The following is a 226,367-nucleotide window of genomic DNA, read 5'->3' on the forward strand; positions in this document are numbered from 1 at the left end:
CGAACAGAGCCGTTAAGCCCCGGTGCGCCTATGGTACTGCCTTCACCGGTGGGAGAGTCGGTCGCCGCCAACCTTTTTTCAGTAATGCCCCTGCCGCTTTTACCAGCAGCAGGGGCATTTTGCTTTATCAACCATGCTGACTTTTAGAATAACAAACTTCATTTGAGTTGTTATATTTATAACATGCACTAGGTTATTTATTTATTAAATTAGCGGGTGCTGATTTGTCAGTATAGTAATTTTTTCCTAAGCAAATGCAATTGTTATATCCTTGGTTTTTGCTAGGCATGCTTGCCGTTGCAATTCCTATTGTAATACATCTGTTGCAATTGCGGCGGCCGCAAAGGGTTGTATTTACTAATACAGCAGTTATTAGGCAGGTTGAACTTGTAGCTACACGGCACCGAAAGGTGCAGCAATTATTATTGCTACTAGCCCGAGTGGCGACAGTAGGGGCTTTGGTGCTTGTTTTTTGTCAGCCATTTATTCCGGCTAAAGAGACTAGGGCTGCTGCTGGAGTTGATGTACTAGTAGATAATTCTTTTAGTATGCAGGTTGCTGATGGGAATTATGGTTCATTAATGGGCAGCGCTGTAGGCGAAGCCCAAAAATTAAGTGGAGAAGCTGGGAATCAGTTGAGACTGTTAAATGCGGGCTCTAGCTCATTGTCTGGCGCTGTTTACAGTGATAAATTGGATAAACTCCGGCCAACTGCTAAGTCCGTTCCTATTGATAAATACATAACTGGTGATGGATATGCGAGAGGTAATTCTTTATATGTGTTTTCCGACTTTCAGAAAAATGAATTCTCGGCTGATGCACTGAAAAAGCTGACAACGGGTAGAGAAATAGTGTTGGTGCCTTTGAAGGCACAACCCGTAGGGAATATTTATGTAGACAGTATATGGGTTGATGATGCTTTTTTGCGGGTGCGCACTAATGTGGGATTGCATGTGCGGCTGCGGAATGGTGGAAGTGTTGCGGTGACTGATTGCCCCGTGAAAGTGTTTTTAGAGAAACGGCAAGTAGCTGCCTTTCGGGTGACGGTGGAGCCGGGACAGGCGGTAGCGTCGGTTGTGCAGGTGCAACTTGAGGATGAGCGACTGGCTTTGGGGCGCGTGGTGACCGAGGATGCGCCGGTGACATTCGATAATACTTTCTATTTTACGCTACAGCCGGCGGCGGCTATACGTGTGCTAGAAATTGGGGCGGAGCCGGTAGCACGACAGGTTTATGCCAACGAGCCGCTGTTTACTTATGCCTTTTCGAAGGTGCAGAATATTGATTATGCGGCAATGCGGCAGGCAAATGTGGTATTGCTGAATGAAGTGAATGTGCTGGATGCTGGTTTGAGGGATGGATTGCGGGCCACGGTGAAGCGTGGTGGTAGCGTGGTCGTGATTCCGACGGCGGCCCCAGCAGCCCGGGCCTCTTATCAGCAGTTGTTTCGAGAGCTAGGATTGGGAGCGGTACAATGGGAGGAGATTGCGGGAACGCCGGAACTGCGCGAAGTTGCCATGCCCAGTGCGCGGGAGCCGTTTTTTCGGGATGTATTTGGGGCACAATCGCGGGCGGTGACGATGCCGCGGGTGGCACCGGTGTTGCGTTGGTCGCGAACGGGAACGGATATTTTGCGGCTGAAGGACGGGGAGAGTTATTTGGCAAGTTTTGCGAGCGGGGCGGGGCAGGTGTATGTGTTTTCGGCACCTTTTGCGAAGGAGTATTCGGATTTTACGGCGCAGGCGCTGTTTGTTCCGGTGATGTACCGGATGGCTATGCTGAGCTATAAGAATGAACAATTGCCGGCCTATAAGTTGACACAGGAGGCGGTGAATTTGCAATTGCCGGTAGGGGCTGGCGGTGTGGATGGGCCAGCAGACGCGGCGAATTTGAAATTGGTGAAGGATAGCCTGACCCTGATTCCGGGGCAGCGGGTGGTGGGACAGGAAATGCGGTTGGAATTGCCGCAAGGCATGGATGCGGCGGGGTTTTACCAGGTGCAAAGACAAGGCAAGGTGCTGACTACGCTGGCGTTTAACCAGGATAAGCGCGAATCGGAGTTAGCAGCGTATTCGGCGGATGAATTGCGGCAATTGGTGGGTCCGAACCGCCCCAACGTGCGTGTGGTTGAGGCTGGAGATGCGGGCGCGGGCTTGGCGAAATTTCGAGATGAGCAGACAGGGACGCCGCTGTGGCGGTACTTTCTGGCACTGGCGCTGCTAGCGCTGCTAGTTGAGGCTTTGCTGGTGCGATTTGGCAAACGAAGAACAGGCGCAAAGCAGGTAGCAGTTTCGGCTTGATGAGTTGTGAAACCCACGCAATGGGGCTGCGGGCCGTATCTTGCCACTTTAATTTGCTGCGCGATTTATGGCTGATGCTTCTAAAAACCCAAATATGACCGAGCCCGGCGAGGCAGCGGGCCTAGTGCTCCGGCTAGCAGTGCGGTTTGGCGTGGGGGTAGGCCTGGCCTGTGCTTTGTGGATGGTGGGCTTACAGATGACGGGGAGCAATGGTTTCGGACCGAAGCAACTGTTGGCGCAATTGCTGGTCCCGTTGGCGGCCGTGGCGAGTGAATGGGTGCTGCGGCGACAACTACAGCCGCACCGGCCCGGACTGGGCCGTTCGCTGGGCGTGGGTACGCTCACGGTATTAATTGCGGCGCTTATTTCGGCGAGTAGTCTGGTTGGGCTGGCACACGCGGCCGGTGAGCCGGCGCTGGCCCGGCACCGGGCTGAGGTGCTGGAAATAGTGCGCGCTCAGCAGCGCGAAAATCCTAAAGCGCAGTTGAGCGCACAGGCACAGGAACAGCAGGTGCGCAACGTGGCCAACCTGAATGTAGGCGATATGGTCATGAGTAATTTTACGCAGGTGCTTTTGTTGGGCCTCGTGCTGGCAATACCAGCTGGGATTTTTCTGCGGGAATAATTATTCCGGTTACCTTTCGGTTCACTTTACCTCAAATTCCAATGGAAACAAATGCTACTCCGGTTACGACCACATCGGTCGCTTTACGCTACGGCCTGCTGACGGGACTGTTAAGCGTCATTTTTTCATTTATCCTCTTCGTTACCCATGCCGACCAGTCGCCGGCACGGTGGCTGGGGCTGGTTATTCTGATTGGCGCCATGGTGATGGCGCACAAGACGTATAAACAGGGCAATGGCGGTTTCATGAATTACTCGGAGGGGCTCGGAATCGGCGCATTTATGAGCGGCGTTTCGGGTGTTATTTCGACGGCATTCAGTGTCGTGTACATGAAATTTATTGACCCGGAATACATGAGCCGGATGGCCGACACGGCCCGCGCCAACATGGAAGCCAAGGGCGGCATGACCGATGAGCAGATTGACCAGGGCGTTGCAATGATGCAAAAATTCAGCACAACGGGCTGGATGGTGCTTTTTGGCGTGGTGGGCTCGGTGCTGGGCGGACTGCTGATTGCGCTCATCGTATCGGCATTTACGAAACATTCCAAGCCTGAATTTGAATAAGTCGAATGCATCTTTTCCGGTGGAAATTTCCATCGTGATTCCGCTGCTGAACGAAGCAGAATCGTTGCCGGAGCTCACGCGCTGGATTGCGCGGGTGCTGGTGGCACGCGGGCTGACCTACGAGGTAATCCTGATTGATGACGGCTCGACGGATGATTCCTGGGCCGTGATTGAGGCGCTGGCGGCGGATGATGCCACGTTGCGGGGCATTCGCTTCAACCGCAACTATGGCAAATCGGCGGCGCTGAATGTGGGCTTTGAGGCCACGCGTGGCCGGGTGGTGTGCACTATGGATGCCGACTTGCAGGACTCGCCGGAGGAATTGCCGGAGCTGTACCGCATGATTACGGAGGACAAATTCGACCTGGTGAGCGGCTGGAAACAGAAGCGGTTTGACCCGTTGTCGAAAACGATTCCGACCAAGCTATTTAATGGCGCGACGCGGGCCATGTCGGGCATTCAGCTGCACGACTTTAACTGCGGGCTGAAATCGTACGACTCGCGGGTGGTGAAGAGCATTGAGGTGTACGGTGAGATGCACCGCTATATCCCGGTAATTGCGAAATGGAACGGGTTTCGCAAGATTGGGGAGAAGGTAGTGCAGCACCAGGAACGCAAATACGGCGTGACCAAATTTGGGCTGGAGCGCTTCATTTTTGGGTTTCTAGACTTGCTGAGTATCACATTCGTGGGGCGATTCCGGCGGGCTCCGATGCACTTTTTCGGGACCTTGGGCACGTTGTCTTTCTTGCTCGGCTTGCTAATTACGCTGTGGCTGACGGGCGAGAAAGTATGGCTTTCGCTACATAATCTGAAGGCGCGACAAGTGACGGAGCAACCGTTGTTTTTTCTGGCTTTGACGGCGGTAATTGTGGGTGTGCTGCTGTTTGTGGCTGGATTCTTGGGCGAAATGATTCAGCTGAACGGGCCGAAACGTGACGATTATTTGGTTCGGGAAAGGTTGAATTAATTAATATAAATCAGGTCATCCTGAATATAGTGAAGGGCCTTATTACATCGGAATAAATATTTCTAACGTGATAAGGTCCTTCGCTCTATTCAGGATGACGCACTGCTTATGAAAGTTGTAATTATTGGGCCGGCGTACCCATTGCGCGGTGGGCTGGCGACGTATAACGAGCGGCTGGCACGGGCATTTAAAGAAGCCGGGGATGAGGTGCGGATTGTGACATTTTCGTTGCAATACCCGGATTTTTTGTTTCCGGGGCAAACGCAGTTTAGCACTGAGGCGGGGCCGGCGGATTTGGCTATTGAGGTAAGTTTGAACTCGGTTAATCCGCTGTCGTGGTGGCGGGTGGGGCGAAAATTGCGGGCGGAGCGGCCGGATTTGGTGATTTTCCGATTCTGGCTGCCGTTTATGGGGCCTGCGCTGGGCACGGTGGCGCGGCTGGTGCGCGGCAATGGGCACACCCGCGTGGTGGCCATTACCGATAACGTGATTCCGCACGAAAAGCGGCCGGGCGATGGGCCGCTGACGCGCTATTTTCTGAGTGCTTGCGATGGGTTTGTGACCATGAGCCGCAGCGTGCTTAAGGATTTGCAGGCCCTGGGTTTTGGGCAGAAACCGGCGCTGTACCGGCCGCACCCGCTGTACGATAATTTCGGCCCGCTGAAATCGAAAACCGCTGCTTTGGCGGCGCTGGAGCTGCCGGCTACGACGGGATATTTGTTGTTTTTTGGGTTTATTCGGGCTTATAAAGGGCTGGATATTATGCTGGAAGCTATGGCTGATAAACGGCTGGCAGCATTACCGATTAAATTAATTATTGCGGGTGAATATTATGAGGATGCCGCGCCGTATGAGGAATTAATTCGGCGATATGAATTAGAAGACCGGATTATTCGGGCGACGGATTTTATTCCAAATGAAAAAGTAGTGGACTATTTCTGCGCCGCTGATTTAATTGTGCAGCCTTATAAAAATGCCACGCAAAGTGGGGTGTCGCAAATAGCGTATCACTTCGAGCGGCCTATGCTGGTGACCGATGTGGGCGGGCTGGCTGAGCTGATTCCCGATGGCGTGGTGGGCTACGTGGTGCCGCCCACGCCCGCCGCCATTGCCGATGCGGTGGTGGATTTTTATGCCGAGAAGCGGGAAGATGCTTTTGCCGCCGGTGTGCGGGAGGAGAAAAAGCAGTTTTCGTGGCCGGTGATGGTGGCGGCGCTGAAAGAAGTGGCGCAGGTGAAGCCACGGTAGTCTTACGGACGAGTAATTTGCGGCCCAACTTCATTGACCCTCACGAATGAGCACGACAACCGAAATGGCCTTCGATGATTTTATTGCCGCATTGCCCGCCGAGCGGCAGCTGTTGGCGCGGCAGACGTGGCAACTGGTACGCCAGGCCGTGCCGGCGGGCTACACCGAGCACATTGGCCCGAAATACCTGGAGTTTCGGGCGGGGAAGGATATGTATGTTGGGCTGGCCAATCAGAAAAGCTACCTGAGCCTGCATCTGGTGCCGATGTACCTGATGCCCGAACTGCAGGAGCAGCTGGCGGCAGCCGCGCCCAAGCTGAAGATGGGCAAAGGCTGCGTGAATTTTAGCAAGATGGAAGAATTGCCGCTGGGCGCGCTGACGGAGCTAATTGCCGCCACGTCCCCGGCCGATTATGCTGCCAGGCTGCAGGCCGTTCGGACGGCATCACGCAAGAAAGGCTAGGCTATCGGCTGTGCGAGCGGCACGCTTTCGCGCACGGCCTGGAGGACTTTCGCGGCCGGCAAATCCTCCATGCAACTTGTGCCCAGCTGGCAGCTTCCCCGGTAGAAGCACACGCAGTCCTTGTTGGGCTGCACGATTTGACCGCGGCCGTAGAGGTCGAATTCGTGGGGGTTGAAGATGTTGTTCATCAGGATAGTGGGCTTGCGCAGGGCGATGCTGATGTGCATGCCCATGGTGACCTGCGTCACGATGCCGTCCATCTGGTTCATCAGGTTGATGAACTGCGGGAGGGGGAAGGTGCCGAGGTAGGCCGCGCCGGTGGCGGCGTGCAGCTCTCGGTTGCGGGCGTCTTCGGCTTCGCCACCGAGCAGCACCGGGGTGTAGCCGGTGGCTTGCAGGCCCGTTATCAGCTCAATCCACTTGGCGGTGCTCCAGAGGCGGGTGGTCCAGCGGTCGCCGCAGCCGGTGTTGAGGCCGATGCGGGGGCGGGTGGTGGGCAGGGCGCTCCAGTCGTAGCCTTTGTCGTCGTGGGTGTCGAAGACGTATTCTTCGCCCCGGAAATCGAAGCCGCAGAGCTCGAAGATTTCCTGCACGTAGGGCTTGGTGTTGGCCTGGCTGACCTGGTCGAACACGCCGGTGAGGTATTTGTGCTCGGCCAGCTGGTTCACGGGCCAGGGCACGCCGTCGTAGGGGCGCAGGGCGTAGCCGTACTTCTCTTTGGCGGTGATGTTGTTGAGCAGGGCGCAGGCTTCCTTTTCCTTGTCGAGGTTGATGACGACATCGAACTCGCGGGCCTGGAGCTGGAGGGCGCTGGCGTAGTCCAGCTTTAGGATTTCCTCAATCTCACTCTGGGGCAGGATGGCGGGCGTGAGCGTGAGCCAAGTGATGTAGCAGCCCGGCCGCTCCTGGCGCAGCCGCCGCAGCAGCGGCGTGGTCCGAATGACGTCGCCGATGGCCCCGAGCTTGATAATCAGAATCCGGCTGGTGACGGGCGCGTACACGGGGCAGCCCGCGCAGACGTAGCCGTGGGTTTTGTTGGGGCGGCAGGGGAGGTCGCCGCGGAAGTGGCGGCAATCGGCATGAACAACGGTATCGGAGAGCTGGGGCACGGGGCGGAGAGCAGGCAAATGAGGCCGTAAAAGTAACAGGTGACGTTGGCCGCTGGCCACAAAAAAACTGCCGCCACCCAATGGGTAGCGGCAGCTTGGCTAGGCGAAAATAAATTTGCGCTAGTATTTCACGTTGAACGTGCCGTTGGTAACCGTTTTGCTGGCACCGGCGGAGTTCTTGCCCGTGAAGGTGAACGTGCCGGCGATGTTGGAAGCGCCAGCAGTAGCAGAAGCCGTGTAAGTGCTTACTACAATGCTACCCGAAGTGGACTCGTAGAAGTCGCTGGTGTTGCCGCTGGCCAAGTAGGTGGCATCTTCGTTGGAAGTAGCCGACAGGGTATAGGTGCCCGTGGCCTTGGGCAATGTCAGCAGAACGCCCTTGTTGGCCGTGCCGGTGCCGCTGACACCCGAAACGATAACCTGAGTACCGACCACGGTGGCCCCCGACGTCGTGGCCGTTACGGCCGCGCCATCAACGGTGTAGGTTACGCCGGTGGTAGCAGCGGGAGCGGGGGCGGGGGTATCATCACTTTTCTTCGAGCAAGAGGCCAGGGTAGCCAGGGCCATTACGGTAGTGGCTGCGCGAAGGGAACGGAAAGAAAACATCATAAAAAGGAAGGGAAAAAAAGAAAAAATTGGCCGGCACTCACCGGGCCATACTCAACAAATATAGGGTGCAAAACTTCCAACTGCGCAAGGTGTTAGGTGCTGGGCCTGCTAAGGGGCGATATCCATGCAAGTGGGCGTAGGCCCGGGTGTGGGGGATTTTGACAAAATATTTTTTGAGGTGAATTTTGTCAAAGCCCGCTCGCCGGTTGTGACCGGGGGCAATGCCCCTAATACTACCGCTATCTATGCCCCGTACTTTTTCTCACCAAACCGGCCCGAGGGCCTACCAGTCGGCAGGCCAGCAGTTGCGGGCTCATTATGGCCTCACGCAGCAGTGGCTGGCGCACTACCTGGAGGTGCCCCGCTCAACCGTGGCCATGGAGGAGGTGGGCCGGGCCAGCCTGCCGATGGCCAGTACCCTACGCCTGGTGCCCCTGCTGCTGGGCGTGCCCGCGCCCGACGGCCCCGCCCCCGAACCAGCGGCCAGGCCCACGGCGGCGGGGCAAGCTGCTACGCTGGCACTAATGGCCGTGCGCCAGCGTGAGGTGTCGCACCAACTGTTGCGGCTGGGCCGGCAGCAGGAGCAGTTGCAGGTGCGCCTGCGCCTGCAAACCCTGCCGGCCCTGCTGGCCTCGCTGGCCCCCGAGCCGGCCGATGAGCCGCAGCGCCGCGTGCTGGGCTACTGGGCGGCCGATGCGCCGGCTCAACTGCGCGACGACGAAGCCGCCCTGGCCGTGCTGGACCTGCGCCAGCGCGTGCTGGCCTTCGAGCTGGCGGAGCTACAGACGCTGCTCAGTGGGCCGGCAGAGCCGCCGGCCCACTGAGCCAAATGCTTATTCGACCACGAGCCGGCCCAAGGCCGTGCCGCAGCGCACCCCGTAGAGGCCGGGGGCAATGCCGGTGAGGTCGAGGGTGGCGGTGAGAGCGTGAGTTGGGAGAGCGTAGGTGCGGGCGGGGCGGCCTAGGGCATCAACTAAAGTAGCCGTGGCGGCTTCGGCAGTGGCGGGCAGGCGCAGGGTGGCAGCGGTGTGCGCCGGATTGGGGTAGCAGGCCAGCGGGGTGGCGGCCGTAGCGGCGCGGCTGGCCAAGGCCGTGGCATTGGTTAAGCGGAGCAGCACGGCATCGTAGCCCCGGGGAGCAGCACTGCCGTTGGTGGTGCCTTGCAGGGTGCCGGAGCCCACGGGCAGGCTGCCGCGCAGGGCACCGCTCAGGTAGAGGTTGCCGCTGCCATCCAAGGCCAGGTCCGTGGGCTGTAGCTGTCCGGCTGAGGTAAGTCCGGGCACCTCGGCGAGGTATTGCCACTGCCCCGTACCCGTGAGGCGCGCCGCGAAGAAGAGAATTCCATCCCTCGGCCCGAATAGCGTGTGGCTACCCAATGGGGCCTGCACCGTCGCGCCGAGGCCCCGCAGGCCCCCCAGCACAAGGGCGTTGCCCGCCGCATCGGCTTTCAGGTTGGTGAATACGGAGTAGGCGCTGCCGGAAGCCGCCAGCTGCTGCACCGTGCCCCATTGCCCGGTGGCCGAGAGCTGGCCCACAAATCCGCTTTGGCAGTCGGTAGCGGCGGGGGTACCGGTGCTGAGCGTGGCGGGCCCCACCACGGTGCCGTCCATGCCGCTGCCGCTCACCCAGAGTGCCCCGGTGGGCGTGTAGGCGGCGGCGTAAAGGCTGTTCAGCTGGCTGCCGCTGCCCCCGGCCGCCCACTGCCATACGTTGGCGGGGCTCAGTTGGGCCACGAAGAACGAGAAGCCGTTGGGCGTAGTCGTGGTGAGCGTGGTGGAGCCAAAGGTGAGGCTGCCGGCCCGGTGGCTACCCGCCAGGGCCACTTGCCCGGCCGGCCCCACGGCCATCGTGAAGTAGCTGGTGATGATGTTGGGCGTGCCTGCCGTGGCGGTTGCGCCCGTCCACTGCCCGGTGGGGCTTAGCCGGGCCACAAACAGGGCCCCCGCCCCCGTGGGCAGCGTGACGGTGCCAAAGCTGGGACTGTTCTGGTAGGTGCCGGCCAGCACCACGCCCCCGGTACTGGGGTCGAAGGCGAGCAGGGGGTCGGTGTCGGCGCTTTCCACCGGTCGCAGCCATTGGCACACGCCGGCGCTGCTGAACCGGGCCACGAATACGGCCCGGCCGGAGCTACCCAGGGGCTCGTTCACGGGGCCTGCTTGCAGCGTGGCCGCATTGGCATAGCCGGCTGCATACACGTCGCCGGCGGGCGCTACCGCCACGGCCGTGACTTTGGCAAACTGTACGCCGAAGCCATCGGTGCCCAGGGGCTTCACGGCCGTAAACCAAGCCCAGCTGCCGGCTGCGGTAGCCTGCGCCACAAACCCGCCCTGGCCCGGCCCGAAAGTGCCGGCATTCCCAAAGCTGCGGCTGACATTGACAACCGGCACACTCTGGAAGCTCAGGGTGCCGCCCACGTACGCCCGCCCGCTCGCATCGGTGGCCACGGCATTGGCCACGGTTTCGGTACCATCGAGGGGGGTGGGGTTGGTGGTTTGCAGGCCCCACTGCCAGGTGGGCGTTTGGGCGGCGGCGGGCAGTATCAGCAGGGCGGTGAGGGCCGATAGCAGCCGGCAGGTAAGCGTGCGGAAAGAAGTGGGGGGCATGGGAAAGGATTAAGTTGAGGAACAAGCCAGAGAGCCCCGGCAGGTAGGCTGGGGTTGCACGCGCCCGGCGGTGCGGCTACTGGGCAGGTTTGGCTATAGGCTACTCCACCACCAGCCGGCCCGAGGCCGTGCCGCAACGCACCACGTAGAGGCCGGGGGCAAGGCCGGCGAGGTCGAGGGTGGCGGTGGTGGCGTGGGCGGGTAGAATATAGGCGCGCACGGGGCGGCCCAGATTATCCAGGAGTATGGCTTTGGTTGAGGCAGCGCTTTCAGGCAGGAATAAATGCACCTGAGCACGGGCAGGGTTAGGGGCCAGCGTGAGGGCATGGAATCTGGACGAACGGGTAGTGGCGCTTGCAGTGTTCGTGCCCCAACGCGCAACAAAACCAGCAAGACCGGTAGTGCTAACTGCCGGTAAAGCCGGCATCGACCCGAATGCGGGTGCTGAGCCGGCGTACTGCCCTGCTACGATGGCACCGCCATTGCGGTCGAGTGCTACTGCATTAGGGAAGTCGGAATACGGGCTTGGCGCGCCCGCTACTTGCGTCCAACCAATGCCGGGCGTAAGGCGAGCGATGAATAAGTCGGCAGGCGAAGCGACAATCGTGGTATTGCCAACAAGGGGCGGGTTGGTGCCGAAAACCGCATTGGCACCAATAAAGAAGCCGACAGCTACTGCAGTACCATCGGTATCCAGCGCGACGCCGGTGACGCGCTTCGAAGCAGGGCCAGCCACAGCAGCGGCCTGGGTCCAGGCATTGGCTTGGCTCAACCGCAGCACAAAACCATTGGAAAAGCCGCTGCTGCTGTTGGTGAGGGATTGGGTTCCCACGCTCATTGCCGTGCTGTAGTAGTACCCTCCCACTGCTACATCGCCCACGTCGTTGGTGGCCAGCGACAGCACGTAGTCGTCGTTGGTTCCGCCTATTTGCGCGGCGTAGGTCCACTGGCCGGCCCGATTCAGCCGCGCTACAAAACCGTCGTTGCTGCCCGCGTTGATGATAGGCGGCAGCGACCCAAAAGCCACCGCTGGACCGGTGAAAAACCCGCCTATCGTGGCCGTGCCCGTGGCATCAAGCGTCATGGCCCGCGCGCGGGTAGTACCCGTGCTGCTGCCCGCTTTCACCGCCTGGGTCCACTGACCGTTGGAATTTACCCGGGCCACAAAAACCTGAAATGGAAAATCAAAGTCGCCCACTGGGGCCCGGAAATTGGAGAGCGTGAACGGGCCAAAGGCCAGCGTAGCACCGTAAAACTCGCCGGCTACCACGGCATCGCCGTTGGCATCCAAAGCCACTGCCACTGCATAATCGCCATGTACCCCAACAGCCTGAACGGCCATCACCCACTGGCCCGCTGGGCTTAGCCGGGCCACGAAAAGGTCGCGCAGCAGCAAGCTGCTGCTGGCGGCCATGCTGCTATTGGTGAGGATGGTGGTGCCAAAGGCAACCGTCGGGCTGGTGAAAGTGCCGGTAACGGTCACACTGCCGTCGGGGCCGAGCGCAATGCCGGTGGCATCGTCGAACGTAAGGCCGCCCGCGCGCGCTGCCTGCGTCCATTGGCCAGCAGCGTTTAATCGGCCCACAAAGAGGTCGTACGAGCCGGCGCTCGTCAGCGTGAAGTTGCCTAAAACCAACTGCCCCTCGAAAGTGCCAGCCACAACAACTCCCCCCGTCGCGTCGACGGCCGTAGCCGCAATCGTAGCATTTCCGAAACCAGGGACGGCACCGCTAGCCCATTGCCAAGACTGGGCCTGACCAGTGGCAACTAGGCCACATAGCAGCAAAAACACGCATAAAGTTCGCAGCATAAGCCTCGGGAATGAGAAGAATGAAAAATGCTTTTTAGCCTATCGCCCCACGTAGCTATGCGGCGTGATGCCGCGCAGCTCCGCCTTCACGTCCTCACTCACGTCCAGCCCATCGATAAACGCGCCGATGCTGGCGGCCGAAATGGCCTCGCCGGTGCGGGTGAGGGCTTTGAGGGCGTTGTAGGGGTCGGGGTAGGCTTCTCTTCTTAATATGGTCTGGATGCCTTCGGCCACCACGGCCCAGTTGGCTTCCAGGTCGCGGTGCAACGCCGATTCATCCAGCGCCAGCTTGCCCAGGCCGCGCTGCAAGGCCCCCAGCGCGATGAGGATGTGGCCGAGCGGCACGCCCAGGTTGCGCAGCACCGTGGAGTCGGTGAGGTCGCGCTGGAGGCGGGAGATGGGCAGCTTGGCGGCGAAGTGCTCCAGCAGGGCATTGGCCACGCCGAAGTTGCCCTCGGCGTTCTCGAAGTCGATGGGGTTCACCTTGTGCGGCATGGCCGAGGAGCCCACCTCGCCCGCCTTAATAGTTTGCTTGAAGTAGCCGAGCGAGATGTATTGCCACACGTCGCGGGCCAGGTCGAGCAGGATGGTGTTGAGGCGCTTGAGTGCATCGCAATGCGCGGCCAAGTGGTCGTAGTGCTCTATCTGGGTGGTGGGGAAGGAGCGGTGCAGTCCCAGCCGGTCGTTCACGAAGGTGGCGGCGAAGGCGTGCCAGTCGGTGCCGGGGTAGGCCACGTAGTGGGCATTGAAGTTGCCGGTAGCGCCGCCAAACTTCGCCCCAAACGGCACCTGGGCCAGCAGCGCCACCTGGGCATCGAGCCGGGCCACAAACACCTCAATCTCCTTGCCCAGCCGCGTGGGCGAGGCTGGCTGCCCATGGGTGCGGGCCAGCATGGGCACGGCGTGCCATTCCTGGGCGCGGGCCGCCAGAGCGTTGCGTACCTGCGCGTAGGCCGGCAGCAGCACGCCCATCAGCGCATCACGCAAGCTGAGCGGGATGGCCGTGTTGTTAATATCCTGCGAGGTGAGGCCGAAGTGGATGAACTCAATGAAATCGCCCAGACCGAGCTTCGTGAACTCTTCGCGCAGCCAGTATTCCACGGCTTTCACGTCGTGGTTCGTCACCGCTTCGTGGGCTTTGATGGCCTCGGCGTTGGCTTCGGTGAAGTTTTCGTAGAGGCCGCGCAACGGTGCGAAAGCTTCCATCGAAACACCCGCGAGCTGGGGCAACGGCAGTTCGGCCAGGGCAATGAAATATTCGACTTCGACCAGCACGCGGTAGCGTATCAGGGCCATTTCGGAGAAGCGCGAGGCCAGGGGGGCGGTGGCACGGGCGTAGCGCCCATCGAGGGGCGAGAGGGCGAGGAGGGGGCTGGGCATAGGGCAAAAGTACGGGCCGAATGAGCGGGATAGCACGAAAAAAACTCCCCTCCTTACCAAGGAGGGGACGCGGCCGCGAAGCGGCAGCTGGGGTGGTTGTAGCGTTGAACGGTGGCCGTCCAACAAGCATTTAGCCTTCCGGCCCTTCGTTCAACGCCCCCCAATGTTAGCCCCAACGCCCACAACCACCCCCGTTTTCGCTGGCGCGAAAACATCCCCTCCTTGGTAAGGAGGGGAGTTGTGACCGTTCCCCGGTCGGCTTGCGTATTCCGCCTACTTTCGTTGTTCTTACCTTTGGCACTGGCCAGGCCAACCACCTCATTGATTTCCGTGCGCATTTCCCCCTCCACCAAACGTCTTCTTATTGGCATTGCCAGCAGCTTAGCGGCGGTGCTGCTGCTGGCTTTTGCCGTGTTTCAGTGGAAGCGCCAGCAGCTGCTGGACTATGCTTTGAAAGAAGTGAAGGCCAAAATTGAGCGCAAGTACCCGGTGATTCTCACGCTGGGGCCGGCCAAGTTCGCGGGCTTCAAAACCGTTGAAATCCAAGGCATGAGCCTGGTGCCCAGCGCCGCGCCGACGGATACGCTGCTCACGGCCAAGCGCCTGCAGGCCAGTCTGAGCGTGCGCTCCTTGTTTGCCGGCCGGCCGGTATTCAGTGGGCTCGAAATCATGACGGCCCGCCTCACGGCCCGCAAAACGGCTACTTCTGACAATTTCGGCTTCCTGGCCAAAAAGCAGAAGGCCAGTACCGTGCCCCAGGACACCACCAAGGGCACCAACTACGGCCTGCTACTAAACCGCGCCCTCGAAACCGCCTTCGACAACGTGCCCGGCGAGGCCAATTTCACGAATTTCTACGTGAGCTACGCCGGCCCGCGCCACACGGCGCTGCTGACGCTGCCGCAGCTCAAGATTCAGGACGGCGACATCTCGGGCCGTCTCACGGCCACCATTGATTCGGTGTCGAACGAGCTGGGCATCAGCGGCCATATCGAGCCCAGCGACTACGCCCTCACGGCGCGGGTGTTTGGGGTGGGTGGCTCGGTGCAGCTGCCCTACGTGCCCCGTCGTTTCGGTGCGCTGGTGAGTTTTGACACCGTGCTGGTGCGGCTCGATAGCAAGGATTTTGACAATGATGACACCGGCGGCCGCCTCACGGTGCGCGGCTCGCTGGCGGCGCGGGGCTTCAGCCTCTACCATCCCAAGCTGGCCTCAAATGAGATTGAGGTGAAGCGCGGCTCGCTCGATTTTGTGGCCACGCTGGGCCGCGGCACCGTGGCGCTGGAAAAAGGCAGCCAGATTACGGTGAACAAACTGGTACTCTACCCCGAAATCAGCGTGCGGATGAAGCCCAGCCGCGCCGTGAGCATCCGCGTGAAATCGGCCGAAACCCAGGCCAACGACTTCTTCTCTTCGCTGCCCACCGGCATCTTCGACGAGGTGCGCGGCACCACCGGCACCGGCACGCTCACCTACCACCTCAACGCCAGCCTCGACATGGCTCGTGTGGATAGCCTTAAGTTTGATTCGGGCCTGCGGGGCAAAAATTTCCACATCACGGGTTTTGGCGAAGAGGACCTCAACAAGCTGAATACGGCATTTCAGTACACTGCCTACAACGACAAAGGCGACTCACTGCGCACCTTCGCCGTGGGCCCGCCCAACCCGGATTTTGTGCCCTATAACAACGTATCGCCCTACCTCATCCACGCCATCACTACGGCCGAGGACCCGCGCTTTTTCTCGCACCACGGCTTCATGGAGCAGGCGTTTGTGAAGTCGGCCATCCAGAACATCAAGGAGCGACGCTTTGCCCGGGGCGGCAGCACCATTTCGATGCAGCTGGTGAAAAACGTGTTTTTGAGCCGCCAGAAAACCGTGGGCCGCAAGGCCGAGGAAGCCCTCATTGTATGGCTGCTCGAAAATACTCACCTCGCCAGCAAGCAGCGGATGTTCGAGGTGTACCTCAACATCATCGAGTGGGGCCCCAGCAAGTACCGCTGGCCCAGCGGCAAGCGCGGTGTGTACGGCGTGAAGGACGCCGCCCTGTTCTACTACGGCAAGCGCCCCGACGAGCTCAACCTGCCCGAGAGCCTGTACCTGGCCAGCATCATCCCCAAGCCCAAGTACGCCCGCTATTCCTTCGATGCCTACGGCGACCTGCGCCGCAGTACCCGCTACTTCTTCCGCCTCATTGCCGACATCATGGCCACGCGCGGCCTCATCACCAGCAACGACCGCGAAAACCTGCCCTACTCGCTGCACCTCGGCGGCCCGGCCCGCCAATACATGGCCTTCGCCGCTCGCCCTGACACCACCCGCGCCACCGTGCAGGCCGATTCGAGCCAGTTTGAGCCCCTCAACCTGATTGACCTGCTGAACACCGGTGCCGCCCCCGACGCCGGCGTTAACACCAACGTGCCCGATACCGAACCGGCCAAAGCACCGAAGTAAGCGAAGTTTATCCTCCAAAAAAAAAGGGTTGGCCTGCATGGGTCAGCCCTTTTTTTTATGGGAGCCTATCGACCTTATGTGCTTTTCTTGGGCCACAGCAACGAAGCCACCACACTCAGCACCAGCAGCGTGCCCACCACGCCCAGCGCTACCGGCATGGGAATGGGCACCATGTTTTCCAGCAAAATCTTGGCCCCGATGAACACCAGAATCAGCGACAGGCCATAATGCAGATGATGAAACAGGCGCATCATGCTGGCCAGGGCAAAATACATGGCCCGCAGCCCCAACAAGGCAAATACATTGGAGGTGAATACGATAAACGTGTCGCGCGTGATGGCCAGAATGGCCGGGATGGAGTCGACTGCAAAAACCACGTCGGTGGTTTCCACCATCACCAGCACCACGAAAAGGGGCGTGGCGAAATGCACCCCGTCTTTTCGGACAAAGAATTTGCCTTCCTCCAGCTGCCGGGTAATGGGCAGGTGGCGGCTCAGGAAGCGCACCACCGGGTTGTTTTCGGGGTCGATTTCGGGGTCGGCGTTGCTCAGGCCCATCCGAATGCCCGTGTACACGAGGAACACGCCGAGCGGGTAAATCAGGAAGTGGAACCGGGCCAGCAACGCCCCGCCCACCAGAATGAAAATGGCCCGCAGCAGCAACGCCCCCAGCACGCCCCAAAACAAAATACGGTGCTGGTACTGCGCTGGCACCTTGAAATAGTTGAAAATGAGCAGGAAAACGAAGAGGTTGTCAACGCTCAATGCCTTCTCGACCAGGTAGCCCGTGAGCCATTGCACGCCCGCGTGGTGGCCCATGGTGCGGTATACCAGCCCATTGAAGCACAGCGACAGGCCCACCCAGAACGCACTCCAGCCCAGGGCTTCGCGCAGGCGTATCTCGTGCGCCTGCCGGTTGAAAACCAGCAGGTCGAGCAGCAGCAGGCCCACCACGAAAACCGTGAAAGCCAACCAGAAGAAGGGAGTATTTGCCATGCGTATGGTAAGATACGCCGGGGCGGGTGGCTGGTTGGCGCAAGGGTGCGCAGGCAGGTAAATAGCTTGCCCTTAGCGGTTACCCACCGGCTTGAGCGGGCGCAGCCAGCTGCTGGCCTTCATTTGCAACACGCCAAAAAAGGCCTCCTGCACAATGCCTTTCGACATTTTGGAGGTGCCTCGGGTGCGGTCGGTGAAAATGATGGGCACTTCCTTGATGCGGAAGCCCAGCTGGTAGGCCAGCCACTTCATCTCAATCTGAAACGCATAGCCCACGAAGTGGATGTTGGCCAAATCGATAGCCCGCAGCACCCGTGCGGTGTAGCACTTGAAGCCCGCCGTGGCGTCGCTGATGGGCATGCCCGTTATCAGGCGCACGTACCAGGAGGCGAAATACGACATCAGCACCCGCGACATGGGCCAGTTCACCACGTTCACACCCTGAATGTAGCGCGAGCCGATGGCCATATCGTAGCCCTCCAGCGCGCAGGCATCGTGCAGGCGCAGCAGGTCCTCGGGGTTGTGCGAAAAGTCGGCGTCCATCTCAAACACGTACTCGTAGCCGTGCGCCAGCGCCCACCGGAAGCCGTGCAGGTAAGCCGTGCCCAGGCCCTGTTTGCCGCTGCGCTCTTCCAGGAAGAGACGGCCCGGAAACACGGTTTGCAGGTCGCGCACGATGGCCGCCGTGCCATCGGGCGAGTTGTCGTCGATAATCAGCACGTCAAACTCCCGGGCCAACGACATCACCTTGCGGATAATCAGCTCCGCATTTTCGCGCTCGTTGTAGGTAGGAATCAGGACGAGGCCTTCGCTCATGGAATACAAATTGACCCCAAAGATAGGGTTTGGGGGCGCGAAGCTGCACGGCCGAAATATCCGGCCGCTACTATTTAACCTGCCGCCGCTGGCAAACTGCCAGGCTAACCAGGAGCAGCCAAGGTAAAAAGAGCTATTTCTCAGCTGCTAAGAGGCCCGCCCGCATCCGCGCCTGGCGAATGCAATCGGGTACGCTCACGCCCACGCGCCAGTTGGCCACGGCCACAATATGCTCGGCTTCGAGGGCGTCGGCGGCGCGGTGGGCCTCCACAATGCGCGCATCAAACTGCGGAATGCTGCGCGGCCACGCGTAGCGCCCCTGCCAGCGCGGCGCGCCTGTGATGCCGTAAAACTTGCTCAGTTCAGCGTGCACGGCCGCTTTTTGTGCCTCTTCGGGTTGGCGGGCGGCATCCTCGTATTGCGTTCCACCCACAAACGTAGTGAAGAGCACCTGCCCGGCCGGTACCCGGTTGGGGTAGATGCTGCTGGTCCAGACGGAGCCGGCCGCGTAGGTCCCCTCCACCTTGGGGTGCAGCGCCCCGAAACCGTTGAGCGAGTGCACCACGGCGGTCCGGTCGTAGGCCGAGAACACGGCCGCCATCGGCGGATAATTCACGACCGCCAGCGCGGCAGCCGCTTGCGGAAACAACGGTTCCAGTAGCGGCGCGGCGGCGTAGGCGGGCAGCGCCAGCGCTAGATGCGTGTAGCCGGGCGCGGCCTCCAGGCCCTGCGGCCCCTTCAGCTCCAGCTGATACGTGCCATCGGTGGCGCGGGAAATGGCCGTGACGGTAGTAGCGGGCTGGTAGTTGGAGAGTTTGGCCGCCAGCGTATCAGTTATGGTTTGAACGCCTTTTTTGAGGTTGATAATGCGGCGACGGCCTGCACCCTTGCCGCTTTTCATCAGCCCGCGCAGCACCGAGCCGTATTGCTGTTCCAGCGCCGGCAGCTGCTTGAAGGTTTTGTTGATGAGCAGCTTTTCGGGGTCGCCGGCGTAGATGCCGGCCATGAAGGGATTGACGGCGTAATCCACGATTTCGGGGCCGAAGCGTCGGCGGAAAAAGTGGGCTACGGTTTCCTGCGGGTCGATGGGGGCGACAGGCTGGCGGAATTCTTTCAGCAGCTGCCACTTGGCTTTTAGGCTGAAAAAGCCGTTGGTGAGCAAGGCAGGGGGCGAGCCGGGCATAATCTGGTAGCGGCCGTCGCGCAGCACGTAGCGGTGCTGGCTCACGGCGGCGGCTTCCTGAATCTGGTCGGTGAGGCCGAGGTCGGCCAACAGCTCTTCCAGCTCGGCGCTTAGTTGCAGCGAGTTGGGGCCGGTTTCGAGCAGGTAGCCTTCGGGCGTGGCCCAGCTGCGCAGGTTGCCGCCGGGCCGGGCATCGGCCTCGAACAGGTCGTAGGCCACGCCGTTTTTTTGCAGGTACCAGGCTAGGGTGAGGCCGCTGATGCCGCCGCCGATGATGGCAATTTTCATGGTGTCGTTGCGCAAAGGGAAGTGGCAAAGGTACCGTCGGTATCCTGCGGGGCACCCGTAGCTTTGTCACAATGACAACAAAAAACAAAGCCGTTTTTCTCGACCGCGACGGCGTGCTAAACGAAGAAATTGGTCACTACGTGTGGCAGCTGGAGGAATTCAGCATCTGCCCCGGCGTGCCCGAAAGCCTGGCCCGCCTCAAAGCCGCCGGCTACCTGCTCATCGTCGTCACCAACCAGGCCGGCATCGCCAAAAAACTCTACACTGCTGCCGAAGTCCACGCCTGCCACGCCAAGCTGCAAGCCGCCTGCGATAACGTGATTGACGCCCTCTATTTCAGCGATGCTCACCCGAGCGTGAGTGACTCTATCATGCGCAAGCCCGGCTCCGCCATGCTGGAAAAAGCCGTGGCCCGCTTCAACCTCGACGTGACGCAGTGCTGGATAGTGGGCGACCGACTCCGCGACATGGAGGCCGGGGCCAACATCGGCGTGCGCGGTATCTTGGTGGGGCACGAAGAAGCTGTTGATTTCTCGCCCCACGTTGCCGACTTGCGGGCAGCCACGACTGTTATCTTAGGGCAATGACAGTCACCGAGACAAAGCCAGGTTGGCTAGCCAAAAACCGCAACATGCTGTTTTTGCTGGCCTGTGTCATCCTGGGGCAGGTGGTTTTTTACTTCACTACTACGACTAATAGCAAGCGCGAAATCGAACGCTACAAAGCCCTGCAATTAGCCAGCCGCGTAGAGAAAGTCTTGTCCTATTCCCACGGAATTCAAAAGGTGAAGCTGGCCACTGGCGAAACCCAGGCCCTGGCCCTGACCGCCGCCGGGCAGCAATATATTCAGGTGGGGGATTCGGTGGTGAAGGCGGCGGGCAGTGACAGCATCACTACATACCGCCGGTTTCCGACCTACACGGAGGTGTCGGTTTTCGGGCCCAACTCAACTGATAAGATGGGCTTCATCAGGCGTTACCAAATCAAGAAGCCATAAAAAAAGGCCGGCCTCCCACGTGGGAAGCCGGCCTTTTTTACATCGAAAATCGAAAGCGCTACTGGCGGGCCGCCGGGGTAGCCGCACTGGCCGTGATGGGCGAGGAAACGCGGTTGGCTTCCTTAGTGCTGCTGTAGGCGGGGCACTTCTGGCGATTGCAGGCGCCCAGGGAGAGGGCCGCGAAGCCGGCGGCGAGCAGAACGTACTTTTTCATAATTATATAAAAACGGGTGAGGGGTTGCGGGGTTGGGCTTCAAAGATAAGCAGGCAGCCTAATATTTCGCTACAACTCCTTAACGCCGAAATTGAATTATTCGTATCCGAGAATCCGCATCATGCTGCCGGCTTCCTGCTGGGGCGCGAAAACGGTATCGGTGAGGGTGCCGTCCTCGGCGCGGTCGAGGATGATGTGCTGGGGGGCGGGGATGAGGCAGTGCTTGATGCCGCCGTAGCCGCTGAGGCTCTCCTGATACGCGCCAGTGTGGAAGAAGCCGACGTAGAGCGGCTGGGCATCGGCCGGTTTGCGCTCGGGCAGGAAGGTCTGGTAGATGTGCTTCTCGGAGTTGTAGTAGTCCTGCGAATCGCAGGTGAGGCCGCCGAGCTGGATTTTCTTGTATTGCTTTTCCCAGCCGTTGAGGGCCAGCATGATGAAGCGCTGGTTGAGGGCCCAGGTGTCGGGCAGATTGGTGATGAACGAGCCGTCAATCATGTACCAGAGCTCCTTGTCGTTCTGCAGCTTTTCGTCGAGGATGCTGTAGATGGTGGCCCCGCTTTCGCCCACGGTGAAGATGCCGAACTCGGTGAAAATGTGGGGCTCGGGCACGCCTTCCTGGGCGCAGATGCGCTGGATGGTGCGCAGGATTTCGGCCACCATGTAGGGGTAGTCGTAGTCGGGCTGGATGCTGGTTTGGATGGGCAGGCCGCCGCCGATATCAATGGTGGTGAGGGTGGGGCACACCTTGCGCAGCTCGCAATACTTGTGCACGAAGCGGCTCAGCTCGGACCAATAATAGGACGTGTCCTTGATGCCCGTGCTGATGAAGTAGTGCAGCATGGTGAGCGTGAAGCGCGGGTCGTCCTTGATGCGCTGCTCGTAGATGGGCACGGCATCGGCGTAGCGCACGCCCAGGCGCGAGGTGTAGAACTGGAAGCGCGGCTCCTCATCCGAAGCCAGGCGCATGCCGATGTTCACGTTTTCGCGCACGTGGTCGTGGTAGTATTCGATTTCGTTGGGCGAATCGATGATGGGCATGCAGTTCACGAACCCGTCGTTAATCAGGTCGGCGATTTCCTTTTTGTAGGCTTCGGGCTTGAAGCCGTTGCAGATGATGTGCTTCTGCTTATCGACCTTGCCCTGGGCGTGCAGGTTGCGGATGATGCTGATGTCGAACCACGACGAGGTTTCGAGGTGGATGTCGTTTTTCAGGGCCTCTTCGAGCACGAAGCGAAAGTGCGACGACTTGGTGCAGTAGGCGTAGGAATAGGAGCCGGTGTAACCGGTGCTGGCGATGCCGTCGGCAAACCATTTCTTGGCCCGCTGAATCTGGGAGCTGATTTTGGGTAGGTAGGTGAGGCGCAGCGGGGTGCCGTATTTCTCGACGAGGCCCATGAGGTCGATGCCGTGGAATTGCAGCTCGTGGTCCTGCACGGTGAAATCGGCGGTGGGGAAATCGAAGGTTTGGGAGATGAGGTCGTGGTACGTATCCATTCGGGATTTTTGAATGCAGCGGGAAATATCCGACCTTTACGGCGGGCGGGACAAAAGTACCGCCGGGGTTAGGATATTGGCCGGGAACCGTTGGTTGTTCTTGCAGTATCCCGCCCCGCATCGTGACGATGGATGATTAGCGACTTGGCTACGGCAGATTCTTCTGCCGCAAGGCAGCGCTCGAAGACCGCCGCAAGGCTGTTTTGGAACGATGCCGCCAACCTGCTTACCCCAATTCCCACCCTCCGATGAAACGCATCAAATTACTGGAAGTCCGCTCCGAGCTCGGGGCGGGAACCCGCGGGGCCGGCATGGGCATCGACGCCCTGCGCGTGGCCTGCCTCAACAAAGGCTCCGACTATTTCCGCCGGTTCAACTCCGTGGTCGTGCCCGATTTGAACCACGTGCTGTTCGACAAAACGCCGTTTCCGTTCGCCAAGCACATCGACGCCATTTATACCGTGCAGAAGGGCATTGCCGCCACCGTGGAGCAGACGCTGCGCTTCGGCGAGTTCCCGCTGGTACTGGCCGGCGACCACAGCAGCGCCAATGCCACCATTGCCGGCATCAAGTCCGCGTACCCCACCAAAACGCTGGGCGTGATTTGGATTGATGCCCACGCCGACATCCACTCGCCCTACACCACGCCCAGCGGCAACGTGCACGGCATGCCCCTGGCCGCCGCGCTGGGCGTGGACAACCTGGCCCACCAGCGCAACATGCCCGACGCGGAAACGGAGTTCTTCTGGCGCCGCCTGCAAAACCTGGGCGAGCCCGGCCCCAAGCTCACGCCCGAGCACCTGGTGTACGTGGTGGTGCGCGACACCGAGGAGGAGGAAGATGCCCTCATCGCCGAGCTGGGCATCAAGTGGATAAAACTACCCGAAATCAAGGCCAAAGGCTCGCGCCAACTCACCCGCGAGATTTACGAGCACCTGCGCTTCTGCGACCTGGTTTACATTTCCTTCGATGTCGACAGCCTCGATTCGAGCTTCAGCATCGGCACGGGCACGCCCGTGGAGGATGGCCTCTACCTCTCCGAAGCCGAAAACCTCTGCCAGGACCTGCTGGAAAACGACCGGGTGGTGTGCTTCGAAATGGTCGAAATCAACCCCACGCTGGACAATGGGAACACAATGGCGAAGAATGCCTTCAATATCCTGGAGAAGGCGACAGATGCGATTGAGCGCCGACTGCGGCTGGAGGAAGTGGTGAGCCGGTAGTAGCTGGTGGCTCTTATAATTGCGGTTCTTAATATTCATTGAAACGGCTTAAAACGTCTGTCATCCTGAGCGCAGCGAAGGACCTTATCACGTCTGAACAAGTTGTTTAAACGTGATAAGGTCCTTCGCTGTGCTCAGGATGACAGACATTCTAAACCCCCTCACCCCACCGTCCTTTCCCAAAATGAGCAAACCAATCAACAATTCCGTCTTCTACGTCGAGTTCCCGGCCACCGACTTAGCCGCGACAAAACGATTCTACGCCCAGGCTTTCGGGTGGTCATTCGAGGATTATGGGCCCGATTACGTGGCCTTTGAGGACGGGCAACTATCGGGTGGTTTTTATCGCGCCGAAAGCGTGCCGCCCAGCAGCCCACTAGTAGTGCTCTGGGCCGATGCGCTGGAGGAGTCTCAAGCCGCAGTGGAAGCGGCCGGGGGCATCATCAGCAAGCCAATATTTTCCTTCCCGGGTGGCCGTCGGTTCCATTTCACCGACCCGAATGGCAATGAGTTGAGCGTTTGCGGCGAGGCATAGGACGGGCCAATAGTAGTTGTTGCCAGTGCCGTAGAAAGGGACCCGAATTATTTGTAAACATCCTGTACCTTTGCATCGTACCCTATAAAAAATAAGGGGCCGAGCACATGGCCCAGCCCCTTACCCAAACTACCGGAGCAGCTGCGTGAGCAGGAACAGGCCAATGGCCTTCCCTACACCGCTTGCCACTCCCATCAAAACAGCCTTACTGACTGCCTGAAGTAGTTTTAACACACGCTTATTTCTCATGTGGAGAAAAGAAGTTAGGTGCTGAATCCACCTGCTTCTTTGAAACCCCGGTTGTGTCCAGCAGCCGGGGTTTCGTCTTTTTAGGGACTAGCCGAGGTGAGGTGGAATAACCGTGCGATGCGGCGAAGATAGAAGCCCCCACCTGCTGGCCCGCAACGCCAACCTCATCAAGGAAATCCGCGTGCAGCTCAAGCCCTACCAAAGCTCGCCTACCAAGCACGCCGTCTGGGAGCGGTTCCAGGGCTACACCAAGCTCATTATCCTCGGCGGGGGCGGGCCGAAAGGCGACACCGAAACCAAGCCGTAAGCCCCCACTGCTGAAGAAACAACAAGCCCCGCCAGTAGCTGGCGGGGCTTTTTTAGATACATTTCTAATCTTTTTTAGTCTTATGGTACTAACACTTAATATAACCCTACTTTTATCTCTTAACTCTAAACCTTTCTTCAAATGGCCATCCCTAAAAATCTCGTTAATCTGGATGCAATGCTTTCTAGAGCCGATTTTGCTCAAAATCAAGAGAATGAAAACTCATATGAAACTATAACAGGCATATCTATCAGAGACCTGTCTAGAGATGGAATGACGGGCAAAATACTGAGAAAGCCGGATTTTCAGCGCGAAACAAGCCATTGGACGCCCGAGCAAGTTGTATCACTTTTAGAATGCTTTCTAAACGGTGATTTAATCCCTTCGGTTATTCTATGGAAAGCACCAATATTTTTATTTGTTATCGACGGAGGACACAGATTAAGTGTCTTAAAAGCCTGGACTGAGGATGATTATGGTGATGGCCCTTTGTCTGTAAAGTATTTCGGAGATGCAATGTCTGAAAATCAACTTAAAGCTGCTGCAAAGACGAGGAAGTTGGTAGCGGAATCAATAGGAACATATCAGCATTTCAAAAATCGTATTGATAATTCGGACTTTAATGCTCAAACACAATCAATAATAACTCGGACTTTGCAATTGCAGTGGGTTAGTGGAGATGCTGGCAAAGCGGAATCTTCATTCTTCAAGATAAATAGCCAAGGGACGGCGCTTGATGACATGGAAGAAATGTTATTAAGGTATCGCCATCGACCAATTGCTATTGCTGCTCGTGCAATTATTCGCGCTGGTAAAGGCAATAAGTACTGGTCTGCTTTTCCTGCTGACAAAGCTGCGCAAATTGAGGAGCTAGCTAGAGTGTTGCATAGAACACTTTTTGACCCCGAAGTTCCATCTGTTATAAAAACCTTGGAATTGCCATTAGGTGGAGCAAAAGGAATTAGGTCTGCTCTACAATTAATGATTGACTATCTAGGTATAGCAGCAATGAAGCAGGTCGGACGAAGCATTGTAATTGCTTCTATTGAGTCAGGTGAAAATGATGAATCGGGAGATTCAACTATCGAAGTGCTGAAAAAGGCACGTAAACTCAGTGACAGATTTACAGGAAATGAGCATGGAAGCTTGGGATTACACCCTGCAATCTATTTTTATGGACCGAGCGGAGTTCATTCTGCACCACTGTTTTTAGGAACTGCAAAATTTCTTAATCTAAAAATTCTTAATAATGACAATAACTTTTTCAAACAATTCACTTCCGTTAGGGAGCAAATTGAGAAGTGTTTAGTTCAGAATAAAGAACTCATTTCAACTATACTGCAAAAGGTTAGCTCCAGAAGAAGAACTAATACATATGCACTAATAATAAGTAATATTTTTATAAATATAAAATCTGGTAAAATAGTGTCAGAGGAAGATTTAGTGGATTGGGCAGGCCTCCTTGGTAAGATTGTCATAGGTGGAGATAAAACTACATCTACCACTTTTAGCGAAACTACCAAGAGTAAGATTTTTATTAATATGGCGCTTGGTTCGGCTCAAAAATGTTCGATTTGTGGAGGGTACCTGGACCAAACAAAGTCAGCTTCTTATGACCATATAATACCCAGAAGGGAGGGTGGACTAGGAAGTGTTTCTAATGGTCAAATCGTTCATCCTTATTGTAATCAAGGATATAAAAGTTAGCTATTGAAGTTGCGTTAAAAAAAGCGCGCATTAGTTATTGCCAGCAACAGAAAGCCCCGCCAGACACTGACGGGGCTTTCTGTTGCTTCAAGTTTCGGGGGGTATTCGGCCGGCGGGGGCGGGAGGCCGGGGAAGCGTCCTATGCCCATCCCTCAGGCCTCTACTCCTGCCGGCCCCGCCATAGCGCCCACAACCCCAGCGCCGGCCCCACGGCCAGCGGCAGCAGCAGCAGGTGCGGCGGCAGGAGCGGTACCAGCCGGCTGGTGAGCTGCACGCTGACAATGGTGAGGGCAAAGCCCAGGCAGTTGACGATGGTCAGGGCGGCCCCGCGCGTATCGGCGGGGGCGTGCCGGGCCACCAGGGTCGAAAACATCGGCGAATCGGCCACCACCACCAGCCCCCAGAAACCCAAAAAAGCCCCCAGCATCGCCCCCGAGCCCGTGCCCAGCACCAGGCCCGAGGCCAGGCAGCAGCCGCCCGACAGCGCCAATGCCCCGGTCGCGACCCGCGCCGGCCCCAGCCGCCGGGCCAGTAGCCCCGCGCCCACGCAGGCCAGGCTGCCCCCGCCAATTATGCCGAACGAAAGCAGCGGCACCGGCAGCCCCGCCCCCGCGTGCCGGGCATTGAAGGCCGCCAGCACCACCGGCACGAAGGCCCAGAACGTGTAGAGCTCCCACATGTGCCCGAAGTAGCCAAACGCCGCCGCCCGGAATGCCGGCTGCCGGAACCCCGCCAGAAATGCCGTGAGTGCCGGGCGCGCGCCGGCCCGGCGGTAGGGGCCATCGGGCACCAGCAGCAGCAGGGCTGCGCCGCCTAGCAGCGCCAGGCCAGAGGTAGCCCAGGCCACCGCCTGCCAAGGCAACTGGCCGCCCATGCTCTTGAGCAAGTGCGGAAACGCGGTGCCCAGCACCAGCGCCCCTACCAGCCAGCCCAGCGAGCGGCCCAGCCCGGCCTCATAGTAGTCGGCCGCTATTTTCATGCCCACTGGGTAGATGCCGGCCAGGAAAAACCCCGTGAGCACCCGGCAGGCCAGCAGCCCCGCCACCGGCAGCCCCGGCAGCACCAGCCCCAGGTTGCAGAGCGCCGCCAGCGCCGCGCTCAGCGCGAATACCCGCGACGGCGAAAAGCGGTCGGCCACGGCCAGCAGGGCAAAGGCCAGGGTGCCGGCAATGAAGCCCAGCTGCACGGCACTGGTGAGCGCGGCCACAAAATCGGGCCCCTGGTGCAGGCGCGCCGCCATATCGGGCGCTACGGCATTGCCGGCAAACCACAGCGAGGTGCAGCAGAACTGCGCCCCCACGATGGTGGGAAGGATACGGGACATGAACGGGAGCGGGTGGGAGAGAGAGCTGGCAAAATACCGCCATTTCGCCGAACGCCCCTGTCAGCCCTTTCCGTTGGCCATGGGTCAGGGCGCAGCGCTGGAATACCCTGCCGCTGGCAGCCGGCGAAAACCGAAGCCGGTGCTCCCGCTTTTTGGAAAGGGGGCAGGGGTACGCTTACCGCCAGCCCGTACCTTTGCCCCGTGCAACAGTTAGAATCCTCCCTCAAAACCGCCCTGCAAACCGCCGCTCAGGCAGTTTTTGGCGTTGAAATCCCCACCGCCAGCCTCACGCTCCAGCCCACGCGCAAGGAGTTTGCCGGCAGCTTCACCCTCGTCACGTTCCCGCTCACCAAGGCCTTTGGCAAGGGGCCGGAGCAAATCGGCCAGGCCCTGGGCGAGTGGCTGAAAGCCCACGAGCCCCGCGTGAGCGGCTACAACGTGGTGAAAGGCTTCCTGAACCTCGAAATTGCCGATGCCGAGTGGCTGGCCGTGTTTGAGCAGCTGCGCGCCCAGCCTGCCACCGCGTCCGTGGCCACCGAAGGCCCGCAAAAGGTGGTGGTCGAATACTCCTCGCCCAACACCAACAAGCCCCTGCACCTGGGCCACCTGCGCAATAATTTCCTGGGCTACTCGGTGGCCGAGATTCTGAAAGCCACCGGCGCCACCGTCACCAAAGCCAACCTGGTGAACGACCGCGGCATCCACATCTGCAAGTCGATGATTGCCTACCAGCACTTCGGCCAGGGCGAAACCCCCGCGAGTTCCGGCCTGAAGGGCGACCACCTCGCCGGCAAGTACTACGTGCTGTTTGAGAAGCACTACCGCGAAGAAATCAAGCAGCTCGAAGCCGAAGGCGTGACCACTGACATCGCCAAGAAAAGCGCCCCGCTCATGACTGAGGCCCAGCAGATGCTGCAAGCCTGGGAAGCCGGCGATGCCGAAGTGAAAGCCCTCTGGAGCCTAATGAACGGCTGGGTGTACGAAGGATTCGACGAGACTTATAAGAATATTGGTGTCGATTTCGACCAGTATTACTACGAGTCCGAAACCTACCTGCTGGGCAAGGAGCGGGTAGAAGAAGGCCTCGAAAAAGGCGTGTTCTTCAAGAAGGAAAACGGCTCGGTTTGGGTCGATTTGCAGGCCGAGGGCCTCGACGAAAAGCTCCTGCTCCGCGCCGACGGCACCAGCGTCTACATCACCCAGGACCTGGGTACGGCCGAACTCAAGTACCAGGATTTCGGCTACGACAGCAGCATCTACGTCATCGCCGACGAGCAGAACTACCATATGCAGGTGCTGCAAGCCACGCTCAAAAAGCTGGGCAAGCCCTACGCCGACGCCATCCACCACCTCAGCTACGGCATGGTCGATTTGCCCTCCGGCAAAATGAAATCGCGCGAAGGCACCGTAGTCGATGCCGACGAGCTGGTGCGCGACGTAATCGCCGCCGCCAAAGCCGCCACCCTCGAAAAGGGCAAAACCGAAGGCCTCAGCGATGCTGAGCTGGAAGAGCTTTACCACATGCTGGGCCTAGGCGCGCTGAAATATTACCTGCTGAAAGTGGACCCCAAGAAGCGCATGCTCTTCAATCCCGAAGAGTCCGTGAGCCTCGAAGGCCACACCGGCCCGTTCATTCAGTATTCGCACGCTCGCATCGCCGCCATCCGCCGCAAAGCCGCCGAGCTGGGCATTGACGAAACTGCCGATTGGAGCAGCATCACCAGCCTCGAAGGCACTGAGCGCGAGCTAGTGCAGGAGCTGGCCCGCTACGATTCCGTGGTGGCCGAAGCGGCCCGCAACCTTTCGCCCGCCGTCATCGCGCAGTATGCTTATGACTTGGCGAAGGCTTACAATCGGTTTTATGCCGAAGTGTCAATTTTCCAGGAAACCGACGTGGCCAAGCGTAGCCTGCGGGTGGCGCTATCAGCTCGGGTAGGGGAGCAGATTAAGCAGTCGCTCAAGCTACTGGGGATGCAGGTGCCCGAGCGCATGTAGCGTGGACTCTGCGAGTCCGCGCATCGCCCGAACATAACCATCCAAGCGCGGACTCGCAGAGTCCACGCTACAGTTCATCATATGAAAAGCATTGCCGTTTACTGCGGTTCCAGCGCCGGAACCAACCCGAACTACATCACCCAGGCGCAGTCTCTGGCCGCCGCTATGGTGGCCCAGGGCCTCACGCTGGTGTACGGCGGTGGCCGCGTGGGCCTCATGGGCACCATCGCCGATGCGGTACTCGCCCTCGGCGGCCAGGTTATCGGCGTGATTCCTGATTTTCTGGATGCTAAGGAGTTGGCCCACAAAGGCTGCACCGAGTTGCACGTCGTGAAATCCATGCACGAGCGCAAGCTCATGATGGCCGACCGCGCCGATGGCTTCATTGCCATGCCCGGCGGCTACGGCACCCTCGAAGAGCTGTTCGAAGTGTTGACCTGGGGCCAGCTCGGCCTGCACCAGAAGCCCGTGGCCCTGCTGAACGTGGACGGCTACTACGACCTGCTCCTCCAGTCCCTCGACCGCATGCGCGACGACCAGCTGTTGCGCGCCGAAAACCGCGCCCAGCTCCTGCAATCGGCCGACCCGCAGGAGTTGTTGAAGCAAATGGCCGCATATAAGCCAGTGCAGCTGGAGAAGTGGCTCACGCCGCCGACTACCTGAGTGTAGCGCGGACTTTGTAGTCCGCGAATTCAACGTTCCGACTCGCGGACTAAAAGTCCGCGCTACAATCCAGAGTCCGAAACCCTATTGACCTTCGTATGGTTACGCACGCAACTGCGCAAACTCTTACCTTCAACTCATGAAAAATTCCCTTCTTCTCACGCTGGCCACTGCCGCCACGGCCGTGGTTTTCATCGCTGCTAAACCCGCCCCCCCCACCGCCATGACTGCACCCGCTGAAACCACCGCCGCTCCCGCTTCCGTGTATGATTTCACTGTGAAATCCATCGACGGCAAGGAAGTGAAACTGAGCAAGTACAAAGGCAAAAAGCTGCTGATTGTGAACACCGCCTCGAAATGCGGTTTCACTCCGCAGTATAAGGAGTTGGAGGAACTGTCGAAAAAGTACGGCAATAAGGTGGTTGTCCTTGGCTTCCCTTCGAACAGCTTCAACCAGGAGTTGGCCTCGAACGCTGAAGTAGCCTCATTTTGTGAGAAAAACTACGGCGTGACCTTCCCACTATTCGAAACCGTAGCCGTGAAAGGTGATGACGCTACGCCGCTCTACAAATACCTGTCGGACAAGACCAAAAACGGTGCGGTATCTGACGCGCCGAACTGGAATTTCTGCAAATACCTGGTTGATGAAAAGGGCCACGTTGTGAAATTCTACAACTCGAAAGTGACGCCCCTGAGCCCCGAGCTGGTGGCCGATATCACGAAATAGTTTTCTGTCGTCTCTGATTTATCAGAACGTCATGCTCATCTGGCGTCCGCAAAGCCGAAGCATCTCTACCGCGCAACTAATTTCGTCGTTGCAACGAAGCGGTAGAGATGCTTCGGCTTCGCAGACGCCAGATGAGCATGACGTTCTTTTTTGCCGTCTGATTTCCCTTTGCCATGTCTCCTTGGATATCTGCATTCCGCCCCCGCACGCTGCCACTAGCCCTCGCCAGCATCCTCACCGGGGCATTTCTGGCCGCCGCCGTTGGCCAGTTCAATGGCCTGGTAGTGGGCCTGGCGGCCCTCACTACCATCCTGCTCCAAGTCCTCAGCAACCTCGCCAACGACTACGGCGACTCCCAAAACGGCGCCGATAGCGTGCACCGCGAAGGCCCGCAGCGCGCCGTGCAAAGCGGGGCCATCACCCCAGCCCAGATGAAGCGCGGCATGTGGATTTGCGGCTTGCTGGCGTTGGGCAGCGGCCTCGCGCTGCTGTGGGTGGCGCTGGGTGCGGCGGGGCTGGGGCTGTTTCTGGCGTTTCTGGCGCTGGGGCTGGCCGCCATCTGGGCGGCGGTGAACTACACGGCGGGCTCCAACCCGTATGGCTACGCAGGGTTTGGCGATATTTCAGTGTTCCTGTTTTTTGGCATTGTGGGCGTGTGCGGCACGTATTTCCTGCAAACCCGGACGCTGCCGCTGCAAGTGCTGCTGCCGGCCGCCGCGCTGGGCTGCTTCGCCACGGCGGTGCTGAATGTGAACAATATCCGCGATATCAAGTCGGATGTACTGGCCGGCAAAATCACCATTCCGGTGCGGCTGGGGCCGATATATGCGCGGCGCTACCATTGGCTGCTGCTGGTGCTGGGCGTGGGTTGTGCCACGGTGTTTGTGGCGCTCACATATCATTCGCCCTGGCAGTGGCTGTTTGCGCTGGCCGTGCCGCTGTTCGCTTTCAACGCCATTCAGGTATGGCAACGCCAGGAATCGATGCAGCTCGACCCGCTGCTGAAGCAAATGGCCCTGAGCACGCTGGTGTTCACGGTGCTGTTTGGGGTGGGGCAGGTGCTGGGGTAGTAGTTTAGCGGGCGTAGCAGGTTTTCTGCTGGTTTTGCCTGCACTCTACCCAACGCATACCATGCAACGCGCCTATTATCATGCTCCCATAGCGGATTTTCTGACGCATGACGAAAACCGGATAATTGGCGAACTGGCGCTGGCCCATACCCACGCCCTCGAAGAGCTTCAGAAAGGAGCTTGGCAGCAGCAAATTCAGGTTCTGAAACGCGAACTGGCCGATTTTCCCGATGGCCACGTGTTGTTTGAAGTGTCCATTCCACGCATGGGGAAGCGGGCCGATGTGGTGGTGCTGCTGGCAGATGCGGTGTTCGTGCTCGAATTTAAAGTAGGAAGCACAAGCTATGACCACGCCGCTCAGGACCAAGTGCTGGACTATGCGCTCGACCTGAAAAACTTCCACGCGGGCAGCCACCACGTCCGCATTTTGCCGGTGGTGGTAGCAACCCAAGCCACCGCGCTGTCGCTAGTGTTTCAATCGTATAGCGACGGTTTGTACCAACCCCTGTTGGCCAATGCATTCCAGATTGCCGACTGCCTACGTTCCGGGACTGCCGTTGTTACGGGGACGCTGTTGAGTGCTGAAGCGTGGCTGGCCGCTGGTTATCAGCCCACGCCCACCATCATCGAAGCTGCCCAGGCGCTCTACAAAGGCCATCAAGTAGCCGATATCACCCGCTCCGATGCCGGCGCCGCCAACCTATCAGTAACAGGCGCTTGCATTGCCGAAATCATCGACCAAGCCAAGGCACAGAACCACAAAACCATTTGCTTCGTGACCGGCGTGCCGGGCGCGGGCAAAACCCTGGCCGGCCTCAATATCACCAACGAGCGCACCCACGCCGACGAGCAGGAACATGCCGTATTTCTTTCCGGTAATGGCCCACTGGTGGACGTATTGCGCGAAGCCCTGGCCCGCGATAAGGTGAAGGATGCCCGGCAGCGTGGCAATCGCCTCGATAAGAAACAGGCCATCTCGGAGGTGCGTTCTTTCATCCAGAACATTCACCATTTCCGGGATGAAGCCCTGCGCCACCCTGGTCCACCCATCGAAAAGGTCACGGTTTTTGATGAAGCCCAGCGGGCGTGGTCGGCTCAGCAGGCCAGCAAATTCATGCAGCAAAAGCGCGGGCAGGCCGACTTTAATATGTCAGAACCCGAGTTTCTGGTGGAGGTGATGGACCGGCACCCCGACTGGTGCACGGTAGTGTGCCTGATTGGTGGCGGTCAGGAAATCAATACCGGCGAAGCGGGGCTTGAAGAATGGCTGCGAGCTTTCGAGTCGCGCTTTACGGAGTGGAAAATCTATTACTCCGACCGAATTCGCGCCGACCGCAATTACCTGAAAGACGGGGCTGCTGTGGCACGCCTGGATGACTTGCAGGCCGAACCATTGGCCGCGTTGCATCTGGCGGTATCGGTCCGCTCTTTCCGGGCCGAACAGTTGGCTGCCTTCGTGCAAACGGTGCTTGATGCGGATTTATTGGCGGCGCGGCAGCTCTACGCAACGCATCTGGAGGCCGTTTATCCCATTCGCATCACGCGCCGGCTGGAAGTGGCAAAAACCTGGCTCCGGCAGCAGGCCCGCGGCACTGAACGATGCGGCTTGGTGGCTTCGTCGGGCGCGCACCGGCTCAAACCATTGGGGTTAAATATCAAGGATAAAATTGATGCGCCGGTCTGGTTTCTCAATGGCCGGGACGATGTTCGTTCGTCCTATTACCTGGAGGATGTGGCCACCGAATTTGATATCCAAGGCCTCGAACTCGACTGGGTAGGCGTAGCCTGGGATGCTGATTTCTGGTTGCAACACGGCTACTGGCAGTATCGCAAGTTCAAGGGCACGCGGTGGCAACAGTGCAACACTGCCGACAGTCGCCGCTACCTGCTAAATGCTTACCGCGTATTACTCACGCGGGCTCGCCAGGGCATGATACTTTTCATCCCCGAAGGCAGTACTGCTGATGCAACTCGTCTGCCCGAATTCTACGACGAAACATATGCGTTTTTCCGCGCAATAGGAATTCCTGAACTTGAGGAAGTACCCGCGTGAATAACGGATTCCAACCTGTTGAAAAGCATTCGTATAAGCAGTAAAAACCAGTCGTAAAAATAAAAGGCAGCCTGTTGAGGCTGCCTTTTATCATAGATGCTCAAGGCAACTTTATTCGGCGGCGGGAGTGGCCGGTGCAGCACCCGAATCTGGAGCCGCCGAGCCCTCTGGCCGAGGACCGCGCTTGCGGTTGCGACCTCCGCGGCTGCGGCTGCGCTCACCCTCTGCGCGAGGCTCGCGCGTTTCGCCTTCAGGCCGCGGCTCGCGTGGCGGGCGGGCTTCACCCTCCGGGCGGGGAGCGCGGGGTTCACGCGGCTGACGAGCTTCACCTTCCGGGCGCGAGGTGCGCTCGGGGCGGGGGCCACGGTCGCGGCGCTCTTCGCCTTCGGGGCGGGGCGGGCGCTGGTAGGGCACGCTGGGGGCGTGGCCGGCATCGAGGGCGGCCAGGGCATTTTTGGCGGCGGCGAGGCGCTCCAAGTGCTTGGGGTCTTTGGGGTCGGGGGCATCGCGGCGGGGCTTGCCGCCGTCACGTCCGCCATCGCGGCCCCCGCCACCGCCTTCGCGGCGCGGGCCACGGTCAGCGCCTTCGGGGCGGGGGCCACGGTCACGGCCGCCACCTCCGCCGCTGCCTCCGTGGCCGCCACGGGCCGGGCGGCCACCAATTTTACCACCCAGGCCGGCGAAGCGCTTGGGGTCAAACTCCGGGGCGGGGCCCAGGCCCAGCTCCTCGGTGATGGCGCGCTTTTCGAGGTCGCGCTCGATGAGCTTTTCAATCTTTAGCACCCGGTCCTGGTCCTGGTCCGAGATGAAGGTGATGGCCGTGCCTTTGGTGGCGGCGCGAGCGGTGCGGCCGATGCGGTGAACGTAGTCTTCAGCGGCACGTGGAATGTCGTAGTTCACGACGTGGCTCAGCGAGTCGATGTCGATGCCGCGGCTGAGCACGTCGGTAGCTACCAGAATGGGGAACTGCTTGTTTTTGAAAGCGCGCATGATTTCCTCGCGCTCTTCCTGAGTGCGGTCGGAGCTGATGCCGCGGGCCTCGATGCCGAGCTTGTTCACCGCCTTCACAATGCCGCCCACGGCCGCTTTCTGGCTGGTGAAGAGCACCATGCTCTGCACGTCCTGGGTTTTGATGATGTGTTCGAGGACGTAGATTTTCTGGCGGTCGTAGGCCATGTAGAGCTGCTGGTCGATGCCGGCGGCGGGCTTGGAAACGGCCAGGCGGATTTCCTCGGGGTTGTGCAGAATCTGCTGCGAGAAGTCGCGGATTTTGCTGGGCATGGTGGCCGAAAACAGCAGCGTCTGACGCTCCTTGGGTAGCTGGCGCACGATGTTGAAGATGTCATCGCTGAAGCCCATGTCCATCATCTTGTCGGCTTCGTCGAGTACTAAGTACTTGATTTGGTCGAACTTCACGTAGCCCATTTGCAAATGCGCAATGAGGCGGCCGGGCGTGGCGATGATGATATCAGCGCCGCTGGTGAGGGCGCGTTTCTGCTGCTCCCAGTTCTCCGATTTACCGCCGCCGTAGATGGCTATCGAGCTGGCTTCCACGTAGTAGCCGAAGCCCATCACCTGCTCATCAATCTGGGTGGCCAGCTCGCGGGTGGGCACCAGAATGAGGGTGGTGGTGTGGCCGTGCTTGGCATGCGAAATCTTGTCGAGCAGCGGCAGCAGGTAGGCGGCGGTTTTGCCGGTGCCGGTCTGGGCGCAGGCAATCAGGTCTTTACCGTCGAGGATTTTGGGGATGGCCTGCTCCTGAATGGGGGTAGCCTGCTGGTAATTCATGGCGTCGATGCCAGAAAGCAGGTCGTCGTGGAGGTTGAATTCGTGAAACGTCAAGGTTCAGCTAAGTAAAAGTTATTGAAGGGCTGACCTTGATGCCTGGGCCAGCAAACCGCTTGATTTGGGGTAAAGATACGGCAGGCGGCGGGTGTTCTGCGGTGGTGGATTGGTGGGTTGGGTAACGTCATGCAGCGCGAAGCGAAGCATCTTTACCGCAGTAGTAAATCAATCAATAGGATTAGTGGTGGCGGGCAAGATGCTTCGCTGCGCGCTGTATGACGTTCTTTTGTTGCAGCCAACCCACCAACCCGCTTCCCTCATGCCCACCCTCGACCGTTTCTCCACCCAGGCCGCCGACTACGCCCGCTACCGCATTGCCTACCCCGCCGAGCTCTACGACTGGCTGCTGCCCCAGGTGCCGGGCCACGAGCGGGCCTGGGACTGCGCCACCGGCAACGGCCAGGTAGCGGCGGTGCTGGCCGATTCATTCGTGCGAGTTGATGCCACTGACCTCAGCGAAAACCAGTTAGCGCAGGCTCCGCCGCGCCCCAACATCCACTACCAGCGGGCCACGGCCGAGCACACGCCCTTCCCCGACCAGCGCTTCGACCTCATCACCGTGGCCCAGGCCGTGCATTGGTTCGATAGCGAAGCCTATCACCGGGAAGTGCGCCGCGTGGCCCGGCCCGGCGCGGTGCTGGCCGAGTGGGGCTACCAGCTCTGCCGCCTCGAAACACCCGAGCTTAACCAGGTGCTCGATGAATTCCACGACGTTACCTCCGGCCCGTACTGGGATGCCAACCGCCGCCACATCGAAAACGAGTACGCCAACTTGCCCTTCCCGTTTGCCGATGTGCAGCAAGCTCGCTTCGCCGTGATAAAGCATTGGACGGTAGATGATATGCTGAATTACCTGCGCACCTGGTCGGCCACGGCCAACTACGCCCGGCAGCACAACGGGGCCGATATGGTAGCCTTGGTGGCCGATGAGCTGACGCGGCTGTGGGGGCCGCAGGCGCGCCCCGCTACGTTCCCGGTATTTGCGCGGGCCGGGCGGGTAGAATAATTGGCCGGTTGCCGCGTTGACCTGCTGAACCAAGCGTTTTCGATGACCATTTTGGCTACCCAATTGCGGGCCGTGGCCCTGTTTTACCGCAGCGTGGCCCCGTTCATGCTGGGCATTTCGGGGCTGATATTGCTGGCGGTGCTGCTGCCGGCCATCCACGAAGGCTGGAGCGGCGGCCTGCTGCCGGGGCTGCTGCTCAGCAAACTGGCTACCACGCCGGTGGTGTGGTTCCTGTCGGAGCAGCTGCGGCCGGAACAGTATTGGTTTTATTTCAACCTGAATATTTCGCGCCGCCGATTATGGGCTGGGGTAGTGGCACTTGATGGCGGGCTGTTTCTGGGCAGCGCTTTGCTCATGCGGGCCGTGCTGTCATGAGCCGGAATTCAGATAAGCCGGCCGGCCCGCAGGTGCTGGAGGCGGATGGTATTCGCATCGTGTTCGGCGAGCGGCAGGTGCTGGGCAGCATTTACCTGCGGGTGCAAACCGGCCAGATTGTGGGCCTGCTGGGCCGCAACGGCAGCGGGAAGTCGGTATTACTCCAAACCATTTTCGGAGCCCGGGCCGTGGCCGATGCCTCGGTGCGCGTGAATGGCCGGCATGTGGTACCCGCCTTCCGCCACCCGGGCCTGCTGAATTATCTGCCGCAGGAGCCGCTGTTACCGCCTTCGCTGTCATTGGTACAGGCCGCTGATATGCTGGGGGTCGACCTCACAAGAGCCACCGCTCGCTTCCCGGAGCTGCGCTCGCAGTTTGGCCGGCGGCTGAGCGAATTGTCGGGCGGGTCGGCGCGGCTGGTGCAGGCGTTGCTGTTGCTACACGCCGACACCGCTTTTTCGCTCTTCGATGAGCCATTTTCGGGCGTGATGCCGGTGCACGTCGAAGCCCTGGCCGAGGAAATGCAGCGCCTCAAATCGCATAAAGGCCTACTTATTACCGACCATCGCTACGCCGAGGTGCTGCCCATCTGCGACGTGGTGTACCTGCTGCACCAAGGCCGGCTGCTGAAACTGGACGGCGACGTGCGCGAACAGCTGCGCGACTATGGATATTTGGCAAGTTGAGCCAATTTGTAGCCCGGCGTGTAGCTTGCCGGCTTTCCAAGCAGTCTGCTATGTCGTTGCCACTTCCCTTCGCCCATCTCCGCGTTCTCGAACTTGCTTCGGTGCTGGCCGGTCCGCAGGTAGGCCAGTTTTTTGCCGAAATGGGGGCCGAAGTGCTCAAAATCGAAAGCCCTACCGGCGACGTTACGCGCACCTGGAAAACCAGTGCCGAAACAACAGCCTCACCAGCCACTGGAGATGTTTCTGTTTCGGCTTATTTCGCGGCTTCCAATTGGGGTAAAAGCTCCCTGGTATTAGACCTGACCAACGCCGCCGGCCAAACCGCACTGTGCCGCCTGGCCGCGCAAGCCGACATCATCCTCGCCAGCTATAAGCCCGGCGACGCCGAAAAGCTGCGGGCTGACTACGCCACGCTGTCCGCCGAAAACCCGCGCCTACTCTACGGCCATCTCACCGGCTACGGCCCCGAAAATGCCCGCGCCGGCTACGATGCCGTGCTGCAAGCCGAAGCCGGCTTCATGTACCTCAACGCCGCCGGCGCCGGCCAGCCGCCCCAAAAAATGCCCGTGGCGATGGTCGACCTGCTGGCCGCGCACCAGTTGAAGGAAGGCCTGCTCACAGCCTTGTTTCAACGCGAAAAAACCGGGCGCGGGGCGCTGGTGCAAGTCAGCCTGCTCGACAGCGCCCTTTCGGCCCTGGCCAACCAGGCGGCCACTTACCTCGTCACGGGCCATGACCCGCAGCCGCTCGGCTCGGGCCACCCCAGCATCGTGCCCTACGGTACCGTGTACCGCGCCGCCGATGGCCGGGCGATGGTGCTGGCCGTGGGCTCCGATGGCCAGTTCCGGCAGCTCTGCGCCGCGCTGGGCCACCCGGAGTGGGCCACAGATGCCCGCTTCGCTACCAACCCGGCCCGCGTGGCGCACCGCCCCGAGCTGGAAGCCCTGCTAACCGAAACCATTGCCGTTGTGAGTGGCGACGAGCTGCTGACTGCGCTGGAACGCCGCGCCGTGCCGGCCGGGGCTGTGCGCACGGTAGGAGAGGCCCTGCGCCATCCCTCGGCCCGGCCCATGCTGCTGCCCAGCCACGCTGCCGGACCGCAGGGACTGCGCACGGTGGCTTTCCGTAGCCCGCAATGGGCCGTGGCGGGCCAAATGAGCGCGCCGCCAGCCTTGGGCTCGGCCACAATTGCCACCTTCACACCGGATTCATCAGCGCCGGATGAAACTACGGCCCCGCTTACTTGCGTACCACCTGCAACCTGAATGGCCCGTGCCGGCCGCGCGTCGTGCCTTAAAAAGACAATTTCCCGCCCGTGCCGCGCTCATTCGCGGCTTATTCCCCCTTCCGCATGGCTAAATCATCCCCCAAAAAAAGCGCCGCCCCCGAGCTGTTAATTAACCCCGAGCCAACGGCAACGCCGGAACCCGCGCCCGTACCAGCCCGCCGCAAAGCCGCAAAAGCTGCCAAACCCAGCACCGCGGCATCCGCAAAGCCTGCCGCCAAACCCAGCGCCCCACGGCCAGCAGCCCCCGAAACCGGCCACACCGGGGCCACTGCCACCAACAACCAGCCCACGGCCGCAGCCGGCTCGCCCACCGAGGCTCCGGCCGACCGCCTCAACCAGATTTTCGAGGGTCTCAAGCAAAAATCTACCGCCAAGCAGGCCATCTACCGCAACACCCAGGCCGCGTTCGACTGCCTGCGCCTGGTATCGCAGGAGCTGGTGCTGGAGCTCAGCCGCAAGCTCACCCCCTTCGATTCGAGCGTGGTGATTGAGTACCGCTCCATTAACGACATGGAGTTTCACATCCGGTTTTCGGGCGATTTGCTGGTGTTCGTGATGCACTCCAACATCGTCACCTTCCCCGACGACTACGGCCCCATGCCTAGCAAATACGTCGAAGCCGATTTCCGCCGCCGCTTCTTCGGCCACATCATGGCCTATAACTTCATGGCCGACAGCATCAAGTACCAGCGCCTGAACGACCCCGGCTACCTCGTGGGCCGCCTGCTCGTCAACATCAACAACCACTACTTCCTCGAAGGCGTGCAGCAGCTCGAACTGCCCGATAACGACATGAGCGACAATCCAGTAACGCCAGATTCCATGCGCCTCTTCGTGGAAAGCGCCATGATTGCCGCCGTCAACAACGACCTCATCGCCCCACCGCTGCCCGAAATCCAGAAAATTTCTGTGAAGCAAAAGCTGGAAAACCAGCAGGTGAGCCGCGGCAGCAAAGTTGGTTTCAGCTTCTCAGCCGAGCAGGCGTTTTAGGCCGGCTCTGTCATTGCGAGTGGAGCGGAGCGGAACGCGGCAATCCGTCCTCTCATGAGCGACCAACCCTGAGATGTGGCATACTTATTTTAAAATACAGAAAGCCCCGACACTGCGAAGTGCCGGGGCTTTCTGGTAAAAGAAAGTGTCTGGTATTGATAGGACGGATTGCCGCGTTCCGCTGCGCTCCACTCGCAATGACAGATGAGTCCTACCGTCCGTAGCCCACCTTCTGGCGCACTTTCGCCAGCACGCCCGCGCCGTATTCCTGTGCCCGCTTCGCTCCAATGGCCAGCGCCGCATCTAGCTCCGGCAGGTTGTTCATGTAAAAATCAAACCGCTCGCGCTCCACGGCAAATCGCCGCAGAATCACCTCGTACAGCTCCTTTTTGGCGTGGCCGTAGCCGTAGCCGCCAGCCAGATAGTTGGCGCGCATCGTCTCAATTTCGGCCGGCGTGGCCAGCAGCGAATAGAGTTTGAACGTCACGTCCGTATCCGGATTCTTGGGCGCTTCCAGCGGCGTGCTATCCGAAATAATGGTTTTGACGGCCTTCAGCAGGTCTTTTTCGGGCGCGAAAATATCGATGATGTTGCCGTAGCTCTTGCTCATCTTCGCGCCATCGGTGCCGGGAATGGTCATCAGCTGCTCATCGGCGCGGGCCTGGGGCAGCACCAGCGTCTCGCCGTAGCGGTTGTTGAAGGCGCTGGCAATGTCGCGGGCAATTTCGAGGTGCTGAATCTGGTCTTTGCCCACGGGCACGATTTCGGCGTCGTAGAGCAGGATATCAGCCGCCATCAGCACTGGGTAGGTGAAGAGGCCGGCATTTACATCCGAAAGCTTGTCACTCTTATCCTTGAAGCTGTGCGCGTTGGCCAGCATGGGGTAGGGCGTGAAGCAGCTCAGGTACCAGGTCAGCTCGGTCACCTGCGGCACGTCGGACTGCCGGTAAAACAGGTTTTTTTCGGTGTCGAAGCCGCAGGCCAGCCACGCGGCGGCCACGGCGTAGGTGTTGGCGCGCAGCACTTTAGGGTCGCGCACGGTGGTGAGCGAGTGCAAGTCGGCGATGAAATACAGCGAGTCGTTGGCCGGGTTTTTCGACAGCTCGATGGCGGGCAAAATGGCCCCAAGCAGGTTGCCGAGGTGCGGGCGGCCGGTGCTCTGGATGCCGGTAAGAATACGGGACATATTGGTAATTAACGGGTTAAGCGCACGCCCTGGTTATAAGCGTGTACGGCGGCAGCGAGTTGGGCCCGGCTAACGCCATTGATAGCAAATTGCCGCTGGAGCACCGGGTCGGCCGGAAACAGGGCCGCCACGAAGCCGCCGGGGGCCAGTTTCTGGTCGAACCCCGGCGTGTGGCCAGGACTGTACGCAAAGAACGTACTCGTGCCGGCTTTGCGCAGCACCGGCAGCTTTACGTGGGCCTTAAAATTGGTGCCCATCTCCACCTGATAGTAGTAATAAAACAGCTCCACCGGGCCGGCTTCGAGAATTTCGAGCAGCGCGGGTTCCTTGAAATCGGCATCGGTACCGCTGAGAAAACGGAAATCATTCGCCCGCACAAAGCGGTGTTCTGCAACGGTGAAAGCCGTGACTTCGGCGGCGCGGAACTTGCGCTCCTTGCCGTTTTTCACGCCCACCATCATCGTGGGGCTGCCGTTTTCGGCCAAGGCCAGCTTCAGCGACGCCTCGCCCTTGGAGCCGTTGGCCAGCTGGTAGGTGCCGGGGGCAAAATTGAATTGGGCGCGGGCCACGGTGGGTGGCAAAAAGGCCCCGGCCGCCAGCAGGAAATAAGGTAGTCGCATAGCGATGAAAGGCGGACGAGCGAAGAAAAGTTACACGCTCACGTTTTCCACGGCTTCTTCCTGCAACTCGGCGGTTTCTTCCTGCCCCAGGTACTTGTCAATCAGGAAGTGCGCCAGGTACAGCACCGGCGTGAGCAGAATGGCCGCCGCAAACTTGTACCAGTAGTTGGTGTTCGCCACGCTGATAACCTGGTCGAAACTCCAGTTGCCGAACACGTAAAAGGCCACATACAGCACCACAAACGAGTCGACCAGCTGCGAAATCAGGGTCGAGCCCGTGGCACGTAGCCAGATGTAGCGCCCGCCCGTTGCCTGGCGCAGGGCCGTAAAAATGGTGGCATCAAGTACCTGCCCTACGGCAAACGCAACAATTGAACCCGTGATAATGCCTAGCCCCTGCCGGAAAATGCTCTGGTAGGCAAAGTCGATGTTGAAAGGGCGGCCGAGGTTATCGGTCTTGTTCACATCGAGCCAGAAATCGGCCGGCGGCAGCTTGGTGGTGAGGTAGATAACCCCGAACGCAAACAGAATAAGCACTACCGTCAGGTAGCTGATGCGCAACACGCCGGCCTTGCCAAAATACTCGTTGATGATGTCCGTAGTCACGAAAACCACGGGCCAGATGAGCACGCCTGCCGTGAGGTTGCCGGGCAGCCCCATCAGCTTATCGGCCGAGAAAATCTTGACGCCGATGATTTCGGCCAGCAGCGCATTCACCAGAAAAATCCCGCTGAGGACGAGGTAGAGCTGCTGCTTTTTATGGGCGAAGTTGTTCATAAGAAATGCGAACTACAGGCTCACGACCAATCCCTCGGTGGCCAGCTCGGCGGTGGGGTATAGGGCCTGGGCCTCGTGCAGCAGCGGCTCCAGCGCCTTGTAGCGGCTGGAGAAGTGGCCCAGCAACAGGCGTTTCACGCCGGCGTCGTGGGCAATAGAAGCGGCCTGGCGGGCGGTGCTGTGGTGGGTTTGGGCGGCACGCTCCCGGAGGTCTTCCAAGAAAGTGGCCTCGTGGTAAAGCAAATCGACGCCCTGGATGAGCGGCACCAGCGCGGGCGTGTAGAGCGTGTCGGAGAAGAAGGCGTAGCGGCGTGGCGTGGGGGCGGGGCCCGATACATCGGCGTGGCGCAGGCCGGGCTGCTGGTCATCGGGCGGCAGGTCTTCGCCTTGGGCCAGGCGGGCCAGCTGAGCAGGGGTGAGGCCAGCGGGTAGTTTTTCCTTCAATAGGTTGGCCCGGCGTGGCCTTTCCGAGAACAGGAAGCCGGCGCACGGCACGCGGTGGCGCATGGGTAGCGTGGCCACGGTCAGGTTTTCATCTTCGTACACCACCGCGTGGGCTTCGGTGTTCACAACCGTGAAATCCATGGCAAACCCCAACTGCATGTTGGACACGCGGGCCTGTGTCACCAGTACTTCATCGAGGCCGGGCGGGCCGATGATGGCCAGCGGCTGGGTGCGGCCCTGCAAGTGCATTGTGCCCAGCAACCCAAACAGCCCGAAATAGTGGTCGCCGTGCAGGTGCGAGATGAAGATGGCCCGGACGTGGTGCGGCCGCACGCGGTACTCCAGCATCTGCCACTGGGTGCCTTCGCCACAGTCAATCAGGTAGTTGGATGCGCCGACGGTGAGCACCTGGGCCGTGGGGTGGCGCCCGGCCGTCGGCGTGGCCGAAGCCGAACCCAGAATCTTCAGCTCAAAAGTCATGCGTTGGGAAAAGGCTACAAGCCATAAGCTGCAAGCCGCAAGCTATTGTCCTGGCTAAAAGCAGAACAGCAGCTTGCGGCTTGCAGCTTATAGCGTGCGGCTAAAAAATTACTCTTTGTCGGTCAGGTCGCGCTCGATGGCGTGTAGAAACACGCGGTCGATGCCTTCTTCTACCGTGGGCAGAATGTGCAGTACCGATTCGAGCTTGCTGATGGTGATGAGTTTCAGCACGTGGTCTTGCAGGCCGGTGAGGACCAGCAGGCCGCCCGTGGAGTTGCACAAGCGGTTGGCAATGAGAATGGAGCTGAGGCCCGACGAATCCGTGTATTTTACGTTCGTGAGGTCCAGAATCAGGTTATTGATGCCTTCAGCGTTCAGCTTCACGAACTCCGACTTGAGGTCGGGCGCGACGGTGGTGTCGAGCTTCTTCTCCTCAATCGTGATGATGGTGTAGCTATCTTTTTTATCAATCGTGTACTTCATACAACGTAAGCGAGGGAGGGTAAGAGAACGGCGAAGGTAAAGAAAAAACCTAAAATTTTGAGTGAAGTTTGGCTAATGTTTAGCGGGAATTCGCAAAACGGCAGCCGGACCGGCGAAAGTTAGCGATGCCCAGGTAGATTGCCAATCGGCGCGGGTGCGCAGTTTGGCGGGGGCGGCGCTCATATCCACGGCCGCCAGCAGGTAGGGGCCAGGTCCGGATAAACGTAACAGGATTCGGCCGTTTTGGTTGGCGCGGGTGGTGTAATGGGTGGTGGGCAGGCCGCCGGACTGGCGCTGCCACACCTGCACGGCCGCCCCAAACGCCGGCCGGCCGGCCCGCAGCACGCGCACGGTCAGGGCCTTGTCGGCGGCCAGGCGATAGGGGTTCTGCTCGGGTACCAATTCTAACGGCAGGCCATAGACGTGGCGGCAGGCGCTGTCAGTGACTGCTGAGGTGGCAGCGGCTTCGCCCACCTGAATCAGGGTTTTGGCGCAACGGCGGTAGGTTTCGCGGCCGGGCTTGGCCATTTCCTCATTTTCCTGGCGCAGCTTTAGGGCGTAGTCGAGGCCTTCTTCGCGCAGGTAGGCGGTGAACTGGTCGGCGGGCAGTTCAATGAAGGAATTGGTGGAGCGCAGCAGCACGACGTGGGTGCCGGGCTGGGCGAAGGTGAAGCCGGTGCGGAAAGTGTCGGTTTCGGTGGCGTTTGTAGGCGTGAGGTCGGTGGAGTCGGTTCTGGTGGGGCCGAAGCGCACGAGGCGCTGGATTTTGACGGCTTTGGTGGTCCAGGGCTCGCCCTTGAAATCAGCCCCGATGAAGGTGTGCACGTTCACCGTTTCGCCCGGCTGGAGGTGGAAGCGCGGGGCTTCGAGCCAGAACTCGTGGGCGAGGGCGGCGGTGGTTAGGGTGAGAAACGGAAGCAGCTTGAGCAGTTTTGTCATTGCGAGTGGAGCGCAGCGGAACGCGGCAATCCGTCCTCTTCAAGCGACCAGCCTGATGAATTCAGGAGGCTTTTTGCAAAAGGGAAAGGTCTGTTGGTGTAATAAAAAGCTCTCTGGGGTAAGGACGTTTGTCGCATTCAGAGGACGGATTGCCGCGTTCCGCCGCGCTCCACTCGCAATGACAGGCGACTACTGCCGTTCCAGCGCTAGGGCGTAGGCCCGGTCGTAGTGCACACGCAGGTTTTTCCAGTCGAACAGCTCCGCCGAGCTTTCCACGGCGTTGCGCTGCATGATGCGGTCGCGGCGGTTGAGCTGCACGAATTGCCAGAGCATATCGCACAATTCCTCGGCTGATTCGTCGAAGGATTTTTCCTGGCGGTGGACCACGAAAATGCCTTTGCCTTCGGGGTCAGGCACGTTTTGCAAGGCGTAGTCGCCGAAGCCGGAAAGGTCGGAGGTGATGGCGGGCACGCCGCGGGCCACACATTCGAGCGGGGTGTAGCCCCAGGGCTCGTAGTAGCTCGGGAACACGCCCATGTGGCAGCCCCGCACGAATTGGCCGTATTCCATGCCCAGCAGGGGCGAGGCGGGCGACACAAAATCGGGGTGGTACACCATCTTCACCCGGTCGTGGCGGTGGTTGAGCAGGTTGGACCGGCGCAGGTAGTTCAGGATTTCATCGTCGCCATCATTCACCAGGTTGTGGGTGATGACGGGGGGCAGGGCATTGGTTTTCCAGCTCTGGAGCTGGCGGCGGTAGCGCAGCTTCCAGTAGTCGTCCACCATCGCGCCGAGCTCGGGCAGTTTGTGGTCCTGGCTGGCGGCGGCGGCGTAGAAGAGGCGCTCGCCCACCTGGCGCTCGATGGCCTTGCAGGTTTCGTGCACCTCATCGAGCATGGCGCGGCGCTCCAGCACCTGCGGGTTGATGCTGGTGAAGGGCCGCTTGGTGATGAAAAACATCACCACCTGGGTTTCGAGGCCGCTTTGCTGGAGGCGGTAGTTGAGGCGGGCCAGGGCTTCGAGGGTCAGGTCGAAGCCTTTGTTGTGATACTCGTAGCGGCCCGAGGTGAAGAAATACAGCGTCTTATCCAGGTCGAAAGCATACGACTGGAAGAAGTGGGCCATCACGAATTCGTGGATTTTGGCCTTGTACTGCTGGTGCAGGTTCTGGAACTCGTGCAGGGCCACGAAGCGCTCGATGTTGAGGCCGTTGGGCAGCACCGCGTCGGGGATTCTATCCAGCAAATAAATGCACTCGCGCACCGTCAGCTCGCTCACGGTAGTGAAAACGTGGCTGCCGTGGGCGGCGGCGCGCTCCATGCGCACGGCGGGCTCGATGTTGAATTTTTTGGCCTCGGCTTCCCAGTTCACCCACATGAGGTGGTCGTAGAAGGCGGGGTCATTCATGGCCAGGTAGCGGCCCAGCAGCGTGGCGTGGGTGGTGAAGAGCAGGTGCGCGGGTACTTGCAGGCGGCGCAGCTCGGGGATGGCCACGCCGGTCATCCACTCGTGGAAATGACCCAGCAGGCGCTGCTCGGCCAGTTTCTGGGCGGCCAGGTGCTGGAAGAAAACGGTGGTGAGGTGCCCGAAGGCGATGACCTGATGTAGCAGGTCGTCGTTGTCGGGGGCGGGGATGCCGTGGCGGCCCCAGAGGTCGGTTTTGAGCTGGCCGAGCCGGTCGTAGGCCTGAAACGGGTTGATGAGCACCACGCGGGGCCGGCCCGTGATGAGCCAGGTGCCAATCTGCACGTCGTAGCCCTGGGTGCGCATGGTGCGCACGGCGGCCATGAACGGGTCGGCGCCGGTGTGCACCGTCAGCTCGTCGTAGGGCTCAAACTCGCCCTGGGCCATGTTGGGGAAGTAAGGGCCCAGCAGGCAATACCGGTCGTCCCAGACGGGCATGGTGGCCGGCACCTTGCTGCGAATGACGGTGTAGATGCCGCCCACCTGGTTGCAAACTTCCCAGGCTACTTCTACGAGCAGCGAATTGGGAAACAGGGCGTCGGGAGCGTCGGGGGCGTGGGGGATGGGCTGTGTAGGCATGAGGAAGGCCGGGGCGGGAAAAAGAACGTGGCGAAAGGTAAGCCGATTGGGGCTTAGTTGGCATGGTAAGCCATGTTTTTTCAAATGCGCTGGAAAAACAGGACTGGATAGGGGCAAAAATTCGAGCTGGTGTGGCGGTTATCCGGCCTCACCCTCATTCATATCCCCATTCTGATGGCCGCCCGAGGCGTTTGAGAAAATCCTGGGCGGCCTGCTGGAATTCAACCAGGCTTGGACCAAAAAAGCCCCCGTGCTGGCCATGGGCGTAGCTAAACTCCAGTTTTCGCACGATAATAACCCCAACGGCTGGGCGAAATACGATGTGGGCTGGGCTACCCCGACCCGGCTTCTGTCCTGCACGAACACGTCCGAGAGCGCGAGAAAGCACCCCGCACCCGCAAGCCCTTGGCCGAGTTCCTGTTTGAGGGCGCGTGGCCCACGCTGGCCGGCGAGCGATACGACCAAGCTCCTGTGTGATACAATTACATGATATAATGTAGAAATTATATCATGTAATTGCTACATTGGTTGCTTCAAACCAACCCCTAGTAACCCATGAAAAATATTGGCATTTTGGGCTCCGGCACGGTAGCAACTACCCTGGCCGATGTGTTTATCAAAAAGGGGTACCCGGTGATGCTGGGCACCAGCCACCCCGATAAGCTGGCCGAATGGCTGGCCAAGGCCGGCCCTGCCGGCCAAGTGGGCAGCTTTGACGAGGCGGCCGCTTTTGGCCAGCTGCTGGTGCTGGCCGTGAAAGGCCACGTAGCCGCCCACTTGCTGCGCACGCTGAATGCCAGCGCCCTGGCCGGAAAAACGGTGCTTGATACGACCAACCCCATTGATGAAAAGCCACCGCAAAACGGCGTGTTGCGCTTTTTTACCAACTTCGATGAGTCGCTGATGGAAGAATGCCAGCAGGCGGTGCCCGGTGCCCACTTCGTGAAAGCCTTCAACAGCGTGGGGGCGGGCGTGATGGCGGACCCGGACTATGGCGGCACGACGCCCAGTATGTTCATCTGTGGCAACGACGAGGGTGCCAAAGTCGAAGCCGCCGAGGTCATTCGCGCCTTCGGCTTCGAGCCCGAGGACATGGGCGGAGCCGAAGCCGCCCGCGCCATCGAGCCGCTGTGCATGCTCTGGTGCATTCCGGGCTTCCGGTCCAATCAGTGGACCCATGCGTTTAAGCTCCTGAAAAAGAGCTGAGGCGGTGCTTAATTAGCAAGATGGAAACGGGCGTTGCACACTCTAGTGTAGCGCCCGTTTTTTTATGATGCCGCCCTGCGCGTCATCGATGCGGTACTGCACGATGAAGGCGTTTGGGTCGACTTCCTGCACGGCGGTGCGCAGGGCGGGTAGCTCCAAGCGGGTAACTACGGTGAACACGATGTCGCGCTCCAGGCCCAGCTCGCCGCGCTTGCCGTAGCCTGATTTGCCCTGGTACATCGTCACGCCCCGGCCCAGCTTTTCGGTGATGACTTTGCGGACGTCGTCGCTGTACTCCGACACGATGGTGACGCCGGTGTACTGCTCGATGCCGTTGAGCACGAATTCCAGCACGCGGGCGGCGGCGAAGTAGGTGAGCATGGAGTACAGGGCCGGCTCGGTGCCCAGCACCAGCACGGCCACGCCGAAGATGATGACGTTGAGAATCAGAATTAAGTCACTGACTTTGAGCAGCACCAGGTAGCGGCTCACGAGCAGGGCGGCGATTTCGGTGCCATCTAGCACGGCCCCGCCGCGCATGGCCAGCCCGATGCCCGCCCCAATGAACACACCGCCGAATACGGCCGTCAGGAGCAAGTCGTGGGTCACGTCGGGGAAGGGCACGAAGGCCAGCATCAGCGCTAGCCCGCCAATGCCCAGGGCACTGCGCAGGGCAAACCGGCGGCCCAGCTGGTTATACCCGAGGGCAATAAACGGCAGATTGATAACGAGAATGAACACCGAAAGCGGCAGCCGGAAACCCGTGGCCAGTAGCATCGAAACGCCCGTGACGCCGCCATCAATGAAGTGGCTGGACAGCAGAAACGACTTCAGGCCAAACGCTGCGGAAATGACGCCCGCGATGATGAAGGCTGCGTTGGTCAGCTCGGAGTTGGGGCGGTTGATGGTTTTGGCGGAGGTAGGGATGTCCATGCGGGTGTGTTAGGTGAATCAATAATAACAAAGAACGTCATGCTTCAACTGCGCGGACGCTGGTTGAGCATGACGTTCTGCTATACGGGCAACAAGGCGGGCGTTACCCTTCCTGCGACAAAATCAGCACGGCGTAGGGCGCAATGGCAATGCTGCCGTGCCACCCGAAACCGTCGTATTCGCCTTCCTCGGCATCAATGCCGAAGCTTTCCATGTCGCCAAAATCGCCGTCGTAGCCCTGCCAGTCGCTGTTGAAGCGCGCCTGCCAGTGGCCGGGGCCGGGCAGGCCGATGGTGTAAGCCTCGTGCGCCTGGTTGGCAAAGTTGGCGAGCACCACGGTGGTATCGCCGGGGCCGCCTTCGCCGGCCTGGCGTGCAAAGGCTACCAGCTTGTCGTCGTTATTGACGTGGAAAACCTTGGTGTGTTGGCCGCCCAGGCCGCGCGTGGCACCGTGCAGGTTGCGGCGCAGACCAATGAGGTCGCGGTAGAGGTGCACCAGGCCGTTGCGCTCTTCCACACGCTCCCAGCGAATGGGTTCGGTGTCGACAAACGAGCCATCGGCCAGCATTTCCTGGCCCTGGAACAGCATGGGGATGCCGGGGGCTGTCATCACCAGGGCCGCGCCCAGGGTGGTGCGCTTTTTGGCAAACCAATGGTCGGCCGCGCCGGGCATGATTTCCTCGGCCACGCGGCTTTTGCCGTTGGCCACTTCGTCGTGGCTTTCGGTGTAGATGACGCGGCGGAAGGCGTTGTCGTTGTAGAGCTGGGTCAGGGCCTGGGCCACGGCGTTCATGTCGCGGTCAGCATCGTTCGGGGCCGTGAGGGCATCGCGGATGGGGTACACGAACGAGCCGTCCCACTGCGAATCGAAGCCCTGGCCGCCGTTGGCGGTGGTTTCGGTGATGGCGGGGTTGCCGCGCAGGTCCTCGGCGATGGTGATTTTCCAAGGCATCGTCTGGTCGATTTCCTCGTTAATCCAGCGCATCAGGCTCCAGCCGTCGGGCAGGTCTTCGGCGGGGTTTTCCTCGCCGTTCACGTTGCGGATGAAGGAAATGGCATCGGCGCGGAGGCCGTCGCAGCGGTACTCGTTCAGCCACATCAGGGCGTTGTCGCGGATGTACTGGCGCACCTCGGGGCGGCCGTAGTCGGGGCGGTTTTCGCCCCAGGGCGTTTTGGCGCGCCAGTCATTGTAGAAGTAGATGCCGCCGCCGTCGTTCTCGCTCCAGCCATCAAACTGCCAGAGGTCGAGGTCGCCGGGGCCGAAGTGGTTGTACACCACGTCCAGCACCACCGCGATGCCGTGCTGGTGGGCCTGCTTCACCATTTCCTTGAAGGCCACCGGCCCGCCGTAGTCGCTTTCGAGTGCAAACGGGTTGGCGGGGTTGTAGCCCCACGAGCGGCTGCCCGGAAACTCCGTAGCCGGCAGCAGCTCGATGCAGTTAATGCCCAAATCGCGCAGGTAGGGCAGCTTTTCGGCCACGCTCATAAAGGTGCCCACGTTCTCGGCATCGGGCGCGTTGAAGGTGCCCACGTGCAGCTCGTAAATCACCAGCTCGTTCCAGGCGGGCATCTGGAAATGGTCGTCGCCCCAATCGAAATTCGGGTCATGCACCACCGACGAGCCGGCCGAATTCGTCACCTGGCGGGCGTAGGGGTCGTTGCGGTCGAAGGTTTGGTCGCCGTTGGTGAGGTGGAATTTGTATTCATCACCCACCTTGGCCCCGGCCACATCGGTGGCCCAATAGCCGTTTTCTTCGGCTTGGAGCGGGTTTTTGTCGGCCTTCCAATCATTAAAAGTGCCGATGACGGACACCGAATTGGCGTGGGGCGCCCACACCCGAAAGGTGGTGCCGGCCGCGTGGGGCACGGCACCCATGCCAGGTTGCAGCGTGGGGCTGGGCGCGGGTTTCGGCGCTTTGGCCGAAGTTGATTCAGAAGGGGCTTTCGGGGCAGTTTTAGCGCGGGAAGCGGGTTTGGGGGCGGAAGCGTTAGACATCGAAAAAAAGACTGTCTACCGCCCGGGCAGCCGAAAATGCGGCGGGTACGGGGCGGCAGGTACCCGAAGCATACGAAACTGTCGCGCTTTTGGCCATCCGGGTGCCGCATCTGCTGGCCTTCAGCTAAATTAAACCTTCGCGATATTCCAGCCGGATTACAACCAGAAAAATATTTTGCCGACTTTTCGGGCATGGACACCGCCGCACCCGCCGCCGCCGAGGGCCGCACCACCCTCTACCATCGCCGCCACGCCGGGCAGCAGCGCGCCAAAACGCTGAGCCACCTGGGGCCGGCCCTGGTGCTGCTCTTCGCCGTGCTGCCCGTGCTAGCGGGTGAGGAAGCCTTCACGCCCCTGGTGGTGCTGGAGTTTGCTGTAGGCGCGGCCTACCTCATCCTGATGGTGCGCGAGCTGCTGCATCTGCGCCACAACCCCTTCCACCAGGAGCGGGTGGCGTGGCTGGAGCTGGCCGCCGCCGGCATTCTGGCCCTCGAAAGCTACCACATCTGGCATCGCCACCACGCCGCCGACCTGGCCCGGGGTGTGCACAAAACGCACTACCTGCCCTGGGTGTACGCCGCTCTGGCCGTGGCCTACGTGGTGATGGCCTTCCGCACGCGGCAGATGGCCGGCCGCCGCTTCCTGCACCTGCACCCCGACGGCTTTGCCGCCCGCACCACCCGCCTGGGCCGCGCCCACGAGCTGCGCTGGGCCGACCTGGCCGCCGCCGAGCCCGCCGGCCCCGCCGACGTGCTGCTGCACCGCCACGACGGCCAGACCCACCGCATCTCCTTCGCCGACGTGCACGACGGCCCCGCGCACCGCGACCGCCTGCTGGCCCACTACCAAGAGGCCACCAAGTAGCGCGAACTTTTAGTTCGCGTCCCCGCGCCGGTCCAACGATTAATGTTCGGGGACGCGAACTAAAAGTTCGCGCTACATCGCGCTACACGCCATCCAATGGAAGCTTTTTGCCCGTCCGCGTTGTTAGTTTGTTTTCCGATTCTGAATTCCGCTGCTTGAAAACCCGTCCCAAACCCGTCATTTTTGGCCTCTACGGCTGGTCGTCTGAGTACGGCTTCCGCTACATTCACCCCGCCAACCGCCGCGCCTTCGAGTTGCTGGAGCCCGTGGGCAAGCTCTTCGAAAAGATTGCCGAAGACGACGAAGGCGAGTGGATTACCATTCGCTACGACGAGCAGCAGTTCCTCGTGCGCCCCGAGCTGTTCAAGGAAATCTATCACAAACCGAAATTCAGCTTCGGCGATTCGGTGGAGGAAACCACGCCCCAGCCCGGCCAATACCGCCACTTCGGCCTCATCTCCGACGTGTTCTGGGACGAAGCCACCGACACCGCTACCTATCAGATTGTGGAGCGCAAGCGCAAGCTGCCGAAGGTTTTTCAGGCCAGCGAACTGCGGGCCGATTAGAGCAGCCTGACCTACAGGAACGGCAAAGCCCCAGCGGGGTCGTACCCGGAGGGCGACATTCGTTAGACGAGTGTTGCCCTCCGGGTACGCCCCCGCTGGGGCTTTCTACAAAAATGTTGATGTAGTGGTAGCTGTTCCGGCAGCACTGAACCGGGCCGCTACACCCATTCCCCGGCTCCGCAAACCAGGTTTTTGCTGGCAAGTATAAATAAATTCATGTCGAGTATAAATAAATCTATACCAAGTATAAATAAATTCATGGTGAGTAGGATATAATCCGGAGGAAGGGGCAATTAATGTTCCCATATTAGGATTTATTATGCTACGGGTAGGATTAAATTCATGTCAAGACTCGATTAATTGCCTTCGAGCATCAATTAACCCCTTCCTATACACCCACCGCAATACCCACCACCACCGCCACGGCCCCCAGCGCAAACAGCGCCGCCCACAGCGGCGCGGCAAACCGAATCCACTGCTCAAACCGCACGCCCGTGGCCGCCAGCATGGCCATCAGCGTGCCGTTGGTGGGCGTGATGAGCTCGCACAGCCCCGCCCCGTACTGAAACGCCAGCACTGTCACCTGCCGCGAGAGGCCCAGGATATCGGACAGCGGCACCAGCAGCGGCATGGTGAGCGTGGCCTGCCCGCTGCCGCTCGGCACCGGCACATGCAGCAGGGTTTGCACGCCCATCATGCCCAGCGCGGCCAGCGCCACGGGCAAATGCCCCAGCGGCGCGGCCAGGCCGTGCACGATGGTATCGACGATGTGCCCTTGCTCCAGCACCACGAAAATGGCGCGGGCAAACCCAATCAACAGGGCCGAAAAGGCAATGTCCCGGAAGCCCGCGATGAAGCCCTCGGCCGTGCCCGTGAGGCCGCGCCCGCCCACCAGCCCGGCCACCACGCCCAACCCCAGGAACAGGGCCGACATCTGCTCGAATTCCCAGTGCAGCTGCACCACGCCGTAGGCAAACACCGCGAACGCACCCAGCATGAGCAGCAGCACCAGCCCCGGGCGGCCACTTTCGGCCACCGGGCCAGCGGCCACCTCATTAGCATCGAGGCTTAAATCCGGAGCCAGGCGGTGGCGCACGGCGTGGCGAGTAGTGGCCCACAGCCACAGCCCCACCGCCACCAGCAAAAAGCCCATCCGAAACGCCCCGCCTGAGAGCAGCGGCAGCTGCGCCAGTTTCTGGGCAATGCCCACCTGAAACGGATTTATCGGGCTAAAAGACGCGCCCACGAAGGCCGCCCCCACGCTGGCCGCCACCGCCGTGAGGGTAGGGTAGCCCAGCCGCCGCATGAGCACCAGCAGCACCGGCACCAGCGGAATTATCTCCTCGCCCATGTTTTCCAGCGCGCCCATGGTCGCGAAGAGCGTGCCCACCAGCGGAATCACGAGCACCTCGCGGCCGTGGGCGCGGCGCAGCAGCCAGTCGACCCCAAAGCGCAGCGCCCCGGTCTGGTCCACCACCGTGAAGGCCCCGCCGGCCAGGAAAATCAGGAACACGACGGCGGCGGCATCGGCTAGGCCCTTGGGCACGTCCACCAGCACGTCGAGCGGGCTCACGGGAGTGGCGGGCACGGCGTGGTAGGAGCCGGCCACCACCACCTGCCGCCCGGTCACGGCATCGAGGTGGCGCGTGAATTCGCCGGCCGGCAGCACGTAGCTCAGCGCCGCCGCCAGGATGATAAAACCAACAATGAGCACCAGCGGGTGCGGAAAACGAAAACGATTCATGGTGCGAACTTAGGGCGGCCGCGCACGAACTTTGCAAAAGCGCCGTTTCGCTTCCCATGACCATCACCGCCTTCAAAGCCCTGCACCAGCGCCGCCAGACCGAGCACCTCGCCCGGCACGGCACCCGCCTGGCCGAGCGTCAGGAAGACAGTTTTGACCTGACGCTCTACGCCGTGGAAGGCTTTTATGCCGAAACCTGGCGCAGCCGGGGCGAAGAGCACATCCTCTTCATCCACGTTTTCCAGAAGCCTGCCGGCCTGGGCGAGTACCTGGCCCGCGTGCAACTGCCCGCCAACCTCTAAAGTCCTTGCGCCGCCCCGGCACTACCGCCGCAGGGCAAAAAAGCAGCTGAATGCGCCAACTATTACTGTTTCTGTTGCTGCTGGTGGGGCTGGGTAGCCCGGTTTTCGCCCAGAAAAAAACTGCCGTCCCGCGCACACCGCTGGATTTTGGCTTTGGGCATTTGGTGGTGATGTTTGGCAAGGACAGCGTGGATTTGCTCATTCAGTCGCCGCCGGGGCGCGAGGCGGCCCCGCTGCCGGTGCTGCTGTGGGCGCAGGGCTCGCTGCCCAAGCCGCTCATTTTGTACGACCAGCATGGGGCCTACGGCGTGTTTCCGTTCCTGAATAAGAAGGCGTTTCCCAACTGCCACCTCGTCATCATCGGCAAGCCCGGCGTGCCGATGGTGATGAATGTGGAGGGCCGGAACCCCAATCAGCTGTTTAGCACGGCCACGCCGACGGCCTATTATTGCCAGCGCAACTACCTTGACTACTACGTGCGGCGCGACGAGGCCATCATCCGCTACCTCAAAAAGCAGCCCTGGGTGGATGCGAAGAATGTGGTGGCCGGTGGCCACTCGGAAGGCAGCGCCGTGGTGGCGCAGCTGGCGGCCATGCCGGGCCTGCTGCGCCGGGCCGTGTACCTGAGCGGCAGCCCCCTGGGCCGCGAGCTCACCAAAATAGCCCGCGACCCCACCGACGCCGACAGCGCCGCCGTGGAGGCCGAGTTTGCCCGCTGGCAGCACGCCGTGGACCACCCCACCCAGAATGACTGCGGCCCGGGCGACAGCGACCAGAACATGTTTGCACACGGGCAGTCGGAGCTGCCGGCGCTGCTCGGGGCCACGGTGCCCATCTTCGTGGGTTACGGTACCCGCGATGCCGACGCGGCGGCCAATGACTACCTGCGCCTCGAAGCCATCCGGCAGCACAAAACCACTCTCACCTTCCGGCCCTACGTGGGCCGCGAGCACAACTTCTTCGGCTTCAAAAACGGCCAGGTGAACTACGATGACTATTACTGGGAGAAAGTCGGCGCGGAATTTCTGCGCTGGGCCGGGCTGCAATAGCCTTGGCGCTACTCCGTTAGCCGGTCCACGTCGGTGAGCTGGCCTTTGTTGTGCATGATTTGCAGGTCGAGCACGGTGAGCGACTCGGTCGTTTTGGTGTATTTCTCGGGCGAGTTGAGTTCGCTGAGCGGCGACCGGTCGTCAATTTCGTACTCGTTGGCCGCCACCTCCACTGTGTTGCCTTTGGCGCTCAGTACCTTCAGTAGCGAGTATTTGGTGCTGTCGCCCATCGAGCGAATGGTGTAGATATCGCCGGCGTGCGGGGCCGCCAGGTAGGCCACCCGGTCGCGCTCGTGGTAGCGGCCGGCAATGAACGCGCCCACCAGGGCCAGCACCAATACCCCCAGGCCGGCCCAGTTCCAGAGCGGAAAGCTGGTGCTTTGCTTGATGGCGCGCACGCCGGGTTGCAGCTGGGCGGGCATTGTTTTTTCTTCCCAGGCCTTCTGGCAATGCTCGCACTGAGCCACCGCCGATTTGCTGAACGGGAAGAACGGAATCCAGTAAACGTGGGCGTAGCGGCCATACACGCTGGCTTTCATTGCATCTGGGGTGGCGCAGGCCGGGCAGTTGGTGCCGATGGGCAGGGGAGCGGTGCGCAGGTGCGTGCTTTTGAAGCCGTAGAAAATCATGCGGAGTAAACGGTTGGGGCGATAAGGCCGGGGAAAGGTGAAGCCGCAAAATAAGGCAATGATTTCCAAAGCAAAATGCGCGACTATTACTGAATTTTCGAGGTCATAATACGCTGGTGATTGTAGTAGCGGCGCTACCTTGCCGGGCATGAAACGTCTGCTTCCGCTCGCTTTTGCCCTGCTCAAGTTCGTCTCCGGCTACTTCCTCATCAGCCCGCAGTACGACCTGCAACGCGACGAATACCTGTACCTCAACCAGGGCCAGCACCTGGCTTGGGGCTACCTCGAAGTGCCCCCGCTGATGGCCGCGCAGGGCTGGGTGAGCATGGCCTTGGGCGGCGGCTTTTTCTGGGTGAAATTCTGGCCGTTTCTGTGGGGCGCGGCCACGCTCTACCTCGTGATGCGGCTGGCGCAGCGGCTGGGCGGCGGCTGGTTTGCCACGGCGCTGGCGGGCACCTGCTACCTGGGCACGGCCTTCGCGCGGCTCAACCTGCTGTTTCAGCCCAATTCGTTTGAGGTATCCGGCTTCGTGCTGGCTCTTTATGGGCTGGCGGCCTACCAGCAAACCCAGCGGCCGCGCTGGCTATACTTGCTGGGCCTGGCCCTCGGGTTGGGCCTGCTGAACAAATACACCACGCTGTTTTTCATTGCCGCGCTGGGCGGGGCGCTGCTGCTCACGCCTTGGCGGCGCCTGCTGGGGCAGCGGCACTTTTGGGGCGCGGCGGGGCTGGCGCTGCTGCTGTGGCTGCCCAACCTGGCCTGGCAAATCCGGCACGGCATCCCGTTTCGGCACCACATGCAGCTGCTGCACGACAGCCAGCTGGTCCACGTCGAGGCCGCCGAATTCTGGAAAATGCAGCTGCTGATGTGCATTGGGGCGGTGTGGGTGTGGGTACCAGGCCTGCTGGCGCTGCTGCTCAGCCGCGCCCTGCGGCCCTACCGGGCGGTGGGGCTGGTGGTGGTTTTGGGCATCGGCTTGCAGGCGCTGCTGCACGGCAAGGACTATTACACGCTGGGCTACTACCCGGTGCTGTTCAGTTTCGGGGCGTGGTGGTGGGAGATGCGGTTCCGGCAGTTTGGGGGGCTGCACCAGCCGGGGGCCGGGCGCTGGCGGCCGGTGGCGCTGCTGGCGCTGGTGAGCCTGCCGCTGCTGCTGCTGTTGCCCATCCTGCCGTTCATTTATCCGTTGCGGTCGCCGGCGGCTATGGCGGCGCTACGGCCCCGCTTCGCCGCCCTGGGCCTCTACCGCTGGGAAGATGGCCAGAACCACGCCCTGCCCCAGGACTACGCCGACATGCGCGGCTGGCGCGAAATGGCCGACAAAACCTGGGCCGCCTACCAAAGCCTGCCAGATTCGGTGCGCGCCCACACCCTCATCAAGTGCGATAACTACGGAGAAGCTAGCGCCCTCAACTACTACTGCGCCCGCCGGGCCATGCCGCTGGCGCATAGCTTCAATGGCAGCTTTCTGTACTGGTACCCGGAGCGGGCGGACTGGCAGGCCATCATCATGGTGGACGATGAGCCCGACGCGGAGTTGATATCTCATTTTGCCTCCTGCCGTGTGGTCGGCCAAGTGCAGGACCCCTATGCCCGGGAAAAAGGAACGGCTATCAGTGTTGGAATAAAGCCGGATAGCGCAATCATCAGCCGAGCTAACAGAGAGCACCGCGCCGCCCTGGCCGAATGGGAAAACCTCGCTCCACGCCCCCGTTAGCTTCGCAAATAGCGCGGCCCGGCCCAAGGCTTAAGTAAGGGGGGGATTGATTCTGATATAAATAAAAATATAGTATGCTTTTTGGGAATAAATACTGAGGTATTGGATGGGGATGCGTATTTACCCGTATGTATTTTTACCGCTGAGCCAGTGCTGCGCCGCGGGCTTGCATTCCTTCCAATTTCCCTTGAGCTATGGCTGTATATCAACTAATCTACCGCAGCGTTGCTATCCGCTTGCTTAGCGACGAGGAATTGGCGCGGCTGGTTGAACAATCCCGTATCCACAATTACAGCCAGGGCATTACCGGTGTGTTGTTTTATGCCGAGGGACGGTTTTTGCAGGTGCTGGAAGGAGAGATGGAGCCGGTAAAAGTCCTGTACGAGTGTATCTGGCAGGATTCGCGGCACACCGAGGTGGTCAAGCTATTCAGCGGACCCGTGGCGCAGCGCCTGTTTGCCGGCTGGAGCTTGGGCTTTGGCCAGGTAGCCCCCCCGGCCCTGGCCCGTCTCGATGCCTACCTCGACCCCGAGCATCAGGCCGCGCTGCTGCCCAGCGCCTACAACATCGAGGCGTTCATTGCCGATACCATCCAGGAATTCGTGCGCGACGAGTTTACGGTAACCGGCCGGCAGCCCCAGCGGTAGCGGCCCCGGCTACGCCCCGAACGGAAATTCGGCCAGGCTTTCCCACGGGCCGTTGCGGTAGGCCCACAGGTGCAGGCCGGTGCCCACGGCTTCAAAGGGGGCAAAATCAGCCTGTAAATCGGCCAGGAGGGCGCGGGCTGCGGCGGGGTCCACCTTGTTTTGGATGGTGACGTGGGGCTGGAGCTTCTGCTGGTCTTGGGGCGTGAGGTGGGGGGCGAAGGCGGCTTGCAGGCGGCGGTGCAGGGCGCGCAGGTCGTCGTTTTCGAGGGTGAAGGCCACGCCCCGGCCCAGCGAGCGCAGGCCCGCGACCGGCAGGGGAAGGGGGCGCTGGTTGGCCGCGATGGTCTGGAGCTGCGCCTGCACGGCGGCCAGCTCCGCGCCGGGGAGGTGATGAAACAGCGTGAGGTGGGCCGCGAGGTAGTTGATGGCCGGCGGGAAGTGCCGGCGGCGCAGCTCATTGAAATAAGCTTGCGCGGCAGCATCAAGGGCGAGGGTGAGAATGAGCGGAGCGGGGACGAAATCGGGCATTGAACAAGGCAGAAGTAACGCAAGCACCTACGCAAAGCTGCCCGCCGGGGCCGTAATTTGCCGCCCCACCCACCCGCATTCCCCATGCCGCACCCCGCTCCCTACACCCTCCTCATTCAGCACGCCGCGCAGGTGCTCACGCTGGCCGGCGGCCCGACCGACCGGCCCCTGGCCGGCCCCGACCTGAGCGCCTGGACGATAATCGAGCGCGGCTACGTGGCCTGCATCGACGATAAAATCGTGGCCGTGGGCCCGATGGATGAGTTGGACCTTTCGCACATCGGCCCCCACACCCGCCTCGTGGATGCCACCGGCTGCGTGGTGATGCCCGGCTTGGTGGAGTGCCACACGCACCTGGTGTTCGGTGGCAACCGCGCCCACGAGTTCGAGCGCAAGCTGCGCGGCGAAAGCTACCTCGATATTCTGGCCAGCGGCGGGGGCATTCTGAGCACCGTGCGGGCCACCCGCGCCGCGTCGGAGGCCGAATTATTGGCCAATGCCCTGCACCATCTCGACGGTTTTCGGCGCTACGGCGTGACCACCGTGGAGGCCAAAAGCGGCTACGGCCTCGACCGCGATACCGAGCTGCGGCTGGTGCGGGTGGCCCGGGAGGCGGGCCGGCAGCAGCCGGTGCGGGTGGTGCCCACCTTTCTGGGGGCGCACGTGGTGCCGCCCGAGTTTAAGGAAGCCGGCCCGCGGGCCTACGTCGATTTCATTCTGCGCGAAGTGCTGTCGGACCTGAAAGGGGAGGCGGCGTTCGTGGATATTTTCTGCGAGCAGGGCGCGTTTCCGCTCGATGTTTCGCGGTATTACCTGGAGCAGGCCCACCACATGGGCTTCGGCCTGAAAATCCACGCCGAGCAGCTGCACGACCTCGGCGGCTGCGAGATGGCCGCCGCGCTGGGCGCGGTGAGCGTCGACCATTGCGACTACCTCACGCCGGCCGCCGCCGGCCGTATCGCGCAGCAAACCCAGGGGCAAACCGTGGCCGTGCTGCTGCCGCTGGTGCCGCTGTTTTTAAGACAAGAGAAGTACGCGCCCGGCCGCGAGTTCATCGAAAAAGGCCTGCCCGTGGCCCTGAGCACCGATTTCAACCCCGGCTCGTGCCCCAGCAAAAACCTCTGGCTGGCCTTGTCGGTGGCCTGCCTCAAGATGGGTTTCACCCCCAAAGAAGCCGTGGCCGCCGCTACCCTCAACGCCGCCTGGGCCATCAGGCAGCAGCACGACTGCGGCAGCCTGGCCCCCGGCAAGCGCGCCGACGTGCTGGTACTGAACGTGGGCAGCGTGGCCGAAATCCCCTACTGGCTGGGCGAAAACCCGGTGCGCGAGGTGATAATCGGCGGGCAATAATGCCGGCGGGGGTAGTTGAAGGTTTGGCGACCCTCGCCCAACATTGAGCGACCCTCCCCTAACGTTGGGCGAGGGTCGCCAAACGTTAGGGGAGGGTCGCTCAACGTTAGGGGAGGGTCGCCAAACGTTAGGGGAGGGTCGCTCAACGTTGGGGGAGGGTTGCCAAACGTTAGGGGAGGGTCGCCTAACGTTGGGCGACCCTCCCCTAACGTTTGGCGTCCCCTATAGCAGGCGGATGCGCCGCACGACTTCGGCGGCGCTGAGGGCTTCGAGGGTGGGAGCCATTGCTTGGCCCAGCCGCCAGGTGTAGCGCTGAGTGCCAAAATAGAATTGGCCATCCCGAATCTGTACCACGATGGCCTGCACGTCGGTGCCGTCCGGGAAATGGTTTTGCCAGAGGGTGGGGTCGGCAGTGGCAAAGGTGCGGCACAGGCTGGTGTAGCCGGCGGGGCGGAGGTACACCCTGGTTTCGGAAGCCCCGGCGGGTACGCGCACCTGGCCCCAGGTCCAGGCCGCGTTGCTGGCAGGGCGCCAGTATTGGTCGAAATTTATCCAGCTGATGGAGTCCAGGGGCAGCACGGCTGTATAGAGGCCACTGGTGGCTGGCAGCGGAAGCCAGGAGGACTGGCCCTGGCCCTGTCCTTGGTTCTGAAGGCGGCCGGGCTGCCATCCCGACGCCGAATCGGCCACGACGGGCACGGCTCCATTGGCCGCAAAGGGGAGTTTCCACAACAGCATCCGGGTTGTGTCGAGGCCGCTGGTGGGGACGGGGGTGGCCAGGGTGGGCTGGATGGCGGCCGCGCCCACCGCCCGTTTCCATTGCAGGCGCGTGCTGCCCAGCCAGGCCTGCACGTTAAACTCGCCCGCCGACACCAGCAGGCCGGTATTCTGGAACGCCACGTTGGTGTGCAGCCCGGCCAGCACCATGTCGCCCACCGAGTGCAGCTCCCGCACCCGCAGCGTGGCGCTGCCAGCCGCCACGCTGCCATCGGGCAGCACGAAGGCATTGGCCGGAAAGGAAACGGTGGCCCCGCCCGCCGTGCGCAGGCTCTGGGCCTGGCCCAGGGCGAAGGTGAAGGTTTGAACGGCGGGCGCGGCGGCCCGCAAATCGGCGAAGGTGGCCGGTGTCGCCACCGGGTCACATATTACCACGTCGTCTTTGCGGCAAGCGGCCAGCAGGGCTACGCCCAGGCATACCCATGCGAAATGTTTCATAAAAAGCAGGAAGGAAAAAATGAGTGAAAAATCCCCGTCGGGCGCGGAGCTTCCGGCCGCTGGCCAGCCAGCCGGAAGCTCCTTGCCGAGGTATTAGGGCAAGTTGAAAGCCACCCCCAGCAGTGCCGCGCCCCCGAATAAGTGGCGCTGGTAGTAAGCCGAAGCGGCCGGGGCGAGGGACGTGAGCAGGTAGGTGGCGGTGGGCTGGGCCAGCAGCTCCCAGCGCCCTCCGGCCAGGCGGTAGCGGGCTTCGGCCCCCAGGCTGGCCCCCACGCTCAGGCGGCGGTAGGGGTTGTTGGCGAAGCTCCAGGTTTGGCTTTGGCAGGCGCAGGGGCTGCCCTCGGTGCTGCTGCCGCCCACGTACACGGCGGCTTCGGCCCCGGCCAGCAGGCCCACGCGCCAGCGCCCCGAAAGCGTCCAGCCGTAGCCCACCCGCACCGGCACCGTCACAAACCGGTAGGTATCGCGCCGGTGAATGCCGGTGGAATCGGCGAAATTTGGGCGGTTGGCGACTACGCTGGTCGGGGTGGTGTGCACCTGTTGCAGGGCCAGGGCGCTGGCGTATTCGGCGTAGCCCAGGCCCGCGCTCAGGCTCCAGCGGCTGCCGAGGGTGCGCCGCACGGTGATTTGCGCCGCGCTGCCCAGGGCGGGCCGTTCCAGCGTGGCCACCGGAGTAGAGGTATTGGTGGTGAGGTAAGGCGGAGAGGGCGAGGTGCCCGCGCCTGCGCCCGCCGCCATGTTTAGCGCCCGGTAGGTGAGGGCCGGGCCGGCCACTACCTGCACCGCCCAGTGCGACGCGAAGGGCAGCGGCAACGGGCTGGGCGCAATGGTCACCGGCTGCGGCGCAGGCAGCCCCGGCCCCGCGCCGAGCTGCACGGCTACCAACCGGGTGGGTAGCAAGGCCGGGGCTGCGCGTTGGTTGAGGCGGCTTTCTATAGCTGGGGCAATGCTGGCAGCGGCCGTTGTTGGGGCCGATTGAAAGGTTGGCTGGTCCACAATTGGGGGCGAGGAAGCTAATGGCAGCGGCCGGCTGCCGATAGGCTTTGCAGCTGCTGCCATTGCTGCCACGGGCGGGCGGCGGTGCCGGGCCAGGCGCTTTTTCGTGCCGGCCAGCGCTTGCGATAACTGGGTAGATGTCCGGGTGATTGCGGCCGTTGAAGCATTGCGACCCGGCCGCGCCGCGCCGGACCGGACCACTGCTGGATTGGCGGCTTCGGGCAAATGACTGATGGGGGTATTCGCGATGGAAATAGCCTGCTTGCCCCGTCCCTGCACTTGCCCGCGAGCGGTCCGGGTCGACGAGTTATTCCAACGGGCCCTATTTGAGGCCAGTTCTTTAGCCGCAAGCCCAGCTCCGCTCCCAGCCGGCCGGCCGGTGATGCTCCCGGAATCCGCCTGAGATACTGAAGCAGCAACTGCCTTTGTCGAACCCAAAACCGTCACGCCAGCCGGAGCCGATGGAGCTGCCGACGCTGATGCTGTTGTCGCCGTAGAGCCATTTGTCGCAATCGAGCCAGCTGAAGCAGCCGGCCCGGCAGCCGCATCAGCAGCTACTCGTGGCGCGGCAGCCGAAGAAGTTTGGGGGGCCGCCGACTGGCTCAGGGTCCCTGTTGACAGGTTTGAGCGGCTGGCTGGGGTGGCGCTCTGCGGGCTGGCGGCGTTAGTACGGGAGGCGTCGGCTGATGAATTATGGGAAGCCTTCTGGCTGGTTCTCGAAGCAACAGTAGTCGACCGTTTTGCTCCCCACCAGTGCCAGCCCGCGCCCACGGCCGCCATCGTCAGCGTTATCAAAAGCAACCACGCTACCGGAGCCCTGCGCCGCCGCTTGCGCAACTGCGGCGCGGCCACCGGCGGCGGCAGCTGCGCCCGAATGCCCGCCCACAGCGCGGCCGGCGGCTCCTGGCCGTAGTCGGCCAGGCGGTCGCGCAGGGCATCGTACAAGTCGTCGGGGTTGCGGTCGGTCATGGCAATTGGGGGTGATGGTGGGCCGCCAGGCGGGTTTCGAGCAGCCGGCGGGCCCGCGCCAGCTGCGATTTGGAAGTGCCTTCGGCGATGCCCAGCAGCGCGCCGATTTCCTGGTGCGAATAGCCCTCCACGGCGTAGAGGTTGAGCACCGTGCGGTAGCCGGGCGGCAGGGTAGCCAGCAGGGCCAGCAGGTCGGCCGTGGCCAGGTGGTCCAGGGCCGAGGGCTCGGCGGTGGGCAGGTCGCCGGCCAGCTCGTCGAGGACCTCGCCGGCCAGGCCGGGGTGGCGCAGGCGGTGCTGCTCCAGGGCGTGCAGCGAGGTGGTGACGGCAATGCGCCGCGCCCAGGCCTCAAATGGCCCCTGCCCCCGAAACTGGTCGAGGCGGGTGAAGATTTTAACGAAGGTGTTTTGCAGGGCGTCTTCGGCTTCGGCCCGGTTGGGGCAGTAGCGCAGGCACACGCCCATCAGGGCGTAGGAAAGTTTCTGATATAGCTGGTACTGCGCTGCCGATTCGCCCCGCCGGCACGCAGCCAGCAGCGCCTCATCAACCAGGGTAACGGTGAGCGGCATGCAGTGGAAAAGTAGGAGTGAAGGCAAGCGGTACCGGCCCGCCTTATACCCCCCTGACCGGCCAGCGCCGGCCCGGGTTGCGTAGCCTCAAAAATATTTTAAAATAAGCCGTCCGGCACCAAAAAACAGCCCAACAATTTGCCAACGCTCCAAGCGCCGTATTCTTGCCAAAAGAATTCCGCGCCCATCCACCCAACCCGCCCGAACCCGCCATGCGCTACTTCCACGTCGACGCCTTCGCCCAAACGCCCTTCGCCGGCAACCCCGCCGGCGTGTGCCCCCTCGAAGCCCCGCTGCATGCCGCCCTCATGCAGCAAATCGCGGCCGAAAACCACCTGGCCGAAACTGCCTTCTTCGTGCCCCGCCCCGGCACCCCGGCCGAGTTCGATATCCGCTGGTTCACGCCGGCCGTCGAAATCGACCTGTGCGGCCACGCCACGCTGGCCTCGGCCCACGTCCTGTTCACGCACCTCGGCTTCGATGGCCCGCAGGTCACCTTCCACAGCCAGAGCGGCCCGCTGCGCGTGACCCGCGAAGCCGACGGCCGCCTCACCCTCGATTTTCCCTCGCGCCCGCCGCAGGAATTGCCCGTCCATCCCACGGGCCTCACCGATGCGCTCGGGGCCACACCGCTACGGGTGCTGGCCGCCCGCGACCTGCTGGCCGTCTTCAACTCCGAAGCCGAAGTGCGCGCCCTTACCCCCAACTTCGCCCGCATCGCGGCCCTGGAGTACGTGGGCGTCATCGCCACCGCGCCCGGCTCCAATGGCGTTGATTTCGTGTCGCGGTTTTTCGCGCCCCGCGTGGGCATCAACGAAGACCCCGTCACCGGCTCGGCCCACAGCATCCTCATTCCCTTCTGGGCCGAAAAGCTGGGCAAAACCGAGCTGCGCGCCCGTCAGATTTCCCCTCGCGGCGGCGACCTCTGGTGCCGCCTGCGCGGGGAGAGAGTGGATATCAGCGGCTACGCCGTGACGTATGCGGCGGGGGAGTTGCTGGTGGGGGCTGATGGATTAACTCCTAAACAGAAATAATATGCAGCTATCTAGTGTGCTACAAAGATTATTGAAGCTTGCAAAAAATCTGATTAGCGGTAATCCTGATTTGAGTGGGAAAGCTAATGACTACATGAATCCACTGCCTGAGTTAGTGAAAGGCCTTGAATTATTAAAGCCGTTTCTCACAAAGCAAGGTTTTAAATTTGATAACTATGAAAACGATAAAGGGTCAGGTGGGCAATTTACAATAGCGACTTTCACCAATGGCAACAAAAAATTTGTCATTGGCTATAGATTCTCTATTGGTTATGTAATTTATCAATACTGTGATTATACAGTTAATCATAGTTACTATCTGGACGGACTTGGCTATGCTGAGCAAAAACAATTTCCAGGCTTCCAATCAGAAGATAAGCTGCGGCCTTTTCGCTACATATTACATGACTTCGATTTTTTGATTAATGACTTTTTTGCTGGCGACTGCTCTGAATTAAAAATCATTGCTAAACAGCAAAAAGAGTCAATAGAAGAATGTAATCGCAATGCACAGGAAGAATATAAATACCATCACGATAAACTGAATATTTACAAAGCAAGGCAGGAATTCAAGGATAAGAATTACAAAACCAGCCTTACTATCTATAATGAGATTGAGTATCCGGAAATTCTATCTGACTTTGATAGGAAGGCCATTTCCTATTGCAAAAACCACTTATAAGTTGGGTAACTGCTCAAAGCTATAAATTTGAAAAAAGCACTGTCGCCTACGATTTCGCCGGCGCTTTTTTCTTGCCCGTGCTGGCTCCCAGCCGCTCGGGGTTATCGGCCAGGAACTTGCCCCAGCTTTTGCCGCCGCTCACGGTGATGTTGTTGCCCTTCTGGTAGTGGTGGCACAGGGCCACGGCCAGGGCATCGGTGGCATCCAGAAAGGTGCTGGCTTCGGCGATGGGCGGCAGCGTGAGGGTCTGGCGCAGCATGTGGGCCACCTGCTCCTTGGTGGAATTGCCGGAGCCCGTGACGGACTGCTTCACCTTGGTGGGCGCGTACTCCACGTATGGAATCTGGCGGCTGAGGGCGGCCGCAATGGCCACGCCCTGCGCCCGGCCCAGCTTGAGCATGCTCTGCACGTTGACGCCGAAAAACGGAGCTTCGATGGCCAGCTCGTCGGGCAGGTACTCGTCGATGAGCTCCAGCATGCGGTCGAAAATCCGCTTTAGCTTTACGGCGTGATTCGAGCCCAGGGCCTTCATATTGATAACGTCGTAGCACAGCACGTCCACGCGCTGGCCGCGCACCTCAATCAGGGCGTAGCCCATAATCTGGGTGCCGGGGTCGACGCCCATAATGATTTTGGGCAGCAAATCCGGGGCGGGAGCGGGGCGGGGGCGAAGGGGGGCAGGCATCTTACACAAAGTTACGACCCCGGGCAGGGCGAAGCGCCCGCACCGGCCGTTTCTTCGGCAGCCGCTGCTTCTACTCCACGCCCAGGCCGGGGCAATGGCCCTGACGAGCCCGAAAACCGCCGTGCCCGGCAGTGGAAACGCATTGTGTTCTGGGGCAAAATCGGCGTCACGCTGCTCACGCTGGGGCTGCTGTATAATTCCATTTTCGCCGCGCCCGATACGGCGGCGGCCTGGCGGCACCTGCTCAGCACCACGCTCAGCGGGGCAGGGCGCGCGCCGGTGCTGCTGGCCCTGGCCCTGGTGCCCGCCAACTGGGGCCTGGAGGCCTGGAAGTGGTACCGCCTGGCCCGGCACCTGGAGCCCGTCACGTTCGGGCGTAGCTTCCGGGCGGTGCTGGTGGGTCTCACGCTGGGCTTCGCCACCCCCAACCGCGTGGGCGACTACGCCGGCCGCATCATCGAGCTCAAAAGCCGTCGCGTGAGTGCGCTGGGGGCGGTTTTTCTGGGGCGCTACTGCCAGCTGGTGGCCACGGTGCTGGCGGGCGTGGCGGGGCTGCTCTACTTCCTGCTGAAATTTTACCTGAATGGCTACCCGGCGGCCGGGCTGGGCGTGGCGGCCTCGGCGCTGCTGCTGAGCGGGCTGGTGCTGGTGCCGCTGTACCGCTCGCGGCTGCTGCTGGCGGCGCTGGGCGTGTGGCGGCCGTTGCGGCGGTTTCGGCCGGCGCTGGCCATTATGCCCACGTATCCGGCCACGGCGCTGCACGCGGTGCTGGCCATTTCGGGGCTGCGCTACGCGGTGTTTTGCGCGCAGTTTATGCTGCTGCTGGCGGCGTATGGCGTGGGCGGGCCGCTGGGGCCGGGGCTGGCCGCTGTGGCGGGCACGTTCTTTTTGAAGTCGCTGGTGCCCTCGCTCAACGCCCTGGCCGATGTGGGCGTGCGGGAGCTGTCAGCCACGCATTTGTTTGGGCTGCTGGGGCAGCCGGCGCTACCGGTGCTCTCGGCCAGTCTGAGCTTGTGGGTCATCAATATTGCCCTGCCCAGCGCGGCCGGCCTGCTGCTGGTGCCCGGCCTGCGGGTGCTGCGCGAGAAGCGCGCCGGGAAATGATGACAGTGGTTGGAATAGGGCTGCTGGTGCTGCCGGCGCTGTACGCGGCGCTGATGGGGTGGCTGCGCGGCGGGTGGGGCGCTTCGCTTAAAGAAGAATCAGGAATGAGGAATGAGGAATCGGCACTATCCGCGAATTCTTCATTCCTCATTCCTGATTATTCATTAAGCGAAGCGCCGACTTTCTCCGTCCTCATCGCCGCCCGCAACGAAGCCTCAACCCTTCCCCAACTCCTGCGCGACCTCGCCGCCCAAACCCTGCCCACCGCCCGCTTCGAAGTCCTCATCGCCGACGACCATTCCACCGACTCCACCGCCGCGCTGGTAACTGCCGCCGCCCGAGAAACCGGTTTCGCCCTGCGCCTCATCGAGCTGCCCGCCGCCGAAACTGGCAAAAAAGCCGCCCTGCTCACGGCCCTGCCCGCCGCCCGCGCCCCCTGGCTGGTGTGCACCGATGCCGACTGCCGCCTCGGCCCCGGGTGGCTGGCGGCCTACGCGGCTCTGCTGCACCAACAGCCGCAGGCCAATTTCATCAGCGGCCCGGTGCTGCTTACGGGGCCGGATTCGCTTTTCATGACCCTCATGGGGCTGGAATTCGCCGGACTGGTGGGCGTGGGCGCGGCCTGCCTGGCCCGCCAGCAGCCCACCATGTGCAACGGGGCCAACCTAGCCTACCGCCGCGCCACCTTCGAGGCCGTGGGCGGCTTTGCGGATAACGCCCACCTCGCCAGCGGCGACGACGAGTTTCTGCTCCACAAAATCCACGCGGCTTTTCCCGGCACGGCGCATTTCCTGACCAATGCCGCCGCCATAGCCCGCACGGCCGCGCCCGATTCGTTGCGGGCGCTGCTGCGGCAGCGGGTACGCTGGGCCAGCAAGTGGCGGCACTACCAAAGCGCAGCTTCGCGCAACCTGGCCCTGCTGGTGCTGGGAGCCAATGTGGCCCTGGCCGCCGGGGCCGTAGCCCTACTGAAGTGGCCCGGCCTCTGGCCCTGGGTGCTGGCGGCGTGGCTGCTCAAGCTGGGCGGCGATGCGTGGCTGCTGAGCCCGGTGCTGCGGTTTTTCGGGCGGCGCAAGTGGCTGTGGGGGCTGCTGCCGCTGCAGCTGCTGTACGCGCCGTATGCGCTGGCGGTGGGAGCGGCCGGCTGGCGCGGTGGCTACGAGTGGAAGGGGCGGGCCGTGCGGTAGGCTAGGGCATTATTGGGCCTGAAAATCAACGCCAAAAAATACTCTCTCGCGGGCTTGGAAGGTAAATTTGCCGCACATATATTCCACCTAAGCCCAACGTGTTATGCGCTTCAATTCGGTTGGTTTCGCCCTTTCAGTCGGCATGCTGTTGATAGTCGTGCTCATTGGTTTCACCTTGTTGAGCGCCGCCGGGCTGGTGGGCTTTGCAGCCGATGAAGTTAAAGTTGCTCAATGTGGAGTGGGAGGTCCATCTGATGATGTAAACCCACGCGAACTGACTGCAGAAAAGACAATGACATCAGCCGGCTCAGAGTCGGCCGAAGTAGCTGCCGGCCATACACTTTTTAACAATAATTGCGCCCAGTGCCACGCGGTGGGCGAGCAGGTAGTGGGGCCGGCTTTGGGCGGCCTGACCAAGCGCCGGCCCATTAGCTGGATTTTGCCATGGGTAAAGAATTCGAGTAAAGTAGTAGCTAGCGGCGACGAGTACGCGATTACCCTGTTCAATAAGTACAACAAGCAGCAAATGCCCTCCTTTGCCCTCTCTGACAAAGAAATTACATCGATTGTGGTTTATATCACCTCGACAGAAGGCCAGTATTTGCAAGTAGTGGTTAATTAAAAGCAATGCCCGAACCGGGCTTACATTTGCCCAAATCCCAGCCCGCCGCTTCTCCCCGTGACTGACCCCGAATTCGACCTGCTCGACGAACTGTACTTCGTCACCCCGTTCCGCACGCTGCTCCAGAAAACCGGCCTGCCCGCCGCCGAACTCGAAGACCAGCTCCGCACCTTGCTGGAGCAGGGCCTCATCCGCAGCTACTGGCCCGACCCCGACACCGAGTTGGCCTACGAAACCACGTCCTTCGGGGCCATTGCCCGCGACGCGTCCTACCTGGCCTCGAAGGAAGGCCTGCTGCAACACAACACCCGCTAACGGTGGCGATGACGGCAGTATCGGCAGCGCCCCCCACCACTGCGGCCGCCGCCCGGCCGCCCGGCTACTACGTGCGCCAGCGCCTGTGGCAAAACCGCCCAGCCGTGGCCGGGCTGGCCTTTATTGCCCTGTGCACGCTGGTGGCGCTGCTGGGCTACTGGGTGCTGCCCGACAACTCGCCCAACGCCAACCACGGCTTCGTCCAGATTCAGAAGGAGCGGCCCGGCCTGCGCGTGCTGCTGCTGCGCCAGCCCTTGCCCGACTCGGCCCGCACTGGCCTGGCCCCGGCCAATATCCTCAGCACCTGGCTGCGCGGCCGCGAGCCCGAAGTGCAGGAAACGCCCATCGGCGGCTACCAGTTTTCCGGCGATTCCATCATCCTGAAACCCCTGGGCCAGCACTCCGCCGAGGCTGGTCGGCGTCGCCGCCTAGCGCTGGCTACCGTGGTGGGCCACGCCGGCCCGGCGGCCGACTTGCAGCGTGAAGTAAAAGCCAGCCACCTCATCACCCGCACCTATGCGCTGGGCACCGACAAAGCCGGGCGCGACGAGCTGAGCCGGCTGCTGCTGGGTACGCGCATCTCGCTGGGCATTGGCTTGGTGGCGGTGCTGATTTCGGTGGTGCTGGGCATGGCCGTGGGCGCGGTGGCCGGCTACTTTGGCGGCTGGGTCGATTCCGTTTTGCTGGGTGTGATGACTGTGGTGTGGAGCATTCCCGGCATCATGCTGGTTATTGCTATTTCGCTGGCGCTGGACAGTAAGGGCGTGTGGGTCAGCTTTGTGGCGGTGGGCCTGACCATGTGGGTAGACGTGGCCCGCGTGGTGCGCGGCCAGATGCTCAGCCTGCGTTCGGCCACCTTTGTGGAGGCCGGCCGGGTGCTGGGGCTGCCTACGTCGCGCCTTATTGCACGGCACCTGCTACCCAATATGCGCGGGCCACTCATCGTGTTGGCCACCAGTAATTTTGCCTCCGCTATCTTGCTTGAAGCCGGCCTGAGTTTCCTGGGTTTGGGCGTGCAGCCACCGGCCCCCAGCTGGGGCCTGATGGTGAAGGAAGGCTACGATTTGCTCGGTACTGAGGCTGGCCTGTGGCTCACGCTGCTGCCCGGCACGGCCATTTCGCTGCTCGTGCTCAGCTTCAACCTGCTTGGCAACGGCCTGCGCGATGCCTACGACCCCAAAACGCCCGTAGCAGTGTAAGTTTGTGGTCCCGCGCCCGCATTTCCGGCGTATTGCTTACCTTGCTGCATGCCTGCTGTCGCTCCCAATTCTCCCACCGAACCACTGGCAAATTCTGCCGCCGAGCTCGCCGCGCGCGATGAGCAGCTTAAGCAACTCCGACGCCAGCTGCAACTCAAACAGTTCGAGCTGGATACGGTGCTGGGCGTGGCCCACGACATGACCGCCCGCGACCACTCCGTGGATGAGTTGTATCACATGTTGCGGCTCACCCTCCAGGGCCAGCGCAACGTGGTGCAGCTGGTGCTGTTTGCCCGCGAAGACCACCATTTTCGTGCCCGCCTCGCGCTGGGCACCGACCTGGCCACAACTGAAAAACTTACGCTTTCGGCCGCGTTGCTCGAGGGGGAAGTGAAGGAGCCACAAGCCGTGGAAGACCTGCTGCTCGGGCCGGCCTGGGACAAATACGAGTTAGTGCTGCCCATTCTGCGGCAGCGCCAGGTGGTTGCCTATGTCTTCGTAGGCGGCGTGCGCTCCGATTTCGACCGCCAGCAGCTCATTCCCTTCCTCACCTCGCTGGCCAACACGCTGATGGGGGCCGTGGAAAACCGCCGCCTCCAGGCCCAGCGCGTGGCCGATGCCGCCGTGCGCAAGGAAATCGAAATTGCCCAGGAAGTGCAGGCCATGCTTTTCCCGCGCAAGCTGCCCAACGATGCCGACCTGGCCATCGAGCGCAGCTACGTGCCGCACACCGAAATCGGGGGCGATTATTACGACGTGGTCGACATCGACGCTGACCGGCTGCTGCTGTGCGTGGCCGACGTGAGCGGCAAGGGCGTACCGGCCTCGCTGCTCATGTCGAACTTCCAGGCGGGGCTGCGCACGCTGCTGCGCCAGGGCGTGCCGCTGGCCACCATCGTGCCCGAGCTCAACCACTTGCTGTTCCGCAACTCGGGCGGCGAGAAGTTTATCACCGCCTTTCTGGGCATCTACGACCGCCGCACCCGCCGCCTGCAATACGTGAACGCCGGCCACAACGACCCGCTGCTGCTGGCCGACAACGGCACCGTGACCACGCTGAAAGACGGCACCGTGATGCTCGGCATTATGGAAGAATTGCCGCTGCTGCGAGTGGGCGAAATCGCAATACCGCACCAGTCGCTGCTGCTGCTCTACACCGACGGCCTCACCGAAGTATTCGACGCCGACAACAACGAATTCGGCGAAGAAGGCGTGCTGGCCGTGCTGCACCGCAGCCGCTACCTGCCGCTACCCAAGCTGCACCAGGAACTGCTGCGCAGCATCAATGCCTTCAGCGCCCACAACGCGCAGTTCGCCGATGATGTGACGATTCTCAGTTGCCGATTTAAGTAAGCTCCGCCTGTCATTGCGAGTGGAGCGCAGCGGAACGCGGCAATCCGTCCTGTCAAAATTAGAAACTGCCTTTTACCAGAAAGCCCCATCTCTGTACTAGAGTTGGGGCTTTCTGGTAAAAGAGCTGTGTCACATCTTAGGGTTGGTCGCTGAGAACAGGACGGATTGCCGCGTTGCGCTCCGCTTCACTCGCAATGACAGCCGGCGCTTCTGCACCCGCCTCCAGCCACGACTGCGCCCGCACCAGTAGCGCCAAGCAGATAAAGAATACCGGCCCAATTTTGTCCACTTCCACCAGCTCATTCAGCGTGAGATGGAAGATGATGACCACCAGCGACATTGTAGCGGCCAGCACCACGCGGCGCACTTCGGGCTGCGAACGGGAGCGGTGGTAGAGGTTTTCGGCGAATAATAACGACGTGGCTATCAGCGTGACGAAAAGCAGGAAGCCCGGTATTCCCTGCTCGGCCAGCTGAAGCAGGAAGTAGTTGTGAGTCGTGGATTTCTCGGGGTTGTCGCTCACGTAGGTGCGGAAGCTCTTCACCGTGTAGCGCTTGTATTCGGGATAGAAAGTGGCCGCGCCGCTGCCGGTGATGGGCTTGTCGCCAATCATGCGGGCGGCGGCCACCCAGCGGTACACCCGCTCCATGCCCGACACGTCTTGTAGCTTGTAGGTGGCTTCGAGGTGCTTCTCGAAGTTCTGACCGTTGAACACCGTGCGCTCGTAGTTGGGCGCAAATTCCATGTACCGGTCGCCGGTCACCACGTAGGCCACGCTCAGCGTCACGCCCACGGCCACGGCCAGCAGCACCACCCGCGTGAGGCGCAGGCGCATTGCCAGGTAAAACAGTCCCGCGATGGGCAGCGACAGGATGGAAGCCCGCGTGTAGGACGTGAGCAGGCCAAACAGCACAATGCCCAGCCCCACGCGCCACGCCAGCCGCGCGCCGCCCCGGCTGGTGGCCTGACTAGCAAACCAGGCAAACGGCACCAGCAGCGCCAGCATGGCCGCATAAATCACGTGGTTGCGAAAAAACGGGTGCAGCGCCCAGTTGATTTCGGCAAAGCTGAAACCCTTGGTGGCGTGGCGGCTGGCCACGTACAGCACGCTCAGGGCGGCCCCGGCCACGTACACGGCCGCAAAGCGCCAGGTGTCATTCGGCCGCCGCACAATCAGCAGCGTGCCCAGCAGGAAAGGCACGATGTACCACACCTTGGCCAGCAAATACTTGAAGGACTTGAGCGCAGCAACCGAAAACAACAGGTCGACGGCCGTCCACAGCAGCATCAGGGCCAGGATTACCAGCAGCGGGTTCAGTAGCTCGCGGCGCGGGATGTGGCCCACGCCCAGCATCAGGGCCCCCAGCACGCACGCCGTGAGTACCAGCATCAGCGGCTCGGAGGGCACGTCCATGCTCAAGCCGCCAAACAGGCCAATTTCCTGCGAAAAAGGCAGCACGAAGAACAACAGGTAGTAGAGCCAGCGCCATTCGACCAGGGCCACCAGCACGCCGATAGCCAGCAGCGCCGGTAGGAACAAAGCCGGCAGCTGGGCCAGCGCCGCCGCCGCGCCACCGGCCAGCAACAGCCCCACAAACCCCATAAAGAGGAGCTGGGGCGTATCAAAAGACCGCCAGAGCTGGCCCAGCCGCTCGTTCACGGGCGGGTTCACGCCGGGCGCACGGCCCCGGGCCGGTTGTAGCGGTACAGCTCCAGCAGCGCGATGAACACAATCGAAAGCGCGAAGGTGAGCAGCATGGAACCCAGCACGATGAGCGAGCGCACGGGTTTGAATTTCTTGGTGGCCGGGTAAGCCTTCTGCACCAGGTACACGCTCGAAAGCCGACCCTTGATGCTGAGCTCCGCCGTTTCATAAGCCGAACGGGCGGCAATGAGGCGGCTCTGCAGGTCGGCCACGCGGGTCGTGAACATGGCCAGCGAGTCGGTGCCTGCCACGTAGCTTTCCAGGTTGATGAGGTTGCCGCCGTCGGCGCGGGTCAGGCCGCGCAGGCTGCGCTTGAGGCCGGCCACGTCGCCGCCGCTGGCTTCGGCCTTGCGCAGGGCGGCCTCGGTCTCAATGAGTTGCTTCACCATGTAGCGGCCCTGCATTTCAAGCCCGAAGATGCCGTAGCGGTGGCGGGCCCCCACCAGCTCGCGGCGGCTGCGCTCGTAGCTGGTGCTCAGATAATCGTAGCGCTGACGGTAGAGATTGAGCACCTGACGGCGGTTTTCCAGCGTCAGCTGCTGGTTCACCGAGTCGATGACCTGCACCAAGGTATTGGCGATGCGGGCGGCCAGGTTTTTATCCTTGTCGATGAAGGTGAGTTCGATGGCGTCGCGTTCGTTGTGCACGATGTCGAGGTTGCTGGTGAATTCGCTCAGCACGGCGTTATCGGCCACATCATCGCCGGGCGTGCCGGCCTTGTAATGTTCGTGTAGCTTGAATTTCTTGATGACCAGCTCGGCCACCGGCTGCGACTCGCCGATGGTGATGGCGCGGTCCAAATCTTCGGCCCGGCCGCTGAGTTCCAGCTTGCCGCCGTCCACCAGTCGGTCAGGGTCAGTGGTTTGCGGGTTGGTGGGGATGAAGATGGCGGTGGAACGGTACATGTTGGGCAGCAAAAGCGCTACCACGATGCTCACAACGGCCGCCAGCGCCACGGCACCAGCTACGAAATATTTCCAGCGGTTGATAATGGGACCCAGGCCCACCAGCGAGAAAGAAGGTGCAGACATACAGAAAGGAAAACCGCAGGCTCCGCCTGCAAAAATTAGTTAGGCAGGGAGCGGGAAAGCGGCCGGCAAAGATAACCGGAAAATAGCCCTTCACACCTAATAGCACGCCGGCAGTACGGCTGCCCCCATGCGGTGCGTAGCTTTGCGGGCTAAGCGCCTCGCCCCGGGGCGCATTTTCCGAATCTAGCGCTCCCCTCAGCATCAAACGGTTTTTCGGCAATATCAGCTTCGTCGTCCTGCTCAACCTGCTGGTGAAACCCGGCTGGCTGGTGGTCGAAAACCTGGTGCAGGACCGGCTTGGGCACGCTACGTTTGGCCTCATCACGGCGCTATCGGCCCTCACGCTGGTGGTGGCCGCCCTCTCCGATTTGGGCCTGACTCCCTACGCGGTACAGCGCGTGGCGGCCGAGCCTGGTTTCATGGCCGAAACCTTTCCTACGCTGCTGCCTCTGCGCGGCGCGCTCAACTTCGTGGCCCTGGCCGCCATGCTACTGGTGGGCTGGGGGCTGGGCTACCGTGGCCCCGAGCTGGGGCTGCTGGCAGCCGTGGGTGCGGCGCTGCTGTTGGCCCAATACGGGCAGTTTTTGCGCGGCACCCTCCAGGCCCACCAAAAATTCAACACCGACGCCGTGCTCTCGGTGGTCGAAAAATTCCTGCTACTCGGGGCCGTGCTGGTGCTCATTCCGGTGGGCCTCACGCTGCCGCGCTACGTGGGTGCCCGGCTGGGAGCGGCCGCCTTCACCACGATAATCCTTTACGGACTGATGACGCGGTTTTTCGGCCGCGTGAAGTACCGCTGGAAAGGCCCCGTGGCCCGCACTGCCCTGCGCGCCAGCATGCCCTTCGCCTTCATGACGCTGCTCTACGGCGTGAATGAGCGCATCGACATGGTGATGCTCGAGCGTCTGGCTTCGCCCACCGAGGCGGGCTATTACGCCGGCGCTTACCGCTGCGTCGATGCCGTGATGATGTACGCCTGGACGGTGCTGCCGCTGTTTTTTGCCAAGTTCGCCAGCGTGCCGAAAGATGCTGGCGCGCAGCGCGAGCTGCTGCGTTTCGGGCAGCGCATCGTCACGCTGCCGCTGCTGTTTGTGGTGGCCTTCATCTTTTTTCGGGGCGAAGTCGTGTTCTGGCAGTTCAAGCACAGTAGCCCGGCCGAAGTGGCCCGCATGACGCTCTGCCTGAAGATTTTATTCGTCAACGTGCTGGTGCACGGCTTCTTCGCCATCTACAGCACCCTCCTCACCAGCACCACCCACGAGCGCGCCGTGAGCTGGCTGGTGGCCCTCAGCATCGCTTTGAATATTGGTCTGAACCTGGTTTTCCTACCCAAATTCGGGGCCGTTGCAGCTTCCGTCGATACCCTGGTTTGTGCGGCGGCCGTGTCCGTAGGCTACCTGGTGCTGGTGGCGCGGCGTACCAGCGTGGGCGTGCCCGGCCGCCTGCTGGCCCGGCTGTTGCTGTGTTTCGGGCTGCTGTGCGGGGCGTGGGCCGGCCTGCAATACGGTATGTATTTGAAATGGTGGCTGGAAGCGGGCATCATGGCCGTGGTGTTTGGGCTGATTGTGCTGGGCACCGGCCTGGTGCGCCAAAGCGAAATCAAGCAGCTTATTCCCGGTAAGAAAGCATGACCTCTGCGCCTCTGCACATCGCCGTAAACACCCGTTTCCTGCTGCCCGGCGACCACCTCGAAGGCATCGGCCGTTTCACTTATGAAACGTTGGTGCGCCTTGTGGCGCAGCACCCGGAGGTCACGTTTCATTTTCTGTTCGACCGCGCCTACGATGCCCGGTACCTGTTCGGGTCCAACGTGGTGCCGCACGTATTGCGGCCGCCAGCGCGGCACCCGCTCCTGTTTGTGGCGTGGTTTGAGGGCGCGGTGGCGGCGTGGCTGGCCCGGCACCGGCCGGCCGCCTTTCTCAGTCCCGACGGCTTCACGACGCTGAACACGCGCGTGCCCCGCGTCACGGTCATCCACGACCTGGCTTTTGAGCATTTCCCGCTCGATGTGGGCCTGCTGCAGCGCAAGTATTATCACTTTTTCTCGCCTCGTTTCGTCCGTGCCTCGGCGCAGCTGGTAGCAGTGTCGGAAGCCACGAAGGCCGACATCGTGCAGACTTACGGCACCGCGCCCGAAAAAATCAGCGTGGCCTACAACGCACCCGCCGATTTATTCCAGCCCCAATCGGAGCAAAGCCAGCGGGAAATTCGCCGGAAATTCAGCCATGGCCAGCCGTATTTTCTGTTCGTCGGGGCTTTGCAGCCGCGCAAAAACCTGGGCAACCTGCTCCGCGCCTTCGACCAGTTCAAGGCCACTAGCGGCGCGGCCGCAGCCGATGCGCAGCTGCTCATCGTGGGCCGCAAGGCCTGGAAAGCCGGCCCCATCCTCGCCGCCTATCAGCAGATGCGCCACCAAAATGCCGTGCATTTCACCGGCCGCGTGGCCGATGCCGAGCTGGCCGGCCTCTACGCGGCGGCTCGGGCTACGGTGTACGTGCCTTATTTCGAGGGGTTTGGAATTCCCATTGTGGAGGCGCAGGCCAGCGGCTGCCCGGTACTCACATCAGGCGTCAGCTCGATGCCGGAGGTGGCGGGGGAGGGCGGCGCGTTGCTGGTCGACCCGCGTGACGTGGCCGATATTGCCGCCGGCCTGACCCGTTTGTGGACTGATGCCGGGCTGCGCCAGCAGCTGGTGGACCGGGGGCATGAGAACCTGAGTCGGTTTTCGTGGGCGCAAAGTGCCGAAGTGCTATGGCAGGCGATAGAAAAGGCCATCAGTAAACGGTAATATGAAGCGGTAGAACGTGCCGCGTGAAGCGCCGTCCGGCCGTACTTTTGCACCTAGTTATGGCCCGTTTGCACCCCTACAATTTCGTTCACGTTCTGCTGCCACAATTGGCGTGGCGTCGTCCCTCATCGGTGCGCCGCGAACTCAGCGACCCCTATCTGGCCAAGGAATTGCTGCATTATGTGTGGGACAAAGCGGCCGAGCACGTAGCTCCCGTCGACCGCGTGTCGCCCAAGGGCCTGCGCCTGAGTTGGCACGAAGTGGCCGGCCGCGTCACGGCCCTGTTCCATTTGCCCGCGCCCCAAGCCACCATGGAGGCCCATTTTTCGGCCCTTGTGTACGAAGAGGATGACGAGCCCGCCGAAACCGAAGCCGAGGAAACGCGCCCCCGCTACTTCACCCTCGAAGCTACGCTGGGCCTGAGCGGCCCCGCCGGCACGCCCACCGTGGTAGGCGAGTGGGCCGGCGATGTGCACCGCCACCTAGTCCGCGGCCCCGCCGGCGGCCGCCCCAACACCGCCGACGCTTTTCTGGAGGCGCTGGCCACCGTGCTCGGCCCGCTGCCCGATACCAGCGTGCCCTTCATGCGCATCGTCCGTTCCTGATGGCCGGCATGTCTGCCTGGCTCGAAGCGGCCGTGCTCACGCGCCCGCCCCGGCTGCTGCACGCCCTGCTGCCCGGCTGCGAGTGGACCGGCCTGGCCGCCACGCCCACTGGCGCGCCGGTAGTCTACCTCACGTTCGACGACGGCCCCATTCCCGAAGAAACGCCCTGGGTGCTGGAACAACTGGCTTTATTCAACGCCAAAGCCACCTTCTTCTGCGTGGGCGAAAACCTAGTGCGTTACCCCGAAATTGCCCGTGCTGCGCTGACCGCCGGGCACCGCCTCGGCAACCATACCCACCACCACCGCAGCGCTTGGGCCACCGCCCGGCCCGATTATCTGGCCGATGTAGCTGCCTGCCAGGTTGAAATCGATAAATTGCTGAATGAAGCCGGGCAAGCGGCCGTACCGCTTTTTCGCCCGCCGTATGGCCGGCTTACCTGGCCGCTGCTGCCCGCGTTGGGGCGTGATTTTCGCGTCATTATGTGGTCGGTGCTCACGCGGGACTATGACCTTGGCCTGAGTCCCGAAATCTGCCTGCGGTTTGCGCTGGAGGCTATTCGGGCCGGCGATGTGGTGGTGTTTCACGACAGCCGCAAGGCTAGCGCCCGGCTGCGCTATGTGCTGCCGCGCGTGCTGGCCCATCTGGCCGCACAGGGCTTTCAGTTTGCTACGCTGTGAGCGGGCTACTGCATCTTTTGTTGATTTACCTAGGGCTGTGGCTGCTGGGCATGGCGTTCACGGCATGGCGTTTCGCCAGCCGGCGCGGGGCCAAGGCACCTGAAAACCTGCCCGCGCCGCTACCCCGCGTGAGCATCCTCATTGCCGCCCGCGACGAAGAAGCGGCCCTGCCGCGCTGCCTGGCCAGCCTGCGGGCGCTGGATTATCCGGCTGAATTGCTCGAAATCCTCGTCGGCGACGATGGTAGCACCGACCGCACTGCCGCCGTGGCCGCCGCCGCCATGCAGGGCTTCGCGGGTCAGTTTCGGATTATCACCATCACCGAAAACCGGGGCCAGGCGCGGGGCAAGGCCAATGTGCTGGCTCATCTGGCCCGGCTGGCCACCACCGATTTCTTCTTCATCACGGATGCTGACATCAGCCTGCCCAAAACCTGGGTAGCCGGCCTGCTGGTCCACGCCGCGCCGGCCGTGGGCACGGTCACGGGCATCACGGCCGTGCGCGGGCCGCGCTTATTCGACCAATTGCAGGGCATCGACTGGCTGCTCTCGCTGAGCATGGTGCAGGTGGTGAGCGACCTGGGCCGCCCCGTCACGGCCATGGGCAACAACATGCTCGTGACCCGCGCCGCCTACGAGGCCACGGGCGGCTACGAAGCGCTGCCCTTCTCCGTGACCGAGGATTTTGCCCTGTTTCAGGCCGTGCTGGCGGCGGGTTTCGGCTTCCGGCAGGTTTTTCAGGCCGATATCCGGGCGGACTCGCTGCCCATGCCCACCTGGGCGGCGCTGCTGCGACAGCGCAAGCGCTGGCTGCGCGGGGTGGCTGGGCTACCGCTACGCCTGCGGCTGGAGCTGCTGTTTTTTAGCGGCTTCTGGCCGGCGCTGGCGGGCGTGACGGTTGTGGCGGGCCCGGCTGCAGCGCTCAGTATTTGGGGTGCTAAAATTTTCGTGCAGGGTGCGCTGGCAGCGGCGGCGCATCGCCGGGCCGGGTTGCGGCTGCGTTGGTGGCTGCTGCCATTGTTCGAGTTTTATACGCTGGGCCTGACCGGGGCCATTATGGTATTTCAGCTGAGTGGCGGTAAGGTGGTGTGGAAGGGGAGGAGCTACGAGTAGTTGACCAGACGTTTCATATCCCGCAGTGTGCGCAGTGAAAAAGGGCAGTGTTTCGCAGTGTTATTCGTTGAACGACACTGCGAAACACTGCCCTTTTTCACTGCGCACACTGCGGGGAACTTTTCGTGCCAGAATCCTGGCTACTTCGCTTTCTCAACCACCACCAGCGCAATATTTACCAAATCGGTGGGCTGATTGGGCCGCATTTCTGGTGCGGGGTTGATAGCTACTTTATTCGGGTCGAACTCGCCCTGCTGGGCCAGAATACGTTGCGTTTCCATCAGCTTGGCCCGACTGAAATCTTCGCCTGAGCGCAACGGAACCAGCTTGAGCAGGGCGGCTGTGGAGGTTTTGGTATTGCCCGTGATGGTGATGCGACCAATCTGTGCTCTCCGGCCTTCGGAGATGTTGAAGGCCAGGTCGGTAGTGCCGTTGGGCTGGCGGGTGGCTTTGGGCTCAACTGAGAAGAACAGGTAGCCGTGGTCCATGTAGCGCGAGGTGATATCGCCACCCTTAGGGTCGAAGCTCAGGCGGCGGGCTACGGTGGCAGAGTCGTAGGCATCGCCGGATTTCAGGCCCAGCGCCTGGTTTAGTTCAGCCGCCGATAGGTACGTATTGCCCTGCCAGCTGATGCGGCCAATGCGGCCCGCTGCTGCCAAAGGCGCGGTTTCGGAATCAACCGAAGCCTCGGCCGGAGCTGCTGCTTCCGGTGCCGGCGAGCCGACGCAGGCCGTGGCCGCCCAGGTGAAGGCAAAAACGGGCACGATGAACAGAAAACGAAGTTTTTTCATGGGAGAGGAAGTTGGTTGGGTGAGCATATGGATTCGCAGGAAAATTTGTTTGTGGGAGAAAGCGTGGACCAGGGCAAAAGGCAGCTGCTGCGCCGCCAGCTTTATCAGCAGTTCGCCATAGGGCGTGGCGCTGGCCTGAGTGCGGGCCACGGCCGCGTCGGCCAGGTATTCGTGCACCACTTTCAGCTGCCGGCCGAGGTACGGCACCGCGCCGTTGAACCAGAAAACCACGCCCAGCGCCTCCACCAGCAATAAATCAAGCGTGTGGCGCTGCCGGACGTGTACTTCCTCGTGCAGCAACAGCTGCTCCCGCTCGGCCGGGCTCAACGTCTCGTGTAGCGGCGACAAAAACACGTGCCGCCCGAAGGAAAACGCCGGCATACTGGCCTCCGGCAAATGCACGATGGAGAAAGCGCCCAAATCGGTTTGTGGATTTTGCTGCGCCAGTCGCCGCAGTGCCCGCACGTTGCGCACGGCCCGCACCAGCTTGTAAAGCGCCCCCAATGCGTAGATAATCACCGCCCCCATGAGCAGCAGCGCCAGCCAATCCGGCCCGCTGGCCGTGGGATTTGCCTGCGCGTGGGCCAGCGGCGCATTCAGCTGCCAGTTGAGGCGGAGGGGCAGCCGGGCCACGGACGGCGCGGCAGCCGGGTTGGTCAGCCAGGTTGCCAGGCCCGGAAAGGCCAGCAGCGGAATAACCACGCTCGTGGCCAGTGCGCCCAGCAGGTAGGCCCGGTTCCAGACAAAGTAGGTGAGGCCGGCCAGCAGCAGGCGGTAGGCCAGGGCGAATACTGCCAGGCAAAAGCTGGCTTCGGCCAGGTAGAGCAGGAGGCTAGTGAGCATCGCCGTCGGGTTTAGGGCCGTTTTCGGAGTCGTGGAGCAGGTCGAGCAGTTGCTGCTTTTCGCGCTGGCTCAGGGTTTCCTCCACCATGAAGGACACCAGCGCCGTGGGCGAATCATCGAAATACTGCGCCAGCATTCGCTTCAGGCTGGAGGCCCGGTATTCCATCTTGCTGATGAGCGGGAAGTACTCATACGTCTTGCCATAGGCCTTAAAACCCACGTAGCCCTTGCGCTCCAGAATTCGCACCACCGATGAAATGGTGTTGTAAGGCGGCTTCGGGTCGTCGGGCAAATGGTCGATAACGTCCTTGATGAAAGCCTTTTTCAGCTTCCACAGCGCCTGCATGATGCGCTCTTCGGTTTTGGTCAATTCTTCCATATCTCAAATGTATAACGGATAAATCAGTTTCAAAACTTATTATTCAGTTTTGAAACTGATTTATCCGTTGATATTCGTTTTTGGGTTCATTAACCGCTTTTTGCCTGGCAAAATTGTTGTCGACCCGTGCCCGCGCCCGACCTTTGCCCCACTATGCACATCACCGATTCGCACGCCCACCTCTACTCCGAACAGTTCCGGCCCGACCGCCTTGAGGCCTTGCGCCGCGCCCAGGAAGCCGGCGTGCGCACCATCGTCATGCCCAACGTCGACCACAGCACCATCGACGCCATGCTGGAGCTGGAGGCCGAGGCCCCGGAAACCTGCTTCGCCATGATGGGCCTGCACCCGTGCTCCGTGACGCGCAATTTTGAGCAGCAGCTGTATGAGGTGGAAACCTGGCTGGGCCGCCGCCCCTTCGCCGCTGTGGGCGAGGCCGGGCTTGATTTGCATTGGGATAAAACCCTGCTGGCCGAGCAGCAGCAGGCCCTGAAAATTCAGCTCGACTTAGCCAAAAAGCACGGCCTGCCCATCGTGCTGCACACCCGCGAGGCCTTTGCCGAAACCGTGGCGCTGGTGGAAGCCGCGCAGGATGGCACGCTGCGCGGCGTGTTTCACTGCTTCTCCGGCACACCCGAGGAGGCGGAGCAGGTTATCAAACTGGGCTTTAAGCTGGGCATCGGCGGCGTGGCCACCTTCAAGAATGGCGGGGCCGATAAGGTGCTGCCCGGTATTGGGCTGGAGCATCTGCTGCTCGAAACTGACTGCCCGTACCTCGCGCCCGTGCCGCACCGGGGCAAGCGCAACGAGCCGGCCTACCTGCCGCTGGTGCTGCGCCGCGTGGCCTCGTTGCTGGGCCTGCCCGAGGCGGAAGTGGCCGAAGCCACCACGCGCAACGCGGCGGCGCTGTTCAATTTGTGATAACCAGGTTTTTAGAGATTAAAAACGTCTGTCATCCTGAGCAAAGCGAAGGACCTTTTCACGTTCGCATCAGTTCGATTACTGCAAACTGTTCAGCCGTGATAAGGTCCTTCGCTTTGCTCAGGATGACAGCCGTTCTGAATTTTTGACCCGCAATTACGCGGCGCGTTCCAGGCTGGTGAGCAGGGTTTCAATCTGGTCGGAGTAGGCGTTGACCTGGTCGAGGCCGGCGCGGGCTTCTTCGAGGTGGCCGCGCTGGTAGCGGGTGGCCAGGTCCTGGCCGGTGCTGAGCATGCGCTGCAGCACGTGCTCCAGCTCGCGCACGGCGGGCTGGCCGGCGGCCTGGGGCTTGAGCACGGTTTGAATCCACTGGCCCAGTGGGTTTTCGGTGAGGGAAAACAGGGCCGGCTCGGCTTCGCGCACGCCGTAGAGCACCGAGCGCAGCCGCGACTTAAACAGCACCTGCTTCACGCGGGCTTGCTGAAAGTCGAAAGAAGAGAGTGGCATGCTGGGGCTGAAAAAAAGTCGAGCAGAAATGACCGCAAAGATACGCCGGTTTTAGCCGGCCGTGGCATTGCCGAGGGCATCGGCGGCCGCGTCGCGCACTTGCTCCAGGGCTTTGCGGGCCACTACCAGGGCGGTTACTTCGAAGGCGAAGACCATGATGCCGGCTGGCTGGCCGTTTTCGCGGAACTGCTGGTAGATGAAGTTGAAATACGTGTCCTTGAGCACGCCGCTGGCATCGCGCTCCAACTGTATCAGGAGTTCATTGCCATTGAAAGTTTCGCCGGTCTGGTACACCTTATCGAGAATGTCAATAATGCCCTGGTCTTTAACTTCGGGCAATACCTCGGCCACGGTGCGGCCCACCAGCTGGCGGTGCGGGAAGAGCTGCTGGTAGGCCGGGTTCACGAACTCGTAGCGGTGCTCGGCCCCGCGCAGGATGCAAATCATGGCCGGGGCCTGCGTAAACAGGCTCTCGTAGGTTTCGCGCTGGTTTTCGGCCTTCTGGTACATCTGGTAGGCCTGCTCGGAGAGGCTGCCCTGCTGCTCGTTGGCGGTGAGGAGCTCCTGCACCATCTGGCGCTGCTCGTGGATGTCGGTGGCGCCGCCCACCCACATGGTGATGCGGCCGTCGGCGCCGCGGCGGGGCACGGCGCGCACCAGAATCCAGCGGTACTGGCCGTCGTGGCGGCGCAGGCGGTATTCCACCTGATAGGGCTCGCCGGTTTTCACGGATTTCTGCCAGGCGGCGAGCACGCGGGCGCGGTCTTCTTCGTGCAGGCTTTCGGCCCATTGCAGGCCGGTTTGCTCGGCCAGGGGCTTGCCGGTGAAGCTGAGCCAGCGGGAATTAAAGTAGTCGCGGTGGCCGGCGGCATCGGCGGTCCAGATGAGGACGGGCAGGTTTTCGAGGATGAAGCGGGTGCGGTCCTGGGCTTCGTCGAGGTCGCGCTGCACCTGGGCGGCGCGCAGGGCGGCGCGGTGGGCCTCGGTCACGTTCTGGGTGCGCTGCAGGATGTATTCGAGCTCGCCCTGCTCGTTGAGGATGGGGTAGTGGGTGGCCTGCCAGTACATCTCCTCGAAGCCGCCGCCCTGCTCGGCGGGCAGGGCCAGGTCGTAGCGAATGAGGGGCATGGTGTGCGGCGCGTGGTGCTGGCGCACGTGCTCGTGCGATTGGAAAATGACATCGCCCTCGTTCTGGTCCACCGACGGGAAGGCTTCAAACATGCTTTTGCCCACCACCTCGGCCCGGGGTTTCAGGGATGCTTCCACGTGGCCGTCGGTATTGTCAACGATGGTGGCATCGGGCGTCATCAGCAGCAGGTTTTCGGGCAGGGAACGAAACAGGCGCTGATAATCGGGGGTGGCAACGAAAGCAGTCATTTTGTCAAACGGGGAAACAAACGCAATACAAATACAAGCAGAAAGGGCAGGCGGCCCGGTATTGGAGCCTTAAAAGTACAGCCGGCTTCGCATTGCGCAAGGCCGGCCGGTAGGCGGGTTTTAGGCCACGGCCAGGCCGCGTTCCAGCGAAAGGAGCAGGGTTTCGATGCGGTCGGCGAAGGTGTTGATTTGGTCGAGGCCGGTGCGGGCTTCCTCGATGTGGCCGCGCTGGTAGCGGGTGGCCAGGTCCTGGCCGGTGCGCAGCATCTGCTGCACGGTGCGGTCGAGCTCGCGCACCTCGGGGTGGGTGCCGTGCTGGGGCTGGAGCACCGTTTGGAGCCACTGGCCCAGCGGGTTTTCCTGGGGTGAAAAGAGGCTGGCTTCGGCCTCTCGCACGCCGTAGAGCACGGAGCGCAGCCGCGACTTAAAGAGTACCTGCTTCACGCGGGCCTGCTGAAAGTCGAACGAAGTAAGAGGCATATAGGAGGGTGTAGAAAGAATAGAAGGGTAGCCAAAAGGCCGGGAGATGGCGACTGAGGAGCCGCAAACCGCGCCAATGGTTGCGGGCGGCCTACCACAAATCAGGCCAAGGGGGCGTCGGGGCTGGCGTCGCGGAGCTTTTCCAGCACCTGGCGGGCGCGCACGAGGTCGGAAACCTCGTAGGCAAAGACCATGATGCCGGCGGGCTGGCCGTTCTCGCGGAACTGCTGGTAGGTGAAGTTGAAGTAGTCGGTGCGCAGCTCGCCGCTGGGGTCGCGCACGAGTTGCAGAGGCAGCTCGTGGGCTTCGAAGGTTTCGCCGGTCTGGTACACCTTATCCAGCAGCTCAATAATGCCCTGGTCTTTGACTTCGGGCAGGGCTTCGGCCACGGGCAAGCCCACCAGCTGCCGGTGCGGGAATACCTGCTGGTAGCGCGGGTTCACGAACTCGTAGCGGTGTTCGGGCCCGCGCAGAATGCAGATGAGGGCCGGGGCCTGGGCAAACAGGTTTTCGTAGGTTTCGCGCTGGCTTTCGGCCTTTTGGTATTGCTGGTAGGCCTGCTCGGAGAGGGCGGCCTGCTGCTCGTTGGCGTGCAGCAGCTCCTGCACCATCTGGCGCTGCTCGTGGATGTCGCTGGCCGCGCCCACCCACATGATAATCTGGCCGGCCGCATCGCGGCGGGGCGACACCCGCAACAGTAGCCAGCGGTACTGGCCATCGTGGCGGCGCAGGCGGTACTCGTGTTGAAACAGCTGGCCGCCACGCAGGGCCTCCTGCCATGCTTGCACCAGCCCGGCGCGGTCGCCGGGGTAGGTGATGTCGTCCCATACCGATTCTAAGAGCAGCTGCTCGTGGGTTTTGCCCGTAAACTCCAGCCAGCGCGGGTTGAAGTAATCGGGGGTGCCGTCGGGGTGGTTGGTCCACACCATCACGGGCAGGCTTTCGAGGATGAACTCGGTGCGCTGCTGCGACTCGTCGAGGGCCTTTTGGGCTTCGGCGGCGGCCAGGCTGGCGCGGTGGGCTTCGGTTACGTCCTGCGGCATTTGCAGGATGTATTGCAGCTGGCCCTGGGCGTCGAGAATGGGGTAATGGGTGATTTGCCAGTATCGCTCCTCGGTGCCGCCGCCCATTTCGGCGGGGCGCTCCAGGTCGTAGCGCAGCAGGGGCATGGTATCGGGGCGCAGGGTGCGGCGCACCTGCTCGTGCGAGGCGTGGAGGTCGCGCTGGCTTTCGGGGGCCGAGGGGTAGGCGTCGAAGATATTGCGGCCCACGGCCTGCGCCCGGGGCAGCAGCGACACGGCTACGTGCTGGTCGGAATTATCGAGCACGGTGCCATCGGGGGCCAGCAGCAGGTAGGAGCCAGGAAGGGCGTGAAACAGGGCCTGGTAATCAATGGGCAAGGAAGTATCAGCCATGAAGCGGGTTAAACTGGATGGTGCCGCAAACTTCGGCGGGCAAGAATGATGATGCCGTGAAGGTAAATAGGGCCGCTTTAAGCCGTGGGCCCGAGGCAAAAGCAACCCGGTCGGCTGGTTGGTTGGGGCTGGGCATGGAGCTGCTGCCGAAAGTACGCGCTGCGGTCCGTTACGGTTGGAATTATCCAATTCCCGAGGCTGAATGGTCAGGAATTCTCGCTCAACTCATCGTCCGGCTCGACGGTTCATCCGGGCCATTCGACGGTTCGGCAACGGGAAGTTGAACGCCGGGGCAGCCCACGGGCACCTTTGAGCCATCAAAACGCCCGCTGCCATGAAAACCTCACTACTCCCGCTGCTCCTGTTGCTGAGCGCCACCCCCGCCGCCCTCGCCCAAACCACGCCGGCCCAAAAATCACTCAGTCACTCCGCCGCTCAGTCGCTCCACGGCGTGGTGCGCGATGCCGCTGGCCAGCCCCTGCCGGGCGTGAACGTGTTCCTGAAAACCACCTTCGACGGAGCCAGCACCGACTCGCTGGGCCGCTTCGATTTCCGCACCGACCGCGCCGCCGGCCCGGCCGTGCTGGTGGTGAGCTTCATCGGCTACGTGCCGCAGGAGCTGCTGGTGAACCTCGGCGAAGGACCCATCAGCCTGCCCAATATTAAGCTGAAGCTCAACCCCGCCGCCCTCGGCGACGTGGTGGTGACGGCCGGAGCCTTCGAGGCCAGCGATACCAAGCGCGGCACCCTGCTCAAGCCCCTCGACATCGTAACCACGGCCGGTGCGCTCGGCGACGTGGCCGGGGCGCTCAACGCCCTGCCCGGCACCACGCGGGTGGGGGAGGACGGCAAGCTGTTCGTGCGCGGCGGGGCGGCGTCGGAAACCAAGTACTACATCGACGGCCTGCCCGTGCAGACGCCCTACGCCGGCGCGGTGCCGAATGTGGCTTCGCGAGGCCGGTTTTCGCCCTTTCTGTTCAAAGGACTGGTGTTTAGCACAGGCGGCTACTCGGCTGAGTACGGGCAGGCGCTGAGCGCCGTGGTGGTGCAGAATTCGACGGACTTGGCTCCTGAAACGCAGTCCAGCGTGTCGCTGATGTCGGTGGGTGGCAGCCTCGGGCGCACCCGGCGCTGGGAGCGCACCTCCGTGGCCGTGAGCGCCGACTACACCAACCTCGCCCCGTACTACAACCTCGTGCCCCAGAATCTGGGCTGGGACAAGGCTCCGTTGGCCCTGGGCGGCTCCCTCAAAGTAGCCCATAAAGTAGGTGAGGCCGGGATGCTGAAAATCTACGGCACCTATAGCCGCCAGCGCCTGGCCCTGCGCCAGCCCGACCCCAGCCCCGCCTACGCCGCCGACGGCCACCCCGTGACGCTAGCCAACGACAACGCCTACCTCAACGCCACCTACCGCGCCCCGCTGCGGCGCGGCTGGAGCCTGAACACCGGCCTGGCCCTGACCGTGGACGACAACCTCATCCGCCCCGACGTGCAGTTGGTGCGCGACCTCGACCAATCGGCCGTGGCCCGGTTGGTGCTCACCAACGACTCGGCCAGCACCTGGTTCAACCTCAAAATGGGCCTCGAAGGCTACGCCCAGCGCTACCGCCAGCAGTACCAGCCATCGGCCGAAGCCAATACGCTGGCCCTGGCCGTGGACGAGCAGCGCGGCGCGGGCTTCGCGGAAAGCGAAATGGTGCTGAGCCACCGCCTGGCCGTCCGGGTGGGGGCGCGGGCCGAGTATTCGGCCCTGCTGCGCCAGTTCAACGCCGCGCCGCGCCTGGGAATGGCCTACAAAACCGGCGAGCACAGCCAGCTCTCGGCCGCCTGGGGCTACTTCTACCAAACGCCTACCACCGACTTGCTGCGCGTGAGCCACGCCCTCAACTTCGAGCGGGCCGAGCACTACAGCCTGCTCTTTGAGCGCACTGTGCAGGACCGCACCCTGCGCGCTGAGCTCTACCAGAAAAACTACCGTCAGCTGGTCACCTACGACCGCACGAACATCTTCAACCCCGCCGGCTACCAGAACGCCGGCAGCGGCTACGCCCGGGGTCTCGACGTGCTGTTCCGGGACCGTACCACCTTCAAGATGGCCGATTACTGGGTTAGCTACGGCTTTCTCGATACCCGCCGCCAGTACCGGGCCGACCCCGTGGCCGCCATTCCCACCTTTGCCGCCCGGCACAACCTGAGCGTGGTGGGCAAGTACTACGTGGCCAAAATGCACACCCAATTCGGCTTCACCTACAGCTACGGCAGCAGCCGCCGCTACTTCGACCCCAACCAAGCCGGCTACAACCAGGCCACCCTGCCCGCCTACCAGGACCTGAGCCTGAACGTGAGCTACCTCACCCACTGGTTCAAGCAGTTCACCATCGTCTACGTATCGGCCAGCAACGTGCTCAACCGCCAGAACATCTACGGCTACACCTTCGCCGGTACGCCCGATGCCGGCGGGCAGTTCCGCAGCGCGGCCGTGCTGCCGCCCGCGCCGAGGATGCTGTTTGTGGGCGCGTTCATTTCGATAAATAAGACGAAAGTGGATTTGAATGCGCGGCCGGACTGACCTTTTCACGTAAAGAATAAACGGGCAGTGAGCAGAATTCTTTACACGATTTGTAAAGAATTCTGCTCACTGCCCGTTTATTCTTTACATCCCTGCCGGTTTCTTTTCAGCCCTAGTCGCGCCGTCCAACTCGGCCCTGCCGCTACCTTCGCCGCATGCTCCCCCTTTTCGCCCCCGCCCCGGCCGCTCTGCCCGCGCCGCTTGCTACCTACCACCCCGCCCAAGCCTTGTCCGACTGGCTCGCCCGCGTGGAAAAGCTGCGTCAGTGGCAGCAGCGCATTGCCTCCGGCTACGTCACCAGCCAGAAGGAAGAAGCCTTGCAGGCCGAGTTCCTCACCCTCGTATTTGGGGAGGCGCTGGGCTATGAGCACCAGCGGCCCGACTACCGCCAGCTGCTGCTCGAAAAGAAAACCAACGTGGACGGCACCAAGCCCGACGGTGCCCTCGGCGACTTCGCGGCCGATGGCAAGGGGGCCCTCGGCGGGCCGGTGCGGGCGGTGGTGGAGCTAAAATCGGCCAAGCAGAACCTCGACGCCAAGCAGAAGCTGGGCCCCAAAGGCCGCGCCGAAAGCCCCGTGGAGCAAGCCTTCAGCTACCCCTCCAAGATGGGGCCGAGCTGCCGCTGGGTTATCGTGAGCAACTTCGTGGAGCTGCGCGTGTATGCTGCCAACGACCAGACCCGCGCCGAAGTCTTCGATTTCCGCACCCTGCCCGACCAACCGGCCGCCCTCGTGCGCTTCTTTGCCCTGCTGGGCAGCGGGCAGCTGCTGCCCGCCCCGGCCCAGCCCGATGCCCCCCTCGACCAGGCCCTGCGCCAGCGCCAGGAGCAGGAGGCCCGCATCAGCAAAGATTTTTACCGTGACTACCGCAACGCCCGCCGCGATTTGCTCGACCACCTTATCGAGCAAAACCCTGCTGTGCCACCGTTGGAGCTTCTTCAGCACACTCAGAAACTGCTCGACCGAGTGATTTTCGTCTGCTTTTGCGAAGACAGACACATTATGCCTGAAAAAACGCTCAAAACGTTGCTTCTGGTAGTGAAGGCTAATGTTTTCGACAGAGCGGATGATAGCATCTACCGAAGTGTACGCGGACTGTTTAGAAGTATTGACAAAGGGAATGAGGCCGCCAAGATTAACCGTTTCAATGGGGGCCTCTTCGCGGAGGATATAGCGCTTGATAACCTCTTAATTAAAGATGTCGCATTAGAGCCAATTGTAGAACTAGGAGGATACAATTTTGCCTCTGACCTTAATGTGAACATCCTCGGCCACATCTTCGAGCAAAGCCTCGCCGACCTCGAAGCCGAGCGCGCCCGCCTGCTGGGCGAGGCCGCGCCCAGCGCCAAGCAGGGCAAACGCAAGCAGGACGGCATTTTCTACACCCCCGACTACATCACCCGCTACATCGTGCAGCAGGCCGTGGGCGGCTGGCTGCGCGAGCGCCGCCAGGAGGCCGGCCTCGATGCCCTGCCCGACCTGACGGATACCGACCGCGCCACCATCGGCGTAAACCAGCAAACCAAGCGCCTGCTCGCGCCCAGCGCCCGCGTGCAAAAGCACCTGGCGGCCTGGGAAGCCTACGGCCAGCGCCTGCGCGCCATTCGGGTGCTCGACCCCGCCTGCGGCTCGGGGGCGTTTCTCAACGAGGCTTTCGGCTACCTGCTGCGCGAGGGGCAGGTGGTGAACGATGCCCTGGCCGAGCTGCGCGCCGGCCAGCGCGAGCTGTTCGACCTCGACCGCCACATCCTCCAGCACAACCTCTACGGCGTCGACCTCAACCCCGAATCCGTCCAGATTACCCGCCTCAGTCTCTGGCTCCAGACCGCCAACCCCGGCCGGCCCCTCACCTCCCTCGACCACAGTATCCGCACCGGCAACTCCCTCATCGCCGACCCCGCCGTGGCCGGTGACCGCGCCTTCGACTGGCAAGCCGCCTTCCCCGAAGCCTTCGCCGACGGCGGCTTTGACGTGGTGGTGGGGAACCCGCCGTATGGAGCGAGTATTAAAAAGGTGGAGCAGAAATACTTTCTCAATAACTATAATTCGCCGGCATACAAACTTGACTCTTATGCCATCTTTATTGAAAAGGGCATAAGTCTACTAGTAAAAGACGGATTCTTAGGCTTCATTGTCCCCTATACATGGCTTTCAATACAACAGCATAAAAAGCTGCGTGAACTTGTACTTGAGCAGAATCTAATAGAAATTGTTGACCTACCTAAGAAAGTGTTTAGCGACGCTGATTTAGATACTATCATCTGTATCATAAGAAACAATGCTAAAACGAATTCCATAGTCGTAACTGGGATGCACGAGCAAGAATTTGGTTATTTAGCCCAGTTAGAAATTTCTGATATTAGAAAGCACCCTGATTTAATTATCAATCTTAACAGCACTAGTATTGATGCAAGTCTAGTATCCAAATTGAAAGAGAATTCTGTGCTTGTTCGCTCCACTTATGAGGTTTCGCAAGGGTACATTCCTTATCGCAGGAGCGACTTAATAAAAGTTTATGGGGACGAGGGTAACAGGATTGTTGACGACAGGCTGTGGCATTCAGATAGTAAGCTCTCAGAGGAGTATATGCAAGAAATTCAAGGCAAGGATTTAAGTAGATATTCGAATCGGGAAAGCAATCAGTTTATTAAGTACGGGAAGCATGTAGCTGGATATGTTAATCCCAAGTTTTTTACCCAGCCTAGGCTTCTAGTTATGGAAGTTACCCGTGGCGATAGATATAAAATAACCGCAACTTATGTAGATAAGTCATTTGCTAATACTCCTTCTATTATCAATATAATTAGCAGGGATGGGTCAACTGATTTGCTTATGTTTCTATTAAGCATTATTAATTCCAGTGTTATCAGCTGGTATCATACTAAGGTTCATCCCAAAGCAAACGCTGCAACATCTATCCCTAAAATTCTTGTCGGAGACATTAAAAATCTTCCCATTCCCAACATCACCCCCGCCGAGCAACAGCCCTTCATCGCCCTCGCCGAGGAGCTACTGGCCGGGCACCGCACACTGCACGCCGCCGATTCCGACTTTGCCGCCCTGCTCCGCGCCGAACTGGGCCTGAGCGCCCCGCTCAGTGGCAAGCTGGCCCTCACGCAGGAGTGGAAGCCCTGGAGCACGGCCCTCGAAAAAAGCATCGGCCGCGCCCTCAGCCTGAAAGAGAAAGGGGAGTGGCTGAAGCACCACGTGGCGCACCAGCAGGCGCAGGCCTCCGCCCGCCAGCACCTGGCCCAGCGCGATAAGGAGCTGGATGCGCTGGTGTACCAGCTCTACCAGCTCACCCCGGCCGAAATCGTGCTGGTGGAGGGCGGCGAAGTGGCTGCGCCAAGCCAGAAGTAGCCCATGATGACTGCTCAGCAGCGGAGCCAGTTAGCCGAATATCTCCAGCACTACTGCCCGCAGGGCTGGCGGGCCGTGCAGGAAGGACGCCGGGCCACCGCTCTGCCTCGCCTCACCACTATCGACAAGGCCGCCATTTACCATTACAGCGACGATGGCTACGAGGCCTTGAACCGGACGCTACACGCCAGCAGAGGTGATAATAGCACCCTATTTGGGCAGGGCTTGGCGGCAGCACTCGCCAAGCTGCCCGCCTACGTGGGCTTGGCTTTCTGCGGGGTGCAGTTGCGCCCTAGCCAGCTTATGTTTTACCGCGCCAGTTTCGATGCTGGATTTCCCGTCAGATGGCCGGCTTTTCTCTCGGCCAGCCAAAAAGCTACCATTGCCCATCAATATCTGCACAGCCCTCAGAAGAACTGTTTGTTCGTCATTCAGTCCCGTACCGGCCGGCTTATTGAGGAGGTCTCGAAGTACGGCGTCGACAGCCAAAATGAGTATGAGGTATTGTTTGCTCCCCGAACGCGGTTTGAGGTGCTGGAAGTGGCCGCTGAAACTGGCTTCACGCGCATCGTGTTGGATGAGTTGTAACTGTTTTGCGTAACTTACTACTATGAAACCCGAAGCGTTTTTACCGTCAAGCTCCCCTGGACCAAGCCCGGCTTCGGCCGTGCCAGCTACTCCGGCCGATGGGGGAGGTGTGGCTGGTACCCGCCACCCGGCCATGAAAGCCCTTAGCCCGGCTGAGTACTACAAGTGGGCAGGTGATTATTTGCGCAATAACCGGAATGCGCCACGAGCATACCGGTTAGAGCTTATCAACTGGCGGCACCAGTATCAACTCCAGCAGGAGGCCGCCGAACTGAAAGCCAATCCCGCCGCCGCCGCTGACCTGCGCCTCATTGCGGAGCGGCTGGCCCGCAAGGCCCAGTCCGGTTTCTCCGGTCCACCCGACACCTCTCCTCCGAGCAGTTCCCGGTAATCTTTCCTGCCTGTACATAGCCCCGGCCGTTTCGACAGCCGGGGCTTTTTATTGCCGGCCGGATTGAAGCTCATGCCGCGTCGTGCGCTCTTGTAAAGAATTAGTGCAGGTGGCCAATAATTGTTTACGTAGCTTGTAAACAATTATCGCCACCATACTGAAATTCTTTACACGCCCTTTCATGGCCCGTCCCGTCACGTATTCTGATTCCTACCTGGCCCGGGTGTGCCGCTACTACGGCCTGACCCGCCAGCAGCTGGCGGCCCTGCTGGGCGTCACGCCCGGCCTGGTGAGCCAGCTGGAAAGCGGCACCCGCGCCCTCACCCGCGAAGTAAGCGGGCGGCTGGCCCCCTTCCTGGCCCCCCTCGAAGCCGAAGAAACGGCTGTGCCGCCCGAAGCTGCCGAAGCCCCACCGCCTCCCAGCCCCTTCGATACTAGGCCGCTGGAGCGCCGCCGCGCCGCCTGCCTGCACGAGGCCCACAACCTGCGCTGGCAGCTGCGCGCCCTGCCCGAGCAGGCTGCCGTAGCCGCCCGCTGGGCCGCGGCCCTGCCCGCGCTGCTGGCCGCCCTGCCGCCGCCCCCGCCTCCCGCCGATGAGGCCCCCGCCACCGCCGTGGCCGTGCGCCTGCGCTACGTGCACGCCTGGCTGGCCACCGTGCCGTTGGCCCTGCCGCCCGATGTGCTGGCCGGGTGGCACCTGCGGCACCAGCGCGCCCTGGCGCTAGAGGCCGAGGCGGCGGCCTTGGGGGCGCTACTTGGGTAGGGGCGGGGAGGAGAGCAAGGAAAAGAACGTCATGCTGAGCGCAGCCGAAGCATCTCTACCGCAGTAGTAAATGAATTACTTGCGCGGTAGAGATGCTTCGGCTGCGCTCAGCATGACGTTCTGTTTTCTGTCGAATAATTGCTGCTGTTGCTCCGGCCCAAATCGGGAAAAAGCACGGCTTTTGTCCTTTGTTGGGAATGACTTGGAGGGACTTACGCGGCCGGCTACATTTGGGCTCAATCCTTTTATTCCCACTCCAAACCCCAAAAAAATCATATGGCAGCCGATGTAAATTTGCTCACTACCAAAGCCGACTGTGACCAGGCCCTGACCAGCCTTACCAAAGAAAAAGGCACCTACGCCCACCGCGACTACAACCAGACCTACGCCGACACGCAGGCCACCGACCGGGCCACCACCGTGGCCGCCCAACTGGCCAAAGCCACCGACGACGTAGCCCACTACACCACGGAAGCCGCCCGCACCGGCCTCACCGAGGGCGAGAAGCGCGCCGCCCAGCGGGCCCTCATCGCGGCCACTGCCCGCAAGGCCAACCTGGAGCTAAGCAACAGCGCCGTGAGCGGCCCCACCGCCTACCTCGCCGACGTAGACGCCGACCAGATAGACGCCCAGATTGCCACCCTCGACGCATCCATCAAAGCCGTGGAAGACCGCAAGGCCGCGCTGCCCAGCTAAGCCCTGCACCAGCCCAAACGCAAAAAGCGGCCGCCCCAGCAGGAGCGGCCGCTTTTTTTGAGGCCCGAAGCGAATGCTACCGCCCAAACCGGTAGCGCAGGCCCAGGGCCTGGCTGGTGGTGAGGGTATTGGTGAGGCCCGAGCCGTAGCGGTTGGTATCGTTCAGGGCCTTGTTCACCATGAAGTCGTAGGTGAGCTCGAAGTGGCGGCTCAGGCGGTAGCGGGCCCCCACGCCGCCGGTGAGCAGCCAGGTGTTTTGCGAAACGTGGTAGTCATAGTTGGTCGTCGTGAGCGGACCTTGGGCATTATCGGTGCGCGAACCCTGGTAGTAGGCCGTGCCGCGCTCGAAGGTTGCGCCGCCCAGGGCATCGAACTGCAGTCGGTGGGCCGGGTTGGCGGTGATGGTGTAGCGGGCCAGCGCCGAAACGGACGTTTGCTGCTGCTTTTTGCTGCCGGCCATGCTGTTGTAGGACGCTGGCTGGCCGGGCGTGGTATTCAGCAGAAACTGGTCGTAGCGGTAGTTGGCCGCGCTGTAGGCCACGCCCAGCTGCACCGCCAGCCGCGGGCTAAGCTGGTAGCCGGCCGTGAGCTGCACCGGCAGCCGGAAATTGTAGTCGTAGGAGCCTTCCGAGGCGTGGCCCAGCGACTGATAAAAGCTGCTGTAAGCACCCAGCCCGATGTAATAGCGGGGCGGCAGGGGCGTGGTCGTACCCGGCAGGGTCGTACCCGGTAGGGCAGGGGTTTCGGTGCTGGTTTGGGCGAGGGCGGGCAGGGCAGTGCTTAGCAAAAGGCCACCCAGGGCAAGGGAAAGGAAACGCATGGATTTGGTTGGGATAAAAAGGGATGGAATGGAATAAGAAAATGAGTTGGCGCACCGAAGCATTGCCCGGCAGTGGCAAGGAAAGTTGGGGGCAGGCTACCGCCCAAACCGGTAGCGCAGGCCCAGGGCACTGCTTCTGGTGAGGCCTTGGAACTGGCCGGTAGGGCTGTCGTTGGTCAGGGCTTTATTCAGGGTGAAGTCGTAGGTCAGCTCAAAATGCCGGCCCAGGCGGTAGCGCGTCCCGATGCCCGCCGTGAGCAATAGGGTGTTGCGGGAGGTGCGGTAGCCGTACGGGCTTACCACGAGCGCCCCGCCGAGGCTGTCGGCCCGGGTGCCGCGCTCGTAGCCGCTGCCGTGCTCCAGCGTGAAGCCGCCCAGCGCATCAAACTGCACGCGGTGGGCCGGGTTGCGGGTGAGGGTATAGCGCGCCAGCACCGATACCGAGGCATTGCGCAGGGTGCTGGTGGCATTGTAGTCGAAGTACGTGCCTCTGGTGGGATTGGCGGGGTCGTAGTAGCGCCCCACGCTGGCGAAGTGGGCCGTGCTGCCGCTGTAGGCCACGCCCAGCTGCACCGCCAGGCGCGGGCGCAGCTGGTAGCCGGCCGTGAGCTGCACCGGCACCCGCACGGGGCTATTGAAGGCCAGCGACTGGCCGCCCAGCAGCTGGTAGTAGCTGCTGTAGGCCCCCAGCCCGATGTAGAAGCGCGGGGCCGCCGGCGTTTCGGTCGCGGTTTGGGCGAGGGTGGGAAGGGCGGAGGCAAGGAGCAGGCCACCGAGCGCGAAAGGGAGGAAACGCATGCGTAAGGGATTGGAAAGTGGGTTGGAATACTGCTAAGAGTGCATTGCCTGCCCCGGCGTTGCATGGCCGGCGCACGAGCCGGTAAAAAAAGCGCGACCCGCTGGTCCGGCCCCGCCGACGCTTCATCCGCTTCATCCGACGCTTCGGGCACAAGCATTTCCGGCCGGCCCGGCCCGCCGCCACCTTTGAATCATCAACCGCGGCAAACCATTCTTCACCATCACTCCAACTCCCCGTTCCATGAAAACCCTCGTCCTCACCCTTGCTTTCGCCGCCGTTTCGCTGGCCGCCGCTGCCCAGGCGCAACCCGCCGCTGCCGTAGCGCCCGCCACTGCTGCCGCCGCGCCCACCGATGCCTACACCACCCTGATGGCCGCCACCATCACCGAGCTGATGAGCACCGGCGACCCGGCCGTGCTCAAGGCCGTGGCGGCTAAATTTGAGCGCGCCGCCACCGTGGCCCCCAAAGACTGGCTGCCCCGCTACTACCAGGCCTATGCGCTGGTGATTAACGTGTTTCAAAGCAAGGAAGACGGCGATACCAAAGACAAAACCCTCGACCAGGCCGAAGCCGCCCTCGGCCAGGCCCGCCAGCTGCACGGCGACGAATCAGAGCTGCTCACCCTGCAAGCCTATGCCTACCAGGCCCGCCTGGGCATCTCGCCCATGATGCGCTCAATGAAGTATTCGGAAATGGTGGGCGAGGCCGTGGCCAAAGCCCAGGCTCTGAACCCCGCCAACCCGCGCCCCTACCTGGTGGAAGCCAATAACGTGAATTTCACGCCCAAGATGTTCGGTGGCGGCCCCGAGGCGGCCAAGCCGCTCTACGAGCAGGCCCAGGCCAAATTTGCGGCCTTCGCGCCCGCCGGCCCCTTGGTGCCCAACTGGGGCCAGCGCCAGCTGCAAGGCCGGATGAAGCAGTACGAAACGCCCGCCACGGCGGCGAAGTAGGAGGGGCGTAGGAGGTAGGGGCGGGGCTCGCCCCCGCCCGTCGTTGAATGGAATCGGTGAATGGTGCGGACGACGGGCGGGGGCGAGCCCCGCCCCTACGTTGTTCAACTGGCTCCAATTATACCCCCAGCCCCTTACTTTGATGCAAACTCAACTGCCCTCTGCCGTGGCCCTGCCCCATTCCGCTTCCTGCGCTCCTGCTGCTGATTCCAACGCCCCGGCAGCCCAGCCCTGGGTCACCACCACCGAGCCCTCGCAGCTGCGGTCCATCTGGGAGCGGCGCTGGTGGATACTGCTGGGCACGGCCGGCTTCGCGTTTTCCAATGAACACCAGCCCTGGCTGCACCCCGTCAACTACGGCATCAGCTTCGCGATTTCGCTGCTGTATTTCGTGGGGCTGTGGCTGGCCAACGGCTACACCTCCGACTGGCTGAACCACGGCCTGGGCTGGACCGAGCGGCCCGTGCGCCGGCTGCTGCTCACGGTGGGCGCGTCGCTGCTGGCCTCGCTGTTCGTGATTCTGCTGATTGGCGAGGGCATTACTGTGCTGCTGTGGCACCAGTCGCCGCTGGCCATCTTCCAGCGCAACGTGGCCGGCCAGATGGTGGCCCCGCTGGTGATGACGGTGATTGTGTCGCTGTTCATGCACTCGCGCTCCTTCCTATTGGGCTGGCGTGAGGCCACGGTGCGCGTTGAGCGCCTCGAAAAGGAAACCGCCGTGGCCCGCCTGGATTCTCTGCGCCGGCAGGTGGACCCGCACTTCCTGTTCAATTCGCTGAACGCGCTGACCAGCCTGGTGGAAGAAAACGACCCCGCCCGGGCCGTGCGCTTCATCCGGCAGCTCTCGCAGGTGTACCGCTACGTACTCGACAGCGAAAGCCAGGAACTGGTGCCGCTGGCCGATGAAATTGCCTTCGCCGAAAGCTATTTGTACCTCCAGAAAACCCGCCTCGGCGACGCCCTGGCGGTGGAAATGGACCTGCCACCCGCTGCCGTGGCCCCGTACTACGTGCCGCCCCTGGCCCTGCAACTATTGCTCGAAAACGTGCTCAAGCACAACGCCGCCTACCAGGCCGACCCGTTGCGCCTGCGCGTGACCCTGGACCCCGTCGCCCACACCCTGACGGTGCGCAACACCCGCCGCCCACGCCGGCTGGCCCCGGGCGAGTCGTCGGGCCGGGGCCTGGCCAACCTGGCCGCCCGCTACGCTTTTCTCACCGATAAGCCTGTGGTGAGCGGCGAGGAGAATGGCGAGTTTGTGGTGACGCTGCCGTTGCTGGTAATTTGAATTATGAATTAAAAATTATGAATTATGAATGCGGCGAAATCGCATCCTAGTTTTGCGAGGGCATATTTGAGCTAATTCATAACTCATAATTTATAATTCATAATTCAAAAAAATGCCCCTCCGTGCCCTCATCGTCGAAGACGAACCCCTGGCTGCCCGCCGCCTGACCGATATGCTGGCCCGCCAGCCCGAGCCGCTCGAAATCCTCGGCACGGTCGAATCGGTGGCCCAGGCGGTGAGCCTGTTGCGGGAAGTGTCGCCTGATGTGCTGTTTCTCGACATCAACCTGGCCGATGGGCTGAGCTTCGAGATTTTTGAGCAGGTGGCGGTGCGCTGCCCGGTCATCTTCACCACCGCCTACGACCAGTATGCGCTGCAAGCCTTCAAGGTGAACAGCGTGGATTATCTGCTCAAGCCCATCGATGCCGATGAGCTGGCCGCCGCCCTCGCCAAGCTGCGCCAGCGCCTGCCCGCCGCGCCCGCGCCGGCCTTCGACCCCGCGCTGCTGGCCCAGCTCATGCAGCAAATGCAACAGACCGCCCCGCCCGCCACCAGCTACAAAACCCAGTTTGTGGTGCGCGTGGGCGAGCACCTGAAAGTGGTGCCGCTCGACCAGATTGCCTACTTCTTCAGCCTCGAAAAAGCCACCTTCCTGCAAACCACCGAAGGCCGCAAATTCGTGGTCGACTACACGATGGACCAGCTCGAAACGCTGCTCGACCCGCGCCGCTTCTTCCGCCTCAACCGCGCCTACCTGGCCCAGCAGTCGGCCATTCACGACATCATTTCCTACACCAACTCCCGCCTGCAAACCGTGCTCAAACCCACCGCGCCCGATGCCCAGGTGCTGGTGAGTAGGGAAAAGGTGAACGTGTTCAAGAGCTGGCTGGACAGGTAGGTTTCGCCTGTCATTGCGAGCGCAGCGAAGCAATCCGTCCTGTACAATGTGATAGGCCTTGAGATGTGAAAAGCCCCGGTACTGTACAGTATCGGGACTTTCTGGTAGAAGAAAAGAGCTGGGTTTGAGAGGACGGATTACTTCGCTGCGCTCGCAATGACAGACGAAACCTACCCTTCCAGCCAGGCTTTCAGGGCGGGGGCTTTCTCGCGGCTCACCAAGATTTCCTCGGTCGGGGCGGGGTGTAATTCGACCAAAAGCTTGCCGCCGAAATGCGGGTGCAGGCGGCGCACGGCCAGCAATTGGGCAATAATCTGGCGGTTGAGGCGGAAGAACCGGGCGGGGTCGAGCAGGCCTTCGAGCTGCTCCAAGGTGTAGTCGAGCACGAAGCGGCGGCCGTCGGTGGCCACCAGCGTCACGGTTTCGTTGCGGCTCAGAAACCAGGCCGCGTCGGCCACCGGCAGAGGCAGCAGCTGCTCGCCCTGCCGCACCAGAAACCGCGTTTTGTAGGGCCGTAGGGCATCGAGCATTCGCTCGATGGAGTTAAGCGTTAGGAGTGAAGAATTAAGCATTGGTGAATCTGAGTCAACTCTTAACTCTTCACTCCTAACTCTTAACTCAGACCATTGCCGCCGCTTGGCCAGGGCGGCTTGCAGCTCGGCCAGCTTCACGGGTTTCAGCAAATATGCCACGCTGTGGGCCTGGAATGCGCGGATGGCGTACGCATCAAAGGCGGTGGTGAAGATGACCGGGCTGGGCACCACGGCCTGCTCCCAGATTTCGAGGCTCAGGCCATCGGCCAGCTGAATGTCGCTCAAGATGAGGTCGGGGGCGGGGTGGACGGCCAGCCAGGCCAGGGCCCCGGCCACGGTGTCGAGCACGGCCAGCACCTGCGCGTCGGGGGCGGCTTGCAGCAGCAGGCGCTGCAGGCGCTCGGCGGCGGGGTACTCGTCTTCGAGGAGGAGAACGGTCATGGGTGCGAATTAGCGCTGGGCCAGCAGCAGCGGCAGCTTTACTACAAATTTGCCATCGGTGGCACTGGTTTCCACGGTTTGCGCCGCGCCCAGCAGCGCGTAGCGGCGGCGCACGTTGGTCAGGCCGGTGCCCGTGCCGGGCGCGAAACCGGCCGTGCGAGGCCGCAGGGTATTTTCGACCACCAGGGCATCCGGCGCATCGGCGGTCACGGCTAGGCGAAGGTGCAGCGGGTGCTCGCGGGAGGCCACGTTGTGCTTCAGCGCATTCTCCACCAGTAGCTGCACGCTGAGCGGGGCCACGTGCCGGGCCAGCGCGGCGGGCACAATGCTGATTTCGACCCGCAGATTATCCCGAAAGCGGGCTTTGTGCAGCGCCAGATAGGTTTCGATGAAGGCCAGCTCCTCGGCCAGGGGCACGGTGGCGCGGCCCTGGGCCAGCAGCACGTAGCGATAAACGTCGGCCAGCTGCTCCACAAAGTCCTGGGCCGGGGCGTTGCCGGGCTCGATGAGGGCCGAGAGCGTGTTGAGGTTATTGAACAGAAAATGCGGGTCGAGCTGGCTTTGCAGGGCTTCGAGCTGGGCCTGGTTCTGGGCGCGGCCCAGCTCCTCGGCGCGGCTCAGGCTGGTTTTCCACTGCTCAAAGAAATACATGGTTTCGTAGAGCGTGAGCACGGCCACGGTGGGCACCAGGCTGAACCGGACCTGCACCAGCAACGCCGGGAGCGTGAAGGGGAAGTCGGCGGGTAGCAGCGCGCGCAGCGGCAGCGCCAGCAGCACTGAAGTGGCGGCCGTCACCAACACCGCCAAGCCGGCCAGCAGCCAGAGGCGGCGCGGCGTCTGCTCGGGGCGGGGGAAGCGGGCCAGCAGCGCCCGCCACAGCTGCCGGTTGGCCAGCCAGTAGCCCGTGGTGAAATACAGCGAAATCACCCAATGCGTCAGCACCAGCGGCCAGCGCCCATCCGCCCCGATGGGCAGGCCGACGACGGCGATAACGAAGCTCAGCAGCGGAATGCCTCCCAGCAGAAACCGACGGTCATTGAGGGCAGTCATGGGGCGGCGGGCTTGATGAGCAGTCAAAAGTAGTGCGCCGCCTACTGCCCGGCCCAGAGCGGCCGGCCCGCCATGGCCAGCGCAAACAGCCCGGCCACCGCGCCGGCATACAGCGCCGCCCCGGCCCATGTGAGGCCCGTGGCCTGTTGCGGAGCCCAGCGGCTCAGGGCCCAGCCCAGCAGGGGCAGGGCTTGCAGGGCGTGCATGCCCAGGAAGTGCGCAATGCGCAGGTCGCCGGCGCGGGTGCTCCAGCCCAGGCCGGGCAGGCCGGGGCCGCCGTCGGGCGCGCCCACGGTGTGCTGCTGGTTATGAATCATGAAGCCGCCCAGCACGCTGCCCACCACAAACACCATCAGTCCCAGGCGCACGCCCCACACGTAGCCGTCCGGCCCGAATGGCTGGTAGCGCCAGGCTAGGTACAGGGCCCACACCGTCATCAGGGTATTAACCAGAATAAACAAGCCCATTAGCCCGAACAGGATGCCATTGAGCGCCGAGGACGTGTTGTAGTGCGAGGTGGTGCCGCGCGCCGCCTGCGTGAAAATCACGGCCTGCTCCACGGCCATGCTCACGGCCACGCCCCAGCTCAGCAGCTGCACGCTGCGCTGGGCGGCGGCCGGTAAGTCGGCCAGCAGCCAGCCCAGCGTCCAGGCAAAGGCGGCGATGGAGAGGGCGAATTTCAGCGGCTTCAGCCACACCAGCGCCCCGGTCACATGGCGCTGGTCGAAGGGCAGCAGCGCCAGGGCCAGCACGGCCAGCGCCACGTTCAGCCAGCCGGTGTAGGAGAGCACGGGGTTCACGCGGTGCAGCAGGCGCAGGGCCTCGCCCACGGTGCCGGCAGCCGGCGCAAGGGCGCTGAGCGGCGAAAAGTCAGCGGATGAAAGCAGGGTGGTGGTTTTCATGGGCGTAGAGGTTTTAAGGAATCTAATGCGTCTGTCATCCTGAGTGCAGCGAAGGACCTTCTCCCCGCTGAACGGTTTGCAGTAATCCAGCTGTTGCGGGCGTGATAAGGTCCTTCGCGCTGCTCAGGATGACAGACGCGCGGTACTAAATGGCAACTCCAGCCGGCTCCGGATACCGGCTGCGCACCCCGAAATACAGCAGCAGCCCCACCGGCCCGAACATAAACGTGAGCCCCAGGCAGGGCACCAGCAGCCCGTGCGGCACGCCGCGCCGCTGGGCATCGCGCAGCTCCCAGGCCCCGGTCCACATATCGAAGCAGAGGTAATGCACCCAGCCGGCCAGCAGCGCCCACCGGTCGCGGAACAGCGCCGCAACCTCATCGAGCGAGCCAAAACCGCCCTCGCCGCCGTGCGGCCCCAGGTAGTGCGTGGCAATGAGCACGGCGTAGGTGGCGGCCAGCAGCAGCGGCAGCGCCCCGCTCAGCACCACGGCGCGGGTGCCGCGCCAGCGCGGAGCCAGCACCAGCAAGGCCCAGCCCAGCAGGGCCACGGGGTTGGCGAGAGAAAACAGGGAATCGGGGGTGAGCATGGGAGCCGGGCGAAGAAGTTGGTCAAAACTAAGGTCCAACCCTAGGCCCGCGCCAGCCGTTTCGGGGCGAAGCGGCCAAACAACCGGGCGAAGTGGCGGTTGTGGCCGGGTGAAATCCCCGACCTTTGCCGCTGGTCGGTTCTTTGGGTTTGATATGCGTTGGTTGTTACTTCTTGTGTGGTTGAGTGTGGGCCTGCTGCCGGTGGGCGCGTGGGCGCAGGCCGTGGGGCCGGCCCGGCCCGACTCGGTGGTACGCCGGCCCAACATCGTGCGCCTGCCGCACAACCGCTTCGTGGTGCAGTACGACTCGCGCTACTCCATCCTCAACCACCACCTCACCACCATCAACGGCCTCAAGCTGGGCATCGAATTCAAAAGCCGCTTCCGCACCGGCGCGGCCATCTACTTCCTGAGCACCGGCGTGCCCTCGCGCCAGGCCAAGCCCGAAAATGCTGCCGAAGACGCCGACGCCGAAATCCGCTTCCGCTACCTGGCCGCCTACGCCGGCTACGTGCTGCTCGAAAACCGCCGCTGGGAGCTCAGCGCCAACATGCAGCTGGGCCTGGGCTCAGCCTACGTGCTCTACAAAACCGACGACAACGTTTCCGATAAAACCCCGCGCGAGTTCATGGGCATCGTGGAGCCCACGCTGGCTGCTCAGTACCGCGTGTTTCGCTGGGGTGGCGCGGGCACGGGCCTGGGCTGGCGGCAGCCGGTGTTCGTGCCCGGGGCCATCCAGAAAGAGCTGAACGGCCCGGTATTTTACCTGCGCGCCAACCTGTTTCTGGGCGAGCTATTCAAGGTGATGAAGGACAAGGAGCCGCTCTTCACCCAAACCAACATGCGCTAGGCGAGTCGTTGTCATTCCGACGCAGGAGGAATCGGAGGGAAGTTTCCTGGCTGATTTTACCCAGATTCCTCCTGCGTCGGAATGACAAAATTTACTTGCCCGTGCTATACGCGAAGCCCACCGAGAGCGTGCCATTCGCCCGGCTGCGCGCCTGCACCACCACGCTTTCGTAGGAAAACGAGTAGGCCAGATTCAGCGCCAGGTGCTGGTAGAGTTTGAAGGCCAGCACGGTGGCACTGTTCAGGCGGTAGTCGCCGCCCGGGTCGCGCAGGCTGGGCTGATAAAAGAACAGCTCCGACGCACTGAATACGCCCCAGTTCAGGCGCAGCTTGAGGCGGGTGGAATTGCGCACCACGTGCCGCGAAAAATCGGGCTCGGCGTTGTAGTCGGTGCGCTCGTTGAGCAGGAAGGTGCTCAGCGCCACCTCGCTGTTGGTGCTGTCGGTGTAGAGCTGGTAGCCCACGCCGCCGCCCGCCACCACGCGCCGCGTGATGGCGCGCAGGTTGCTGCTTTCGAACTCACCCAGCGCGTAAAATTTCCACTTCCGAATGCGATAGTCCGGCGTGCTGAGCAGCAGCAACTCCCGCTCCCGTAGCGCCCCATCCTGCCGGCCGTAGCTGTAGCTAAAAGCCGCCGGAAACTGCCAGTGCCCCGTGGTGAAGCCGCCCGTATGGCTGGTGCTGAAATACACCCGCTCCACCGTGCCCGTAGTGTAAAGTCCGGTGAGGGCCGCCGTGTAGCGCACGCCCGTTCCGTCCACATTATAGGTCTCGAACTCCGCCGAAGGCAGCCCGGCTGGCGGCGGCGTAAGGCTGCCCGCGCCGTTCACCACCGCCGAATCGGGCGCGGCCGTGCCGGTCGAGTCCGGCTCCTGAGCCCGCGCGGCCAGGCTGGCCAGTAGTCCAATTAGCAGGCTGAGTAAAAAGCAGAATTTCATGCGTTACAGCGTGCGCAACGTGGCCGCTCGGTTGAGCTTGCCCGTGGCCGTCATCTGGAATTCGGGCAGGTAGGTGAATTGCCGGGGCTGCTCATAGCGTCCTAGGCGGGCCGCCAGCAGGGTTTTGAGGTCATTTTCCTGCGTTTCCGTCAGCGGTTTTCCTTCAATAAAGGCCGTCACCACCTGGCCCAGCCGCTCATCGGGCTGCCCCGCCACAAAGCAGCGGCGCGACTGCCCGATTTCGGCCAAAGCCACATCCAGCACCAGTTCCACTTTTTCGGCCGGCACCTTCACGCCGCCCGAGTTTATCACAAAATCAGCCCGGCCCAGCCACTCAAACGTGTGCGCGTCGGCGCTCAATTGCACCACGTCGTTGGTGACGATGAGCTGGTCATCGGTCACGTCGCCGCGCAGCGTGAGGCAGCCGCGCTCATCCTGTCCCGCCGCAATGCCCGGCAGCACCCGGAACGTAGGCCCGGCCTGCGGGCCATTAAGCCGCCGCAAGGCCACGTGCGAGCAGGTTTCGGTCATGCCATACGTCAGCCACGCGGCGGCTTTCAGCGGCTGGAGTTCCTGCGTAAGCGCCGCATCGGCCGGCGCGCCACCTATCAGAAACGACTTCATTTTATCGAGCCGCGCAGCATGGCCAGCCGCCAGCACGGCTTTCAATTGCAAGGGCACGAAGGCCGAAAAATCAAATTTCGCATCCCCGGCCACGTAGGCAAACGGGTCGGCATGCGGCTCCACGATGGTGAGGTGCATGTTCCGTTCCAGTCCGCGCACCAGCATCATCATCCCGCCGATGTACTCGCAGTTGAGGCAAACCAAGGCGCGGTCGCCCGGCCCAAGGTCGAAGAAATCGGCCGTGCGGCGGGCCGAGGCTTCCAGCTGCCGCCGCCGCAGCACGATGGGCGACGGCGGCCCCGTGCTGCCCGAAGTGGTGAGGGTAAATTCCTGCGTCCCGTTCAGCCACTGCCGTACAAAGTCCAGCACCTTAGCCTCGTAGCCGTTCACGGGCGCATCAAGCTGAGCGGGATATTCACGGATGGCGGCGTAAGCGTATTCGCGGCCGTTGAGCAGGAGGGAAGTGGGCAGGTTGGCAGTCATGGCGCGAAAGTACGCCCGCCCGCCGGGTTGACTTTCCAGCGAAAATTCCGTATTATTACTGTATACTACTTCCTCAGCGCCATGCAATCCCACCCGCAACCCGCCGCTGCTGTGGCTCCCGTCGTCGGCAGCCCGCCCACCAAAATCCGCCGCTTCGAGCTGTCCGAAGTCAAGGCCCGCGCCAAAGCCATTAAAAAGGCCCGCAAACAGGAAGACCGGCGGTTCTTTTTCAGCTGGTGCGCCTGCCTGCACGCGATTGGGTTTAGCTATTAGCCCCGCCTATTGAGTGAGCTGCGCCGGGCGCTAGGGCTGCGCTTCCAGTCGTTTTATCATCGCCTTCATCTCGCCGATTTCGCGCTTTTGGGCAGTAATAATGCCATCGGCGAGCTTCCGTACTTCGGGGTCTTTAATGGTGGCCCGCTCGCTGGTGAGAATGGCAATGGAGTGGTGCGGAATCATGGCCTTCATCCAGGTAGTATCGTCCACGAAGGTTTGGGCACGCACCATCACCAGCGCGCCCACAAATAGTGTGAGGCTGGCCCCCATGATGATGCCGTTGGTAGTTTTGTTGGGGTACATCATGGGCATCATCAGCAGCATCACCACGGCCATGGCCGTCACCATCAGCACGGTCATGTAGAAGCGGGTGAGGCTGAAATAAACGTGGTCGAGCTCATATGTGTTGAGGTACATTACCACATACATCACCACAAACGACACAGCCAGCGTGAGCAGAAATTTGGGGTAGTGGCCGCCCTGCATCGGGGCATTGGGCATGGCCTGATTCGGCGAATCTGAATTCATAAATAGGGGGCGTTTATTCGAAAAAATCCGGGCTGCCAGCGTGGCCGCCTACTCCGAATAAACGCAAGCCCAAACGCGAGGTTGAGGCCCGAAGCAAGAATGCCCCGCGCCTCCGGAAGTGGAAGCGCGGGGCATTATCAAAATTCAAGGCTTAGAATCCTGCTACAAAAGCCGGATGCTAAGCCGCCAGCCTTACGGAAATTTTGGGAATTTCGAGAAGTCCGGCTGGCGCTTCTCCATGTAGGCGTTGCGGCCTTCCTTGGCCTCGTCGCTCAGGTAATAGAGCAGCGTAGCGTTGCCGGCCAACTCCTGAATGCCGGCCTGCCCATCCAGTTCGGCGTTGAAGCTCGACTTAAGCATCCGCAGCGAGAGCGGGCTTTTCTGGAGAATCTTGTGGCACCAGGCCACGGTAGTTTCTTCCAGCTTATCGAGCGGTACTACTTTGTTCACCAGGCCCATATCGAGAGCTTCCTGGGCGTCGTACTGGTCGCAGAGAAACCAGATTTCGCGGGCCTTCTTCTGGCCCACCACGCGGGCGAGGTAGGACGCGCCAAAGCCGCCATCGAACGAACCCACATTCGGGCCGGTCTGGCCGAAACGGGCGTTGTCGGCCGCAATGCTCAAATCACAAACGACGTGCAGCACGTGGCCGCCGCCGATGGCCCAGCCTGCCACCATGGCAATAACCGGCTTGGGGATGGAGCGAATGATTTTCTGCAGTTCCAGCACGTTGAGGCGGGGCACGGTGTCCTCGCCCACGTAGCCGCCGTGGCCGCGCACGCTCTGGTCGCCGCCCGAGCAGAAGGCCCGGCCGCCCTCACCGGTGAGGATGATAACGCCGATATCGGTGCGGTCCTGGCAGATGCGCATGGCCTCAATCATCTCCTGCACCGTGAGCGGCGTGAAGGCGTTGTGCACCTGCGGCCGGTTGATGCTGATTTTGGCGATGCCGCCAAACTGCGTGAAGAGAATTTCTTTGAACTCCTTAATCGGGGTCCAGACAATGGGTTCGGTCATAGGGAAGATGGGAAAAAGAACGTTAGGCGAATGCGGCTTTCACCGCACTACGGTATTCCTCAAAAAACGCCGCGTTGGTCTTCGAGTCCGTGAAGACTTCCAGAATGGCCGCGCCGGTTTCGGCTGCAAAGAAAACCGGTAGCGCGGCTTCAAGTTCTGCAAATGACGAAACCGGGAAGTAGCGCAGGTTAAAATCCTTGGCCGTGTTCTCGGCCGTGAGCAGTTGGCGCGTCTCAAAAAACTCGTCCAGTTCCGGCTGCTGGCGCGGCCCGTCAATGATGCGGAAGATGCCGCCACCGTGGTTGTTGAACAGCACCACCCGCAGGTTGGACAGCGGGTAATTGTGCCAGAAGGCGTTACGGTCATAGAAAAACGCCACGTCGCCAGTCATCAAAACCACCGGCCGCTCCGGCTGGGCCAGCGCCGCGCCCACGGCGGTGCTGGTGCAACCGTCGATGCCGCTGGTGCCGCGGTTGGCGAAAACTTCAATTTGCCGGCCTTGCGGGGCACCGAGAATATTGGCGTAGCGCACGGCCATGCTGTTGGCTAAGTGCAGCGCGGTAGTTTCTGGAATCGCGGCTATGGACTGCCGGAAGGCTGAAAACTCATTGAATGCAGGTGCTTCAGTTGCAAAAAAATGCGACAGAAAATTAGCCGCAGCGTCATCGACCTCCTGCCAGAGGGCAGTTTCGATGGGCTGGTTCTTGGCCGCTCCTTCCGATAGTTGCTGAAAGAAAACTGCTGGCGACACCCGCACCACCCGCGTGAGTGAGCGGAAAGTATCGGCCGCTTCGCCAGCATCTTGTATGTGCCAGTGCTGCGCCGGGGCTGCATCGCGCAAAAACAGTTTCAGGCTTTTCGAAATCAGCGACTGACCGAAGGTGATAAGTAAATCCGGTTTCAGCGCCGCCTTGTGGTCCTTGCTCAGGCCCGCCAGAAAAATATCCTGCCGCTGCACGTCTGCAACTTCGCCCACATTGGCAATGATATCGCCTACCACCGGCACCTGTCGTGCCGTCACAAATTCGTAAAGTGCCGAGAGTAACCCGGGGTTACCGGGCTGCTGACCGGTTACCACCACTACGTGGCCCGCCTCCCGCAGCAACTGGCGCAACTCCAGAATTTCAGCCGGCGAAAGCGTCGCGTTGGAAGCGTGCTCCCGGATAATTTTCACATCCTTATCATACCCAATTTCCTCGCCGGGCTTCGGATAAAACGGCTCCCGCAACGGCACGTTCACCTGCACCGGCCCGGCGGGCGCGGCTTGGGCCAGATTGATGGCCTCGTTCACGATGCGCGCCGAATGCCACTTGGCATCAGCGTGCGAAGTATCAACCGGAAACTCAAACTCGCCCTTGGCGTGCGCACCGTACAAATTGCGCTGCCGGATGGTCTGCCCATCGAGCTGGTCAATCCATTCCGGCGGGCGGTCGGCGGTGAAAATCACCAGCGGAATGTGCTGAAAAAAGGCCTCCGCCACGGCAGGAGCATAGTTGAGCCCTGCGGTTCCTGACGTGCACACCAGCGCCACTGCCCTACGTTGCGCCTGCGCAATGCCCAGGCCAATGAAGGCAGCGGCCCGCTCATCGGGCACCACGCGCACGTTCAAATCGGGGTGGCGCGCAAACGCCAGCGTAAGTGGGGCCGAGCGCGAGCCCGGCGACAAAACGACATCGGTAATGCCGTGTTGGGCGCAGATTTCGGCGATGTTATAAACAGCTTGCATCATTCTTAATCAATCAAATATCACTGAAGCGCCGCGCCCACGGTTTGCAATTTCATTTCGGTTTCCTGCCACTCGCGGGCCGGGTCTGAGTCGACGGTGAGGCCGGTACCGGCATAGAGAATGGCTTCGGTGGGGCGCAGTTGGAGGCAGCGCAGATTCACAAACAAGCGGGCGATGCCGGGCGCAGCCACGTTCACCGGCCCAAGGAAGCCGCTATAGTAGGCACGGTCGTAGCCCTCGTGGCGGCGCAGGAAATCGAGCGCTGCCGTTTTAGGCATGCCGCCCACGGCGGAGGTGGGGTGCAGCAACCGCAGCATATCGGTGCCCAGTGAGGCGGCGTTGGGCACGTTTTGCAGGTCCACTTCAAAGTCGGTACGCAGGTGCAGCAGCTGCCCGGCGGCCACGGTGCGCGGGCCGGTTTCGTGGTATTCACGCAGGCGCAGCTGCTTGAAACAGCTCACGATATAGCGGGCCACCAGCGCCTGCTCTTCAATCTCCTTCTGTCGCCAGATGGCATCCTGCGGGCGCGTGTCCGGCAGCAGCGGCTGCGTGCCGGCCAGCGCCATGGTATGAAAATGCCCGTCGGCCGTAACCTCGGCCAGCACCTCGGGCGAGGCTCCCAGCCAAGTGCCCAGGCCTGGCACACTCACCAGCGACACAAAGGCGCGCGGGTATTTTTCACTCAGTTCCGCGAATGCTGCCAGCGGGTCGAACCCCGGCGGCAGTGGGCGGCGGGCGGCACGGGAACTCACCACCTTCACCACTTCTTTGGCCTCGATGGCGGCCACGCCGCGCCGCACCAGGGCGGTGTATTCGGCCTCGGTGGCGGCGGGCGGGGCGGGCTGGATGCCATAGTGCCAGGCCAACTCGGGCGGCGTGGGCAGGCCCAGCCATGCGGTGAGGCCCGGCACCAGCTCGCGGGCGGCCGGGGCCACGGTCACGGCTTCGGGCTCGGCCAGGTCGTAGCCCACGTCGGCGGGTAAGAATAATGCCGGATTGTGGTCCGAATCGCGGAACGGGAAGAATGCGAAACCGGCCGGGGCCTGGGCATCCAGCGCGGGCGGCAGGCCAGTGAAGGCGGCTTCGAGGGAGCGGGCTACCAGCAGGCGCGGGTGCGCGGCCGCAGGCTCACGCCAGAGGGCCAGCGGACGGTTGGTGCGCAGCGCGCCGGCCACAAGGTGGCGAAGCCGGGTTGGGGCATCCATGCCCGCCGCCACCGCCGGCCAGGGTAGGTATCGAAGTTGACCAGCCTGCATTTAAACCGCCTTCGGGTTAGCCGCCGGCAAATCAATCACCGCCATGGTAATGCGGCTAATGCAGACCAGTACTCCGGTTTCTTCGTGCGAAATACGGATTTCCCACACCTGCGTGCTGCGGCCGATGTGTACCGGCGTGGCGCGGCCCAGCACCCAGCCATCGCGCACGCCTTTGAGGTGGTTGGCGTTGATTTCGAGGCCCACGCAGGCCTGCTTGGTGCGGTCCACGCGCATGGCGGCCGCTATGCTGCCCAGGGTTTCGGCAAACGCCACTGATGCCCCGCCGTGCAACAGGCCCATAGGCTGGTGGGTGCGGCCATCCACGGGCATCCGCCCTTCGATGTAATCATCAGTCACGGCGGTGATTTCCATGCCGAGGGCATCGGCCAGGGTGGGGCGGGAGGCCGTCCAGCGCTTTACTTCTTCCAGATTCATGCAGTGGTGATAAACGGTTAGCGGTTAGGGGTGAATGGGATGGTTTTACTCAAGTGTATCCTTCGTAAATAACTAATCATTCATCGCTAACCGTTAACCACTAAAAGTCAAACTCCGTACTTTGATTAATTGTTGACCGATTATAACGCAAAACTACCGCGAAAGTGAGGCCCCGGACCATCTTCCTTCTGCGCCACGGCCAGACCGATTTCAACGTGCGCGGCATCGTGCAGGGCAGCGGCGTGGATTCCAGCCTGAACGATACCGGCCGCCGCCAGGCGGCCCAGTTCTTCGCGGCCTACGGTCACGTGCCCTTCGATAAAGTATATACCTCAGCCCTGCGCCGCACCCAGGAGTCGGTGCAACAGTTCCTCGACCTTGGTCTGCCCCACGAAGCCCACGCTGGCCTCAACGAAATAAGCTGGGGCGTGCGCGAGGGCACCCGCATCACCATGGAAGAGGATGCCGAATACCGCCAAGTGCTGGCCGGCTGGGTAGCCGGCGACACCCACGCCCGCCTCACGGGCGGCGAAAGCCCAGAGGAAGTGGCCGCCCGCCAGCGCCCGTTCATCGAGCTGCTAAAGGCGCGGGAGGACGAAGAAACTGTCCTCGTCTGCATGCACGGCCGGGCCATGCGCGTCATGCTCTGTCAGCTGCTCAACTACCCGCTCAGCTGCATGGAAGGCTTCGAACACAGCAATTTATGCCTGTACAAGCTGGAGTACACCGGCTCGGTGTTCACTATTAAGAATTTCCTGGACGTGACGCACTTGCAGGCAGTAGGCTGATTTGGCTGCATATGCATAGACTGTCATGCAGAGCGTGGCGAAGCACCTTTACCGCAATAAGTAATTCTATTACAATAGGTTATTTGTGCTGTAAAGATGCTTCGCTACGCTCTGCATGACGTTCTTTATTCGTTCGATGAGCAAGTCCTTACATTCTCCCTATAATAACATTGCCCCCGCCAACTTTTCCGGCTAATTTTGGCTTTCTCAACTCTAGCGCTTCTATATCCGATGGCCGAAATCATAAAAATGCCCAAAATGAGCGACACGATGACCGAAGGGACCATCGCGGCTTGGCTCAAAAAAGTGGGTGATAAAGTTAAATCCGGGGACATCCTGGCCGAAGTCGAAACCGACAAAGCCACCATGGAGCTCGAAAACTACGAAGACGGCACTCTGCTCTACATCGGGCCGAAAGAGAAGGATTCTGTGCCGGTTGATGGCATTCTTGCCATTGTGGGCAAGGAAGGCGAAGACATTTCGGGCCTGCTGAACGGCCAGAGCGGCGGTGCCGCTCCGGCGGTTGCCCCCGCCCCGGCTCCCGCCGCCGAAGCTCCCAAAGCACCTGAAGCTGCTCCGGCTGCTGCGCCCGCTCCGGCTCCCGCGCCAGTTGCTGCTGCCCCCGCTGCTCCGGCCGCACCCGCCAATGGCAAGAAGGCCACGGTGGTTCGCATGCCCAAAATGAGCGACACGATGACCGAAGGCACCATTGCCGCCTGGTTGAAAAACGTGGGCGACAAAGTGAAATCGGGTGATGTGCTGGCCGAAGTCGAAACCGACAAAGCCACCATGGAGCTCGAAAACTACGAAGACGGCACCCTGCTCTACACCGGCCCCAAAGCCGGCGAAGCCGTTGCGGTTGATGGTATTCTGGCCATCATCGGTGAAGAAGGTGCTGACATTCAGGCGCTGCTCGGCGGTGGCTCGGCTCCGGCCGCTGCTCCCGCTGCCGCCCCGGCAGCTCCCGCCGCAGAAGCTGCTCCGGCCGCTGCTGCACCGGCTCAACCTGCCGCTGCTCCCGCCAACAACGGCCGCATCTTGGCCTCGCCGCTGGCCAAGAGCATTGCCAAGGAAAAAGGCATCAACCTCTCGCAGGTAGTAGGTAGCGGCGACAACGGCCGCATCGTGCAGCGCGACGTGGAGAATTTCCAGCCCTCCGGTGCTGCTGCCGCTCCCGCGCCGCAAGCTGCTCCGGCTGCTGCGCCCGCCCCGGCCGCCGCGCCACAGGCAGCTGCTCCGGCTCCCGCTGCCAGCGCTCCGGCCTCGACCGATACCTACACCGATACGCCCGTGTCGCAGATGCGCAAGGTGATTGCCAAGCGCCTCTCCGAGAGCCTGTTCACGGCCCCGCATTTCTATCTCACGATGGAAATCAACATGGACAAGGCCATGGAAGCCCGCGTGAAGCTCAACGAGCTGTCGCCGGTGAAACTGAGCTTCAATGACCTGGTGCTGAAGTCGGCGGCCATTGCCCTGCGCTCGCATCCGGCCGTGAATTCCTCGTGGCTCGGCGACCGCATCCGTCAGAACAAGGTCATCAACATCGGCGTGGCCGTGGCCGTGGACGAAGGCCTGCTGGTGCCGGTTATCCGCAACGCTGACCAGAAAGGCTTGGCTACCATCGCCAACGAGGTGAAAGAGTTGGCCGGCAAAGCCAAATCCAAGAAGCTGCAGCCCGCCGAGTGGGAGGGCAGCACCTTCACCATCTCGAACCTGGGCATGTTCGGCATCGATGAGTTCACCGCCATCATCAACCCGCCAGATGCCTGCATCCTGGCCGTGGGCGGCATCAAGCAAACCGCCATCGTGAAAGATGGCGCGCTCGCCATCGGCAACATCATGAAAGTGACGCTGAGCTGCGACCACCGCGTGGTGGACGGCGCTACCGGCGCGGCCTTCCTGCAAACGCTGAAAAGCCTGCTGGAAGACCCCATGCGTTTGATGATTTGATTGCCATTATAACGGCTTCGTAACGCATTATAAAAAAACCAGCCTGACCAGCTGGTTTTTTTATGCCAGTTGGAGTTAGCTTGCAAAAATTAAAATACATTGATGTAACGATTTAGCTTAACCATTTCACCAGCTTGCCCTATGAGAAACAGTCTACTAGTAACATCTATTTGCTTGGTGAGTGGCGTGGCCTGGGGCCAGAGCACTACCCTCACCGGCCAGGTGCAGGATGCGGCGGGGCAACCCGTAATCGGGGCCACGGTGGTGGAGAAGGGCACCAACAATGGCACATCTACCGGGCCGGATGGCCGGTTTTCGTTGCGTGCCCGCACAGCGCAGCCCCGCCTCGTCATTAGCTCGCTGGGCTACAGCACGCAGGAAGTAGGCACCGAAGGCGGGGCCGTGACCGTGAAGCTGGCCGAAAGCAGCACCAGCCTCGATGCGGTGCAGGTGGTGGGCTCGCGCAGCCAGAACCGCTCGGTGACTGATTCGCCTTCGCCGGTCGACATCATTGATGTGCGGGAGGTGACGGCCAAAACCGGGCAGCTCGACGTGAACCAGCTGCTGCAATTCGTGGCACCCTCATTCAACTCGAACCGCCAGACCGGGGCCGATGGAGCCGACCATGTGGACCCCGCCTCGCTGCGCGGCCTGGGCCCCGACCAAACCCTGGTGCTCGTGAACGGCAAGCGCTGGCATCAGTCGGCCCTCGTGAACCTGTTTGGCAGCCGGGGCCGGGGCAATACCGGTACCGATTTGAATACGATTCCGGCCGCCAGCATCGAGCGGATTGAGATTCTGCGCGACGGGGCCTCGGCCCAGTACGGCTCCGATGCCATTGCGGGCGTCATCAACATCGTGCTCAAAACCAGTGTGAATGAGCTGACGGCCAACGTGAACTACGGCGCTTACGATGCCAAGTACCGCTTCGACGACAAGAAATTCGACGGCGGCAACTTCAACGCCAACCTCAACTACGGGGTGGGCGTGGGCAAGGGCGGCTTCGTGAATGCGACCGTCGATTTCAACCAGCGCCAGCACACCCAGCGCGCCAACGTGCCCGCCCCGGACGGCATCCAGCGCCGCGAATACGGCGACCCCAAGGCCAGTAATGCTTCGGCCTACCTCAATAGCAAGCTGCCCATCAACGAGAATATTTACGCCTATGTGTTTGGCGGTGTGAACATTCGGAAGGGCGATGCCTACGCTTACACGCGCTTCCCGACCGTGACGGACGACAACGGGAACCCGATTCCCAACCCGCGCAGCAACCCCACGCTCTACCCCAACGGCTTCGACCCCATCATTACCAGCGACCTCACCGACGCGCACGGCGCGGTGGGCGTGCGCGGCACTTTTGGCGGGTTCGATGTAGACTTGAGCAACGGTTTCGGCTCGAACCGCTTCCACTACGGCGTGGATAACACGCTGAACGCCACGCTGGGCGCGGCCTCGCCCACGTCGTTCGACGCGGGCGGGTTTCAGCTGCAGCAAAACGTGGTGAACCTCAACCTGAGCCGCAACTACAAAACCGTGCTCCAGGGCCTGAACGTGGCCATCGGCAGCGAGTACCGCCGCGAGTGGTACCAGATTTTTGCCGGCGAGGAAGGCTCGTACCGCAAGTATCCCGGCCCATTGAGCGACCGGGCGGCCGGCTCACAGGGTTTCCCGGGTTTCCAACCGCGTAATGAGGTGAAGGCCAGCCGCGACAACATCGGGGTGTATGCCGATGCCGAGCTGGACGTGACCAAAGCCTTTTTGCTGGCGGGCGCGGTGCGTTTTGAGAACTACTCGGACTTCGGCAGCAGCGTGACCGGCAAGCTGGCCACCCGCCTGAAGCTGAGCGAAACATTCTCGCTGCGCGGGACCGTGAGCACCGGTTTCCGGGCCCCGTCGCTGGCCCAAATTAACTTCAATACCGTGTTTACCAACGTGGTGGGCGGGAAGCCGGTCGATATTCTGCTGGACCGCAATAACGGGCCGGTATCTAAAGCACTGGGCATTCCGGCGCTCACGCAGGAGCGGTCGCAGTCGGCCAGCGTGGGTTTCACGGGCCGCGCCGGCTCGGTGCTTAGCTTCACCGTCGATGGCTACTACATCCACATCAAGGACCGGATTGTGCTCACCGGCACGTTTGCCGACGATGACCCCGAAATCGGGACCATTTTGCAGGGGCTGAACGTGGGCCAGGCCCAGTTTTTCGCCAATGCGGTTTCGACCGATACCTGGGGACTCGATGCCGTGCTTGCTAATACCCTGGGGGTGGGAGCGGGCCGCCTCACCACCACGCTGGCCGCCAACCTCAACCGCCTGCTCATTGTGGGCAAGGCCAAGACCACGCCGCTGCTCACGGGCAAGGAAGAAATCTTCTTTGGCGAGCGGGAGCGGGCCTTTGTGAAAGCCTCCGCGCCGCCCTACAAGGTCAACCTGACGTTCGATTACAGCCTCGGCCGTTTTGGGGCGCTGGTGCGGCTGGTGCAGTTCGGCCACGTCTTGCTCTATGATTACAACGGCGACCCCAACAAGTACCGCGACCGCCTGACCACCGACGTGGCCCTGTCATATGCCCTCACCAACCAGCTGCGCCTGTCGGTGGGCTCGTCCAACATCTTCAACGTGTACCCCAGCTTCTTCAATCCCCAGGCCACCGAAAACGGCGGGGCCTGGGACGCCGTGCAAATGGGCAGCAACGGCCGGTTTTATTTCGCCAAGCTGCAGTTTCGGGTGAGCAAGCAGTAGGGACCCGGTAGGAAATAAGTGAAAAGTAACGTCATGCTGAACGCAGTCGAAGCATTTCTACCGCAGCAGTAATCCAACCGAAAGGATTTACTTGCGCGGTAGAGATGCTTCGACTTGGCTCCGCATGACGTTCTTTTTGTTTCAGCGGTGCGGCTGGGAATAGCCGTTGTATTTTTGCGGCCTTATGCAAGCAAAAATCCGCTCTACTACCGTCCTCGGCATTCGCCACAACGGCGAAATCGCCGTGGGGGCCGACGGCCAGGCCACCATGGACAAGCACGTAGCCAAAAACAACGTGCGTAAAATCCGCAAGCTCCAGGATGGCAAAGTTGTGACCGGTTTCGCCGGCTCCACGGCCGATGCCTTCATGCTGCTCGACCGTTTCGATGAGAAGCTGACCAGCTACGGCGGCAACCTCAAGCGCGCCGCCATTGAACTGGCCAAGGACTGGCGCAAAGACCAGTACCTGCGCAAGCTGGAAGCCATGATGGTGGTGGCCGATAAAGACGAGTTGCTAATCCTTAGCGGCACCGGCGACGTATTGGAGCCCGACTCCGACGTGGCCGCCATTGGCTCCGGCGCGATGTATGCGCAGGCTGCCGCGCTGGCCCTCAAGAAGCACGCGCCGCATTTAACGGCCCGCCAGATGGTGGAAGAAGGCCTGCACATCGCAGCCGATATCTGCATTTACACCAATCATAACTTGATGATTGAGTCGCCTTCGTAGCGCCTGTCATCGTTTGTAAAAGAACGGTCATGCTGAGCGCAGCCGAAGCATCTCTACCGCTTCGTTGCAACTACTTTGATAGTTACACGGTAGAGATGCTTCGGCTACGCTCAGCATGACCGTTCGAATAGCACAGCAATAAACATTCCCCCAACCCAATGCAAATCACCAACTTCCTCAAGCATCATTATCGCCACTTCAACGCTGCTGCGCTTATCGACGCGGCCGATGGCTACAACAAGCACCTCGCCGAGGGCGGCAAAATGATGATTACCCTGGCCGGGGCCATGAGCACCGCCGAAATGGGCATCCAGCTGGCCGAGCTGATTCGGCAGGACAAGGTGCAGATTATCAGCTGCACCGGCGCTAACCTGGAGGAGGATATCTTCAACCTGGTGGCTCACGATTTCTACGAGCGCGTGCCCAACTACCGCGACCTCACGCCCGCCGATGAGCAGGCCCTGCTGGAGCGCCACATGAACCGCGTGACCGATACCTGCATCCCCGAGGAAGAGGCCATGCGCCGCCTGGAGCACGTGGTATTGAAGTTCTGGGAGAAGGCCGACAGCGAAGGCAAAGCCTATTTCCCCCACGAGTTTTTCTACCAGATTCTGCTGAGCGGCGAGCTGGAGCAGTACTACCAGATTGACCCCAAAGACTCCTGGATGCTGGCGGCGGCCGAGAAAAACCTACCCATCATCTGCCCCGGTTGGGAAGATTCTACGCTCGGCAACATCTTCGCCGGCCACGTGATTTCGGGCGATATCAAGAACGTGCACACCATGCGCACGGGCATTCAGTACATGATTTACCTGGCCGAGTGGTACACCGCGCAGGCTACGGAAGAGAGCAAAGTGGGCTTCTTCCAGATTGGCGGCGGCATTGCCGGCGACTTCCCCATCTGCGTGGTGCCCATGCTGCACCAGGATTTGGGCCGCACCAGCGTGCCGCTGTGGGGCTATTTCTGCCAGATTTCGGACTCCACCACCAGCTACGGTAGCTATTCGGGCGCGGTGCCGAACGAGAAAATTACCTGGGGCAAGCTGGGCGAGAAAACGCCGAAGTTCATCATCGAAAGCGACGCTACCATCGTGGCTCCGCTGATTTTTGCCATCGTGCTGGGGCAATAATCGTTGCCTTGAATTGAAGCAAAAAAGCCCGCCGCTGAATTCAGCGGCGGGCTTTTTATTGTGTCCTGACCAACGCTATTTCTTCGTCACGCGCACGTCGACGCGGCGGTTTTGGGCGCGGCCTTCGGGGGTGTCGTTGCTGGCGATGGGGTGGGCGTCGCCGTAGCCTTCGGCGGTGATGCGGGCCCCGTCGATGCCATTGCTGACGACGGCTTGCCGCGCAATTTTGGCGCGGTCGTCGCTGAGGGCCATATTCATAACAGCTTTTCCTTTGTTATCGGTGTAGCCGCCGAATTTCAGGGTGGCCGTCGGGAAGGCTTTGAGGATGGCGGCCACGTTCTTCAGCTGGGCCTGCGACTCGGCGGTGAGGGTCGACTTGCCGGTGTTGAAGTACACGCGGTCGAGGCTCATCCAACCCTGGGTTTTGTCGGCGCTCACGGTCTGGGTTTTGTCGTTGAGGAAGTTGAACAGCCGCGACTCGAACGAGTTGCTGCCCACGTTCAGCACCGTGCCGTCGGGCAGCTTCACTTCGGTGTTGGCCCCGGTATCGTAGATGTAATTGCCGCTGGCGGCATCGTAGCGGCCGGTTGGGGCGGCAGCGGGGGCGGGAGCCGGCGGGACGGTCGTTATCGTGGTATCCGTGATGGTGGTGGTAGTGGCGGTGGGCTCGGTGGTTTCCGGGGTTTTGTTGCAGCTGCGCATGAAGTAGAACAATCCAGCCAGCACGGCCAGGGCGAGCAGCAGCAGCGGTAACCGACTGGGCGAGGTGGCGCGCGGTTCCACGTTGCGGAAGGCGGTGCGGCCGGCCTCGCCGGTGCGGTTGGCCGCCGCCGAAACCGTGTTGCCGATGCCGGCCGCCGCCCCGCCCAGGCCCAGGCCGGAAAGCATGGTGCCCAGGCCGCCCGGCAGGCCACTCAGCGCCCCCATGATGCTGCTGCGCTGGCTGCTGAGGTAGCTGCCGAAGCCGTTGGCATCCAGCTTATTTTCGGCGGCGTGCTTGCCCAGCAGGCCCAGCGCCACGGGCACGGCCATGCCCAGCAGGCTGCCGGTGGTGGACTCGCGCACGCCGGCTTGCTGGCTCACGCCTTCCACGGCCGCCGTGTAGTGCGTACCGAGCACGGAGCGCAGCAGCTCGGCCCCTTTGTTCAGCAGGCCGCCATCGGTGGCCGGCGCGGTGGTGTGCACGTTGCTGGTGCCGCCCAGCAGGCTGCCCAGGTTATTCAGAATGCCGTTGGTGTGCGCCTGACTGGCCAGGCCAAACAGCTCGGCGGTGCCACCGGGCTGCTGCGAGCGCGCAAAAAGCCCCCCCAACGCCAGCGGCACAATGCTGCGCAGGGCCGTGCCAATGCTGTTTTCGCTCTCCCCCAATGCCGTACTCGCCTGGCGTACGGTAGCGCCCCCGAAGTAATTCTGAACTAGTTCAAGCAGGTTCTGGCTCATGTCGATGGGTTGAAAAGTGAAAAGATGGGTCTGGGGGCGGTTGTGCTTTCCCCGCTTTCTTGAATTAAATATAGTTGTTTTTGTATAAATATAGGCAATGTGCTATGTTGGCATTTGATGGCTGCCGGGAAAATCGGTATTCGTCTATGAAGACTTGGCTACGCGAGCACCAAAAAGCAAAAGAGCCTGCCGCTGATGAAGCGACAGGCTCTTTTGTTACTGTGAATTTTATTTCCTTTCTAGTTCTGCAATTCTTTTCAGAACAGCAGTTCTATTCTTCGATGACAGCATCCATTTAGGAAGTCTGCTTTGTAAACTGGCGTTGTTCCACCCGTGTACTGTTTGGGTCCTTTCCCGCAGTTTTGCTTCTACATATTGCTTCAGCCAATTAAGGTGGTTCATGTTGTAGGCATAAAGTGTTTCATCCTTGCACGGAACCTGATACCACAGAGGGTAGCGAAAAAAGCAATCTACAGGCGGACCAAACAGAATCCCGTCATACTGTTCATAATTAAAATGAGCAGTTACAAAGGCATTAGGGTTGCCATCCCAGATTTTATAAAATGAGCAATTGGGGCATGAAAATTTAGCTTCCCAAACTTCCTTATAATGTGTCTTGACTACCCCTTTCGAGCCACATTTAGGGCACACAACTAGGATTTCATCCATGAAGTCACCTAAAGAACGATACTCGAAATACATAGTCAGAATTTAGGATGGTGAATTCAGCTGTGAAAAAGCTACGCCAGCTCCAATTCCCGCGTCTTCACCATGCCCACGGCCTCAAACGCCTGGCTCAAATCCAGCATCAAGTCCTGCGGGTCTTCGACGCCGATGCTCAGGCGAATCATTTGGGCAGTGATGCCCATTTCGGCCTGCTCGGGCACCGAGATATCGGAGTGGGTCATGGTGGCGGGGTGCTCGGCGAGGCTTTCGGTGCCGCCGAGGCTCACGGCCAGTTTGATTAGGCGCAGGGCATTCAGGAAGCGGAAGGCTTCGGGCTCGCCGCCTTTGATGTCGAAGGAAATCATGGAGCCGGGCGAGAGGCAGTGGCGGCGGTAGATATCCTGCTGAACGGGGTTGTGCTCCAGGTGCGTGAGGTAGTAGGTGTTCGCCACCAGCGGGTGGGCGCGGAGCCAGTCGGCGATGATTTGGGCGGAGTGGGCGGCGCGCTCCATGCGCAGCTTGAGGGTTTCGAGGGAGCGCATGAGCATCCAGCCGGTGTTGGGGTCGCACATGGTGCCCATGAAGGTGCGCATGGCTTTTATCTCCTTCATGAGGGGCTTGCTGGCCAGGGCCGCGCCCGCGATGAGGTCGGAATGCCCGCCCAGGAACTTGGTGGCGGAGTAGAGCACCACATCGGCTCCGTGCTTGAGGGGGTGCTGGAAAACGGGCCCGAGGAAGGTATTATCGACCACGAGGCGCACGGGCTTGTCGGCCGTGGAATACTTGCGGGCCAGGGCCCCGCAGGCTTCCAGGTCGATGAGGTGGTTGGTGGGGTTGGCGGGGGTTTCCACGAAAATCATGGCCAGGCTGCCGGGCGCAAGGGCGGCGGCCAGGGCTTCCATTTCGGCCGGCGTGGCGTGGGGGCGGAAGCCCACGGCCGTGATGCCGAACTTGCGCAGCACGTTTTTCAGGAAGAAATCGGAGCCGCCATATACCGGCTCGGAGTGCAGCACCACGTCGCCGGGCTGGAGCAGGGCCAGCAGCGTGGTGCTGATGGCGGCCATGCCGCTGGCGAAGCTGGCGGCGTCCTCGGCCCCGTCCCAAAGGCAAAGGCGGTGCTCCAGAATCTCCAGGCTGGGGTTGTTGAGGCGGGAGTAGATGAGGCCCATTTCCTCGTCGGGGCCTTGCTGGCGCAGGCCGTAGGCCAGCTCGAAGAAGGCCTTGCCCTCCTCGGCGCTGTTGAAGACGAAGGTGGAGGTTTGGAAAATGGGCGGCTTGATGGCGCCCTCGCTCCAGGCGGGGGTGTAGCCGTAGCTCATCATGAGGCTTTCGGGGCGCAGCTTTTGGCCGCCGATGCGGGCTTGGTCGTGCAGGGTGGGCATGAAGTGGGGGTTGGGTGGGAGTGAGGAAATAAAGTGGGGCGAAGGTAGGATTTTGTTTTGAGGAAGGGCACAAAAAAGCCCCGCCGCTGGGGAGCGGCGGGGCGTAGGATGTATTGATGGTGCGGGCCTGCGGCCCGTGCCCACTAGTAGCGGGCCTCCGGCCCGCGACGTGAGGACGACACCGTGGTGAATCGTTTAACGATTGCAGGCCAGAGGCCTGCTACTAGTCGGCACGCGCCGCAGGCCCGCGCCATCCGACGCTACTATTCGCGCTATTTTTTCAGCGCCGTCGGCGTGAAAATCTTCGGGTCATACAGCGCCTTCACGTCGTCGGGGGTGTCGATGTGCAGCGTGATTTGGTCGAGCAAATTCAGCTTGAGCTGGCGGGCGGCGGCTTTGCGCAGCTTTTTTTCCTCCTTGCTGTCGCCCTGCACTTCGCCTTTGCTCTCGCCCTGGGTGCCGCGGGCAACGGCGTAGTTTTTCTTGAATTTGAAGGCGCGGTCGGCCAGCTCGGCCCCGAGGTCATCCTTATAGGTGGCGGTGAGGGTAGCCACGCGGTCGAGCAGGGTAGGCAGGTCTTTGAGCGTGACGCTGCTGTACTCCGAGCGACCGTGGGGCAGGAATTCGGCCAGGGCCTGGGGGTTGGATTTCTGGCGGCCGAAGACGTATTGCACGTCCACGAGCAGCTCTGTTTTGGCAAACTCCTTGAAGTCGGCCCGCAGCTTTTCCACGGCGTCGGTATTACCGCCGCGCGTGCCCACGGTCACGTCCTGGTCGCCCAAGAGGGCGGCGTAGGCATCGTAGTGGGGTTTGAGGGCGGCAATCATGGCCGTGTAGCGGCCGTCTTGGTTCTGGCCGGGCCATCCGGGTGAGGGTGCCGTCCATGAGGTCGCGGAAGTCCTCGCGGGCCAGGTTTTTGGTAGCGAACGGGTTTTTGAGAAAAGGAAGGAACATGAGCAGGAATTGGATAAATGGTTGACCGGCAAGGTAGGGAAATAAGCCGGTCGGCCAATTATTCTGTTTAAAATCCTGCTTCCAAACGTTTGGAAGTTGAGTTTTGGGGCCAATGTTCCTTCCAAACGTTTGGGATGGAGGAATTGGGGCCAATGTTCCTTCCAAACGTTTGGGATGGAGGAATTGGAGCCAAATGTCCTTTCCAAACGTTTGGAAGTCGGGTTTTGAGGCAAAATGTGCCTTTCAAATGTTTGGGAGGGAGGAATTGGGGCTAATTGTGCCTTGCCAAACGTTTGGAAAGGGATAAATTCATAATTCAACCGCCATAAGTTTATTGCCTATAGGAGCATCGGATTCGTTGAACTGACACCAAACAGGGCATTGATTCGGGGTTGGACAGCCCAGATGCCAATTGGGAAAAACCAGATTATAAAAATCTCGCCGAGGTAATCCGCGAATACTACCGGACGTTGCAACTCGGTCGCTTTTAAAGATTTCGCGTTAAAATAAATGCAGTAAAAAATGCCGGCCATCGACAACAGGTGGAGCGGAATGATAACTGCGAGGGCCGATGCCGTCAGCCCATTCGTAGCCCCAAGCGGTGCGCCGAACATGTCTGCAATGATTAATGTAATGTAGGCAGAGGGGATGAACAAGGCTATTTTAAAGCGGGTTATGTTCATCGACACGGTAGGGGGAAGCTTTTGTTGTAAGCCAGTTGCTAACGCATAAAGCCAACTGAAGAAAACGCCTACAAATAATAAAAGCATCGCTGCGAATACCCGAAAGGAGAAATAGTCGCCCGATGCATGTGTACTAATCGTAACAAAGTCAGCAGTAAGAACAGGAATGAATAATAGCGTGAAAAGCTGCCAGTGTTTAATCTTTAATAAAAATTTCATTATTGAATGTGTGGTCAGAATAAGAATTCAGATGCTACCTCAGTCTCACGAATAGCCGCATAGCAAGTTTTTCAAAGATATGCCCCCTATCCCCAAAAAAATCCTGGCCCGCCAGCACGAAATCACCGCCGATTTCCGGCGCGAAGTCGACCAGCACATCGCTGACATCGTGGCCGGCCGGGCCACCGAAATGTGGGAAGTGCGCGACCTGGCCGCCCGGCTCTGCATCCACCCCACGCACCTGAGCAATACCCTCAAGCTCACCACCGGGCATTCGCCGTGCTTCTATTTCGAGGCCCGCATCATGGACGCGGCGCGCGCGCTGCTGCTCGACCCGCACCACCCCGTAGCCGCCGTGGCCGCCACCCTCACCTTCGACCCCTCCAATTTCACCAAGTTTTTCAAGCGCTTCCAGGGCTGCACCCCCAAGCAGTACCGCGAGCAGGCCTGGGCCGCCCAACGCGCCGAAATTGCGGAAGCTGTCACCATTTAAACGGAACTACTCACCATAAATCCGGGGGCCAGGGGCCGGACCTTTGCCTCATCATTCACCCCAACGAAATTGATTCGATGAGCACCTCCAAAATCGCCCTCGTCACCGGCGGCAGCCGTGGCTTGGGCAAAAACATGGCCCTGAGTCTCGCCAAAAAAGGCATCAGCGTCATCCTCACCTACCACAGCCAGCAGGCTGAAGCCGCCAGTGTAGTGGCCGAAATCCAGGCCCTGGGCCAGCAGGCCATGGCTTTGCAGCTCGATGCGTCCAATGTGGCCGGCTTCGATGCCTTCTTCGCCCAGGTCAAAACCGCGCTGCACGACACCTTCCAGGCCGAGCAGTTCGACTTCCTGATAAACAACGCCGGCACCGGCCTGCACGCCAGCTTCGCCGACACCACCGAGGCGCAGTTCGACGCCGTGATGAACATCCACCTCAAAGGCCCCTACTTCCTCACCCAAAAGGCCCTGCCACTGCTGGCCGACGGCGGGCGCATCATCAACATTTCCTCGGGGCTGGCCCGGTTTGCGCTGCCCGGCTCGTCGGCCTACGCCGCCATGAAAGGGGCCATCGAAGTCCTGACCCGCTACCAGGCCAAGGAGCTGGGCGCGCGCGGCATCGCGGCCAATGTAGTAGCCCCCGGTGCCATCGAAACCGATTTTGGCGGCGGCGTGGTGCGCGACAATGCCCAACTCAACGCCTTCGTGGCCTCCCAAACGGCCCTCGGCCGCACCGGCCAGCCGGAGGATATCGGCGGCGTGGTGGCCTTCCTCTGCACCGAAGAAGGCCGCTGGCTGAACGCCCAGCGGCTGGAGGCGTCGGGCGGGATGTTCGTGTAGGGGGCGAACCGGAACTGACTGAACGTCATGCAGAGCGCAGCGAAGCATCTTTACTGCTCAAGTAATCAGATTTACTACTGCGGTAAAGATGCTTCGCTGCGCTCTGCATGACGTTCAGTTAATCGTACAGCCACAAAAAAAGCCTTCCCGCTACGCAGCGGGAAGGCTTTTGACTTTCTGAATGACTTAAACCAGGCTATTTGCCGCCCGCCCGCCGCGTCCGGTACGAATCGACCTGCTGGCGCAGCACGGCCAATAAGGAGCCGTAGCGCTGGCGGGCTTCCTGGGTGCTTTCCAGTCGTTGGAGTCGGGAGTTAATCAACTCCGAGAAGTCTTCGACGGAATAAGGACGTTTCGGCGCGGAGGACACGAGCGGAACAACAAAAGGGTTTGGGCAATATAGCAGAGGCGCTACGTCATATACGTAGCGCCTCAAACATAAGACTTAAAACCGAAACAGCGGCCGGGCCGGGTTCCAGATGCCCCACGGAATCATGAGCAAAACCAGTACCAAGGCCACGCCGAAATAGAGCAGGGCCTTGCGGTGCTTTTGGGTGCTATCGCTGGTTTTCTTGACGGCGATGCGGCCCACCTGCGCCACCACGGCGGCCAGAATCATCACCACCGCGTGCTCCATGCCGAAGAAGCGAATGATGGGGTCCTTCATGGCCCCGGCCTGTTTCATGGCGTGCAGGCCCACGGCGCTAAGGTCGAAATACAGGCCCAGGCCGATGATAACCTGCAACCACATGAAGCCCGAAAAGGCGGCGCTCATGCCGTTGTCGGCGCTCAGGAAGGGGCGGCGGCCGGTGTAGCCCACGTAGGCGCGGTACACGGCAATGAGGCCGAAGATGAGCACGAACCAGCGGGACCAGGAGTGCAGAACGAGAAGGGTTTGGTACATAAAAAGGGGAAGAGGTGAGCAGAGAAAATCAGTTGCAAAAGTGGCCTAAGCAGGAGTCAGAGCCAACTTTTTCTTGTCGCGGTGCACCACGAACATAACCACGAACAGCGACACATACGGCAGCGCACACCCAATGCCAAACCACCGCCAGAACGAGCGGCCGTGGCTGTACGCCATAAACGCCGTCATAATCGGCATGAAAAACAATGGCGTCAGAATAACAATAAGGGCCTCAATCATCGAAAAAATAGCGCTAAACAGTGCCGTAAAGGTAGGGCTGCCAGCCGTGCGGTCAACCCGGGCGCGGGCAGCGGTGCGGCTAGAGCTGCGTTGGCCACTGGTGTGGCGGCCGCTGTTGCCGGGCGGCTTTTTCCTCCCGCCACTTATCACGCATGGCCATGAACAGCGCGATAAATACCGACACAAACGGCAGCAGCAGCCCCAAACCAAACCACCGCCAGAACGAGCGGCCGTAGTTATAAGCAATGTAGCCGGTGATGGGCGCGAAGACGAGCAGCGAAACCCCGAAAATGAGCAGCAGGCGAAGAAAGAACACGGAAATTGAGGGATGGAATGGAAATAATTATGCTATTGGAACGTCATGCTGAGCGAAGTCGAAGCATCTCGCGTGTGGTAGTAACTCAATCGTTGGCTACGTCGACCTTCGATTGAAAAGGGGTTAGTGATGGCACGCGAGATGCTTCGACTTCGCTCAGCATGACCGTGCTTTTTTCGTTCTAGTTGAGTAGTTCTACCGCACCTTGCCGCGCTTCACCAAGTAGGCATACAGCACTTTCTCGAACGGTTCGCGCACGTCCACAGGCACGAAATCGATGCGCAACTGGCCGCAGCGTTGGGCCAGCTCCTGCTCGTAGGCCGTCATGGCGGCCTGGTATTGCTCCTTCACCTGCGAGGGCTGGAGCTTGATTTCCAGGCCGGTTTCCACGTCTTCAAAGATGTAGGGCCGCTCGGCGAAGTCAAAATTGGCCTCCGTGGCGCGGTCGAGGACGTGGAACAGCAGCACTTCGTGGTGCTGGTGCTTGAGGTGCTGGAGGGCGGCCAGGGCGGCTTCCTGCTCCTCGGCCCCGCGCCCCAGCATATCGCTGAACAGGATGACGAGCGAGCGTTTCGGAATCTGCTGCGCGATGGCGTGGATGGTGCCGGCCACGTCGGTGCCCCGAACGGTTTTGGGCGCGGGTGGGCGCTCCAGTAATTTTTGTAGGGCCAGCAGCAGCGTGTGCCGGTGGGTGCTGGTGGAGCGCACCGGCGTTTGCAGCTCAATGGTATCGGCGAAGGTGACGAGGCCCACGGCATCGCGCTGGCGGGTGAGCAGCGTGGTGAGCGCAGCGGCGGCCAGAATGCTGAATTTCAGCTTGTCGAACCCCGGCGCGGGGTAGTACATGCTGGGGCTTACATCGAGCAGAATGTGGGCGCGCAGGTTGGTTTCCTCCTCGTAGCGCTTCACGAACAGCTTATCGGTGCGGGCAAAAACCTTCCAGTCGATGTGCCGCGTGCTCTCGCCGGGATTATACAGGCGGTGCTCCGAAAACTCGACCGAAAAGCCGTGGTAGGGCGACTGGTGCAGGCCGGTGATGAACCCATCCACCAGCTGGCGGGCCAGAAACTCAAGGTTCTCAAAGGAGCGGATGGCGGCGAGGTCGAGGGGCATGCAAGGGGCGGGAGAGGAGCTTTGGGGCAAAGGTTTGGGGCAGTTGAGAGCATAAAGAACGTCATGCAGAGCGCAGCGAAGCATCTTGCCCGCCACCAGCAATCCAATCGAATGAGTTACTTACTGCGGGCAAGATGCTTCGCTGCGCTCTGCATGACGTGCTGCTTGGTCGTTCCTGCCTTCAACATCAACGCTACCCCCGCCGTTTATCTTTACCGCAACTTTCGTAAGTTAGTCCTTTCAACCAACCGACCAATTCTATTTCCCACTCATACCCCACCCAATTCCAGTGGACGACCGTCACGACCAGGAAGAAATTTATTCCCAACGCATTAAAGCCGGCAAGCGCACGTACTTCTTCGACGTGAAAGCCACCCGCGGCCAGGATTACTACCTGACCATCACCGAGAGTAAGCGCCGCCAGAACGGCGACGACTCCGTCTCGTACGAAAAGCACAAAATCTTCCTCTACAAGGAAGATTTCCTCAAGTTCGTGGATGCCCTGCAGGATGCCGTGGACTACGTGCGCGAGGAGCTGCTGAGCCCCGAGGAAGTGGCCGAGCTCGACCGCCCCCGCGACTACGACGACCGCGACCAGCCCCGCCGCGAGGTGGAGCGCCCCGCCTTCGACCCCAACCGCAGCGACGACAGCTTCTAGGGCAGCGGCAAGCCACAAGCGGCAGCAAACAGCTAGGACTTGTGGCTTACCGCCGGCATGTTTTTCAACGGCGCGACTGGACTTTGGTCTGGTCGCGCCGTTTTGCGTGGCGACAGGCCGTACCTTTGCGGCCGAATTGCCCGCAATTCAACACTTAACATTCAACACTCAACCCTACTTAAATGGGCCTCCGCTGCGGTATCGTCGGCTTGCCGAACGTCGGTAAATCCACCCTTTTCAACGCGCTTTCGAACGCCAAGGCCGAATCGGCCAACTACCCGTTCTGCACCATCGAGCCCAACGTGGGCGTCATCACCGTGCCCGATGAGCGCCTCCAGATTCTGGAAGCCCTCGTGAACCCCAAGCGCGTGCTGCCCACCATTATCGAGTTTGTCGACATCGCCGGCCTCGTGAAAGGTGCCAGCAAGGGCGAAGGCCTGGGCAATAAATTCCTGGCCAACATCCGCGAGGTGGACGCCATCATCCACGTGGTGCGCTGCTTCGACGACCCCAATATCGTGCACGTAGCCGGCGGGGTTGACCCGGTTTTCGACAAAGACGTTATCGACACCGAACTGCAAATCAAAGATTTGGAGAGCATCGATAAGAAGCTGTTGAAATCGGAGCGCAGCGCCAAGGCCGGCGATGCCGTGGCCAAGAAGGAAGTGGTGTCGCTACAGAAATTCAAAGCTGCCCTTGAAGGCGGGGCCAATGCCCGTGCCGTTGATGCTTCGGCCGACGACCTCGAAGCCGTGGCCGATTTGCAGCTGCTCACCATCAAGCCCGTGATTTACGTGGCCAACGTGGACGAGGCCAGCATTGCCAGCAACGGCAACAACCACGTAACCGCCCTGCGCGAGCACGTGAAAGCCGAAGGAGCTCAGGTGGTGCTGGTGTCAGCCGCTATCGAAGCCCAGATTGCAGACATGGAAGACCCCGAGGAAAAAGAAATGTTCCTGGGCGAATACGGCCTCACCGAGTCGGGCCTGAACAAGCTAATCCGCGCCAGCTACGAGCTGCTGAACCTGATTACCTACTTCACCGCCGGCGTGCAGGAAGTACGCGCCTGGACCATCCATCGCGGCGACAAAGCCCCGGCTGCGGCCGGTGTTATTCACTCCGATTTCGAGAAAGGCTTCATCCGCGCCGAGGTTATCAAGCTGCCGGATTATCAGGAATACAAGACCGAAGTAAAAATCAAGGAAGCTGGCAAAATGGCCGTGGAAGGCAAGGAATACGTGGTACAGGATGGCGACATCATGCACTTCCGGTTTAATGTTTAACTGATATCCCCTTTATTTAGGGCTTTAATCACCCCAACCGATTTCGGTTGGGGTTATTTTTTTTCGAAAATGGCAAAAATTACTATAAACAGGAATGTTGCTGGCTTGAGGTATCCTACTCTTGCAAGCATAAAAGGGCGGTCGAGTACAATCCGAGCCGAATTTATTAAATCGGTTATCCCCGAAATAATACCCAATCCAATGGAGATTGAAGAAGCATTAGCAGTGCTTCAGCAAAATAAGGGAAGTTTATGTTGTTCTTATTGTGGAGACACTCCCACTGAATGGGACCACTTCTTTTCGGCTGTTTCTAATAAAATGGCCACAGGCTATATTACGGAAGTATACAACTTGGTTCCCGCCTGTGGAAAGTGTAACCAATCAAAAGGAGCAGCTTATTGGAAAAACTGGATTCGCGGCAAAGCAACACTCTCGCCCACATCTAGATTGAGTAATGGTAAATTAAACATTACAAAAGAGCAGCTTGAAGTCAAAATTGGCATTCTCAAAGACTTCGAAGAATGGGGTAAAGCCAGAATTACTAAACTTAATTTTGATAGTGTTTCTGGGCATGAATTTGCCGAATACTTTAAATCTTGTGAGGATTTAATTGACAAGCTCGCCGCCTATGAAGAAACGGCAATCGCGCTGAAAATTAAAGTAGAAGGAACATTACAAAAACGGACTTAAGGAAAAGGCCAACTCATAATTATGAGTTGGCCTTTTCCTTAAGTCCGTTTTTGTAATTCTAGCGACCTACCACCTTATAAAGCATGCCCTTGGGCAACTTATCGGTAGTTTTCATGCCATTCACGATGGCCAGCTCCTCGTAGCGCTTCGACGGAACCCCGGCGGCAGCCAGGGCCGAAGCCAGCGTTTGATTGCCGGTGGCGGTGCGGATGTGAATGTGCTCGGGCTGGCGGTTCAGCTTGTTGGCATCGGTGAGGCGGGCGTAGCCTTGGGCGGCCTGCTGAAACTGCGGCGCGTAGGTGCTGAACGAAGCCGGGGCGGCCAGGCCCACGAAGGCGTAGATGCTTTTGCCGTCCTGAATGAGCTGGGCCAGCACGTGGGCGGGCGTGCTGCTTTGGTCGCTGGCCTGCTGGTCGCCTTCAAACACGAGGGCCGGGAAGCCGTTGATGGTGGTTTTGCTGGCATTGGCCGAGGCCAAGCCGATGGATTTGGCGAGGCTCTGGCCGGCTTCATCCAGCGAGCTGCCGCTGGCTCCGAGGAAAACTAAGAGGGCTTTGCCATTGGGCTCGGCCATCTGGAATTTGTCGGGGGCGTTCTGCGATTTCCAGCCCGAGGGGATGGGGAAGCGGAATTTCAGGTCGGGGTGGTAGAACACGCCGCTTTCCACGAAGCCCTGGCGCGGGTCTTCGCCGAAGGTCAGGCCCTCGATGGAGCGTAGGTAGGCGTCGCGGTTCACGGCCAGGGTGCGGTTGCCCACGCTTTGCTTGGCCTGGGCGGCCAGCTGCTTCACGCGGGTGTAGCGGTCGGCCGAGTTGGGGTGGGTGCTCAGGAAGGTGGGAATGCTGCTGCCGCTCTGGGCCTCGGTGCGCTCCAGGGTCTGGAAGAAATCGGCCATGTGGCTGGCATCGTAGCCGATTTTGGTGGAGTATTTCACGCCCAGGCCGTCGGCCTCGTTCTCGTCGTCGCGGCCGTATTTCAGCATGCCCAGGCCTACCACCTGCTGCGCCACGCCGCCCACCGACTGCATCACGCGCGGGGCCAGCACCGAGCCCAGTATCATGCCGATGCCGGCGATGGTGCTGCGCGTCTGCTGCTTCTTGCCGTGCTGGGCGGTGATGTGGCCGAGCTCGTGCCCGAGCACGCCGGAAAACTGGGCCTCGTCATTGAAATACGCCATGATACCGCGCGTGAAGTACACGTGGCCGTCGGGCGTGGCGAAGGCGTTGATAATAGGCGAGTCGACGATGGTGAAGCCGTAGTCGCCGGGACGGTCGGAGATGGCCGTCATGGCCTTGCCCCGCGCCGAGATGAGGCTTTGCAGCTTGGCATTATCATAGAGGCCAAACTGGGCGATAACGGCCGGGTCGGGCTTGGCACCTTGCAGCGGGCGGGCAGCGGGAATGGTTCTGACGGGGGAAGTCGCCGGGCGGCGGGCCGCCCAATCAGTCATGCTGGAAGAGCTGGCCAGCGGCATCAGCAGCGCAAGTAGCGCGCCGGTGCGCAGGGAGGGAAGAAGCGAAAGATTCATGGGAATAAATAAAGCGGAATTACCGGTGAAGGTCAGCGAATGGGCTTGCAACGTCGGCAGGGCAAATGCGGTTACGCCGCGCTACGGTTAGGCCTGATACTGACGGCGGCTGGCCTTGCGTTGGAGCCGTCCGGGGCAAGCCCCGCTAGGGTTATGCCATTTTCCTGCCAGTTTGCGGCCAAACCAGTCACATTCACCCAAAACACACGCAATGCTCAAGAACATTGCGCCTGCTTTTGCCCGCTTGTTTTCAATTTTTTCGATGACCATCTCCCGTTTGTGGCCCGTGTGGCTGCCCGCAGCTTTTTTATTTCTGGCGTGCAGCCGCCAGCCCACGGCCAGCAGCGCCAGCCGGTTTGTGCCCGCGCCGCCGGTGGTGGATGGGCTGGCCACGGAGTGGACCGACTCGCTGCACTACGACCCCACCAGCAAGCTGCAATATCAGGTGCTGAATGACGGCCGCGCGGTGTATCTGCGCATCAAAGCCGCCGACCCTACTACCCAGGCTAAAATCGTGCGGCTGGGCCTCACGGTCTGGCTCGATACCACGGGGCGCAACCAGCACCAGTTCGGGGTGCATTTCCCGCTGGGCCAGATGGGCGGACGCGGCCCGGCTGAAGGCCGCGACCAGCAACCCGATAATGGGGCCGATGCCTCCACCGACCGCCAGATGGCCCGGCGCGAGCGCATGACTCGCATGATTGCCAACATGCGCGAGATGGAGCTGATTAATTACAAAGGCAGCAAGGAGCCCACCCTCACCGACAACCAGTCGCAGCTCGGCGTGAAGGCCGCCTTGGCCGTGGATGCGCAGGAAGACCTGATTTACGAGCTGGCCGTGCCGCTACGCTTGCTCTACCACAAGCTGCCCGCATTGGCTACCGGCCAAAAAGCCGTAGTAGGCGTCACGCTGGCCGGCGGCAAGCTCACCATGCCCGGCCAGGGTGGCGGGGGCGGAGGTATGCAGGGCGGCATGGGTGGCGGCATGCGCGGCGGCGGTGGAATGCGCGGTGGTGGCGGCTATGGCGGGGGCGGCATGCGTGGTGGCGGCGGCTACGGTGGCGGGGCACAAATGACCCCGCTGACGCTGAAAACCAGCGTGCAGCTCAGCGCGAAGTAGCCGAAGCCGGGCACGCCTGGGCTACTGCCGGCTGTTCATATCCACGGCTTTGTAGCCGATGAGCAGGTCGGCGCGGGTGCCGGGCGGGCGGTAGTACACCAGCAGGTCATACTGGTTTTCGGTTTCGTAGTGCGTGCCTTCGAAGTAGGCTTCGTTTGGGGCCTTGCCGGTAGCGCCGGCCACGGCAAAATCGTAGTTGTAGTAGCCTTGCTTGAGCAGGGCGTGGCCGGTGTAGAGCTGCTGCGCCTCGTCGTATTTCAGCTTGAACTCGTCCTTCAACTGCCAGTCGGTGAGCGCGCCGAACACGTAGACCGGGCCGGGCGCGGGCTGCGGGGCCTTTAGTTGGAACTGAACGTCGGCGTAGTCGGCATTGGTGGCGCCGCTGCCGTATTCGCGGCTCTCGAACACGCGCTGGCCGTTGGAATCCACGTATTGGTTGTAGGCCGTCTGACTGCGCGATACTTCGGGCTGGAGCTGCACCGTGGTCACGGGCGTGGCACGCGGGTCCACATGCAGCACGCCAATACCCACCGACTGGATGGAGCGGGTATCGAAATACCGGTACTCGCTGAGGCCGGGGAAGGCGTTTTCGAAGTTGAAATACTGGTACTCGAGCCGGCGCTCGGCATCGCGCACGAAGGTGGGGTGTAGGTTGTACTTAGCGTTGTCCCAGCGGAAGTTCTGGCGCAGCACCACCTTCACCTCCACGGCGGGGTTCACCAAATCTACGGTGCCGTAGCCCACGCTGAAATCGAGCTGCTGCATGGTGAACCGCTCCTGCCCGCCAATGACGATGCCCGGGGCCAGGCCCACATTCACCTGGTTCTCATACACCAGCAGCCGGCGCGATACCACCGGCACGCCGCCCTGGCTCTGCACCACCAGCAGGTAGTTGCCGCTCAGTTTCACCTGCGGAGCCCGCAGCCGGTAGTGATAATACGGCACCTTAGTGCCCGTGCCCACCCGGTAATCGGTGATGAGAAACTCGTTGATTTCGCTCAGAAACTGCATGTCCGTCAGCACCGAGGGCTGCCAGTCGGCATCACAATGGATGAGCTTGGCGGTGTAGCGCTGGCTTTGCTCGCCCAGCACGTCGAACTCCAATAGGATGCTCGGGCTCTGGCCCAGCGGCACCACCGGCGGCTGAAATACCTCGTTGGGCTGGCCGGTGTTCACGTAGCATTGCACGCTGCGCACATCGGGCGCGTAGGTGTAGTCCTGGTAGCGCAGGGTGCGGTCGGCGTAGTATTCGGGGGGCTTCTGGGTGCCGGGGGCGGTGCTGGTGATGGGGGTGCCCAGTGGCACGCAGGCGGTGGCGAGGAGGAGGGAAGCGAGGGGAAGGATGCGCATGGGCCGAAAGGTACGGCTCAGCTGATTTGCTCCGCAAGGCTCTGCGCCATTCACGGCGGCAGAGGACTATGAGTGAGCTTATGACCCTGATGGCCCGACGCAGAATCTGTTCGACCAACCATTATCTCGACCGGTAAACCTGATTTGGGCAACTTTTGTAACGGCTTCGCTGCTTTATTTTACATTGCCAACGAAGCGGCCGCAATGCCTGGAGCAGCTCAGTCGGTCGTTCTGACGAGCTGCTTTATCGTTCTTCCATCCAAAAAAATAACTACCAAAATGAGGGTGCACACGCAAGAAACCCAAGCCAGCTTAACGCCAACGACTGCGCTTCAGATTTTAAGAGAAGGCAATAGCCGATTCGTCAATAACCTCAAGGCCAACCGCGACTTGCTGGAGCAGGCCGGATACACGGCCGATGGGCAATTTCCGTTTGCCGTTATCTTAAGCTGCATCGATAGCCGGACTTCGGCCGAACTGATTTTTGACCAGGGACTGGGAGATATTTTCAGCGTGCGAATAGCCGGAAACATCATCAACGAAGATATTTTGGGCAGCATGGAGTTCGCCTGCAAGGTGGCTGGCTCAAAAATAATTGTGGTGCTGGGCCACACGAAATGCGGCGCGGTAAAAGGTGCCTGCGACCACGTGGAAATGGGCAACCTAACGGCCTTGCTCAATAAAATTCAGCCGGCAGTATTTGATGAGAAAACCGAGTTGGAAAACAGAACATCCAACAATGCAGCTTTTGTAGAAAAAGTAGCTTTGATAAACGTGAAAAGAACAGTGCGGGGAATTATGGAGCGCAGCCCGATACTAAAAGAAATGATTGAGAAGGGAGAGGTCGGAATCGTTGGCGGTATGCACGACATTGCCACGGGCCGAGTGGCCTTCCTGCAGGACGAAGCAGGGACGCAACCCGATATTCACATCAGCCAGAGTTTGCCTGGTTAAAGCAATTGCCTGAAATAAAAAAGCCTCTCCGAAGCATGGTGCTTCAGGAGAGGCTTTTCGTTTAATTGCCCCTTAAAATTATACTTCCGCCAGCATTTCCCAACGGTCATTCAATTGCGCCAATTCCTTTTTCACCTGCTCAAATTTCATCGTCGCATCTTTCAATTGCGATGAATTCTCGTAAATTTTCGGGTCGGCGAGCTGCTTTTCGTAGCCGGCCAATTCTTTTTCCAGCGTGTCGATTTTAGCTTCTACTTCGGCCAGTTCTTTCAGCGCTTTTTTCTGGTCGGGCGAGGAAGTTTTGGCCGGGGAGGCGTCGGCTTTTTTCTCTTCCTTAGGCTGGGGCTTGGGGGCTGAGGGGCTGGGCAGGCCGGCTTTCTTGGCGGCCTTTTCGCGGTCCTCCATCCAGGTTTCGTACTCGTTGTAGGTGCCGGGGTATTCCTTCAGTTGGAAATCCTCGATGTACCAGATTTTGGTGGCCACGTTTTCCACGAAGAAACGGTCGTGGCTAATCACGATGAACGTGCCCTGGTACTGCTCCAGCGCCTGAATCAGGATGTTTACCGACACCATGTCCAGGTGGTTGGTCGGTTCGTCAAGCAGCAGGAAGTTGGCTTCCGAAATCAAGGTTTTGGCCAGGGCCACGCGGCTTTTCTCGCCCCCGCTTAGCACCTTGATTTTCTTGAAAACTTCCTCGCCCGTGAACAGGAACGAGCCCAGCACCGAGCGCAATTCCATGTCGTTGCGCTTAGAGCCGGCCTCGCTCATCTCCTGCAAAATCTCGTTTTCCAGCGTCAGCGACTCCAACTGGTGCTGGGCGTAGAACGACATAATTACGTTGTGGCCCAGCTGGTGCTTGCCGTTGGTGGGGGCTTCGGTGCCGGCCACGAGGCGCATGAGGGTCGATTTGCCCTTGCCGTTGGCCCCGATTAGCGCAATCTTGTCGCCCCGCTCGATGTGCACGTTCGTGTCGCGGAAAATCAGCTTCTGGTCGTACTTCTTGGTCACGTGCTCCATGCGGAGGATGTGGCGGCCGGGCTCCACCTTGAAGGTAAACTTCATGTTAATTTTGGCCGCATCTTGGGCCACGTCGTCGATGCGCTCCAGCTTGTCCAGCGCTTTCACACGGCTTTGGGCCTGCTTGGCCTTGCTGGCCTTGGCCTTGAAGCGCTCAATGAACCGCTCGGCCTGTCGAATCTGGGCCTGCTGATTCTCAAAAGCGCCTTTCTGGATAAGGTTGCGCTCTACTTTCTCTTCGAGGTAGTAGCTGTAGTTGCCGGCGTAGGGTACCAGCTTGCCGCCGATAACCTCCACCGTGGTATTGGTAGTCCGGTCGAGGAAAGCCCGGTCGTGACTCACGATGATAACCGCGCCTTCGTAGTCGGCCAGGTAGTTCTCAATCCACTTGATGGAGGGCAAGTCCAGGTGGTTGGTAGGTTCGTCAAGCAGCAGGAGGGAGGGCTGCTGAAGCAGGATTTTGGCCAGCATCACGCGCATGCGCCAGCCGCCCGAGAAGCTTTTCAGCGGCTTGGTCAGCTCTTCGGTTGTGAAGCCCAGGCCTTCGAGGATTTCCTCGGCGCGGGCCTGCATGGTGTAGCCGCCCAGCGCTTCAAACCGCTCCTGCATGGTGGCCAGCTTGTCAATCAAATCATCCGAATAATCGGTTTCGAACAACACCAGAATGTCGTCGATTTTCTTCTGCAATTCCAGCGCTTCCTCGAAGGCCTGCATGGCTACGTGCAGGATGCTCTCGTGCGTGTCGTAGCTCAGCAAATCCTGGTTGAGGAAGCCCAGGCTCACTTCCTTGCTCATCGAAATCGAGCCGCCGTCGGCCTTGTACTCGCCCACCAGCAGGCGCAACAGAGTCGATTTGCCGGTGCCGTTTAGGCCAATGAGGCCGATTTTATCCTTGGGCTTGATGTGCAGGCTGGCGTTGTCGTACAGCGCACGGGAACCGAAGTGGAAGTCGAGGTCGGAGATTGAAATCATGGGGTCGCGGGGTATTCAAGCGCAAAGGTACGGCCGATGGATGGCCTGCCGGCTAAAAAACCGTGCTGCCGGATGATGTAACCGTCGCAGGGGGGCGGAAAGTGCGATACCCATAGTGGTTTCGGGGTCATTGGATGTAGGGACGGGGGCAGGCCCTACTGGGTACGACCCCGTACCTACATCCCTACTTCGGCAGCGGGGCCTGGTCTTGGGCTTCGCTCAACTTCTGGGCGATTTTCTGGGGCACGCCCGCGTTATTGAACAACCCGCTAATCACGCCCTGCCGCCAGAGCGCGAACACCGAAAAGCGCGGCTCGCGGGTGCTTTTCATTTCGCCGGTCACTAGCTCGCCGCGCTTGCGCGGGTTCTGGTCGCGAATCACGATGACGTTGACGGCTTTCGAAATGACGCGCTTGATGAGGGTTTTCTTGACTTCCTCGTGCTTGTAGCCCAGCAGCTCCATCTGTAAGCCGGTGTATTCGGCCCACATGGTACCGGTGGAACCCTGGCGGTCCACCCGCATATCGAAGCGAATGCGCTGAGCCTGGCCGCTCTTGAATTCGACCAGCTTGGTGGGCACGGTCATGGAATTGAGCATGTTAAACGGGCCGGGTCCGAACGTGCCCCAGATGCGGTGGCGGCCCTTGGGGTCGAGCAAATAAATAGATACCTGCGCATCAAGCCGGCACTGGTTCTGGAGGTAGGTGGTGGCCTTGCCGGTGAGGGGCGTGGCGGCGGTTTGGTGCCGGCGGTCGTTGCTCAGATTGAGGAACGTGCCGTTGAAGCGGGTGATGCGCATGGTGCCAGTGAGGGGCGTGAGCGGGCTGCGATAGGTGGTATATAGGTTGCCGTTCACGAGGTCGAGGCGGGGCACGTCGACGATTACCTTGAGGTTGAGCATTTCCTCGGGAGAAATCTTGGACTTGTTCGGGTTGATGGGGCCGCGGCCATCGGAGGCGATGGTGGCGACGGGGCTTTGCACGGTGGCCCGCTTCATCCGAAAGTCGCCGTGGTTCACCAGCCCCACGAAATCGAGCCCGGCCAGCGCCAGCCGCTTCACCTTGATGGTGACGGCCGGGGCCTGGTAGCCCTTGTGCAGGTTCATGCCGATGGGAGAGAACCGGGGGCGCAGCAGCATATCGCTGAAATCCAACTGATGGGCGTCGGTGTCAAGGTGTACGTGCTGGCTGCTGGCCCGGTAAAAGGGCGGGTCGAAAGGCGCGGAGAGCCGGCCGGTGTTCAGCAGCCAGGCGCGGGCATAGGCAATGCGGCGCGGGTCAACATTAGCCGCCGAGTCGATGCGGATAGACTTACCCGTTGCGTTCAGGTCGCGCACGTGGGGCGCGTGCTTCCAGCGGCCAAAGTGCACGTTGGCGTGGTTCACGCGCACCACGGCCAGCTCGGAGCGGTGCAACTGCTTCGAGAGCAGCTTCCAGAAAGGCGGGGGCGGCTGCACGGGCGGCGTGAAGCGCAGGTTAGGCCGGTCCAGCACCAGGCTTTGGGCCTTGAAGTGTTTTTGTTGCAGCGCCTTGGCATCGAGCCCGGCCAGGGCCAGGCTGGGCAGCGTGAGGTCGACACGCACACCGCCGGGCTTGCCCTGCCCGGCCGCGGGCGGCCGAATCCGTACCGAACGCAGCGCGAATGTGCCTTTCGAGGTTGATAGATGCAGACTGCCCAGCGCCAGCGCATGCGCCGCCACGGTGGTTTGGCTGCGGCCCAGGGCCACTTCCCAGGCTTTGGCGAAGAAAATGCGCTGGGCATTGGGCGCATTCAGCGAATCGAAGTGAATGGCCGTGCCCGCCACTGCCAGGTCGTGAATGAGGGGGTTGGCCGCCGCGCCCTGCACCCGCACGTAGCCGCCCCGCACTGCCAAATGCGCCAAATCCAAGCTTTTGAGATAATCCGTGACCGATTTTGAATTCCCCGCCGAACCCGTAGTTGGCAAATTGGCCGTGAGCTGCGGCTGCTGAATCAGTAGCGAATCGGCCTGAAAGCGGTGCTGACGCTGCAAGGCCGCCGCCCGCAGTCCCGTGAGGCGCAGGCGCGGCAGCGTCAAATCGAGATGGGTTTGCCCGGCGCTCGCATTGCCCAGCGGTTGCACGCGTCCGGAATCAAGTTGAATTAGCTGGTCGGCGGTTGAAATAGTCAGCCCGGCTATGGCCAACTGGTGGCCAGCGGCCAACCCCTGTGCGTGTTGCAGCCGCAAATTCCAGCCACTGGCGTAGCCCAGGCGCTGCGAATCGGTCGCGCCGGCCGGGCTGATGAGCAGGTTTTGGGCGCTCAAATCGGCTCGGCGGAACTGGGCCGTGGGCTGGGTTTGCGCACCGCCGGGCTGGTAGCTGGCTTGAGTGTGTTGCAGGACGAAGTAGCCAATGTCCAAGCCTTTGAGCTTGAGAGGTAACTGTTCGTGTAGTGGTTTGCCAGCGTTTTTGGTGGGCTTTTGGGCTAAGGCCAGCACCTCAATCCGGGCCGAATCCAGCACCACGCTATCGATAGGTACCACACCCTTGCGCAGCAGAGCCAGCAGGCCGATGCCGGTAATATCAAGCTGGGCCACATCGAGCCGGATGCGGGGTAGCGTGTCGGCCACGGTGGGGGCGGGGCGCAGGCGCAGGCCGCTGAGCCGGATGGCGCGCTGCCACAGGCTGGTGTGCAGCGCGCCCACTTGCAGGCGGTACTGGCCGTGGGTTTGGGTGGTCACCTGTTGTTCCAGCTTGCGGCGCAGCCACGGGTCGAGCATGCGCTGAGCTATCAGGGTAAGCACTAGTAGAAGCACCGCCACGCCCAGCAGCCACCACAGCCAGCGACGGGGCCGGGGCGAAGGAACCTCCGGCGCACGGGGAGCGGCGGGCGGCGGGAGGGCGGCAGGTACTACTATTTCGGACACGGTATGGGGCGGAAAGTTGGTAACGCAAACGGCCCCGGTCAGGGTTGTGCTTTAGCGTGCTAAGTCGATGAAAAGGCGCAGTTTCCCGACCAGCGGGCTGGTTAAAAATGCCGGTCGGGTTGCCGTAGCTTCGGCCGGATTCACTACTTTTAGCCCATGCCTACCCCCTCCGCCGCCGACGCCCCGGGCGCGGCCCTGCTGGCGTCCTTCCGCCAGACGTTTCACCAGTATAAAACCCTGGCCGACCGTGCCCTGGCCCAGCTCAATAATGCCGAGTGGCTCAATCAACCCGCGCCGGGCAGCAACAGCGCCGCCGTCATCGTGCAGCACATGGCGGGCAACCTGCGCTCGCGCTTCACCGATTTCCTGACCACCGACGGCGAAAAGCCCACCCGCCAGCGCGACCAGGAATTCGAGGAGCCTCGCGACGCGGCCGGCATCCCGGCGCTGCGGCAGGAGTGGGAGGCCGCGTGGCAAGTCCTGTTCGATTTATTAGAGACGTTGCAACCCGCCGATTTGCTGCGCACCGTCACCATTCGGGGCGAGGCGCACACGGTGCTGGAGGCCGTGCAGCGCCAGGTGGCCCACTACGCCTACCATGTGGGGCAGGTGGTGCAGCTGGCCAAAATCATTCGGGGCGATGATTTTCAGTCGCTAAGCATCCCGCGCGGCCAGAGCCAGCAGTTCAATCAAGCCATGCAGGACCGCAAATAAGCCCGCCCGTGTATCTACTTGGCCGTACTCCCGTAAGCAGCATACCGATGACTCAGCCCGATTTTCTGGCCGGCTGCCCCGCCGAAAACCTTGATTGGCCCCCGCCCCATATGCTTGCCATCACCACCCTGCTCACGGCACCGCACGCCGCGCTCATCAACCGCATCATCAAGAAGCTGGAGAAAAAATTCGGCCTCGACGACGTGCAGGCCACCCCCGACCCGCACCTCACCTACCAGCTGGCCGGCGTGCACAAGCTCTCGGCCTTGAAGGAGGTGCTGGCCGACGTGGCCGCCACCACCGAGCCCTTTTCGGCCTTCACCACCGGCCTGGGCGTGTTTCCGGGCGAGCGGCCGGTCATCTACATCCCCGTGCTGCGCTCCGATGCCCTCAATGCCCTGCACCACCGCATCATCGAGGCCACCGCGCCGCTGTGCCTGCGCACCGACAAGTTCAGCGGCCCCGATTGCTGGCTGCCGCACATCTCCCTGGCCCTGCACGACACCACCGCCGACCTGCTCGGTCCGGTCCTGAGCTTCCTCAATGAAGAAACCTACAACCTGAAAATCGAGATAAACAACATCGCCATCCTGCGTCAGCAGGGCGAATTATTCCTGCAGGAAGAAACCTTCCAGCTGGGCGTCGAGCAAGCGGTGGTAAAGGAGCGGTAGGTTAATGAAGGATAATTAAGAACGGTCATGCCGAGCGCAGCGAAGCATCTTTACCGCCCAACGCAATCCAATTGATGGGATTCGTGGTGGCGGGCAAGATGCTTCGCTGCGCTCGGCATGACCGTTCTTTTTAATTATCGAATTTCCTTACGCCGTGGGCGGAATCTGGGTGCCGTTGTCGAGGCTCTGCCACAGGTATTTGCAGGCCAGGGAGCGGTAGGGCCGCCAAGGCTCGGCAATGAGAATCATGCGTTTTTGCAGGGCGCGGCCGGTTTCTTCCAGGCCGTAGTGCTTGCGCATGGCGTTCTGCACGCCCAGGTCGCCTTCGGCAAACACGTCGGGCTGGTCGAGGGCGAACATCTGGAGCATCTGGGCGGTCCAGCGGCCCACGCCTTTGATGGCGGTGAGGTGCTGGGTGAAGGCTTCTTCCGAGAGGCTGGTAAGGTGCTCGTAGTCGAGCAGGCCGCGTTCGTTGTACTCGGCAATGGCTTTGAGGTAGCCGGCTTTCTGGCGCGAGAGGCCGGCGGCTCGCAGCTCGTCCTCGCTCAGGGCCAGCACTTCGCGCGGCTCCGGGTAGCCCTCGGGCGGAAACAATGACTGAAAGCGCTTCCAGATTGCGGCGGCCGCTTTGGTCGAAATCTGCTGGCCCACGATGGCGCGCAGCAGGGCCAAGTACAGGTCTTCGTGGGGGCGCGGGGGAATGTCGCGGCCATTGGCGATGACCGTGCCCAGAATCGGGTCGGCGGCCGAAAGGTGTTCGATGGCGGCTTGGTTGAGCATTTAGCGGGGCGAAATATGGGTGAAGCGGGCCTTGTCCAACAAATCGTCGGGATTAACGGGCAGCGTAATAATGTCGAGCACGTCGCCGACGGGGGAGAGGCGCAGGCCCGTGAGGTTGCGCCCGAACACCGCGCCCGTGTCGATGTACATGGTGTGGGAATCGGGGTCGTGAATGGGTTCACCGTCCTCCATGGGGGTATGGCCCACCACTTGCAGCTGCGGAAGCCGCTGCAGCGGCCCGCGCCGCCACAGAATGCCGTCGGAGCTGTCGCGGTCCATGGCCACGGCCAGCGGAATGTCGGCCAGGCCGGCGTGGCTCACCAGCACGTGGTCGTTTTGCCACAGCAGGGGTCGTTGTTCCAGCCAGGGCAGGTGCTGGGCCAGCAGCTTGGGCTGCAGTTTATATTGCTCGGTGGTGCTGCGGCCGCCCCAGTTCAGCCAGCCTGGGTAGGGGCCCTGGGGGCTGAAATGGTGCAGCAGCGCGTCCTCGTGGTTGCCCATCAGGAAGGTGGTAGACTCGGGGTACTGCTCGTTCAGCTGGCGGGCCAGCTCCACGGTTTCGGGAATGCAGGCTCCCCGGTCCACCAAATCGCCGACCTGAATGAGGTGGTCGGTGGCAGGGTCCCAGCGTTTCAGCATCTTGCTGAAGGTGTGAAAGCAGCCGTGTACATCGCCGATGATGAATAGATTCATGGCCTTGAAAACAGTGAAAAGGGAGTGGAAAGGTCCTTCTAAATGCGTTTTAAGCGTGTTTTTCTACCTCATCGGTCTTCGGCTGCGCCACGCCCAGCCAGCGCACCAGCGGCCCGATGGTCAGGCCCTGGCCGATAATCGAAAACACCACCACCACGTAGGTGATGCCCACCAGCAGCTCGCGCGGCATGGTGGCGGGCAGGCTCAGGGCCAGCGCTACCGAGAGGCCTCCACGCAATCCCCCCCAAGTCAGCACGGTCAGGCTGTGGTCGGAAGCCCGGAACGTGGACCGGATGCGCAGTAGCCCCAGCGGCAGGGCCACCGCCGCCAGCCGTGCCACCAGCACCACCACTATGGCTGCCACCCCTGCCAGCACCGTGCGCCCGGGAATGTGCAGCACCAGCACTTCCAGCCCCATCAGCACAAACAGCAGCGCGTTCAGTACCTCATCAATCAGCTCCCAGAACTTGTCCACGTAGTCCTGCGACGCATCCGAAAGCATTCCCCCACTGCGGCTGAAATGGCCCACCAGCAGCCCGGCCATCACCATCGCCAGCGGCCCCGAAGTGTGCAGATACGTGGCCAGGGCCGTGCCGCCCGCCACCAGCGCCAGCGTGATGAGCACTTCCACCTGGTAGTTGTCGATTGTGCGCAGCAGCCAGCCCGTGCCCAGCCCCAGGGCCGTGCCCAGGGCCAGCCCGCCCACCGTTTCGCGCAGGAAAATGCCGAGGGCGTGGGGCAGTGTCACGTCGCCCGGCCCCAGCAGGGCCACTTCCAGCGTCACCACAAACAGCACCACGCCCACCCCGTCGTTGAACAGCGACTCGCCCACAATCTTCGTTTCCAATGATTTCGGGATGTTGGCTTTGGTCAGGATGCTGAGCACCGCCACGGGGTCAGTCGGCGAAATCAGCGCCCCAAACAGCAGGCAATAAATAAACGGCGTGGGCAGCCCAAACCACGGCAGCAGCAGGTACATGGCCCCGGCCACCAGGCCCGTGCTCAGCGGCGTGCCCACCAGCGCCAGCACGCTTACCGGCCAGCGCAGCCGCCCCAGCCGCCGGGTATCGACGTGAATAGCGCCCGCAAACAGCAGAAACCCCAGCATCACCTGCATCACGATGGTGCTGAAATCGAGCCGGTTCACCAGCTTCGCAAACTCCAGCACAGGCTTCACCTCAAACTGCGCCAGCCCCACCAGCCCCAGCGACGCCACCAGCCCCAGCACCATCAGCCCGATGGCAGTGGGCATTTTGAGAAAACGCAGATTGACGTAGGCAAAAGCTGCGGCGATGACGAGCAGAAGCGCAAGGGCGGTGTAGAGGTCCAAGGTAGTTGGGGAGGAATGAGAAAAATGCCGTCATGCTGAACGCAGCCGAAGCAACTCTACCGCAGCAGTAATTCAATACCGAATGCAACGAAGCAGTAGAGATGCTTCGGCTGCGCTCAGCATGACGGTATACGGGTGACGGTATCTGTCTTACGATATTCCCGCCAGCGCCGCCTCAATGCGCGCCACCATCGCATCGTCCACATCCAGATGCGTCACGAACCGAATCCACTGCGGCCCGAAGCTGCTGGCCCGAATGCCCTGCGCCTCCAGCGCAGCCAGGAATTCGGCGGCAGGCTGGGTGTCGTGCAGGCGGAAAATGACGAGGTTGGTTTCCGGGTTCAGCACCTCGGCCACGTAGGGCTGCAGGCGCAGGGTCGCGGCCAGCTGGGCGGCGCGGCGGTGGTCGTCGGCCAAGCGGTCAACGTGGTTTTCGAGCGCAAAAAGGCCGGCGGCGGCCAGGTAGCCGGCCTGCCGCCACCCGCCGCCCATCACCTTGCGGATGCGCTTGCACTTCTTAATAAAATCGGCCGAGCCCAGCAGCACCGAGCCTACCGGTGCGCCAAGTCCTTTGCTCAAACACACCGAAATCGAGTCGAACAACTGCCCATAATCCTCGCTGCGCTGCCCGGTGGCCACCAGCGCATTGAAAATGCGCGCCCCGTCCAAGTGCCGCGCCAAGCCATGCTTTTTCGCCACTTCGCTGATGGCGTTCAAATCCTCCAAAGCATAGCAGCTGCCGCCGCCCCGGTTGTGCGTGTTCTCCAAGCACACAAGGCGCGTGGTGGGGTAGTGCACGTTTTCAGGCCGGATGGCAGCCTCCACCTGCGCGGCCGTGAGGCGACCCCGCTCACCGGCCAGCAGCGCCACCGACGCGCCCGAGTGGAAGGCAATGCCGCCCACTTCCCACAAATAAACGTGGGCCGTCTGCTCGCAAATCACCTCGCTCAGCGGCTCGGTGTGCGCTTTTATGGCAATCTGGTTGGTCATCGTGCCTGAGGGGCAAAACAGGCCGGCCTCCAAGCCGAAACGGGCAGCGGCGGCTTCTTCGAGCCGGCGCACGGTGGGGTCTTCCTCATACACGTCGTCGCCCACGGGCGCGGCCCACATGGCGGCCAGCATGGCGGGGGTGGGGCGGGTCACGGTATCGGAGCGCAAATCGACCAGGGGAAGTGCAGGGTTTTCAGTTGGCATAACTTGAGATATAAGGAAGGAGCCGGAGGAAAATGATGTGGCAAAAGCCGCCCGGCAAGCTCCAGCGCCGCAAACCAGCGCTACGAAGCCCCTAGGCCGGGCCAGAGGGCCGGGGCAAAAGTAGCGCCCGAAACCCAGCGGCCGGCCCCCGTCCGAATATGCAGTAATTCAGCAAAATGCCTTCTGGGCTTGCACTTTCAAAATGAAAGCCCTACTTTTGCCCTCCGTTTCGTAAGCCCTAGACTCTAATCATTCCGGCACCATGACCGTTACCCGCCTCAAGCGCAAGCACCGCAAGAACATTGCCCGCGCCAACAACAAGCAGCACATCATCAAGGAGTTGCTCCGCACGCCCGTCCTGAAAAACGTGGACCTGGAAGAGCTGAAGTCGCGCTTCACCACCGACGCTGCCGCCGCTCCCGCTGCCAAAGCCCCCGCCAAGAAGGCCGCTAAAACCGCTGAAGTGGCTGACAACGCCGCCGCTTTCGACGCAGCTGATGCCGTGACCAAGCCGGTGAACGCCGATGGTCAGGAAGGTGAGCACCCCAAGCCTGAAATTGCTCTGTAAGTAATTTTCTGTTTGTCATTGTGCTAGGCCGAAGCAATTCGGCCGGTTTTGCTGGCAAGCCCAAAAATTCGACAAGCCCCGTTTCCTGTTTTGCAGGTCGCGGGGCTTGTTGGTTTTCTCATGGGCGGCGCGGGTATCGTCTGTCATTGCGAGTGGAGCGCAGCGGAACGCGGCAGTCCGTCCTCTCACGAGCGACTAACCCCGAGATGTGATAAAGCCATTTTTGAAACGAAAAGCCCCAATTCTACGCAGTGTCGGGGCTTTCTGGTAAAAGAAAGTGTCTGGTTTTTACAGGACGGATTGCCGCGTTCCGCTGCGCTCCACTCGCAATGACAAACGGGCCACTAGCCCGCGCGCTTACCCAGTTCCACGGCCTGCAAATCCACCACTTTGCCGGCCTCAATACCAAAGCGCAACAGCGTGCGAACCTGGTGAAAGCCATGCCGCCCGGCCGCGCCGGGGTTCAGGTGCAGCAGGTGGCGGCGCGGGTCGGGCATTACCCGCAAAATGTGCGAGTGCCCGGTGATGAACAGCCCCGGCCGCACTTGGTCGAGCAGGGGCCGTGCTGGCGGCGCGTAGTGCCCCGGGTAGCCGCCAATGTGGGTAATTAAGACCCGCAGTCCCTCAATTTCAAAGTCTTGAACCAGGGGTTGGGTGCGGCGCACGTCCGTGCCGTCGATATTGCCGTACACGCCCCGAAAGCGCGGCACTAAGGCCTGCAATTCGTCCACCACACGGGCATCGCCGAAATCGCCGGCGTGCCATATTTCGTCGCAATCGCGCAAATGATGCGCAATTCGCTCGTCGAAGTAGCCGTGGGTGTCGGAAAGCAGGCCAATACGTGTCATGCCGCAAAGATGGGGGCGGCCGGCAAATCAGCCCATTCCCGTATCTTGCAGCCGCTGCCACCGACCAGCCTCTTAATTTTTTTTCCTGACGTCGGCGGCCTGCTTTTGCCCGACGTCTTCCCTCAATTCGCTTCTTCCGATGAACATTTTCATCAACGACATTCCGCTGGTTATCAAGAAACTCAGCGAAAAAGTGTACAAGCACAAGTTTGACCTCATTCTCAGCCCCGACGATGATTTTACGTCGAAGGACTTGGTGGGCGACGTGCTGGTGCGCGACGCGGGCCCGCTGTTCATCGACCGTCTGCTGCGCCTGATGGAGGTGAAGAAGCTGAAAAAGCTGAAATCGCTGACCATGCTGGTCAAAAAGAAAAAATTCATCACCCTGCATTTCAAAGACCAGTTCAAAATCGCCAAAGCCGGCGGCGGACTTGTGGTGAAAGGCGACCAGGTGCTCATGATTTATCGTCTCGGCAAGTGGGACCTGCCCAAGGGCAAGCTCAAGAGCGACGAGGACCAGGCTGCGGGCGCCCTGCGCGAAGTGGAGGAGGAAACAAACATCAAGCTGGAGCTCGGCGAGGAATTGCCCAGCACTTGGCACAGCTACGCCTACAAAGGCAATAAAATGCTGAAAAAAACCAGCTGGTACCTCATGAAGTGCCTCGATGACAGCCTGATGAAGCCCCAGACCGAGGAGTATATCGAGGAAGTGCGCTGGATGTCGCCGCAGGAGGCGCTGGCCAAGTTGGAAGATTCCTACGCCTCCATTGCGCTGGTGGTGCGCCACTACCTGAGCGAAATGGCCGGCAAACCCAAGGCCACCAAAGAACCGGCGAGCGGGAAATAACCGTACATTGCCGGGTGATGCAACGGTTTCAGCTACTTATACTTGGTGTGCTTCTGGTTGGGGTGGGGGCCTGTTCGGGTGCCCACGAGCCCAACCATGACCGCGCCGCGCCCTCAGCAGCCGCGCCGGCCCTGAAACTGCCGCAGCTGAACGTGTCGGCCCTGCTGCCCCTGTCCATCGATGCGATAAGCCAGCAACTGGGGCCGCGCCTGCCGGTGCCGGATTCCTTCGTGGACCCCACGCGGGTGCCCTCCATCCATTCCGACGAGCGACCGGATTCGACTGTGCTATTCCAAAGCCGCGGCCTGACGATGGTGGTGGCCTACGATGCCCGCACGCGCCGGGTGAATGAGCTGCTGCTGATGGGCAGCAACGAAAACGAGCTGATGACCCGAAGCGGCCTGCAACTCAATTCGCCGGATTATTTGGTGCTGCCGTTCTTTCAGCGCCAGCGCCCCACGCAGCTCATGGGTTTGCGGGTGCTGGCACTGGCACTCAGCCAGTAGCCACCCCGCTATTGCGCCAGAGGCGGCAGCGCATAAGGCAGAAACGCATCGACATTGCCCCCAAAACGATGGATGTCGCGGATAATGGTGCTGCTGATGGCCCCGAGGGTGGGAGAGGTGAGTAGAAACACTGTTTCCAGACCGGTATTTATATGCTGATTGCCGTAGGCAATGGGCTTTTCGTATTCAAAATCAGGACTGTTACGTAGGCCGCGCAACAGGAAGCCGGCGCCTTTTTCGCGGGCAAATTCCGCCGTGAGACCTTTAAAAGTTTGCACCGAAACTCGGGGCTCATCCTCAAATAACCCGGCAATCAGGCCTTGCATCTGCTCCACGGGCAGGTAGCGCTGCTTGCTGCTGTTGGTGCCGATGGCAATGATGACGTGGTCGAACAGTGCCAGCCCGCGCTGCACAATGTCGAGATGGCCATTGGTGAACGGGTCGAAGGAACCGGGGAAAAGGGCGGTGCGGGGCATGGCGCTATCAGGCAAAATGCAGGCTGAACAGGTCGAAATAGCGGTATTCAAACACGTCGTTGAGCCGGTAGCTATACTGTACGTTGCCGGGCCGGGTGCCGAAATGCACGTTACGCACATACGTGCGCAGCAGGCTGAACACAGCCGAATCAGGCGTGAGTTCGCCCCACACGGTCACATCGTCCTGGTCGGGGTCGAGGGCCAGCTCCTGCATCACGAGGATGGTGTAGTACACCACGTCTTCGGCGGTGGTGCAGGGGAATACGTTGCAGTATTCGAGGTGCTGGCCCAGCACTACGAGCGTCAGCTCCTGCGGGCCGGGGTTTAGGTATAGCCGGCGCGGAGATGCCGCGCCGCGCTGATGCACTAAGCCTGCAAGTAGCGCGCTGGTGTGGTGCAGCAGGCGGCCGGTGGCCCCGTACGTGGCCGTCAGCCATTCGGCCAGGGTAGCATCGGCGGCAAATACGTTCACCAGCTCCAGACCGGGGTGGGTGGTGTGGCGCACCACTTCGGTAGGGGTGGGGGTGTGGTGCAGGCGCAGGGTCGCGGCCTCGTCGCCGGCCCGGAAGAGCGGGGCTGGCAGCAGCGTGAAAGCCCGGCCCGTGACGGCCAGCCGCACCGCGTTCCAGCCCCGCAGGCCCAGGAAATCATGTTGAGTGGCCAGAGCTGGCACGCCGCCGAGGGGCAGCTGGTAATCTTCGAGCACTACGAATTTGCGCCGTTCCACGTCGGCTACGGCCACCTGCAGGCGGGCCGGGCTGGCCAGCAGGTACAAGTTGTAGGCCCCCAGATTGGCGGGGTCAAAGGTCTCATCGCGCAGGCGCAACAGGGGCGGCAACGCCGACGGCGACACGGAAGAAGCTGAAGAAGTAGGAGCAGGCACGAATCGAAGCTAAGCAGGCCAATGGCCGGGGCTAAAGATAAGGCCGCACTTGGAGAAGCCGCGAAAACCGGCAAGAGCCGGACCCGCTGATTACCGCCTCAATTCCGCCTTAGTTGCCAAGGGAGTAATCAGACGAACCGAACTTGGGGCACGAACAGGTCGTCGGGGCTGAGCACCATGCGCAGCAATGGGTGCACCTGCGCCGGGGGAAATTGCATCAGCTGTCGGGGCGTAAACCACTGTAGCTCCGTGAGAAGCTGGTGGTCGGCGGCGTGCTCGGGGTCGTGGCCGAGCTTGGGTTGGGCATCCGCATCGGCTACCACTTCAAAAAACAGCTCCAGGGCCTGCAGCTTATTGGTGCTGAATTCGTGCAGGTGCAGAAAGCGCCCCACCCGCACCGTCAGCCCGGTTTCTTCCCGAAATTCCCGTACCAGGGCTTCCTTCAGGCTTTCGCCAAACTGCCAGCCTCCACCCGGTGGCGACCAGAACGGCGCGTCCTTCGGCAGCAGGCCGCGGTGGGCCGCCAGCAGCATGCCGCCATCGCGCACCAGCAGCCCGCCAACCCGCACCCTTACTTTACCTGAATATGCCTGAAGCAAGGTGTCGGGGGAAATATTCGGCGAATCGGGCATAGCTCGGTGAGAAGGGTGAAAGACCGTCGGGTTATCAGGCGGCAGCCTTGTACGGCAAACGCCTTCAAAACGACATTGTTTCGCCATCGATAGCTGCCCCAAGGCAAATATTTGCTAACAAGTAGCTTATGTGCGCGTCTGGCGTTGGTTCTGCTCCAGCCGGCTCAGCGTCGCTGCGCGGCGGCGCATTCGCCAGCGCCGCAGCCGGGTCAGGATGAACACCAAGAGCAGCACCACCAGTCCCGCCGCCACCAGCGGCAGCAGCAGCGTAATGGCCACGCCGCCCACGGCCAGCGTGTTTTCGGCGGTGGCCAGCACGGGGTTGGCCAGGCCGCCGGTGGTGGCCGTGGATGTGCCCCGCAGCAGCGCGGTGCCGGTTTGCACCAAGCCGGCCGTGCCGCCGCCCACCAATATGCCCAGCGTCCAGCGCAGTGTGGGGTCGAGGTGGGGGAGAGCCGAGGTCATCAGAATGGTGCCGGCCACGAAGGAAGCTGGCGTGGTCAGCGTATCCAGCAGGTGGTCGACCAGCGGGATGTAGTAGCCCGCTACTTCCACCACCGTGGCCGTGGCCAGCGTGAGCAGCGCCGCCCAGGTGCCCAGCCAGGCAAAGCCCGCCGCCGGGGCGAGGTAGCCGGTGTGGTAGGCAATACTGGCCGCCAGCAGCGGCACAAATACCCGAAACCCGCTGCACGCCGCCAGCCCCAGGCCCAGCGCGCCCGCCACCAGAAACTGCATTGCCGGGACCTGTTCCATGACCATTGCGAAAGCTGAATTGTGCCGCCGAAAGATACGGGCGCGGGGCCTACCCCAGTATCTTTGATGAATGTCTTCAGAAAACCACGCTCCCGTTTCCGCTACCACCACCGACCTCGAAACCCGCATCCGCCGCAAGCTGCTGGGGCAGGGCTTCATGCATCTCATTGGGGCCGATTTGACGGTTATCACCCCCGGCCGCGTCGAGGCCGAGCTTATCTTGGAAAATCAGCACCTCCAGCAGCGCGGCTTCGCGCACGGTGGCCTCATTGCTACCTTGGCCGATTTGGTGGCCGGCTTCGCGGCCGTGACGCTGGTGCCGGATACTTTCGGCGTGGTCACCTCCGATTTGAAAATCTCCTACCTGCACCCCGGCGTGGGCCGCCAGCTCCGCGCCATCGGCTGGGTGCTGAAACCCGGCCGCCGCCTGCACTTCTGCGAGGCCGAGGTGTGGTGCGATGACCTGATGATTGCCAAAGCCAGCGCCACGATGGCGGTGATTGAACCGGTTTAGATTTGGGCTTTGTACTAAAAACAATGATGGAAGACACCGCTGCCTTTCAGGCTGAGGTAGAAACTTGGCTACATGAGATTTTGACGAGTGAAAAACCACTTGGTGGAATTTCTGCTTATCGTTTTGGGCTTGGTGAAGTAGAAGAGGGCTACGTTCTCTACTTGGCTGGTTCGAAATTCTATGATGAAGAAGATGACGAATGGGCCGCTAATCCTCCAGAATTTCTTGCTGCGAAAGAACTTATCATTTCAGGGGATGAAGAACGGGAATGGTACTGGATACTTCTGGAGGTTATTTATGTGCTAGGTAGAGTATTAAGGAAAATGCCAGTGCAAACCTCTTTTTTAGGAGGCACTATTCCTGTTTATACTGGCTTTGAAAGTGGTGATTTGTACCGAATAAAATAATGCTCTCCCTCCGCACGCCCTCCGTCCGCGACTACTTCCCCTACGAACCCACCGACGACCAGGCCCTGCTCTTCACGCAGCTTGATGCGTTTTTGCGCGACCAGCTGCCCGGGCGTAAGGTGTTTGTGCTGCGCGGCTACGCGGGCACCGGCAAAACCACCGTGGTGAGCGCCCTGGTGCAATGGCTGCACAAAATGCAGCGCAAATACACCCTGATGGCCCCCACCGGCCGCGCCGCCAAGGTGATGGCCGGCTACGCGGGCGTGGCCGCCAGCACCATCCACAAAAAGATTTACCGCCAAACCAGCGGTTCGCCCTCCGAGCGGCTCAACTTCCAGCGCCAGCCCAACCGCGCCGAGCAGACGCTCTACATCGTGGACGAGGCCTCAATGATTTCGGACGAGAAAGCCTTCGGCGAGAACGGCTTGCTGGACGATTTGATGGGTTTCGTGTTTGAGAAAACCAGCAACAAGCTCCTCGTTATCGGCGATACGGCGCAGCTGCCGCCGGTGGGCCAGCTCCTGAGCCCGGCCCTCGACCCGGAGCTGCTGGCCCATCGCTTTCGGGCCGAAGTGGGCAGCGTGGAGTTGCGCCAGGTGATGCGCCAGGCCCAACAGTCGGGTATTCTGGTGAATGCTACGGAATTGCGCGAGGAGCTGCGCGAGGAAGCACCCAACATCCAGCTGCACACCAAGGGCTTCCGCGATATTTTCAAGATGGGTGGCGACAAGCTGGAGGACGGCCTGCGCTGGGCCTACCGCCAGTACGGCCACGAAAACACCACCATTATCTGCCGCTCCAATCGCAACGCTAATCAGTATAACCAGCTCATCCGGCGGGCATTGTTTGATGCGGAGGAGGAGATTGAGGGCGGCGACTACTTGATGGTGGTGCGCAACAACTACTACTGGCTGCCGAAGGAGTCAGAAATAGGCTTTCTGGCCAATGGCGACTTCCTGGAAATCAGGAAGGTGATTCGGCGCGAGGAGGTGTATGGCTTCCATTTTGCCCAAGCGCTGGTGCGGCTCGTGGATTATCCCGACGAGCCCGAAATCGAAGTCAAGCTGCTGCTCGATACGCTGCACACCGAGAGTCCGGCGCTGCCTTCGGACCGCAACAATGCTCTGTATATGGCCGTGAGCGAGGATTATGCCCACCTCAAAACCAAGGCCGAGCGTTACAAGGAAATGCGCAAAGACCCCTACCTCAATGCCCTGCAAATCAAGTTCGCCTACGCCCTAACGTGCCACAAGGCGCAGGGCGGGCAGTGGCAGGCCGTGTTCGTCGACCACGGCTTTCTGAAGCCCGACGAGCCGTTGGCGGGCGAGTTTGCGCGCTGGCTCTACACGGCCATCACGCGGGCGTCGGAGCGGCTGTTTCTGCTCAATTTTCAGCAAAAGCTGATAAGCGACCCGGTGGAGGAGGAGTAGCGACGGCTAGGGATAATTTCGTTCGGGAGGGGGATTTGCTGATGAAAATATCTACCTTGCGGTGTTTATTTTTTCCACTTTTTTCTACAAACCCCCTTTCATTCATTTCCCATGAAACACTTCTCCCTGGCAGTGCTGTTTGTGCTGCTTGCAACCCTGCTGGCTCCGGCCCAAACCCGCGAAATCTACACCAACCCCAAATTCCGGGAGCTGGCCAAAGAGCACAAAACCCTGGCGGTGCTGCCCTTCCACACCACGCTGCAGCTGCGGCCCGCCGAAGTGAAGAAAAACGGCGGTGCCGAAGGCGTGCGGGCGCTGGAAGAGCGGGAGGGCCGGGGCGTGCAAAGCGCCCTGCAATCGTACTTTCTCAAGCAGAAATCCGACAAAGACATGGACGTTGACGTGCAGGACATTGCCCGGACCAACGCGCTGCTGGCCAAAAACGGCGTAACGACCGATAAGCTGGCCGCCATGACCATGGAGGAGCTCGCCCAGATGCTGGGCGTCGACGGCGTGATTTCGGGCACTTTCGAAAGCAGCCAGCCCATGTCGGGCGGGGCCGCGGTGGCCATGATGATGGTGGGCGGCTTTTCGGGCCCTACCAATACGGGCAAGCTGGCCATCAGCATCAACGACGGCAAGAGCGGCGAGCTGCTCTGGAAGTACGACAAAAGCCTTTCGCGCGGGTTCGGTTCCGATACTAACTCCATTATTACCACCATCATGCGCAAGGCTTCGCGGCAATTTCCGTACTCCAAAGAATTTAAAGGGTAGCCAATTGGTTAAAAGGTACTTCACCAAGTCTTCAGGCGGGGCTGGCTAGTTTGGTCAGAAATTTGTGAGTGCGCCCGAAAGCACTAAATTTGTTCATCCCTCAGCTCATCACCGTTTCTTCTTTTTGAATTTTATGAAAAAAACCCTGCTTCTCGCCCTGAGCCTGACCGCTGCCGCCTACTCCGCCCAGGCCCAGGCTCCGGCTGCCAAAGCCGCCACTACGGCCGGCCCCGCCATCACGTTTGAAGAAGTGAAGTACGACTTCGGCTCCGTGGTGCAGGGCGGTACCGTCGACCACACGTTCAAGTTCAAGAACACGGGCACGGCTCCCCTCGTCATCTCCAACATTGGCGTGAGCTGCGGCTGCACCACCCCGGAGTGGACCAAAGCCCCGATTGCTCCCGGCAAAACCGGTACCATTGCTGCCCACTTCAACTCGGCCGGCAAAATGGGCATGCAAAACAAAGTGCTGACCATTGAATCGAACGCCACCGCCGGCAGCACCACCGTTTCGCTGGTTGGCGAAGTGAAAGAGGCCACCACGGCCGCTGCCAGCGCTGCTCCCGCCGCCACCGAAACGATTTCGACCATGGCTGCTCCCGCTGTTAAGGACAACGGCAAGAAGGTGAAAGAAAAAGTAGGCGACACCAAGCTGAAAGCCAAAGTGAAATAAGCTTTCGCCGGAACTGAAAACACCATAAAAAAGGCCGCCTGCGCAAGCAGACGGCCTTTTTTGCGTCCTGAATAAATTGCTTACAGTTCGCGCACGGCCAAAATAAGGCTCACCCAGCCGGCCAGAAAAAGCAGCCCGCCCAAGGGGGCCACCGCGCCCAGCTTGGTTACGCCCGTGAAGCACAGGGCATAGAGCGAGCCGCTGAACACCACGATGCCGCCCAGCCAGAGCGCGCCCGTGGTGCCCAGGCTGCGCAGCTCGGGGCGGGTGGCCCAGAGCACGCCCACGGCCAGGGCCGCCAGGGCGTGGTAAAACTGGTAGCGCACGGCGGTTTCGAAGGTGTCGGCGCGGCCGGCCTTTACCAGCATATCGTGTAGCGCATGGGCCCCGAAGGCCCCGATGGCCACGCCCAGACCGCCAAAAATCGCGGCCAGCTGAATCAAAAGTCGAGCTGTCATAATGAAGAATAAAGGAGAATGGAAGCGCGAAGGTAGCCCCCGGCCCGCACCCCGAGGCATCAGATTTGACGCTTGAGGCGCAGGGTGGTGGTGTGGAGGTTGCCATCGGGCCGGCGCAGCACGAGCAGGAGCACGCGGCCGTCTTCGGAGTGCAGCATCCGGTCGAGCTGCGTCAATGAAAAAGTGTTGGCAGGTAAGAAATTGACACTGAGTAACTCCTCATTGGCTTCGATGCCGGCGGTGGCGGCCGGCGAGTCGGGCATGACCTGGAGTATCAGAAACCGGCGGTAGTCCTCGCCGGTAGCCAGCAGGTCAATGCCGGACATATCGTGCTCAAACGGCTCCCGGAATTTGGCGTTGGGGCGGAGCAGCAGCCGGCGGTGGGGGTAATCGATGACGAGGGCAAACCGTTTCAGCAACTCGTAGCCGATGTTGCCATTACGCGGCACGTCGATGCGCCGGTGGACATCGCTGGCATCGGGGAAGGAGGTGAGGACCGAGTGCAGGGTGTAGCGGCCCAGGTGCAGGGTGGGCACCCGCCCCAAAAAGCCCTGCACCGTGCCCGAAAGACCGCGGCCCAGGTCGGTGGGCAGGCGGCGGGCGGGGCCCGTCATGCGCGGGTCCGAGTCCAGCTCCAGCGACAGGGCGTGGCTGGCCCCGGTATCGAGCACCAGCTTGAGCGGCATCGTGAGCGTATCGTTGAGCTGCACGGGCACGGTGAAATACGCCTTGTTGTTTTCCAGCGAGAGCGGCAGGCTCGACCAGCGCTTGCCGCGGGGGGCGCGGTAAGTGGCCGGGTCGGTGAGCACCAGCGTGGTCGTTTCCGAATGAATGGCGACCACGAAACTGCGGAACAGCTCGGAGCCCAGAATGCCGCTGATGGGCACGCCCACGTAGCCCGAGAGGTTGAGCACGTCCTCCGACATCACCAGCCAGCTCATGCGGGGAGCCACCACACCGGGCAGCTCCACGCGCACGCTGTCGGTTTGGTAGGCCAGCAGGCCGGTATCGGTGCCGCCCATGCCCACTACCCGAAAATAGTCCTTCCGATGCAGGCGCAGTGAGTCGGCCAGCTGTGGCGAGGTAATGATGGACATGCCTACGCCGGAATCGAGCAGGAAATTGAAGGGGCCCGCCCCGTTCAGGCGCATCTTCACCACCAATAGGTTGCGCTGCACCTGGAAATCCAGCGTGGCCTGATGGTGCTTGCCTTTGGCAAACACAAACGGGCCAGGCGGCAGCGCGGGCTGGGCACAAACGGGCGAATGCAGCCCCCGGCAAAGGGCCCAGGCAACCAGCAGAAACACTACGTGCGGGCTACGCATAATCGGGACAACTCAAGCAGGCCGGTAAATAAAGCGAAAAGACGCGCCATTATTTACATAGGGTGCCAACTGTCATCGAATCTGCGGCATTGCCCATTCGTTCGCGCCTACCCGGGAGCCTCCCAGGTGCCCTCGGGCGCGTAGCGCAGTGCCCCGTCGCTGATGAGCAGTGGGGCCGTTAAGTTGTTGTGATAGAGCTGGCCCGTGCCTAGGCCCTGGGCAAAGCCGTGCACGTCGTACTCGCCCGTGAGCTGGGCCACGGCATTCAACCCAACATTAGATTCCAGGGCCGAAGTAATCCACCAGCCGATGCCGCGCGCCTCGGCCAGCGCAATCCACTGGCGGGTGGCGGCGTGGCCGCCCAGCAGCGTGGGCTTGAGCACGATGTAGGCCGGCCGCACCGCATCGAGGAGGGCGGCTTGCCGGGCCGGGTCGGTCACGCCAATCAGCTCCTCATCGAGGGCAATGGGGATGGGGGAGGTGCGGCACAGCTCGGCCAGAGCCACCGGCTGGCCTGCCGCAATGGGCTGCTCGATGGAATGGATAGCAAACGCCGCCAGCTGCGCCAGCTTGCCCAGGGCTTCAGCCGGCGCAAACGCGCCATTAGCATCCACGCGCAGCGTTAGCTGCTCGGGCGGCGCTACGGCCCTGATTTCGGCCAACAGGGCCAGCTCGGTGGCAAAATCCAGCCCCCCGATTTTGAGTTTCAGGCAGGAGTAACCAGCCGCCAGCTTTTGCTGAATTTGCTCCCGCATAAAGGCCGCGTCGCCCATCCACACCAGGCCATTGATGGGCAGCGCCGCCTCGCCCCGGCTGAAAGCATTATCGTAAAGCTGATGCCGCCCACCCCGGCCCAGGTCGAGCGCAGCGGTTTCGAGGGCAAACGTGAGTGCCGGCAACCCCGGACCCACAAACGCCGGGGCATCGGCTGCCGAAAAAGCAGTCAATGCCCCGGCGTTGAAGCGTTGGCACAAATTAGCAATGGCCCGGGGAAAATCGGGGCCATAATCGGGACTGAGGCCCGCTAGTGGGGCAGCCTCCCCGATGCCCTCCACTATAGGCAAGGCATCATCGACCAGGTGGAGGTACCAGGCCACATGTTCGGCCAGGGCTCCGCGCGACGTGCGGGCCGAAAAATTGAAGCGCAGCGCGCGGTGTGAAAAGCGGAGATGAAGCATGGCGCAAAGATGCGTGCCATGCCTCATCGGTGGGCCGTGGCGGCGGTACTTTACTTTACCTGGACGCTTTTGCCGCGCCGGCTTACGAGGCCACCCTTTCGGCCGGCATCCCGGGCCTCATCGGCCGAGAAGCGGTGGCCGCGGCCACTGGCGTGCGATGCTTTGCCACCCTCGCTGGCAATGCGGCGCTGGGTTTCAGGGCTCATGGCGGCGAAGCCGCGACGGCTCTTGGTGCCCACGCGGTTAGCAGGGCGGGTATTGCTTTTCAGTGCGGGAGCAGCGGTTAGCTCGGCAGTTAGGGCGGCGGTTTTCATATGATTAAGTAAAGAAGGTTTGGTATGTTGCAATGGTAGTGTGGATAACCAACATTACCTACCATTCTTACTCTTAATTGTTGCTTTTATTGCTAAAACAACGCGTAAATACCGCTTTTTACCTAGGGGCTTCTACGTATTTCTACCTGTTTCTACGTGTTTAATCGGGCCAAAACCGTCCCCGCCAGCTCCGGGATTTTGCCCTCGTCCCACAACCTACGAACTGCTAATCCGGTTAGTGATGCAGGCCCGATTATTTTTCACGGCTCTTTTGCTATGACTCCCGCTCCCGTTTCACCCGCCGCCCCCCGTGTAGCCCCGGTCTGGCTGGCCCGCTACCGCGCTGTGCGCGCCCAAAGCCAGGCCCTGTGCGCGCCCCTGCTGCCCGAAGACACCGTGGTGCAGCCCATGCTCGACGTGAGCCCACCCAAGTGGCACCTGGCCCACACCACCTGGTTCTGGGAAACCTTCCTGCTGACGGAGTACGCGCCCGGCTACCAACTGTTTCACCCGGACTACGCGTACCTGTTCAATTCCTACTACAACTCGCTGGGCTCGCGGGTGAACCGGGCCGACCGGGGCACGCTCTCGCGCCCGGCCCTGGCCGATGTGCTGGCCTACCGCGCCCACGTCGACGCCGCGCTGACCCAGCTCCTCACCGAGCGGCGCGACCTGCCCCCGGTCTTCTTCGAGCTGCTGGAGCTGGGCCTCCAGCACGAGCAGCAGCACCAGGAGCTGTTGGCCACCGACATCAAATACATCCTCAGCACCAGCCCGCTGGCCCCGGCTTACATCGGTGAGGAGTTAGCTGAGGTAAGAGTTAGCAGTGAAGAGTTAAGGGTTGATTCGGCTGATGCTCTTGCCCCAACTCTTAACTCTTCACTGCTAACTTCTAACTCAAAAGCAGCATCCTGGCTGCCCGTGCCCGGCGGCGTGCACCGGATTGGCTTTCAGGAAAGCGGCTTTTGCTTTGATAACGAGCTGGCGGCGCACGACGTGCTGCTGGCCCCCTTCGAGCTGCAAAACCGCCTGGTGACCAATGCCGAATTTCAGGCGTTCATCGAGGCCGGCGGCTACCGCGATTTCCGCTACTGGATGGGCGAAGGTTGGGATTTGGCGCAGGCGCAGGGCTGGGAAGCGCCCCTCTACTGGATGCGGCACGCCGATGGCTGGCACCGCTTCACGCACCACGGCCTGCAGGCGGTGCGGCCCGACGCGCCGGTCACCCACATCAGCTTTTACGAGGCCGATGCCTATGCCAACTGGGCGGGCGCACGCCTGCCCACCGAGGCCGAATGGGAAACTGCCGCCCGCCACTTCGGGGCCACCACCAGCGCCGGTACCTGGCTCGAAAGCAACCTCTTCGACCCGCAGCCCCTGCCTGCCGATGCCGACCCCGCGCAGTGCCACCAGCTGCTGGGCGACTGCTGGGAGTGGACCTACTCAGCCTACCACGCCTACCCCGGCTACGCCCGCGCCGCCGGCGCGCTGGGCGAATACAACGGCAAGTTTATGGTGAACCAACTGGTGCTGCGCGGCGGCTCCTGCGCCACGCCCGAAAACCACATTCGCGTCAGCTACCGCAATTTTTTCCACGCCGACAAGCGCTGGCAGTTCACGGGCATTCGCCTGGCGCGCTAAGCGGGCTGCCGCCTTTCTTTGTTTCTTCAGCTTATCCTATGCCCATTTCTTCTATTCTGAGCCCCACCGCAACCGAGCTGGCGCGGCACGTGGCCGACGGCCTGCACCGCACGCCCAAAGCCTTGTCGTCGATGTATTTCTACGATGACGCGGGCAGCCGCCTGTTTCAGCAAATCATGGATTTGCCGGAGTATTACCCTACGCGTGCCGAGTTTGCTATTTTCCGGGAGCACGGCGCGGCCATCGCGGCGGCCCTGAGCCCGGCGGGCGGCGGCGACTTCGCGCTGGTGGAGCTGGGCGCTGGCGACGGGGCCAAAACCAAGCTGCTGCTGCGCGAGCTACTAGCCGCCGGCACCCCGTTCACCTACGCCCCGGTGGATATCTCGGCGGGTGCCATGACGGGGCTGGTGGCCGCGCTCAAGCAGGAGTTGCCGGCGCTGAATGTGGCCCCGGTGGTGGAGGACTATGCCACGGCCCTCACGCAGCTGCGCACCCGGCCGGGCAGCAAAGCGGTGCTGTTTCTGGGCTCGAACATCGGCAACTTCGGCCCGGCCGAGCGGCTGGATTTTCTGCGCCAGCTGGCCGCGCCCCTGGCCCCGGCCGACCGCCTGCTCATCGGCTTCGATTTGCAGAAAGACCCGCGCCGCATCCGGGCGGCCTACGATGATGCCCAGGGCGTGACGGCCGCCTTCAACCTCAACCTGCTCACCCGCCTCAACCGCGAGTTGGGGGCTGATTTCGACCTCGCCCACTGGCAGCACTACACCGATTACAACCCCCTGAACGGGGCCGTGCGCTCCTTCCTAGTAAGCACCCGCGCCCAGCAGGTGCGCGTGGAGGCGCTGGATGAAACCTTCGATTTTGCGGCCTGGGAGGTCATTCATACCGAAAACTCCTACAAATTCACCCTGCCCCAGATTGAAGCCCTGGCCGCCGAAGCCGGTCTGCGCGTGGTTGAATATTTCACCGATGCGGCCACCGATTTTGCTGATGTGGTGCTGGCGGCGCGGTAGGGTTGCCAGTACCTCGCAGAAAGAAATTAACCTGTTCAGGCCGTCATGCTGAGCGCAGTCGAAGCATCTCTACTGAGAGAGTAATCCAATCGAAGCAACGAAGCGGTAGAGATGCTTCGACTGCGCTCAGCATGACCGGCGGTAACTCCAACAGAAAAATCCCCATGCTCAGCCTCGCCTCCGGCTACGGAAATTTTGCAGTCCCCGAAGTGGCCCTTGCCGCCGCCGATGAAGCCCTGTGCCCCGTCCGGCAGCACGGCCAGCCGCTGCCCGTGAGCCCCGTGGCCGGCCTGCCCGAGCTGCGCGAAGCCCTAGCCTACCGCTACCGCCAGCGCGGTGCCACCAGCGTCACGGCCGAGCAGGTGGTGGTGACGGCCGGCACCAAAGCCGGTCTGTTTGCCCTGCTCAGCGAAATGCTGCGGCCCGGCGACGACGTGCTGCTGCCCACGCCCAACTGGTTCGGCTTCTACGACCTGGTGCGGCGGGCGGGCGGCGCGCTGCGCCCCCTGCCGCTCAGCGCGGCCGATAATTATGCCCTCACGCCCGAAACGCTGCGGGCAGCCCTCACGCAGGCCACGCGGCTGCTCATCATCAGCAACCCCAATAACCCTACCGGCCGCGTGTATTCGCGGGCTGAGTGGACGGCAATAGTGGCCGTGACGGCCGAATTTCCGGACCTCTGGGTGCTCAGCGACGAGATTTACGAAGGCATTAGTTTCGGGGCGGAGCCGGTGCCTACGTTGCTGGCGCTGCCCGGCCCGCACGAGCGGCACGTGGTGGTGAGCGGCTTTTCGAAGTCGCTGGCGCTGGCGGGCTGGGGCGTAGGCTGCCTGGTGGCCCCGCCCGCGCTGGCGCAGGCGGTATCGGCGCGAATATTCAGCACCGGCCTGGCGGTGCCGGTGCCGGCCCAAATGGCCGCGCTGGCCGCCACGCAGCACGCCGAAGCCATTGGCGCAGCGCTGTGTGCGCAATTGCAGCCCACCCGGCAGCTGCTGCTCGATGGGTTGGCGGCCCTGCCCGGCGCGCGCGCCGTGGCCGCCCCCGAAGGCACCTACTACGTTTTCGCCGATTTCACCCGTTTCCTCGCGCCCGGCTTGCCGGCGCTGGAGGCCTCGGCCACGCTGGTGCGACAGCTGGCCGCAGCCGGCGTGGAAGTGGTGGACGGAGCCACCTGCGGCGCGCCCGGCTTCCTGCGCCTGTCTTACGCCGTGGCGGAGGCCGATTTGCGGCGGGCGCTGGCCATTATCGGGAGCGTGGTGGGTGTGTAGAGACGCGACTCTTCGCGTCTTGGCGTTGAATGACTCCCAAACGGCGCATACGCCGAGACGCGAAGAGTCGCGTCTCCACATCGGCCCGCAACATCGATGCAACCCCTTGCGAGCGGCCCGCCCGTACCTTTGCCGGGCTTTTTCAGGGAATTATGTTTAGTAATATTCGTCCTCATTTGCGGCCCACGCTGCTGCTGGCGTATCCGGTGGTGCTGTCGCAGCTGGGGCACATCATGGTGAGTTTTGTCGATTCGGTGCTGGTGGGGCGCACGGGCACCGTGCCGCTGGCCGCCGTAAGCCTGGGCGTGAACAGCACCAACGTCATCATGATTCTGGGCATTGGCCTGAGCATGGGCAGCGTGCCGCTGGTGGCCGCCGCCGACGGCCGCCGCGACCTGCCCGACCTAGCCCGCCTCCTGGTGTCGTCGGTGTGGCTGAGTGTGCTGGCCGGGCTGGCGCTGGCCGGGCTGGGCCAGCTGGTGCCGCCGCTCATGCACTACCTCGGCCAGGCCCCGGCCGTGGAGGCGCTGGCTGCGCCCTGGGTGCGGGTCATCAGCTGGTCGTTTTTGCCGCTGATGATTTTTCAGGGCTTCCGCGAGTTTGCTGAGGGGCTGGGGCTTACGCGGCAGGCTATGTGGCTCTCGGTGCTGGCCAACGTGCTGAACGCCGCCCTGTGCTACGCGCTGGTGTTCGGCCATTGGGGCGCACCCCAAATGGGCCTGATGGGCTCGGCCTGGGCCACGCTCATTGCCCGCACCCTCATGGCCGGCCTCATGGCGGCGTATGTGCTGCTGGCCCAGCGCCTGCATCAGTACCGCGCCGCCGTGCATAGCTGGCTGCCCGACTGGGCCACGCTGGCCCGGCTGTTCGATATCGGCGCGCCCATCGGCGTGCAGATGGCCTTTGAAGTGGGCGCTTTTGCTACGGCGGCCATTATGATTGGCTGGCTGGGTGCGGTGCCGCTGGCGGCGCATCAGGTGGCCATCAACCTGGCTTCGATAACCTACATGGCGGCCAGCGGCATTGCGGCGGCGGCCACCATCCGGGTGGGCAAGCTAATGGGCGGCGGCGATATGCCAGCGGCCCGGCAGGCCGGTTTCGCGGCGTATGTGCTGGGGTTTGGGTTTATGGCCACGATGGGGGCGCTGTTTATTGCCCTGCGGCATCAGGCCCCGCTGCTGTATAGCCACGATGCGGCCGTGGTGGCGCAGGCCGGCACGCTGCTGCTCATCGCGGCCTTGTTTCAGGTTTCTGATGGCTTGCAGGTGATGGGGCTGGGCGCACTGCGCGGGCTGGAAGATGTAAAAGTGCCTTCCGTGGTGGCCTTGCTGGCGTATTGGGCCGTGGCGCTGCCGTTGGGCTATTTCCTGGGTTTTCGGCTGCACTATGGCGCGCCGGGCGTGTGGACGGGGCTGCTGCTGGGGCTCACAATAGTTGCGGGCGTGCTCATCGTGCGCTTCCGCCGCGAGACTGCGCCGGGTTACATCGCTGAGCCGGTAGCTGTACCGTAGTGCGAACTACAACCTGCGCGCTACGGTTCGCGCTATGGCCGCCGGCAATTCGCGCCGGCTGCGGGCATCTTCTTATTTTGCACCCATGCTTTCTGTTCTAACTACGCTCTTAACGGCCGCCGCGCTGCTGCAAGGCCCGGCTGTGAAACTCCAATCTGCGGCCGCCCCTACGGCCAAACCCGCGCCCGCAGCACCCATCCCGTGGTCGGCCACGCGGCGGCTCACAATAGCCGACTTCCAGGGCCATCCCGGGCCTTCGGACCGGCTGGCCTCGTCCACGGCCAGCGACCTCAAGTCCAATGCGGCCTGCCGCGACTTCGTGTTCAGCGCCACCGTGACGGCCACGTTCGACCCCAATACGTCGTGGTTTCAAAACCCCAAGCTGGCTTCCGAAGCCCTGTTGCGCCACGAGCAGTTACACTTCGACATCACTGAAGCCTATGCCCGCCTTATGCGCCAGAAGCTGGCGGCCTTCGCGGCGAAGGCCGATTGCAACAAGCTCCAGCCGGCTTTCAACAACGTGACCAAAGCCGTGTACGCGGCCTGGGACAACGAGCAGAACCGCTACGACCAGGAAACCGGCCACGGCCTGAACGCCGTGCGCCAGGCCGCCTGGGAAAAGCAAACGCAGCTGAAACTGGAGCAGCTGAAGATGTTTGCGGTGCAGTAGGGGCGGGGATGATGCAATTGTTGAAAAGAACGGTCATGCTGAGCGCAGCCGAAGCATCTCTACCGCGAGAGTAATCCAATCGATAGGATTTACTTGCGCGGTAGAGATGCTTCGACTGCGCTCAGCATGACGTTCTGGTTTATTTATTCCCAGCCCATGAATTTCCCAACTACCCCCATCACCTGGGCCGACTTTGAGCGTGTGGACCTGCGCGTGGGCACTATCCAAGAGGCGCGGACCTTCCCAGAGGCGCGGCGGCCGGCGTATCAGCTGCTCATTGATTTTGGGCCGGAAATCGGCCTCAAGAAGTCCAGCGCCCAAATCACGCACCACTACACGCCGGCGGAGCTGGTGGGCCGTCAGGTGCTGGCCGTGGTCAACTTCCCGCCCAAGCAGATTGGAAAATTCCGCTCCGAAGTGCTGGTAACCGGCTTTGCCGATGCCGACGGGCACATTGTGCTGGCCGCCGTGGCCGGTGCGGTGCCCAATGGGCAGCGGCTGGTTTAGTTGGTTTTGGGGGGCGGGCCCCACTGGTCGGCGGCGGGCTGGTTGGCTTTGGCGGGGTTGAGCCGGGCCTCCCGATGGGTCAGCGTGTCGATAACGCCGACGTAGATTTCGTTCAAATCCTTGTTGTGGATGCCGTAGTAGCGGTAGCTGCGCTGAAAAGCCGAGTCGGTGACTTCGTGCTTCCAATACAGGTTTTTCTGCTGGGCCAGGAACAGCGCCCGGCTCGAATCGGGCGAGAGGCGGCTGCTTTCCACCTGGGCTTCGAGCTGGTGCAGGTCGGCCAGCATCTGGGCCATTTTCTCCCGGGGTACCAGGTCGAGTGGCTTGGGGGCTTCTTCAGGGCGCTGGCAGGCGGGCAAGGCGAGCAGGAGGGGGGCCAGCACCAAGCCCAGGCAGCAGCGGCAGAATGATTTCACACCACAAAGTTAGTCCCGCGCCGTAGCTTCGCCGCCATGAACCCCTCCGTGCCCTCGGCCCTCACCGACCTGGTGCGCCGCCTGCGCCACCTCGAAATCCGCATTCGCAAGGCGGTGGAGGCCCAGCTACAGGGCGATTTTCACTCCGTATTCAAAGGCACGGGCCTCGAATTCGACGATGTGCGCCTCTACCAATACGGCGACGAGGTGCGCGCCATCGACTGGAACGTGAGCAGCAAGGGCCACGGCACCTTCGTGAAAACTTACAAGGAGGAAAAGGAGCAGCAGGTGCTGGTGCTGCTCGACGTGAGCGGCTCGCTGGACGTGGGCGACGGCCAGCGCCGCAAGCTGGACGTGGCCCGCGACATCGCGGGTCTGCTGGCCCTCTCGGCCGCGCGGCAGGGCTCGGCGCTGGGCTTGTTTGCGTTTTCAGACCAAAAGGAGCTGTATCTGCCGCCCGGCAAGGGGCCGCGGGCAGCGTATGCGCTCATTAGCCGGCTGTTTGGGCTGGTGCCGGTTTCGTCCCGCACGGGGGTGGGAGCGGGCATCCGGCAGGCGCTGGGGCTGCTCAAGCGCCGCAGCCTGGTGGTGCTGGTGTCCGATTTTATCGACGGCAACTACGAGCGCGAGCTCACCATGCTGGCCCAGCGCCACGACCTGATTGTGGTGCAGCTCCAGGCCCCGCGCGAGCGCACGTTTCCGGCCCTGGGCATCGTCCCCCTGCGCGACGCCGAAACCGGCCAGGTGCGCTGGGTGAATACCTCCAGCCCCGATTTCCGCAACCGCATGGAAGCCACCGCCGAGCGCCAGGAAGCTGAACTGGTGAACATCTGCCGCCGCCACCGCACCGGTTTCCTGGCCCTGAGCACGGAGGGCGATTTTGTGCCGCAGCTCGTGAATCTGTTTCGTCACCGTCGTCAATCGGGCCGCAATGGGTAAGCTAATAGGGCATTTTGAGGGATGGAAGCGTGTGATGCTCAGCCTGATTTTTAGCTTGCTGTCGGGCATTACTGCTTTGGGTCAGAACCCGCCACCCATCCCGCAGGGCCGCTTTCTGAAGCAAACTACCCTGGTGGGCGAGCCGCTCGACTACGAGCTGCGCTACGAGCACGCCCCCGATTTGGAGGTGGTTTTCCCCGATTCGCTGGCCAAATTTGCGCCGTTCGAGTACGCGGGCAAGACCTTTTACCCCACCCGCACCCGGAACGGCATCAGCCTCGACCGCGCCGTGTACCACCTGCGCACCTTCCGGCTCGATTCGGTGCAGACCTTGGCCCTGCCGGTGGCTGTGCTGCAAGGCCCCGATACGCTGAGCATCCTGCCGCTGCCCAGCCGGGTGCGCCTGCTGCGCACGGCCGCGCCGCTGCGCAGGGCCGCCCAATTGCCGGCCCTGCGCCAAAACCTGGTGCTGGTGCCCGTCGAGCCCATTTTTAACTATCCCTACTGGCTGGCCGGGGCGCTGGCCGTGCTGCTGCTGCTGGCGGGCGGCGCGGCGCTGTTTCGGCGGGGGCTGGTGCGGCGCTATTCGGCCTACAAGCGGCGCAAAAACCACGGTTATTTCCTGGCGCAGTTCGCGCGGCACGTCGAGCGGTTCGAGCTTTCGCGCTCGGCTACCAACGTGGAACGGGCCGTGGTGCTCTGGAAAAACTACCTCGCCGGCCTCGAAAACAGCGGCCTGAACTCCTTCACGACCCGCGAAATTGTGGCGTATTTCGAGAATGACTCCGACGTGCGAAAGGCGCTGAATGCGACCGATAAGGTGATTTACGGCAACGTGCAAACCGAGGAAGCGGCCGAGGTTGACCGCGCCTTCCAGCGCCTGCGGGGCTTTGCCGAGCGGCGCTACGCGTCGGTGACGGAGTAGCGCGGACTTTTAGTCCCCGAGTCCAACCATTCTGCAAATCCCGGGCGCGGACTAAAAGTCCGCGCTACTTTCGCCCCGCTTGAACGACTTTTTCAACCTCCTCCGCTACACCACGCTGGCCGGCTACCAGTGGCAGCAGCCGCGCCTGTTGCTGCTCATCGCGGCCGTGCCGCTGCTATTTGTCCTGCGCTGGGTGCTGGCCCGGCGGCGGGCGCAGGTGGCGGTGGCCTTCGCGCCCGGCCCCGTGCGGCGCGACTGGTCGGCGGTGCTGCGCTTCATGCCCGATGTGGTGCTGGGCCTCGCCCTCAGCTTCGCCATTGTGGCCCTGGCCCGCCCCCAGCGCACCGACGAGCGCGTGGAGCAGTTCGGCCGGGGCATCGACCTGGTGCTGGCCCTCGACGTGTCGGGCTCGATGGAAATCGAAGACCTGCGCCCCAACCGCCTCGAAGCCGCCAAGCGCATTGCCACTGATTTCCTGCAATCCCGCGCTGGTGACCGCCTCGCCCTGGTAGCCTTCGCCGGCGAAGCCTACTCGCTGGCCCCCCTCACCACCGACTACGACCTGCTGCGCGAAGACCTCGCCGGCCTGCGCGTGGGCATGATTAAGGAAGACGGCACTGCCATTGGCAGCGCCTTGGGCGTAGCCACCAATCGCCTGCGCGAGTCCACGGCCAAGTCGCGGGTCTGCATCCTGCTCTCCGATGGCGAGAACAACGCCGGCAGTCTCGACCCGCTGCTGGCCGCGCAGCTAGCCCACGCCTTCGGCATCCGCATCTACACCATCGGGCTGGGCAAGGATGGTTTCGTGCCCTACGGCCAGGATTCGCTCGGCCGCACCCGCTACGTAAACACCCGCCTCGACGAAACCACTATGCGCCAGCTCGCCGCCGCCGCCGATGGCCGCTTCTTCCGCGCCACCGATACGGGGGCATTGCGCGAAGTTTTCGCCCAAATCAACCGCCTCGAAAAGTCCGAAATCAAGCAGCTCCGCTTTCGCAATACCAAGGATTTCTACCGGCCGTACCTGTGGCTCAGCATCGGGCTCTGGCTGCTGTGGCTGGTCCTGAAAAGCACGTTTCTGAGCAACCCGCTGGAGGATTAGCGGGGTTATGGGTTATTGGTAATTGTGAAGGACGTCATGCTGAGCGCAGTCGAAGCATCTCTACCGCTCAAGTAATCAATACCATTTACAACGAAGCGGTAGAGATGCTTCGACTGCGCTCAGCATGACGTTCTATTCAAGCTCGTTCAAACAAACACCCATGTCCATCGCCGATAACATCCACCGCATCAACGCCGAGCTGGCCGGCACGGCCGCCCGCCTCTGCGTCGTCACCAAAACCCACCCCGTCGAGCTACTACAGGAGGCCTACGCCGCCGGAGCCCGCTGTTTCGGCGAGAACCGGCCCCAGGAGATGGCCGCCAAGCACCCCCAGCTGCCGCCCGATGTGGAGTGGCACCTCATCGGCCAACTCCAAACCAACAAAGTGAAGCTGCTGGCCCCCTTCGTGCACACCATCCAAAGCATCGACAGCCTGAAACTGCTGCGCGAAATCGACAAGCACGCCGCCGCGAACAACCGCGTCATCAACGGCCTGCTGCAATTCCACATCGCCCAGGAAGAAACCAAATCGGGCCTTTCGCTGGCCGAAGCCGAAGAAATCCTGACCTCGCCGGAGCTCCCGCAGCTCACCCACGTGCGCCTCACTGGCGTGATGGGCGTAGCCACCTTCACCCATGATGAGAACCAGCTGCGGCAGGAGTTCCAAACGCTGCATAGCTACTTCGACCACCTCAAAGCCACCTATTTCGCCGAATCCCCAGCCTTTGCCGACATCTCAATGGGCATGAGTGGCGACTATAAACTGGCCGTGGCCGAGGGCAGCACGCTGGTGCGGGTGGGCAGCGCCATTTTCGGCAGCAGGGGATAGGGCCTTTCGCGCACTGCGACCCTCTGCGTAAACCACTGCGCCCACTGCGGGAACAGACGCCAGAACAACCCACCAAGCGCGGCGCTGGAAATTCTTCTATCTTCCGTCCCTAGTCCGCCGCAAATTCCCACTATGCCCGCCACCACTGCGTCCTCGCCGCCCCCACCGGCCATTGTGGCCAACCAGCACATCTACGACGACTATTTCGAGGAGGAATTCACCCGCACGGTGGACGAAAACATCCTCCAGCTGCTCGACCGCGTGTGGTTTCGCTCCGAGCTGGTGGGCTTCGAGAATTTCCCGCAGCGTAACAACCCCGACCGGCCCCTGATTTTCGCCAGCAACCACTCCGGCATGGCCTTCCCCTGGGATGCCATCGTGGCGCTGTCGCACCTGTTCCGCTACCTGCCCCGGCACGAGAATATGAGCGACCTGCCGCGCCCGCTCTCGGCCCCGCTGCTCTCGCAAACGGCCCTGATGAACCCCTATCTGGTCAGAGACTTCTGGAAAAAATGCGGCTGCGTGGATGCCACGACGCTGAATTTCGAAACCATGATGTACTACCAGGACCACAACCTGATGCTCTACCCCGAGGGTGTGCCCGGCATCGGCAAAGGGTTCAACCGCAAGTACCAGCTCCAGCGCTTGGCCACCAGCATGGTGCGCCTGGCCCTGCAGCACGGCACCGACATCGTGCCCTTCTACACCATCAACGCCGAATACCTCAACCCCTACGCCTACAGCTGGGACGGCATTAACAACCTCACCAAGAAAATCGGTATCCCCTTCCTGCCCCTCACGCTGCTGCTTTTGCTGGTCCTGGTTCAGCCCTGGGCCTTTTACCTGGCTTTCCCGGCCAAGCTCGTCTTTGTGATGGGCACCCGCATCCGCCCCTCCGACCTCACCACCAAAACCGTGGATGAGCTGAGCCGCGAAGAATACCTGGCCCTCAGCGAGCAAATCCGCCAGCAGATGCAGGCCGAAATGGACGCCGCCGTGCTCGCCCACGGCCAAAAGCCCTACCGCTGGGCCGAGCTCTGGCAGCGCATCAAGGAAAACCGCCGGTTCTTCCCGTTTTTCCTGCCCTTCGCCTGGCCCGCCATGTTCACCGAGTTCGAGCGCCTCTACGTGAAGGAGGGCCGCCGCAATTTTCGCATGCAGCTCGACAAGCCCGGCGCGTGGCTGCGCATGCTCTGGCGCAACCCCATAACCCTGGCCTATTTCATCCCGTTGTTAGGCTGGATTCCGCTGGCAATCAAAGGCTACAAAGGCAATAAGCTGGGGCAAAAGCAGAAGGCTTACCGTAGCAGCCAGAAGTAGGGCGGGGCAAGCCCCGCACCCTACAACGCGCTCCCACACCCTCCCTCCCAAAATCCCACCCAATGCCCTCGTTTCAACACCTGCTGCTCAAGCAGTTTCTCACGGCGGCGGCCGCCCCGCTGGCCCGTCGCAAGCCCAGTGTAGGGGCCATGCGCCTGGCCATGGAGGCCGGCTCCCTCTTCCAATTCATGCCTTGGAAGGTGAATCTGGAAAGCTTCAAGCTCGATAACCGCCTCGAAGCCGAGTGGCTGCGGCCCCGCGCCGCCCACCCCACGCGGGTGCTGCTCTACCTGCACGGTGGCGGCTACGTGCTCGGCTCGCTCAACACGCACCGCAGCCTGGTGGGTAGCCTGGCCCAGCGCACGGGCCTCAACGTGCTCACCATCAACTACCGCAAAGCGCCCGACCACCCGTTCCCCGCCGCGCTCGATGATGCAAAGCGGGCCTACCGCTGGCTGCTGCGCCACGGCCACCAGCCCCACGACATTGTGGTAGGCGGCGACTCAGCTGGCGGCGGCCTCGCCCTTGCCTTACTGCTGGCCCTGCGCGATGCCGGCGAAGCCCTGCCCGCCGCCGGCATCGGCCTCTCGCCCTGGACCGACCTGAACCTGCCCATCACCGCCCTGCGCCGCGTGGCCCGCGAAGAAGGCCTCCTGCTCGAAGCCCTGCAAATGCGCACCTGGGGGCCGCTCTACGCCCACAAAACGCCCCTCACGCACCCGTTGCTCTCGCCCGCGCAAGCCGACTTACACGGCCTGCCGCCACTGCTCATCCAGATTTCCACCGCCGAAGTGCTGTATAATGACGTGGTGAAATTCACCCGCAAAGCCCGCGCCGCCGGCGTGCCTGTCACGCTGCAACCATTTGAAGGACTGGTGCATTGGTGGCACCTGTTCTGGCGCGTGGTGCCCGAAGCCCGGCAGGCGCTCGACCAGGTCGCGGCCTTCCTGACTGAGATATGGGCGCAGCCAATTGCCGCCCCCGTGCGCCTGCCGCAGGCCGAACGGCGCATGCCCGTGCGCCGTCGCGCCGCATAAGCTGTCGCTGAATGCGTTGCGGAGGATAGAGGCCGGTATCAAATATCCAGGAAATCGAAAAAATAAATTCTCTTTTTGATGATTTTAGGCCACTTTTGGAGAAATCCGGCGTACACGGCTCAACTATGTTAGCGAGTGTTCGTAGGTTTGCATCGAATTTAGTCGGCTTGCATACTACTTTGGTATGGCAATGGGCTTTAATACAGTAAGTTCCCTTTTTTTCTTTCACCCCAACCCGTTTCCTGCACCATGGAAGATTTGTTTAAAAAGTTCGTAAATGCTGGCGTCGGCTACATCGCCCAGGGCAGCAAGTCGGTTCAAAGCACCATCGATAAGTTGGTGAAGGACAATAAAATGACCCAGGCCGAGGGCAAGAAAATTGTGGACGAGCTGCTGAAAAGCGGCGAAACCAAGCGTGCCGAGCTCGAAAAGCAGTTCCAGGGCATTGTGGAGCGTGCGAAAAGCACCGTGGGCCTGAGCGATGCCAAGCCCGCCAAAGGCAAAGCCGCCGCCAAAAAGCCCGCCCCCAAAGCCGCCGCTAAGCCCGCCGCGAAAGCCGCCAGCGTAGTAAGCGCCGCCAAAACCACCGCCAACCAAGCCGCCAGCCGCGCCGCCGGTGCTGTGAAAAACGTGGCCGACCGCGTGAGCGCTGCTGCCAGCACCGCACAGAAATCCACTGCTGCTACGGCCGCCGCCGCTGCCAAACCGGCCGCTAAGCCCGCCGCCAAAGCCGCCGCCGCAACGGCTGCCAAACCTGCTGCAAAAGCCCCCGCCGCGAAAGCTGCCGCCAAACCGGCCGCCAAGCCCGCTGCTAAACCGGCCGCAAAGCCAGCGGCGAAGCCTGCTGCTTCGGCTGGCAGCGAAGGCAACGCGTAAGCGGCTTCCTGTTATCAAGGAAAAACCCCGTTTGCCTGGCGCAGACGGGGTTTTTTAGCGTAAAAAATTGACTCTAAAATGAGTCTGGCGGGCACGGTAGCCGGCCAAAATCTGCGAAATCAGATTAATCTGCGTAAATCTGCGGTTGATGTTTAAAAATACGATTTCCAACCTCTCCCGCATTCGGCAGGTGGCCGAGGTGTTGCTGCGTTATGGTTTCGAGGATGTGGTGACGACCACGCCGTTGCGCCGCCTCGTAAGCCAGGCGCGACGCCTGAGCTGGCAGCGGGCCGACCGGCAGGTGTTTGAAACCACGCGCTGGGAGCGGGTGCGTCTGATTATCGAGGAGTTAGGGCCGACGTTCATCAAGCTGGCCCAAGCCATGAGCAACCGGGCCGACCTGCTGCCCGAAGCCCTGATTGACGAGTTTGAGAAGCTGCAAAGCAACGTGCCGCCTTTCGAAACGGCCGTGGCCCGCCAGATTATCGAGGAGGAGCTGGGCCGGCCGATTTCGGAGGTTTTTAGCGAGTTCGATGATATCACGCTGGGCTCGGCCAGCATCGGGCAGGTGCACAGGGCGCGGCTGCTGACCGGCGAGGAAGTGGTGGTGAAAGTGCAGCGCCCCGGCGTGCGCGAAAAGGTGCGCTCTGACTTGGCTTTGCTGCACGAACTGGTGCGCCTCACGGCGGGATTTCTGCAGAAGCAGGGCCTCGCCAACCCGCAGGATATTGTGGATGCGTTTGAGCGCAGCATGAGTAAGGAGCTGGATTACACGGCCGAAGCCCGCTCGATGGAGCAGTTTCGCAAGCTCTACGAGGACTACACCACGTTTTACGTGCCCAAGCCCTACCGCGAGCTGAGCACGGCACGCATTCTGGTAATTGAGTTCGTGAGCGGCTGCAAGATTACCGACAAGGCGCAGTTGCAGGAGTGGGGCCTGAGCCCCGCCGAGGTGGCTGAAAACGGCATGGACATCTACCTGACCCAGATTTTTGAGTTCGGGATTTTCCACGCCGACCCGCACCCCGGCAACGTGCTGGTGCGCCCTGATGGCACCATCGTGCTCATCGATTTCGGTATGGTGGGCCGCCTCACTAAGCAGCAGAAATACGCCTTTGCGGGCGTGTTTATCGGTATGGCGCGACAGGATGCGCGCAGCATGGCGCTTAATTTCAGACGACTAGCCCTGACGGCCGAAATTCCGGACATGCGCGCTTTCGAGTCGGACCTGAGCCAGCTGATTGAGGATTTCGCCATGCTCGACGTGAAGGAGATGAGCATGAGCGACCTAGCCGACGCGCTGCAGGGCATCATCTATAACTACAAGTTGCAGGTGCCGGGCGCGGTGTTCCTCATCCTGCGGGCGCTGGTGATTCTGGAAGGAATTGGCAAAGTTTTGCACCCGAATTTCAATACGTTTGAGTTCGTGGCACCCTACGGAGCCAAAATTATCCGCGAACAGTATTCCCGCGAAAACCTGCTTACCGAGGCCGAATACACCGGCACGCAACTGCTGGCCCTGCTCCAAACCCTGCCCGCCGATGTGCGCCAGATTGTGCGCAAAATCAGCAAAGGCGAGCTGCGGCTGAAGTTTGAGCTGGTGGGCTACACAACCCTGCTGCGCAAGGCCGACCAGCTGGTGAGCCGCACCATTCTGGCCTTGCTGGGCGTGGGCGGGCTGCTGTTTTCAGGCCTGTCACTCATGGGCCGCTACTCGCCGGATATGCACTACCACCGCGGCGTGCCCGAAATAACGTGGTGGAGCTTGGGCGCAACGGGCTTCCTGCTCCTGATATTGCTGCTGCTGGGCACCCGGCGGCGCGAGAAATAAGCTCAGGCAGCGAATTTGGATTGAAGGTTTGGCACCGGGCCTTGCGCGGCCCGACCTTTGCGGCCGTGTGGTTGTATTTCGGCCCGCCTGCTGCAATGTCTGCTTCCTTCGTCGTCCGCGTTACGTTTGCTGTTTTTGGGATTTTATGGGGAGCGATGCCGCGTATTGCCGTCGCCCAGACGGCCCCGGCCGGCCCGCCGGTGTTGCGTGAAGCAAGCCTGCAAACTGATACCGCCACCTACCTGCTGAGCCGTAACACCGTGGCCGTGCAGGGCGGGCCGGCGTTGTATTTCTGGTACCGGCGCGACGATGAAACCGTGGAGCTGCGCCTCTACCCGGCCAATGCGAAGCCCCTGCGCCTGCGCCGCAACCCCGATTTTCAGCAGCTCGACTCCCTCACCAAAGAAGATGACGGCGGCTTCCGCACCCGCCTCAAGTTCCAGAATCTCACCAGTAGCCGCTTCCTGCGCCTCGTGGTGGAGCAGGCCGCCGACTCGGCCGGGCGTGCACCGCGCCGCGAAGTGGTGCCGCTGCTGCCGCTGGTGCATACCACGCTGGGACTACGGGTGGCTGATAACGAATTGTTTGTGGGTGAAGAAAAGGTGTTTGAGCTCACCAGCTCCAACGCCCGCAACGTGCACGCCACCGGCGAGTGGGTGCGCGGGGCCGAATTCGACTACCGCCTGGTGGCCGAGGCCAGCGGGACGCTGCGCCTGCACGTACTGCCCAACCAATTGGGCCTGCGCACGCTGGCCGTGAAGCTGCAAACGGAGCGCCCCATTCTACTGGCCGGCAACCGCATCAGCTACCAATTGCCGGTGCTGAAGCAGGAATTCAACGTGAAGGCCAGCCGCCTGCGCTTCCTCTCGCCCGATAAGCGCAGCGTGACCATGGACGATGTGAGCCGTCGCAAAGGCACTGAACTGATTCTGGACAATGGCCGCAGCTTTGAGTTGCGTCGTACTTATCGGGTTGAGGACCAGGAAGAACCTGGTGGAACGCTCATCGCCGAAATCTTCACCCGCCAGTTCCTCAGCAACGACCGGGTGCTGTGCTACCTGCGCCCCTACAACACCCACCGCCAGACCGAGGGCTACCTCTACATCAAGGAAAACGACGTAGCCCGCTACCTCACCAACCTCGATATCACGCCCCAAACCGTCATCCGCAACGTGCAGGTACTGCACCGCGGCGGCGAATGGACCTCCGGCCTGAGCGTGAGCCCCGGCGAAACCGTGGACGTACGCCTCGAAGGCGAGGGCCTGCAAAAAGCCCGCATCTCCTTCGAGGATTTGCCAGTCATTCCTTCTGACTCGTCGGTGCGCACCGATGCCCGGCTGGTATACCGCGTGCGGGTGCCGGTGAGCTACGACAAGCGCAAAAGCAACATCTACAACGCGGGCCAGGCAACTGGCTATACGTTGAATATCAAGGAATTTCAGCGGCCTCATCCGCTCGATTTTGTATCGGTGACGTATGGCGACGCGGCCCGGCCCATTACCCGTCTCAACGGCCCGGTGCTCTACGACGGCACTATCCGCGACGTGGTGTTTCAGTTCAACCCCAACGCCATCGACACACCCGACCTGCTCTTCGGCAAGCAGTACCTGAGCTTCGAAATCCGCACCCTCAACAGCAAAGGCGAACTCATCGAGCTGCGCAACGTGGAAAGCCTGCTGGTGTGCCCCGGCGACAATTCGCCCCGCGCCACTTTCTACCAGGACAAGCAGTGCCGCACCGACCCGCTCAGCCTCAACTCCCTGCTGGGCCGCAAAACCTACGACCTCGACGAGTGGAGTCGCATCGTGGTCACGGTGAAGCACGTATCCAGTCAGTACGGCGAAACCGGCTACACCCAAACCGTGGAACTGGTGCTCAAGCGCCACTATAAGTTCGACATCGACGTGAGCTTCCCAGCGGGCCTGCTCACGCGCAAAGAAAAGGAAAGCAGCTTCGGTGACCTGGGTGGTATTTCGCTGGCTACGCTGGCACAATTCAGCTTCTACAGCCCCAACAAAATCAACCGCCTGCGGCCGTACAAAATAGGGGCTGGCTTTGTGGCTCTCAACGCCTTCAACCTGGGCAGCAGCAGCGCCAACCGCGACCTTGGAGTCGTAATTCTCGGCTCGGTGTACCCCACCCGGCGCGAGGCCAAATTCACGTTTCCGCTCTACCTGGGCGGCGGCTACTTGCTGGGTACCAATCAGTGGTTTTTCATGCTCGGGCCAGGCATTGGGGTGCGGCTGTAGCGCGGGCCGGATGGCGGCAGTCGGCTGGCTTTTCGGGTCATTGGCAGAAAAAGCAGAAGGGTAGGTGAGGTTCGGCGGTAGTTTTGGGGCATGAAACCAACTCGTTCCGCCGCGCTATCCATTTTCTGCCTCACCAAAGCCTTCAGTGGTGGGCGATGGCTGGCGGCCGGCCTGCTGCTGGCCGGCACCCTGCCCCAAACGGCGCAGGCGCAGGGCCGCGTCACCATCAGCGGCACCATTAAAGATGCCAAAACGGGCGAGGACCTGACCGGCGCTTCCATTCGCATTGTGGAATTGCCGGGCACGGGCACGGCCGCCAATGCCTACGGTTTTTACACCCTCACGCTGCCGGCGGGCACTTACACGGTGGAGGCCAGCTTCGTGGGCTACGCCGCCCAGCCCCGCAAGGTGACGCTCGACAAAAGCCAGCGGCTTGATTTTAAGCTGGCCAGCGGCGGGCAGGAGCTGAACGAAGTGGTAGTGACCGGCCGCAGCAGCCAGGCCAACATCAGCAAAGCCCAATCCGGCGTGGAAACGCTGGACATGAAGCAGATTGCCAAGGTGCCGGTACTATTTGGCGAGAAAGACGTTATCAAAACCCTGACCCTGCTGCCGGGCATCAAAACGGCCGGCGAGGGCAGCAGCGGCTTCTCCGTACGCGGCGGCAACGTGGACCAGAACCTGATTTTGCTCGACGAAGCGCCGGTGTACAACGCCTCCCACTTGCTCGGTTTCTTCTCCACCTTCAACTCCGATGCCATCAAGGACCTCACCGTGTACAAGGGCGGCATGCCGGCCCAGTACGGTGGACGGCTGTCGTCGGTGGTCGATATCAAGATGAAGGACGGCAACAACCAGCAGCTGCACGGCAGCGGCGGCATCGGCCTCATCGCCTCGCGCCTGGCCCTGGAAGGCCCCCTGGTGAAGGACAAAGGCTCGTTCCTCGTCACCGGCCGCCGCACCTACGCCGACATCTTCCTCAAGCTCTCCAATAACGAAACCACCAAAAGCGCCCGCCTCTACTTCTACGATTTCAACGCCAAGGCCAACTACACGCTCGACGCCCGCAACCGCATCTACTTCTCGGGCTACCTGGGGCGCGACGTGCTTGGCATTAACACCTTCGAAAACAACTACGGCAACCAAACCGCCACCCTCCGCTTCAACCACCTGTTCACCGACCGGCTGTTCTCGAACACCTCGCTCATCTACAGCAAGTACGATTACCAGATAAAAATCCGGGCCAACGACTCCGACTTCAGCATTGACTCCAAAATCAAGGACTGGAACCTGAAGCAGGATTTCGAGTTCACGCCCAGTACCAAGCAGACGCTGCGCTTCGGCGTAAATGCCATTTACCACACCATCACGCCCGGCCACGTCACGGCCGCCGCCGATGCCGCCGTGAATTCCACCGCCGACAAAACCAACTATTCGCTGGAATCGGCGGCCTACGTATCGCACGAGTGGGCCGCCACGGACAAGCTGGATTTCACCACCGGCCTGCGGCTCTCGGCCTTCAGCCTGCTGGGCGCGGGCACGTATTCCAACTACAACCTGGCCGGCACGGTGCTCAGCAGCCAGAGCTATTCATCGGGCCAGGTCATCAAAACCTATGTGAATCTGGAGCCGCGCCTCGCAGTGAGCTACCAGCTTTCGGACAATACCGCCCTTAAAGCCGGCTACGCCCGCAACGTACAGAACCTGCACCTGCTCAGCAACTCGGCCGCGTCGTCGCCCACCGATTTGTACGTGCCCACCACCAACAACGTGAAGCCCGAGCTGGCCGACCAGCTCTCGGGCGGCTATTTCCGCAAGCTGGGAGCTAACCAGGGCTACTCATTCTCGGCCGAAGTCTACTACAAGTGGCTGCAAAACCAGATTGACTACCGCGACGGCACCCAGCTGCGCGGCAACCAGGACGTGGAAAGCACGCTGCTCTACGGCAAGGGCCGGGCCTACGGCGTCGAGTTTCTGCTGAAAAAGGAAACCGGCCGCCTCACCGGCTGGGTGGGCTACACGCTGAGCAAATCGGAGCGCCAGTTCACGGATATTAACAGCGGCAGCTGGTTCAACGCCCGGCAGGACCGGCCCAACGACCTCTCGGTAGTAGGCGTGTACCAGCTCTCGCCCATCTGGAGCCTGTCCAGCACCTTCGTGGCCAGCACCGGCAACGCCGTAACCTACCCCGTGGGCAAATACTTCGTGGCCGGCCAGGTGGTAAGCCTCTACGGTCAGCGCAACGCCGACCGCCTGCCCGGCTACCGCCGCCTCGACGTGGGCGCCACCCTCGAAAAACCGCAGAAGGAAGGCCACCGCTTCCACCACAGCTGGAATTTCTCCATATACAACGTGCTGGGCCGCGAAAATCCCTACAGCATCACCTTCCAAACCAACCCGGACGACCCCACGCGCACCCAAGCCCTGCAAACGGCGCTGTTCCGCATGGTACCATCGGCGACGTACAATTTCAACTTCTAGCACCATAGCGCGGACTCTGCGAGTCCGCGCCTAGGCGGGTCAGACCCGAACGGCCCCACAACGCGCGGACTCGCAGAGTCCACGCTACATCACCTCCTCATGAAAATCCGTTTCACTCTTCGCCTCCTCGTCGCTGCTGCCACCGTGCTGCTCGCCGCGTCCTGCCAGAAGGTCATCACCCTCGACCTCCAGTCCAGCGCCCCGCGCCTGAGCATTGAAGGTAACCTGGCCGATGACGGGCAGCCCTGCACCGTGCTGCTGGCGCGTAGCACGAGCTACACCGAAACCAATACCTTCCCGGCCGTGAGTGGGGCCGTTGTTACGCTGAGCGACAATGCGGGTGGGCTTGAAACCTTAGCCGAAACCAGCACACCCGGCCAGTACCGGGGCCGCACCATCCTGGGCCAGCCCGGCCGGCGCTACACCCTGCGCGTGGAAACCGATGGGCAGGCCTACGTGGCTGTTTCCACGCTGCCCTCGCCGGTGGTGCCGCTGTCAGGGCTGCGGGCACAGAAAGCTCCCATTGGTACCAATATTCAGGCATTGCCGGACTACCTCGACCCGGCGGGCACGCGCAATTATTACCTGTTCCAGCAGTACCGCAACGGCCGCCTGAACAAGAATATTTACCTGCAAAACGACGAATTCACCGACGGCAAGGCCAACGTGCGCGGCTTGGGCACGGGCGGTGGCGGCGGCAGCAACACTGATGCCGACAAGCTGGTGGCCGGCGATAGCCTGCGCGTGGAGATGCAAAACGTGGACGCTGACGTGTACGAATACTTCCGTACCCTCAACCTGACCTTGCAGGGCGGCGGCATGGCTACGGCCTCGCCGGCTAACCCAAAATCGAATTTTTCGGGTGATGTGCTGGGGTATTTTAGCGCGCACTCGGTGCGGCGACGCACCATATTAGTGCCGAAGCTGTAGGAGCTAAACAAAAAAGAACGTCATGCTGAGCGCAGTCGAAGCATCTCTACCGCAGCAGTAATCCAATCGAAAGAGGTTTACTATTGCGGTAGAGATGCTTCGACTGCGCTCAGCATGACGTTCTTTTTGTGCTCTTTTACCTGCGCCTTAGGTGAGCTTCATATCCGCAATTATCGCCTTGATTTTCTCGTGGCCCAGACGGTTGGCCATGTCATAATCCACGGCTGATTTCAGGGGCTGCTTCACGCTGAAATAGAACTTGATTTTGGGTTCGGTGCCGCTGGGGCGGGCCGAAATCTTGCTGCCGTCTTCGGTGAGGAACTGAAGCACGTTGGAGCTTTCCACGCCGGTATCAGTGCTGAGGCCGGTGGCAAGGTCGTGGATTTTGCCGGTTTTGTAGTCGCGGATTTCCACCACTTTCAGGCCGTCGATGTGGGCGGGTGGGTTGGCGCGCAGGCCGGCCATCATTTCCTGGATTTCCTCGGCTCCGCGCTGGCCTTTTTTGGTGAGCGAAATCAAATCCTCAATGTAGAGGCCGTAGTGGGCGTACATGGCCACCATTTCCTGGTAGAGGGTGCGGCCCTGGTCTTTGGCCACGGCGGCCATTTCGGCCACCAGCGCGCAGGCCGAGATGGCGTCCTTATCGCGCACAAAATCGCCGATGAGGAAGCCGTAGCTTTCCTCGCCGCCGCCGATGTATTTCTCCTGCCCTTCGAGGTCGCGGATGAGGCCGGCGATGTACTTGAAGCCGGTGAGCGTGCGGTAGCTCTTTACGTTGTATTCGCGGGCAATGTCGCCGAGGATTTCGCTGGTCACGATGGTATACACGATGAAATCCTGCGGCGTGCTCTGGCCGGCGCGGTGCCGGGCCGAAAGCAGGTAGTGGGTGAGCATGGCGGCCGTCTGGTTGCCGTTGAGCAGCACCCATTCGCCCTGGTCGTTTTTCACGCCCACGCCTACGCGGTCGGCGTCGGGGTCGGTGGCGAGTACGATGTCGGCGTTGGTGGCTTTGGCCTGGTCGAGGGCCAGCTGCATGGCGCTTTTCTCCTCAGGGTTGGGCGACTGCACGGTGGGGAAGTTGCCATCGGGCGTGGCCTGGGCCTGCACCACGTTCACGTTGGTGAAGCCGAACTCGCGCAGCAAACCCGGCACCAGCGTGATGCCCGAGCCGTGAATGGGCGTGTACACGATGTTCAAATCGTGCTGGCGCTGAATGGCGGCCGGGTCGATGCTGAGCTTTTTGGCAGCCGCGAAATATTTCGCGTCCATATCGGCTCCGATGCGGATGATTTTCGAGTTGTCGGCCGCAAATTTCACCTCGCTCGGGCTGGTGATTTTGTTGACTTCGATAATGATATTGGTGTCGTGCGGGGCCACTACCTGCGAGCCGTCGTTCCAGTACACCTTATAGCCGTTGTACTCCTTCGGATTGTGCGAAGCCGTTATCACACAGCCGCTTTGGCAGCCCAGCTCCCGGATGGCAAACGACAACTCCGGCGTGGGCCGCAGGGCTTCGAACAAATACACAGTAATGCCATTGGCCGAGAAAATACCAGCTGCTATTTCGGCAAATTCGGTGCTGTTGTTCCGGCTGTCGTGCGCGATGGCTACTTTGATTTCCTGATTGGGGAAGCTCTGCAAGAGGTAGTTGCACAGGCCCTGCGTGGCCATGCCCAGCGTGTAGCGGTTCATGCGGTTCGAGCCCGGCCCCATGATGCCACGCAGGCCGCCGGTGCCAAACTCCAGACTGCGGTAGAAGGCGTCGGTGAGGGCATCTTCCTGGCCGGCAGCCTGCATATCGCGGATGGCTTGCTGGGTTTGGGCATCGTATTCGGGCGTGAGCCAGGTGCTGATGGAGTGCTGGATTTCGGGGGAGAGCGGCATGGGAGGGAATTAAGGAGGTTTGGCGGTAAATGTAGAGACGCATATTTGCGTCTCATCGTTGGGCCACCTTGGGGCGACACGGACGACGAGACGCAAATATGCGTCTCTACTTCAGAAATAAAATTACAGATTGCCGCGCAGCGCCTGCTCGCGCTCGATGCTCTCAAACAGGGCCTTGAAATTGCCTTTGCCGAAGCTCTTGGCCCCTTTGCGCTGGATGATTTCGTAGAACACCGTGGGCCGGTCCTCCACGGGCTTGGTGAAAATCTGGAGCAGATAGCCTTCCTCGTCGCGGTCCACGAGCAGGTTTAGGGCTTTCAGCGACTCCAAATCCTCGTCAATCGCGCCGATGCGCTCCAGCAGGTCTTCGTAATAAGTGCCGGGCACGGTCAGGAACTCCACGCCGCGGCGGCGCAATTCGGTCACCGTGGCGCGGATGTCGTTGGTGGCGATGGCAATGTGCTGCACGCCGGGCGAGTGATAGTAGTCGAGATATTCCTCAATCTGCGACTTTTTCTTGCCCTCAGCGGGCTCGTTGATGGGGAATTTCACGTAGCCGTTGCCATTGGAAACCACCTTGCTCATCAGGGCCGAATACTCGGTCGAAATGTCCTCATCATCGAAGGTGAGGAGCAGCTTGAAGCCCATCACGTCCTCGTAAAATTTCACCCACTGGTTCATTTCGCCCCAGCCCACGTTGCCCACGCAGTGGTCGACGTGCAGCAGGCCCACCGGTGCGCCCTGCGGCACCAGGCTGCTCTTGGCCACGTAGCCGGGCATGAACGGGCCGGTGTAGTTGGTGCGCTCCACGAAGGTATGGATGCTCTCGCCGTAGGTGTAAATGCCGGAAAGCGTCACGCTGCCGTGCTCATCCTCAATGGTATAAGGCTCGAAAGCCGACTTGGCGCCGCGCTTGGTGGTTTCTTCCCACGACTTGCGGGCGTCGTCCACCCACAGGGCCATCACCTTCACGCCGTCGCCGTGCTTGGCCACGTGCTGGGTGATTTCGGAATCGGGTAGGAGGGAGGTGGTGAGCACCAGGCGGATTTTGCCCTGCTGGAGCACGTAGCTGGCGCGGTCGCGCAATCCCGTTTCGGGGCCGGCGTAGGCCACCAGCTCGTAGCCGAACGCGGCCTGGTAGTAGTAGGCCGACTGCTTGGCATTGCCGACGTAGAATTCGACGAAATCGGTGCCTTTGAGGGGGAGGAAATCCTGGGCGGGTTGGGCCAGCACTTCGGGCGAGGTCATGGTTTGCATGGGTGGGAAGGGGAAATTAGCGGGGTGAATGACAGGGTAAAAATACAGCTTCTGCCGGTTTGAAGCGACAATTGGCCGAAACCCGTCCAAACCCGGAGCCGGAACCGCGCGCGTTTGGCAATTCATTCCCATTTTTGTGCCCAATCATCTGCCTTAGCGCTCCCATGAACACCGAAGAACTGAACCGTGCCCTCGTGGCCCTGATTGAAAAAAAGGCCGAGCTGCACACCCTCAAGTACGACGACGCCCGCTACGACGAAGTGGAAGAGGCCCTGCACGACCTCGAAGACGACTTCAACGACGAGTACGGCGACTATCTGGAAACCGCGCTCGACAAAGTGCACACCGACCTGAAATCGGACACCGACGTGCTGCTGCCCACCGCCTACCTGCCCAGCAACCCCGGCTCCACGCCCACGCCCAAAGAAGGCGTCTGGGTTGATTCGGAGAAATACCCCGGCAAGGAAGCCCGCATCACGCTGATTCCTAATCCCGTGCGCATCATGCTCACCGTGGGCAAGCAGGTGCAGCAGGAGCTGTGGAAAGCGTAGCGCTGACGGTTTCTTAGCGAAAAGAAAAAGAACGTCATGCTGAGCGAAGTCGAAGCATCTCTACCGCGCAAGTAATTAGTTACTCTTGCAGTAGAGATGCTTCGACTCCGCTCAGCATGACGTTCTTTTATCCCCCCTGATTCTAAAAACATGCTCTACCGCATCGCTGAGCCCGCCGACTGGCACCACGCACAGCAAACCGGCTTTTTCGCCAGCGCCGACCTGTCCGCCGAGGGCTTCATCCATTCCTCGGAGCGGCACCAGATTATCGAAACGGCCCGCCGGTACTATGCCGGGCGGGCCGATTTGGTTTTGCTGGAATGGGACGAAGCCGCCTTGGCCGCCGCCGGCGTGCGCGTGGAGCGCGAATGGGTAGCGAGCCGGCAGCAGCATTTTGCCCACGTTTTTGGGCCGGTGCCGCTGGGCGCGGTGCCTCGTCATTGGCCATTCGGGTCTGAGGAAAACGGTGATTTTCAGCTGCCGTCGGAGTTGCTTATTTTAGGGGAATAATTCTCCGAAGCCATGCAACCCCGGCCCGGCCGGAGGCATCTTCCGACCAGAAGCTTTCACTAAATCGTCAGTTGTATGCTGCCTTTTTACGTTCGTTCGTTGCGCTGGCTGGCTTTGGCCGGGCTGGCTACGGCCTGCGCTCCCACCTATCAATTGGGGATGAAACCGACCCGCGCCACCGGCTTTTTTGTGGAAGGCCGCGAGCAGGCCCAGGCCGTAGCTGACAGCGTGGAAGTGCGCCTGAGCTTCGTGTGCTACGAGCCCACGCGGGTAGTGTTTGAGGCCGAATACCGCAACCCCACCCGCCGCGCGCTGGTGGTCGACCCGGCGGCGTTTCAGTACGAAGCCAGCCGCCTGCCCGCCCCGGCTCCCGACCCCAAAGCCAAGCGCCCCAAGCCATTGCCCGGCACTGAAGTAAGCGCCGCTATAGCCGCTGCCAGCATGGCCCTGCCGCTGCCCCCGCTGCCCCCCAACGCCGTGGCCGCCTTCGACCCCGAACCCGAAATAACCGCCCTGCACACCAAAGCCGAGAGCGAAGCCACCAAAGCCGCAAAGTTCGACTGGCTGGGGCTGGCCCTCGGGGCTGCTAGCCTGGCTACGGACGTGGCCAGCATCGGCAAGCACGAAACGCCGGCGCAGTTCCAGAGCCGCGCCGCCATTCACGACGCGGCCGTGACCTACAACGTCATCTCCACCGCCGCTAAAATTGAGCATGCCGTGGCTTCCGATGTGCTCCGGCAGCGCGCCGCCATGCTTCAGGACTACGCCCTGCGCAAGGTGACGCTGGAGCCCGGTCAGCAGGTGCGCGGCTACCTCTACTTCCCCCGTTACGACGCGGCCGATGGCTTGGTGGTGAAGGCTCCGGTAGGCGGCCGCACGGTGCCGCTGGAGTTTGCGCAGGTTCGCCGGCGGCAATAAAAATTAATTGCTAAATGCAACGCCATTTGCTGTATCTTTCGATTCCTTTCCACGCTTTACTCTTTTACCAGCATGCAAACTTCGCCTTCTTCGTGGCTCATTGAAAGTGCCCGACACCAGAAAAAATCTCAAAGAAGCGGCTTGATACTGAGCGGAATATTAGTAGCCGCCGCCATATTGGTCCAGATATTCGGTTAACAAAAAAGCCCCGGCAACCTGCCGGGGCTTTTTTGTTGCTCATGGTCGTTGGCTCATGAAATAGGCTGGGGTGAAGTGGTTTTTATCCCAGGTCGGCTAGTTCCAGCCACCGTTCTTCTTTCTCGCCCAGCTCTTTTTCAATGGCTGCTAGGCGCGCTCCCCAGGCGGCAAAATCCTGCGGCGAGCCACTGCCGCCGTTCAGCTTGGCGGTGATTTCCTGCTTCTCGGTTTCCAGCGTCGCCATGGCTTTTTCGAGTTGGTCGTACTCCTTTTTCTCGGCGAAGGTGGCGCGGCGCTTGGCGGGCGAGGGGGCTACGGCCGTACTCACGGCAGCTGGTGTGATGGCTGCTTTCGCAGCGGCGCGGGCAGCTTTGGCAGCTTTTTCTTCTTCGATGAGGGCGGCTTCGGCTTCGCGCTCTTCGAGGTATTCGCGGTAGTCGGTGTAATTGCCGGGGAAGTTGAGGACGGCCCCGCCGGGCTCGAGCACGAAGAGGTGCTCGGCGAGATGGTCGAGGAAGTACCGGTCGTGGCTCACGATGAGCAGGCAGCCGGTGAAGTGCAGCAGAAAATCTTCCAGGATGTTGAGCGTGGCCAGGTCCAGGTCGTTGGTCGGCTCGTCAAGAATGAGGAAGTTGGGGTTTTTGATGAGCACGCGCAGCAATTGCAGGCGCCGCTTTTCGCCGCCGCTCAGCTTGCTCACCAGCGTGTATTGCTGGGCGGGCGGGAACAGGAACAGGTTGAGAAACTGGCTGGCGGTGAGCACGTCGCCGTTGGCGAGCTCCACCACTTCGGCCACTTCCTTCACGATGTCGATGACGCGCTGCGAGGGGTCGAATTCCAGCTCGGTCTGGGTGTAGTAGCCGAACACGGTGTTGGTGCCCACGTCGATGGTGCCGGAATCGGGCTGGAGCTTGCCGGTGAGCATGTTGAGCAGCGTGGATTTGCCCGCGCCGTTGGGGCCGACGAGGCCAATCCGGTCCTTCTTCTTGAAGACGTAGCTGAAATCATCCAGCACCACGTTGTCGCCGAATTTCTTGTTCAGGCTGTCGGCTTCGATGATTTTGCCGCCCTGGCGGGTGGTTTTCACGCTCAGCTCAATCTGCTGCTTGTTGAGGTTGGTGCTGGCCTTTTCCTTGGTGACGTAGAAGGCGTCGATGCGGGCTTTTTGCTTGGTGCCGCGGGCCTGTGGCATCCGGCGCATCCAGTCGAGCTCCTTTTTGAATAGCTGGCGGGCCTTCTCCACTTCCACGGTTTCGCGCATCTCGCGGTCGGCCTTTTTCTCCACAAAATAGGCGTAGTTGCCCTGGTAGCGGTACATCTGGCCCTTGTCGAGCTCAACGATTTCATTGGCCACTTTGTCGAGAAAGTACCGGTCGTGGGTCACCATCAGCAGGGTGAGGCTGGGCGAGTTCAGGCGGTTTTCGAGCCACTCGATGGTGGCCAGGTCGAGGTGGTTGGTGGGCTCATCGAGGAGCAGCACGTCGGGCTCTTCGATGAGGACGCGGGCCAGGGCCACGCGCTTGCGCTGTCCGCCCGAAAGCTGGCTCACGTTGCGGGTGAGCAGCTCGCCGAGGATGCCCAGCTTGCCCAGAATCTGCTGTACCTGGGCTTCGTAGTCCCAGGCGTTGAGGGCGTCCATGCGTTCGAGCACGCGCTGGAGGTCGTCGGACTTGTGGTCCGGGTCGTTCACGACGTGCTCGTACTCCTGGATGGCCTTGAGCGTGTCGTTCTGGCTGGCGAAGATGGTTTCTTCCACGCTCAGGCTTTCGTCGAACACGGGATTCTGGCCCAGGTAGGTGACGCGGATGCCCTTGCGCACGCTCACCGAGCCGGTGTCGGGGTTTTCGAGGCCGGCCAGCACGCGCATGAGCGTGGTTTTGCCGGTGCCGTTGATGCCCACAAAGGCCACGCGCTGCCCTTGTTGCAGGCCGAAGTTGAGGTTTTGAAACAGCCAGCGGTCGGCGTAATTCTTCGAGATGTTCTCGGCGGATAACAGGTTCATAGGCCGCAAAGGTACGGCCGGGGCGGGCGGGGCCTTTAGGAAATAGTACACGAAACACAAAAGCTAGGCGTTAGCTTGTGTCTGTTTCAATCAATTCGTAAACGTCAGCATAGGCATGAGGTACTGGTCAGCAGCTGTGGCAATGTGCTCCTTATTATTCTCCGCATGTGTTCCGCAGGCGTTTGAGCAAGTCGATTTTCGCTCTCATCTTACGCAAGAGGAGCGCAAAAGCTTAGCAGGAGGTAAGACAGTTGATAAGGTTCATACTTCGTACTGGCGCTTTAAACCCCGCCAGATATACTGGCAAGGTCCTTTGCTAGCTAAGCAGGACAGTTCGGGGAAGTTTCAATTTACCCCTTATGGAACGTGGATAGGTTACTACAAGAGCGGAGCAGTAAGAGACACGACCGTGTACTCAGCAAAAGCGAAAGCATGGCGTGTTCGCTTTTATCAAGAAAATGGAAGCCTGTATGTGGTTACTAACACCGTACCGAAAACGGTTAACGGTCGTCCGTTTTCTGAATCACAAGACATCCAATTTAGAAATGGAAATAAGCTGGATACTGTCCTCATCCGACGGTGGGGATGTTTCCAGAACGACGGCAAAACAGTATTAGATGAGCAGATAGAGTTTGATGCTAGTGGCCGGCGAAAAGCGGTAATGAAAATCAAATAGCTGGCTTTATACAGATTAATTGAATCTCGACGGCTGAAATATTCTGCTGTATCTGTCGCCCCTGCCGCGGCGCCCGACACGCCCCGTCGCGGCGGGGGCGAAGAGCCGAGCGCACTGCTACGACGGAGCGTAGATGAGCACGCGTGGCGCTACTCCGTGGTTTTGCCATTGAACCGGGCTTCGTGCTGCTCGGCCTCCTGCTTGGTGGCCCGCACCACGCCGTCCTGGTGTTGCGGGGCTGCGTATATAGTGTAGAGCTTCAGGGTCTTGGTGGGGCTGGTGTTGATGACGTTGTGCACGGACCCGGCCGGCGCAATCACGGCATCGCCGGCCTGCACGGGGTACTCGTGGCCGTTGACGACGCACTTGCCGGTGCCCTCTTCGAAGCGAAAGAACTGGTCGGCGTTGGCGTGGGTTTCGCTGCCGATTTCCTCGCCGGGCTTCAGGCTCATAAGCACCAGCTGCAGGTGCTGGCCGGTGTAGCGCACGTGGCGGAAGTCGCGGTTGGCGCGGGTGTCCTGCTCGATGTTGCTTTTGAAGCCCTGCTTGCTGGGGGGAGCGGTGCGGAATACCGCATTGTGAACCGTGGTTGCGGGGGGAATGCCACTGGTTTCGGCGGTTTTGGGTTGGTCTGAATCAGCGATGCACGCCGATAAGAAAGCCAGCATCACTCCAGGGACTACGGCGGATGGTTTCATGGGGCCAGGCATTAGGGATGGAAATGCCCCCAAGATGCTTTTCGCCCGCGGGGTTGGGCATGCGCGGGGTCATGGAAACCACTGATTTTGCTTAGGCCACTGGGGCGGGTACCTGCGAATAGACTGTTTGGAAAGGGTACAGCAGGGCTGCCTGGTCCGATTTAGTTGAATTTTGTATATTTTATATAAATATTTACTATGTTTACTATTCACTATATCCTCAGCCATCATGAAATCATTCATTTTGCCATTCCGGACCTCAATTTCTTGGACAGCTGCGCCGGGTACCCTCAATCTGGATGAGCCCAATGCCGTGTTGCGGGCGCGGGCGCTGGCATTTTCGCTCGGCACATCGTCGCTGCACATCGACTGTTCGCGGCTGGCCTGCCAGCGGGCGCTGGGGGTGGGCTACGTGGTTTCGCAACTACTGCTGTTGCACCGAGCGGGGGCCAAAGTGTGGCTGCGCAATGTGAACGCCCCCCTGCGCCGCTGCCTCGACCTGCTGCGCCTCAATTCGCTGTTCCAAATTGAGGAAGCCCGATAACAGCCGCCCGGCCCGCGACCTTACCAGCTGGCAACGCCCGTAGCGTGGCAGTGGCAAGGGCCAAACGTGACGTAGCCCCTTGGTTTCAACCAACGCAAAAGGCCCGTTTACCAACCGGTAAACGGGCTTTTTGCGTTGGTTGAAACCAGGAATGAGCCAGGCCGCTATTGCAACGGCTTGGGCAACACGTACTGGTCTTTATCGAGCATGACGTAGCCGGTGCGCAGGTATAGGCCGCGATGCCGAACGGCCGTTCCCATGGCATTGGAATAAGCCACGGGAATGGATAGCCAGATAATAGTACCGTTCAGCCGGCGCTCGCTGAGCAGCGTTTGGTGGCCCATGGTGAGGCGGTAACGCTCCATGACGCGGCCATTGCGGCGGTAGCGGGTGATGTGGCGCCAGGCAACGTTATCGGGTACCCATTGCATCTGCCGCACGCCGGCGGTGGGCAGGGTGCCGCTGTTCTGGCGGGAAAAGCCGGTCACCACCACGCGCCGCCGGTAGCGGCCCCGGGCATTGGTATTGAAATTCAGGCTGGTTTGCTCGGCGCGCAGCCGTAGCTGCGCGGCCTGGTGCAGGAGGGTGTCGCGGGCGGCGGCAGCGCGGGCGGGGTCGGTGATGAGCTGGGCGTGGGCGGGCGCGGCCAAAAGCCCCAGGAGGGCCAAAAGGCCACCTAATCGGTAGAACATGTAAAATCAGCGGTTGTGGAACGCCCCAAAGCTACTGCGCCAGCTGGCATCCTGTCAACAAAATGTAGGGGCTGGAAATAGCGAATGACCATCGCCATTGCTGCTTGAAAATGGCCCTTTCGCAGGCGGAATATGCCAGCGAGACTGCCCCCTGTGCAGTGGGAAACCGGCCGGCATTTTTCAGTTGAAATAAGCCTGTCGGCGCAGCCCCGTATTTATACCCTACTCAAACCCCGTATTTATACCTGCCTTAAAAAACAGGTGGTTTTACTCGATTTCTGGTCCCTGCAGGGCGCTAGGTTTGCATCAGTTATTTACACCGATTAGGCGGCTATTTGCTGAAGCTTCCCATGGGCAGCAGGCCGAATTTTTGGGGAATAACGAGTGGAGCAGAAACCACTTTGCCAAACGGGGCGATGATTCCGAAAAGCCTTACGAGTAGGAAAAAGTAATTAATTAATAAACCCATGTCAACTGCAAACACCGCCGCCCCCGCGGCCGCATCGCACACGGATACCCTGCCCGGCGGCTGGACTCCTTACCACCCCCTAACCCCCGCCGACAAAAAGGTATGGGATGAAGCCATGCACGGCTTCGTAGGAGTAAAATATACGCCCCTGGCAGTTTCGACGCAGGTGGTAGCCGGCACCAACTACAAGTTTGAGTGCAACGCCACGATGCCGCCTTCCAATGCTATCTGGAAAGCCATTGTAGAGATTTACGCCCCGTTGAATGGCAAGCCGCACGTGGTGGGCATTCACCGGATGTAATTAAGTAGCACTATTGTTAGTAGGAGATAAAAAAGCCATCTGAAATTATCAGATGGCTTTTTTATGCGCGGCATAGTCCGGGCCAGCGGAGCCAGATGATTTAACAGAAATTACCCCTCGGCCCGCAGCACTTCCAGCGGCGAGCGGCGTAGCACGTCGCGGCTGTTGAGCAGCCCGATGCCCGCCGTGAGGGCCGTGACCAGCGCCGCCAGCCCCAGCAGCGGCAGCACCGCCGGTCCAAAACTGGCCTCGAACACCCATACCGCCAGCGCCCAGGCCGCCAGCACTGCCAGCGCGATACCGGCCAGCGCCGCCAGCAGCCCCAGCAGGCCGTACTCGACCAGCGTGATGCGCAGAATCTGGGCCCGGCTGGCCCCCAGTGTGCGCAGCAGCACGCTTTCGCGCACCCGCTGGTAACGGCTGATGACGACGGAGCTACTGAGCACCAACAAGCCGGTGAGAATGCTGAAGCCAGCCATGAAGCGAATCACGAAGGAGATTTTATCGACAATGTCGTTGAGCGTGGTCAGAATCAGGCCCAGGTCGATGGCCGACACGTTGGGGAATTGCTTTACCAGTTTTTGCTCCACGGCGGCCAGCGCGGCGGTGTTGGGCGTGTGCGTGAGTACCACCTGGAACTGCGGCGCGCCCTCCAGCACCCCGGCCGGGAAGATGACCAGGAAGCTGGGCTGCACCCGGCTGCGGTCAATCTCGCGCGTACCGCCGATGATGGTGCGCTGCGGCAGGCCCTGCACGTTGAAATCCAGCGTATCGCCAATACTGAGCTTGACGCGCTCCAGGTAGCCTTTCTCCACCGAGATGCGCGGGATTTTATCGGGGCCGATGGTGGGCAGGGTGCCGGCGGTGAGCTTTTCGGAGGAGTTGAGCGAGTCGCGGTAGGTTACGCGGTACTCGCGGGTGAGGGCCCAGGCCGGGATGCCCCGCACCGTGTCCTTTTTAATGATGGAAACGGACGTGCCGTTGATGGCCGTGAGGCGCATCGTCACGATGGGGACGCGCTGGAGCACGGGCAGCTTCTGGGCAGTGAGCAGGGCCTCTACGCCGGCGCGCTGCTCGGGCTGAATGTCGAACAGTACCAGGTTGGCGGCTGATTTTTGGCCGGCAATCTGCACGCGGCCCAGCAGCATGGCCTGGGTGAGGAAGAGCGTGGCCAGCAGGAACGTGCCGAGGCCGATGGACGTGACCAGCGTCAGTGTCTGATTTTGGGGGCGGTAGAGGTTGGCCAAACCCTGCCGCCACACGTAGCCCCAACCGGCGGGGAAGAAGCGCCGCACGGCCCCCATCAGCAGGCGGCCCAGGCCGGCCAGCGCCGCAAAGGCCGCCAGCAGCCCCGCCCCGAAGCCGAGGGTGAGCTTCCAGTCGCGCGTCTGGCCGTAGGCAAAGGCCAGAATGAACAGGCCGATAACGCCAATTACGATGCCCCGCACCGGGTCGGGCGCAGTGGTATCGTCCTCAAAAGCCGTGCGCAGCACCCGCAGCGGCGACACCCGCCGGATGCTCAGCAGCGGCAGCAGCGCGAAGAGCACCGCCATCAAAAGTCCCGTAAGCAAGCCCATCGCAATGGCGGGCCACGACACGCTCACGCTGATATCCACGGGCAGGAAATCGCCCAACACTCGAGGCAGCAGACCCTGCACGGCCGCGCCCAGGCCCGCCCCCAGCACCGCGCCGATGAAGCCGAGGCCGGCGGTTTGAATCAGATAAATCAGCAGCGCCTGCCGGCCGCTGGCTCCCAGGCAGCGCAATACCGCCACGGCAGCCAGCTTCTCGCGCACGTAGAGATTCACGGCGCTGGCCACGCCCACGCAGCCCAGCAGCAGCGCCACGAAGGCCACCAGGCTGAGGTAGCGGGTGAGGTCGGCGAAGGCGCGGCCGGTGCTTTGCTGGCGGCTGGCCACAGTATCGGTGTCGATGTCGGCCGCGTCGAGGCGGGCTTGCAGGGGCTTGATGGTGGCGGCCACATCAGTGCCCGGCGCAAACTGGTAGCTGCGGGTGTACTTCACGCGGCTGCCGCGCTGCACCAGGCCGGTGGCGGCCACTTCTTTCAGCGCTAGAAACACCGTAGGAGCCACCGCCGTGCTGATGCCGGACTGCCCCGGCGTCTTCATAACCCGCCCGATGATGGGCAGTACCACGTTGCCCACCTGCACCGAATCGCCGACTTTGGCCCCAAACTGCACCAGCAGCGCATCATCGACCAGCGCGCCGGGCGCAGCGGTCGTATCCGCGAAGCGCTGGGCGGCGGCTTTCGGCTCGGTATCCCAGTCGCCGTAGAAAAAGCCGCCGTCACGGGCCCGCACCTGGGCCAGCCGCGTGCCCCGGCCCGGCCGGAATTGCACCAGCGAGGCAAAGGAAACCTCCCGCGTGCGGGCCGTGCCGAGGTTATGAAGGGCCGGCTCCAGTTTGGGCTCGAAGGGTTGGTTGGCGCTCAGCACGAGGTCGGCCCCGAGCAGCTCCCGGGCCTGCGCGCTGATACTGCGGGCCAGGTTATCGCCAAAGGAATTGATGCCCACCAGCGCCGCGATGCCCAGGATAATGCTGGCCATAAATAGCAGCAGCCGGGCGCGGCTGCGGCGGCTGTCGCGCCACGCCATGCGGAAGAGCCAGGAGGTATTAGTCATTTTAGAAGGATGTTAGGCAGATAATAGCTCCCCTCCTTACCAAGGAGGGGATGTTTCAGCGAAGCTGAAACTGGGGTGGTTGTGGCGTTGAATTGTTATTTGAACGGAACAGGAGCAAGCTGTTCAACGCCACAACCACCCCAGTTGAGCCTTTGGCTCAACGTCCCTTCCTTGGTAAGGAGGGGAGTTTGATGTTCTGCTCAGGTCAGCATTTCCTCCACCACCTTGCCACCGCGCAGCCGCAGCGTGCGCTGCGTTTTGGCGGCCAGCTCCAGGTCGTGCGTCACCAGGACCAGGGTGGTGCCGGCTTCTCGGTTGAGCTCAAACAACAGGTTCACCACCCGCTCGCTGGTGTCGGGGTCGAGGTTGCCGGTGGGCTCATCGGCGAAGAGCACCGCCGGGCGGTTGGCGAAGGCGCGGGCCAAGCTCACGCGCTGCTGCTCGCCGCCCGAAAGCTGGGCCGGGTAGTGGCCGGCGCGGGCAGCCAGGCCCACGCGGTCGAGGAGTTCGAGGGCGGTTTTGGTGGCCCCGCGCTGGCCGCGCAACTCCAGCGGCACCAGCACGTTTTCGAGGGCCGTGAGGGTGGGCAGGAGCTGGAAATTCTGGAAGATGAAGCCCACGTGCTCGTTGCGCACGGCGGCGCGCTGGTCTTCGCTCAGGTTATCGAGCTGGATGCCATTGACCCACACGCTCCCTGATGTGGCGCGGTCAAGCCCGGCGCAGAGGCCCAGCAGGGTGGTTTTGCCCGAGCCCGAGGGGCCAACGATGGCAAAGGTGTCGCCGGCCGCGAGGTCGAAGCTCACAGCGTGGAGCACGGTGAGAGGCTGGCCGCCGCTGGGGTAGGTTTTGGTGAGGTTATCGACGCGGAGGATGGACATGTAGTTAGGGTAGGAGGGTATGGGGGAGGCAGCAGGAGGAGAAAAACGAAAAACGAACGTCATGCTGAGCGCAGCCGAAGCATCTCTACCGCGCAAGTAATTCTATCGATTGGATTGCGTTGCGCGATAGAGATGCTTCGGCTGCGCTCAGCATGACCGTGCTTCCATTGACGTTCTTTCAAATGCCAAAGCCCTCGGCACACAACCGCGCCGCTGCCCGTTCGTTACCAAAGACGTTGAAACCCCCGGCATGTTTTCCGACTTTACGGTTTCGTGCCCAAAATACTGCTCATGAAATTCCTCCATTTGCCCCTGGCCGCCCTGCTCGGGCTGGCCCTCACCGCCTGCAACGCCGGCCCCACGGCCGAAAAGCCAGCTGCTGCCGAAGCTCCGGCCGCTAATGCTCCCGCCGCTACGCCCGCCACTAAAAAGCGCCTGCTGTTCTTCGGCAACAGCCTCACGGCCGGCTACGGCGTGGAACCGGAACAGGCCTTTGCCGGCCTCATTGGCCAGAAAATCGACTCCCTCGGCCTGCCCTACGAAGTGATAAACGCCGGCCTGAGTGGCGAAACCACCGCCGGCGGCCGCAGCCGCGTGGGCTGGATTCTGAAGCAACCCGTGGACATATTTGTGCTGGAGCTGGGCGGCAACGACGGCCTGCGCGGCCTCCCGCTTTCGGCCACCCGCGAAAACCTGCAAGGCATCATCGACACGGTGCGGCGGCGCAGCCCCGGCGCGCAAATCGTGCTGGCCGGCATGCAGATTCCGCCCAACATGGGCCAGTCCTATGCGAAGGATTTTAAAGCCCTCTACCAGGAAATGGCCATCAAAAACCACCTCGTACTCATTCCCTTCCTGCTCGCCGGCGTGGGCGGCGACCGCGCCCTGAACCAAGCCGATGGCATTCATCCCACGCCGGCCGGGCACCGCATTGTGGCCCGCACGGTGTGGGCGGTGCTTCAGCCGCTGCTGGTACCGAAAAGCTAAATCACCCGCAGGCCATCCAGGTTCACTTCATCGCGCAGCAGCTCCAGGTGGCGGTAGGCGAGGGGGCGGCCGGCGTCGGTGCTGAGGTCGGGGAGGACGGCGCGGGCGGCATCGAGGGTGAGCTGGGTGAGCTTGCGCTCGCCGAGGTAAATGGCGACGGGGCGGCCCAGGCGGGCATCGTGCGCGGCCAGGGCGTGGTCAATTTCGTCCAGAATGGTGCTCATTAGAAAAAGAGTTGAGCTGAAAATTGGCGGAAATATAACAGGCAGTGGACAATAGCAGGTTATGCTTCGGCTGCGTGGACGCTAGATGAGCATGACGTTCCATACCAACCCGGCTACCTTTGCCTTATGACTATTGCTGCTCCCGCGCCGGCCGTTTCGGCGGCTTTGGCCGCCCGGCCCATTGGCATGTTCGACTCCGGTATTGGCGGCCTCACGGTGGCGCGGGCCGTGGCCCACCGTTTGCCCCACGAGCGCATCGTGTACTTCGGCGACACTGCGCACCTGCCCTACGGCGACAAAAGCACGGCTGCCATCCAAGCCTATTCCATCAAGATTTGCGACCTGCTGCTACGCCAGCACTGCAAGCTGATTGTCATTGCCTGCAACTCGGCCTCGGCCGCCGCCTACGAGCTGGTGCGCGAGTACGTGGGCAGCAAAGCCCAGGTGCTGAGCGTGATTGACCCCATTGTGGCGCACCTGGGCCAGGCCTATGCCGGCCGCCGCGTAGGCCTCATCGGCACGAAGCAGACGGTGAACTCCAACGTGTACAAGAAAAAGGTCGACGACCTCGATGCCGGCGTGGACCTGCAGTCGCTGGCCACCCCGCTGCTGGTGCCCATGATTGAGGAAGGCTTCTTCAAAAACTCCATTTCGGATGATATCATCGGGACGTATTTAGGCAATCCGGCCCTGGCTGGCATCGATGCCCTGGTGCTGGCCTGCACGCACTACCCGCTGATAAAGGAGCAGATTGCGCGCTTCTACGCCGGCCGCGTGGACGTGCTGGATGCGTCGGACGTGGTGGCGGCAGCGGCCGAAGCGTACCTCGCCGGCCACGGCCTGCTGGCTCCCGCGGCTGTCACGCCGCCCGCGCATCACTTCTACGTGTCGGATTTCACCCGCTCTTTTGAAGAGAGCACGCGGATATTCTTCGAGCAGGAAGTGCATCTGGAACATTACCCCCTTTGGGAATAAAAAACGGCTCCTCCAACTACAAAGCTCAAGGCCCAGGCTGCATCCAATGGCCCGGGCGGCCGGGTTTTGGGTAGGAGATAATTCCGTAACTTTCCAACCGCGCGCGCCGGTCTATCTTTGGGGTACATGAGCGCGGTTGCGATACTTAACGTTACTCACTTTTTTCACCTTCTCTTTTCCCTTTTTACCTTTTATTTTTTGTCTATGAAGCATTTCTTCACAACGCGCCTGCTTTCCTGCCTGGCGGTGCTGGCCCTCATGTGGCCCACCCTGGCAGCACAGGCCCAGAACATCACCCAGGCTGATTTCACCGGGGTTATTGTGCCCCAGTACCTGAGCAGCGGCAACAACTCTACCACCACCACCAACCCCGGCCCGCGCCTGGCCTTCGTGTTTCGCGGCACGCTAACTAACCTCACGCCCAGCACCATGTATCGCTACTACGTGCAGGCCGCCACCGCCACCGACTTCGGCACGACCGGCGCGGCGGGCGTTGTGCTGTCGCTCACGCCCGGTACCACCACCGCTACTTCCACTTACGTTACTTCCTCGACGGGCAGCCTGAGCACGGCGGGTAGCTATGCCACCTTCACCACCGATGCCGCTGGTAGCTACACCGGCTGGTTTGGCTTCGTGAACTCGACCAACGCCCGCTTCATTACGGCTGGCAACGTGTTGTTTCCGATGATTGTACTGGCTACGGATGCGGCCCCGGCGACCATTGTGGCCCGCCGCGCCCTGGACCAGGGGGCTACGGTACTCGCCTTCGGCGCTACCACCACCACCGGTACGCAGCTGGCCGGCTCGTCGTCGGCCACGCCCAAAAACCTGGTGTTCACCTACGACAACACCGCCGGCACCGGCCGCCCCGTGAGCGGTGCGCTGGTTGAGAATGTAGGCGTTGCCACCGGCACCATTGCCACCTACGGCGTTACCGATGGTTCCTACAACGCCGTGCTCCCCAACACGCTCGCCACCGGTGTGCGCCGCGTAGAGGAACGCAGCATCGTGAGCGGTGCCGTGCTGAACTGCAACAGCGATGCCGACGGCATCTGGCCTTCGGGTGCCAACACGGTGAACCCCACCGGCGGCGCTACGCCCGTGGTCCTCACCGCCACCGATACCCCTCTGAACGCGGGCTGCAACTCGGCTGCCACGGCCACCATCACCGGCACGCCGGCCAGCCTCACGGCGTTCAGCACGGTAGTGGGCACGCCCTCGGCCACCCAGACCATCACCGTAGGCGGCACGTCGCTCACGGCGGGCATCGTGGTAACGGCCCCGGCCGGCTACGAAGTTTCGCTGAGCGCCACCACCGGCTTTGCCGCTACCGTAACTGTGCCCCAGACCAGCGGCACCGCTGCTAATACGCCCGTTTACGTGCGCCTGACGGGTGCCGCTACCGGCACCTTCACCGGCAACGTGGCCCTGAACAGCACCGGCGCCACCTCCGTGAACGTGAACGTAACCGGCACCGTAACCGCCGTGGCTACGCCCGCGCCCACCATCACCAGCTTCACGCCCACCACCGGCGCGGCTGGTGCCACCGTCACCATCACCGGCACTAACCTGACCGGTGCTACCGCCGTCACGCTGAACGGCGTGGCCATCACCGGCTTCACCGTGGTGAACGCTACCACCATCACCTTCACCGTGCCCGCCAGCGCCACCACCGGTACCATCGCCGTGACCACGCCCGGCGGCACGGTTACCAGCACCGGCACCTTCACCGTAACGGCTTCGGCTCCCACCATCACCAGCTTCACGCCCACCACGGGCGCGGCCGGCACCACGGTAACCCTGACGGGTACCAACTTCACAGGTGCTACCATTGTAACGGTAGGCGGCATTAATGTCACCGGCTTCACGGTGGTGAATGCTACTACCATCACGTTCGTGCTGCCCGCTACGGCCGTTACCGGCCCCATCGTGGTGACCACGCCCGGCGGCACGGCCACCAGCACCACCAGCTTTACGGTGACGGTGGCTGCTACGCCCACCATCACGACCCTGAGCCCGGCCCGTGCCGTGGTAGGTGGCCCCGCTTTCGTACTCACCGTAGGGGGCACCAACCTGACGGCTACCACGCAGGTGAACTTCCGCGGCCAGAACTACACGGCGGCCACGGTTACCGGCACCACCACCATCACCGTCAACATTCCCGCCAGCGCCATTGCCACCCTTGGCCAGTTCACCGTGACGGTAACCAACGGCGGTACGGCTTCTAACACGCTGGACTTCGCGGTAGTAGCCGCTGCCACGACTGTTGCCTACGAAGATTTTGAGCAGGGCGTCCGCACCAGCTACACCGATGCCGCGCCCGTAGCCTTGCGCTCCGGCGCCTGGACGTTTACCCAGGCCCTGGTGGGCGACTTGTTCAACGACCGGGTGAACCAGGCCAAGTCGGCCCGTATTCGCGGCGGCGGCTCCATTGCCATGAACTTCGACAAGCCCAACGGCGCGGGCATCGTTACCATTTCGGCGGGCTTATACGGTGGTGACACGGGCATCACGTTCACGGCCGAAGTATCCACCGACGGCGGTGCTAACTATCAGCCTATTGCCGGCACGCCGACCACGCTCACCAGCACGCTGACCCCCTATGCCCTGACGGTGAACCGGAGCGGCAACGTGCGGCTGCGCTTTAACACGACCAATGCCACGGTGGGCCAGAACCCCCGCATCAACCTCGACGACCTGACCATCACCAACTTCATCGGCTCGGCCACGGCCGCCAGCCAGGCCCTGCCCGGCCTGTCGGTGTTCCCGAACCCGGCTACCGACCGCATCACCGTGGCCCTGCCTACGGCTGGCGCGGCTACCGTAGCCCTGCGCGACCTGACCGGCCGCGTGGTGCTGGCTCCGGCCACGCTGGGTGCTGATAAGCAGTTGGCGCTGCCGGCCACGCTGGCCCGCGGCATCTACCTGCTCGAAGTGAAGCAAGGCGACGTAACCGCCGTGCGTCGCATCGAGAAGAACTAAGCATTAGCGTAAGCTGACCAAAGCCGGTCAGTATTTGTGAAAAAGCCCCCGCCTACGCGGGGGCTTTTTTTGTGCCCTGTCAGTTGAACAGGGGGTTGGGGAATGATGAGGGTGGGAGGGAAGCCGGTTGGCATCGTTGCCGGGAACGATTGCGCAACTATAAAAGCGCGTTTGCTTGGCGTACGGCGAATAAAACCAGACTTTTAATGGGCTGATAAGAAATAAAATAGCTATTTGTAGATATTTTATTTCGCTGCATTCGTCTCGCGGCCGCAGCCCATCTCGCTCTCCTTCGCATTGCCAATTCTCACCCAAACCTTTTTTTCTGATGAAAAACCGCTACACTCTACTGTTCTGGCTGATATTAATCAGCAGCTTAGCGCATGGCCCGCGGGCCTGGGCACAGGCCACGCGCCGCCTCACGGGCACCGTGCGGGCATCGGATTCCAAGGAAGGCCTGCCCGGCGTGACGGTGCTGGTGAAAGGCACCAACAACGGGGCCTCGACCGGGGCCGATGGCAACTATGAGGTGAATGTGCCCGCCACGGGCGCGGTTACGCTCAGCTTCAGCTTTGTGGGCTACGCCAATAAGGAAGTGGCCGTGGGCAGCCAAAGCCAGATTGACGTGACGCTGGCCGTGGATGCCAAGCAGCTCGACGACGTGGTGGTGATTGGCTACCAGGCCGTGCAGCGACGCGACGTGACGGGCTCGGTATCGTCGGTGAGCGCGCAGCAGATTAAGGACGTGCCGGTGAACTCGGCCGCCGAGGCGCTGAGCGGCCGGCTGGCCGGTGTGCAGGTCACGAGCTCGGAGGGCACGCCCGGCAACCAGAGCGTGAACATCCGCATTCGCGGCGGCGGGTCGGTGACGCAGGACAACTCGCCATTATATGTGGTGGACGGCGTGCAGGTGGAAAACGCCCTGAACGTGATTTCGCCCCAGGATATTCAGTCCGTGGACGTGCTGAAGGATGCGGCCGCTACCGCCATTTACGGCGCGCGTGGAGCCAACGGCGTGGTCATCATTACCACCAAGGGCGGCAAGGAAGGCAAGCTGGTGGTGGCCTACAACGGCTTCGCGGGCGTGCGCCAGCTCTCGCGCAAGCTGGACGTGATGCAGCCCACCGACTTTGTGAACTACCAGTACGAGCGCGCCCTGAACATTGACCGCGCTGCCGGCAACACCACCACGTTTGGCGGCCTGAACACCTTCAAGTCGTTCTTCAAATCGAAAAACTACAACAGCGACACGCTGAACCAGAGCCGCAACTCGCCCTTCCTCGACTGGCAGGACCAGGTGTTCGGCCGCGATGCCTTCCAGCAGACGCACAACGTCTCGCTCTCGGGCGGCGGCAATAACTCGACCTACGCCCTGAGCCTGACCCGCAACAACGAAGACGGTATCCAGCTGGGCTCGGGCTTCATCCGCAACCTAGTGAACTTCCGCTTCGATAACAAGGCCACTGAGAAATTCCGCTTCGGCATCAACGTGCGCTTCAACGACCAGAAGGTGGAGGGCCTCGGCACGTCGTCGCAGCTCTCGACCACCACCACGCGCCTGCGCAACTCCATCGAGTACATCCCGCTGGCCATCAACCTGCCCGGCGGTTTCGACCCCAGTACGCTGGATGAAACCTTCGCCTCCAATACCACGCTGGTAAACCCCATCCTGGCCATCGGCAGCGACATCCGCCACGACAAGCAGCGCACCCTGAACCTGGCCGCCAACGCCACCTACAACTTCACTAAGGACCTGGCTTTCCGTTCCACGGTGGGCTTCGATTTCGGCAACTCAACGCTGGAAAACTTCTCGGGGCGTAACTCGCCGGCCATCCGCCAGCCCGGCGGCGGCTTCAATTTGCAGCCGTTCGTGTCCATTGCCACCGGCTCGGCGCTGTCCATCAACCAGTCGAACGTGCTGAGCTATGCTCACCAAATCGGTAAGCACTCCTTCGATGCCTTGGTTGGTCAGGAAATCTATCAGCAGAGCAGCCGGATTCTAACCGTGCAAACCAACTTCCTGCCGCTGGATATCACTGCCGAACAGGCCATTGCCAACATCAACCAGGGTGTGCTGCCGTCGGCTTCGTTCCAGCAGCCCACGCCCACCAGCGACAACCCCACGCTCCAGCATCTGCTGTCGGGCTTTGGGCGGTTCAACTACTCGTTTGACGATAAATACCTGGCCACGGTGACGTTCCGAGCCGATGGTTCATCGAAGTTTGCCCCCGGGCGGCGGGTGGGCTACTTCCCGGCTGCCTCGCTGGCCTGGCGCGTGTCGAAGGAGGATTTCATGAAGTCCTTGTCGAACACAATTTCGGATTTGAAGCTGCGCCTGAGCTACGGCCTAGCCGGCAATAACCGCATCAATGACTTCGGCTACAGCGAGTATTACCGCACCGGCCTGGGCCAATACTCGCTCAACCACGCCATTGCGCTGGGCACGGTGGTTACGGGCCTGCCCAACCCGTTTTTGAAGTGGGAAACCACAACTGCCCGCAACGTGGGTGTGGACCTGGCCCTGTTCAACAACCGGGTGCAATTCTCCGTCGATGCCTACTACAACTCGACCCACGACCTGCTCGTGAACGTGCCGATTTCGCCCACCCTGGGCTACCAGACGCAGTTCCAGAACGTGGGCTCTACCACCAACCGCGGCCTGGAATTCCAGCTGGCCGGCACCGTGCTCAAAACGCCGGACTTCACCTGGTCGGCCAGCGGCAACGCCTCCATGAACCGGGGTCGCATTGAGGAATTGGGGCCGATTACGGCCATTCCCGGCGTGTATTCGGGCTGGGCCAGCACTACCATTGCCAGCGACTTCCTGGCCCGCGTGGGCGACCCGGTGGGTATTTTCTACGGCTACCAGACCGACGGCTTTTACACCGCCGACGACTTCACGGGCTACAACGCCACCACCCGCACCTGGACGCTGAAGCCCGGCGTGGCCAACGACGTGGCCGTGCAGGGCCAGCCCCTGGCCCCCGGCATCATCAAGCTGAAAAACGTGGTGGACACGCCCGGCGCGGCCACCAACATCGTGGATGCCAACGACCGGGTGGCCATCGGCAACGCCAACCCCAAAGTGACGGGCGGCATCAACCAGCAGTTCACTTACAAAGGCTTCGATGCCAGCGTGTTTTTCAACTTTGTGTATGGCAACCAGGTGTTCAATGCCAACAAGGTGGAGTTCACCACGGCCGTGAACCCGTTCAGCAACCTGCTCACGATGATGAACGACCGGTACCGCACCATCGACAACAACGGCGTGCCGATTACCGACCTAGAAACCTCGCGCAACCTCAACCAGAACGCCAAAATCTGGCAGCCCACCCGCACGCTGTTCGTGCACAGCTGGGCCATTGAGGACGGCTCGTTCATCCGCCTCAACAACATCACCCTGGGCTACTCGCTGCCCAAAGCCCTGATTGCGAAGGCCAAGCTCACGCAGCTGCGCTTCTACGTGACCGGCAACAACCTCTACACCTGGACCAAATACAGCGGCTACGACCCCGAGGCCAACACCCGCCGCGCCTCGCCGCTCACGCCGGGCGTGGACTACGCCGGCTACCCGCGCAGCCGCGTGCTGCTGTTCGGCGTGAACCTGTCGCTGTAATCTTCCCAACCTGAAAATTCCCATCCTCCGATGAAACCGATATTTTTCCGTTCCACCCTGGCCGTGGCCGCCGCGCTGGCCGCCGCTGTGGCCCTGCCGGCCTGCAAAGACTACCTCGACGTGAAGCCCGATTCGCTCTATACCAACGAGCAGGCTTTCAGCAGCGTAGGCAGTGCCACCAGCGCCGTAATTGGGGCATATGATATGCTCTCGGGCGATACCGGCTACGGCACCCGCCTGAGCTGCTACTACCCGTATGACACCGACGAGATGCAGGGCGCGCCCGGCCCCTTCGACGGCCGTTCGCGCAGCATCTCGCGCTACACTGCCGAGCCCTCCAACCCCGAAGTCACCAACCCCTTCAACAACCTGTACCAGGGCGTGGAGCGGGCCAATATCTGCATCCAGAGCATCCCGAAGATGCCGCTCTACACCTCTGGCTCCTCGGCCGATACTGCTGCCCTGCACCGCCTGTATGGCGAAGTGCTGACGCTCCGGGCGCAGTATTATTTCGAGCTGATTCGGAACTGGGGCGACGTGCCCGCGCCCCTGGTGCCCACCTACACCACGGCCCTGGCCGGCGGCGAGCTCACTCAGCCCAACACCGACCGCCTCGCCACCTACGACCGTCTCATTGCCGACCTGCTGGTGGCTGAGAAGCTGGTGCCCTGGCGCTCGGCCGCCGGTACTACCAACGAGCGCATCACCAAGGGCGCGGTGAAGGCCCTGCGCGCCCGCCTGGCCCTGTTCCGGGGCGGCTACTCGCTGCACGGCACCCAGATGACGCGCCCCACCGACTACCTCGCCTCCTACGCCATTGCCCGGCAGGAGTGCCTGGATTTGATGAACCGGCGCAGCGAGCACACCCTCAACCCGAGCTACCGCGAGCTGTTCAAGAGCATCAATGAGCTGCGGCCGGAGTCGTCTTCCAACGAAATCATCTTCCAGGTGGCGATGGGCGGGTCCAGCATTTCGGGCGATAGCAAGCTGGGCTACTACAGCGGCCCGCTGCTGAGTTCCTCGCCCATTTACGGCAGCACCCAGGCCCAGATTCGGCCCCTGCCCACTTACTTCTACGCCTTCGACTCAACCGATGTGCGCCGCGATATCACCCTGACCACCTACAGCATCGACGGCACCAACAACCAGAAGGGCGTAACCCTGGCCGCCCTCACCGATGGCAAATTCCGCCGCGACTGGCGCGTGCCCACCCTCAACGGCACGGGCAACTACCTGGGCTACAACTGGCCCCTCATCCGCTTCGCCGACGTGCTGCTGATGTTTGCCGAAACCGATAACGAAATCAACAAAGGCCCGACCCCGGCGGCCGTGGCGGCCCTGCGCGAAGTGCGCCAGCGCGGTTTCGGGGGCAGCACCACGCTGGGCCAGATTCCGACCCCGGCTAACCAGGATGCCATGTTTGCGGCCATCGCCAACGAGCGGTTCCTGGAATTTGGCGGCGAGGGCATCCGCAAATACGACCTGCTACGCTGGAACCTGCTCGGTACCAAAATCACCGAAGCCCGCGCCAACCTTACGCTGCTCATGAACGGGCTGGCCCCTTACGCCTTCGTGCCCGCCAACATGTACTACCGCGTCACCGGCGGGCAGGTGGTGTGGGCACGCTCGTTCTACCGGCCTTCGCCGGCCACCACACCTACTGGCACCACTGCCGTAACCTGGCGCACGGCCGTGACGGCGGCTTCCATCGCCAACGTGGCCTCGGAATATGCGCCCGGCAAGGGCAAGGAGCTGCTGCCGTACCCGCAGGGCACGGTGGATACGAACAAAAATGCCGGCTTCAAGCAGAACGAGGGGTATTAACGAAGCAGGGTGCGGGGTCGTACCCGGTAGGGCTTGCCCCCGCACCCTACGCTCGGGAACGATTGCGCAATTAAAAAGCCCGCCACTCTTGGCGACACCCCAAACCGGTCGGACTTTTAAGGTCCGACCGGTTTTTTATTCACTGCCATGACCCCACAACCCGCTGCCCAACCCGCCTTCGTAACCGATGCCCAAGCCGCCTGGGAAACCACGGGCCCCGGCGTGCGCCGCAAGGTGCTGGCCCACGGCCCCGACCTCATGCTCACCCTCGTGGCTTTCGAAACCGATGGGGTGGGAGCCCGCCACCAGCACCCGCACGCCCAGCTCAGCTACGTGGAAAGTGGGGTGTTCGAGTACACCATCGAAACCGAAATCCACACCCTGCGCTCCGGCGACAGCTGCTACGTGCCGCCGCTGGCGTGGTACAGCGTGGTGTGCACCGAGGCCGGCGTGCTGGTGGATGCCTTCACGCCCCGTCGCGACGATTTCCTGAGCTAATCCCCGGTAGCGCAAATCCTTCTTCCTTCGATGAAAACGACTTTTCTGCGCCTGCTGGGCCTGGCCATGCTGCTGCTGTTGGGGCTGTGCCTGCTGCCGGCCCGCGCCCAAACCATCACCGTGGCCGCCGATGGCTCGGGCAGCTACCGCACCATTCAGGAGGCCATCAACAGCCTGCCCGAAACGGCGGCCCGGCCCCGCACCGTCTTCATCAAAAACGGTACCTACCGCGAGAAGGTCTTCATCGACGGCAAGAATAATTTGGTACTCAAAGGCCAGAGCGAAGCCGGGGTAATCCTGACCTACCCGCAGGCCCGCGACGAATGGAGCTGCGGCCCCGGCACCACCGCCGGCGACTGGGGCGTGGCCACACTCAACCTGCGCAACAGCCCCGACCTCACCCTCGAAAACCTGAGCGTCATCAACAGCTACGGCTTTGACGCCACGGGCGAAATCACCATAGCCTGCCCCAGCGCGCCCACCGGCAAGAAAACCGTGAGCAAAACCGGCCACCAGATGGCCCTGCGCGCCCTGCCCGGCGCTACTCGCCTCGTGGTGCGGCACTGCACGTTCCGGGCGCTGGGCGGCGATACGGTGAGCCCCTGGGACACGGAGGCCGGCGCGTACTATTTCAAAGACTGCACCATGGAGGGCGGCGTGGATTTCTACTGCCCGCGCGGCTGGGCCTATGCCGAAAACTGCCGCTTCATCTGCCACAGCAAGGAGGCCGCCATCTGGCACGACGGCTCCGGCAACCGTGACTCGAAAACCGTGCTGCGCAACTGCACTTTCAGCGGTGACGACGGCTTCAAGCTGGGCCGCTTTCACCGGGAGGCGCAGTTTTACCTGGTGGACTGCCGGTTTGCGGCGAATATGGCCGATGCCGACATCTACCACGCCGCCTCGGGGCCGGGGGCGAAGCTTTGGGGGCGGCGCGTGTACTACGCCGGCTGCCACCGCCAGGGCGGCGACTACGCCTGGTTTCAGGACAACCTGAGCACCGCCGAGGGCGCGCCGAAATCCAAAGACCTCACCGCCGCCTGGACCTTTGGCGGGCGCTGGAACCCGCTGACCGGGGCGGTGCGCGCCACCCCGCCCGTGCCCGCTGCCCAAATTGATACCACGGCCGAGAAGATGCTGCTCTACCAGCGCGCCGTGGGCGGCTGGCCCAAGGCGCTGGGCGAGGTGAAGGTGAACTACGCCGCCCGCCTCAGCGCGGGTGCCCGCGCCGGCCTGCTCGACAGCAAGAACCTGAACGATGCCACCATCGACAACGACGCCACGACCCGCGAAATCAACTACCTCGTCGCCGCCTTCCAGAAAACCAACAACCTGGCTTACCGCCGAGGGGCCGAAAATGGCATCCGTTACCTGCTCAAGATGCAGTATCCCAACGGCGGTTTCCCCCAGTTTTACCCCGACCTGAGCGGCTACCACCACGAAATTACCTTCAACGACGACGCCATGATTCGGGCCCTGACCGTGCTGCGCAGCGTGGCCCGCCAGCAGGGGGCCTTTGCCACCGTCGACCCCGATTTGGTAGCCCTCTCCAAAGCCGCCGTGGCCCGGGGCATTGAGTGCATCTTGCGCACCCAGTACATCAGCAACGGCCAGCCCACCGCCTGGTGCGCCCAATACGACGAAGTGAGCCTGCTGCCGGCCAAGGCCCGCGCCTTCGAGCTACCCTCGCTCAGCGGCGAAGAATCCGTCAGCATCGTACGCTTTCTGATGGACATCGAGCAGCCCACGGCCGCTGAGAAAGCGGCCATCGAAGGCGCAGTGCGCTGGTTTGAAAAAGTGAAGATGCCCAACCGGGTGCTGAAGGAAATTGCCGCGCCGAAAGAGCCCCGGGGCCGCGACCGCGTCATCGTGCCCGCGCCCGGCGCGGTGCTCTGGGCGCGCTTCTATGAGCTGGGTACTGACCGGCCCATCTTCGTGGGCCGCGACAGCCAGGTGCATTACCAGCTCACCGAAATCGAAAATGAGCGCCGCGCCGGCTACCTGTATGCCGGGGTCTGGCCCGCCGAATTATTGGCCAAAGACTACCCCGCCTGGCAAAAGCGCGTGGGCGGCGAAGCCAAGTAGAGCCGCGACCCTTCGCGTCTCGGCGTTGAACGGTAGTGTTTATGATACTCAAACCGTGTGAATGCCAAGACGCGAAGGGTCGCGGCTCTACAGCTTTTCCTCCAGCCACAGGTACCCGGCGGCCAGCAGAAACAGCCCAAAAAACCACCCCGCCGCCCACGGCTCCGTCACTGTATCTGGCGCGGCTTCGGTAGCTTTTGGAGCTTTGGTTTCGGCGGCCAGTTGCGTGGCGGCTTGCTGACGCTCCTTCAGTTCCGGCCCCAGCCAGGAGGTGGGCGGGTACACGTAGAAATGGTGGCTGATGCGGCCCGGCCCGCGCACCTGGTGCCAACCGGCTGCGTTGGGCCAGAACTGCGCCGTGCTCCACTCGGGCAGGCGGGTATCCTGGCGCAGGGCCAGGCACACGGCGGGGCCGCCGGCCAGTGCCGCCACGGTGGGCGAAGTGGTGGGGAAAGCTGATTCCAGATGCAGCGTGAGCGGCTGCGCCGGCCGGGGCCAGCGGCTGCCCGCATGCCAGCTGGCCTCGGCCGGGGCCGGTGGCACGGCGGCCGCCAGCAGCCGGTTCCAGAAAGAAGCATAGACAGCGGCGTGGCCCTGAAGCCCCCAGCGAAACGTTTCGGGTACCACCGACACCACCGCGAAGCCCAGCCCCACGCGCCGACTGGCGGCCAGCAATAGCTGGCGCGGCCCGGTAATGAGGGTTCGTAATTCCGAATTAGGCTGTAGCTGGGCGGGTAAATACGAGTGGGCTTCGCCGGGCGCATCGGGCCATGCGATGGGCAGCAGGGCCGCATTGGCGGGCCGGAGTTGCACCGTGAAATCGGCGCGGGCAGGCGCGGTGCGGGGCAGCGGCGCGGCCTCGGCCAGGGTGATGAGGCCGAGGCGGCCGGCCCGCATGGCCGCTTGCAGGGCCTGCGTTTCGGTAGCCGTAAGGGCAGCTACTGTGGCCGCATCCGCAATCAGGACTGAATAATGGGCCAGAAGCGCCGGTGTGAGGCGGTCGAGCGGCTGGGCCGGCTGGTTCACAAAATCGGTCTGAACTAGGCCCCGGCTCACGCTCGTGCGCAGGGCCACGGGGTAGTGCGCTTCGGCCAAGTAGTTTTTCAGAAACTTGAACTCGAAAGAAGGCGTGGCCGTGAGCAGCAGCACGGCGGGTAAGGTGGGCGTGGTGATTTCGACGGGCACCGGCTCACTCAGCAGCGGCCGGCCGGGGCGGCGCAACAGCAGTTCATAAGTAGTCAGCCCGGCCGTCTTGGGCTGGTAGCGCAGGCGAAATGACCCGCCGCCGGTGGGCAGCTTTATTGAATCGCGCCCGGTGCCGGCGGCCCGCAGCACCACCCAAGCGGCGGCCGGCTGACCGGCTGCCGCTACCGTGCCTTCCAGCCGCATTGTTTCGCCCAAAGACAATTTCGCCGACCAAAAAGCGGTGCCGATGCCCGCAAATGGTGTCCCTGGGTGCTGCTGAACGACCAATGCGCCCAGCAGCGGCAGGTCGGCCGCCGGCAGGCCGTGGCCCAGAATGTGCAGGCGGCGCAGGACCGGCCGTTGCTCGACCAAGGTGAGCAGACTAGCCAGCGGGCGCGATTTCGCGACTTTTTCCACGTCGCCGTACGCCCACACTGCCGTGCCCGCGCCCAGCCGCTGGCGCAGCTGCCGGAGCGTATCGGGCGAGTAGCCGGGGGTGAGGAGAATGGCCTCGGCGCGGGCGGCGGGCAGGTGGCGCAAGGGTGGGAGGGCCGTGGACCACAGCGCCGCCACGGCCGCCGCGCTGGCCAGCAGCCGGGCCGTGAGTTGCCGCCGGCGCGGCCGCCGCCAGGCTAGCACCAGCAGCCCCGCGCCCAGCAGCAGGCAAAACGCCAGCAGGCCGTAGTAAAGAACCGGATTCGGAGCTAAAAGTGGCAATGGACTAACGGCTTAATTCCTGAAAATAGCGCCGCGGGAGCGGGGCGGGGGCGGGCGGGGCGGCGGCCGCGGGGGCAGGCGCAGCCAGCAGGTCGGTGAGGGCGCGGGCTACGGGGGCGCGACTGGCGGCGCGGGTGGGGCGGCGGCCGGCGCGCACGTCGGCCCCCAGCTCGCGCAGGGCGCGCAGGGCGGGCAGGTAGAAGCCCGGCCGGGTGAGGGCCGCACCGGCCAGCACAGTGCCGGCCTGGTCGAGCACAGCGGCATCGGCGGGGCGGGTGGGCTGGCCGTTATCGGCCGCCGCCAGCCAGCGCAGGGCGGCGCGGATGGCGGGCTGGGGGTTGGGGGCGGGCAGGTTTTGCTGGCGTTGGGGCACGGCAGCCCCGGCCAGCTCACCGGTGAGGCGCAGGGTGGCCTCGGGCATGGGCGGCGGGCTGAAACCGGCTTTCTTGACGAAGGCACGGGTTTGCTGCTGCACCTGCTTAAGCAGGCGCAGGGCGCGGTACTCGTAGGGGAGGGCCTCGCGGAGCTGGCCGGTGCGCAGGCGCAGCTCGGCGGCCCACATCTGGTCGAGCACGGCGCGGAGCTTGGCTTTCACGGCGGGCTCCAGGAAATCGGCCGTTTCGGCGTCGTCGTGCTTGTGGATGTATGGGTCCATCAGGGCATCGGTTTCGGCGGTGGGTGATGCCTTGGCCGGCGATGTGGGCGGGGCGGTGTGGTCGTGGTGGTCGTCGGGCTCGGGCGCTTCGGCGGTGGGGACGGCGGGCGCGTCCTCGTCCTCGGCGATGGGCGAATGCTGCGCCTCCGCGCCGATGCCGGCTTCGGCTTCTTCGCCCATAAACTTGCCGTAGCGCAGGCGCAGGCTTTGCTGGTCGAAGCCCAGGGCATTGGCCCGGCTGGCCACGGTGGCCGCGTCGAGCTTGGGTTTTTCGGCGATGAGCTTTTCGGTATCGATGATAATCTGGCGCTCGCTGCGGAAGTAGGCGGGGGCCACTTTCACGCCCATGCCCATGTCAATGGCCCCGTCGGCCACGGCGGTGTCCTGCCACTGCACGAGGTAGGAATCGGTGCGGGCGGTGTGGCCGTTGCTGTCGCGGGCCGTGAGGTAGAAGTAGAGCTCGTCGCCATAGGTGAGGCCCAGCTTGGGAAGATTCAGCACGCTGCCGATGCTGGCCTGAGACCCGCCCAGCCCCGCGCTCAAATCGCGCCGCACTTCGCGGAACTTCACCGCCTCGCCCTGCCCTTGGGCCACGGTGATGACTAGCTCGGCCCGGCTTAGCCCATAGTCATCGTGCGCCGTGGCGCGGATGGGTACCTCCGGCCGCTGGCCCAGCGCTGCCACCAGCGTGTAAGGCTTTGGCGTGACGATGCGCAGCACTGGCGCCAGGTCGGGCCGCACGTCGATGGCGTAATCATCCGAAACTGTGCCCGCGTAGCGCAGCCGGTACAGCGTGGAGGAATTCAAAACCAATTCGATGGCAAATATGCCCGGCTGCCCGGCCACGGGTTGCATCCGCCGCCGCTGCGTTCCCAATTCCAATTCGGGCGCGGGCTGGCGGCCGCTCACGCGCACCCGCCAGCGCACCCGCGCCCCCTGCGGACATTGGAACGAGGCTTGGGCGGGCGCGAATTCCGCCAGATGAGTGTAGGCCGGCGGTGTTACCAGCAGCGTGGTTTCGGTAATGCGGGGCGGTGCTGATGCTACATTTGCTGGCTGCCGGGCATCGGGAGTGAAGTGCATCGCCACCGCCGATGACTTTGTCGTTGGTCGGGTTTGTGGTAGTAAAAAGAGTATCGCCGCTCCCAGAAGCAGCGTGGCGCTTAGCAGCAAAGGCCTCTTAAGAGAAACCGGCAGCAGAGCCGGGCCGTCGGCCATTTGCTGCGCCAGCTGCCGGGCCACCCGCCGGAACTGCAACTGCCCCAAAAACGACAAGCTGGCCGGGCTTTGCATCAGCAGGCCGGTGCTGTCCTGCAACTCGGGAAACTGCCGGTCGAGCTGCCGGGCGACGGTAGCGCGGTCCAGCCGCTGCAACGGCAGCAGCCGCCACACCGCTGCTATCAGCAGGCCCATTAAGGCTAACCCTGGCCAGATTAGGGATATGCCAGGCCAGTGGTGAACCAACGCCGCCAACAAGCCGCCAGCCGCCAGTAATGGCACCAGTCCGGCCGCGCCATAGCGAATGGCGTAGCTCCGCCGCACCGCCTGCAGTTGGGCGGCGGCCTGGCCTTGCGCGCTGAACAGGCTGGTTTCGGTTGAGTTATCGACGGTTTGCATCATCCCGCAGCAGGTAATATAATTTCTGCCTGCCGCCGGGCCAGCAGGCGTTCGAGCAGCAGCAGCAGTCCCGCCAGTAGCACCAGCCAGGGGCGCAGGTCGGTGGTGCGGAACGATGGTTGGGCATTGGCGGTAATCGGTTTGGCCGGGATGGCCGAAGCCGTGGGCAACTGCGCTGAGGCCAGTGCCCGGCGGTCGTGTGCGGCTTCGGCCTCGGCCAGCCGTGTTCGGTTTCGGTCAATGTTGGCGGTTGGTTCTGGTTGCAGCAGTTCCAGCAGGCGGGCGGGGAGCTGCGGGTCGTCGGCCAGCCCGCTCCAGGTTGGGTTCAGGCGGGTATGAAGCTGATACACGGAGCCCCGGCCCAGCCGCTGGCGGGAGAGGACGGGCCAGCCCTGGCCATCGGCCCAAACCGTTTCGCTGCCTTGCAGGGCGGGGCTGTTTCTCCGGCGAAATACGCTTATGTCAGTGGCTGCCGCATCAGCCGCAGCCAGGCGTGCGGTGTCGGCCACACCCGGCGCAGCGGCCTCCTGCCAAAGCTGGCGGGCGTGGCCGGCCACGTCTTCCCGCCAGCTGGCCGGCAAGGGTTCATCCGAAAGCCAGAACGTCCAATGCGCAGTCAGGTGCGCTGGGCGCGTTTTGGCGCGGCGTAGCAGGGGCTGCAAAAGAAGCCCGGGCGCGGCCGCCCGCAGGCCCGCTTCCAGGTAGCGGGCATCAGCCGCATATTCCGGCGAGTCATAAATTTCGATGACTTGGGGCGCTACTTCAAGGCCGATTTCATCAATGAGCTGTGGCGTTCTATCAGCCGGAATGATTACCAGATATTGGCCGCCGTTTTTGTTCGGTTTAAAGCGCACCGGGGCCAGCCCGGCTACCCGAAACGGTTGCCCGTCGTGCCGCGCTAGTACCTTTTTTCGCTGGTAGGTTGTTTGTGTTTCGCTGCTCCGGCCCACCAGCAGTTGCAGGCTGTCGCCCTCCTGCCCGGCCGCCCCCAGCCAGGCAGCAGTTGTGGTATCGGGCAGGGCCTGCCAGGTCACGGCCCCCGGCAGCGGCGCATGGCTACCCTGGAAGTTGCGTAGCGCGGCACCCGTCACCACAAAAAGCGGCTGGCCCGGGAAAGCGTCGGCCGCCTGTTGCACCCGCGCCCAGGCAAACTCCTGGCTGCGAGGCTGAGTAGTAGCCAAAGCAGCCATGGAATCAGCAGTCGCCCAGGATTGACTGGCCTTTATGCGCTGCCACATTCCGCCCGGCACTCGGGGAAAACCGGCCTCCAGCCAGCGCAGCGCATAGCCTCTGCGGCGAAGTGAATCGATAGTCGGTCTCAGGCCCGCCAGTGCCGGCAAGCCAACTGCCTCGGCACTGAGCAGTACCACACCCCGGCTGGTGGGCAGCGCTGTGCGCCATACCGGGCCGGCCACCGCCATGGCCAGCACGGCCAACAGTGCGGCACGCAGCAGCAGCAGCCAGAATTGCTCCAGCTTCAGGTTGCGCAGGCGGCGATTAGCGCCCGCGACCAGCCAGCGCAGGCTGCCCACGGCTACTTCGCGGCCCGGCCGGCGGTTCCAGAGATGAATGGCTACCGGCACCAGCAAGCCCAGGAGGGCCAGCAGCGCGATAGGGTTGAGCAGGGTGAACAATGGGTAATGGAATCAGAATCGCGACAACAGACGGTAAAACAGCGGCGAAGGTGGCTTGCAGGTTAACTGCCAAGGTTGCGCCGCCTGATAAACTCCCGCATCGCGGCATCCAGCGGCTGCGAGGTGTCCAAAAGGTGATAATCGAAGCCCTGGCGGCGGGCCTGCCGGGCCGTCTCCTGCAGCCACGCCTCCAACTGCTTTTGGTAGGCGGCGCGCTGCTGGCTGGCATCGATTTGCAGGGTATGGCCGGTCTCCAAATCCCGAAAGGTGACCGAGGCTTGATAACTGAATTTTAGCTCGTTATGCGCCATTAGGTGCAGCAGCAATACATCGCCGCTGGTGGCGCGCAGGCGCGTGAGCAGGGTGTTGATTTCGGTGCCTTCCTCATACAAATCAGTCACGCACACCGTCAGGGCGCGTTGCCGCCGCGCCGTGAGCTGGGCCAGCGTGCCGGTGCCGGGAAAGTGGCCGGTGGCTTCAGTCGTTTCCAGCGCGTGGTAGAGGCGCGGGAGCTGGCGGGCATCGGCGCGGGGCGGCAGGTGCTGCAAGCCGGCGGGATGGAGGATGGTGAGGCCCACAGCATCGCCCTGCTGGGTGGCGAGGTAGGCCAGCGCGCCGAGCAGCAGCCGGGCATAGTCGAGCTTGGTGAGGCCATTGTCGTCGCGGTGATTCATGCTGGCGCTGGCATCAAGCAGCAGGTGCACGGTCAGGCTGGTGTCGATTTCCGACTCTCTCAGGTAGTATCTATCCGAGCGGGCGGCCAGTCGCCAGTCGAGGCGGCGCAGGTCGTCGCCGGGCTGGTAGGGGCGGTACTGGCTGAACTCCATGCCCGCGCCGTGCCGCCGGCTGGCGTGCGCGCCGTTGAGGAAGCCCTCAGCCGCTTGCCGGGCGGCGAGGGACAGGTTGCGCAGGCCGTGCAGGAGTTCGGGAGTGAGCATGAAGTAGCGCGGACTTTTAGTCCGCGAATCGAACGATTTAGAAAGTAATATCCACTCGCGGACTAAAAGCCCGCGCTACGCTACACCAGCACCGCTTTCAGTAGCTCCGCCACCGCATCATCCGGTGTCAGGTTCTCGGCTTCGGCGTTGAAATTCAGCAGTACCCGGTGCCGCAGCACCGGCGGGGCCAGCGTGCGGATATCTTCCAAAGTAGCAGCGAAGCGGCCGTGCAGCAACGCCCGCGCCTTAGCGCAGAGAATGAGCGCCTGCCCGGCGCGCGGCCCCGCGCCCCAGCGCCCGTATTCCTTGATAAACTTCACCTCCGAAGTAGCCGGGCGGGTGGCGCGCACCAGCCGGTTCACAAAATCCATGAGCTCGGGGCTGAGGCTCACCTGCCGCACCAATGCCTGCAATGCCCGAATATCGGCCCCGCCCAGCACCGGCTGCACCGCCTGACCGGCTGCGCCGGTGGTGCCGCGCAATACCGCCAGCTCCTCCTCGGCCGTGGGGTAGCCGATGCGCACGTACAGCAAAAACCGGTCAAGCTGGGCCTCGGGCAGGGGGTAGGTGCCGCTTTGCTCGATGGGGTTTTGGGTGGCCAGCAGGAAGAACGGCTTGGGCAGCGCGTGCTCCTGCCCGGCATAGGTGACGTGGCCTTCCTGCATGGCCTCCAGCAGGGCGGCCTGGGTTTTGGGCGGCGTCCGGTTGATTTCATCAGCCAGCACCAGGCTGGCGAAAATCGGCCCGGGATTGAACTTGAACGAGCGGCGGCCCGTGCCGTGGTCTTCCTCCAAAACTTCGGTGCCGAGAATATCCGTCGGCATCAAATCGGGCGTGAACTGGATGCGGCGGAAGGGCAAATCCGTGGCGGCGGCCAGCGTGCGCACCAGCAGCGTTTTAGCCAGGCCGGGCACGCCTTCGAGCAGCGCGTGGCCGCCGGCCAGCAGCGCCACCAGCACTTCATCGAGCACCGTTTCCTGGCCCACGATGACCTTGGCGATTTCGGCCTTGAGCACCGGCAGTTTGGCGAGGAGCGTGTTTACTTCTTGTTCGGTCATTCGGCGGTGTATCAGAAGGGAGAAAAATGCGTCATGCTGAGCGCAGCCGAAGCATCTCGCGTGGGGTAGTAATTCTTTTGTTCGAAGATTAAATTAGTGGTGGCACGCGAGATGCTTCGGCTGCGCTCAGCATGACGTTTCCCTGTCGTTCAAGTGAGTGCATACAGCAAGATATTCACCCCAAACTTCGTGTTGTCCTCCGCCAGAAAGCGCTTGTTGCGGAAGTCGTAGTCCCACTCGCAGCCGTAGTCTTTGTTGGAATACAGTACGCCGATGCGGCCCTTGACTTCGATGGCTTTCAGGTAGTCGTGCACGAGGTCGTCACCCCAGCCATTCAACTCAAAACCCGTGTTGGGTGGGCCATCTTTGAAGGTGAAAAATTGGGAGTAAATCGGGTGGGTTTTGGGGATTTTCTTCAGGGCGCCGCTGCCAAAGCACTGGCGCATCTGCTCCTCAAAAGAGCGGGCGAACAGGCCGTCGATATCGTGGTTGCAGTCGTCCACGAATACGAAGCCGCCGTTGCGCACGTACTGGATAAAGTTCTGTTTCTCAGTGCTTGAAAATTGCACCAGCCGGTGCCCCGAGAGGTAGCAAAATGGGTAGTTGAACAGCTCCGGACTATCCAGGGCCACCACTTTTTCCTTGGGGTCGACGGGCACTTTGGTGTACTGCACCAGCGAGTGCAGTAGGTTGGCGGGCATGCGCTCGTCCACCGCGTCCCAGTCGCCGGAGTGATATTTCAGGCGCACAAAAGTGAAAGGAGCAGCGGGCACGGCAGAATGGTAGCAGCGAAGGAAAAACGAAGAAAAGCCAACGGGCGCTAGCGCGATAGTCGGGCTGGAAATAAATCGGTTGCGCGAAGCGTTGAAATCAGGCGCAATAAAACATGCGCGTAAACTGAACCGCAACCTTTTGCCGGCCTCCAACTGTATTAAACCGGATACTTCCGGCACGACCGTTGCCGAAGCTACGCCTGAAATCCGAGATGGCTCCTGCCCATTGCCCTCATTCTATATCCATTATTTTCTATGAAAAAGCTGCTGATAATCGCATTGCTGAGCTTTGGACTGATGCCGCTGGCGCACGCGCAATTTGGCATCAAGGGCGGGCTGAACGTGGCGGAAATGACCGGCCGCGACGGTGAAAGCGCCTCTTACAAACCGTTTTACCACGTCGGGATTTTCTATCAGGCTAACATCCTCGGGCCGCTATCCATCCAGCCTGAGGTGCAGTATTCAGTGGCCGGCGGCAACCTGAAATCAGCCTTCACCAATTATGACAGCGAATTGCACTACCTCACCGTGCCCATCCTGGCCAAGCTCACCGTGGGGCCGGTGTTCGTGGAAGCCGGGCCGCAATACGGTATCCTGCTCAGTGCCAACCAGTCGGGCACTATGCAGGTGGGCTTCACCGACAAAGGCACGCCGGCCTACGGCAACCAGTCGCGGGCGGCCAGCAGCGAATTCAAAAGCAGTGATTTTAGCGTGGTAGGCGGCGTGGGCTTGAAACTGGCCAGTGGCTTCTCGCTGGGCGGCCGCCTCGTGGCGGGCCTGAATGACATCAACGATGCCAAAAACCTGTCCGGCATCAATGACCCGCGCCTGCAAAATCGCGTGTTTCAGGTGTACGCCGCGCTCCGGTTTGGCGGGCGGAAGTAGCGTGGACTCTGCGAGTCCGCGAGTGAGCGTAGCGAGCATTAGGCGTATGGCACGGTCCCAGATGTTCGCTACGCTCACTCGCGGACTCGCAGAGTCCACGCTACAGTTCTAAATCGCGTCCGACAGGCTCGTGAACGTGAAGTCCCGGATTTTTAGCGGTGGAATCAGGCAGCCTGCCAGGCGCTGGGGCCGGCCGATGGCCTCGATATTATTCAGCATGATAATCGGGCTTTCGTTGAAGCGCAGGTTCTTGATGGGGAATTTGATGGCCCCATTTTCGATGTAAAAAGTTCCGTCGCGGGTGAGGCCGGTGTAGAGCAGCGTCTGCGGGTCGACTTCGCGGATATACCATAAGCGCGTGACCAGGATGCCTTTGGCGGTGCTTTTGATGAGCTCGGCGGTGCTCTGGGTGCCGCCCGCCATGATGAAGCCGCTGGGGAAAGCCGTGGCCGCTACCTTGTTTTTCTCGGCCCAGAAGCGCGAGTAGTACAGCTGCTTCACCACGCCTTTTTCAATCCAGCTCAGGCGCTTGGTGGGCAGGCCGTCGCCGTCGAAGGCGCTGCCGGGCACCTCGGCGTTCATGGGGTCGGAGTAGATGTTGATGCGCTCATCGAACAGTTTCTCACCCTTGCGGTTGCCGCCGCCTTTTTTGGTCATGAAGCTGCGGCCTTCATCAGCTGAGCGGGCATCCAGCCCATACATCAGCCCGCCGAGCAACGACAAATCGCCGCCGTCCATTAGCGCAGCCGGCTCCAGAATCACGGTGTACTTGCCGGGCTCGATGGCTTTGGCATTCACCGAGCCCAGGGCCTTGTCGGCGGCGCGTTGCGTCAGGGCTTTGGCATTGAGCTTGGCGGGGTCCGTCACGTCGGCAATGGCGTAGCCCGAGCCGCGCCCATCGGCGGTGCGCACCGTCACCGAAAAGTCGGTGTTGGTCGACTGCTGATAGGCTTCGAGGCCCTTGGAATTTCGGATGGCCTGGAACCGGGTGCCGCCGTCGAGGAAGCCGGCGGCGGTCAGGTTTTTGGCGGCGCACAGGGCCATGCTGTCGGCGGCGGCCTGGGCGCGGGTGGCGGCCGTGAGCAGTGTGGTGGCCGTGGAGGGCGGGCTCACGTAGGTTTGCGGGCCGAGCAGGGGCACGTACTCGGGGCTTTCGGGGGCGAGCTTCGCAATTTCCTCGGCCCGCTGCACGCAGCGTTTCAGGGTGGCGTCGTCGAACTCGTTGCAGGTAGCAATGCCACTGCGCTTGCCGAAGCGGCTTTCGACCACCAGCGAGATGGAATTCTGGGCACCGGCCGTGCTCACGCTGTTGCGGGCGTAGCGGATGTTACCGGTGGTGCGCCCGTTCAGCGACACCGCGCACTCGTCGGCGGTGCTGTAGCTGAGGACTTTTTTGAGTAATGCCTGGGCTTCGTCTTTGGAGAGAATGGCCATGATGATTTGCAGAAATGTGGGGAAGGGAAGGGCTAAACTTTGCGGGCCGTGTTGATGACGTTCACGCCATTAAAGCGCGTGGTGGCCGAGCCGTGGCTCACCGACGACACTTGGGCGGGCTGGCCTTTGCCGTCGAAGAATGTGCCGAACAGGCGGTAGTCCGACTGGTCGCACGAGCCGGCGCAGGCTCCCCAGAATTCCTGGGTGTTCGACTGGTAGGCCACGTCCTCCAGTTGCTCGGTGATTTTGCCCTTCTCGATGGCGAAAAACAGCTGCCCGCCAAACTGGAAGTTGAAGCGCTGCTGGTCGATGGAGAATGAGCCGGCGCCAGCGATGTAAATGCCCTTGTCCACGCCTTTCACCATTTCGTCAGGGCTCATTTTGGCGGTGCCGGGGCGCAGGCTCACGTTGGGCATCCGCTGGAACTGAACGTCTTCCCAGCTCTGGGCGTAGGCACAGCCATCCGATTCCTTCTGGCCCACGATGTGCGCCTGGTCCCTGATTTTCTGGTAGTTCACCAGCTTGCCTTCCTTGATGAGGTCCCACTCGCGGGTTTTCACGCCCTCGTCGTCGTAGCCCACGTTGCCCACCGAGCCGGGCTGCAGCTTGTCGGCCACGATGTTGACTTCCTTCGAGCCGTAGGGCAGGTTTTTGGCCTTCCATTCCAGCGTGGCGAAGCTGGTGCCGGCGAAGTTGGCCTCGTAACCCAGCACGCGGTCCAGCTCCGTGGGGTGGCCGACGGATTCGTGAATCGTCAAGCCCAGATGCCCGGGGTCGAGCACTAAATCATACTTGCCGGGCGTCACTGATTTCATCGTCAGCTTGGCCTTAGCCTGCTTGCCGGCCAGCGCCGCATCGGCCAGCATATCGTAGCGCAGCTTATAGCCGATGGTATCGGTGCCCTGCGGGCCGCGCACCTGCTCGGCCACGTTGGGCGTGAGGTACTCAAAGCCCAGGCCCACCGGCGCGCTCAGCGACTCCCGCGAGCGGAATTTGCCCGACTTAGTATCCACCGCTGTGGCCGAGAATGTGGGCCAGAGGCGGTGAATATCCTGGTCGATGTAGGAGCCGTCGGTGCTGGCGAAATACTTCTGCTCGTTCACCTGAAACAGCGCCGAGTTGATGTAGTTGGCTCCCGCATCGAGCGCAGCGGCGTTGGCGGCCAGCAGCAAGTCCACTTTTTGCTTAATCGGTACCTCGAAGGCGCTTTGCTGAATGGGCGTTTTCCAGCTCACTTCGCCGTAGCCAGTTTGCGGCGCCAACTGCACGGGCTCCTTCATCACCAGCTTGTTGGCCTTGGCGATGCTCACGGCCTCGCGGGCGGTGGCGGCTAGGTTGGCCTCCGTTACCACGCTCGTGGAGGCGAAGCCCCAGCAGCCGCCCACCAGCACGCGGATGCCCACACCGTAGCTCTCGGTACTCACGATGTTCTGCACCTGCTTCTCGCGGGTGAACACATACTGGTTCAGCGAGCGGCCGATACGGACGTCGGCGTAGTCGGCCCCGGCGGCTTTGGCGGCGTTCAGGGCCGCGTCGGCTAGGCGCTTTTTCACGATGACATCAGTGCCCGGCTCCAGCAGGCGGGCGGGGTCCACGGGCGTGTGGCCAAAGCCCGGCAGGCTCGGCAGAAACAGGGCTCCGGTGGCAAGGCTGGTAAGGCCCACAAAGTCGCGTCTTTTCATATGGTGCAGAGAAAAAGGTGAAAATGTAGCGTGGACTTTTAGTCCGCGAGTGAATAGAGTAAATGCAGGCTGTTGCGTACTCGCGGACTAAAAGTCCGCGCTACAAACTACGGCGTGAGCATGGTGCCGAAAGCGCCTTTCTGCTCGAAGGATTTCATGACCTGTTCTTCCAGCGGGGTGCGTTTCACCACCGGGTTGTTCTGCCAGAAAGCGGGGTCGTAGGTGCTTTGCTTGATGGCCGCCAAATCGGTCACGCCGCCTTTGGCCGGGGCGTAGGCCACGCCCATTTCGGGCGTGGAACGGCTGCTGTAGAAATAGGTAAATGACGAAGCCTCAATGGGTAGGTTGCTTTTCAGCGGCCGGCTCAGGGAGGCCTGATAGTTGACTTTCAGGTACTCCAGGGCTGCCGCGCCGCCCGCCACCGGCCGGAACACCCATTCCACCCGCGTCAGCTCGTCGTGAAATTTGAACATCGGGTTGTTCGACCGGGTATTGAAGGCGGTGGTTTCGAGCCGCAGCCGCAGAATCTGGTGCGTAGCTTCGTCAATCACCACGCTGCCCTGTCGGGTGCGAGCGGCGGCATCCTTGTTCACGAAGCTGATTTCCGCGAGCTGCTGCGCGCCGTTCTGCGTCAGGCCCACCAGCTTCAACTGGTAATTGGCGGCCGTATGCAGGCCGATAACGCCCTTGAAGCTGGTGCTGTCATCGGCAGCATCGAAGAAGGTGATGGCCTTGGTATAGAACGAAAAATCATTGAAGGACAGCAGCGCTTTCTTCTTAGCAAAACGCCCCTGCGCCAGCGCCGAGCCTTCGACCCGGGCGTTGCTGGTTTGGGCGTGCCACACCATTTCCTGCACCTCGGTGGGGTCACCGTCGAGCCTGGTTATCTGGCGGTAGAAAGCCTGACTGTAATTCTTCTGGCCGTTGGTGCGGCGCAGCTCGCGGTAGGCCTGCTTGATGAGCTCCTCGGTATAAGTGCCCGTGGTCACTTCGGGCAGCTCTACCGCCGCCGGTTGCAGGCGCACCAGCAGCGGGGCCGTGGCGGCGGTCACGGCCACCGTATCGCGCCGGTGGCCCAGCTCCGAAACCGCCAGGCGGCCCGGCAGCGGCATTTTTAGCTCAAATTCGCCCTCGGCATTGCTGGTGGTGCCGGCCGTGGAATTGAGCACCGAAATGCTGGCGTAGGGCACCGGCTGGCCGGTGGCAGCATCCAGAATTTTACCAGTAAGGCGCTGTTGCGCGGCTACGGGCCGGATAACCGTAGCCAGCACCAAGCCAGCGAGTAGAGAAAATTTCATCGCAGAAAGTAGGAGAGGAGGCCGCAAGATAGGCGCAGAGAATTTGCGTCCAAGCGGGCAGATGCGATGGGCCGCCACGCGGTTGTCCGCGACTGATTTTCGAACCAAAAAAATCCCCCGGCCTGAATGGGCCGGGGGATTATGAATTGTTGCCTACACCGCGTCCGACAAGCTCGTGAACGTGAAGTCCCGAATCTTGAGCGGCGGCACCAAATTGCCATTCAACCGCACCGGCTTGCCGATGGCCTCCAGGTTATTCAGCATAATCACCGGGCTTTCATTGAAGCGGAAGTTCTTCACCGGGAACTTGATTTGGCCGTTTTCAATGTAAAAAGTCCCGTCCCGCGTGAGGCCAGTGAAGAGCAGTGTCTGTGGGTCGACGGGGCGGATGTACCACAGGCGCGTCACCAAAATACCTTTCGCAGTGCCCTTGATGAGGTCGGCGGTGCTTTGGGTGCCGCCTTCCATAATCCAGCCGTTGGGGCGGGGCAGGTCGGGGATGCCGGCCTTCTGGGCCCAGTAGCGCGAGGAGTAGAGGTTCTTCACCACGCCCTTCTCAATCCAGGTGGTGCGCTGCTGCGGCCGGCCGTCGTTGCTGAAGGTGAGGTCGCTGATTTCCGGGTTCAGCGGGTCGGAATAAATGGTTACCCGCTCATCGAACAGCTTTTCGCCCTTGCGGTTGCCACCGCCCTTCTTGCTCAGAAAGCTGCGCCCTTCGTCGGCATTACGAGCATCGAGGCTCTGCATGAGCGCGCCGATGAGCGAAGTATCCACATTGGAAAGCAGCGCGTTCGGCTCCAGAATTACGGTGTACTTGCCGGGCTCGATGGCCCGCGCCTTCATTGAAGAAGCCGCTTTATCGGCCGCGATTTTGGTGAAGCGGGCCGCGTCCATCTTGGCGGCGTCCACATAATCACCCGAGGCATAGCCCGAGCCGGTGCCGTCGGGCGTGCGCACCGTCACCGAAAACGTGACGTTGCTCACTTGCTGATAAGCCTCCAGCCCCTTGGAGTTACGTTTGGCCACGAAGCCGTGCGAATCATCCAGAAAAGCGGCCGAGCTGAGCTTGCGCTGGTCGCACAGCGCCATGCTGGCCCCGATTTGCGCGGCCCGGTAGTCGGGCGTGATGCCTGCCGTGGCCGCCACGTACGAGTGGCTGCCATCGAGATACTGCTGGGGCCCGAGCAGCGGCATATACTCCGGCGACTCGGGCGCGAGGCGGGCAATTTCTTCGGCCCGCTGCACGCAGCGGCGCAGGGTAGCCTCGTCGAATTCGTTGCAGGTAGCCACGCCGGCGCGCTTGCCGAAGCGGCTTTCCACGGCCAGAGAGGTATTATCGCTCGCCCCGGCGGTGCTGATGGAGTTGCGGGCCGAGCGCACATTGCCGCCGATGTTGCCGCTGAGCGTGGCGTCGCACTCGTCGGCAGTGCTGAAGCTGAGGACTTTCTTAAGTATCGTTTGGGCTTCGTCTTTGGAGAGAATGGCCATGATGTTGAGTCGTTGAGTTGGGGGAACAAACTCCCCTCCTTACCAAGGAGGGGACACTGGCGCGAAGCGTCAGCTGGGGTGGTTGTGGGCGTCCAAATCGTTAGGGTGAAATATTTCCGCACTCGTTCAACGCCACTACCACCCCCGTTTTCGCTGGCGCGAAAACATCCCCTCCTTGGTAAGGAGGGGAGTGATGTGCTACCCGAGTTTGCGGGCCGTGTTTATCACATTCACGCCATTGAACCGCGTGGTGCTGCTGCCGTGGCTCACCGCTGAGCTCTGGCTGGGCTGGCCCTTACCGTCGTTGAAAGCGCCGAAGAAACGGAAGTCACTTTCGTCGCACGAGGCTACGCAGCTGTTCCAGAATTCCTGGGTATTGGCCTGGTAGGCCACGTCTTCCAGCATTTCGGTGATTTTGCCTTTCTCGATGGCGTAGAACACCTGGCCGCCAAACTGGAAGTTGTAGCGCTGCTGGTCGATGGAGAATGAGCCATTGCCGGCGATGTAAATGCCCTTATCGACCTTGCTCACCAGCTCGTCCACGCTCAGCTTGTCCTTGCCGGGCTGCAGGCTCACGTTGGGCATGCGCTGGAACTGCACGTCCTGCCAGCTCTGCGAGTAGCAGCAGCCGTCCGACTCCTTCTGGCCCACCATGTGCGCCTGGTCGCGGATTTTCTCGTAGTCCACCAGGCGGCCTTCCTTAATAAGGTCCCAGCGCTTGGTTTTCACGCCCTCGTCGTCGTAGCCCACCGCGCCCAGCGTGCCGGGCGTCACCTTATCGGCCACGATGTTCACTGCCTTCGAGCCGTAGGGCAGGCCCTTGGCCTTCCACTCGAGCGTGGCAAAGCTGGTACCGGCGTAGTTGGCCTCGTAGCCCAGCACGCGGTCCAATTCCAGCGGGTGGCCGACGGATTCGTGAATGGTCAGGCCCAGGTGGCCGGGGTCGAGCACGAGGTCGTACTTGCCGGGCACTACTGATTTGGCAGTCAGCTTCTGCTTCACCTGCTTGGCGGCCGAGGCCACGTCTTCCAGCATGTCGTAGCTGTATTTGTAGCCGATGATGTCGGAGCCGGTGGGGCCGGCCACTTTGTCGGCGGCTTTGGGCGTGAGGTACTCGTAGCCCATACCCACGGGCGAGCTCATGGCCTGCCGCGAACGGAACTTGCCGCTGGCCCGGTCGATGGCCGTGACGCCAAACGTGGGCCAGATGCGATGAATATCCTGGTCAATATAAGAGCCGTCGGTGCTGGCGAAATACTTCTGCTCGTTCACCTGAAATAGCACCGAGTTGATGAACGACACGCCCAAATCCAGCGCCTTGGCATTCACGCCCAGCAGCAAATCCACCTTGTCCTTGATGGGCACCTCAAACGCATTCTGCTGAATGGGGGCTTTCCAGGTTACTTCGCCGTAGCCGCTTTGTGGGGCCAGCTGCACCTTTTCCTTCTGCACTTTCGAGTTGGCCTTGGCAATCTGCACGGCCAGCTGGGCGGCTTTGGCAATGCCTGCCTCGGTCACGTTGTTGGTCGAGGCAAAGCCCCAGGTGCCGTTGGCAATCACGCGAATGCCCACGCCGTAGCTCTCGGTGCTGGCAATGTTCTGCACCTGCTTTTCCCGGGTGAAAATGCCTTGATTGAGGTAGCGGCCAATGCGCACGTCGGCGTAGCTGGCCCCGGCGGCTTTGGCGGCGTTCAGGCCGGCATCGGCGAGGCGTTTTTTCTGGGCCGCGTCGGCCCCGGGCTCCAGCAGGCGGGCGGGGTCCACAAGTGTTCCGCCGAAACTAGGCAGGCTGGGGAGGAAGAGGGCCCCAGCCGCCAGGCCGGAGAGTCCCACAAAGTCGCGTCTTTTCATAAGGTGAGATGTAGCGCGGCCTTTTATCCGCGAGTGGTTTGCATGGAAAAAAATCACGTTCAATTCGCGGACTAAAAGTCCGCGCTACAATCCTACACCGCGTCCGACAGGCTGGTGAAGGTGAAATCCCGGATTTTGAGCGGTGGCACGAGGCTGCCGTTCAGGCGCACGGGCTTGCCCAGCGCCTCCAGGTTGTTCAGCATAATCACAGGGCTTTCGTTGAAGCGGAAGTTTTTCACCGGGAATTTGATGACGCCATTTTCGATGTAGAACGTCCCGTCCCGGGTCAGGCCGGTGTAGAGCAGCGTTTGCGGGTCGACGGCCCGAATGTAGTAGAGGCGCGTCACCAAAATTCCCTTGGCCGTGCCCTTGATGAGCTCGGCCGTGCTTTGGGTGCCGCCGGCCATAATCCAGCCGCCGGGGGGTGGGATGTCGGGCACGCCCGACTTCTGGGCCCAGAAGCGGGAGGTGTAGAGGTTTTTCACGATGCCCTTTTCCACCCATGTCACCTTCTGCTGCGGGCGGCCGTCGTTGGAGAAGGTCAGGTCGGGCACGTCGGGGTTGGTCGGGTCGGAGTAAATGGTGACACGCTCGTCGAAGACCTTTTCGCCTTTCTTGTTGCCGCCGCCTTTTTTGCTGAGGAAGCTGCGGCCCTCGTCGGCGTTGCGGGCGTCCATCGCGCCCATCATGTTGTTGAGCAAATCAATGGCGGCGGCCGGCTCCAGAATCACGGTGTATTTGCCCGGCTCAATGGCCTTCGCACCCACTGAGGAGGCTGCCTTGTCGGCCGCCACCCGCGTCAGGCGCGCCGCGTCGAACTTCGCCAAGTCGGTGTAGTTGGCAATGGCGTACCCCGAGCCGGTACCATCGGCGGTGCGCACGGTGATAGAAAAATCGATGCTGCTCACCTGCTGGTAAGCCTCCAACCCCTTGGAGTTGCGCTTGGCCACAAAGCCGGCCGAGTCATTAAAGAAACCGGCGGAGCTGAGCTTTTTCTGCTCGCACAGCGCCATGCTGCTCCCAATCTGCTCGGCCCTATAATCGGGCGTAATACCCGCTGTGCGCGCTGCAAACGAGCCCGGCGACGCCAGATACGTCTGCGGCCCCAGCAGCGGCACGTATTCCGGCGACTCCGGCGCGAGCCGCGCAATTTCCTCGGCCCGCTGCACGCATCGCCGTAGGC

208 protein-coding genes (1 of these 208 running past the window's edge) are annotated in these 226,367 nt (G+C 61.6%); 111 read left to right on the forward strand and 97 right to left on the reverse strand.

Features of this window, described 5'->3' with window-relative positions; genetic code table 11:
• The first annotated feature begins 254 nt into the window (after positions 1-254).
• The 6 genes from ACYU70_RS00005 (at position 255) to ACYU70_RS00030 (ending at position 6,172) form a co-directional block, all read left to right on the forward strand.
• A complete protein-coding gene (locus ACYU70_RS00005; RefSeq protein ID WP_342299803.1) occupies positions 255-2,300 on the forward strand; it encodes a BatA domain-containing protein in 2,046 nt (681 codons plus the stop codon).
• A 67-nt stretch (positions 2,301-2,367) separates the two neighbouring features.
• A complete protein-coding gene (locus tag ACYU70_RS00010) occupies positions 2,368-2,925 on the forward strand; it encodes a DUF4199 domain-containing protein (protein WP_342299801.1) in 558 nt (185 codons plus the stop codon).
• 41 nt (positions 2,926-2,966) lie between these two features.
• Positions 2,967-3,491 carry a DUF4199 domain-containing protein gene (locus tag ACYU70_RS00015; protein ID WP_342299799.1) on the forward strand — a complete coding sequence of 175 codons (525 nt, stop codon included), beginning with the start codon at positions 2,967-2,969 and terminating at the stop codon, positions 3,489-3,491.
• 19 nt (positions 3,492-3,510) lie between these two features.
• Positions 3,511-4,461 carry a glycosyltransferase family 2 protein gene (locus tag ACYU70_RS00020; RefSeq protein WP_342299798.1) on the forward strand — a complete coding sequence of 317 codons (951 nt, stop codon included), beginning with the start codon at positions 3,511-3,513 and terminating at the stop codon, positions 4,459-4,461.
• 108 nt (positions 4,462-4,569) lie between these two features.
• Positions 4,570-5,709, forward strand: coding sequence for a glycosyltransferase (locus tag ACYU70_RS00025; RefSeq protein WP_342299796.1), 1,140 nt, complete (start codon positions 4,570-4,572; stop codon positions 5,707-5,709).
• A gap of 46 nt (positions 5,710-5,755) precedes the next feature.
• Complete coding sequence (locus ACYU70_RS00030; RefSeq protein ID WP_342299795.1) at positions 5,756-6,172, forward strand: DUF1801 domain-containing protein; 417 nt, start codon at positions 5,756-5,758, stop codon at positions 6,170-6,172.
• On the opposite strand, the gene ACYU70_RS00035 is transcribed toward ACYU70_RS00030, so the two are convergent.
• Positions 6,169-7,299, reverse strand: coding sequence for a glycosyltransferase family 9 protein (locus tag ACYU70_RS00035; RefSeq protein WP_342299793.1), 1,131 nt, complete (start codon positions 7,297-7,299; stop codon positions 6,169-6,171). The two genes, ACYU70_RS00030 and ACYU70_RS00035, sit on opposite strands and share 4 nt — an antisense overlap.
• 102 nt (positions 7,300-7,401) lie before the next feature.
• The gene (locus tag ACYU70_RS00040; RefSeq protein ID WP_342299792.1) at positions 7,402-7,890 is read right to left on the reverse strand and encodes a DUF6252 domain-containing protein; all 489 of its coding nucleotides are present in this window, start codon (positions 7,888-7,890) and stop codon (positions 7,402-7,404) included.
• 245 nt (positions 7,891-8,135) lie between these two features.
• Between ACYU70_RS00040 and ACYU70_RS00045 the strand changes: the two genes are divergently transcribed.
• The gene (locus tag ACYU70_RS00045; protein ID WP_342299790.1) at positions 8,136-8,714 is read left to right on the forward strand and encodes a hypothetical protein; all 579 of its coding nucleotides are present in this window, start codon (positions 8,136-8,138) and stop codon (positions 8,712-8,714) included.
• A 9-nt stretch (positions 8,715-8,723) separates the two neighbouring features.
• Here ACYU70_RS00045 and ACYU70_RS00050 read toward each other — a convergent pair whose 3' ends face one another.
• The 3 genes from ACYU70_RS00050 to purB all read right to left on the reverse strand — a co-directional run bounded on the left by ACYU70_RS00050 (position 8,724) and on the right by purB (position 13,683).
• Positions 8,724-10,493: a hypothetical protein gene (locus ACYU70_RS00050; protein WP_342299789.1), complete on the reverse strand. Its 1,770-nt coding sequence runs from the start codon at positions 10,491-10,493 to the stop codon at positions 8,724-8,726.
• A gap of 100 nt (positions 10,494-10,593) precedes the next feature.
• Complete coding sequence (locus ACYU70_RS00055) at positions 10,594-12,303, reverse strand: hypothetical protein (RefSeq protein ID WP_342299787.1); 1,710 nt, start codon at positions 12,301-12,303, stop codon at positions 10,594-10,596.
• A gap of 39 nt (positions 12,304-12,342) precedes the next feature.
• On the reverse strand, positions 12,343-13,683 hold the full coding sequence (purB, locus tag ACYU70_RS00060; RefSeq protein ID WP_342299786.1) for an adenylosuccinate lyase: 1,341 nt from the start codon (positions 13,681-13,683) through the stop codon (positions 12,343-12,345).
• Between the two features lie 330 nt (positions 13,684-14,013).
• On the opposite strand from purB, the gene ACYU70_RS00065 reads away from it, so the two are divergent.
• Complete coding sequence (locus ACYU70_RS00065; RefSeq protein ID WP_342299784.1) at positions 14,014-16,137, forward strand: biosynthetic peptidoglycan transglycosylase; 2,124 nt, start codon at positions 14,014-14,016, stop codon at positions 16,135-16,137.
• Positions 16,138-16,211: 74 nt separating this feature from the next.
• Here the strand turns inward: ACYU70_RS00065 and ACYU70_RS00070 are convergent, their stop codons facing one another.
• The 3 genes from ACYU70_RS00070 to hemG all read right to left on the reverse strand — a co-directional run bounded on the left by ACYU70_RS00070 (position 16,212) and on the right by hemG (position 19,419).
• Positions 16,212-17,132 carry a TerC family protein gene (locus tag ACYU70_RS00070; RefSeq protein WP_342299782.1) on the reverse strand — a complete coding sequence of 307 codons (921 nt, stop codon included), beginning with the start codon at positions 17,130-17,132 and terminating at the stop codon, positions 16,212-16,214.
• 72 nt (positions 17,133-17,204) lie between these two features.
• Positions 17,205-17,948, reverse strand: coding sequence for a polyprenol monophosphomannose synthase (locus ACYU70_RS00075; RefSeq protein ID WP_342299780.1), 744 nt, complete (start codon positions 17,946-17,948; stop codon positions 17,205-17,207).
• A gap of 133 nt (positions 17,949-18,081) precedes the next feature.
• On the reverse strand, positions 18,082-19,419 hold the full coding sequence (hemG, locus tag ACYU70_RS00080) for a protoporphyrinogen oxidase (protein WP_342299779.1): 1,338 nt from the start codon (positions 19,417-19,419) through the stop codon (positions 18,082-18,084).
• A gap of 71 nt (positions 19,420-19,490) precedes the next feature.
• Here hemG and ACYU70_RS00085 point away from each other — a divergent pair, with 71 nt between their 5' ends.
• Together ACYU70_RS00085 and ACYU70_RS00090 are read left to right on the forward strand one after the other, a co-directional pair.
• Positions 19,491-20,006 carry a D-glycero-alpha-D-manno-heptose-1,7-bisphosphate 7-phosphatase gene (locus tag ACYU70_RS00085; protein WP_342299778.1) on the forward strand — a complete coding sequence of 172 codons (516 nt, stop codon included), beginning with the start codon at positions 19,491-19,493 and terminating at the stop codon, positions 20,004-20,006.
• A complete protein-coding gene (locus tag ACYU70_RS00090; protein ID WP_460615859.1) occupies positions 20,003-20,416 on the forward strand; it encodes a hypothetical protein in 414 nt (137 codons plus the stop codon). Before ACYU70_RS00085 ends, ACYU70_RS00090 begins: the two co-directional genes overlap by 4 nt.
• A gap of 58 nt (positions 20,417-20,474) precedes the next feature.
• Here ACYU70_RS00090 and ACYU70_RS00095 read toward each other — a convergent pair whose 3' ends face one another.
• The gene (locus tag ACYU70_RS00095) at positions 20,475-20,630 is read right to left on the reverse strand and encodes a hypothetical protein (protein ID WP_198070108.1); all 156 of its coding nucleotides are present in this window, start codon (positions 20,628-20,630) and stop codon (positions 20,475-20,477) included.
• A gap of 96 nt (positions 20,631-20,726) precedes the next feature.
• Positions 20,727-22,124, reverse strand: a complete 1,398-nt coding sequence (locus ACYU70_RS00100; protein WP_342299775.1) for a type III PLP-dependent enzyme domain-containing protein — start codon at positions 22,122-22,124, stop codon at positions 20,727-20,729.
• A gap of 248 nt (positions 22,125-22,372) precedes the next feature.
• Here ACYU70_RS00100 and ACYU70_RS00105 point away from each other — a divergent pair, with 248 nt between their 5' ends.
• The 4 genes from ACYU70_RS00105 to ACYU70_RS00120 all read left to right on the forward strand — a co-directional run bounded on the left by ACYU70_RS00105 (position 22,373) and on the right by ACYU70_RS00120 (position 26,145).
• On the forward strand, positions 22,373-23,347 hold the full coding sequence (locus ACYU70_RS00105) for an arginase (protein ID WP_342299773.1): 975 nt from the start codon (positions 22,373-22,375) through the stop codon (positions 23,345-23,347).
• 184 nt (positions 23,348-23,531) lie between these two features.
• Positions 23,532-23,882 (forward strand): VOC family protein, encoded by a 351-nt coding sequence (locus ACYU70_RS00110; protein WP_342299772.1) that lies wholly within the window; start codon positions 23,532-23,534, stop codon positions 23,880-23,882.
• A 361-nt stretch (positions 23,883-24,243) separates the two neighbouring features.
• Positions 24,244-24,438 (forward strand): hypothetical protein, encoded by a 195-nt coding sequence (locus tag ACYU70_RS00115; protein ID WP_342299771.1) that lies wholly within the window; start codon positions 24,244-24,246, stop codon positions 24,436-24,438.
• Between the two features lie 141 nt (positions 24,439-24,579).
• A complete protein-coding gene (locus ACYU70_RS00120; RefSeq protein ID WP_342299769.1) occupies positions 24,580-26,145 on the forward strand; it encodes an HNH endonuclease family protein in 1,566 nt (521 codons plus the stop codon).
• A gap of 160 nt (positions 26,146-26,305) precedes the next feature.
• Here the strand turns inward: ACYU70_RS00120 and ACYU70_RS00125 are convergent, their stop codons facing one another.
• Positions 26,306-27,469 (reverse strand): MFS transporter, encoded by a 1,164-nt coding sequence (locus ACYU70_RS00125; RefSeq protein WP_342299767.1) that lies wholly within the window; start codon positions 27,467-27,469, stop codon positions 26,306-26,308.
• Between the two features lie 201 nt (positions 27,470-27,670).
• Between ACYU70_RS00125 and argS the strand changes: the two genes are divergently transcribed.
• From argS to ACYU70_RS00150, 5 genes are all read left to right on the forward strand, one after another.
• Complete coding sequence (argS, locus tag ACYU70_RS00130; RefSeq protein WP_342299765.1) at positions 27,671-29,464, forward strand: arginine--tRNA ligase; 1,794 nt, start codon at positions 27,671-27,673, stop codon at positions 29,462-29,464.
• A gap of 81 nt (positions 29,465-29,545) precedes the next feature.
• Positions 29,546-30,127, forward strand: a complete 582-nt coding sequence (locus tag ACYU70_RS00135; RefSeq protein ID WP_342299763.1) for an LOG family protein — start codon at positions 29,546-29,548, stop codon at positions 30,125-30,127.
• Positions 30,128-30,266: 139 nt separating this feature from the next.
• Complete coding sequence (locus tag ACYU70_RS00140; protein ID WP_342299762.1) at positions 30,267-30,854, forward strand: glutathione peroxidase; 588 nt, start codon at positions 30,267-30,269, stop codon at positions 30,852-30,854.
• A gap of 173 nt (positions 30,855-31,027) precedes the next feature.
• Positions 31,028-31,924 carry a 1,4-dihydroxy-2-naphthoate polyprenyltransferase gene (locus tag ACYU70_RS00145; RefSeq protein WP_342299761.1) on the forward strand — a complete coding sequence of 299 codons (897 nt, stop codon included), beginning with the start codon at positions 31,028-31,030 and terminating at the stop codon, positions 31,922-31,924.
• A 61-nt stretch (positions 31,925-31,985) separates the two neighbouring features.
• On the forward strand, positions 31,986-33,977 hold the full coding sequence (locus ACYU70_RS00150; RefSeq protein WP_342299760.1) for a DUF2075 domain-containing protein: 1,992 nt from the start codon (positions 31,986-31,988) through the stop codon (positions 33,975-33,977).
• A 111-nt stretch (positions 33,978-34,088) separates the two neighbouring features.
• On the opposite strand, the gene ACYU70_RS00155 is transcribed toward ACYU70_RS00150, so the two are convergent.
• On the reverse strand, positions 34,089-35,765 hold the full coding sequence (locus ACYU70_RS00155; RefSeq protein ID WP_425293338.1) for a DEAD/DEAH box helicase: 1,677 nt from the start codon (positions 35,763-35,765) through the stop codon (positions 34,089-34,091).
• Between the two features lie 316 nt (positions 35,766-36,081).
• Between ACYU70_RS00155 and ACYU70_RS00160 the strand changes: the two genes are divergently transcribed.
• From ACYU70_RS00160 to ACYU70_RS00180, 5 genes are all read left to right on the forward strand, one after another.
• Positions 36,082-36,828, forward strand: coding sequence for a class I SAM-dependent methyltransferase (locus ACYU70_RS00160; RefSeq protein WP_342299758.1), 747 nt, complete (start codon positions 36,082-36,084; stop codon positions 36,826-36,828).
• A 42-nt stretch (positions 36,829-36,870) separates the two neighbouring features.
• Positions 36,871-37,203: a hypothetical protein gene (locus ACYU70_RS00165; RefSeq protein ID WP_342299757.1), complete on the forward strand. Its 333-nt coding sequence runs from the start codon at positions 36,871-36,873 to the stop codon at positions 37,201-37,203.
• Entirely contained in the window at positions 37,200-37,889 is a 690-nt protein-coding gene (locus tag ACYU70_RS00170) for an ATP-binding cassette domain-containing protein (protein WP_342299756.1), read from the forward strand. Before ACYU70_RS00165 ends, ACYU70_RS00170 begins: the two co-directional genes overlap by 4 nt.
• Positions 37,890-37,939: 50 nt before the next feature.
• Entirely contained in the window at positions 37,940-39,154 is a 1,215-nt protein-coding gene (locus tag ACYU70_RS00175; RefSeq protein ID WP_342299754.1) for a CaiB/BaiF CoA transferase family protein, read from the forward strand.
• Between the two features lie 86 nt (positions 39,155-39,240).
• The gene (locus ACYU70_RS00180; protein ID WP_342299753.1) at positions 39,241-40,167 is read left to right on the forward strand and encodes a hypothetical protein; all 927 of its coding nucleotides are present in this window, start codon (positions 39,241-39,243) and stop codon (positions 40,165-40,167) included.
• A gap of 211 nt (positions 40,168-40,378) precedes the next feature.
• Here the strand turns inward: ACYU70_RS00180 and trpS are convergent, their stop codons facing one another.
• The 7 genes from trpS to ACYU70_RS00215 form a co-directional block, all read right to left on the reverse strand.
• Positions 40,379-41,353, reverse strand: coding sequence for a tryptophan--tRNA ligase (gene trpS, locus ACYU70_RS00185; protein WP_342299752.1), 975 nt, complete (start codon positions 41,351-41,353; stop codon positions 40,379-40,381).
• Positions 41,354-41,361: 8 nt separating this feature from the next.
• Positions 41,362-41,973 carry a hypothetical protein gene (locus tag ACYU70_RS00190; RefSeq protein ID WP_342299750.1) on the reverse strand — a complete coding sequence of 204 codons (612 nt, stop codon included), beginning with the start codon at positions 41,971-41,973 and terminating at the stop codon, positions 41,362-41,364.
• 30 nt (positions 41,974-42,003) lie between these two features.
• A complete protein-coding gene (locus tag ACYU70_RS00195; protein WP_460615860.1) occupies positions 42,004-42,750 on the reverse strand; it encodes a VUT family protein in 747 nt (248 codons plus the stop codon).
• A 12-nt stretch (positions 42,751-42,762) separates the two neighbouring features.
• A complete protein-coding gene (locus ACYU70_RS00200; RefSeq protein ID WP_460615861.1) occupies positions 42,763-43,674 on the reverse strand; it encodes a ribonuclease Z in 912 nt (303 codons plus the stop codon).
• A gap of 108 nt (positions 43,675-43,782) precedes the next feature.
• Positions 43,783-44,157, reverse strand: coding sequence for an STAS domain-containing protein (locus ACYU70_RS00205; RefSeq protein WP_168675310.1), 375 nt, complete (start codon positions 44,155-44,157; stop codon positions 43,783-43,785).
• A 72-nt stretch (positions 44,158-44,229) separates the two neighbouring features.
• Positions 44,230-45,096, reverse strand: a complete 867-nt coding sequence (locus tag ACYU70_RS00210) for a DUF4198 domain-containing protein (protein ID WP_460615862.1) — start codon at positions 45,094-45,096, stop codon at positions 44,230-44,232.
• A gap of 189 nt (positions 45,097-45,285) precedes the next feature.
• Positions 45,286-47,139 carry a glycosyltransferase family protein gene (locus ACYU70_RS00215; RefSeq protein WP_460615863.1) on the reverse strand — a complete coding sequence of 618 codons (1,854 nt, stop codon included), beginning with the start codon at positions 47,137-47,139 and terminating at the stop codon, positions 45,286-45,288.
• 555 nt (positions 47,140-47,694) lie between these two features.
• On the opposite strand from ACYU70_RS00215, the gene ACYU70_RS00220 reads away from it, so the two are divergent.
• Positions 47,695-48,345, forward strand: a complete 651-nt coding sequence (locus tag ACYU70_RS00220; protein WP_342300394.1) for an NADPH-dependent F420 reductase — start codon at positions 47,695-47,697, stop codon at positions 48,343-48,345.
• Positions 48,346-48,387: 42 nt separating this feature from the next.
• Here ACYU70_RS00220 and ACYU70_RS00225 read toward each other — a convergent pair whose 3' ends face one another.
• A complete protein-coding gene (locus ACYU70_RS00225) occupies positions 48,388-49,278 on the reverse strand; it encodes a YitT family protein (protein WP_342300396.1) in 891 nt (296 codons plus the stop codon).
• Between the two features lie 103 nt (positions 49,279-49,381).
• Complete coding sequence (locus tag ACYU70_RS00230) at positions 49,382-51,274, reverse strand: alpha-amylase family glycosyl hydrolase (protein WP_342300397.1); 1,893 nt, start codon at positions 51,272-51,274, stop codon at positions 49,382-49,384.
• Between the two features lie 192 nt (positions 51,275-51,466).
• On the opposite strand from ACYU70_RS00230, the gene ACYU70_RS00235 reads away from it, so the two are divergent.
• Together ACYU70_RS00235 and ACYU70_RS00240 are read left to right on the forward strand one after the other, a co-directional pair.
• Positions 51,467-52,138: a hypothetical protein gene (locus ACYU70_RS00235; protein ID WP_342300399.1), complete on the forward strand. Its 672-nt coding sequence runs from the start codon at positions 51,467-51,469 to the stop codon at positions 52,136-52,138.
• 155 nt (positions 52,139-52,293) lie between these two features.
• Positions 52,294-52,704, forward strand: coding sequence for a DUF6960 family protein (locus tag ACYU70_RS00240; RefSeq protein ID WP_342300401.1), 411 nt, complete (start codon positions 52,294-52,296; stop codon positions 52,702-52,704).
• Between the two features lie 388 nt (positions 52,705-53,092).
• Here ACYU70_RS00240 and ACYU70_RS00245 read toward each other — a convergent pair whose 3' ends face one another.
• A complete protein-coding gene (locus ACYU70_RS00245; RefSeq protein ID WP_342300403.1) occupies positions 53,093-54,448 on the reverse strand; it encodes a YfcC family protein in 1,356 nt (451 codons plus the stop codon).
• 56 nt (positions 54,449-54,504) lie between these two features.
• Between ACYU70_RS00245 and ACYU70_RS00250 the strand changes: the two genes are divergently transcribed.
• Both ACYU70_RS00250 and ACYU70_RS00255 read left to right on the forward strand, forming a co-directional pair.
• The gene (locus ACYU70_RS00250; RefSeq protein WP_342300405.1) at positions 54,505-54,750 is read left to right on the forward strand and encodes a hypothetical protein; all 246 of its coding nucleotides are present in this window, start codon (positions 54,505-54,507) and stop codon (positions 54,748-54,750) included.
• Positions 54,751-54,800: 50 nt separating this feature from the next.
• Positions 54,801-55,799 (forward strand): alpha/beta hydrolase family protein, encoded by a 999-nt coding sequence (locus ACYU70_RS00255; protein ID WP_342300407.1) that lies wholly within the window; start codon positions 54,801-54,803, stop codon positions 55,797-55,799.
• Between the two features lie 8 nt (positions 55,800-55,807).
• Here ACYU70_RS00255 and ACYU70_RS00260 read toward each other — a convergent pair whose 3' ends face one another.
• A complete protein-coding gene (locus ACYU70_RS00260) occupies positions 55,808-56,428 on the reverse strand; it encodes a hypothetical protein (protein ID WP_342300409.1) in 621 nt (206 codons plus the stop codon).
• 148 nt (positions 56,429-56,576) lie between these two features.
• On the opposite strand from ACYU70_RS00260, the gene ACYU70_RS00265 reads away from it, so the two are divergent.
• Entirely contained in the window at positions 56,577-58,145 is a 1,569-nt protein-coding gene (locus ACYU70_RS00265; protein ID WP_342300411.1) for a glycosyltransferase family 39 protein, read from the forward strand.
• A gap of 194 nt (positions 58,146-58,339) precedes the next feature.
• Complete coding sequence (locus ACYU70_RS00270) at positions 58,340-58,792, forward strand: BLUF domain-containing protein (protein ID WP_342300413.1); 453 nt, start codon at positions 58,340-58,342, stop codon at positions 58,790-58,792.
• Positions 58,793-58,801: 9 nt separating this feature from the next.
• On the opposite strand, the gene ACYU70_RS00275 is transcribed toward ACYU70_RS00270, so the two are convergent.
• The gene (locus ACYU70_RS00275; protein WP_342300415.1) at positions 58,802-59,320 is read right to left on the reverse strand and encodes a 2'-5' RNA ligase family protein; all 519 of its coding nucleotides are present in this window, start codon (positions 59,318-59,320) and stop codon (positions 58,802-58,804) included.
• An 84-nt stretch (positions 59,321-59,404) separates the two neighbouring features.
• On the opposite strand from ACYU70_RS00275, the gene hutI reads away from it, so the two are divergent.
• Positions 59,405-60,670 carry an imidazolonepropionase gene (hutI, locus tag ACYU70_RS00280; protein ID WP_342300416.1) on the forward strand — a complete coding sequence of 422 codons (1,266 nt, stop codon included), beginning with the start codon at positions 59,405-59,407 and terminating at the stop codon, positions 60,668-60,670.
• 222 nt (positions 60,671-60,892) lie between these two features.
• Here the strand turns inward: hutI and ACYU70_RS00285 are convergent, their stop codons facing one another.
• Together ACYU70_RS00285 and ACYU70_RS00290 are read right to left on the reverse strand one after the other, a co-directional pair.
• Positions 60,893-61,885, reverse strand: coding sequence for a hypothetical protein (locus ACYU70_RS00285; protein ID WP_342300419.1), 993 nt, complete (start codon positions 61,883-61,885; stop codon positions 60,893-60,895).
• A 93-nt stretch (positions 61,886-61,978) separates the two neighbouring features.
• Entirely contained in the window at positions 61,979-62,881 is a 903-nt protein-coding gene (locus ACYU70_RS00290; protein WP_342300421.1) for an outer membrane beta-barrel protein, read from the reverse strand.
• A gap of 640 nt (positions 62,882-63,521) precedes the next feature.
• Between ACYU70_RS00290 and ACYU70_RS00295 the strand changes: the two genes are divergently transcribed.
• Positions 63,522-63,794 (forward strand): hypothetical protein, encoded by a 273-nt coding sequence (locus tag ACYU70_RS00295; protein ID WP_342300423.1) that lies wholly within the window; start codon positions 63,522-63,524, stop codon positions 63,792-63,794.
• Between the two features lie 52 nt (positions 63,795-63,846).
• On the opposite strand, the gene ACYU70_RS00300 is transcribed toward ACYU70_RS00295, so the two are convergent.
• Positions 63,847-64,419 (reverse strand): RNA polymerase sigma factor, encoded by a 573-nt coding sequence (locus tag ACYU70_RS00300; RefSeq protein ID WP_342300424.1) that lies wholly within the window; start codon positions 64,417-64,419, stop codon positions 63,847-63,849.
• A 164-nt stretch (positions 64,420-64,583) separates the two neighbouring features.
• Between ACYU70_RS00300 and ACYU70_RS00305 the strand changes: the two genes are divergently transcribed.
• Both ACYU70_RS00305 and ACYU70_RS00310 read left to right on the forward strand, forming a co-directional pair.
• Positions 64,584-65,453: a PhzF family phenazine biosynthesis protein gene (locus ACYU70_RS00305; protein ID WP_342300425.1), complete on the forward strand. Its 870-nt coding sequence runs from the start codon at positions 64,584-64,586 to the stop codon at positions 65,451-65,453.
• Between the two features lies 1 nt (position 65,454).
• The gene (locus tag ACYU70_RS00310; protein WP_342300426.1) at positions 65,455-66,135 is read left to right on the forward strand and encodes a hypothetical protein; all 681 of its coding nucleotides are present in this window, start codon (positions 65,455-65,457) and stop codon (positions 66,133-66,135) included.
• Between the two features lie 46 nt (positions 66,136-66,181).
• Here the strand turns inward: ACYU70_RS00310 and ruvC are convergent, their stop codons facing one another.
• The gene (ruvC, locus tag ACYU70_RS00315) at positions 66,182-66,820 is read right to left on the reverse strand and encodes a crossover junction endodeoxyribonuclease RuvC (protein ID WP_342300428.1); all 639 of its coding nucleotides are present in this window, start codon (positions 66,818-66,820) and stop codon (positions 66,182-66,184) included.
• Positions 66,821-66,964: 144 nt separating this feature from the next.
• On the opposite strand from ruvC, the gene ACYU70_RS00320 reads away from it, so the two are divergent.
• From ACYU70_RS00320 to ACYU70_RS00345, 6 genes are all read left to right on the forward strand, one after another.
• Positions 66,965-67,924: a lysylphosphatidylglycerol synthase domain-containing protein gene (locus tag ACYU70_RS00320; protein WP_342300429.1), complete on the forward strand. Its 960-nt coding sequence runs from the start codon at positions 66,965-66,967 to the stop codon at positions 67,922-67,924.
• The gene (locus ACYU70_RS00325; protein ID WP_342300430.1) at positions 67,921-69,111 is read left to right on the forward strand and encodes a glycosyltransferase; all 1,191 of its coding nucleotides are present in this window, start codon (positions 67,921-67,923) and stop codon (positions 69,109-69,111) included. The genes ACYU70_RS00320 and ACYU70_RS00325 overlap by 4 nt, the downstream gene beginning before the upstream one ends.
• A gap of 103 nt (positions 69,112-69,214) precedes the next feature.
• Positions 69,215-69,733, forward strand: coding sequence for a c-type cytochrome (locus ACYU70_RS00330; protein ID WP_342300432.1), 519 nt, complete (start codon positions 69,215-69,217; stop codon positions 69,731-69,733).
• A 57-nt stretch (positions 69,734-69,790) separates the two neighbouring features.
• Complete coding sequence (locus ACYU70_RS00335) at positions 69,791-70,048, forward strand: hypothetical protein (protein ID WP_198070155.1); 258 nt, start codon at positions 69,791-69,793, stop codon at positions 70,046-70,048.
• Between the two features lie 8 nt (positions 70,049-70,056).
• Complete coding sequence (locus ACYU70_RS00340; protein ID WP_342300434.1) at positions 70,057-71,247, forward strand: ABC transporter permease; 1,191 nt, start codon at positions 70,057-70,059, stop codon at positions 71,245-71,247.
• A gap of 48 nt (positions 71,248-71,295) precedes the next feature.
• The gene (locus ACYU70_RS00345; protein WP_342300435.1) at positions 71,296-72,600 is read left to right on the forward strand and encodes a PP2C family protein-serine/threonine phosphatase; all 1,305 of its coding nucleotides are present in this window, start codon (positions 71,296-71,298) and stop codon (positions 72,598-72,600) included.
• A 136-nt stretch (positions 72,601-72,736) separates the two neighbouring features.
• On the opposite strand, the gene ACYU70_RS00350 is transcribed toward ACYU70_RS00345, so the two are convergent.
• Together ACYU70_RS00350 and ACYU70_RS00355 are read right to left on the reverse strand one after the other, a co-directional pair.
• The gene (locus ACYU70_RS00350; protein WP_342300437.1) at positions 72,737-74,260 is read right to left on the reverse strand and encodes an O-antigen ligase family protein; all 1,524 of its coding nucleotides are present in this window, start codon (positions 74,258-74,260) and stop codon (positions 72,737-72,739) included.
• Between the two features lie 8 nt (positions 74,261-74,268).
• Complete coding sequence (locus ACYU70_RS00355; protein WP_460615864.1) at positions 74,269-75,336, reverse strand: GumC domain-containing protein; 1,068 nt, start codon at positions 75,334-75,336, stop codon at positions 74,269-74,271.
• Between the two features lie 221 nt (positions 75,337-75,557).
• Between ACYU70_RS00355 and ACYU70_RS00360 the strand changes: the two genes are divergently transcribed.
• Genes ACYU70_RS00360 through ACYU70_RS00380 form a run of 5 tightly spaced genes read left to right on the forward strand, consistent with a single transcriptional unit; the run spans position 75,558 to position 80,521 of the window.
• Positions 75,558-76,967 carry an oligosaccharide flippase family protein gene (locus ACYU70_RS00360; protein ID WP_460615986.1) on the forward strand — a complete coding sequence of 470 codons (1,410 nt, stop codon included), beginning with the start codon at positions 75,558-75,560 and terminating at the stop codon, positions 76,965-76,967.
• Complete coding sequence (locus tag ACYU70_RS00365; protein ID WP_460615865.1) at positions 76,964-78,124, forward strand: glycosyltransferase family 4 protein; 1,161 nt, start codon at positions 76,964-76,966, stop codon at positions 78,122-78,124. Before ACYU70_RS00360 ends, ACYU70_RS00365 begins: the two co-directional genes overlap by 4 nt.
• Positions 78,125-78,183: 59 nt before the next feature.
• A complete protein-coding gene (locus tag ACYU70_RS00370; RefSeq protein WP_460615866.1) occupies positions 78,184-78,729 on the forward strand; it encodes a hypothetical protein in 546 nt (181 codons plus the stop codon).
• Positions 78,730-78,737: 8 nt separating this feature from the next.
• Positions 78,738-79,409, forward strand: coding sequence for a polysaccharide deacetylase family protein (locus ACYU70_RS00375; RefSeq protein WP_460615867.1), 672 nt, complete (start codon positions 78,738-78,740; stop codon positions 79,407-79,409).
• A 17-nt stretch (positions 79,410-79,426) separates the two neighbouring features.
• The gene (locus ACYU70_RS00380; RefSeq protein WP_460615868.1) at positions 79,427-80,521 is read left to right on the forward strand and encodes a glycosyltransferase; all 1,095 of its coding nucleotides are present in this window, start codon (positions 79,427-79,429) and stop codon (positions 80,519-80,521) included.
• Positions 80,522-80,661: 140 nt separating this feature from the next.
• On the opposite strand, the gene ACYU70_RS00385 is transcribed toward ACYU70_RS00380, so the two are convergent.
• The gene (locus ACYU70_RS00385; protein WP_342296323.1) at positions 80,662-82,155 is read right to left on the reverse strand and encodes a POTRA domain-containing protein; all 1,494 of its coding nucleotides are present in this window, start codon (positions 82,153-82,155) and stop codon (positions 80,662-80,664) included.
• The gene (locus ACYU70_RS00390) at positions 82,145-82,534 is read right to left on the reverse strand and encodes a BlaI/MecI/CopY family transcriptional regulator (protein ID WP_342296322.1); all 390 of its coding nucleotides are present in this window, start codon (positions 82,532-82,534) and stop codon (positions 82,145-82,147) included. The genes ACYU70_RS00385 and ACYU70_RS00390 overlap by 11 nt, the downstream gene beginning before the upstream one ends.
• Positions 82,535-82,687: 153 nt before the next feature.
• Between ACYU70_RS00390 and ACYU70_RS00395 the strand changes: the two genes are divergently transcribed.
• Positions 82,688-83,455 (forward strand): TatD family hydrolase, encoded by a 768-nt coding sequence (locus tag ACYU70_RS00395; protein WP_342296321.1) that lies wholly within the window; start codon positions 82,688-82,690, stop codon positions 83,453-83,455.
• 156 nt (positions 83,456-83,611) lie between these two features.
• On the opposite strand, the gene ACYU70_RS00400 is transcribed toward ACYU70_RS00395, so the two are convergent.
• The 4 genes from ACYU70_RS00400 to ACYU70_RS00415 all read right to left on the reverse strand — a co-directional run bounded on the left by ACYU70_RS00400 (position 83,612) and on the right by ACYU70_RS00415 (position 87,234).
• Entirely contained in the window at positions 83,612-83,962 is a 351-nt protein-coding gene (locus tag ACYU70_RS00400) for a hypothetical protein (protein WP_342296320.1), read from the reverse strand.
• A gap of 51 nt (positions 83,963-84,013) precedes the next feature.
• The gene (locus ACYU70_RS00405; protein ID WP_342296319.1) at positions 84,014-85,339 is read right to left on the reverse strand and encodes a PAS domain-containing protein; all 1,326 of its coding nucleotides are present in this window, start codon (positions 85,337-85,339) and stop codon (positions 84,014-84,016) included.
• Positions 85,340-85,459: 120 nt separating this feature from the next.
• On the reverse strand, positions 85,460-85,819 hold the full coding sequence (locus ACYU70_RS00410) for a hypothetical protein (RefSeq protein WP_342296318.1): 360 nt from the start codon (positions 85,817-85,819) through the stop codon (positions 85,460-85,462).
• Positions 85,820-85,920: 101 nt separating this feature from the next.
• Entirely contained in the window at positions 85,921-87,234 is a 1,314-nt protein-coding gene (locus ACYU70_RS00415; RefSeq protein WP_342296317.1) for a PAS domain-containing protein, read from the reverse strand.
• Between the two features lie 334 nt (positions 87,235-87,568).
• On the opposite strand from ACYU70_RS00415, the gene ACYU70_RS00420 reads away from it, so the two are divergent.
• The 6 genes from ACYU70_RS00420 (at position 87,569) to ACYU70_RS00445 (ending at position 95,600) form a co-directional block, all read left to right on the forward strand.
• Positions 87,569-89,803, forward strand: a complete 2,235-nt coding sequence (locus ACYU70_RS00420; RefSeq protein WP_342296316.1) for a TonB-dependent receptor — start codon at positions 87,569-87,571, stop codon at positions 89,801-89,803.
• A gap of 155 nt (positions 89,804-89,958) precedes the next feature.
• On the forward strand, positions 89,959-93,162 hold the full coding sequence (locus tag ACYU70_RS00425; RefSeq protein ID WP_342296315.1) for an Eco57I restriction-modification methylase domain-containing protein: 3,204 nt from the start codon (positions 89,959-89,961) through the stop codon (positions 93,160-93,162).
• 3 nt (positions 93,163-93,165) lie between these two features.
• Positions 93,166-93,750 carry an ADP-ribosyltransferase domain-containing protein gene (locus ACYU70_RS00430; RefSeq protein WP_342296314.1) on the forward strand — a complete coding sequence of 195 codons (585 nt, stop codon included), beginning with the start codon at positions 93,166-93,168 and terminating at the stop codon, positions 93,748-93,750.
• A 22-nt stretch (positions 93,751-93,772) separates the two neighbouring features.
• Complete coding sequence (locus tag ACYU70_RS00435; protein WP_342296313.1) at positions 93,773-94,141, forward strand: hypothetical protein; 369 nt, start codon at positions 93,773-93,775, stop codon at positions 94,139-94,141.
• Positions 94,142-94,322: 181 nt separating this feature from the next.
• On the forward strand, positions 94,323-94,904 hold the full coding sequence (locus tag ACYU70_RS00440) for a helix-turn-helix domain-containing protein (protein WP_460615869.1): 582 nt from the start codon (positions 94,323-94,325) through the stop codon (positions 94,902-94,904).
• 276 nt (positions 94,905-95,180) lie between these two features.
• Entirely contained in the window at positions 95,181-95,600 is a 420-nt protein-coding gene (locus ACYU70_RS00445; protein WP_342296311.1) for a hypothetical protein, read from the forward strand.
• A gap of 76 nt (positions 95,601-95,676) precedes the next feature.
• On the opposite strand, the gene ACYU70_RS00450 is transcribed toward ACYU70_RS00445, so the two are convergent.
• Together ACYU70_RS00450 and ACYU70_RS00455 are read right to left on the reverse strand one after the other, a co-directional pair.
• Entirely contained in the window at positions 95,677-96,420 is a 744-nt protein-coding gene (locus tag ACYU70_RS00450) for an outer membrane beta-barrel protein (protein ID WP_342296310.1), read from the reverse strand.
• A 96-nt stretch (positions 96,421-96,516) separates the two neighbouring features.
• Positions 96,517-97,218 carry an outer membrane beta-barrel protein gene (locus tag ACYU70_RS00455; protein WP_342296309.1) on the reverse strand — a complete coding sequence of 234 codons (702 nt, stop codon included), beginning with the start codon at positions 97,216-97,218 and terminating at the stop codon, positions 96,517-96,519.
• A 241-nt stretch (positions 97,219-97,459) separates the two neighbouring features.
• On the opposite strand from ACYU70_RS00455, the gene ACYU70_RS00460 reads away from it, so the two are divergent.
• From ACYU70_RS00460 to ACYU70_RS00470, 3 genes are all read left to right on the forward strand, one after another.
• Positions 97,460-98,170: a hypothetical protein gene (locus ACYU70_RS00460; RefSeq protein WP_342296308.1), complete on the forward strand. Its 711-nt coding sequence runs from the start codon at positions 97,460-97,462 to the stop codon at positions 98,168-98,170.
• 142 nt (positions 98,171-98,312) lie between these two features.
• Positions 98,313-99,458 carry a sensor histidine kinase gene (locus tag ACYU70_RS00465; protein WP_342296307.1) on the forward strand — a complete coding sequence of 382 codons (1,146 nt, stop codon included), beginning with the start codon at positions 98,313-98,315 and terminating at the stop codon, positions 99,456-99,458.
• A gap of 112 nt (positions 99,459-99,570) precedes the next feature.
• Entirely contained in the window at positions 99,571-100,356 is a 786-nt protein-coding gene (locus tag ACYU70_RS00470; RefSeq protein WP_342296306.1) for a LytR/AlgR family response regulator transcription factor, read from the forward strand.
• A 170-nt stretch (positions 100,357-100,526) separates the two neighbouring features.
• Here ACYU70_RS00470 and ACYU70_RS00475 read toward each other — a convergent pair whose 3' ends face one another.
• From ACYU70_RS00475 to ACYU70_RS00490, 4 genes are all read right to left on the reverse strand, one after another.
• Positions 100,527-101,330 carry a LytR/AlgR family response regulator transcription factor gene (locus tag ACYU70_RS00475; RefSeq protein WP_342296305.1) on the reverse strand — a complete coding sequence of 268 codons (804 nt, stop codon included), beginning with the start codon at positions 101,328-101,330 and terminating at the stop codon, positions 100,527-100,529.
• Between the two features lie 9 nt (positions 101,331-101,339).
• On the reverse strand, positions 101,340-102,380 hold the full coding sequence (locus tag ACYU70_RS00480; RefSeq protein ID WP_342296304.1) for a sensor histidine kinase: 1,041 nt from the start codon (positions 102,378-102,380) through the stop codon (positions 101,340-101,342).
• Between the two features lie 41 nt (positions 102,381-102,421).
• Positions 102,422-103,282: a hypothetical protein gene (locus tag ACYU70_RS00485; RefSeq protein WP_342296303.1), complete on the reverse strand. Its 861-nt coding sequence runs from the start codon at positions 103,280-103,282 to the stop codon at positions 102,422-102,424.
• Between the two features lie 145 nt (positions 103,283-103,427).
• On the reverse strand, positions 103,428-103,871 hold the full coding sequence (locus ACYU70_RS00490; protein ID WP_342296302.1) for an ABA4-like family protein: 444 nt from the start codon (positions 103,869-103,871) through the stop codon (positions 103,428-103,430).
• 154 nt (positions 103,872-104,025) lie between these two features.
• On the opposite strand from ACYU70_RS00490, the gene ACYU70_RS00495 reads away from it, so the two are divergent.
• The gene (locus ACYU70_RS00495; RefSeq protein WP_342296301.1) at positions 104,026-104,721 is read left to right on the forward strand and encodes a hypothetical protein; all 696 of its coding nucleotides are present in this window, start codon (positions 104,026-104,028) and stop codon (positions 104,719-104,721) included.
• 91 nt (positions 104,722-104,812) lie between these two features.
• Here ACYU70_RS00495 and ACYU70_RS00500 read toward each other — a convergent pair whose 3' ends face one another.
• Together ACYU70_RS00500 and ACYU70_RS00505 are read right to left on the reverse strand one after the other, a co-directional pair.
• On the reverse strand, positions 104,813-105,658 hold the full coding sequence (locus ACYU70_RS00500; protein WP_342296300.1) for a DUF481 domain-containing protein: 846 nt from the start codon (positions 105,656-105,658) through the stop codon (positions 104,813-104,815).
• 3 nt (positions 105,659-105,661) lie between these two features.
• Positions 105,662-106,765, reverse strand: coding sequence for an AMP-binding protein (locus tag ACYU70_RS00505; RefSeq protein WP_342296299.1), 1,104 nt, complete (start codon positions 106,763-106,765; stop codon positions 105,662-105,664).
• Between the two features lie 81 nt (positions 106,766-106,846).
• On the opposite strand from ACYU70_RS00505, the gene ACYU70_RS00510 reads away from it, so the two are divergent.
• Positions 106,847-107,038, forward strand: coding sequence for a hypothetical protein (locus ACYU70_RS00510; protein WP_342296298.1), 192 nt, complete (start codon positions 106,847-106,849; stop codon positions 107,036-107,038).
• Between the two features lie 30 nt (positions 107,039-107,068).
• On the opposite strand, the gene ACYU70_RS00515 is transcribed toward ACYU70_RS00510, so the two are convergent.
• From ACYU70_RS00515 to ACYU70_RS00535, 5 genes are all read right to left on the reverse strand, one after another.
• Complete coding sequence (locus ACYU70_RS00515) at positions 107,069-107,569, reverse strand: DUF305 domain-containing protein (protein WP_342296297.1); 501 nt, start codon at positions 107,567-107,569, stop codon at positions 107,069-107,071.
• 192 nt (positions 107,570-107,761) lie between these two features.
• On the reverse strand, positions 107,762-108,586 hold the full coding sequence (gene menB, locus ACYU70_RS00520; RefSeq protein ID WP_342296296.1) for a 1,4-dihydroxy-2-naphthoyl-CoA synthase: 825 nt from the start codon (positions 108,584-108,586) through the stop codon (positions 107,762-107,764).
• Between the two features lie 22 nt (positions 108,587-108,608).
• The gene (gene menD / locus ACYU70_RS00525; RefSeq protein ID WP_342296295.1) at positions 108,609-110,315 is read right to left on the reverse strand and encodes a 2-succinyl-5-enolpyruvyl-6-hydroxy-3-cyclohexene-1-carboxylic-acid synthase; all 1,707 of its coding nucleotides are present in this window, start codon (positions 110,313-110,315) and stop codon (positions 108,609-108,611) included.
• A 17-nt stretch (positions 110,316-110,332) separates the two neighbouring features.
• Positions 110,333-111,568: a chorismate-binding protein gene (locus tag ACYU70_RS00530; RefSeq protein WP_342296294.1), complete on the reverse strand. Its 1,236-nt coding sequence runs from the start codon at positions 111,566-111,568 to the stop codon at positions 110,333-110,335.
• The gene (locus ACYU70_RS00535; RefSeq protein WP_342296293.1) at positions 111,569-112,003 is read right to left on the reverse strand and encodes a hotdog fold thioesterase; all 435 of its coding nucleotides are present in this window, start codon (positions 112,001-112,003) and stop codon (positions 111,569-111,571) included. It lies immediately after the preceding gene.
• 164 nt (positions 112,004-112,167) lie between these two features.
• Here ACYU70_RS00535 and ACYU70_RS00540 point away from each other — a divergent pair, with 164 nt between their 5' ends.
• The 5 genes from ACYU70_RS00540 to ACYU70_RS00560 all read left to right on the forward strand — a co-directional run bounded on the left by ACYU70_RS00540 (position 112,168) and on the right by ACYU70_RS00560 (position 119,337).
• Positions 112,168-112,791: a histidine phosphatase family protein gene (locus ACYU70_RS00540; protein ID WP_342296292.1), complete on the forward strand. Its 624-nt coding sequence runs from the start codon at positions 112,168-112,170 to the stop codon at positions 112,789-112,791.
• 231 nt (positions 112,792-113,022) lie between these two features.
• The gene (locus tag ACYU70_RS00545; RefSeq protein ID WP_342296291.1) at positions 113,023-114,741 is read left to right on the forward strand and encodes a pyruvate dehydrogenase complex dihydrolipoamide acetyltransferase; all 1,719 of its coding nucleotides are present in this window, start codon (positions 113,023-113,025) and stop codon (positions 114,739-114,741) included.
• Between the two features lie 141 nt (positions 114,742-114,882).
• Entirely contained in the window at positions 114,883-117,480 is a 2,598-nt protein-coding gene (locus tag ACYU70_RS00550; protein WP_342296290.1) for a TonB-dependent receptor, read from the forward strand.
• A gap of 184 nt (positions 117,481-117,664) precedes the next feature.
• Complete coding sequence (gene hslV, locus ACYU70_RS00555; RefSeq protein WP_342296289.1) at positions 117,665-118,207, forward strand: ATP-dependent protease subunit HslV; 543 nt, start codon at positions 117,665-117,667, stop codon at positions 118,205-118,207.
• A gap of 158 nt (positions 118,208-118,365) precedes the next feature.
• Positions 118,366-119,337, forward strand: a complete 972-nt coding sequence (locus ACYU70_RS00560) for a deoxyhypusine synthase family protein (RefSeq protein ID WP_342296288.1) — start codon at positions 118,366-118,368, stop codon at positions 119,335-119,337.
• A gap of 75 nt (positions 119,338-119,412) precedes the next feature.
• Here ACYU70_RS00560 and ACYU70_RS00565 read toward each other — a convergent pair whose 3' ends face one another.
• From ACYU70_RS00565 to ACYU70_RS00585, 5 genes are all read right to left on the reverse strand, one after another.
• Entirely contained in the window at positions 119,413-120,777 is a 1,365-nt protein-coding gene (locus ACYU70_RS00565) for an OmpA family protein (RefSeq protein WP_342296287.1), read from the reverse strand.
• A gap of 228 nt (positions 120,778-121,005) precedes the next feature.
• On the reverse strand, positions 121,006-121,479 hold the full coding sequence (locus ACYU70_RS00570) for a hypothetical protein (protein ID WP_342296286.1): 474 nt from the start codon (positions 121,477-121,479) through the stop codon (positions 121,006-121,008).
• Positions 121,480-121,517: 38 nt separating this feature from the next.
• The gene (locus tag ACYU70_RS00575) at positions 121,518-122,825 is read right to left on the reverse strand and encodes a cystathionine gamma-synthase family protein (protein WP_342296285.1); all 1,308 of its coding nucleotides are present in this window, start codon (positions 122,823-122,825) and stop codon (positions 121,518-121,520) included.
• 272 nt (positions 122,826-123,097) lie between these two features.
• Positions 123,098-123,652 (reverse strand): hypothetical protein, encoded by a 555-nt coding sequence (locus ACYU70_RS00580; RefSeq protein ID WP_342296284.1) that lies wholly within the window; start codon positions 123,650-123,652, stop codon positions 123,098-123,100.
• A gap of 465 nt (positions 123,653-124,117) precedes the next feature.
• Positions 124,118-124,681 (reverse strand): hypothetical protein, encoded by a 564-nt coding sequence (locus tag ACYU70_RS00585; RefSeq protein WP_342296283.1) that lies wholly within the window; start codon positions 124,679-124,681, stop codon positions 124,118-124,120.
• A gap of 79 nt (positions 124,682-124,760) precedes the next feature.
• On the opposite strand from ACYU70_RS00585, the gene ACYU70_RS00590 reads away from it, so the two are divergent.
• Both ACYU70_RS00590 and ACYU70_RS00595 read left to right on the forward strand, forming a co-directional pair.
• Positions 124,761-125,174 carry a helix-turn-helix transcriptional regulator gene (locus ACYU70_RS00590; RefSeq protein WP_342296282.1) on the forward strand — a complete coding sequence of 138 codons (414 nt, stop codon included), beginning with the start codon at positions 124,761-124,763 and terminating at the stop codon, positions 125,172-125,174.
• Positions 125,175-125,251: 77 nt separating this feature from the next.
• A complete protein-coding gene (locus ACYU70_RS00595) occupies positions 125,252-126,013 on the forward strand; it encodes an SDR family oxidoreductase (RefSeq protein WP_342296281.1) in 762 nt (253 codons plus the stop codon).
• A 196-nt stretch (positions 126,014-126,209) separates the two neighbouring features.
• Here the strand turns inward: ACYU70_RS00595 and ACYU70_RS00600 are convergent, their stop codons facing one another.
• From ACYU70_RS00600 to ACYU70_RS00620, 5 genes are all read right to left on the reverse strand, one after another.
• Complete coding sequence (locus ACYU70_RS00600; protein ID WP_342296279.1) at positions 126,210-126,383, reverse strand: hypothetical protein; 174 nt, start codon at positions 126,381-126,383, stop codon at positions 126,210-126,212.
• A gap of 75 nt (positions 126,384-126,458) precedes the next feature.
• Complete coding sequence (locus ACYU70_RS00605; protein ID WP_342296278.1) at positions 126,459-126,917, reverse strand: hypothetical protein; 459 nt, start codon at positions 126,915-126,917, stop codon at positions 126,459-126,461.
• Between the two features lie 45 nt (positions 126,918-126,962).
• Complete coding sequence (locus tag ACYU70_RS00610; RefSeq protein ID WP_342296276.1) at positions 126,963-127,157, reverse strand: hypothetical protein; 195 nt, start codon at positions 127,155-127,157, stop codon at positions 126,963-126,965.
• A 79-nt stretch (positions 127,158-127,236) separates the two neighbouring features.
• Positions 127,237-127,473, reverse strand: a complete 237-nt coding sequence (locus tag ACYU70_RS00615; RefSeq protein ID WP_342296275.1) for a hypothetical protein — start codon at positions 127,471-127,473, stop codon at positions 127,237-127,239.
• Between the two features lie 195 nt (positions 127,474-127,668).
• On the reverse strand, positions 127,669-128,586 hold the full coding sequence (locus tag ACYU70_RS00620; protein WP_342296274.1) for a DUF58 domain-containing protein: 918 nt from the start codon (positions 128,584-128,586) through the stop codon (positions 127,669-127,671).
• Between the two features lie 289 nt (positions 128,587-128,875).
• On the opposite strand from ACYU70_RS00620, the gene ACYU70_RS00625 reads away from it, so the two are divergent.
• The 3 genes from ACYU70_RS00625 (at position 128,876) to ACYU70_RS00635 (ending at position 131,217) form a co-directional block, all read left to right on the forward strand.
• Positions 128,876-129,244, forward strand: a complete 369-nt coding sequence (locus tag ACYU70_RS00625; protein WP_342296273.1) for a DUF3276 family protein — start codon at positions 128,876-128,878, stop codon at positions 129,242-129,244.
• A 182-nt stretch (positions 129,245-129,426) separates the two neighbouring features.
• Positions 129,427-130,527, forward strand: coding sequence for a redox-regulated ATPase YchF (ychF, locus tag ACYU70_RS00630; protein WP_342296272.1), 1,101 nt, complete (start codon positions 129,427-129,429; stop codon positions 130,525-130,527).
• Positions 130,528-130,596: 69 nt separating this feature from the next.
• Positions 130,597-131,217: an HNH endonuclease gene (locus ACYU70_RS00635; protein ID WP_342296271.1), complete on the forward strand. Its 621-nt coding sequence runs from the start codon at positions 130,597-130,599 to the stop codon at positions 131,215-131,217.
• Positions 131,218-131,275: 58 nt separating this feature from the next.
• Here the strand turns inward: ACYU70_RS00635 and ACYU70_RS00640 are convergent, their stop codons facing one another.
• Positions 131,276-132,745: a M48 family metalloprotease gene (locus ACYU70_RS00640; protein WP_342296270.1), complete on the reverse strand. Its 1,470-nt coding sequence runs from the start codon at positions 132,743-132,745 to the stop codon at positions 131,276-131,278.
• Positions 132,746-133,007: 262 nt separating this feature from the next.
• Between ACYU70_RS00640 and ACYU70_RS00645 the strand changes: the two genes are divergently transcribed.
• Positions 133,008-133,865 carry a hypothetical protein gene (locus ACYU70_RS00645; protein ID WP_342296268.1) on the forward strand — a complete coding sequence of 286 codons (858 nt, stop codon included), beginning with the start codon at positions 133,008-133,010 and terminating at the stop codon, positions 133,863-133,865.
• 21 nt (positions 133,866-133,886) lie between these two features.
• Here ACYU70_RS00645 and ACYU70_RS00650 read toward each other — a convergent pair whose 3' ends face one another.
• Positions 133,887-135,215 (reverse strand): type IX secretion system plug protein, encoded by a 1,329-nt coding sequence (locus ACYU70_RS00650; protein ID WP_342296267.1) that lies wholly within the window; start codon positions 135,213-135,215, stop codon positions 133,887-133,889.
• 279 nt (positions 135,216-135,494) lie between these two features.
• Between ACYU70_RS00650 and ACYU70_RS00655 the strand changes: the two genes are divergently transcribed.
• Entirely contained in the window at positions 135,495-136,169 is a 675-nt protein-coding gene (locus ACYU70_RS00655; protein ID WP_342296324.1) for a carbonic anhydrase family protein, read from the forward strand.
• Between the two features lie 78 nt (positions 136,170-136,247).
• On the opposite strand, the gene ACYU70_RS00660 is transcribed toward ACYU70_RS00655, so the two are convergent.
• Complete coding sequence (locus ACYU70_RS00660; protein WP_342296266.1) at positions 136,248-138,158, reverse strand: ABC-F family ATP-binding cassette domain-containing protein; 1,911 nt, start codon at positions 138,156-138,158, stop codon at positions 136,248-136,250.
• 184 nt (positions 138,159-138,342) lie between these two features.
• Positions 138,343-141,045, reverse strand: coding sequence for an AsmA family protein (locus tag ACYU70_RS00665; protein ID WP_342296265.1), 2,703 nt, complete (start codon positions 141,043-141,045; stop codon positions 138,343-138,345).
• A gap of 156 nt (positions 141,046-141,201) precedes the next feature.
• Here ACYU70_RS00665 and ACYU70_RS00670 point away from each other — a divergent pair, with 156 nt between their 5' ends.
• Together ACYU70_RS00670 and ACYU70_RS00675 are read left to right on the forward strand one after the other, a co-directional pair.
• On the forward strand, positions 141,202-141,759 hold the full coding sequence (locus tag ACYU70_RS00670; protein WP_342296264.1) for a DUF1572 family protein: 558 nt from the start codon (positions 141,202-141,204) through the stop codon (positions 141,757-141,759).
• Between the two features lie 47 nt (positions 141,760-141,806).
• Positions 141,807-142,430, forward strand: a complete 624-nt coding sequence (locus tag ACYU70_RS00675) for a 2'-5' RNA ligase family protein (protein ID WP_342296263.1) — start codon at positions 141,807-141,809, stop codon at positions 142,428-142,430.
• A gap of 147 nt (positions 142,431-142,577) precedes the next feature.
• Here ACYU70_RS00675 and ACYU70_RS00680 read toward each other — a convergent pair whose 3' ends face one another.
• From ACYU70_RS00680 to ACYU70_RS00695, 4 genes are all read right to left on the reverse strand, one after another.
• Positions 142,578-143,210 (reverse strand): DNA-3-methyladenine glycosylase family protein, encoded by a 633-nt coding sequence (locus tag ACYU70_RS00680; RefSeq protein WP_342296262.1) that lies wholly within the window; start codon positions 143,208-143,210, stop codon positions 142,578-142,580.
• Positions 143,211-143,903 carry a metallophosphoesterase family protein gene (locus tag ACYU70_RS00685; RefSeq protein ID WP_342296261.1) on the reverse strand — a complete coding sequence of 231 codons (693 nt, stop codon included), beginning with the start codon at positions 143,901-143,903 and terminating at the stop codon, positions 143,211-143,213.
• A 49-nt stretch (positions 143,904-143,952) separates the two neighbouring features.
• Positions 143,953-145,233 (reverse strand): cation:proton antiporter, encoded by a 1,281-nt coding sequence (locus ACYU70_RS00690; RefSeq protein WP_342296260.1) that lies wholly within the window; start codon positions 145,231-145,233, stop codon positions 143,953-143,955.
• A gap of 150 nt (positions 145,234-145,383) precedes the next feature.
• Positions 145,384-146,427: a threonine aldolase family protein gene (locus ACYU70_RS00695; RefSeq protein WP_342296259.1), complete on the reverse strand. Its 1,044-nt coding sequence runs from the start codon at positions 146,425-146,427 to the stop codon at positions 145,384-145,386.
• Between the two features lie 262 nt (positions 146,428-146,689).
• Here ACYU70_RS00695 and ACYU70_RS00700 point away from each other — a divergent pair, with 262 nt between their 5' ends.
• On the forward strand, positions 146,690-146,995 hold the full coding sequence (locus ACYU70_RS00700; RefSeq protein ID WP_342296258.1) for a hypothetical protein: 306 nt from the start codon (positions 146,690-146,692) through the stop codon (positions 146,993-146,995).
• 344 nt (positions 146,996-147,339) lie between these two features.
• Here ACYU70_RS00700 and ACYU70_RS00705 read toward each other — a convergent pair whose 3' ends face one another.
• A complete protein-coding gene (locus ACYU70_RS00705; RefSeq protein WP_342296257.1) occupies positions 147,340-147,843 on the reverse strand; it encodes a metallophosphoesterase family protein in 504 nt (167 codons plus the stop codon).
• 139 nt (positions 147,844-147,982) lie between these two features.
• Between ACYU70_RS00705 and ACYU70_RS00710 the strand changes: the two genes are divergently transcribed.
• Together ACYU70_RS00710 and ACYU70_RS00715 are read left to right on the forward strand one after the other, a co-directional pair.
• On the forward strand, positions 147,983-148,690 hold the full coding sequence (locus tag ACYU70_RS00710) for an NUDIX hydrolase (RefSeq protein ID WP_342296256.1): 708 nt from the start codon (positions 147,983-147,985) through the stop codon (positions 148,688-148,690).
• A gap of 47 nt (positions 148,691-148,737) precedes the next feature.
• Positions 148,738-149,196 carry a hypothetical protein gene (locus ACYU70_RS00715; RefSeq protein WP_342296255.1) on the forward strand — a complete coding sequence of 153 codons (459 nt, stop codon included), beginning with the start codon at positions 148,738-148,740 and terminating at the stop codon, positions 149,194-149,196.
• 8 nt (positions 149,197-149,204) lie between these two features.
• Here the strand turns inward: ACYU70_RS00715 and coaD are convergent, their stop codons facing one another.
• The 4 genes from coaD to ACYU70_RS00735 all read right to left on the reverse strand — a co-directional run bounded on the left by coaD (position 149,205) and on the right by ACYU70_RS00735 (position 151,940).
• A complete protein-coding gene (coaD, locus tag ACYU70_RS00720) occupies positions 149,205-149,672 on the reverse strand; it encodes a pantetheine-phosphate adenylyltransferase (RefSeq protein ID WP_342296254.1) in 468 nt (155 codons plus the stop codon).
• A 7-nt stretch (positions 149,673-149,679) separates the two neighbouring features.
• The gene (locus ACYU70_RS00725) at positions 149,680-150,555 is read right to left on the reverse strand and encodes a DUF3822 family protein (protein WP_342296252.1); all 876 of its coding nucleotides are present in this window, start codon (positions 150,553-150,555) and stop codon (positions 149,680-149,682) included.
• A 128-nt stretch (positions 150,556-150,683) separates the two neighbouring features.
• The gene (locus ACYU70_RS00730; RefSeq protein WP_342296251.1) at positions 150,684-151,187 is read right to left on the reverse strand and encodes an NUDIX hydrolase; all 504 of its coding nucleotides are present in this window, start codon (positions 151,185-151,187) and stop codon (positions 150,684-150,686) included.
• Between the two features lie 126 nt (positions 151,188-151,313).
• Positions 151,314-151,940: a DUF4126 domain-containing protein gene (locus ACYU70_RS00735; protein ID WP_342296249.1), complete on the reverse strand. Its 627-nt coding sequence runs from the start codon at positions 151,938-151,940 to the stop codon at positions 151,314-151,316.
• Positions 151,941-152,010: 70 nt separating this feature from the next.
• On the opposite strand from ACYU70_RS00735, the gene ACYU70_RS00740 reads away from it, so the two are divergent.
• From ACYU70_RS00740 to ACYU70_RS00760, 5 genes are all read left to right on the forward strand, one after another.
• On the forward strand, positions 152,011-152,454 hold the full coding sequence (locus tag ACYU70_RS00740) for a PaaI family thioesterase (RefSeq protein WP_342296247.1): 444 nt from the start codon (positions 152,011-152,013) through the stop codon (positions 152,452-152,454).
• A gap of 23 nt (positions 152,455-152,477) precedes the next feature.
• Positions 152,478-152,861 carry a hypothetical protein gene (locus tag ACYU70_RS00745; RefSeq protein WP_342296246.1) on the forward strand — a complete coding sequence of 128 codons (384 nt, stop codon included), beginning with the start codon at positions 152,478-152,480 and terminating at the stop codon, positions 152,859-152,861.
• A complete protein-coding gene (locus ACYU70_RS00750) occupies positions 152,861-154,291 on the forward strand; it encodes an ATP-dependent DNA helicase (RefSeq protein ID WP_342296245.1) in 1,431 nt (476 codons plus the stop codon). The genes ACYU70_RS00745 and ACYU70_RS00750 overlap by 1 nt, the downstream gene beginning before the upstream one ends.
• Before the next feature lie 111 nt (positions 154,292-154,402).
• Positions 154,403-155,065: a DUF4136 domain-containing protein gene (locus ACYU70_RS00755; RefSeq protein WP_342296244.1), complete on the forward strand. Its 663-nt coding sequence runs from the start codon at positions 154,403-154,405 to the stop codon at positions 155,063-155,065.
• 133 nt (positions 155,066-155,198) lie between these two features.
• A complete protein-coding gene (locus ACYU70_RS00760) occupies positions 155,199-155,738 on the forward strand; it encodes a DUF1573 domain-containing protein (protein ID WP_342296242.1) in 540 nt (179 codons plus the stop codon).
• An 80-nt stretch (positions 155,739-155,818) separates the two neighbouring features.
• Here the strand turns inward: ACYU70_RS00760 and ACYU70_RS00765 are convergent, their stop codons facing one another.
• The 4 genes from ACYU70_RS00765 to ACYU70_RS00780 all read right to left on the reverse strand — a co-directional run bounded on the left by ACYU70_RS00765 (position 155,819) and on the right by ACYU70_RS00780 (position 159,013).
• Complete coding sequence (locus ACYU70_RS00765; protein WP_342296240.1) at positions 155,819-156,196, reverse strand: DUF423 domain-containing protein; 378 nt, start codon at positions 156,194-156,196, stop codon at positions 155,819-155,821.
• Positions 156,197-156,255: 59 nt separating this feature from the next.
• On the reverse strand, positions 156,256-157,521 hold the full coding sequence (locus ACYU70_RS00770; RefSeq protein WP_342296238.1) for an aspartyl protease family protein: 1,266 nt from the start codon (positions 157,519-157,521) through the stop codon (positions 156,256-156,258).
• Between the two features lie 107 nt (positions 157,522-157,628).
• Positions 157,629-158,699, reverse strand: coding sequence for an o-succinylbenzoate synthase (locus ACYU70_RS00775; RefSeq protein WP_342296237.1), 1,071 nt, complete (start codon positions 158,697-158,699; stop codon positions 157,629-157,631).
• Between the two features lie 50 nt (positions 158,700-158,749).
• Complete coding sequence (locus ACYU70_RS00780) at positions 158,750-159,013, reverse strand: KGG domain-containing protein (RefSeq protein WP_342296236.1); 264 nt, start codon at positions 159,011-159,013, stop codon at positions 158,750-158,752.
• Positions 159,014-159,289: 276 nt separating this feature from the next.
• Here ACYU70_RS00780 and egtB point away from each other — a divergent pair, with 276 nt between their 5' ends.
• The 6 genes from egtB to ACYU70_RS00810 all read left to right on the forward strand — a co-directional run bounded on the left by egtB (position 159,290) and on the right by ACYU70_RS00810 (position 165,623).
• Positions 159,290-160,654, forward strand: coding sequence for an ergothioneine biosynthesis protein EgtB (gene egtB, locus ACYU70_RS00785; RefSeq protein WP_342296234.1), 1,365 nt, complete (start codon positions 159,290-159,292; stop codon positions 160,652-160,654).
• Positions 160,655-160,692: 38 nt separating this feature from the next.
• Positions 160,693-161,667, forward strand: coding sequence for an L-histidine N(alpha)-methyltransferase (gene egtD / locus ACYU70_RS00790; protein ID WP_342296232.1), 975 nt, complete (start codon positions 160,693-160,695; stop codon positions 161,665-161,667).
• A 164-nt stretch (positions 161,668-161,831) separates the two neighbouring features.
• Positions 161,832-162,935 carry a pyridoxal phosphate-dependent aminotransferase gene (locus ACYU70_RS00795; protein ID WP_342296231.1) on the forward strand — a complete coding sequence of 368 codons (1,104 nt, stop codon included), beginning with the start codon at positions 161,832-161,834 and terminating at the stop codon, positions 162,933-162,935.
• Positions 162,936-163,087: 152 nt separating this feature from the next.
• Positions 163,088-164,446 (forward strand): MATE family efflux transporter, encoded by a 1,359-nt coding sequence (locus ACYU70_RS00800; protein WP_342296230.1) that lies wholly within the window; start codon positions 163,088-163,090, stop codon positions 164,444-164,446.
• Between the two features lie 85 nt (positions 164,447-164,531).
• Positions 164,532-165,116, forward strand: coding sequence for a DUF922 domain-containing protein (locus ACYU70_RS00805; RefSeq protein ID WP_342296229.1), 585 nt, complete (start codon positions 164,532-164,534; stop codon positions 165,114-165,116).
• Between the two features lie 156 nt (positions 165,117-165,272).
• Positions 165,273-165,623, forward strand: coding sequence for a tRNA-binding protein (locus tag ACYU70_RS00810; RefSeq protein WP_342296227.1), 351 nt, complete (start codon positions 165,273-165,275; stop codon positions 165,621-165,623).
• Here the strand turns inward: ACYU70_RS00810 and ACYU70_RS00815 are convergent.
• On the reverse strand, positions 165,620-166,039 hold the full coding sequence (locus ACYU70_RS00815) for a DUF4296 domain-containing protein (protein WP_342296225.1): 420 nt from the start codon (positions 166,037-166,039) through the stop codon (positions 165,620-165,622). The two genes, ACYU70_RS00810 and ACYU70_RS00815, sit on opposite strands and share 4 nt — an antisense overlap.
• A 36-nt stretch (positions 166,040-166,075) precedes the next feature.
• Here ACYU70_RS00815 and ACYU70_RS00820 point away from each other — a divergent pair, with 36 nt between their 5' ends.
• From ACYU70_RS00820 to ACYU70_RS00870, 11 genes are all read left to right on the forward strand, one after another.
• The gene (locus ACYU70_RS00820; RefSeq protein WP_342296224.1) at positions 166,076-166,978 is read left to right on the forward strand and encodes a DUF58 domain-containing protein; all 903 of its coding nucleotides are present in this window, start codon (positions 166,076-166,078) and stop codon (positions 166,976-166,978) included.
• Positions 166,971-167,903, forward strand: a complete 933-nt coding sequence (locus ACYU70_RS00825; RefSeq protein ID WP_342296223.1) for a hypothetical protein — start codon at positions 166,971-166,973, stop codon at positions 167,901-167,903. The genes ACYU70_RS00820 and ACYU70_RS00825 overlap by 8 nt, the downstream gene beginning before the upstream one ends.
• Before the next feature lie 79 nt (positions 167,904-167,982).
• Positions 167,983-169,005 carry a VWA domain-containing protein gene (locus ACYU70_RS00830; RefSeq protein WP_342296222.1) on the forward strand — a complete coding sequence of 341 codons (1,023 nt, stop codon included), beginning with the start codon at positions 167,983-167,985 and terminating at the stop codon, positions 169,003-169,005.
• A gap of 160 nt (positions 169,006-169,165) precedes the next feature.
• Positions 169,166-169,834, forward strand: a complete 669-nt coding sequence (locus ACYU70_RS00835; protein ID WP_342296221.1) for a YggS family pyridoxal phosphate-dependent enzyme — start codon at positions 169,166-169,168, stop codon at positions 169,832-169,834.
• A gap of 132 nt (positions 169,835-169,966) precedes the next feature.
• The gene (locus tag ACYU70_RS00840; RefSeq protein WP_342296220.1) at positions 169,967-171,154 is read left to right on the forward strand and encodes a lysophospholipid acyltransferase family protein; all 1,188 of its coding nucleotides are present in this window, start codon (positions 169,967-169,969) and stop codon (positions 171,152-171,154) included.
• Between the two features lie 62 nt (positions 171,155-171,216).
• A complete protein-coding gene (locus ACYU70_RS00845) occupies positions 171,217-172,191 on the forward strand; it encodes an alpha/beta hydrolase (protein ID WP_342296219.1) in 975 nt (324 codons plus the stop codon).
• Positions 172,192-172,440: 249 nt separating this feature from the next.
• On the forward strand, positions 172,441-173,067 hold the full coding sequence (locus tag ACYU70_RS00850; RefSeq protein WP_342296217.1) for a phasin family protein: 627 nt from the start codon (positions 172,441-172,443) through the stop codon (positions 173,065-173,067).
• Positions 173,068-173,215: 148 nt separating this feature from the next.
• The gene (locus ACYU70_RS00855; RefSeq protein WP_342296216.1) at positions 173,216-174,898 is read left to right on the forward strand and encodes an ABC1 kinase family protein; all 1,683 of its coding nucleotides are present in this window, start codon (positions 173,216-173,218) and stop codon (positions 174,896-174,898) included.
• Positions 174,899-175,053: 155 nt separating this feature from the next.
• Complete coding sequence (locus tag ACYU70_RS00860) at positions 175,054-177,147, forward strand: hypothetical protein (RefSeq protein WP_342296214.1); 2,094 nt, start codon at positions 175,054-175,056, stop codon at positions 177,145-177,147.
• Positions 177,148-177,237: 90 nt separating this feature from the next.
• Positions 177,238-179,628, forward strand: coding sequence for a TonB-dependent receptor (locus ACYU70_RS00865; protein ID WP_342296212.1), 2,391 nt, complete (start codon positions 177,238-177,240; stop codon positions 179,626-179,628).
• Positions 179,629-179,727: 99 nt separating this feature from the next.
• Complete coding sequence (locus ACYU70_RS00870) at positions 179,728-180,558, forward strand: DUF4249 domain-containing protein (RefSeq protein ID WP_342296211.1); 831 nt, start codon at positions 179,728-179,730, stop codon at positions 180,556-180,558.
• A gap of 147 nt (positions 180,559-180,705) precedes the next feature.
• On the opposite strand, the gene ACYU70_RS00875 is transcribed toward ACYU70_RS00870, so the two are convergent.
• Both ACYU70_RS00875 and hppD read right to left on the reverse strand, forming a co-directional pair.
• Positions 180,706-182,442 carry a phospho-sugar mutase gene (locus ACYU70_RS00875; protein ID WP_342296209.1) on the reverse strand — a complete coding sequence of 579 codons (1,737 nt, stop codon included), beginning with the start codon at positions 182,440-182,442 and terminating at the stop codon, positions 180,706-180,708.
• A gap of 123 nt (positions 182,443-182,565) precedes the next feature.
• A complete protein-coding gene (gene hppD, locus ACYU70_RS00880) occupies positions 182,566-183,699 on the reverse strand; it encodes a 4-hydroxyphenylpyruvate dioxygenase (protein ID WP_342296207.1) in 1,134 nt (377 codons plus the stop codon).
• Between the two features lie 164 nt (positions 183,700-183,863).
• On the opposite strand from hppD, the gene ACYU70_RS00885 reads away from it, so the two are divergent.
• The 3 genes from ACYU70_RS00885 (at position 183,864) to ACYU70_RS00895 (ending at position 185,678) form a co-directional block, all read left to right on the forward strand.
• Complete coding sequence (locus tag ACYU70_RS00885) at positions 183,864-184,250, forward strand: hypothetical protein (protein ID WP_342296206.1); 387 nt, start codon at positions 183,864-183,866, stop codon at positions 184,248-184,250.
• Between the two features lie 150 nt (positions 184,251-184,400).
• The gene (locus tag ACYU70_RS00890; protein ID WP_342296205.1) at positions 184,401-184,760 is read left to right on the forward strand and encodes a DUF952 domain-containing protein; all 360 of its coding nucleotides are present in this window, start codon (positions 184,401-184,403) and stop codon (positions 184,758-184,760) included.
• A 75-nt stretch (positions 184,761-184,835) separates the two neighbouring features.
• Positions 184,836-185,678 carry a hypothetical protein gene (locus ACYU70_RS00895; protein ID WP_342296204.1) on the forward strand — a complete coding sequence of 281 codons (843 nt, stop codon included), beginning with the start codon at positions 184,836-184,838 and terminating at the stop codon, positions 185,676-185,678.
• A gap of 280 nt (positions 185,679-185,958) precedes the next feature.
• Here the strand turns inward: ACYU70_RS00895 and ACYU70_RS00900 are convergent, their stop codons facing one another.
• A complete protein-coding gene (locus ACYU70_RS00900; protein ID WP_342296203.1) occupies positions 185,959-187,878 on the reverse strand; it encodes an ABC-F family ATP-binding cassette domain-containing protein in 1,920 nt (639 codons plus the stop codon).
• A 142-nt stretch (positions 187,879-188,020) separates the two neighbouring features.
• Between ACYU70_RS00900 and ACYU70_RS00905 the strand changes: the two genes are divergently transcribed.
• Complete coding sequence (locus tag ACYU70_RS00905) at positions 188,021-188,554, forward strand: hypothetical protein (RefSeq protein WP_342296202.1); 534 nt, start codon at positions 188,021-188,023, stop codon at positions 188,552-188,554.
• Between the two features lie 149 nt (positions 188,555-188,703).
• On the opposite strand, the gene ACYU70_RS00910 is transcribed toward ACYU70_RS00905, so the two are convergent.
• On the reverse strand, positions 188,704-189,252 hold the full coding sequence (locus ACYU70_RS00910) for a cupin domain-containing protein (protein ID WP_342296201.1): 549 nt from the start codon (positions 189,250-189,252) through the stop codon (positions 188,704-188,706).
• A 229-nt stretch (positions 189,253-189,481) separates the two neighbouring features.
• Between ACYU70_RS00910 and ACYU70_RS00915 the strand changes: the two genes are divergently transcribed.
• Positions 189,482-189,796, forward strand: a complete 315-nt coding sequence (locus tag ACYU70_RS00915; RefSeq protein WP_342296200.1) for a hypothetical protein — start codon at positions 189,482-189,484, stop codon at positions 189,794-189,796.
• A 164-nt stretch (positions 189,797-189,960) separates the two neighbouring features.
• Here the strand turns inward: ACYU70_RS00915 and ACYU70_RS00920 are convergent, their stop codons facing one another.
• Positions 189,961-190,488, reverse strand: a complete 528-nt coding sequence (locus tag ACYU70_RS00920; protein ID WP_342296198.1) for a hypothetical protein — start codon at positions 190,486-190,488, stop codon at positions 189,961-189,963.
• A 467-nt stretch (positions 190,489-190,955) separates the two neighbouring features.
• Here ACYU70_RS00920 and ACYU70_RS00925 point away from each other — a divergent pair, with 467 nt between their 5' ends.
• Positions 190,956-191,258 (forward strand): hypothetical protein, encoded by a 303-nt coding sequence (locus tag ACYU70_RS00925; protein ID WP_342296197.1) that lies wholly within the window; start codon positions 190,956-190,958, stop codon positions 191,256-191,258.
• Positions 191,259-191,368: 110 nt separating this feature from the next.
• Here ACYU70_RS00925 and ACYU70_RS00930 read toward each other — a convergent pair whose 3' ends face one another.
• Positions 191,369-193,900, reverse strand: a complete 2,532-nt coding sequence (locus tag ACYU70_RS00930) for an ABC transporter permease (RefSeq protein ID WP_342296196.1) — start codon at positions 193,898-193,900, stop codon at positions 191,369-191,371.
• Between the two features lie 200 nt (positions 193,901-194,100).
• Positions 194,101-194,778, reverse strand: coding sequence for an ABC transporter ATP-binding protein (locus ACYU70_RS00935; RefSeq protein ID WP_342296194.1), 678 nt, complete (start codon positions 194,776-194,778; stop codon positions 194,101-194,103).
• 291 nt (positions 194,779-195,069) lie between these two features.
• Here ACYU70_RS00935 and ACYU70_RS00940 point away from each other — a divergent pair, with 291 nt between their 5' ends.
• On the forward strand, positions 195,070-195,765 hold the full coding sequence (locus ACYU70_RS00940; protein WP_342296193.1) for an arylesterase: 696 nt from the start codon (positions 195,070-195,072) through the stop codon (positions 195,763-195,765).
• Here ACYU70_RS00940 and ACYU70_RS00945 read toward each other — a convergent pair.
• Complete coding sequence (locus tag ACYU70_RS00945; protein WP_342296192.1) at positions 195,762-195,989, reverse strand: hypothetical protein; 228 nt, start codon at positions 195,987-195,989, stop codon at positions 195,762-195,764. The genes ACYU70_RS00940 and ACYU70_RS00945 overlap by 4 nt on opposite strands.
• A 126-nt stretch (positions 195,990-196,115) precedes the next feature.
• Between ACYU70_RS00945 and murI the strand changes: the two genes are divergently transcribed.
• From murI to pelA, 6 genes are all read left to right on the forward strand, one after another.
• Positions 196,116-196,964 carry a glutamate racemase gene (gene murI, locus ACYU70_RS00950; RefSeq protein WP_342296191.1) on the forward strand — a complete coding sequence of 283 codons (849 nt, stop codon included), beginning with the start codon at positions 196,116-196,118 and terminating at the stop codon, positions 196,962-196,964.
• 204 nt (positions 196,965-197,168) lie between these two features.
• Entirely contained in the window at positions 197,169-199,946 is a 2,778-nt protein-coding gene (locus ACYU70_RS00955; RefSeq protein ID WP_342296190.1) for a beta strand repeat-containing protein, read from the forward strand.
• Between the two features lie 328 nt (positions 199,947-200,274).
• Positions 200,275-203,562: a SusC/RagA family TonB-linked outer membrane protein gene (locus ACYU70_RS00960; RefSeq protein WP_342296188.1), complete on the forward strand. Its 3,288-nt coding sequence runs from the start codon at positions 200,275-200,277 to the stop codon at positions 203,560-203,562.
• Positions 203,563-203,592: 30 nt separating this feature from the next.
• Complete coding sequence (locus ACYU70_RS00965) at positions 203,593-205,386, forward strand: RagB/SusD family nutrient uptake outer membrane protein (RefSeq protein WP_342296186.1); 1,794 nt, start codon at positions 203,593-203,595, stop codon at positions 205,384-205,386.
• 147 nt (positions 205,387-205,533) lie between these two features.
• Positions 205,534-205,884: a cupin domain-containing protein gene (locus tag ACYU70_RS00970; RefSeq protein WP_342296185.1), complete on the forward strand. Its 351-nt coding sequence runs from the start codon at positions 205,534-205,536 to the stop codon at positions 205,882-205,884.
• A gap of 30 nt (positions 205,885-205,914) precedes the next feature.
• Entirely contained in the window at positions 205,915-207,969 is a 2,055-nt protein-coding gene (gene pelA / locus ACYU70_RS00975) for a pectate lyase (RefSeq protein WP_342296184.1), read from the forward strand.
• A gap of 87 nt (positions 207,970-208,056) precedes the next feature.
• Here the strand turns inward: pelA and ACYU70_RS00980 are convergent, their stop codons facing one another.
• The 6 genes from ACYU70_RS00980 to ACYU70_RS01005 form a co-directional block, all read right to left on the reverse strand.
• Complete coding sequence (locus ACYU70_RS00980) at positions 208,057-209,871, reverse strand: hypothetical protein (RefSeq protein WP_342296183.1); 1,815 nt, start codon at positions 209,869-209,871, stop codon at positions 208,057-208,059.
• A gap of 4 nt (positions 209,872-209,875) precedes the next feature.
• A complete protein-coding gene (locus tag ACYU70_RS00985; protein ID WP_460615870.1) occupies positions 209,876-212,146 on the reverse strand; it encodes a hypothetical protein in 2,271 nt (756 codons plus the stop codon).
• The gene (locus ACYU70_RS00990; RefSeq protein ID WP_342295629.1) at positions 212,143-213,777 is read right to left on the reverse strand and encodes a BatA domain-containing protein; all 1,635 of its coding nucleotides are present in this window, start codon (positions 213,775-213,777) and stop codon (positions 212,143-212,145) included. The genes ACYU70_RS00985 and ACYU70_RS00990 overlap by 4 nt, the downstream gene beginning before the upstream one ends.
• Before the next feature lie 62 nt (positions 213,778-213,839).
• Positions 213,840-214,715 (reverse strand): DUF58 domain-containing protein, encoded by an 876-nt coding sequence (locus ACYU70_RS00995; protein WP_342295631.1) that lies wholly within the window; start codon positions 214,713-214,715, stop codon positions 213,840-213,842.
• 80 nt (positions 214,716-214,795) lie between these two features.
• Positions 214,796-215,773, reverse strand: a complete 978-nt coding sequence (locus ACYU70_RS01000) for an AAA family ATPase (protein ID WP_342295633.1) — start codon at positions 215,771-215,773, stop codon at positions 214,796-214,798.
• 149 nt (positions 215,774-215,922) lie between these two features.
• On the reverse strand, positions 215,923-216,546 hold the full coding sequence (locus ACYU70_RS01005; protein ID WP_342295634.1) for a DUF4159 domain-containing protein: 624 nt from the start codon (positions 216,544-216,546) through the stop codon (positions 215,923-215,925).
• Between the two features lie 255 nt (positions 216,547-216,801).
• On the opposite strand from ACYU70_RS01005, the gene ACYU70_RS01010 reads away from it, so the two are divergent.
• On the forward strand, positions 216,802-217,431 hold the full coding sequence (locus tag ACYU70_RS01010; protein WP_342295636.1) for a porin family protein: 630 nt from the start codon (positions 216,802-216,804) through the stop codon (positions 217,429-217,431).
• A 108-nt stretch (positions 217,432-217,539) separates the two neighbouring features.
• On the opposite strand, the gene ACYU70_RS01015 is transcribed toward ACYU70_RS01010, so the two are convergent.
• From ACYU70_RS01015 to ACYU70_RS01040, 6 genes are all read right to left on the reverse strand, one after another.
• Positions 217,540-218,865 (reverse strand): TldD/PmbA family protein, encoded by a 1,326-nt coding sequence (locus ACYU70_RS01015; protein WP_342295638.1) that lies wholly within the window; start codon positions 218,863-218,865, stop codon positions 217,540-217,542.
• A gap of 32 nt (positions 218,866-218,897) precedes the next feature.
• The gene (locus ACYU70_RS01020) at positions 218,898-220,547 is read right to left on the reverse strand and encodes a TldD/PmbA family protein (protein WP_342295640.1); all 1,650 of its coding nucleotides are present in this window, start codon (positions 220,545-220,547) and stop codon (positions 218,898-218,900) included.
• Between the two features lie 107 nt (positions 220,548-220,654).
• On the reverse strand, positions 220,655-221,845 hold the full coding sequence (locus tag ACYU70_RS01025) for a carboxypeptidase-like regulatory domain-containing protein (RefSeq protein ID WP_342295641.1): 1,191 nt from the start codon (positions 221,843-221,845) through the stop codon (positions 220,655-220,657).
• A 153-nt stretch (positions 221,846-221,998) separates the two neighbouring features.
• Positions 221,999-223,333, reverse strand: coding sequence for a TldD/PmbA family protein (locus ACYU70_RS01030; RefSeq protein ID WP_342295642.1), 1,335 nt, complete (start codon positions 223,331-223,333; stop codon positions 221,999-222,001).
• A gap of 198 nt (positions 223,334-223,531) precedes the next feature.
• Positions 223,532-225,184 carry a TldD/PmbA family protein gene (locus tag ACYU70_RS01035; protein WP_342295643.1) on the reverse strand — a complete coding sequence of 551 codons (1,653 nt, stop codon included), beginning with the start codon at positions 225,182-225,184 and terminating at the stop codon, positions 223,532-223,534.
• A gap of 92 nt (positions 225,185-225,276) precedes the next feature.
• A protein-coding gene (locus tag ACYU70_RS01040; protein ID WP_342295645.1) for a TldD/PmbA family protein crosses the window boundary here: on the reverse strand, positions 225,277-226,367 show its 3' portion. It continues 229 nt past the right edge of the window; the window shows 1,091 of its 1,320 coding nt (coding positions 230-1,320); its start codon lies beyond the right edge, outside the window — the gene reads right to left on this strand; the stop codon is at positions 225,277-225,279.

This window comes from Hymenobacter segetis (assembly GCF_054776495.1).

Bases quoted from the DNA above. Each gene is read 5' to 3' on its own strand.
- ACYU70_RS00275 (WP_342300415.1), bottom strand. From the start codon at position 59,320: ATGCCCGATTTCGTCCCCGCTCCGCTCATTCTCACCCTCGCCCTTGAT.
- ACYU70_RS00430 (WP_342296314.1), top strand. From the start codon at position 93,166: ATGATGACTGCTCAGCAGCGGAGCCAGTTAGCCGAATATCTCCAGCAC.
- ACYU70_RS00940 (WP_342296193.1), top strand. From the start codon at position 195,070: ATGAAATTCCTCCATTTGCCCCTGGCCGCCCTGCTCGGGCTGGCCCTC.
- ACYU70_RS00030 (WP_342299795.1), top strand. From the start codon at position 5,756: ATGAGCACGACAACCGAAATGGCCTTCGATGATTTTATTGCCGCATTG.
- ACYU70_RS00470 (WP_342296306.1), top strand. From the start codon at position 99,571: ATGCCCCTCCGTGCCCTCATCGTCGAAGACGAACCCCTGGCTGCCCGC.
- ACYU70_RS00040 (WP_342299792.1), bottom strand. From the start codon at position 7,890: ATGATGTTTTCTTTCCGTTCCCTTCGCGCAGCCACTACCGTAATGGCC.
- ACYU70_RS00645 (WP_342296268.1), top strand. From the start codon at position 133,008: ATGACCATCTCCCGTTTGTGGCCCGTGTGGCTGCCCGCAGCTTTTTTA.
- ACYU70_RS00195 (WP_460615860.1), bottom strand. From the start codon at position 42,750: ATGAACAACTTCGCCCATAAAAAGCAGCAGCTCTACCTCGTCCTCAGC.
- ACYU70_RS00885 (WP_342296206.1), top strand. From the start codon at position 183,864: ATGAACACCGAAGAACTGAACCGTGCCCTCGTGGCCCTGATTGAAAAA.
- ACYU70_RS00620 (WP_342296274.1), bottom strand. From the start codon at position 128,586: ATGCCCCTCGACCTCGCCGCCATCCGCTCCTTTGAGAACCTTGAGTTT.
- ACYU70_RS00575 (WP_342296285.1), bottom strand. From the start codon at position 122,825: ATGCCCACCCTGCACGACCAAGCCCGCATCGGCGGCCAAAAGCTGCGC.
- ACYU70_RS00775 (WP_342296237.1), bottom strand. From the start codon at position 158,699: ATGCTTCATCTCCGCTTTTCACACCGCGCGCTGCGCTTCAATTTTTCG.
- ACYU70_RS00160 (WP_342299758.1), top strand. From the start codon at position 36,082: ATGCCCACCCTCGACCGTTTCTCCACCCAGGCCGCCGACTACGCCCGC.
- hslV (WP_342296289.1), top strand. From the start codon at position 117,665: ATGCAAGCAAAAATCCGCTCTACTACCGTCCTCGGCATTCGCCACAAC.
- ACYU70_RS00955 (WP_342296190.1), top strand. From the start codon at position 197,169: ATGAAGCATTTCTTCACAACGCGCCTGCTTTCCTGCCTGGCGGTGCTG.
- ACYU70_RS01010 (WP_342295636.1), top strand. From the start codon at position 216,802: ATGAAAAAGCTGCTGATAATCGCATTGCTGAGCTTTGGACTGATGCCG.
- ACYU70_RS00655 (WP_342296324.1), top strand. From the start codon at position 135,495: ATGAGGGTGCACACGCAAGAAACCCAAGCCAGCTTAACGCCAACGACT.
- ACYU70_RS00505 (WP_342296299.1), bottom strand. From the start codon at position 106,765: ATGACTGCCAACCTGCCCACTTCCCTCCTGCTCAACGGCCGCGAATAC.
- ACYU70_RS00915 (WP_342296200.1), top strand. From the start codon at position 189,482: ATGAAATCATTCATTTTGCCATTCCGGACCTCAATTTCTTGGACAGCT.
- ACYU70_RS00970 (WP_342296185.1), top strand. From the start codon at position 205,534: ATGACCCCACAACCCGCTGCCCAACCCGCCTTCGTAACCGATGCCCAA.
- ACYU70_RS00200 (WP_460615861.1), bottom strand. From the start codon at position 43,674: ATGACTTTTGAGCTGAAGATTCTGGGTTCGGCTTCGGCCACGCCGACG.
- ACYU70_RS00580 (WP_342296284.1), bottom strand. From the start codon at position 123,652: ATGATTGCCGCCCTCAAACCCCACTACGATGCCTACGCCGCCCTCTTG.
- ACYU70_RS00735 (WP_342296249.1), bottom strand. From the start codon at position 151,940: ATGGAACAGGTCCCGGCAATGCAGTTTCTGGTGGCGGGCGCGCTGGGC.
- ACYU70_RS00515 (WP_342296297.1), bottom strand. From the start codon at position 107,569: ATGAATTCAGATTCGCCGAATCAGGCCATGCCCAATGCCCCGATGCAG.
- ACYU70_RS00085 (WP_342299778.1), top strand. From the start codon at position 19,491: ATGACAACAAAAAACAAAGCCGTTTTTCTCGACCGCGACGGCGTGCTA.
- ACYU70_RS00345 (WP_342300435.1), top strand. From the start codon at position 71,296: ATGCCTGCTGTCGCTCCCAATTCTCCCACCGAACCACTGGCAAATTCT.
- ACYU70_RS00925 (WP_342296197.1), top strand. From the start codon at position 190,956: ATGTCAACTGCAAACACCGCCGCCCCCGCGGCCGCATCGCACACGGAT.
- ACYU70_RS00850 (WP_342296217.1), top strand. From the start codon at position 172,441: ATGGAAGATTTGTTTAAAAAGTTCGTAAATGCTGGCGTCGGCTACATC.
- ACYU70_RS00870 (WP_342296211.1), top strand. From the start codon at position 179,728: ATGAAAATCCGTTTCACTCTTCGCCTCCTCGTCGCTGCTGCCACCGTG.
- ACYU70_RS01035 (WP_342295643.1), bottom strand. From the start codon at position 225,184: ATGAAAAGACGCGACTTTGTGGGACTCTCCGGCCTGGCGGCTGGGGCC.
- ACYU70_RS00210 (WP_460615862.1), bottom strand. From the start codon at position 45,096: ATGACAAAACTGCTCAAGCTGCTTCCGTTTCTCACCCTAACCACCGCC.
- ACYU70_RS00025 (WP_342299796.1), top strand. From the start codon at position 4,570: ATGAAAGTTGTAATTATTGGGCCGGCGTACCCATTGCGCGGTGGGCTG.
- ACYU70_RS00265 (WP_342300411.1), top strand. From the start codon at position 56,577: ATGAAACGTCTGCTTCCGCTCGCTTTTGCCCTGCTCAAGTTCGTCTCC.
- ACYU70_RS00865 (WP_342296212.1), top strand. From the start codon at position 177,238: ATGAAACCAACTCGTTCCGCCGCGCTATCCATTTTCTGCCTCACCAAA.
- ACYU70_RS00765 (WP_342296240.1), bottom strand. From the start codon at position 156,196: ATGACAGCTCGACTTTTGATTCAGCTGGCCGCGATTTTTGGCGGTCTG.
- ACYU70_RS00800 (WP_342296230.1), top strand. From the start codon at position 163,088: ATGTTTAGTAATATTCGTCCTCATTTGCGGCCCACGCTGCTGCTGGCG.
- ACYU70_RS00640 (WP_342296270.1), bottom strand. From the start codon at position 132,745: ATGAATCTTTCGCTTCTTCCCTCCCTGCGCACCGGCGCGCTACTTGCG.
- ACYU70_RS00255 (WP_342300407.1), top strand. From the start codon at position 54,801: ATGCGCCAACTATTACTGTTTCTGTTGCTGCTGGTGGGGCTGGGTAGC.
- ACYU70_RS00420 (WP_342296316.1), top strand. From the start codon at position 87,569: ATGAAAACCTCACTACTCCCGCTGCTCCTGTTGCTGAGCGCCACCCCC.
- ACYU70_RS00370 (WP_460615866.1), top strand. From the start codon at position 78,184: ATGGCCCGTTTGCACCCCTACAATTTCGTTCACGTTCTGCTGCCACAA.
- ACYU70_RS01025 (WP_342295641.1), bottom strand. From the start codon at position 221,845: ATGAAATTTTCTCTACTCGCTGGCTTGGTGCTGGCTACGGTTATCCGG.
- ACYU70_RS00445 (WP_342296311.1), top strand. From the start codon at position 95,181: ATGGCAGCCGATGTAAATTTGCTCACTACCAAAGCCGACTGTGACCAG.
- hemG (WP_342299779.1), bottom strand. From the start codon at position 19,419: ATGAAAATTGCCATCATCGGCGGCGGCATCAGCGGCCTCACCCTAGCC.
- ACYU70_RS00860 (WP_342296214.1), top strand. From the start codon at position 175,054: ATGCCGCGTATTGCCGTCGCCCAGACGGCCCCGGCCGGCCCGCCGGTG.
- ACYU70_RS00310 (WP_342300426.1), top strand. From the start codon at position 65,455: ATGCAGCTATCTAGTGTGCTACAAAGATTATTGAAGCTTGCAAAAAAT.
- ACYU70_RS00010 (WP_342299801.1), top strand. From the start codon at position 2,368: ATGGCTGATGCTTCTAAAAACCCAAATATGACCGAGCCCGGCGAGGCA.
- purB (WP_342299786.1), bottom strand. From the start codon at position 13,683: ATGCCCAGCCCCCTCCTCGCCCTCTCGCCCCTCGATGGGCGCTACGCC.
- coaD (WP_342296254.1), bottom strand. From the start codon at position 149,672: ATGCCCCGCACCGCCCTTTTCCCCGGTTCCTTCGACCCGTTCACCAAT.
- ACYU70_RS00165 (WP_342299757.1), top strand. From the start codon at position 36,871: ATGACCATTTTGGCTACCCAATTGCGGGCCGTGGCCCTGTTTTACCGC.
- ACYU70_RS00750 (WP_342296245.1), top strand. From the start codon at position 152,861: ATGCTCTCCCTCCGCACGCCCTCCGTCCGCGACTACTTCCCCTACGAA.
- ACYU70_RS00660 (WP_342296266.1), bottom strand. From the start codon at position 138,158: ATGATTTCAATCTCCGACCTCGACTTCCACTTCGGTTCCCGTGCGCTG.
- ACYU70_RS00465 (WP_342296307.1), top strand. From the start codon at position 98,313: ATGCAAACTCAACTGCCCTCTGCCGTGGCCCTGCCCCATTCCGCTTCC.
- menD (WP_342296295.1), bottom strand. From the start codon at position 110,315: ATGATGCAAGCTGTTTATAACATCGCCGAAATCTGCGCCCAACACGGC.
- ACYU70_RS00170 (WP_342299756.1), top strand. From the start codon at position 37,200: ATGAGCCGGAATTCAGATAAGCCGGCCGGCCCGCAGGTGCTGGAGGCG.
- ruvC (WP_342300428.1), bottom strand. From the start codon at position 66,820: ATGCCTGCCCCCCTTCGCCCCCGCCCCGCTCCCGCCCCGGATTTGCTG.
- ACYU70_RS00825 (WP_342296223.1), top strand. From the start codon at position 166,971: ATGGGTAAGCTAATAGGGCATTTTGAGGGATGGAAGCGTGTGATGCTC.
- ACYU70_RS00965 (WP_342296186.1), top strand. From the start codon at position 203,593: ATGAAACCGATATTTTTCCGTTCCACCCTGGCCGTGGCCGCCGCGCTG.
- ACYU70_RS00450 (WP_342296310.1), bottom strand. From the start codon at position 96,420: ATGCGTTTCCTTTCCCTTGCCCTGGGTGGCCTTTTGCTAAGCACTGCC.
- ACYU70_RS01015 (WP_342295638.1), bottom strand. From the start codon at position 218,865: ATGGCCATTCTCTCCAAAGACGAAGCCCAGGCATTACTCAAAAAAGTC.
- ACYU70_RS00110 (WP_342299772.1), top strand. From the start codon at position 23,532: ATGAGCAAACCAATCAACAATTCCGTCTTCTACGTCGAGTTCCCGGCC.
- ACYU70_RS00610 (WP_342296276.1), bottom strand. From the start codon at position 127,157: ATGATTGAGGCCCTTATTGTTATTCTGACGCCATTGTTTTTCATGCCG.
- ACYU70_RS00685 (WP_342296261.1), bottom strand. From the start codon at position 143,903: ATGAATCTATTCATCATCGGCGATGTACACGGCTGCTTTCACACCTTC.
- ACYU70_RS00910 (WP_342296201.1), bottom strand. From the start codon at position 189,252: ATGAAACCATCCGCCGTAGTCCCTGGAGTGATGCTGGCTTTCTTATCG.
- ACYU70_RS00150 (WP_342299760.1), top strand. From the start codon at position 31,986: ATGCAACGCGCCTATTATCATGCTCCCATAGCGGATTTTCTGACGCAT.
- ACYU70_RS00680 (WP_342296262.1), bottom strand. From the start codon at position 143,210: ATGCTCAACCAAGCCGCCATCGAACACCTTTCGGCCGCCGACCCGATT.
- ACYU70_RS00355 (WP_460615864.1), bottom strand. From the start codon at position 75,336: ATGTCTGCACCTTCTTTCTCGCTGGTGGGCCTGGGTCCCATTATCAAC.
- ACYU70_RS00495 (WP_342296301.1), top strand. From the start codon at position 104,026: ATGCGTTGGTTGTTACTTCTTGTGTGGTTGAGTGTGGGCCTGCTGCCG.
- ACYU70_RS01000 (WP_342295633.1), bottom strand. From the start codon at position 215,773: ATGACCGAACAAGAAGTAAACACGCTCCTCGCCAAACTGCCGGTGCTC.
- ACYU70_RS00875 (WP_342296209.1), bottom strand. From the start codon at position 182,442: ATGCCGCTCTCCCCCGAAATCCAGCACTCCATCAGCACCTGGCTCACG.
- ACYU70_RS00890 (WP_342296205.1), top strand. From the start codon at position 184,401: ATGCTCTACCGCATCGCTGAGCCCGCCGACTGGCACCACGCACAGCAA.
- ACYU70_RS00090 (WP_460615859.1), top strand. From the start codon at position 20,003: ATGACAGTCACCGAGACAAAGCCAGGTTGGCTAGCCAAAAACCGCAAC.
- ACYU70_RS00820 (WP_342296224.1), top strand. From the start codon at position 166,076: ATGAACCCCTCCGTGCCCTCGGCCCTCACCGACCTGGTGCGCCGCCTG.
- ACYU70_RS00190 (WP_342299750.1), bottom strand. From the start codon at position 41,973: ATGCGACTACCTTATTTCCTGCTGGCGGCCGGGGCCTTTTTGCCACCC.
- hutI (WP_342300416.1), top strand. From the start codon at position 59,405: ATGCCGCACCCCGCTCCCTACACCCTCCTCATTCAGCACGCCGCGCAG.
- ACYU70_RS00050 (WP_342299789.1), bottom strand. From the start codon at position 10,493: ATGCCCCCCACTTCTTTCCGCACGCTTACCTGCCGGCTGCTATCGGCC.
- ACYU70_RS00535 (WP_342296293.1), bottom strand. From the start codon at position 112,003: ATGAATCTGGAAGAAGTAAAGCGCTGGACGGCCTCCCGCCCCACCCTG.
- ACYU70_RS00560 (WP_342296288.1), top strand. From the start codon at position 118,366: ATGCAAATCACCAACTTCCTCAAGCATCATTATCGCCACTTCAACGCT.
- egtB (WP_342296234.1), top strand. From the start codon at position 159,290: ATGACTCCCGCTCCCGTTTCACCCGCCGCCCCCCGTGTAGCCCCGGTC.
- ACYU70_RS00995 (WP_342295631.1), bottom strand. From the start codon at position 214,715: ATGCTCACTCCCGAACTCCTGCACGGCCTGCGCAACCTGTCCCTCGCC.
- ACYU70_RS00410 (WP_342296318.1), bottom strand. From the start codon at position 85,819: ATGCCTCTTACTTCGTTCGACTTTCAGCAGGCCCGCGTGAAGCAGGTA.
- ACYU70_RS00845 (WP_342296219.1), top strand. From the start codon at position 171,217: ATGCCCTCGTTTCAACACCTGCTGCTCAAGCAGTTTCTCACGGCGGCG.
- ACYU70_RS00100 (WP_342299775.1), bottom strand. From the start codon at position 22,124: ATGGATACGTACCACGACCTCATCTCCCAAACCTTCGATTTCCCCACC.
- ACYU70_RS00180 (WP_342299753.1), top strand. From the start codon at position 39,241: ATGGCTAAATCATCCCCCAAAAAAAGCGCCGCCCCCGAGCTGTTAATT.
- ACYU70_RS00945 (WP_342296192.1), bottom strand. From the start codon at position 195,989: ATGAGCACCATTCTGGACGAAATTGACCACGCCCTGGCCGCGCACGAT.
- ACYU70_RS00710 (WP_342296256.1), top strand. From the start codon at position 147,983: ATGAACATTTTCATCAACGACATTCCGCTGGTTATCAAGAAACTCAGC.
- ACYU70_RS00490 (WP_342296302.1), bottom strand. From the start codon at position 103,871: ATGCTCACCCCCGATTCCCTGTTTTCTCTCGCCAACCCCGTGGCCCTG.
- menB (WP_342296296.1), bottom strand. From the start codon at position 108,586: ATGACCGAACCCATTGTCTGGACCCCGATTAAGGAGTTCAAAGAAATT.
- ACYU70_RS00125 (WP_342299767.1), bottom strand. From the start codon at position 27,469: ATGTCCCGTATCCTTCCCACCATCGTGGGGGCGCAGTTCTGCTGCACC.
- ACYU70_RS00530 (WP_342296294.1), bottom strand. From the start codon at position 111,568: ATGCAGGCTGGTCAACTTCGATACCTACCCTGGCCGGCGGTGGCGGCG.
- murI (WP_342296191.1), top strand. From the start codon at position 196,116: ATGACTATTGCTGCTCCCGCGCCGGCCGTTTCGGCGGCTTTGGCCGCC.
- ACYU70_RS00795 (WP_342296231.1), top strand. From the start codon at position 161,832: ATGCTCAGCCTCGCCTCCGGCTACGGAAATTTTGCAGTCCCCGAAGTG.
- ACYU70_RS00985 (WP_460615870.1), bottom strand. From the start codon at position 212,146: ATGATGCAAACCGTCGATAACTCAACCGAAACCAGCCTGTTCAGCGCG.
- ACYU70_RS00270 (WP_342300413.1), top strand. From the start codon at position 58,340: ATGGCTGTATATCAACTAATCTACCGCAGCGTTGCTATCCGCTTGCTT.
- ACYU70_RS00745 (WP_342296246.1), top strand. From the start codon at position 152,478: ATGATGGAAGACACCGCTGCCTTTCAGGCTGAGGTAGAAACTTGGCTA.
- ACYU70_RS00585 (WP_342296283.1), bottom strand. From the start codon at position 124,681: ATGAAATTTTTATTAAAGATTAAACACTGGCAGCTTTTCACGCTATTA.
- ACYU70_RS00405 (WP_342296319.1), bottom strand. From the start codon at position 85,339: ATGACTGCTTTCGTTGCCACCCCCGATTATCAGCGCCTGTTTCGTTCC.
- ACYU70_RS00055 (WP_342299787.1), bottom strand. From the start codon at position 12,303: ATGCTGCGAACTTTATGCGTGTTTTTGCTGCTATGTGGCCTAGTTGCC.
- ACYU70_RS00145 (WP_342299761.1), top strand. From the start codon at position 31,028: ATGTCTCCTTGGATATCTGCATTCCGCCCCCGCACGCTGCCACTAGCC.
- ACYU70_RS00390 (WP_342296322.1), bottom strand. From the start codon at position 82,534: ATGGAAGAATTGACCAAAACCGAAGAGCGCATCATGCAGGCGCTGTGG.
- ACYU70_RS00510 (WP_342296298.1), top strand. From the start codon at position 106,847: ATGCAATCCCACCCGCAACCCGCCGCTGCTGTGGCTCCCGTCGTCGGC.
- ACYU70_RS00400 (WP_342296320.1), bottom strand. From the start codon at position 83,962: ATGCCACTCTCTTCTTTCGACTTTCAGCAAGCCCGCGTGAAGCAGGTG.
- ACYU70_RS00250 (WP_342300405.1), top strand. From the start codon at position 54,505: ATGACCATCACCGCCTTCAAAGCCCTGCACCAGCGCCGCCAGACCGAG.
- ACYU70_RS00340 (WP_342300434.1), top strand. From the start codon at position 70,057: ATGACGGCAGTATCGGCAGCGCCCCCCACCACTGCGGCCGCCGCCCGG.
- ACYU70_RS00930 (WP_342296196.1), bottom strand. From the start codon at position 193,900: ATGACTAATACCTCCTGGCTCTTCCGCATGGCGTGGCGCGACAGCCGC.
- ACYU70_RS00135 (WP_342299763.1), top strand. From the start codon at position 29,546: ATGAAAAGCATTGCCGTTTACTGCGGTTCCAGCGCCGGAACCAACCCG.
- ACYU70_RS00480 (WP_342296304.1), bottom strand. From the start codon at position 102,380: ATGACTGCCCTCAATGACCGTCGGTTTCTGCTGGGAGGCATTCCGCTG.
- ACYU70_RS00455 (WP_342296309.1), bottom strand. From the start codon at position 97,218: ATGCGTTTCCTCCCTTTCGCGCTCGGTGGCCTGCTCCTTGCCTCCGCC.
- ACYU70_RS00045 (WP_342299790.1), top strand. From the start codon at position 8,136: ATGCCCCGTACTTTTTCTCACCAAACCGGCCCGAGGGCCTACCAGTCG.
- ACYU70_RS00475 (WP_342296305.1), bottom strand. From the start codon at position 101,330: ATGACCGTTCTCCTCCTCGAAGACGAGTACCCCGCCGCCGAGCGCCTG.
- ACYU70_RS00855 (WP_342296216.1), top strand. From the start codon at position 173,216: ATGTTTAAAAATACGATTTCCAACCTCTCCCGCATTCGGCAGGTGGCC.
- ACYU70_RS00935 (WP_342296194.1), bottom strand. From the start codon at position 194,778: ATGTCCATCCTCCGCGTCGATAACCTCACCAAAACCTACCCCAGCGGC.
- ACYU70_RS00435 (WP_342296313.1), top strand. From the start codon at position 93,773: ATGAAACCCGAAGCGTTTTTACCGTCAAGCTCCCCTGGACCAAGCCCG.
- ACYU70_RS00205 (WP_168675310.1), bottom strand. From the start codon at position 44,157: ATGAAGTACACGATTGATAAAAAAGATAGCTACACCATCATCACGATT.
- ACYU70_RS00485 (WP_342296303.1), bottom strand. From the start codon at position 103,282: ATGAAAACCACCACCCTGCTTTCATCCGCTGACTTTTCGCCGCTCAGC.
- hppD (WP_342296207.1), bottom strand. From the start codon at position 183,699: ATGCAAACCATGACCTCGCCCGAAGTGCTGGCCCAACCCGCCCAGGAT.
- ACYU70_RS00175 (WP_342299754.1), top strand. From the start codon at position 37,940: ATGTCGTTGCCACTTCCCTTCGCCCATCTCCGCGTTCTCGAACTTGCT.
- ACYU70_RS01020 (WP_342295640.1), bottom strand. From the start codon at position 220,547: ATGAAAAGACGCGACTTTGTGGGCCTTACCAGCCTTGCCACCGGAGCC.
- ACYU70_RS00105 (WP_342299773.1), top strand. From the start codon at position 22,373: ATGAAACGCATCAAATTACTGGAAGTCCGCTCCGAGCTCGGGGCGGGA.
- ACYU70_RS00225 (WP_342300396.1), bottom strand. From the start codon at position 49,278: ATGGACATCCCTACCTCCGCCAAAACCATCAACCGCCCCAACTCCGAG.
- ACYU70_RS00095 (WP_198070108.1), bottom strand. From the start codon at position 20,630: ATGAAAAAGTACGTTCTGCTCGCCGCCGGCTTCGCGGCCCTCTCCCTG.
- ACYU70_RS00260 (WP_342300409.1), bottom strand. From the start codon at position 56,428: ATGATTTTCTACGGCTTCAAAAGCACGCACCTGCGCACCGCTCCCCTG.
- ACYU70_RS01030 (WP_342295642.1), bottom strand. From the start codon at position 223,333: ATGGCCATTCTCTCCAAAGACGAAGCCCAAACGATACTTAAGAAAGTC.
- ACYU70_RS00905 (WP_342296202.1), top strand. From the start codon at position 188,021: ATGTGCTCCTTATTATTCTCCGCATGTGTTCCGCAGGCGTTTGAGCAA.
- ACYU70_RS00375 (WP_460615867.1), top strand. From the start codon at position 78,738: ATGTCTGCCTGGCTCGAAGCGGCCGTGCTCACGCGCCCGCCCCGGCTG.
- ACYU70_RS00460 (WP_342296308.1), top strand. From the start codon at position 97,460: ATGAAAACCCTCGTCCTCACCCTTGCTTTCGCCGCCGTTTCGCTGGCC.
- ACYU70_RS00840 (WP_342296220.1), top strand. From the start codon at position 169,967: ATGCCCGCCACCACTGCGTCCTCGCCGCCCCCACCGGCCATTGTGGCC.
- ACYU70_RS00570 (WP_342296286.1), bottom strand. From the start codon at position 121,479: ATGTATTTCGAGTATCGTTCTTTAGGTGACTTCATGGATGAAATCCTA.
- ACYU70_RS00670 (WP_342296264.1), top strand. From the start codon at position 141,202: ATGCCTACCCCCTCCGCCGCCGACGCCCCGGGCGCGGCCCTGCTGGCG.
- ACYU70_RS00960 (WP_342296188.1), top strand. From the start codon at position 200,275: ATGAAAAACCGCTACACTCTACTGTTCTGGCTGATATTAATCAGCAGC.
- ychF (WP_342296272.1), top strand. From the start codon at position 129,427: ATGGGCCTCCGCTGCGGTATCGTCGGCTTGCCGAACGTCGGTAAATCC.
- ACYU70_RS00760 (WP_342296242.1), top strand. From the start codon at position 155,199: ATGAAAAAAACCCTGCTTCTCGCCCTGAGCCTGACCGCTGCCGCCTAC.
- ACYU70_RS00015 (WP_342299799.1), top strand. From the start codon at position 2,967: ATGGAAACAAATGCTACTCCGGTTACGACCACATCGGTCGCTTTACGC.
- ACYU70_RS00425 (WP_342296315.1), top strand. From the start codon at position 89,959: ATGCTCCCCCTTTTCGCCCCCGCCCCGGCCGCTCTGCCCGCGCCGCTT.
- ACYU70_RS00590 (WP_342296282.1), top strand. From the start codon at position 124,761: ATGCCCCCTATCCCCAAAAAAATCCTGGCCCGCCAGCACGAAATCACC.
- ACYU70_RS00780 (WP_342296236.1), bottom strand. From the start codon at position 159,013: ATGAAAACCGCCGCCCTAACTGCCGAGCTAACCGCTGCTCCCGCACTG.
- ACYU70_RS00300 (WP_342300424.1), bottom strand. From the start codon at position 64,419: ATGCCGCTCACCGTTACCCTGGTTGATGAGGCGCTGCTGGCTGCGTGC.
- ACYU70_RS00675 (WP_342296263.1), top strand. From the start codon at position 141,807: ATGACTCAGCCCGATTTTCTGGCCGGCTGCCCCGCCGAAAACCTTGAT.
- ACYU70_RS00075 (WP_342299780.1), bottom strand. From the start codon at position 17,948: ATGAGCGAAGGCCTCGTCCTGATTCCTACCTACAACGAGCGCGAAAAT.
- ACYU70_RS00740 (WP_342296247.1), top strand. From the start codon at position 152,011: ATGTCTTCAGAAAACCACGCTCCCGTTTCCGCTACCACCACCGACCTC.
- ACYU70_RS00330 (WP_342300432.1), top strand. From the start codon at position 69,215: ATGCGCTTCAATTCGGTTGGTTTCGCCCTTTCAGTCGGCATGCTGTTG.
- ACYU70_RS00220 (WP_342300394.1), top strand. From the start codon at position 47,695: ATGAAAAATATTGGCATTTTGGGCTCCGGCACGGTAGCAACTACCCTG.
- ACYU70_RS00635 (WP_342296271.1), top strand. From the start codon at position 130,597: ATGGCAAAAATTACTATAAACAGGAATGTTGCTGGCTTGAGGTATCCT.
- ACYU70_RS00235 (WP_342300399.1), top strand. From the start codon at position 51,467: ATGGACACCGCCGCACCCGCCGCCGCCGAGGGCCGCACCACCCTCTAC.
- ACYU70_RS00500 (WP_342296300.1), bottom strand. From the start codon at position 105,658: ATGAAATTCTGCTTTTTACTCAGCCTGCTAATTGGACTACTGGCCAGC.
- ACYU70_RS00415 (WP_342296317.1), bottom strand. From the start codon at position 87,234: ATGGCTGATACTTCCTTGCCCATTGATTACCAGGCCCTGTTTCACGCC.
- ACYU70_RS00385 (WP_342296323.1), bottom strand. From the start codon at position 82,155: ATGCTCACTAGCCTCCTGCTCTACCTGGCCGAAGCCAGCTTTTGCCTG.
- ACYU70_RS00700 (WP_342296258.1), top strand. From the start codon at position 146,690: ATGACCGTTACCCGCCTCAAGCGCAAGCACCGCAAGAACATTGCCCGC.
- ACYU70_RS00770 (WP_342296238.1), bottom strand. From the start codon at position 157,521: ATGCGTAGCCCGCACGTAGTGTTTCTGCTGGTTGCCTGGGCCCTTTGC.
- ACYU70_RS00365 (WP_460615865.1), top strand. From the start codon at position 76,964: ATGACCTCTGCGCCTCTGCACATCGCCGTAAACACCCGTTTCCTGCTG.
- ACYU70_RS00650 (WP_342296267.1), bottom strand. From the start codon at position 135,215: ATGCGCATCCTTCCCCTCGCTTCCCTCCTCCTCGCCACCGCCTGCGTG.
- egtD (WP_342296232.1), top strand. From the start codon at position 160,693: ATGCCCATTTCTTCTATTCTGAGCCCCACCGCAACCGAGCTGGCGCGG.
- ACYU70_RS00920 (WP_342296198.1), bottom strand. From the start codon at position 190,488: ATGTTCTACCGATTAGGTGGCCTTTTGGCCCTCCTGGGGCTTTTGGCC.
- ACYU70_RS00140 (WP_342299762.1), top strand. From the start codon at position 30,267: ATGAAAAATTCCCTTCTTCTCACGCTGGCCACTGCCGCCACGGCCGTG.
- ACYU70_RS00285 (WP_342300419.1), bottom strand. From the start codon at position 61,885: ATGAAACATTTCGCATGGGTATGCCTGGGCGTAGCCCTGCTGGCCGCT.
- ACYU70_RS00550 (WP_342296290.1), top strand. From the start codon at position 114,883: ATGAGAAACAGTCTACTAGTAACATCTATTTGCTTGGTGAGTGGCGTG.
- trpS (WP_342299752.1), bottom strand. From the start codon at position 41,353: ATGTCCCGTATTCTTACCGGCATCCAGAGCACCGGCCGCCCGCACCTC.
- ACYU70_RS00605 (WP_342296278.1), bottom strand. From the start codon at position 126,917: ATGTACCAAACCCTTCTCGTTCTGCACTCCTGGTCCCGCTGGTTCGTG.
- ACYU70_RS00545 (WP_342296291.1), top strand. From the start codon at position 113,023: ATGGCCGAAATCATAAAAATGCCCAAAATGAGCGACACGATGACCGAA.
- ACYU70_RS00695 (WP_342296259.1), bottom strand. From the start codon at position 146,427: ATGCCAACTGAAAACCCTGCACTTCCCCTGGTCGATTTGCGCTCCGAT.
- ACYU70_RS00805 (WP_342296229.1), top strand. From the start codon at position 164,532: ATGCTTTCTGTTCTAACTACGCTCTTAACGGCCGCCGCGCTGCTGCAA.
- ACYU70_RS00595 (WP_342296281.1), top strand. From the start codon at position 125,252: ATGAGCACCTCCAAAATCGCCCTCGTCACCGGCGGCAGCCGTGGCTTG.
- ACYU70_RS00230 (WP_342300397.1), bottom strand. From the start codon at position 51,274: ATGTCTAACGCTTCCGCCCCCAAACCCGCTTCCCGCGCTAAAACTGCC.
- ACYU70_RS00705 (WP_342296257.1), bottom strand. From the start codon at position 147,843: ATGACACGTATTGGCCTGCTTTCCGACACCCACGGCTACTTCGACGAG.
- ACYU70_RS00440 (WP_460615869.1), top strand. From the start codon at position 94,323: ATGGCCCGTCCCGTCACGTATTCTGATTCCTACCTGGCCCGGGTGTGC.
- ACYU70_RS00005 (WP_342299803.1), top strand. From the start codon at position 255: ATGCAATTGTTATATCCTTGGTTTTTGCTAGGCATGCTTGCCGTTGCA.
- ACYU70_RS00755 (WP_342296244.1), top strand. From the start codon at position 154,403: ATGAAACACTTCTCCCTGGCAGTGCTGTTTGTGCTGCTTGCAACCCTG.
- ACYU70_RS00835 (WP_342296221.1), top strand. From the start codon at position 169,166: ATGTCCATCGCCGATAACATCCACCGCATCAACGCCGAGCTGGCCGGC.
- ACYU70_RS00070 (WP_342299782.1), bottom strand. From the start codon at position 17,132: ATGGCAAATACTCCCTTCTTCTGGTTGGCTTTCACGGTTTTCGTGGTG.
- ACYU70_RS00395 (WP_342296321.1), top strand. From the start codon at position 82,688: ATGCACATCACCGATTCGCACGCCCACCTCTACTCCGAACAGTTCCGG.
- ACYU70_RS00245 (WP_342300403.1), bottom strand. From the start codon at position 54,448: ATGAATCGTTTTCGTTTTCCGCACCCGCTGGTGCTCATTGTTGGTTTT.
- ACYU70_RS00565 (WP_342296287.1), bottom strand. From the start codon at position 120,777: ATGAGCCAGAACCTGCTTGAACTAGTTCAGAATTACTTCGGGGGCGCT.
- ACYU70_RS00155 (WP_425293338.1), bottom strand. From the start codon at position 35,765: ATGAATTACCAGCAGGCTACCCCCATTCAGGAGCAGGCCATCCCCAAA.
- ACYU70_RS00900 (WP_342296203.1), bottom strand. From the start codon at position 187,878: ATGAACCTGTTATCCGCCGAGAACATCTCGAAGAATTACGCCGACCGC.
- ACYU70_RS00810 (WP_342296227.1), top strand. From the start codon at position 165,273: ATGAATTTCCCAACTACCCCCATCACCTGGGCCGACTTTGAGCGTGTG.
- pelA (WP_342296184.1), top strand. From the start codon at position 205,915: ATGAAAACGACTTTTCTGCGCCTGCTGGGCCTGGCCATGCTGCTGCTG.
- ACYU70_RS00215 (WP_460615863.1), bottom strand. From the start codon at position 47,139: ATGCCTACACAGCCCATCCCCCACGCCCCCGACGCTCCCGACGCCCTG.
- ACYU70_RS00895 (WP_342296204.1), top strand. From the start codon at position 184,836: ATGCTGCCTTTTTACGTTCGTTCGTTGCGCTGGCTGGCTTTGGCCGGG.
- ACYU70_RS00120 (WP_342299769.1), top strand. From the start codon at position 24,580: ATGGCCATCCCTAAAAATCTCGTTAATCTGGATGCAATGCTTTCTAGA.
- ACYU70_RS00730 (WP_342296251.1), bottom strand. From the start codon at position 151,187: ATGCCCGATTCGCCGAATATTTCCCCCGACACCTTGCTTCAGGCATAT.
- ACYU70_RS00325 (WP_342300430.1), top strand. From the start codon at position 67,921: ATGATGACAGTGGTTGGAATAGGGCTGCTGGTGCTGCCGGCGCTGTAC.